Annotated in this window: 182 protein-coding genes, 9 pseudogenes and 1 CRISPR repeat array (1 of these 192 cut by a window edge); of the genes and pseudogenes, 87 read left to right on the top strand and 104 right to left on the bottom strand. The window is 71.5% G+C overall.

Going from position 1 to position 230,686, the window contains the following annotated elements; genetic code table 11:
• Positions 1-522 precede the first annotated feature (522 nt).
• Entirely contained in the window at positions 523-891 is a 369-nt protein-coding gene (locus G443_RS07900; protein WP_026420769.1) for a hypothetical protein, read from the bottom strand.
• 220 nt (positions 892-1,111) lie between these two features.
• Here G443_RS07900 and G443_RS07895 point away from each other — a divergent pair, with 220 nt between their 5' ends.
• Positions 1,112-2,134: an acetylxylan esterase gene (locus tag G443_RS07895; protein WP_051314454.1), complete on the top strand. Its 1,023-nt coding sequence runs from the start codon at positions 1,112-1,114 to the stop codon at positions 2,132-2,134.
• Between the two features lie 46 nt (positions 2,135-2,180).
• Here G443_RS07895 and G443_RS07890 read toward each other — a convergent pair whose 3' ends face one another.
• From G443_RS07890 to G443_RS07875, 4 genes are all read right to left on the bottom strand, one after another.
• Positions 2,181-3,473, bottom strand: a complete 1,293-nt coding sequence (locus G443_RS07890) for an exonuclease domain-containing protein (RefSeq protein ID WP_026420770.1) — start codon at positions 3,471-3,473, stop codon at positions 2,181-2,183.
• Between the two features lie 402 nt (positions 3,474-3,875).
• The gene (locus G443_RS07885) at positions 3,876-4,184 is read right to left on the bottom strand and encodes a winged helix-turn-helix domain-containing protein (protein WP_026420771.1); all 309 of its coding nucleotides are present in this window, start codon (positions 4,182-4,184) and stop codon (positions 3,876-3,878) included.
• Positions 4,181-4,603 carry a hypothetical protein gene (locus tag G443_RS07880; RefSeq protein WP_026420772.1) on the bottom strand — a complete coding sequence of 141 codons (423 nt, stop codon included), beginning with the start codon at positions 4,601-4,603 and terminating at the stop codon, positions 4,181-4,183. The genes G443_RS07885 and G443_RS07880 overlap by 4 nt, the downstream gene beginning before the upstream one ends.
• Positions 4,604-5,432: 829 nt before the next feature.
• Positions 5,433-6,521 carry an SMI1/KNR4 family protein gene (locus G443_RS07875; protein WP_272500019.1) on the bottom strand — a complete coding sequence of 363 codons (1,089 nt, stop codon included), beginning with the start codon at positions 6,519-6,521 and terminating at the stop codon, positions 5,433-5,435.
• Between the two features lie 215 nt (positions 6,522-6,736).
• Here G443_RS07875 and G443_RS24955 point away from each other — a divergent pair, with 215 nt between their 5' ends.
• Positions 6,737-7,081 (top strand): tyrosine-type recombinase/integrase, encoded by a 345-nt coding sequence (locus G443_RS24955; protein ID WP_211237633.1) that lies wholly within the window; start codon positions 6,737-6,739, stop codon positions 7,079-7,081.
• Here the strand turns inward: G443_RS24955 and G443_RS07860 are convergent.
• Both G443_RS07860 and G443_RS07855 read right to left on the bottom strand, forming a co-directional pair.
• Positions 7,074-7,466, bottom strand: coding sequence for a hypothetical protein (locus G443_RS07860; RefSeq protein ID WP_155886286.1), 393 nt, complete (start codon positions 7,464-7,466; stop codon positions 7,074-7,076). The genes G443_RS24955 and G443_RS07860 overlap by 8 nt on opposite strands.
• Positions 7,467-7,888: 422 nt before the next feature.
• On the bottom strand, positions 7,889-8,161 hold the full coding sequence (locus tag G443_RS07855; RefSeq protein WP_026420774.1) for a polymorphic toxin-type HINT domain-containing protein: 273 nt from the start codon (positions 8,159-8,161) through the stop codon (positions 7,889-7,891).
• A 264-nt stretch (positions 8,162-8,425) separates the two neighbouring features.
• Between G443_RS07855 and G443_RS07850 the strand changes: the two genes are divergently transcribed.
• On the top strand, positions 8,426-8,638 hold the full coding sequence (locus G443_RS07850; protein ID WP_211257314.1) for a tyrosine-type recombinase/integrase: 213 nt from the start codon (positions 8,426-8,428) through the stop codon (positions 8,636-8,638).
• Positions 8,639-8,866: 228 nt separating this feature from the next.
• Here the strand turns inward: G443_RS07850 and G443_RS07845 are convergent, their stop codons facing one another.
• The 4 genes and pseudogenes from G443_RS07845 to G443_RS07835 form a co-directional block, all read right to left on the bottom strand.
• Positions 8,867-9,292: an SMI1/KNR4 family protein gene (locus G443_RS07845; protein WP_245588843.1), complete on the bottom strand. Its 426-nt coding sequence runs from the start codon at positions 9,290-9,292 to the stop codon at positions 8,867-8,869.
• 53 nt (positions 9,293-9,345) lie between these two features.
• A pseudogene (locus G443_RS25810) lies at positions 9,346-9,447 on the bottom strand (HNH endonuclease); the annotation flags it as partial.
• 400 nt (positions 9,448-9,847) lie between these two features.
• Positions 9,848-10,171: pseudogene (locus tag G443_RS07840) on the bottom strand (Imm10 family immunity protein); the annotation flags it as partial.
• Between the two features lie 30 nt (positions 10,172-10,201).
• A complete protein-coding gene (locus tag G443_RS07835) occupies positions 10,202-10,477 on the bottom strand; it encodes a hypothetical protein (RefSeq protein WP_155886178.1) in 276 nt (91 codons plus the stop codon).
• A gap of 313 nt (positions 10,478-10,790) precedes the next feature.
• Here G443_RS07835 and G443_RS07830 point away from each other — a divergent pair, with 313 nt between their 5' ends.
• Together G443_RS07830 and G443_RS24950 are read left to right on the top strand one after the other, a co-directional pair.
• Positions 10,791-11,165 carry a hypothetical protein gene (locus G443_RS07830; RefSeq protein WP_253860184.1) on the top strand — a complete coding sequence of 125 codons (375 nt, stop codon included), beginning with the start codon at positions 10,791-10,793 and terminating at the stop codon, positions 11,163-11,165.
• Between the two features lie 380 nt (positions 11,166-11,545).
• A complete protein-coding gene (locus G443_RS24950) occupies positions 11,546-11,800 on the top strand; it encodes a tyrosine-type recombinase/integrase (RefSeq protein WP_030103807.1) in 255 nt (84 codons plus the stop codon).
• A gap of 156 nt (positions 11,801-11,956) precedes the next feature.
• Here G443_RS24950 and G443_RS07825 read toward each other — a convergent pair whose 3' ends face one another.
• The 9 genes and pseudogenes from G443_RS07825 to G443_RS07795 form a co-directional block, all read right to left on the bottom strand.
• Positions 11,957-12,370, bottom strand: a complete 414-nt coding sequence (locus G443_RS07825) for a hypothetical protein (protein ID WP_081715514.1) — start codon at positions 12,368-12,370, stop codon at positions 11,957-11,959.
• 129 nt (positions 12,371-12,499) lie between these two features.
• On the bottom strand, positions 12,500-12,883 hold the full coding sequence (locus G443_RS25805; protein WP_372493011.1) for a hypothetical protein: 384 nt from the start codon (positions 12,881-12,883) through the stop codon (positions 12,500-12,502).
• A 97-nt stretch (positions 12,884-12,980) separates the two neighbouring features.
• Entirely contained in the window at positions 12,981-13,154 is a 174-nt protein-coding gene (locus G443_RS26030) for a toxin C-terminal domain-containing protein (protein ID WP_155886177.1), read from the bottom strand.
• Complete coding sequence (locus G443_RS07820; RefSeq protein WP_026419249.1) at positions 13,123-13,563, bottom strand: hypothetical protein; 441 nt, start codon at positions 13,561-13,563, stop codon at positions 13,123-13,125. The genes G443_RS26030 and G443_RS07820 overlap by 32 nt, the downstream gene beginning before the upstream one ends.
• Before the next feature lie 23 nt (positions 13,564-13,586).
• A complete protein-coding gene (locus tag G443_RS25800) occupies positions 13,587-14,516 on the bottom strand; it encodes a polymorphic toxin-type HINT domain-containing protein (protein WP_372492959.1) in 930 nt (309 codons plus the stop codon).
• Between the two features lie 619 nt (positions 14,517-15,135).
• Positions 15,136-15,555 carry an Imm10 family immunity protein gene (locus tag G443_RS07810; protein WP_211237557.1) on the bottom strand — a complete coding sequence of 140 codons (420 nt, stop codon included), beginning with the start codon at positions 15,553-15,555 and terminating at the stop codon, positions 15,136-15,138.
• A 2-nt stretch (positions 15,556-15,557) separates the two neighbouring features.
• Positions 15,558-16,283, bottom strand: a pseudogene (locus G443_RS25795) (polymorphic toxin-type HINT domain-containing protein); the annotation flags it as partial.
• A gap of 177 nt (positions 16,284-16,460) precedes the next feature.
• Entirely contained in the window at positions 16,461-16,970 is a 510-nt protein-coding gene (locus G443_RS07800) for a hypothetical protein (protein WP_155886184.1), read from the bottom strand.
• Positions 16,971-17,035: 65 nt separating this feature from the next.
• The gene (locus G443_RS07795; RefSeq protein WP_253860181.1) at positions 17,036-17,992 is read right to left on the bottom strand and encodes a polymorphic toxin-type HINT domain-containing protein; all 957 of its coding nucleotides are present in this window, start codon (positions 17,990-17,992) and stop codon (positions 17,036-17,038) included.
• Positions 17,993-18,093: 101 nt separating this feature from the next.
• Between G443_RS07795 and G443_RS07790 the strand changes: the two genes are divergently transcribed.
• A complete protein-coding gene (locus tag G443_RS07790) occupies positions 18,094-18,420 on the top strand; it encodes a tyrosine-type recombinase/integrase (RefSeq protein ID WP_211237555.1) in 327 nt (108 codons plus the stop codon).
• A 449-nt stretch (positions 18,421-18,869) separates the two neighbouring features.
• Here G443_RS07790 and G443_RS07785 read toward each other — a convergent pair whose 3' ends face one another.
• The 3 genes and pseudogenes from G443_RS07785 to G443_RS07780 all read right to left on the bottom strand — a co-directional run bounded on the left by G443_RS07785 (position 18,870) and on the right by G443_RS07780 (position 20,271).
• Positions 18,870-19,319, bottom strand: a complete 450-nt coding sequence (locus G443_RS07785; protein ID WP_372493010.1) for an SMI1/KNR4 family protein — start codon at positions 19,317-19,319, stop codon at positions 18,870-18,872.
• Positions 19,320-19,354: 35 nt separating this feature from the next.
• Positions 19,355-19,429, bottom strand: a pseudogene (locus tag G443_RS25790) (HNH endonuclease); the annotation flags it as partial.
• Positions 19,414-20,271, bottom strand: coding sequence for a polymorphic toxin-type HINT domain-containing protein (locus G443_RS07780; protein ID WP_372493009.1), 858 nt, complete (start codon positions 20,269-20,271; stop codon positions 19,414-19,416). The pseudogene G443_RS25790 and the gene G443_RS07780, both read right to left, overlap by 16 nt.
• A gap of 794 nt (positions 20,272-21,065) precedes the next feature.
• Between G443_RS07780 and G443_RS25785 the strand changes: the two genes are divergently transcribed.
• A complete protein-coding gene (locus tag G443_RS25785; protein ID WP_081715520.1) occupies positions 21,066-21,356 on the top strand; it encodes a tyrosine-type recombinase/integrase in 291 nt (96 codons plus the stop codon).
• Here the strand turns inward: G443_RS25785 and G443_RS07775 are convergent, their stop codons facing one another.
• Together G443_RS07775 and G443_RS07770 are read right to left on the bottom strand one after the other, a co-directional pair.
• Positions 21,357-21,719, bottom strand: coding sequence for a hypothetical protein (locus G443_RS07775; RefSeq protein WP_155886179.1), 363 nt, complete (start codon positions 21,717-21,719; stop codon positions 21,357-21,359).
• 200 nt (positions 21,720-21,919) lie between these two features.
• On the bottom strand, positions 21,920-22,447 hold the full coding sequence (locus G443_RS07770) for a polymorphic toxin-type HINT domain-containing protein (RefSeq protein ID WP_253860179.1): 528 nt from the start codon (positions 22,445-22,447) through the stop codon (positions 21,920-21,922).
• 263 nt (positions 22,448-22,710) lie between these two features.
• Here G443_RS07770 and G443_RS07765 point away from each other — a divergent pair, with 263 nt between their 5' ends.
• On the top strand, positions 22,711-23,043 hold the full coding sequence (locus G443_RS07765) for a tyrosine-type recombinase/integrase (RefSeq protein ID WP_253860178.1): 333 nt from the start codon (positions 22,711-22,713) through the stop codon (positions 23,041-23,043).
• Between the two features lie 116 nt (positions 23,044-23,159).
• Here G443_RS07765 and G443_RS07760 read toward each other — a convergent pair whose 3' ends face one another.
• The 11 genes and pseudogenes from G443_RS07760 to G443_RS07715 form a co-directional block, all read right to left on the bottom strand.
• Entirely contained in the window at positions 23,160-23,663 is a 504-nt protein-coding gene (locus tag G443_RS07760; RefSeq protein WP_155886180.1) for a hypothetical protein, read from the bottom strand.
• Positions 23,664-23,778: 115 nt separating this feature from the next.
• Positions 23,779-24,207 (bottom strand): annotated as a pseudogene (locus G443_RS07755) (polymorphic toxin-type HINT domain-containing protein); the annotation flags it as partial.
• 304 nt (positions 24,208-24,511) lie between these two features.
• Positions 24,512-24,907, bottom strand: coding sequence for a hypothetical protein (locus tag G443_RS07750; protein WP_155886182.1), 396 nt, complete (start codon positions 24,905-24,907; stop codon positions 24,512-24,514).
• Positions 24,901-31,656 carry a polymorphic toxin-type HINT domain-containing protein gene (locus G443_RS07745; protein WP_253860177.1) on the bottom strand — a complete coding sequence of 2,252 codons (6,756 nt, stop codon included), beginning with the start codon at positions 31,654-31,656 and terminating at the stop codon, positions 24,901-24,903. The genes G443_RS07750 and G443_RS07745 overlap by 7 nt, the downstream gene beginning before the upstream one ends.
• A gap of 50 nt (positions 31,657-31,706) precedes the next feature.
• Complete coding sequence (locus tag G443_RS07740; protein WP_026419154.1) at positions 31,707-35,021, bottom strand: LamG-like jellyroll fold domain-containing protein; 3,315 nt, start codon at positions 35,019-35,021, stop codon at positions 31,707-31,709.
• 1,275 nt (positions 35,022-36,296) lie between these two features.
• A complete protein-coding gene (locus G443_RS07735) occupies positions 36,297-36,692 on the bottom strand; it encodes a hypothetical protein (RefSeq protein WP_026419153.1) in 396 nt (131 codons plus the stop codon).
• Positions 36,693-36,945: 253 nt separating this feature from the next.
• Positions 36,946-37,266: a hypothetical protein gene (locus tag G443_RS07730; RefSeq protein ID WP_155886160.1), complete on the bottom strand. Its 321-nt coding sequence runs from the start codon at positions 37,264-37,266 to the stop codon at positions 36,946-36,948.
• 200 nt (positions 37,267-37,466) lie between these two features.
• A complete protein-coding gene (locus G443_RS07725; protein ID WP_162147308.1) occupies positions 37,467-39,833 on the bottom strand; it encodes an SGNH/GDSL hydrolase family protein in 2,367 nt (788 codons plus the stop codon).
• Between the two features lie 334 nt (positions 39,834-40,167).
• Entirely contained in the window at positions 40,168-40,299 is a 132-nt protein-coding gene (locus tag G443_RS25780; RefSeq protein WP_372493008.1) for a P-loop NTPase family protein, read from the bottom strand.
• A 421-nt stretch (positions 40,300-40,720) separates the two neighbouring features.
• Positions 40,721-41,770 (bottom strand): annotated as a pseudogene (locus G443_RS25775) (UvrD-helicase domain-containing protein); the annotation flags it as partial.
• Positions 41,771-42,422: 652 nt separating this feature from the next.
• Positions 42,423-42,707, bottom strand: coding sequence for a hypothetical protein (locus G443_RS07715; RefSeq protein WP_155886158.1), 285 nt, complete (start codon positions 42,705-42,707; stop codon positions 42,423-42,425).
• A 1,346-nt stretch (positions 42,708-44,053) separates the two neighbouring features.
• Between G443_RS07715 and G443_RS07710 the strand changes: the two genes are divergently transcribed.
• A complete protein-coding gene (locus G443_RS07710) occupies positions 44,054-44,848 on the top strand; it encodes a phosphotransferase (protein ID WP_026419150.1) in 795 nt (264 codons plus the stop codon).
• A gap of 810 nt (positions 44,849-45,658) precedes the next feature.
• On the opposite strand, the gene G443_RS07705 is transcribed toward G443_RS07710, so the two are convergent.
• The gene (locus G443_RS07705; protein WP_026419149.1) at positions 45,659-46,375 is read right to left on the bottom strand and encodes a TetR/AcrR family transcriptional regulator; all 717 of its coding nucleotides are present in this window, start codon (positions 46,373-46,375) and stop codon (positions 45,659-45,661) included.
• 81 nt (positions 46,376-46,456) lie between these two features.
• On the opposite strand from G443_RS07705, the gene G443_RS07700 reads away from it, so the two are divergent.
• The 5 genes from G443_RS07700 (at position 46,457) to G443_RS07680 (ending at position 53,235) form a co-directional block, all read left to right on the top strand.
• Positions 46,457-47,455, top strand: a complete 999-nt coding sequence (locus G443_RS07700; RefSeq protein ID WP_245588831.1) for an ABC transporter ATP-binding protein — start codon at positions 46,457-46,459, stop codon at positions 47,453-47,455.
• Positions 47,448-48,245: an ABC transporter permease gene (locus G443_RS07695; RefSeq protein ID WP_026419147.1), complete on the top strand. Its 798-nt coding sequence runs from the start codon at positions 47,448-47,450 to the stop codon at positions 48,243-48,245. Before G443_RS07700 ends, G443_RS07695 begins: the two co-directional genes overlap by 8 nt.
• Positions 48,246-48,719: 474 nt before the next feature.
• On the top strand, positions 48,720-49,133 hold the full coding sequence (locus tag G443_RS07690) for an ArsR/SmtB family transcription factor (RefSeq protein ID WP_026419146.1): 414 nt from the start codon (positions 48,720-48,722) through the stop codon (positions 49,131-49,133).
• 711 nt (positions 49,134-49,844) lie between these two features.
• Positions 49,845-50,816, top strand: coding sequence for an EamA family transporter (locus tag G443_RS07685; protein ID WP_051314036.1), 972 nt, complete (start codon positions 49,845-49,847; stop codon positions 50,814-50,816).
• 439 nt (positions 50,817-51,255) lie between these two features.
• The gene (locus tag G443_RS07680; RefSeq protein WP_155886157.1) at positions 51,256-53,235 is read left to right on the top strand and encodes a hypothetical protein; all 1,980 of its coding nucleotides are present in this window, start codon (positions 51,256-51,258) and stop codon (positions 53,233-53,235) included.
• A gap of 255 nt (positions 53,236-53,490) precedes the next feature.
• On the opposite strand, the gene G443_RS07675 is transcribed toward G443_RS07680, so the two are convergent.
• Positions 53,491-54,450 (bottom strand): helix-turn-helix transcriptional regulator, encoded by a 960-nt coding sequence (locus G443_RS07675; protein ID WP_026419144.1) that lies wholly within the window; start codon positions 54,448-54,450, stop codon positions 53,491-53,493.
• A 62-nt stretch (positions 54,451-54,512) separates the two neighbouring features.
• Here G443_RS07675 and G443_RS07670 point away from each other — a divergent pair, with 62 nt between their 5' ends.
• The gene (locus G443_RS07670; protein WP_026419143.1) at positions 54,513-56,756 is read left to right on the top strand and encodes an ATP-binding cassette domain-containing protein; all 2,244 of its coding nucleotides are present in this window, start codon (positions 54,513-54,515) and stop codon (positions 56,754-56,756) included.
• Positions 56,757-57,217: 461 nt separating this feature from the next.
• Positions 57,218-58,153: a protein-L-isoaspartate O-methyltransferase family protein gene (locus tag G443_RS07665; protein WP_162147307.1), complete on the top strand. Its 936-nt coding sequence runs from the start codon at positions 57,218-57,220 to the stop codon at positions 58,151-58,153.
• 334 nt (positions 58,154-58,487) lie between these two features.
• Here the strand turns inward: G443_RS07665 and G443_RS07660 are convergent, their stop codons facing one another.
• A complete protein-coding gene (locus G443_RS07660; RefSeq protein WP_162147306.1) occupies positions 58,488-59,132 on the bottom strand; it encodes a TetR/AcrR family transcriptional regulator in 645 nt (214 codons plus the stop codon).
• Between the two features lie 112 nt (positions 59,133-59,244).
• Here G443_RS07660 and G443_RS07655 point away from each other — a divergent pair, with 112 nt between their 5' ends.
• A complete protein-coding gene (locus G443_RS07655; RefSeq protein WP_155886155.1) occupies positions 59,245-60,819 on the top strand; it encodes an MFS transporter in 1,575 nt (524 codons plus the stop codon).
• A gap of 432 nt (positions 60,820-61,251) precedes the next feature.
• On the opposite strand, the gene G443_RS07650 is transcribed toward G443_RS07655, so the two are convergent.
• The 3 genes from G443_RS07650 to G443_RS07640 all read right to left on the bottom strand — a co-directional run bounded on the left by G443_RS07650 (position 61,252) and on the right by G443_RS07640 (position 63,585).
• Positions 61,252-61,995 carry a GntR family transcriptional regulator gene (locus G443_RS07650; protein WP_026419141.1) on the bottom strand — a complete coding sequence of 248 codons (744 nt, stop codon included), beginning with the start codon at positions 61,993-61,995 and terminating at the stop codon, positions 61,252-61,254.
• A gap of 531 nt (positions 61,996-62,526) precedes the next feature.
• Positions 62,527-62,718, bottom strand: coding sequence for a DUF397 domain-containing protein (locus G443_RS07645; RefSeq protein ID WP_026419140.1), 192 nt, complete (start codon positions 62,716-62,718; stop codon positions 62,527-62,529).
• Between the two features lie 21 nt (positions 62,719-62,739).
• Entirely contained in the window at positions 62,740-63,585 is an 846-nt protein-coding gene (locus G443_RS07640) for a helix-turn-helix domain-containing protein (protein WP_026419139.1), read from the bottom strand.
• 680 nt (positions 63,586-64,265) lie between these two features.
• Between G443_RS07640 and G443_RS07635 the strand changes: the two genes are divergently transcribed.
• The 5 genes from G443_RS07635 (at position 64,266) to G443_RS07615 (ending at position 66,537) form a co-directional block, all read left to right on the top strand.
• Positions 64,266-64,481: a hypothetical protein gene (locus G443_RS07635; protein ID WP_026419138.1), complete on the top strand. Its 216-nt coding sequence runs from the start codon at positions 64,266-64,268 to the stop codon at positions 64,479-64,481.
• Between the two features lie 192 nt (positions 64,482-64,673).
• Positions 64,674-64,871: a hypothetical protein gene (locus G443_RS07630; RefSeq protein WP_026419137.1), complete on the top strand. Its 198-nt coding sequence runs from the start codon at positions 64,674-64,676 to the stop codon at positions 64,869-64,871.
• Positions 64,872-64,973: 102 nt separating this feature from the next.
• Positions 64,974-65,477 (top strand): hypothetical protein, encoded by a 504-nt coding sequence (locus G443_RS07625; RefSeq protein WP_026419136.1) that lies wholly within the window; start codon positions 64,974-64,976, stop codon positions 65,475-65,477.
• 200 nt (positions 65,478-65,677) lie between these two features.
• A complete protein-coding gene (locus G443_RS07620) occupies positions 65,678-66,046 on the top strand; it encodes a MarR family winged helix-turn-helix transcriptional regulator (RefSeq protein WP_035274164.1) in 369 nt (122 codons plus the stop codon).
• On the top strand, positions 66,043-66,537 hold the full coding sequence (locus G443_RS07615; RefSeq protein ID WP_026419135.1) for a hypothetical protein: 495 nt from the start codon (positions 66,043-66,045) through the stop codon (positions 66,535-66,537). Before G443_RS07620 ends, G443_RS07615 begins: the two co-directional genes overlap by 4 nt.
• A 191-nt stretch (positions 66,538-66,728) precedes the next feature.
• Here G443_RS07615 and G443_RS07610 read toward each other — a convergent pair whose 3' ends face one another.
• The 9 genes from G443_RS07610 to G443_RS07570 form a co-directional block, all read right to left on the bottom strand.
• Complete coding sequence (locus G443_RS07610) at positions 66,729-68,366, bottom strand: ABC-F family ATP-binding cassette domain-containing protein (protein ID WP_026419134.1); 1,638 nt, start codon at positions 68,364-68,366, stop codon at positions 66,729-66,731.
• Positions 68,367-69,024: 658 nt separating this feature from the next.
• Complete coding sequence (locus tag G443_RS07605; protein ID WP_051314033.1) at positions 69,025-70,293, bottom strand: FAD-binding protein; 1,269 nt, start codon at positions 70,291-70,293, stop codon at positions 69,025-69,027.
• Between the two features lie 521 nt (positions 70,294-70,814).
• Complete coding sequence (locus G443_RS07600; protein ID WP_253860176.1) at positions 70,815-71,060, bottom strand: hypothetical protein; 246 nt, start codon at positions 71,058-71,060, stop codon at positions 70,815-70,817.
• Complete coding sequence (locus G443_RS07595) at positions 71,045-73,156, bottom strand: hypothetical protein (protein WP_253860175.1); 2,112 nt, start codon at positions 73,154-73,156, stop codon at positions 71,045-71,047. The genes G443_RS07600 and G443_RS07595 overlap by 16 nt, the downstream gene beginning before the upstream one ends.
• Positions 73,153-75,285, bottom strand: a complete 2,133-nt coding sequence (locus G443_RS24935; protein ID WP_026419133.1) for a hypothetical protein — start codon at positions 75,283-75,285, stop codon at positions 73,153-73,155. Before G443_RS24935 ends, G443_RS07595 begins: the two co-directional genes overlap by 4 nt.
• A 61-nt stretch (positions 75,286-75,346) precedes the next feature.
• The gene (locus G443_RS07585) at positions 75,347-76,072 is read right to left on the bottom strand and encodes a toll/interleukin-1 receptor domain-containing protein (RefSeq protein ID WP_026419132.1); all 726 of its coding nucleotides are present in this window, start codon (positions 76,070-76,072) and stop codon (positions 75,347-75,349) included.
• 60 nt (positions 76,073-76,132) lie between these two features.
• The gene (locus G443_RS07580) at positions 76,133-77,158 is read right to left on the bottom strand and encodes an NsdA family TPR-like regulatory protein (RefSeq protein WP_253860315.1); all 1,026 of its coding nucleotides are present in this window, start codon (positions 77,156-77,158) and stop codon (positions 76,133-76,135) included.
• Positions 77,071-77,574, bottom strand: coding sequence for a helix-turn-helix domain-containing protein (locus G443_RS07575; RefSeq protein ID WP_253860297.1), 504 nt, complete (start codon positions 77,572-77,574; stop codon positions 77,071-77,073). The genes G443_RS07580 and G443_RS07575 overlap by 88 nt, the downstream gene beginning before the upstream one ends.
• Before the next feature lie 1,898 nt (positions 77,575-79,472).
• Positions 79,473-80,975, bottom strand: coding sequence for an MFS transporter (locus G443_RS07570; RefSeq protein ID WP_272500018.1), 1,503 nt, complete (start codon positions 80,973-80,975; stop codon positions 79,473-79,475).
• 1,229 nt (positions 80,976-82,204) lie between these two features.
• Between G443_RS07570 and G443_RS07565 the strand changes: the two genes are divergently transcribed.
• Positions 82,205-84,034 (top strand): AfsR/SARP family transcriptional regulator, encoded by a 1,830-nt coding sequence (locus G443_RS07565; protein ID WP_155886153.1) that lies wholly within the window; start codon positions 82,205-82,207, stop codon positions 84,032-84,034.
• 647 nt (positions 84,035-84,681) lie between these two features.
• On the opposite strand, the gene G443_RS07560 is transcribed toward G443_RS07565, so the two are convergent.
• The gene (locus G443_RS07560) at positions 84,682-86,589 is read right to left on the bottom strand and encodes an AfsR/SARP family transcriptional regulator (RefSeq protein WP_081715485.1); all 1,908 of its coding nucleotides are present in this window, start codon (positions 86,587-86,589) and stop codon (positions 84,682-84,684) included.
• A 405-nt stretch (positions 86,590-86,994) separates the two neighbouring features.
• On the opposite strand from G443_RS07560, the gene G443_RS25395 reads away from it, so the two are divergent.
• From G443_RS25395 to G443_RS07490, 13 genes and pseudogenes are all read left to right on the top strand, one after another.
• Positions 86,995-87,837 carry a TcmI family type II polyketide cyclase gene (locus G443_RS25395; RefSeq protein WP_308208839.1) on the top strand — a complete coding sequence of 281 codons (843 nt, stop codon included), beginning with the start codon at positions 86,995-86,997 and terminating at the stop codon, positions 87,835-87,837.
• Positions 87,834-88,262 (top strand): cupin domain-containing protein, encoded by a 429-nt coding sequence (locus G443_RS07545; RefSeq protein ID WP_026419129.1) that lies wholly within the window; start codon positions 87,834-87,836, stop codon positions 88,260-88,262. The genes G443_RS25395 and G443_RS07545 overlap by 4 nt, the downstream gene beginning before the upstream one ends.
• Entirely contained in the window at positions 88,259-89,554 is a 1,296-nt protein-coding gene (locus G443_RS07540; protein WP_026419128.1) for a beta-ketoacyl-[acyl-carrier-protein] synthase family protein, read from the top strand. Before G443_RS07545 ends, G443_RS07540 begins: the two co-directional genes overlap by 4 nt.
• Positions 89,555-89,604: 50 nt before the next feature.
• A pseudogene (locus tag G443_RS07535) lies at positions 89,605-90,860 on the top strand (ketosynthase chain-length factor).
• Positions 90,861-90,931: 71 nt separating this feature from the next.
• Entirely contained in the window at positions 90,932-91,195 is a 264-nt protein-coding gene (locus G443_RS07530; RefSeq protein WP_026419126.1) for an acyl carrier protein, read from the top strand.
• Complete coding sequence (locus G443_RS07525; RefSeq protein ID WP_026419125.1) at positions 91,195-91,659, top strand: SRPBCC family protein; 465 nt, start codon at positions 91,195-91,197, stop codon at positions 91,657-91,659. Before G443_RS07530 ends, G443_RS07525 begins: the two co-directional genes overlap by 1 nt.
• 379 nt (positions 91,660-92,038) lie before the next feature.
• Positions 92,039-92,374 (top strand): hypothetical protein, encoded by a 336-nt coding sequence (locus G443_RS07520; RefSeq protein ID WP_026419123.1) that lies wholly within the window; start codon positions 92,039-92,041, stop codon positions 92,372-92,374.
• Positions 92,371-92,721 (top strand): antibiotic biosynthesis monooxygenase family protein, encoded by a 351-nt coding sequence (locus G443_RS07515; protein WP_026419122.1) that lies wholly within the window; start codon positions 92,371-92,373, stop codon positions 92,719-92,721. Before G443_RS07520 ends, G443_RS07515 begins: the two co-directional genes overlap by 4 nt.
• The gene (locus G443_RS07510; RefSeq protein WP_162147305.1) at positions 92,718-93,020 is read left to right on the top strand and encodes an antibiotic biosynthesis monooxygenase family protein; all 303 of its coding nucleotides are present in this window, start codon (positions 92,718-92,720) and stop codon (positions 93,018-93,020) included. The genes G443_RS07515 and G443_RS07510 overlap by 4 nt, the downstream gene beginning before the upstream one ends.
• 302 nt (positions 93,021-93,322) lie before the next feature.
• Positions 93,323-95,041, top strand: coding sequence for an acetyl-CoA carboxylase carboxyl transferase subunit alpha (gene accA, locus G443_RS07505; protein WP_051314077.1), 1,719 nt, complete (start codon positions 93,323-93,325; stop codon positions 95,039-95,041).
• Complete coding sequence (gene accB, locus G443_RS07500; RefSeq protein ID WP_035292361.1) at positions 95,038-95,550, top strand: acetyl-CoA carboxylase biotin carboxyl carrier protein; 513 nt, start codon at positions 95,038-95,040, stop codon at positions 95,548-95,550. The genes accA and accB overlap by 4 nt, the downstream gene beginning before the upstream one ends.
• A gap of 3 nt (positions 95,551-95,553) precedes the next feature.
• On the top strand, positions 95,554-97,029 hold the full coding sequence (locus tag G443_RS07495) for an acetyl-CoA carboxylase biotin carboxylase subunit (RefSeq protein ID WP_081715511.1): 1,476 nt from the start codon (positions 95,554-95,556) through the stop codon (positions 97,027-97,029).
• Between the two features lie 542 nt (positions 97,030-97,571).
• Positions 97,572-98,276 (top strand): lytic polysaccharide monooxygenase auxiliary activity family 9 protein, encoded by a 705-nt coding sequence (locus G443_RS07490; protein WP_026419231.1) that lies wholly within the window; start codon positions 97,572-97,574, stop codon positions 98,274-98,276.
• 111 nt (positions 98,277-98,387) lie between these two features.
• Here the strand turns inward: G443_RS07490 and G443_RS07485 are convergent, their stop codons facing one another.
• Both G443_RS07485 and G443_RS07480 read right to left on the bottom strand, forming a co-directional pair.
• Positions 98,388-99,149: a class I SAM-dependent methyltransferase gene (locus tag G443_RS07485; protein ID WP_051314075.1), complete on the bottom strand. Its 762-nt coding sequence runs from the start codon at positions 99,147-99,149 to the stop codon at positions 98,388-98,390.
• A 284-nt stretch (positions 99,150-99,433) separates the two neighbouring features.
• A complete protein-coding gene (locus G443_RS07480) occupies positions 99,434-100,756 on the bottom strand; it encodes an acyl-CoA dehydrogenase family protein (protein WP_211237550.1) in 1,323 nt (440 codons plus the stop codon).
• Positions 100,757-101,396: 640 nt separating this feature from the next.
• Between G443_RS07480 and G443_RS07475 the strand changes: the two genes are divergently transcribed.
• The 3 genes from G443_RS07475 (at position 101,397) to G443_RS07465 (ending at position 106,403) form a co-directional block, all read left to right on the top strand.
• Positions 101,397-103,316 carry a rhamnogalacturonan lyase family protein gene (locus G443_RS07475; RefSeq protein WP_051314076.1) on the top strand — a complete coding sequence of 640 codons (1,920 nt, stop codon included), beginning with the start codon at positions 101,397-101,399 and terminating at the stop codon, positions 103,314-103,316.
• A 123-nt stretch (positions 103,317-103,439) separates the two neighbouring features.
• The gene (locus tag G443_RS07470) at positions 103,440-104,762 is read left to right on the top strand and encodes an enolase C-terminal domain-like protein (protein ID WP_026419234.1); all 1,323 of its coding nucleotides are present in this window, start codon (positions 103,440-103,442) and stop codon (positions 104,760-104,762) included.
• Positions 104,763-105,731: 969 nt separating this feature from the next.
• A complete protein-coding gene (locus G443_RS07465) occupies positions 105,732-106,403 on the top strand; it encodes a lytic polysaccharide monooxygenase auxiliary activity family 9 protein (protein ID WP_081715513.1) in 672 nt (223 codons plus the stop codon).
• A 120-nt stretch (positions 106,404-106,523) separates the two neighbouring features.
• On the opposite strand, the gene G443_RS07460 is transcribed toward G443_RS07465, so the two are convergent.
• The 3 genes from G443_RS07460 to G443_RS07450 form a co-directional block, all read right to left on the bottom strand.
• Positions 106,524-107,519, bottom strand: a complete 996-nt coding sequence (locus G443_RS07460; RefSeq protein WP_026419237.1) for a transketolase family protein — start codon at positions 107,517-107,519, stop codon at positions 106,524-106,526.
• On the bottom strand, positions 107,516-108,397 hold the full coding sequence (locus G443_RS07455) for a thiamine pyrophosphate-binding protein (protein ID WP_026419238.1): 882 nt from the start codon (positions 108,395-108,397) through the stop codon (positions 107,516-107,518). Before G443_RS07455 ends, G443_RS07460 begins: the two co-directional genes overlap by 4 nt.
• A gap of 130 nt (positions 108,398-108,527) precedes the next feature.
• Positions 108,528-109,298: a FadR/GntR family transcriptional regulator gene (locus tag G443_RS07450; RefSeq protein WP_081715512.1), complete on the bottom strand. Its 771-nt coding sequence runs from the start codon at positions 109,296-109,298 to the stop codon at positions 108,528-108,530.
• A gap of 332 nt (positions 109,299-109,630) precedes the next feature.
• On the opposite strand from G443_RS07450, the gene G443_RS07445 reads away from it, so the two are divergent.
• The gene (locus tag G443_RS07445) at positions 109,631-110,653 is read left to right on the top strand and encodes an adenosine deaminase (protein WP_026419239.1); all 1,023 of its coding nucleotides are present in this window, start codon (positions 109,631-109,633) and stop codon (positions 110,651-110,653) included.
• Positions 110,654-110,738: 85 nt separating this feature from the next.
• A complete protein-coding gene (locus G443_RS07440) occupies positions 110,739-111,455 on the top strand; it encodes an MgtC/SapB family protein (protein WP_026419240.1) in 717 nt (238 codons plus the stop codon).
• Positions 111,456-111,525: 70 nt separating this feature from the next.
• Here G443_RS07440 and G443_RS07435 read toward each other — a convergent pair whose 3' ends face one another.
• The 4 genes from G443_RS07435 to G443_RS07420 form a co-directional block, all read right to left on the bottom strand.
• Positions 111,526-115,197: a S8 family peptidase gene (locus G443_RS07435; protein WP_253860174.1), complete on the bottom strand. Its 3,672-nt coding sequence runs from the start codon at positions 115,195-115,197 to the stop codon at positions 111,526-111,528.
• A 547-nt stretch (positions 115,198-115,744) separates the two neighbouring features.
• Positions 115,745-119,431 (bottom strand): S8 family peptidase, encoded by a 3,687-nt coding sequence (locus tag G443_RS07430; protein WP_253860173.1) that lies wholly within the window; start codon positions 119,429-119,431, stop codon positions 115,745-115,747.
• A 140-nt stretch (positions 119,432-119,571) separates the two neighbouring features.
• The gene (locus tag G443_RS07425) at positions 119,572-122,274 is read right to left on the bottom strand and encodes a DUF4132 domain-containing protein (protein WP_026420579.1); all 2,703 of its coding nucleotides are present in this window, start codon (positions 122,272-122,274) and stop codon (positions 119,572-119,574) included.
• A 1-nt stretch (position 122,275) separates the two neighbouring features.
• Positions 122,276-122,662 (bottom strand): hypothetical protein, encoded by a 387-nt coding sequence (locus G443_RS07420; protein ID WP_026420578.1) that lies wholly within the window; start codon positions 122,660-122,662, stop codon positions 122,276-122,278.
• A 339-nt stretch (positions 122,663-123,001) separates the two neighbouring features.
• Here G443_RS07420 and G443_RS07415 point away from each other — a divergent pair, with 339 nt between their 5' ends.
• Complete coding sequence (locus tag G443_RS07415) at positions 123,002-123,652, top strand: superoxide dismutase family protein (RefSeq protein WP_026420577.1); 651 nt, start codon at positions 123,002-123,004, stop codon at positions 123,650-123,652.
• A 60-nt stretch (positions 123,653-123,712) separates the two neighbouring features.
• On the opposite strand, the gene G443_RS07410 is transcribed toward G443_RS07415, so the two are convergent.
• On the bottom strand, positions 123,713-124,513 hold the full coding sequence (locus G443_RS07410) for an NAD(P)H-binding protein (RefSeq protein WP_026420576.1): 801 nt from the start codon (positions 124,511-124,513) through the stop codon (positions 123,713-123,715).
• A gap of 134 nt (positions 124,514-124,647) precedes the next feature.
• Positions 124,648-126,519: an ABC transporter ATP-binding protein gene (locus G443_RS07405; RefSeq protein ID WP_051314358.1), complete on the bottom strand. Its 1,872-nt coding sequence runs from the start codon at positions 126,517-126,519 to the stop codon at positions 124,648-124,650.
• A gap of 83 nt (positions 126,520-126,602) precedes the next feature.
• On the opposite strand from G443_RS07405, the gene G443_RS07400 reads away from it, so the two are divergent.
• Positions 126,603-127,199, top strand: coding sequence for a TetR/AcrR family transcriptional regulator (locus G443_RS07400; RefSeq protein ID WP_026420575.1), 597 nt, complete (start codon positions 126,603-126,605; stop codon positions 127,197-127,199).
• 321 nt (positions 127,200-127,520) lie between these two features.
• On the opposite strand, the gene G443_RS07395 is transcribed toward G443_RS07400, so the two are convergent.
• Positions 127,521-128,597, bottom strand: coding sequence for a methyltransferase domain-containing protein (locus G443_RS07395; RefSeq protein ID WP_051314357.1), 1,077 nt, complete (start codon positions 128,595-128,597; stop codon positions 127,521-127,523).
• A 669-nt stretch (positions 128,598-129,266) separates the two neighbouring features.
• Between G443_RS07395 and G443_RS07390 the strand changes: the two genes are divergently transcribed.
• Positions 129,267-131,144 carry a carbohydrate-binding module family 20 domain-containing protein gene (locus G443_RS07390; RefSeq protein WP_026420574.1) on the top strand — a complete coding sequence of 626 codons (1,878 nt, stop codon included), beginning with the start codon at positions 129,267-129,269 and terminating at the stop codon, positions 131,142-131,144.
• Between the two features lie 406 nt (positions 131,145-131,550).
• Here the strand turns inward: G443_RS07390 and G443_RS07385 are convergent, their stop codons facing one another.
• Both G443_RS07385 and G443_RS07380 read right to left on the bottom strand, forming a co-directional pair.
• Positions 131,551-132,852 (bottom strand): glycosyltransferase, encoded by a 1,302-nt coding sequence (locus G443_RS07385; protein ID WP_026420573.1) that lies wholly within the window; start codon positions 132,850-132,852, stop codon positions 131,551-131,553.
• A 199-nt stretch (positions 132,853-133,051) separates the two neighbouring features.
• On the bottom strand, positions 133,052-133,894 hold the full coding sequence (locus tag G443_RS07380) for an SAM-dependent methyltransferase (RefSeq protein WP_026420572.1): 843 nt from the start codon (positions 133,892-133,894) through the stop codon (positions 133,052-133,054).
• Positions 133,895-134,173: 279 nt separating this feature from the next.
• Here G443_RS07380 and G443_RS07375 point away from each other — a divergent pair, with 279 nt between their 5' ends.
• The 4 genes from G443_RS07375 to G443_RS07360 all read left to right on the top strand — a co-directional run bounded on the left by G443_RS07375 (position 134,174) and on the right by G443_RS07360 (position 136,856).
• Positions 134,174-135,043 carry a Sco1979 family transcriptional regulator gene (locus tag G443_RS07375; protein ID WP_030106791.1) on the top strand — a complete coding sequence of 290 codons (870 nt, stop codon included), beginning with the start codon at positions 134,174-134,176 and terminating at the stop codon, positions 135,041-135,043.
• Between the two features lie 610 nt (positions 135,044-135,653).
• Positions 135,654-135,890: a DUF397 domain-containing protein gene (locus tag G443_RS07370; protein WP_026420570.1), complete on the top strand. Its 237-nt coding sequence runs from the start codon at positions 135,654-135,656 to the stop codon at positions 135,888-135,890.
• An 87-nt stretch (positions 135,891-135,977) separates the two neighbouring features.
• The gene (locus G443_RS07365) at positions 135,978-136,349 is read left to right on the top strand and encodes a hypothetical protein (protein ID WP_245588965.1); all 372 of its coding nucleotides are present in this window, start codon (positions 135,978-135,980) and stop codon (positions 136,347-136,349) included.
• Between the two features lie 102 nt (positions 136,350-136,451).
• A complete protein-coding gene (locus tag G443_RS07360; RefSeq protein ID WP_026420568.1) occupies positions 136,452-136,856 on the top strand; it encodes a hypothetical protein in 405 nt (134 codons plus the stop codon).
• Positions 136,857-137,476: 620 nt separating this feature from the next.
• Here G443_RS07360 and G443_RS07355 read toward each other — a convergent pair.
• Positions 137,477-138,418 carry an alpha/beta hydrolase family protein gene (locus G443_RS07355; protein WP_051314355.1) on the bottom strand — a complete coding sequence of 314 codons (942 nt, stop codon included), beginning with the start codon at positions 138,416-138,418 and terminating at the stop codon, positions 137,477-137,479.
• Positions 138,419-138,575: 157 nt separating this feature from the next.
• Between G443_RS07355 and G443_RS07350 the strand changes: the two genes are divergently transcribed.
• Entirely contained in the window at positions 138,576-139,160 is a 585-nt protein-coding gene (locus tag G443_RS07350; RefSeq protein ID WP_026420567.1) for a TetR/AcrR family transcriptional regulator, read from the top strand.
• A 352-nt stretch (positions 139,161-139,512) separates the two neighbouring features.
• Here G443_RS07350 and G443_RS07345 read toward each other — a convergent pair whose 3' ends face one another.
• The 8 genes from G443_RS07345 to G443_RS07310 form a co-directional block, all read right to left on the bottom strand.
• Positions 139,513-140,445, bottom strand: coding sequence for an anchored repeat-type ABC transporter permease subunit (locus G443_RS07345; RefSeq protein WP_245588964.1), 933 nt, complete (start codon positions 140,443-140,445; stop codon positions 139,513-139,515).
• Positions 140,442-141,194, bottom strand: a complete 753-nt coding sequence (locus tag G443_RS07340) for an anchored repeat-type ABC transporter ATP-binding subunit (RefSeq protein ID WP_026420566.1) — start codon at positions 141,192-141,194, stop codon at positions 140,442-140,444. The genes G443_RS07345 and G443_RS07340 overlap by 4 nt, the downstream gene beginning before the upstream one ends.
• On the bottom strand, positions 141,187-142,068 hold the full coding sequence (locus tag G443_RS07335) for a TIGR03773 family transporter-associated surface protein (RefSeq protein WP_026420565.1): 882 nt from the start codon (positions 142,066-142,068) through the stop codon (positions 141,187-141,189). The genes G443_RS07340 and G443_RS07335 overlap by 8 nt, the downstream gene beginning before the upstream one ends.
• The gene (locus G443_RS07330) at positions 142,068-143,753 is read right to left on the bottom strand and encodes an anchored repeat ABC transporter, substrate-binding protein (RefSeq protein ID WP_245588963.1); all 1,686 of its coding nucleotides are present in this window, start codon (positions 143,751-143,753) and stop codon (positions 142,068-142,070) included. Before G443_RS07330 ends, G443_RS07335 begins: the two co-directional genes overlap by 1 nt.
• On the bottom strand, positions 143,750-146,731 hold the full coding sequence (locus G443_RS07325) for a choice-of-anchor M domain-containing protein (RefSeq protein ID WP_026420563.1): 2,982 nt from the start codon (positions 146,729-146,731) through the stop codon (positions 143,750-143,752). The genes G443_RS07330 and G443_RS07325 overlap by 4 nt, the downstream gene beginning before the upstream one ends.
• A 43-nt stretch (positions 146,732-146,774) precedes the next feature.
• Positions 146,775-147,758, bottom strand: a complete 984-nt coding sequence (locus G443_RS07320) for a choice-of-anchor M domain-containing protein (RefSeq protein ID WP_253860172.1) — start codon at positions 147,756-147,758, stop codon at positions 146,775-146,777.
• A complete protein-coding gene (locus G443_RS07315) occupies positions 147,694-148,530 on the bottom strand; it encodes a hypothetical protein (RefSeq protein WP_253860171.1) in 837 nt (278 codons plus the stop codon). The genes G443_RS07320 and G443_RS07315 overlap by 65 nt, the downstream gene beginning before the upstream one ends.
• Before the next feature lie 398 nt (positions 148,531-148,928).
• Positions 148,929-149,555: a choice-of-anchor M domain-containing protein gene (locus tag G443_RS07310; RefSeq protein WP_081893638.1), complete on the bottom strand. Its 627-nt coding sequence runs from the start codon at positions 149,553-149,555 to the stop codon at positions 148,929-148,931.
• Between the two features lie 572 nt (positions 149,556-150,127).
• Here G443_RS07310 and G443_RS07305 point away from each other — a divergent pair.
• Entirely contained in the window at positions 150,128-150,754 is a 627-nt protein-coding gene (locus G443_RS07305) for an SAM-dependent methyltransferase (RefSeq protein WP_026420561.1), read from the top strand.
• A 614-nt stretch (positions 150,755-151,368) separates the two neighbouring features.
• On the opposite strand, the gene G443_RS07300 is transcribed toward G443_RS07305, so the two are convergent.
• Complete coding sequence (locus G443_RS07300; protein WP_162147341.1) at positions 151,369-152,307, bottom strand: SGNH/GDSL hydrolase family protein; 939 nt, start codon at positions 152,305-152,307, stop codon at positions 151,369-151,371.
• A gap of 658 nt (positions 152,308-152,965) precedes the next feature.
• Between G443_RS07300 and cutA the strand changes: the two genes are divergently transcribed.
• Positions 152,966-153,280 (top strand): divalent-cation tolerance protein CutA, encoded by a 315-nt coding sequence (cutA, locus tag G443_RS07295; protein WP_026420559.1) that lies wholly within the window; start codon positions 152,966-152,968, stop codon positions 153,278-153,280.
• A 176-nt stretch (positions 153,281-153,456) separates the two neighbouring features.
• On the opposite strand, the gene G443_RS07290 is transcribed toward cutA, so the two are convergent.
• Complete coding sequence (locus G443_RS07290; protein WP_026420558.1) at positions 153,457-153,708, bottom strand: hypothetical protein; 252 nt, start codon at positions 153,706-153,708, stop codon at positions 153,457-153,459.
• 525 nt (positions 153,709-154,233) lie between these two features.
• On the opposite strand from G443_RS07290, the gene G443_RS07285 reads away from it, so the two are divergent.
• Both G443_RS07285 and G443_RS07280 read left to right on the top strand, forming a co-directional pair.
• Positions 154,234-155,244 carry an NYN domain-containing protein gene (locus tag G443_RS07285; protein WP_035293050.1) on the top strand — a complete coding sequence of 337 codons (1,011 nt, stop codon included), beginning with the start codon at positions 154,234-154,236 and terminating at the stop codon, positions 155,242-155,244.
• A 314-nt stretch (positions 155,245-155,558) separates the two neighbouring features.
• Positions 155,559-157,073, top strand: a complete 1,515-nt coding sequence (locus G443_RS07280; protein ID WP_026420556.1) for a long-chain-fatty-acid--CoA ligase — start codon at positions 155,559-155,561, stop codon at positions 157,071-157,073.
• 209 nt (positions 157,074-157,282) lie between these two features.
• Here the strand turns inward: G443_RS07280 and G443_RS07275 are convergent, their stop codons facing one another.
• Positions 157,283-157,474, bottom strand: a complete 192-nt coding sequence (locus G443_RS07275; protein WP_026420555.1) for a hypothetical protein — start codon at positions 157,472-157,474, stop codon at positions 157,283-157,285.
• Positions 157,475-157,661: 187 nt separating this feature from the next.
• Positions 157,662-158,642: a hypothetical protein gene (locus G443_RS07270; RefSeq protein ID WP_051314353.1), complete on the bottom strand. Its 981-nt coding sequence runs from the start codon at positions 158,640-158,642 to the stop codon at positions 157,662-157,664.
• 406 nt (positions 158,643-159,048) lie between these two features.
• On the opposite strand from G443_RS07270, the gene G443_RS07265 reads away from it, so the two are divergent.
• Together G443_RS07265 and G443_RS07260 are read left to right on the top strand one after the other, a co-directional pair.
• Positions 159,049-162,297, top strand: a complete 3,249-nt coding sequence (locus tag G443_RS07265; RefSeq protein WP_155886270.1) for a type 2 lanthipeptide synthetase LanM family protein — start codon at positions 159,049-159,051, stop codon at positions 162,295-162,297.
• A gap of 462 nt (positions 162,298-162,759) precedes the next feature.
• On the top strand, positions 162,760-165,666 hold the full coding sequence (locus G443_RS07260) for an ATP-binding protein (RefSeq protein WP_026420553.1): 2,907 nt from the start codon (positions 162,760-162,762) through the stop codon (positions 165,664-165,666).
• 666 nt (positions 165,667-166,332) lie between these two features.
• On the opposite strand, the gene G443_RS07255 is transcribed toward G443_RS07260, so the two are convergent.
• From G443_RS07255 to lanKC, 3 genes are all read right to left on the bottom strand, one after another.
• Positions 166,333-168,366, bottom strand: a complete 2,034-nt coding sequence (locus tag G443_RS07255) for a prolyl oligopeptidase family serine peptidase (RefSeq protein ID WP_026420552.1) — start codon at positions 168,364-168,366, stop codon at positions 166,333-166,335.
• Positions 168,363-169,754 carry an MFS transporter gene (locus G443_RS07250; protein WP_081715732.1) on the bottom strand — a complete coding sequence of 464 codons (1,392 nt, stop codon included), beginning with the start codon at positions 169,752-169,754 and terminating at the stop codon, positions 168,363-168,365. The genes G443_RS07255 and G443_RS07250 overlap by 4 nt, the downstream gene beginning before the upstream one ends.
• Positions 169,755-170,946: 1,192 nt before the next feature.
• A complete protein-coding gene (gene lanKC, locus G443_RS07245; RefSeq protein WP_026420551.1) occupies positions 170,947-173,574 on the bottom strand; it encodes a class III lanthionine synthetase LanKC in 2,628 nt (875 codons plus the stop codon).
• Between lanKC and G443_RS25770 the strand changes: the two are divergent.
• A pseudogene (locus tag G443_RS25770) lies at positions 173,573-174,043 on the top strand (hypothetical protein); the annotation flags it as partial. The gene lanKC and the pseudogene G443_RS25770 sit on opposite strands and share 2 nt — an antisense overlap.
• Before the next feature lie 273 nt (positions 174,044-174,316).
• On the opposite strand, the gene G443_RS07240 reads toward G443_RS25770, so the two are convergent.
• Positions 174,317-174,553, bottom strand: a complete 237-nt coding sequence (locus G443_RS07240) for a hypothetical protein (RefSeq protein WP_253860170.1) — start codon at positions 174,551-174,553, stop codon at positions 174,317-174,319.
• Between the two features lie 341 nt (positions 174,554-174,894).
• Here G443_RS07240 and G443_RS07235 point away from each other — a divergent pair, with 341 nt between their 5' ends.
• Complete coding sequence (locus G443_RS07235; protein WP_253860169.1) at positions 174,895-175,329, top strand: CPBP family intramembrane glutamic endopeptidase; 435 nt, start codon at positions 174,895-174,897, stop codon at positions 175,327-175,329.
• 65 nt (positions 175,330-175,394) lie between these two features.
• Here G443_RS07235 and G443_RS07230 read toward each other — a convergent pair whose 3' ends face one another.
• Both G443_RS07230 and G443_RS25765 read right to left on the bottom strand, forming a co-directional pair.
• The gene (locus G443_RS07230; RefSeq protein WP_253860314.1) at positions 175,395-175,724 is read right to left on the bottom strand and encodes a hypothetical protein; all 330 of its coding nucleotides are present in this window, start codon (positions 175,722-175,724) and stop codon (positions 175,395-175,397) included.
• A pseudogene (locus G443_RS25765) lies at positions 175,708-176,697 on the bottom strand (MFS transporter); the annotation flags it as partial. The gene G443_RS07230 and the pseudogene G443_RS25765, both read right to left, overlap by 17 nt.
• Before the next feature lie 84 nt (positions 176,698-176,781).
• Here G443_RS25765 and G443_RS07215 point away from each other — a divergent pair.
• Entirely contained in the window at positions 176,782-177,168 is a 387-nt protein-coding gene (locus G443_RS07215) for an ArsR/SmtB family transcription factor (RefSeq protein ID WP_016699121.1), read from the top strand.
• Positions 177,169-177,313: 145 nt separating this feature from the next.
• Here the strand turns inward: G443_RS07215 and G443_RS07210 are convergent, their stop codons facing one another.
• Together G443_RS07210 and G443_RS07205 are read right to left on the bottom strand one after the other, a co-directional pair.
• Complete coding sequence (locus tag G443_RS07210) at positions 177,314-178,624, bottom strand: M14 family zinc carboxypeptidase (RefSeq protein WP_026420548.1); 1,311 nt, start codon at positions 178,622-178,624, stop codon at positions 177,314-177,316.
• 1,107 nt (positions 178,625-179,731) lie between these two features.
• Positions 179,732-180,121, bottom strand: a complete 390-nt coding sequence (locus tag G443_RS07205) for a helix-turn-helix domain-containing protein (RefSeq protein ID WP_016700344.1) — start codon at positions 180,119-180,121, stop codon at positions 179,732-179,734.
• 372 nt (positions 180,122-180,493) lie between these two features.
• Here G443_RS07205 and G443_RS07200 point away from each other — a divergent pair, with 372 nt between their 5' ends.
• From G443_RS07200 to G443_RS07190, 3 genes are read left to right on the top strand one after another with little or no spacing between them, the layout of a single operon-like run.
• Positions 180,494-180,832, top strand: coding sequence for a WhiB family transcriptional regulator (locus tag G443_RS07200; protein WP_026420547.1), 339 nt, complete (start codon positions 180,494-180,496; stop codon positions 180,830-180,832).
• Positions 180,829-181,155, top strand: a complete 327-nt coding sequence (locus tag G443_RS07195; protein WP_026420546.1) for a hypothetical protein — start codon at positions 180,829-180,831, stop codon at positions 181,153-181,155. Before G443_RS07200 ends, G443_RS07195 begins: the two co-directional genes overlap by 4 nt.
• Entirely contained in the window at positions 181,152-183,221 is a 2,070-nt protein-coding gene (locus G443_RS07190; RefSeq protein WP_245588962.1) for an FtsK/SpoIIIE domain-containing protein, read from the top strand. Before G443_RS07195 ends, G443_RS07190 begins: the two co-directional genes overlap by 4 nt.
• Positions 183,222-183,388: 167 nt before the next feature.
• Here the strand turns inward: G443_RS07190 and pdxR are convergent, their stop codons facing one another.
• Positions 183,389-184,882, bottom strand: a complete 1,494-nt coding sequence (gene pdxR / locus G443_RS07185; protein WP_026420544.1) for a MocR-like pyridoxine biosynthesis transcription factor PdxR — start codon at positions 184,880-184,882, stop codon at positions 183,389-183,391.
• A 65-nt stretch (positions 184,883-184,947) separates the two neighbouring features.
• On the opposite strand from pdxR, the gene G443_RS07180 reads away from it, so the two are divergent.
• Together G443_RS07180 and G443_RS07175 are read left to right on the top strand one after the other, a co-directional pair.
• Positions 184,948-185,865, top strand: coding sequence for a DMT family transporter (locus G443_RS07180; RefSeq protein WP_081715711.1), 918 nt, complete (start codon positions 184,948-184,950; stop codon positions 185,863-185,865).
• A 254-nt stretch (positions 185,866-186,119) separates the two neighbouring features.
• Positions 186,120-187,982 carry a bifunctional metallophosphatase/5'-nucleotidase gene (locus G443_RS07175; protein ID WP_026420542.1) on the top strand — a complete coding sequence of 621 codons (1,863 nt, stop codon included), beginning with the start codon at positions 186,120-186,122 and terminating at the stop codon, positions 187,980-187,982.
• A gap of 259 nt (positions 187,983-188,241) precedes the next feature.
• Here the strand turns inward: G443_RS07175 and G443_RS07170 are convergent, their stop codons facing one another.
• Positions 188,242-188,649 carry an SgcJ/EcaC family oxidoreductase gene (locus G443_RS07170; protein ID WP_026420541.1) on the bottom strand — a complete coding sequence of 136 codons (408 nt, stop codon included), beginning with the start codon at positions 188,647-188,649 and terminating at the stop codon, positions 188,242-188,244.
• 529 nt (positions 188,650-189,178) lie between these two features.
• Here G443_RS07170 and G443_RS07165 point away from each other — a divergent pair.
• Positions 189,179-190,354 carry an aldo/keto reductase gene (locus G443_RS07165; protein ID WP_245588961.1) on the top strand — a complete coding sequence of 392 codons (1,176 nt, stop codon included), beginning with the start codon at positions 189,179-189,181 and terminating at the stop codon, positions 190,352-190,354.
• 121 nt (positions 190,355-190,475) lie between these two features.
• Here G443_RS07165 and G443_RS07160 read toward each other — a convergent pair whose 3' ends face one another.
• The 4 genes from G443_RS07160 to G443_RS07145 form a co-directional block, all read right to left on the bottom strand.
• Positions 190,476-191,450 (bottom strand): hydroxyacid dehydrogenase, encoded by a 975-nt coding sequence (locus G443_RS07160; protein ID WP_026420539.1) that lies wholly within the window; start codon positions 191,448-191,450, stop codon positions 190,476-190,478.
• Positions 191,447-192,100 carry an RraA family protein gene (locus tag G443_RS07155; protein ID WP_051314350.1) on the bottom strand — a complete coding sequence of 218 codons (654 nt, stop codon included), beginning with the start codon at positions 192,098-192,100 and terminating at the stop codon, positions 191,447-191,449. The genes G443_RS07160 and G443_RS07155 overlap by 4 nt, the downstream gene beginning before the upstream one ends.
• Before the next feature lie 63 nt (positions 192,101-192,163).
• A complete protein-coding gene (locus tag G443_RS07150; RefSeq protein WP_016700244.1) occupies positions 192,164-193,000 on the bottom strand; it encodes an IclR family transcriptional regulator in 837 nt (278 codons plus the stop codon).
• 347 nt (positions 193,001-193,347) lie between these two features.
• Complete coding sequence (locus G443_RS07145) at positions 193,348-193,746, bottom strand: universal stress protein (protein WP_026066259.1); 399 nt, start codon at positions 193,744-193,746, stop codon at positions 193,348-193,350.
• 296 nt (positions 193,747-194,042) lie between these two features.
• Between G443_RS07145 and G443_RS07140 the strand changes: the two genes are divergently transcribed.
• The 8 genes from G443_RS07140 to G443_RS07105 all read left to right on the top strand — a co-directional run bounded on the left by G443_RS07140 (position 194,043) and on the right by G443_RS07105 (position 202,401).
• Positions 194,043-195,029: a Bug family tripartite tricarboxylate transporter substrate binding protein gene (locus tag G443_RS07140; protein ID WP_026420538.1), complete on the top strand. Its 987-nt coding sequence runs from the start codon at positions 194,043-194,045 to the stop codon at positions 195,027-195,029.
• Complete coding sequence (locus tag G443_RS07135; protein ID WP_016700241.1) at positions 195,026-195,667, top strand: tripartite tricarboxylate transporter TctB family protein; 642 nt, start codon at positions 195,026-195,028, stop codon at positions 195,665-195,667. The genes G443_RS07140 and G443_RS07135 overlap by 4 nt, the downstream gene beginning before the upstream one ends.
• On the top strand, positions 195,667-197,172 hold the full coding sequence (locus G443_RS07130; RefSeq protein WP_016700240.1) for a tripartite tricarboxylate transporter permease: 1,506 nt from the start codon (positions 195,667-195,669) through the stop codon (positions 197,170-197,172). The genes G443_RS07135 and G443_RS07130 overlap by 1 nt, the downstream gene beginning before the upstream one ends.
• Positions 197,173-197,511: 339 nt before the next feature.
• The gene (locus tag G443_RS07125; protein ID WP_026420537.1) at positions 197,512-198,735 is read left to right on the top strand and encodes a CaiB/BaiF CoA transferase family protein; all 1,224 of its coding nucleotides are present in this window, start codon (positions 197,512-197,514) and stop codon (positions 198,733-198,735) included.
• Positions 198,732-199,631, top strand: coding sequence for a citryl-CoA lyase (locus tag G443_RS07120; protein WP_211237620.1), 900 nt, complete (start codon positions 198,732-198,734; stop codon positions 199,629-199,631). Before G443_RS07125 ends, G443_RS07120 begins: the two co-directional genes overlap by 4 nt.
• 200 nt (positions 199,632-199,831) lie before the next feature.
• On the top strand, positions 199,832-200,164 hold the full coding sequence (locus tag G443_RS07115) for an amidohydrolase family protein (protein ID WP_253860166.1): 333 nt from the start codon (positions 199,832-199,834) through the stop codon (positions 200,162-200,164).
• Positions 200,161-201,189, top strand: a complete 1,029-nt coding sequence (locus tag G443_RS07110; protein ID WP_372493007.1) for an amidohydrolase family protein — start codon at positions 200,161-200,163, stop codon at positions 201,187-201,189. Before G443_RS07115 ends, G443_RS07110 begins: the two co-directional genes overlap by 4 nt.
• A gap of 108 nt (positions 201,190-201,297) precedes the next feature.
• Entirely contained in the window at positions 201,298-202,401 is a 1,104-nt protein-coding gene (locus G443_RS07105; protein ID WP_026420534.1) for a serine hydrolase domain-containing protein, read from the top strand.
• Positions 202,402-202,653: 252 nt separating this feature from the next.
• On the opposite strand, the gene G443_RS07100 is transcribed toward G443_RS07105, so the two are convergent.
• On the bottom strand, positions 202,654-203,355 hold the full coding sequence (locus tag G443_RS07100; protein ID WP_026420533.1) for an SDR family NAD(P)-dependent oxidoreductase: 702 nt from the start codon (positions 203,353-203,355) through the stop codon (positions 202,654-202,656).
• Positions 203,356-203,506: 151 nt separating this feature from the next.
• Between G443_RS07100 and G443_RS07095 the strand changes: the two genes are divergently transcribed.
• Entirely contained in the window at positions 203,507-204,136 is a 630-nt protein-coding gene (locus tag G443_RS07095; protein ID WP_026420532.1) for a TetR/AcrR family transcriptional regulator, read from the top strand.
• 459 nt (positions 204,137-204,595) lie between these two features.
• Here the strand turns inward: G443_RS07095 and G443_RS07090 are convergent, their stop codons facing one another.
• From G443_RS07090 to G443_RS07080, 3 genes are all read right to left on the bottom strand, one after another.
• On the bottom strand, positions 204,596-204,790 hold the full coding sequence (locus tag G443_RS07090; RefSeq protein WP_026420531.1) for a DUF397 domain-containing protein: 195 nt from the start codon (positions 204,788-204,790) through the stop codon (positions 204,596-204,598).
• 353 nt (positions 204,791-205,143) lie between these two features.
• The gene (locus tag G443_RS07085; RefSeq protein ID WP_026420530.1) at positions 205,144-205,335 is read right to left on the bottom strand and encodes a DUF397 domain-containing protein; all 192 of its coding nucleotides are present in this window, start codon (positions 205,333-205,335) and stop codon (positions 205,144-205,146) included.
• Positions 205,298-206,170, bottom strand: coding sequence for a helix-turn-helix domain-containing protein (locus tag G443_RS07080; RefSeq protein ID WP_051713117.1), 873 nt, complete (start codon positions 206,168-206,170; stop codon positions 205,298-205,300). Before G443_RS07080 ends, G443_RS07085 begins: the two co-directional genes overlap by 38 nt.
• Positions 206,171-207,279: 1,109 nt before the next feature.
• On the opposite strand from G443_RS07080, the gene G443_RS07075 reads away from it, so the two are divergent.
• From G443_RS07075 to G443_RS07030, 10 genes are all read left to right on the top strand, one after another.
• Positions 207,280-207,729: a hypothetical protein gene (locus G443_RS07075; RefSeq protein WP_155886268.1), complete on the top strand. Its 450-nt coding sequence runs from the start codon at positions 207,280-207,282 to the stop codon at positions 207,727-207,729.
• A gap of 20 nt (positions 207,730-207,749) precedes the next feature.
• Entirely contained in the window at positions 207,750-208,091 is a 342-nt protein-coding gene (locus G443_RS07070) for a winged helix DNA-binding protein (protein WP_035293047.1), read from the top strand.
• A gap of 374 nt (positions 208,092-208,465) precedes the next feature.
• Positions 208,466-209,105: direct repeats of the CRISPR family, unit length 28 nt; unit sequence GTCGTCCCCGCGCACGCGGGGCTGTTCC.
• A gap of 238 nt (positions 209,106-209,343) precedes the next feature.
• The gene (locus G443_RS07065) at positions 209,344-209,571 is read left to right on the top strand and encodes a hypothetical protein (RefSeq protein WP_026420527.1); all 228 of its coding nucleotides are present in this window, start codon (positions 209,344-209,346) and stop codon (positions 209,569-209,571) included.
• On the top strand, positions 209,568-209,786 hold the full coding sequence (locus G443_RS07060) for a hypothetical protein (RefSeq protein ID WP_026420526.1): 219 nt from the start codon (positions 209,568-209,570) through the stop codon (positions 209,784-209,786). The genes G443_RS07065 and G443_RS07060 overlap by 4 nt, the downstream gene beginning before the upstream one ends.
• 460 nt (positions 209,787-210,246) lie before the next feature.
• Positions 210,247-211,398 carry an epoxide hydrolase family protein gene (locus G443_RS07055; protein WP_026420525.1) on the top strand — a complete coding sequence of 384 codons (1,152 nt, stop codon included), beginning with the start codon at positions 210,247-210,249 and terminating at the stop codon, positions 211,396-211,398.
• 649 nt (positions 211,399-212,047) lie between these two features.
• Positions 212,048-213,223, top strand: coding sequence for a macrolide family glycosyltransferase (locus G443_RS07050; protein ID WP_026420524.1), 1,176 nt, complete (start codon positions 212,048-212,050; stop codon positions 213,221-213,223).
• Between the two features lie 468 nt (positions 213,224-213,691).
• The gene (locus tag G443_RS07045; protein ID WP_026420523.1) at positions 213,692-214,783 is read left to right on the top strand and encodes an AAA family ATPase; all 1,092 of its coding nucleotides are present in this window, start codon (positions 213,692-213,694) and stop codon (positions 214,781-214,783) included.
• A complete protein-coding gene (locus G443_RS07040; protein WP_169731702.1) occupies positions 214,780-216,120 on the top strand; it encodes a vWA domain-containing protein in 1,341 nt (446 codons plus the stop codon). Before G443_RS07045 ends, G443_RS07040 begins: the two co-directional genes overlap by 4 nt.
• Positions 216,117-216,983, top strand: a complete 867-nt coding sequence (locus G443_RS07035) for a hypothetical protein (protein ID WP_026420522.1) — start codon at positions 216,117-216,119, stop codon at positions 216,981-216,983. The genes G443_RS07040 and G443_RS07035 overlap by 4 nt, the downstream gene beginning before the upstream one ends.
• A gap of 694 nt (positions 216,984-217,677) precedes the next feature.
• Positions 217,678-217,953, top strand: a complete 276-nt coding sequence (locus tag G443_RS07030) for a hypothetical protein (RefSeq protein WP_026420521.1) — start codon at positions 217,678-217,680, stop codon at positions 217,951-217,953.
• A 70-nt stretch (positions 217,954-218,023) separates the two neighbouring features.
• Here the strand turns inward: G443_RS07030 and thrS are convergent, their stop codons facing one another.
• From thrS to G443_RS07015, 3 genes are all read right to left on the bottom strand, one after another.
• Positions 218,024-219,289, bottom strand: a complete 1,266-nt coding sequence (thrS, locus tag G443_RS07025; protein ID WP_081715730.1) for a threonine--tRNA ligase — start codon at positions 219,287-219,289, stop codon at positions 218,024-218,026.
• Positions 219,290-219,433: 144 nt separating this feature from the next.
• Positions 219,434-220,354 (bottom strand): DUF6807 domain-containing protein, encoded by a 921-nt coding sequence (locus G443_RS07020; RefSeq protein WP_051314348.1) that lies wholly within the window; start codon positions 220,352-220,354, stop codon positions 219,434-219,436.
• Between the two features lie 100 nt (positions 220,355-220,454).
• On the bottom strand, positions 220,455-221,735 hold the full coding sequence (locus tag G443_RS07015) for an ABC transporter substrate-binding protein (protein ID WP_026420519.1): 1,281 nt from the start codon (positions 221,733-221,735) through the stop codon (positions 220,455-220,457).
• Positions 221,736-222,116: 381 nt separating this feature from the next.
• Between G443_RS07015 and G443_RS25385 the strand changes: the two genes are divergently transcribed.
• Positions 222,117-223,727, top strand: coding sequence for a glycoside hydrolase family 43 protein (locus G443_RS25385; protein WP_035293121.1), 1,611 nt, complete (start codon positions 222,117-222,119; stop codon positions 223,725-223,727).
• Positions 223,728-224,049: 322 nt separating this feature from the next.
• Here the strand turns inward: G443_RS25385 and G443_RS07005 are convergent, their stop codons facing one another.
• Entirely contained in the window at positions 224,050-225,009 is a 960-nt protein-coding gene (locus G443_RS07005) for a zinc-binding dehydrogenase (RefSeq protein WP_051314346.1), read from the bottom strand.
• Positions 225,010-225,517: 508 nt separating this feature from the next.
• Here G443_RS07005 and G443_RS07000 point away from each other — a divergent pair.
• A complete protein-coding gene (locus tag G443_RS07000; protein ID WP_026420518.1) occupies positions 225,518-225,991 on the top strand; it encodes an SRPBCC family protein in 474 nt (157 codons plus the stop codon).
• Here G443_RS07000 and G443_RS06995 read toward each other — a convergent pair whose 3' ends face one another.
• A complete protein-coding gene (locus G443_RS06995) occupies positions 225,992-226,285 on the bottom strand; it encodes an SDR family oxidoreductase (protein WP_245588960.1) in 294 nt (97 codons plus the stop codon).
• 79 nt (positions 226,286-226,364) lie between these two features.
• Here G443_RS06995 and G443_RS06990 point away from each other — a divergent pair, with 79 nt between their 5' ends.
• Positions 226,365-226,796, top strand: a complete 432-nt coding sequence (locus G443_RS06990; RefSeq protein ID WP_245588959.1) for a hypothetical protein — start codon at positions 226,365-226,367, stop codon at positions 226,794-226,796.
• Between the two features lie 194 nt (positions 226,797-226,990).
• Here G443_RS06990 and G443_RS06985 read toward each other — a convergent pair whose 3' ends face one another.
• Positions 226,991-227,794, bottom strand: a complete 804-nt coding sequence (locus G443_RS06985; protein ID WP_026420517.1) for a hypothetical protein — start codon at positions 227,792-227,794, stop codon at positions 226,991-226,993.
• Positions 227,795-227,997: 203 nt separating this feature from the next.
• Positions 227,998-229,320, bottom strand: a complete 1,323-nt coding sequence (locus G443_RS06980) for an acetamidase/formamidase family protein (RefSeq protein WP_081715708.1) — start codon at positions 229,318-229,320, stop codon at positions 227,998-228,000.
• Positions 229,321-229,813: 493 nt separating this feature from the next.
• Between G443_RS06980 and G443_RS06975 the strand changes: the two genes are divergently transcribed.
• Positions 229,814-230,686, top strand: the 5' portion of a protein-coding gene (locus tag G443_RS06975) for a flavin monoamine oxidase family protein (protein ID WP_026420515.1). The gene runs 723 nt beyond the window's last position; 873 of the gene's 1,596 nt are visible here — the first part of the coding sequence; the start codon lies at positions 229,814-229,816; the stop codon falls past the right edge of the window.

Raw genomic sequence — 230,686 nt, 5'->3', positions numbered from 1 at the left:
CCGGGACGAGCGCGCGACGACGGTGCCTGCTCCCATCCTCACCCGAACCGGCCGGCCACCACGACGCGGGCCCGGTGCCGTGGGTCGTCCCCGGCACCGCGCGGGGCGCGTGCCGTCGATCCCGTTCCCGGGAGCCCGGGGTCCGGCGCCGGGGAAACCCAAGGACCGGAGGGCCGGCCCCGTCCTCTCCCGACCGATGACGGGACCGGATCGGATGCCCGGGGTCAGGCCGGGGTCAGCCCCCGGGGCTCCACCTCGGGGCCGCCACCCGAACGATCCAGCTCACCACCCCCGGCACGAATCCGGTCGCCCTCGTCGACGACCGGTGGCAGCGCGGTGCGGCCCCTCCGGACGCCGACCCGCCGGGGCCGGTCGGCCCGGTGCGGCCGAATCACCAACTCGCACCCGCCCCCCGGAGAAGACGACCCGCCCCGGGATGGACGAGAACCCGCCACCCCTCGTGCCGGCGGTTCGCGGACCGGCACGAGGGGTGCGCGCCCGGCCACACCGTCGACGGCGACCTCAGCGCCGGCCGTTCCGGCTCGGCGGGGGCCCGTACTGGTGGACACCGCCCTCCACGGTGCGCGCCTGCACCACCGAGCCGTGCACCGTGCCGCTGATGGTGTTCCGCACGTCGCCGTCACCATCGCCCGCCGCCGGGTCAGCGGCCCGACCCGGCGGCGCCGGGTGCGACTCCGAGTCCCGGCCCGCCGACCGCGCGGCAGGAACCGCCCAGGTCGCGACCAGCCCGGCGACCACCGACAACCCGACGACCGCACCCCAGGCGACGAGGTTCGTCCGCCAGTCGGTGGCCAGGTTCACCGCCACCCCCACCGCGCTCGTGACCAGAGCCGCCCCGACCCCGACCAACGCGTTCCGCCACCCCGCCATGCGTCCTCCCCGTGCGCGCCCCGTGGACACCCATCGTAGTTCCCCGGGCGCCCCCGGTGATCAGATCGACCGAGTCGGGCGGCGAGTACGGGGCTCGCGTTCGTTCCCCCGGCGCTGCCCGCGCACCGGGCCGGCCACTCCACCCCGAACCACGCTCCCCGGATTTCCGGAAGTGGCCAAGCACTTCCCGTCCCGGTGGCAGACCAGGTCTGATACCGGGATGCCGCAGTTCGACCTGCCCCCCGCCGAGTTGGAGACCCACCGCGTCACCGCCGAGGAACCCCCCGGCCTCGACCAGTGGTGGTCCGACCGGCTCGACGCGGCCCGGACCGCGGCGACACCCCCCGCGCTGCGCCGGTACCGCCCCGACGAGTACGGCGCGCTGACCGCCTACGACCTGGAGTTCTCCGGCGCCGGCGGGGACCGCGTCCGAGGCTGGTACCTGCGTCCCCCCGGCTCCGGGACCACGCCGCTCCCGACCGTGGTCACCTACATCGGGTACGGCGGCGCCCGGGGGCTCCCCTGGGAACACGCGCTGCTCCCGGCCGTCGGGTACGCGGTGGTCGTCATGGACAACCGGGGCCAGGGCGGCAGGTCGATGGTCGGGTCGACCGGGGACCGCCCCACCGGCCCCGGGGGTTCCGAGTACCCGGGGGTGATGACCCGGGGCATCGCCGATCCCGAGCACTACTACGTCACCCGGCTCATCACGGACGCGGTGCGGGCGGTGGAGGTCACCGCCGGACTCCCCGGGGTGGACCCGGAGCGGATCGCGGTGCGCGGCGGGAGCCAGGGCGGCGGGCTGGCCCTGGCGGCGGCCGCGCTGGCCCCGGACCTGGTGCGGGTCTGCCAGGCGGACGTGCCGTTCCTCTGCGACCTGGCCCGCGCCGTGACCATCGGCTCCGAGCACCCCTACCTGGAGATCTCCGAGTTCCTGTCCCGGCACGACGACCTGGTGCCGGCCGCGCTGCGCACCCTGACCTACGTGGACTGCGCGCTGTTGGCCAGGCGGATCACCGCGCCCACGCTGGTCAGCGTCGGCCTGATGGACACCGTCTGCCCGCCGTCCACGGTGTACGCCGCATACCACGAGATCGCCGCCCCCAAGGAGCTGGCGGTCTTCCCGTTCGGATGGCACGTGCCGCCGGCCGGGCACACCGAGCGGCAACTGGCGCACCTGCGGCGCTTCCTCGGCGACCAGGGAACCGAACCGGCTCCGGAGGCCGTCCTGACGACGCCGTGAACGGCCGGGGGCACGCCGGGCCGGGCCGTGCGTGGCACCGCCCCGCTCAGGACGCTCCCATCCCCGCCAGGAGCCGGGCGAAGCCGTCCTCGGTGACGATGGGGATCTGGTAGGCACGGGCCCGGCGGGCCTTCATGGACATCGAGTCCGGGTCGGCGGCGACCACGAGCCGCGTCCGCCGGCTGACGTTCTCCGGCGTCACGGCCAACCCGGCCGCCGCCGCGCGGTGCTGCCACACCTCCCGGGGTTCGCGGGTCGCACCGGTGAACACCACCCGGTCACCCTGGGCCAGGGCGAACCGGCCCGGCCTGGCGACGGCCTCCGCCTGGCCAGGGGCCGATGGGCGCGGTGCGCGGTCCCGGGCGGCCCGGTCCGCCTCGGCCGCCTCGCCGGCGGACAGCCCGAGCAGCGCGGCGAGCCGCACCAGGCTCGTGGTCTCCCGTTCGAGGACGGGGGCGGCCAGCCGGCCGCTGGCCGGGAACGGGGTGGTGGTGCGGGCGAGCACCGAGGCCCGCAGGTACGCCCGGTGCAGGTCGCGGGCGGTCTCCCTGCGCAGGTCCAGGCGCCCGGCCAGGTCGACCAGCGCGTCCTGTTCGGACTGCGAGATGACGTGGTCGAGCAGCGCGGTGTCCAGCAGGGCGAGGTAGGCCTCGGCGCTGGCCGCCTCCGCCGGCGCGTCGCAGTGACCCTCGGGCAGGCGTTCGAGGAAGTGCGGGCGTTCACCGAGGGGGACGCGGCGGCGACGCGTGTGCTCGGGCAGGTCCCACACCGGGAGTAACGGCCAGCGGGCGTTCTCGGCGCGGTCGAACAGGTCGGCCCACGGCTCGGGCCGGCCCGCGGCGCCCAGGTAGTAGCCGAGGAGCCCGGCGGCGGCGCGGGCGTCGTGCAACGCCTCGTGGGCCGCGGTCTGCCGCAGGCCCACCGCCGCGCAGCAGGCGGCCAGCGACCGCCGGGAACGGGGCAGGTACTTCTTGGCGAGCCGCATGGTGCACACACCGGTCTCGGCGTCCAGGGGCACGGTCACCCCGGCCCTGGCGAACTCGGCGCTGAGGAAGCCGGCGTCGAAGGAGAGGTTGTGGGCCACGAGGACCCGGCCGGCGAGCTTCTCGGCGACGAGACCGGCCACCCGGTCAAACGTGGGCGCGCCCCGAACATCGGAGGCGGAGATCCCGTGCACGTGCTGCGGACCGAGGTCCCGGTGCGGGTTGATGAGGGTGCACCACTCGTCGGTGATCGTCCCGTCGCGGTCTACGTGCAGGATCGCGATCTCGACCACCCGGTCGTGCAAGGCGGCCGCCAGTCCGGTCGTTTCGAGGTCGACCACCGCGTATCCGGTCACTGGGCACCATCCTCCCGGCGTTGTCGGGGTGTGCCGCGGTCGTGCCGCGCCCCGGTCCCATCGATGATCTCCTTCTCCTTCGATCTTGCCGGGAGGTCCGACACTTCCGCGTGTGCCATGCCGGTGACGTCGATCGTCACACTCTGCCAGCAGGGCGAGGCCGGCCAGTCCCCACCCCGGAGGGGGCCGGCGCGCCGACCAGCATGGACTGTCCGCTGTGGCTGGTCCTGACCCCGCGTTCGCCCAGCCCGGCGGGGGTCGTCGGACGTCTCGTCCGGCCCCGGGCCCGCGTGGGACACCCGGCCGGCGTCGGTCGCCGAGCACCGGCCCCGGCCCGGGTCGGGTGTTCGGACGCCGGGATGGCCGGGTGGGCCGGGGAGCGCGGGGCGGCCGGGCCCGGCGTCACTCGGAGTCGAGGAGATGGCGCAGCGCCTGCCGGTAGCCGAGGAAGGCCCGCCGTCCCCGGTCGGTGAGCGAGTACCAGGTCCGGGGTCGGCGTCCCTCGTGTCCCTTGGTCACGGTGACGTACCCGGCGCGTTCCAGGGTGGCCATGTGCTTGGACAGCAGGGAGTCGCTGACGTCCACGGTGTCCCGCAGGTAGCCGAACGTCACCCGGTCGCTCCTGGCCAGCAGCGCCATCACCGACAGCCGGACCGGGGTGTGGATCAGCTCGTCGAGGCGCCGCCGGTAGTCGGCGGTGCGCGGGCTCACCGGCGCGCTGCCCGCCAGGCGAGGACCAGGTAGGGGAGCGCGGGGAGCAGGCCGAACAGCACCGCCCAGGGTGTCAGGCCGCTGGGGACGACGAAGCGGTTCATGAGCAGGGCTACCAGGGCCAGTGCGGCGCTCGCGCACAGCGCTGGCCGTTCGAGTTCCACGGCGCGCGGGTCGGCGCTGCGCAGACGGGCGACGGCGAGGCCCAGCAGTCCCAACACGAGCAGGGACGCGGGCACCACGAGGTCTCCCGGAGCGACCGTCGGGGCCACCTTCAGACCGGTGTAGAAGGCCGTCACGGCCGCCGCCATCAGCAGGCAGGACACGACGTACCCGCGACCACCCGCCCTGGTGCGCCGTTCGACGATCCGCAGCCGGGCCACGGCGAGCGCCGCCGACAGCTGGTGGTCTCGGGTCATGCGGCGAGGGTAACAAGCACTTGAACGGAATTCAGGTAGTTGCGCGAGGGGAAACCGGAACGCGCCCAGGTCAGGCCGAGGGCGGCGGCGTCCCTCCCGGGCGCGTCCCGTCGTGGCCGCGTACGCGTACCCGGGTGCTGGCTGGAGAACGTCGCCGTTCACCAGCTCGACGAGAACACCCACGTCCGGTCCAGGGCCCGCGTCAGCCCGTCCCTCATCCGGGGCCTGGGCCGGAGGAAGCTCACCAAGCTCGCCGCCCAGAACGTCCGCACCTGGCCGAACCAGCTCCACACCGTATGCCGGTGGGGTGCGCCAGGAACCGAGGCGGGGGGTGGGGAAGCCCGTCGCCACGCCGTCGGACGGTGCCGCCGCAAGCTGGGTGGGCCCCACCGTCGCTGGCCTACGTCCGTTCCGTCCTCACGCTGGCCCTGGAGCACGCCGCCCGGGACGGGAAGAGTTCGCCAAGTCGCCCGCAGTCTGGGCGACGATGCCCCGACGACCCGACGCTGCGAATTCCCCGCTCTCACATCCACATCGGCGTCACCAGCGGCGTCCACGCCCATGCCCGGCCCCGCCTCCACCACCAGGCCGTCGCCACCCTGAGCGACGCACTCGCTGGGGGCGCCGGCTCTGAGGAGGCGGCGCCCCCAGCGGTGTCGTCCGCTGACGTTGCCCTCACCGTTGACGTTAAACGGCAGAAGGGGCCTCACCGGAGATCACTCCGGTGAGGCCCCTTCTCTGCCTTCTTTTCTCAGAAATTACATTGCCTAGGAACGAGAAGAGCCCAAACTTGAACACGGGAGCATCAGATGGTGCTTCTCGGTGCGATCTACCCGCACGAAGAAGTTGCGCTTGCCGGGATCTTGTAGGAGGCCGCAAGGCTCCTATCGAAGATCACGAGCAGGGCATCGGGCATATACGTGAATCCCGCACCTTCAGCCTCACCTAGTGCAACGACTAGGTTCGACCCGTCAGGGAATCCGAAGTTGTAGGCCCAAGGCATCTCTGGGCATCCCTCGTTAGGGATATGCCAGGCGATTCCGATACTCGCGATCGGAGCACCCAAGATTCTCCCCCAATCGACGTGGTCACTCACGTCGATCGGATTCCCGGGCAGATCGGTGCCCGCTTCCTCGGGGCTGATGAATTCAATTGCCATGCCTTCGTTGACGCCATCCATTGCCCAGCATAGAACCAGCACGGCCCCGCTCTCCATGCCCAGTTCAACGGCCATGTCGACTTCGTGAGCGCGTTCTTCCCTATGCCCTTCGGGCCAACCCTCCCCCCGCAGCGCCACGTAGCGAACCGTTTTCACGGCCTCGCCCGAGACAGCCTCCCGGAGTTCAACGAGCCCAGCACCACTACGGGCCCGAGCATCCCACGGTTTGATTACCAACATGTCTGATACCGCCCGAAGTACTGGAACTGCCCATTTGCATCGAAGGTTGCCCAGCTCCCGCGTCCAGCCGGGTCCGGCGTAGTATACCGCGTCCCACCAGTTCAGGTTTCGGACTCCACAGGAGAATGGACGTGTGATGCCGAAATAAGGCGAAGTGCTCGAATCTCCTGATTTCGGGATTCCTGGTTGGTGGCCGTCGTCCACTGGTGACCCCGTCGATCGAAAACAAGGTCCCCTCCGCCGCCGCGCGAAGGGGACCTTCATCTTTTCGTAGAGGCGGTCGAACCCCCTTGAAGAAGGCGCTACCCAAATCGGCGAGCTATAGGGAATCAGTCGAGCCAAGAACTCCTCGAACGATCCCGCTACTGTCCGAGGGATGCGGTCTTCGTCGACGTATGCAACAGATGGCTCACCGTACGGGCCGGACTGGGAGTAGTCAAGCATTACAACGTCATGTCCGCCAGAAGGCATGTCGCAAATAACTACACCGACATCTGGATAGCCCCATTCAGCGATCAAGTCTGCGCTCCCCAGGCCGGAAGAAGAATCAATCCCCCATGTCCCTTCAACTCCGAGAAGTGCACGTACCTCGAAATGGTCGGCAGCCGTTCATTGCTAACTCCCTATGGAGAATCCGTCAGTGCGAGCTGTACGCTTATGCTGCCAATCCCATGTGGAGCATGGAGGGCGGCAGAACTGGACTAAGGTGACAGGGTCGCGTCCTCACCACGCCGATCGGACGACCTCTCGCCCCGGCCAGCCTCCCCCGCCGCTTCCGCAGCTTCCTCAACCGGGCCGGACTCCGACGCGTCCGCTTCCACGACCTCCGCCACTCAACCACCGCCCTGCTCCTGGAACAAGGCATCGACCTCGTCGTGATCAAGGAGCTGTTGGGTCACGCCCACATCGGCGTCACCGCCACCGTCTACGCCCACGTCCGACTCCGACTCCAGCGCCAGGCCATCGACACCCTGAGCGACGCACTGGCTGAGGGCGACGACTCCGAAGAGTTCACCACCCTCAGCCGTGACCGTCTGCTGACGTTGCCGTCAGCGATGCCGCCAAACAAAGTTATGTAGGATTTTGGCCATCTGGTGCCACAGGAATATGCGCCACAGTCACTACGCCAAAGAATGAACTTTCCACCATAATGCGGTCACCTGGCGAATAGATCCAGAATTCCGGTGCGGATTCTGCAATAATCGGCAGGTGGAGGATGGAAGATTCAAGACCCATTTCTATACTTGGAATTGACAGGTTTGCCCAGAAAAAAATTAGGCTGCCAGCCATCGGGGCGAACTGTTGGACTACTGAGCTTAGTTGGACGGAATCCGATCCCATTGATCTGAGTACCAAATCATCAGCCACCGCGCCCCACGTGATCGCACCGTCGGAGCTGCGCGGGTAGCGACGGAGACTTTCGCGCTCGTACTGGAGATGCTGATCCAGGTTCAGTAGCTGCACGCCCGGCTGGCCAGCCCAAGTTAGCAGTCGGTCACCTTGCTGATCTGCGCGAACCACTCGAACCATAGATCTGGGTAGGAGGTCTGGTCTGGTTCCGTATACATCGTCGAGCGTCATGAATTACCACCAAGTATTCTCGCGAAATCGTCTTCTGTCCCATCCCATGGCACTGCCCACTTGCGCGCCGAGTCTCCCTTTCCGACTTCCACGTTGATATCTGGGCCCTTCGCTGGGGTCGAAATCCATCCTGAATCGCTTGTATTCACCGTTAGCCCGAGTAGTGAATCCCGCTACCTTGCCGTAGGTCGTCGGTGCAGATTCGAGCCGTCCACGGTACGGCTCCCGCGTAGCCGGATCAACCTCACCCAACAGATCAAGCGCTTGGTTGCGGGCTTGTTCGAAACTGTCAAACCTGGGCAGGGCTACTTCCTTGCACGCCCCTCCGGAATTGTGGACGAGGACCGGCGTGGTGCCGGCCAGTACACATAGTACGTGTGGGTGGCGTTGATGGTGAGGTTGTGGGCGCGGTGGTGGTGGGGGTAGGTGTGTGCGTGGGTGATGGCGGTGTGATCGCCGGTGGGGGTGAGGAGGGTGTCTGCTCGGGTGAGGTCGGTGGCGTGGGTCCAGTGGTCGTGGTTGTCGATCCAGAAGGGGTGTTCGTGTGAAGGTTGCGGTGCCCTGGCGGTGGTGGACACCTTTTGGTGGGTGTTGGGGGTGGTCGAGCTTTACTGTGGTGTTGATGTCGAGCGAAGTCCTTGCTCCCGTTGGGAAAGACCTCGGGCTGTCACCATGCGCCGTTCGCTTCAGCGCACTCGAACCGGCGGCCTTGCCCACCTGCCAACCCCAACCTCGGGCCTTCGTGCGTCGTCGTATCGTTTTCTCGACCGGATGCTGCCATTCCCATGAAGAGCATGGAGGACGGCAGAACTGGACTGGAGTGACAGGGCCTCGTCTTCACCATGCCGATCGAACGACCTCTCGACCCGGCCAACCCCACCCGCCGCTTCCGCAGCTTCCTCAACCGGGCCGGACTCCGACACGTCCGCTTCCACGACCTCCGCCACTCAACCACCACCCTGCTCCTGGAACAAGGCATCGACCTCTTCGTCATCAAGGAACTCCCCGGCCACGCCCACATCGGCGTCACCGCCAGCGTCTACGCCCACACGTGAGGCTCCGGCTCCAGAGTCAAGACATCGACGCCCTCGGCAACACCCTCGGCTCAGCCGACGACGGCCTCGAAGACCTACCCGCCGCAGCCGTCGTCCGCTGACGTTGCCGTCAGCGTTGGCGTCAAAACACCAAAGACCCCCTCCGCAAAAGTATGGCGGAGGGGGTCTTTGCCTATCGACCGGGAAGGAGCTACTTGCCAGCCCCTTCCCGGCTAATGTACATCGAATCTAGCCTACCGAATCACAACGAACTAGCCGCGCGAGGAACTCGTCAAACGAACGCGCTACCCGCCGAGGGATGCGATCTTCATCGATGTACGCGATGGAAGGGTTCCCCTCCGAGTCGCACTCGGAATAGTCGAGCATTACCGTGTCATGGCCACCGGAAGGCGTGTCGCAAATCACTACGCCAATTTCCGGATAATCCCACTCGGAGATCAGGTATGAGCTTCCATGACCGGACGTGGAGTCGATTCCCCAAAATCCACCGATTCCTCGAATCCCGCTGATCTCGAAATGATCGTCAGCCCATGAAGTCGGAAACGACGTGGGATAGCAACGATGCCGCGGAGTACCTCCGTTCCTGAGGAGTAGCACCTCGACGTAGCTACGAGGCAGGCGCACCCGGAGGTCCTCCTCAGCTCGAAGGACCATGTCTCTGTCGAGCTGAGGCCCGGTATAGTAGTCGCCATCCTCGAATAGATCCGTCATCTGAAACCTCCGGTGTGCCCGGTGTCGGCATGAATTTGTCGATCGATGAGCTGCATAGGCGCACAATCTTGGTGATGATGCCACGTGTAGCCTGCCGGGGTCGAAGGTGGCCCGGCTGCCTCATTGGCTAGCCTGAAGTCCTTCGCCGGCTACCAGTGAGTTGAAGTCGAACGTCCCGGCACCTGAGGGTGACGCCATGCAGCGAAGTCAGGGAATCCGTTGGCATCGAACGGAACACCGGTGTAGCCAAACGGCACGAGGCCCTCCCGGCAAACTCGCGAGGGCCCAAGTACGACTTCGCCTCCAGCGCCAAACCATCGCCACCTGGACGAGGTCCTCGGCGACCAGAATGGCAACCCCGACCGCCCGCCCTCCGTACCCGTTGACGTTGCCGTCAAACGCCATATGGGCCCGCCCGGAATGACTTCCGGGGGGCCCATATGCATCGATCCGGACGGCCAGCGTTAGCGTATAGCGGGAAATTGACTCACCAGACGGCTACTCGGAAACGCTCGGTCCGATCAGTTCTGGTCGCTTCTCGGGGTCTCCCCAGTCCAAGATCTCACGTAGCTTCATGGACAGGTTCGTGATGTCAACACGCGAATCACGCAGGTCCACTTCCACGACAGTCGAGATTTCAAGGATATCCGCGTCTTCAGCTGTGAACTCCAGGTCCAGCATCGCGCCGTTAAGTCGCACGCGCCGCAGACAGCCATAAACCGTGACCCCCTGCCCTTTCGAGACGTTGTAGGAGTCCATACCAGACTGCACGTCCTGCTCGTCTGGCTCATAGGTGGATCGCTGGATCGAAAATGATCTCTGAACGCCAGAGTCGAGCTTTCGTGTTCCCTATTAGTTCAAGTCCGGTAGGTCTCCGTTGGGGTCTGATTCCCGATGGGAGAGGAACAAATCGAGTTCGTTGAAGAGTGTGGTAACGGCTTCGACGCTTTCCTCGTGCATGGCTCTGTGCCAAAAATTGTTGTCCTTGTTGGGGTAGGCGATTTGCACCACCAAAACTTGCCACGTTAGGCTGGCGCCCAATCCTGATTTGTGGTGTAGCCAGTCTCGAAATCCCTTCAGGAAATTCCATTCTGTTGCGGCATCCATGCCGGTCACAAATGCAGTCACCTCGCCGAAGGTGGTCAATCCATACAAGCCAGGACGCCTATGGGCGTCAGCTAGTCTCTCGCGAAGGACCATGTAGACACCTTTTACCTAGGAGCTGGGCTGAATACAAGGTCGTCGCCGTACTCGAAGTAGCTTAGATACTGATCGATTGGTTCGCCCCGTCTGCCGGTCGTCGCATCGAATACTCGACCATTCTTGACGACGACGTCGTGGTGGCTCCAGTGGCTGTCGATGCCGCGAAATTTTCCAAGCCCCGGGGTGCTCCGTACCTATCGGTGATTCTCATAATCTCTCCTCCGATGGTCGACTGAATATGATCAGCAACTTCCTCGCATCCGCCCTTTCCGCAAACCTGCGCAGCGGGCTTCGGTTTCCAGGAATCACCCAAATCCGGGCCGCAGGGATCGGAATTGTGAACCAGGACCGGTGTGGTGCCGGCCAGCACATAGTACGTGTGGGTGGCGTTGATGGTGAGGTTGTGGACGTGGTGGTGGTGGGGGTAGGTGTGGGCGTGGGCGTGGGCGTGGGCGTGGTGATGGTGGTGTGGTCGCCGGTGGGGGTGAGGAGGGTGTCTCCTCGGGGGAGGTCGGTGGCGTGGGTCCAGCGGCCGTGGTCGTCGACCCAGAAGGGGTGTTCGTCGGTGGCGGTGACGGTGCCGGGGAGCTGGTCGGGGCTGGGGTGTGGCTGACGTCGACGAGGGTCTTGGGTCCCTCGTTGGTGGTGGTGGCCACGATCCGTTGGGGTCCGATTTCCCCGGTGTCCGGGTCGGAGGCGAGGACTTCGTCTCCGAGTTGGTTGTCCTCGATGGGTGTGTGGGTGCCGTCGGCGAGGAGGACGAGGGTGCCGGGGACGGAGCTGTTGGCCCGGCAGCCGGCGTTGCGGAGCAGCGCGGTGGCCTCGTCGCGTTCGCGTCGCCAGGTCCGCACCCGGAAGATGGCACGATCCATGTCGCGTCGTCCGTGAAGTGTTGATACGGGTGCAGTGTTCGAATCTCGTGGATCCGGGGGGATGACTCATTTCCCGGAGAGCAGGATTGGACTAGAGTGACCGAGCCTCGGCCTCGCCACGCTGACCGGCGGACCTTCCGATCTGGTCGACCTCACCCGCACTGCTTCCTCAATCCGGTCCGGAGTTTGGCGCGTCCGTTTCCATGACCTACGGCATTCGGCCGCGACCCTGCTTCTGGGACAGGGCGTTGGCCTCGTTCCCAAGGAGCTGGTGGGCCACACCAACATCGGCGTCACCGCCACCGTCTACACTGATGTCCGACTCCGCCTCCAGCATGACGCCATCAACACCCTCGGGACCGCACGCGGCAGCTAGGAGACCACTGAGGGGTGCGCTCCAACGGTGTTAAACCGCCCCTGTGCGGCCCCCGTTCGTTGCCGTTGCCGTAAACTATCGCCGTCTGATGACGCAAGAAGCCCCGTCAGAACGCACCTGACGGGGCTTCTCCTTGCTTGCGCGAACCTTCAACAACTATTCGACTAGCTCCGGCTCAACGCGATATTCGCGCCTCAAGTCCTCCACCAGGCGCCTACCTGCAAATTTCACCACTCCGCGCGCCCACCAGACTTCCTCGGGCATTCTTGGGAACGCATCAGGAAATAGAAGTGCACGGAATCTTGAGTCCACGGCTTCCACTTCTGCGCTTAGTAGTGCAAGCTCGGGAAATTTTTGCAGTTCCGCAGAATTCAATGCATTTGCCAGGCAATCCCTCGATGTCAGATCATTGAAGTAGTCTTCGGCATCACCCCGATAGCCCTGTTCGCACTCCTCGACGAACGTCCTCCATTGCGAAAAAAGTGCCTCCGGTTCGACGTCACGCCACCGACCGGACTTTCTGACAAAGCTAGAGAACGCGTCGTGAAAGTTTTCGGTATCGTGAGTCATCGGTTCGGCGAGGGTCGTGAAGTGATTGGTCCGCAGTTAGAACACCGTCGTCGAACCTCGCTGCCCAATTTGTGGTTTGAGGTGCATGGTACCAAGTGTGTCACCCGTGAGCTTGTTCGCTTAATCGTCCTAATAATCTCTGCGAAACTCTCGCACGGCGGAGATGCTAGTAGTCCACTGGGAAATTCTGGTCCCGTCATCGCTTACTTCCTGATGGGGTTGGATGTGATTCCATGGGTGCTCCGGGTTGAAAGGCTCACTGAGCTGGTCTAGAAAAATAAGTGAATTTTGGACGTAGACCACGTCTCCATATCGATACATCGGCCAACAGGAGACAAAGTTGCTGTTTTCCGGATCGGTGATCGAGGCGATAAGACAGGAAGTGGACGTAGAGGATTTGTCGATGTTTCTGAGGGCGTTCGTCCAGCTTAGACGGTAGTCCTTGGGTGACCAAAAGCTTAAGTTGATCGAGAATCTTTCGCAAAAGTCTTTGCCTACCCTGATTTGCCCCATAGTTCCCCAATTATCTGAGTTATCATCCTGTTCCAGTATCTCGATTGAAAATAAATCAATCTTCGATTCGATTGAGCTCCGAGTCATAGGTTCCTTTTCATTTTCCATCGGAGTTGATCACCTTCCAGCCGTTTGTTGTGTTGTGTCCGTCGACATCGGGTGTAATGTATTTTTTCCGTTGGAGAAAACAAATTGGCCATGTGAGTCGAAGGGGATCCTCGGCGGGGCCACTGGCTTGGTCAAACTGACAGGTCCTGCTGCGCCTCGACATACGTGTTAGCCGGGACAAACTCGGACATCGTCCGGAAGAAAATCATCCCAGCCTCTTTGACGGCCTCCAGAAAGTCGAGAAGTGAAGTGCTCGCTGTCCTCGTTTCTTGTCCAGTTACTACGGTCACCAAGACGCGGGAACCTGCGGCCCGCAGGGACAGCTTGATCGGCTGATCCGGAAAATACGTCTCCGCGTAACCCGATGACTGTACGCTTGTCACCATGGCGGCGATATAGCACCAAAGCTGGTCAACGTAGTCCCACTCTTCAGTGCCGATGATTTCCAATCCATCAACGGACAGCCGAATGGCGCCTTCGATGTAGTCAAGGTCGGGTGGCGGGATGTCACATGCGTCGACTCGAACAAATCCGCCGTCCGCGCCCCTTAGGAACGTCTCGATCTCAACCATGTCTCAGGTCCTTCGGTGATATTTTATTCCGGATAGAACTGGCCCACTCGGCCTTTATTTAGGCCGACTACGTAATCGACCCCGTTGGCGTTTCCGCGAATCTGATACATTCCTTGGCTGCCTCGCTGAATTAGTGTATCGCGGTTCTGTCTCATTACCTGGCCGATGGCGTCTCGGATGTCATCAACGCTCATGTTTGAATCGAAGAAGGTTTGAGTGTTCTTTATTGATCCATCCCAGTGATCCGAGTGGTGACGAGTAAGGATTTGCTCCATTCCTTTCTTGTCTAACAAGACAGACTGATTTCCGAACTGGAACCGCTGGCTGCTCCAGTCCCTGAGAACGGGAAGGCATCCTCCGCTGTTGTGAACCAGGACAGGTGTCTGTCCCGCCAGTACATAGTACGTGTGGGTGGCGTTGATGGTGAGGTTGTGGACGCGGTGGTGGTGGGGGTAGGTGTGGGCGTGGGTGATGGTGGTGTGGTCGCCGGTGGGGGTGAGGAGGGTGTCTCCTCGGGTGAGGTCGGTGGCGTGGGTCCAGTGGCCGTGGTCGTCGACCAGAAGGGGTGTTCGTCGGTGGCGGTGACGGTGCCCGGGAGCTGGTCGGGGCTGGGGGTGTGGCTGACGTCGACGAGGGTCTTGGGTCCCTCGTTGGTGATGGTGGCCACGACCCGTTGGGGTCCGATTTCCCCGGTGTCCGGGTCGGAGGCGAGGACTTCGTCCCCGAGTTGGATGTCCTCGATGGGTGTGCGGGTGCCGTCGGCGAGGAGGACGAGGGTGCCGGGGACGAAGCTGTTGACCCGGCAGCCGGCGTTGCGGAGCAGCGCGGTGGCCTCCTCGCGTTCGCGCCGCCAGGTCCGCACTCGGAAGATGACACGATCCATGTCGCGTCGTCCGCGAAGTGTTGATACGGGTGCAGTGCTCGAATCTCGTGGCTCCGGGGGGATGACTCATTTCCCGGAGAGCAGGATTGGACTAGAGTGACCGAGCCTCGTCCTCGCCACGTTGACCGGCGGACCTTCCGATCTGGTCGACCTCACCCGCGCTGCTTCCTCAACCCGGTCCGGAGTTTGGCGCGTCCGTTTCCATGACCTACGGCATTCGGCCGCGACCCTGCTACTGAAGCAGGGCCTCGACCTCGTCTTCAAGGAGCTTGTGAGCGATGCCAACATCGTCGGTCCCTGCCGTCGGTACGTCCACCTACGACTCTGACTCCAACTCCAAGCCGTCGATACCCTGAAGGACGTCCTCGGCTCATAGACGACGCCCAGGACGACCCACCCGTTGCGGCAGGCACCGCTGACAATGCCGTCCGCGGTGTAGCCAAACGGCACGAGGCCCTCCCGGCAAACTCGCGAGGACCCACGTACGACTTCGCCTCCAGCGCCAAACCATCGCCACTGGACGAGGCCCTCGGCGACCAGAATGGCGATCCCGACCGCCCGCCCTCCGTACCCGTTGACGTTGCCGTCAAACGCCATATGGGCCCCCCGGAATGACTTCCGGGGGGCCCATATGCATTGATCCGGACGGCCAGCGTTAGCGTATAGCGGAAAATTGACTCACCAGACGGCTACTCGGAAACGTTCAGTCCGATCAGTTCTGGTCGCTTCTCGGGGGCTCCCCAGTCCAATATTTCACGTAGCTTCATGGACAGGTTCGTGACGTCAACTCCCGAATCACGCAGGTCCACTTCCACGACAGTTGAGGTTTCAAGGATATTCGCGTCTTCAGTTGTGAACTCCAGGTCCAGCATCGCGCCGTTAAGCCGCACGCGCCGCAGGCAGCCGTAAACCGTAAATCCCTGCTCGTTCGAGACGTTGTAGGAGTCCATTCCAGACTGCACGTCCTGCTCGTCTGGCTCATAGGTGGATCGCTGGATCGAGAATGATCGTTGAACGCCAGCGTCGTCCATCCCGCTGACGCCTACCTCAAGTGCCTCCTCATCCTTGTAGTCCTCAAAGAACCCGACCTCTGTGGCGGTCAGCCTCATCCCTAGCCCCTCGCCTTCCATGTTCCGGAGCTCTTGGCCCCGTCCCATGTATACGTAACTGACACTCCCAATTCCCTGACCATTCGGTTCATCGCCCCCTTGCACCTTGAGCAGGGCGGAAGCTGGCCTCGCATCGCCACTGCGTCACCAGGGCTCAACGGGTACTTACCAGCGAACGGATCGCCCGGAAGTGAGACCTTCGGCCCTGTGGAAGCACCTGCCATACGTGAGAACCGGTGCTCTGTGTGCGTGAAAGCCGAATTATTGGGATAGCCGAGAGCAGCCTCCTCCGGAGTCATGTCACCGCTCTCCAGCTTTACATCGACACGCGTGCTCCCGTCAGGAGCTGTCGCCGTGATATCGCACATGTGACCGCTGCCGCCGGTGTTATGAACCAGGACCGGCGTGGTGCCGGCCAGCACATAGTACGTGTGGGCGGCGTGGATGGTGAGGTTGTGGACGCGGTGGTGGTGGGGGTAGGTGTGGGAGTGGGTGATGGTGGTGTGGTCGCCGGTGGGGGTGAGGAGGGTGTCTCCTCGGGTGAGGTCGGTGGCGTGGGTCCAGCGGCCGTGGTCGTCGACCCAGAAGGGGTGTTCGTCGGTGGCGGTGACGGTGCCCGGGAGTTGGTCGGGGCTGGGGGTGTGGCTGACGTCGACGAGGGTCTTGGGTCCCTCGTTGGTGATGGTGGCCACGACCCGTTGGGGCCCGGTTTCCCCGGTGTCCGGATCGGAGGCGAGAACTTCTCACCGAACGGATGTCCGTCGGTCTGCTGCTATGAAAGATACCGACTGGACACGAAAGATAGAAGCGATGTCGTGCTTAGTCTAGTAGCGGACCCCAGCAGGTATAGAAGTTGGGGTCCGCTGTACTAGTCACGCGGCAGAACTGATTGAATATGTTTTTTATTAACCCAGGTAGGAAGCTCCTAGTAGGTTGCACTTAGATGACCAAGAAGGAAGAGCGCTGGATAGCTCCTTTATATCTACTTCAGTGTAATCTGGAATCGTTTCAGAAATTTCCTCGACGTCTAGTAGGTAAAAGTCTGCGCGCTCGCCCACTAGTGTTAGGTGACCGTCGGGTATAAAGCCTAGGTGCAGGCCGAAGCTGTTGTTTGAGGAATGTGGAAGGCTTGAGATTATTGTGACTGCCATGAATGGATCGAGGATTTGATCCATGGTCCATGTCAATGTTTCCGTGCGTCGAACTACAAGGAGGGCAAAATTGCCCGTATCGATCTCGAGGGCTGTACGCATTTCAAGGAGTAGGGCGGCGGTGCTCGTTACGTGGCAGACTTTGGAATCCAGTAATTGTGCCTCCTGCAGCGCATCGACTTTCCGAAGTGGGTCAAGCTCGGACAGTGCAATAGAGTCATTTGGGTTAGGTCTGGCGTGAATAAGGGATGTGATTGTTGTCATGATATTGGTATGTGCCTATACGGGTCAGATTTGCCTAGTGTTCGACCGGTCGTCGGATGAACGGCTTAACCTGAGCTGTTGTAATAAACCACATACCCATTTGGGTACTGGTGCGGTCCATCTGTCCTGGGGTTCATTACTCGAACCTGTGTCACTCGGTTGCTAAGTCCCTCCGTGCTCGCTGGAACATCGTAGATCCATCCCCTGCCTGAGTTAGCAGGTCTGCCAGGTGCCCCTTTTGGTAGAGGTAGTGTCTCGCCGGCAGGACCCGACACAGCATCGATGGGGCAGACGTCATTATGGACAAGAACCGGCGTCTCGCCCGCCAGTACATAGTACGTGTGGATGGCGTTGATGGTGAGGTTGTGGACGCGGTGGTGGTGGGGGTAGGTGTGGGCGTGGGTGATGGTGGTGTGGTCGCCGGTGGGGGTGAGGAGGGTGTCTCCTCGGGTGAGGTCGGTGGCGTGGGTCCAGCGGCCGTGGTCGTCGACCCAGAAGGGGTGTTCGTCGGTGGCGGTGACGGTGCCCGGGAGCTGGTCGGGGCTGGGGGTGTGGCTGACGTCGACGAGGGTCTTGGGTCCCTCGTTGGTGATGGTGGCCACGACCCGTTGGGGCCCGATTTCCCCGGTGTCCGGGTCGGAGGCGAGGACTTCGTCCCCGAGTTGGATGTCCTCGATGGGTGTGTGGGTGCCGTCGGCGAGGAGGACGAGGGTGCCGGGGACGAAGCTGTTGACCCGGCAGCCGGCGCTGCGCAGGACCGCGGTGGCCTCGTCGCGTTCGCGTCGCCAGGTCCGGACGCGGTCGACGGCGCGGTTGATGCCGCGGAGGAGGTCGGGGATCTTGCCGAGCTTCGTCCAGGGCACCGCGCTGATCAGGACCCAGCCGCAGGCCACGATGTCGGCTGTGGTGAAGCAGTTCTTGATGTCGTCCAAGCCGAGGACCTCGGACAGGACCTTTCCTCCTGCGTCGAGGACGACGTCGATGACGGAGCGGGTGCCGGCCAAAGTGGACTGCGTCGCCAAGATCTGTTGTGCGGTATGTCCGTTGTAGGTGCGTGATACGAGCGGTATGGACCGCTGTGGAGTGGTCCGCTGTGGAGTGAAAGGCACTCGTTTTCACTACGCTGATTGGCCGGCCTCGCGATCTGGCCAACCTCACCCGCGCTGCTTCATCATCCGGCCAGGGTTCCGACGCATCCGCTTTCCACGACCTCAGGCACTTCACCGCCACCCTGCTCCTGGAACACGGCGTCGAGCTCGTCGTTATCAAGGAACTCCTCGGCCACGCCCACATCGGCGTCACTGCCACCGTCTGCGACCACGTCCGACTCCGCCCCTCCAGCCGTGACGCCATCGGCCCCTTAGCACCACGCTCTGCAGCCAGGAGGACACCGAAACGGCGGCGATCCGGGGGCGATGAACCACCGTCCTGCGTAGGTCGCGTCCGCTGACGTTGCCGCCAACTACTGCCGTCGCCACCACGCAGGAGCGTCGCCGGGATCGGCGGGGCTCCTGCCTATGCCATCACGCGCTCGGCTGTGATCGAAACCGAACTGATTCAGTTCCGGCCGCTGCTCCCAGAGACCCAATCAGTTTGTGTTGCTCCTACCAGAGTCTAAGTTGTTCAAAATTTTGTCTTGCATCCAGAATTCTCTTGCCTGCAGGTGGGATTTTATTAGACAGATCCACTCCCTGGTTGCGCAGTCCTTCCATGCGAAGATGTTCGGCGATGTATAGGTCAGCATTTGTTGTGCAAACCTGTGTGCAAGTTGCGTCTACATTTATCTTATGTGTCCGCTGATGATCTTGTCGATCGAAAAAGGTCCCCTCCGTCGTCATGTGGAGGGGACCTTCATCTTCTCGCAAAGACGTTCAAACTTGTCCGCGAAGAAGACGCGACCTAAATCGGTGAACTGCAGAGAATCAATCGGGACAAGAACTCGTCGAATGATCCCGCTACTGTCCGAGGGATACGGTCTTCGTCGACGTATGCAACAGATGGCTCACCGTCCGGGCCGGACTGGGAGTAGTCAAGCATTACAACGTCATGTCCACCTGAAGGCATGTCACAAATGATTACACCAATTTCTGGGTAGCCCCATTCGGCGATCAAGTCTGCGCTCCCCAGTCCAGAAGAAGAATCAATCCCCCATGTCCCTCCGACTCCGAGAAGTGCGCGTACCTCGAAATGGTCGACAGCCCACGATGTCGCGAACTCTGTAGGGAAACATCGCCGCTTCAGCACTCCACCATTTTTTATTGACAGGGCTGCCACGTAGCCTTCGGGGAGTCGCAGACCTAAGGAATATTCTGCGCGAAGAACCATGTCATGACTCAGCGGGGGGCCCATATAGTAGTCTCCGTCCTCAAACAACTCGTTCATTACTACCTTCCTATGGAGAATCCGCCTGTGTGAGCTGTCCTTTTATGAGCTTCTGTCTGGATCAACTGCATAAGCCCCGGCTCTTGGTGGTGGTGCCACGTATATCCGTCTCGCTGAGACCCGCTGCGCGATTAGATCTTGCGAAATCTGTTCCACGGCTTCCGGAAAGTTCGATTCGTACGTCGGGCACATCCGGATGGCGCCACGCTGAGAAATCGGGGAAGCCATTTTCATCGAATGGGACATTCGTTTTAGGATGAACGTCTCCTGCTAGTTTGCCATTACGTACCTTCGGTATGCCGCCGTCAGCGCATTCACAGCTCGCCGGGTGCCCAGTGACTCCTCCGCCGCAATTGTGGACAAGAACCGGCGTCTCGCCTGCCAGTACATAGTACGTGTGGACGGCGTTGATGGTGAGGTTGTGGACGCGGTGGTGGTGGGGGTAGGTGTGGGCGTGGGTGATGGTGGTGTGGTCGCCGGTGGGGGTGAGGAGGGTGTCTCCTCGGGTGAGGTCGGTGGCGTGGGTCCAGCGGCCGTGGTCGTCGACCCAGAAGGGGTGTTCGTCGGTGGCGGTGACGGTGCCCGGGAGCTGGTCGGGGCTGGGGGTGTGGCTGACGTCGACGAGGGTCTTGGGGCCTTCGCTGGTGATGGTGGCCACGACCCGTTGGGGCCCGATTTCCCCGGTGTCCGGGTCGGAGGCGAGGACTTCGTCCCCGAGTTGTATGTCCTCGATGGGTGTGTGGGTGCCGTCGGCGAGGAGGACGAGGGTGCCGGGGACGAAGCTGTTGACCCGGCAGCCCGCGCTGCGCAGGACCGCGGTGGCCTCGTCGCGTTCGCGTCGCCAGGTCCGGACGCGGTCGACGGCGCGGTTGATGCCGCGGAGGAGGTCGGGGATCTTGCCGAGCTTCGTCCAGGGCACCGCGCTGATCAGGACCCAGCCGCAGGCCACGATGTCGGTTTTGGTGAAGCAGTTCTTGATGTCGTCCAGGCCGAGGACCTCGGACAGGACCTTTCCTCCTGCGTCGAGGACGACGTCGATGACGGAGCGGGTATCGGCTAAAGTGGCCTGCGCCGCCGAGATCTGTTGAGCGGTATGCCCGTTGTAGGTGCGTGAGACGCGCGGTGTGGACCGCTGTGGAGTGGTTTGCTGTGGTGTGGACTGCGGGGAACGCAGCCGGGAATGCGCACTCTTGCCGAGCGATATCACGCTGCGTACGACGCTGGACGGCCTTGCTGAGCGCTGTTGTGCGTAACCGTTCGACGATGGCTTTGGCCTGGCGTTTCAACCACCGGTAGAGCAGCCCATCAGGGGTCGCTGAAGGTGACGGGGGAGGTGTCCGTTCCCCGGCTGTCAGCTGTTGGAGCGACCTGATCGGGTGCGACGCTCGGCTCGATGAAGTGCGAGTCCATCGAGCCGAGCACGCATGCATCCGGCACTGCACCCGGCTGCCGGCGGGATGACGTTGACTTCATTATCGGGGCCGCCGTTACGATCCGTCGCTCGCTCCAGCGCACTCGGATCGGTAACTTCGCCTATCTATCAGGCCAAGCACCGAGCCTTCGTACGTCATATCGTGCTCCCAACCGGATGCTGCCATTCCTACGAGGAGCACGGAGGGTGGCAGTACTGGACTGGAGAGATAGAAGCCTCGTCCTCGCCACGCTCACCGGCGGACCTTCCGATCTGGCCAACCTCACCCGCGTTGCTTCCTCATCCGGCCTGGACTCCGGCGCATCCGCTTCCACGACCTACGGCACTCGACCGCGACCCTGCTCCTAAAACAGGGCGTCGACCTCGTCGTCATCAAGGAGCTGTTGGGCCACGCTCACGTCGGCGGTCATCGGCCGGCGTCTATGCCTCCGACTCCGACGCCAAGCCATCGATACCCTGAACGACGTCCCCGACGATTCGCCCGCCGCAGCCGTCGTCCGCTGACGTTGCCGTCAAGCACTTGTGAAGCGGCATCTAACGTGCTCCGGGCCATAAGTGCCTCCACCAAATGATTAGCAGTTTGAGCTGTCTCTGGTAATTCCGTAGACCACTCGGTCCTGCGGGTCGTACATAGTCAGCCCATGGGTGGACGCCAAGTCGAGCAGTACCGGAAAAACTTCACGGGAACGCGACCAAGATATAGTGGCGATCACGCACTTGCTGGTGAAATAGAGAGGGGAAGCCCACGGAGATTCCTTCATGTTTTCTTCGTCAAGGTCTGGAAATTTGGAGATTATGGATCGGTAGAAGTTTTCGATGGTCACACTCTCTTCGACTATACCTGTAGCGCCATCCGTCAGCTGATCGTAGATCTGGGCTGCCTCCTCTGTTGTCGGGATTTCTTTCTGGTACCAAAAAATAAGATCGAAACTCATTTTCGCCACCTCTCTCGAAATTGCCATCCGGGGTCGACGTGCGGTACTCGATTGAAGATACTATACCGCCGTTCGGTCCTGTGGGGTCGTTCCGACCGGCCAGGGTGACCCCACAGGAACTATCGATCTATCCACACATCGTGAACTCCGACAAGTGTTCGGCCATCGCTAGTGGTGACCGTATTGCCTGCGCTATTGAGTTAGTCATCAAATTGCCGTTGATGGGGATTCTTCTTGGCGGTTCCGCCCTTAACTTCTAGCCCATACCACTGGCCGTTGATCTCAACCGTGCCGTCATATTTGCGAGCTCGCATTCCTGGTGCAGAAACTGCAGTTCCGTTGCGCATAACGGCTGCGCCGTCCATTTCCAGCTGATCCCAGGCGTTTGCTTCATCCGCAGCACCGTCACGCCCAGGCTCGCCATTACGCTTTGAGAACTTGCCGTCCGCCGAGCGCGGGGCTCCAGTGACTCCTCCGCCGCAATTGTGAACCAGGACCGGCGTCTCGTCCGCCAGTACATAGTACGTGTGGATGGTGTTGATGGTGAGGTTGTGGACGCGGTGGTGGTGGGGGTAGGTGTGGGCGTGGGTGATGGTGGTGTGGTCGCCGGTGGGGGTGAGGAGGGTGTCTCCTCGGGGGAGGTCGGTGGCGTGGGTCCAGTGGCCGTGGTCGTCGACCCAGAAGGGGTGTTCGTGTGAAGGTTGCGGTGCCCTGGCGGTGGTGGACACCTTTTGGTGGGTGTTGGGGGTGGTCGAGCTTTACTGTGGTGTTGATGTCGAGCGAAGTCCTTGCTCCCGTTGGGAAAGACCTCGGGCTGTCACCATGCGCCGTTCGCTTCAGCCCACTCGAACCGGCGGCCTCGCCCACCTGCCAACCCCAACCTCGGGCCTTCGTGCGTCGTCGTATCGTGTTCTCGACCGGATACTGCCATTCCATGAAGAGCATGGAGGACGGCAGAACTGGACTGGAGTGACAGGGCCTCGTCTTCACCATGCCGATCGAACGACCTCTCGACCCGGCCAACCCCACCCGCCGCTTCCGCAGCTTCCTCAACCGGGCCGGACTCCGACACATCCGCTTCCACGACCTCCGCCACTCAACCACCACCCTGCTCCTGGAACAAGGCATCGACCTCGTCGTGATCAAGGAGCTGTTGGGTCACGCCCACATCGGCGTCACCGCCACCCTCTACGCCCACGTCCGACTCCGCCTCCAGCCCGACGCCATCGACACCCTCAGCACCGCGCTCGCCAGTCCTGCTGGCCACGATCCGACCCGCGGCGACGGCAACGACCCGCCGCTGTGCGGAGTCCTCGTCCGCTGACGTTGTCGTCAACTCCTGCCGTCACCTCATGCAGAAGCCCCGCCAGGACACACCTGACGGGGCTTCAACTTTGCTATCGCCATCCAGCGCGAGGGTTGCGGGATCGGGCTGTGAGGCTACACCTCGCCCTTCAACCAACGCTCGAATGGCGCGACCTCCGACAGTTTGGAATTGAGTGCCTTCAACCCCCCGGCGAAGTCCTCGGCTAATTTCGAGAGCATCGCGACTAGCTCATCCAGTGCAGTATTCTCCCGCTCCGGGTTTGGAACCCAATTTGTCCGCGAATCACAGCGAATCATCACGAGATCCCCGCTTGGGCGGAAGGTCAAAGTTCTCTCGATACCTTGCGAGTAGAGATCCACCTCAACTTCGCGTCGTTCGCGCACGCCTGCCAGAAGCGACGGCAGTTGCTCCATGAAGGCAGACAAGTCATACACCACATCGAGCGGCCACGTATCACTTCCGAACCCGCCGATGTGAAATCTGCCGCCTCCAGCATCAGAGAGGGCGCTGCACGCCTCCAGGACGAGGGTTTCGTAATCGGCACCCGGTTCCAGGCTCGTTGAAGGAGACAGAGTGCCAGACGGCACGGCCGGATTGAACGACACAGAGAAGCTCATCTCTCCAGCTCCTAGTTCGGGCCAATGATTGGAAATCCCGTTTGTACAGCCCATTTGGACTCGGGACGATGGTAGCTGCTCGCGCTTTCGCAATGCTCCCGTCCGGCATAATCACCTACCCCGTGCCTTCCGGAATCCGCACCGATCTGGGCCCGGCACCTTCGACATGGAGTCCCTTCAAGAACTCTGCCGCAGCATCGTTATCCAGCCACTGGCCTTGCTGATTCCCGGTGGTACGAGCGCGATCTGTCAGCTTCTTCGTGTTCTTCACTCCAGCGCCATGAGTCTTGAAGGTATGACCCCACGTGTTCACGCTGTTGGCTGCCCAATTGGGGCAGTTGTCGTTGTGAACCAGGACCGGTGTGGTGCCTGCCAGCACATAGTACGTGTGGGTGGCGTTGGTGGTGAGGTTGTGGACGCGGTGGTGGTGGGGGTAGGTGTGGGCGTGGGTGATGGTGGTGTGGTCGCCGGTGGGGGTGAGGAGGGTGTTTCCTCGGGTGAGGTCGGTGGCGTGGGTCCAGTGGCTGCGGTTGTCGATCCAAAAAGGTGTTCGTCGGTGACGGTGCCCGGCAGTGGTTGACGCCTTTTAGGGGTAGGAGCGAGTGAGACGTTACTCGTGCACTGCCGGTGGTCGAAAATCATGTACTTGCTGCAGAGATTTCGTTCTCACCCTCGGGGCTGCCAATACCCGCCGTTCGATCCAGCGTACCTCAATCGGTGCTCTCCCATATGCTGGCCAATTCCAGGCCTTCCTACGCCGTGTCGTGCTCGGGCGGGACGTGTTCGAACGTGATGGTTCCGGGGGAGATGGCGCCCCCCGGAAACCATGCGTCCATAATCGCGGTGTTCTAAGTCTTTCGGGTTATTATTATCTGAACGTAAGACGCGTTCTGTGCGTCATCGACTCGCACGGAGCAGTGTGTGACTTTGTTCTCTTCGTAGAACGCGACCTTAACGTGTTCGTTCGGATCGTGCACTACTAGCATGCCGTGTGGGCAAGGAAGTTCAGTCTCGAAAAGAGTTAGAGGGAGTATGGTGGGTGGCGTGGATCTCCACACTTCGCAGGAGACGGGATTGACGACGCTGGGCATAACGCTGAAGATTATGGAGCTTTCGTCCTGGTGCCAATTTGCTTCGTTTGGATCCCAATCTGATATATCTCCGTCGCTCGCCACGTCTTGTAGGATCAGGCAACCGTGTTCAATGTATGCCATGAATGAAGCTATCGGCGCTTCTTTTACCATGATTTGTTGCTCCTTGCCTGTCTTAGCTGTGATACGACCCCGCCTTGTATTCGGGCGCACTGCTGGCAGTGGGGGTAAGCCGTTTGTGGGCTGCCGGGTGAAACTAGGCTACTCGGTGGCTGGTGGTCGGGTATCCACCGTCCATTAGGGGTGTTCGGAGATCTGGAAGAACAGGTATGACAACCATGGGCCTGTCCGGATTCGTCGGTCAGTTCCCGGACCCCACTCGCATCTATGTTCCCGTCAACTAAGGCAACTCCCTCCCGTGCGTTTGGTCCAGCCCCTAATGTCAGGTCGCATTTCTCCTTGGGAGTGGCGTTATGAACCAGGACCGGCGTGGTGCCTGCCAGCACATAGTACGTGTGGATGGTGTTGATGGTGAGGTTGTGGACGCGGTGGTGGTGGGGGTAGGTGTGGGCGTGGGTGATGGTGGTGTGGTCGCCGGTGGGGGTGAGGAGGGTGTTTCCTCGGGTGAGGTCGGTGGCGTGGGTCCAGCGGCCGTGGTCGTCGACCCAGAAGGGGTGTTCGTCGGTGGCGGTGACGGTGCCCGGGAGCTGGTCGGGGCTGGGGGTGTGGCTGACGTCGACGAGGGTCTTGGGTCCCTCGCTGGTGATCGTGGCCACGACCCGTTGGGGCCCGATTTCCCCGGTGTCCGGATCGGAGGCGAGGACTTCGTCCCCGAGTTGGATGTCCTCAATGGGTTTGCGGGTGCCGTCGGCGAGGAGGACGAGGGTGCCGGGGACGAAGCTGTTGACCCGGCAGCCCGCGCTGCGCAGGACCGCGGTGGCCTCGTCGCGTTCGCGTCGCCAGGTCCGGACCCGGTCGACGGCGCGGTTGATGCCGCGGAGGAGGTCGGGGATCTTGCCGAGCTTCGTCCAGGGCACCGCGCTGATCAGGACCCAGCCGCAGGCCACGATGTCGGCTTTGGTGAAGCAGTTCTTGATGTCGTCCAGGCCGAGGACCTCGGACAGGACCTTTCCTCCTGCGTCGAGGACGACGTCGATGACGGAGCGAGTATCGGCTAAAGTGGCCTGCGCCGCCGAGATCTGTTGAGCGGTATGCCCGTTGTAGGTTCTCGAGACTCGAGTCGTTTGCTTGCGCTGTGAACCAGTGTTCTGGTTCTGCTTGTGGGAGCCCGCTGAACTGCGCATCTGAGATGCGATCCGACTTGCGATGATCGCCGTCCAGCCGGCCCCTACGCCAGGCACCAGCCACCAGCCGACATACAGCAGTCCGTCAGGGTCGCTGAAGGTGACGGGGGAGTTGTTGGCGTAGGCGTACCCGTGCAGCTGTTGCGGGTCGTCGTGGTCGATGATCGGGTCGACCGAGATGAAGCGTCCGATGTGGGGGTCGTACTCCCGCGCACCGAGACTGGTCAGGCCGGTGGATTCGTCGATCGTGCCCCCGACGAAACCCTTCTCCCCTGGCCAGTGGTCCCCGTCGAGGTCACCCCGCTGGTCCCCGAACGGCGACATCCGCCGCCGAGTGACCTCCATGGTGCTGGCCGACACGGCGGTCAGCGATGTGCCCTGGTGGTCGCCGAGGAGGAAGGAGAGGTCCTCCCCGCTGCGCACCGCCACGACCTGGCCGTCGTGGTCGTAGTAGCGGGTGGTGGTGACTCCGCCGTCCTCCAGCCGCAGTTCCTGCTGCGGGAGGTAGAGCGTGGCCGTACCGTCCGGTTCCTTGCGGAGCAGACGGGCACCGTCCGCGGTGTAGATGTAGGAGGTGTCCTCCCCGTCGGGTCCGGTGACGGTGTCCAGGCGACCTTCCTCGGTCCACTCCAGGGCCTGGGTGGTGCCGGAGACGGTGCGGCTGGTGGTGTTTCCGGTGGAGTCGTAGGCGAACTCGTCGATGGACTCCCCACCGGGACCTTCGGAGTGCACCGAGAGGAGGGTGTGCGGCTGGGACTCGCCCGCTTCGGGGTAGGTGAAGGTCCGAACCGTGTCACCGTCGGCGGAGTGTTGGGTTTCCTTCGTGCGGTTCCCGACGACGTCGTACTCGTAGGACGTCCAGTACGGCTGCGGGCCGCCGAGAGCCGCTGTCGACCGCTCGTCGTCGCAGTCGCCGCCGGGTGTCCAGGCGTCGGTCATCCGCCGGAGGTGGTCGTAGGCGAAGCACTGGGTCTCGACCGGCGTCTGGTCGGGCGCGGTCTCGGCTGGGCGGTCCACGATCGAGGTGATGTTGCCGGCCGGGTCGTAGCTGTAGTGCAGATCGGAGATCAGGGAGGGTTCCATCTGCCGGTGCGAGACGATGCGGTCGAGCCGGCGCGTCCCCTCTTCGTAGTAGTGGGTCAGCCATGACCTGGTGCCCGCCGAGCCGAGTTGCAGGCGGAGTGCCTCTCCGAAGGCCGAGTAGTTGGTGTCGCTGACGTACTCGACGCTCGTGGTGCCGGCGAGCACACCCCTGGTCTTCTCCGGGAGGCCGAGACTGTTGTAGTCGCGGTGAATGGTCTCCCGAGTGAGATCGCTGGTAGCTGGTAGCTGTTGGCTGAAGATCTGGCCGGTCGTGGTGTAGAGGGTGGAGTAGTTGTAGTTGCCTGCCAGCTCGCCTTCGGACGTGGGGATGGACACCCGGGTGCCCTGAGGCCGTCCGGCCCTGTTGTACCGCGTGACGGAGATGCTGTAGGCGTTGCCGTCCACGTACCGAGTGGAGGCGGTGGGGAAGCCCTTCAACAGGGTGTCGTAGGTCCAGGCCGCCAGCCGCGTTCCATCGGTGGTGTCCGCGTACAGTCCCGTGCGGCGGCCGAGCGCGTCGTAGGTGTAGGCGAGGCTTTCACCTCGGGAGTCGGTCGTCCGGACGAGTTGACCCAGCGTGTCGTACTCGTTGGTGGTCACGCCCCGGTCCGGGTCCTCGGTCCGGATGGTCCGTCCACGCTGGTCGTACTCGTACGTCCAGGTGTTGCCGGCCGGGTCGACGACCGATGCCAGTTCGCCCCGTGGGGTGTACGAGTAGGTGGTGGTGTCGTGGTCGCCGGTCGGCTCGGCGCCGTGGTACTGGTGCCGCTCGATCAGGTTGCCCCGGGCGTCGTTCGTCACCCGGGTCGCCGTTCCCCCCTCCGGTGGGGTGATGCTCGTCCAGTCCCCGCCGTAGCCGTAGCTGGTGCGCCACTGCTCGACGCCGAGCTTGCGGAAGATCTCCTCGGTGGGACGCCCGAGCCCGTCGTGGACCGTGCGTGTCTGGGCTGGGACGACGTTGTCGTCGACCAGCAGGAGGTCGGTGGCTGGTGGGTCCTCGTTGTAGTAGGTCTCGTTGGTGGTGGCCGCCAGCCCACGGGAGTCGTAGCGGATGTCGGTGATGACGCGGCCGCCAACCGGGCTGGGTAGCTGGGTCTGGCGGGGGCGCAGCAGCCCGTCGTACAGCTCGTAGCTGGTGCGGTAGTCATCGTCGGGCTGGAGTGCCTTCGTCGTCACCACCACCGGGCCGCTGGTGCGGACCAGATAGCTGAACTCGCTGTTCGGCAAGTCGTCGGACTTCAGGTTTCCCGGGAGCCACACCTTGGTGAGCCGGCCCAACGGGTCGTACTCCAGGTCGGTGCGCAGGCCGTTCGGGTCGACCTCGGCGAGCGGTTCGCCCCAGGCGGGGTGCAGTTCGCTTGTGGTGGTGTGGCCGAGCGCGTCGGTGATCGCCACCTCGGTGACGGGGCCGCCGGTGGCCGGGGTGTAGGCCGTGGTGCTGGTGTTGCCCGCCGCGTCGGTCGACTTGACCGCCCGTCCGTAGGTGTCGACCTCGGTGCGCTGGACTGTCGTGTGGACGCGGGTTGAGCCGTCCCAGTCGGACACCTCCTCCACCCGCGACACGTTGCCGCGTGTGGGGGGCGTGCCGTGGTCGGTCGCTCCGTCGTAGTAGCTGCGGACCTCGGAGTTCAGGTCCTCCGGGAAGCTGGGGGTGACGTCGCAGGACACCCCGAGGGTCTCGATGCGGCTGGCGTAGCTCAGCATCCAGCGCGCCTCGTTGGGGGCGTAGGTGGTGCGGATGCAGCGTTCGTCACCGGTGGTGCTGGTGTCGCCGAGGTCGTTGACCTGGGTGAGCAGACCGCGGTCGTTGAAGGTCCGGCGGACCTCGGTGGTCTGCCATCCGTCGTCGGTGCGGGTGTAGCCGCGGACGCGTTGGATGTCGGTCAGGTAGCCCCGGGTGGTGCCGCTGGTTCCGGTGGGCCCGTGCAACCACGGTTGGTTGATGGTCTTGGCCTGGACCGTGCCGCCGGGCTTGTCGTAGGTCAGTTCCTCGAGCAGGAATCCGGCCAGGCGTTCGTGGTCGCGGGTGGTTCCGCCTTCGGAGTCGGTGACGACGACGTCCCGGGTGCCTCCGGTCGGTGTTCTGCGGTCCCCGTCCATGCCCCGCAGGAACACCTGTTCGGTTTGGCTCTGGGTTCCGCTGTCGTCGCCTTCGGTGACCCGTACGCGTTCGTAGCCGCGCCACTGCGACCAGCTCCGGCGGTCCTCAGGGGTGAACCGGTCGTCGTTGTAGCCCCAGGCGGCGGGACCCACGTACTCGTAGTTGGTCTTCACCGGTTCGGAGCCGCCGGTGCGGTCGTCCTCGACCACGTCGGTGACGACGTACTTGTGGAACCAGTCCTGCACGACCTGTTGCCCGGGTGGCGCCCAGAACACGGGGTAGCAGCGCCACGCGTTCGTGTGTGGGGTGGGGAGGCGGTCCGTCCGTCGGCAGTCCTGCGTGGAGTAGTCGACCTGGAGGACGCCTCCGGTCTCGTTCTTCACGGTCTGGATGCGCCGCTTGTACATCGGCGCGTAGCCCTCCAGGGCGTCGACCCGGTTGACCAGCTGCACCCCGTCGAAGTCGATGACGGGGATGTCGGCGGTGCCGCCCACGCGGCCCTCGTGCTTGATGGTGTCCAGCCACAGCGCGGGGCTGGTGCCGTCACCGGAGGCGGGGAAACCGTGGGTCAGGGTCCAGCGGTCCACGTCGGTGTGTGTCGATCCGGACAGGATCTGGGTGGTGACCGACGTCAGGCGTTTCCGCGTCCAGAAGGTCGGCGTGATCAGTTCGGTGCAGGTCTGACCGGCCGCGCAGTTGTTGTCGTAGGGGGTGTCCGGCCAGCGGTGGGCGTTGGCGGTGGTCAGCTGGCTGGGGTTGCAGGCGAAGGTGTCGGTGGGTAGGCACCGCTCCGACACGCCGAACAGGACCCGGGCGGGGGCCGGCGCGTACTCGTCGTTCAACCGGTGGCCGTACTCGATGCGCTCCAACCACCCGGACCTCGCGTACACGGTGCCCTGGGACGGATCGGCCGCGCGACCGTAGTGGTTGAGTTCCTTCTGGTAGTAGTACGTGATGACGTTGCCGTTGGGGTCGACGACGTGGTCGAGGTTCCACCGCCAGGTCTGGTAGCACCACGAGGTGGCGAAGGTGGAACCGTGGCAGGGTTCGCCGGCCTGGTTGCCGTAGACGGGCACGTTCCACGCGGAGTTGGTCTCCGGCTTCCCGGACGTCCATCCGGGGTGGCGGTTGCGGCCGAACACGTACTGGGTGCCGTCGGTGCTGGTCACCCGCCACCACTCGCCGTTGTTGTCGCCGTTGGATGCGCCGGTCAGGCGGGCGATCCGTGACCCGTCGTCGTCGACCATCCGCCAGGTCCCGCTGGAGTCCAGGAACAGTTCGGAGGAGCTGCCGTTGAGCACCAGCGTGGCGTTGTCGCCGTCCCAGCACTGGTCGCCGGTGCGGGGCTGGCCAGGGGCGAGGTCCTCCAGGCACGGCACGTACCGGCGTTCGATGTAGCCGGACCAGAGGTCCCAGCCCTCGCCGACCCAGGAGGTCTGGTTGTTGGTGGAGGCGACCCGTCCGTCGACCGAGCCGGAGGAGTAGCCCAGCGCCAGTGCGGGGGGCGCCCCGCCGGGGCTGGGGGGCATCCGGAACGGGTACGACCAGGTGAAGTTGCCCGCCGACCCGCCGGCGGTCCAGGACGCGGACGGGGAGAGCTCGGTGGCCGAGTAGTCGCCGCTGTCACCCGCCACGTCGGCGGTCACCGCGTAGAGACCCGGCGCGGCCACCGCCGGGGCCGTCAGGGTGCCCGCCTCGGTGTCGTTGTCGGCCTCGACCGGGTCGCCGGTTCCGCAGTCCTGGCCGGTCGCTGGTTCCACCGCGCAGTCGGGCAGGCGCACCAGCCGCAGGCGGCGGGACCAGTCGCCGCCGTAGCCGTCCCGGAAGGCCGAGTAGTCGACCTCCAGACTGATCGCGGCGTTCCCGCCGTCATCTTCCTGGGCGCGGGCCTGCCGCGTCCCCGCTTCGTCGGTGTCCACTTGCAGCAGCAGGCCGTGGACCCCGGCGCTGGTCGTGGTGTCCTGGTCGAGGATCTCCACGGACACCGAGGCCGGGGCCGGCAGCTCCGCCGCCAGGGCACGGGAGTCGCCCTCGGCGTCCTCCTCGATTGCCGGGGGCCCGACCCGGACCGGTAGGCCGGGCACCGGCACGAAGTTGGCGGTGGCGGAGCGGGGTGACACTGCCTGGTCGAGTTCGACCTCCACACGTGCCGGTTCTGGCCAGTCCGCCCGCGGAGCCGCGTTCTCGCCTTCGGCATTGGGCGGCAGTGGCTCGGGCTGGTGTGTTGATCCGGGTACCGATGGTTCCGTCTGGAGTTCGGGGAGATCCACCTCGATCGGCTGAGCGACGGCCGGGGTGACGACCAGGGTCCCGCTGATCAGCGAGGTGATCAGGGTGAGCGTGATGGCCTGGCGAAGGGGCCGGCGTCTGTGCTCGGGTAAGAGTGGGTCCGGGGGCGTCGGACTGTCGGGCATGCGTTGTTACCTCCCCGTGGGATATGGGTTGTCAGCTCTGGCGGCCGCTGTCAGGGGTGGGCGAGGTCCCCGATCTGGGGTTCGGTCAGGACGCCGGAGTAGACGCGGACGTCGCTCAGCGAGCCGTGCCAGTAGTCGGTGTCGGCCTCGGTGTAGGTGGCGCGTCCGATCTGGATGCCGCCCTCGGCGTTCCACGAGGACACCCGGTCGTCGTGGCCGGCGAGTTGGCCGTCGACGTAGAGGCGGATCTCTCCGTCTGCGGAGTCGTAGACGCCGACGAGATGCGTCCATTCGCCGGCACGAGCTGCTCTGGCGCTCTCCGCCATGTCCATGCCGCCGAGTTCGCGGGTCCAGGGCAGCATGAACGCCCACTTCCCGCTCGACGGCCGGTACTGGAGGAGGGAGCCGCTGACGTACCAGCTGCCCATGCTCACCGCGGTCTGCGCGGACGCCCCCAGTTCCTCCGTGCGGACCCAGGCGGTGATGGAGAAGCTCTGCGAGGTGGCGACGACGGGGAGCCCGTCGACGTGGCCGGTGTGGCCGTCGAGGTCCAGCACCGGGCGTCCCAGGTAGGCGTCGTCCCGCCAGGTCGCACCACCCCGGACTGTGCCGGGGCGGTTCCACACCGAGCTGTCCTGGGCGGTGTCGCCGGTGCCCTCGTCCAGGCCCCATCGCCCCTTCAGGTGGGACTCGTTGAAGATGCGGGCCACCTCGTCACCGGTGAGGGCGCGGTCGAAGACCTGGACTTCGTCGATCGCCCCTGACCAGAAGTCGGACACCTGCCCGTTCCACTGGGCGGCGCCGATGCGCACGGGACCTTCGGCGTTCCACGGGGAGCTCACCGAAGCGGTGTTCTGCTCGACACCGTTGACGTAGAGGGTGATGCGTTGCTCGGCGGCGTCGTAGACGCCGGAGAGGTGGGTCCAGTAGCCGTCGGTCTCGGCTGGCTCGCGGGACAGCGCTCGCGCCGTGCCGGAGCTGGACCCGTCGGCTCTGGGCAGGGCGAAGGCCCAGCGGTCGTCGTCCCGGGAGTACTGGAGGTAGTAGCCGGAGGCCTGGGTCGCGTCCTGGCTGACGGCGGTGCGGAAGCGTCCCTTGTCGGCCAGGTGCACCCAGGCGGACACCGCGAAGCTGTCGTCGGTGCGGATGCCGGCGGTGTCCGTGGTGAGGTGGCCCGTCGATCCGTCGAAGTGGGGCGCGGTGTAGTCGTGGCCGCCGTCCCACCGGACGCCGCCCACCACGGAGGCGGTGTGCCCGTTGCCGCTGGAGTCCGGGGTGGTGGCACCGTCGAACTCGTTGAACTTCCAGCGGCTCACCGGCGGGCTGCCACCGGAGACCAGGTACGTGTACCGGGTGATGGGGGAGAGGTTGCCGGCCTGGTCCTGGGAGCGGACCCACAGCGTGAGCGGACCCTCGCTGGTCGGGGTGACCAGGATGGTGGCCGGCCCGCCGATGCCGTCGGCCTCCACCGGGGTCGTCGGGTTGTCGTGTTCGGTGGAGTACAGGTAGCGCACGACGTCGTCCACGCCGTTGGCGTCGAAGGTGAACTCTCCGGTGCGGCCGATGCCGCCGCTCCACTGGTCCGGTGGGTACACGGTCGAGGACACCGCCGGCGACTGGTGTGGCGCGGTGGTGTCGATGGCCATGCCGCAGTACTGGGAGAACGGCGAGTAAACGCGGCCGTCGTGGGCCCGCACCCGCCAGAAGTAGGCCTCGCCGTCCCGCAGCGCCCCCGAGGGCACCGTGATCTCCGCGAATGACCCCGAGGGGATTCGGGACACGCTGCGGGTACCGGTTGCCGCCTGTCCGACCGGCCCCCACTCGAAGTGCGCGGTCAGCAGCCCGCCGTCGGGGTCGGACACCCGAGCCCGCAGGCGGGGCGTCGTCGTGGGTATCCACGGCCGGTTGGCGCCGACGGCGCAGGCCACCACACCTCCCTGCATCGATGGCTGCGATGGCTGGTTGGGGTAGGAGTTGTAGTCCACGACCAGCACGGGGTTGGGGCGGAACCGCTTCCACGCGTAGGTGTCGGACTCGTTGGAGGCCTGGAGCCCGAGGGTGACGGTTGACCGGTTCTCGGCGGCGGACTGCCGGACGGCCGCGGTGGCGTCGAACTCCACGTCGCCGGCCGGGCAGTTCGGCCCCCAGCCCTTGGTGTCGGTGGACGTGTGCAGGTGGCGGATCCGCGCGGGCCGGTTGTTCCAGGTCGTCGCGGCGCTGATGTCACCGGTCTGCCACAGCTCGGTCGCTCTCGGCGCGCACGACCAGGAGTGGCGGGACCAGATGCGCAAGGTGGCGGAGAGGATCTGCTTGCCCCGCACGGGTTCGGTGCGCATCCGGAAGTAGGAGCGGTAGGTGGTGCCGGTGCGGGACTCGTACCCGACCTTCGCGCCCTCGTCCCGGTCGTAGTTCCAGTAGGACTGCGCCGGGTTGGCCCGGTTCACGTGCGTCCAGGCCAGGGTGGAGCCGGCGAAGCCCGGGTCGAGGTAGACCGGGTACACGGTCTCGGGGTCGTCCAGGATGTCCCGGCGTGGCAGCACCGCCAGTTCGCCAGGGCCGGCCTCGACGGGCATCGCGACCTCACGTCCGGACCTGACGGGTGCGTCCCCGTCCCCTGCGTCGAGGGTGCCGGCCGTGTCCTCGAGCGGGGCGGAGTCCCACATGAACGGAGTGCCGGCGGCGAAGATCTCCTCCCCGTCGTCGACGACGGTGGTCACCCCGGACTCGGGATCGGTGCGCACCTCGGCGTCGCCGACGTCGAGGGTGTACGACAGGCGGTCCAGGGCGGGGTTCCGCGCGGCCTCCGGCGTGGTGACCACCAGGACCTGGGAGAAGCCCTCGATGTCCGCCCGCAGTTCCAGGTCCACACCGGGCAGCACGTCCCGGTAGGTGGCGGTGTCGTCGGACAGCTCCGGCTCGGGTAGTTCGTCCGGCCAGTCCAGCGCCAACCGGTGGTCGTCGTAGGCGAGGGTGGCCATCGGTTCCCCGTGGCCGTTGCCGAAGGCGATGTCAGTGGGCGTGCGCAGGGTGCGCACCCTGCCGTCCTGGTCGCGGTGGAGCGTGGTGTCCACCGGCTGCCAGCCCTGGTCACCCAGCACCCGCACCGGCCGGGTGTACTGCTCGAGCGTCAGGGTGCCGTCGGGGGCGGCGAAGACCTGCGCCGTCTCCGTCCGGTACGCCTCGATCTCCGCCCGTTCTCCCGTGCGGGCGGCTTCGGCCACCGCCGCCCGTTCCACGTGTGGCGCCGCCGCCTCTCCGTTGTTGGTCTCCGCGGCCGCGTGGCCCGTGGCGACCGTGGCTCCCAGCGCTGTGGCCGCGCACAGGGCGAGTGCCGTCACGGCCCGCCCCCGTCTCTGCTCCCCCACCTGGTGACACCTCTGTGATTCCGGGTCCGGTCAAAACGACGTGAACCTAGAGCGGTGCGGCACCGTTCGGGTACGGAGTGTGAGCTTCATGATCAAAGAGGGGTTGTTTTTGGGAATCGCGTAACGAATGTCGCGGGGTGGAAGATGAATAGGCCCTTTTTGGCTGATCGGAGAATGGGTTATTTTCCGACCGTTCAGCTGTCGGGATGGCAAATCATTGCCGAGGTGTGGGCTTCGTGCTTTCCTGGCCGGTTCGCCATTTCCCGGGAGCTGTGCCGGCGACTGGAAGACGCGCCCGGTGGGGACGCGGTTGCGTCGAACGGCATGGGGATGCGGCGGCAGGCATGCAGGGGTAACGCCCTTCGGCGACCGAGGCCGGCTGCTGAGAAGGAAACGGGGTGCCGACACGCGCCAGCCTCCTTCGCCGTCTTCCCTGGGCAGGGTCGACGCGCGGCTCGGGCTCGACTCCTGCGTGGGCGTGTTGCCCCGATCCGACGGCTTTGACCTGCTGGTACGGAGATCGTCCTGCCGTTCCGCCCGATGGGCGTGGGCGCCCATCCGGGCTGTGGCGCCGCTGCTCGGTGCGCACCCCGCGCTGCTGCGCCACCAGACGTGCCGCACCTCGGTCGAGGACGGGGTTGCCCGGTGTGGCCGTCACCGTGCCGTTCCCAGCCCGGGTTCCGACGCTGCTCGAACCGACCGGACAGGTGCGATATCGGGCTCTCCGATTCCTTCGGTTCAACGACGTGGCGGATGTGCCTCCGTTTTTTCTCAAGGCAGTCGGAAATGTCTATCTCATCCCCGAGTGTCCGAAGTGGTTGCTCGTTCGGCGCGCTCCGGGAAAGTCCTGTCGCCGATACAGGGGGAGAGCAGGGGTGGCGTGGAGTGGAACAGGAGGATTCGGAAAATGCTGGCGGAGCCGAGGCTCCGGCGCCTGCGTGCTGAGGCAGAGGTGGGCGGGGGCTGAGCCCCGGGCCGTCGATGGCTTTCGGACGCTCTCCCGGTGCGCAGCGAGCAGGAGCTGGCGATAGGTCACTCGGGCGGGAGCGTTGGGCTGTTCTGGCGGTACCCCGCGAGCTACCCGGCTGGGGTCAGGAGCCTGCGGGCCGGCCGAGCCTCATCGCGTCGCAGACGACGAGCCCGCCGTCAGCCGGGAGAGCCGGGCGGGGCGCCGTCGCGGCCCTGATGCCTCGGGCCGGCGTTCCGCCCCCCGCCAGGAGTCACACGCCCGACCACTCCGGACAACCGAGACACCCGGCGGACGAACGACCTCGCTCACCGTTCCCCGTCGGCCCGGGTGATGATGGCGGTCAGGCTCTCCTCGTCCGCGACGAGCGGCGCGGCCAGGGTCTCCACCCAGTCCCGCCGTGCCTTCCCGTCCAGTTCGGCCCAGCGGGGGTGGTTGCTCGCCCGCCGGGCGAGGAGTTCCCACTGGTGCGGGTGCTCGGCGAGCCGGTACCAGCCCGCCTCCGTCCGGGCGGCAGCCGACGACCCCGTTGACTCCAGCGCGGCCACGAGCGCGTCCCGCAGGCGGTGCACCGCCGAGGCGAACACCGGGCTGCCAGCCAGCGGACCCGCCGAGGCCTCGGGGATGTCGAACTTGAGCACCATCGCCGCGCGGAGCAGCACCCGGAGCTGGGCGAGGTCGTCGAACTCGGCCAGTTCTGACACGTGACCTCTCCTCCGTCCTCGAACGTCCGGGCAGGTCCCACACCGGGCCCCTACCCGACCTGCCCTTCCCGGCAAGCCCCGCCTGGCCTGCCCGCCATGCCCGGTCGCACATCGCCGGGCCACGCGCCGGAGCTGGGCAGGGGCCAGCCACCGACGAGGGCACTGTCGGTCTCCGCGCGGTCGCCCATGTGGAGATGTCGCCACGCCCCCGTGTGGTCTGGGGCGCGGAGCCCACCGCGCCCCACCCCGGCTCTCAGCCGGCGGTGTCGAAGCCGTCGAGGTGGAAGGCGCCGTCGCCGTCGGCGGAGATCACTCCGGCTCGGCCAGCGGCCTGGTGGCGGGCCAGGAACCGCACGAACCGCTCGGCGATGTCCTCGACGTCGTCCTCGCCGACCTCGCACAGCGCGTACAGGTCCGTGCTGACCTTGCCCATCCCCCGGAACGTGCCCTCGACCCCCACTGGAACCCCGTTGGCGACGACGAGCTTCCCGCCCGCGACGCGCACGTGGGTGAACGCATCGGCCCGCACGAGACCGTGGTCGGTGCGCACCCAGAGTGCTGCGGTGGCTGTCACGACGCGGACGGTACCGGGCACGGGCGTCACACCCTTGCGAAACGGGGAAACCGGGGCGCGGGCGACCAGCCCGCCGAAGCCGGCGGGGTGCGCTCCTCCCGGCCGCCCCCCGGCGGCCGCCTGTCGCCGAGGTCGTGCTCGACGACGACGCCGTCGCACCGCCGACCCGGAACACCACCTCCGGCCGCCCGGCCGGCCGGTCAGCCGGCGGACAGCGGGCCGGCGGTCACACTGGTCCGTCCCGCCTGGTCCAACCGGTAGTGCCGGGCCAACCAGTCCGCGCCGCCCTGGAGTTCGGTGTCGGTGAACGCCCGGTCGACGACGACGAGGTCGGCGATGTCGATGTCCGCGTACACCCCGGTGGTGGCCGCGTTCGTCGCCAAGGTCAGCCCCGGCAGACTCGCCGCGGGCCCGGTTCCGGTGACGATCCGGGTCACCTCGTGACCATAGGTCAGGTGCCGGGACCGTTCACCGTCGAACACGGCGGCGAACACGTTCCACCGGCCCACTCCCGTCCACACGGTGGCCGCGTCGGGCGCCGACAAGCCGCCCGCCCCGCACATCATGTGGCACAACGAATTCCCTGCCGTGAACCATGCCAGGTAGGAGCCGGAGTGCCCGGACACCCAGGTGCCGTGCACGTCGCGGGGCCGGGCCACCAGGAACACCGTCACCGGGGGCGTGTGGGCGCGGGACCAGGCCGGCGACCGCATCCAACGCGGGCCGTCGACGCGGTCGAACCGCAGGAACCACCGGCCGGCCTCCACCCGGAGTTCCGGGCGGGCGTCCTCCCGTTCCTGGCGCGGCCCCGGTTCCGTGCCCTGGTGGGGGGTGAACTCGGCGATCCGGTCGCCCGGTCCGCCGTCGAGCTCGGACGCGCGCAACGCCACCACCACTCCCCGGTTCGCCGCCGGGTCACGGCCCACCGGGTGGTCGGGGGTGGGTGGCGCGGAGCGGGGCACCAGCGGAAGCCGGAGCTGGTCGGCGATCAACCGCGCCGTGAGGCCGTGGCCGGCGTCGGAGAGGTGGATGCGGTCGACGTGCACGAGGTCCATGTCGGCGTCGTCCACGTCCTGGGTGACGGGGAAGTGGGCGGACACGTCGATGACGGCGACGTCGTCGAGTTCCTTCGCCAGCTGGTGCGCCGCCCGCGCGTAGTCCTCCCAGCGGTGGGCCGGGGTGGTGACGTCGAAACGGCGGAAGGTGTGCAACAGCAGGATCGACGGGCGGCGGGAACACACCGTGCGGTAAAGGTTCAGCTGCTGGCGCATCCGCTCCGCGTACACCTCCGGGGCCACCCCGGCCGCGTAGTCGTTCGCGCCGAGCTGGATGACGATGAGGTCCGGGTCCAACCGGGCCACCCGGTCGCAGTGCGAACCCATGATCCGGGAGGGCAGGTAGTTGCCGGACTGGGTACCGCCCTTGCCGGCGATGAACACCTGGATACCGGTGCCCGCGCTGTCGGTGTGCGCGTAGACGCCGCTGATCGTCACCGCCTCCCGGGCGGTGATCCGCACCGTCCGCGCGCCGGGCGGCAACGGCGGACTGGTCCACTCGCCGTCGGCCCGATCGGCCTGCCCCGACCGGTCGGGGATGACGCTGACCGGGGCACCGCCGTCGACGGAGACCTCGAAGGACCCGTTGTTCGACCCCTGGCCGTGGAACACGGTGAGCAGGGTGGTGCCCGAGGGGAGGTCCCGTTCGATCCACTCACCACCGAGCAGCCGACGGGACCGGGAACCCAGGTCGGCGTCGACGATCAGCGGCACCCCGGAGGACAGCCACCCACCGTCGGCTGCCGGGTAGTGCCGCCCGGGTTCGCCGAGGATCTGCCCGAGCCGGGAGACGAAGGACCGTTCGATGTGGCTGGCCCCCACCCCCTGGGTGCTGCTGGAGCCGACCGCGACCACCCGCACCTTCCGCAGCCCGGTCTGCGACCAGGCGCGTCCCCACTGCCACAGACCCGGGACGGTGGCCCGGGCCGGCCGGACCTCGCCCGTGCCCGGCGGGGAGGACGCGCCACCGAGCTGGCCGGCGAACCCGGTCAGCAGGGACGCCCCGGCGGTTCCCAGGCCGATGGTCCCCCGGTGCGCGGGCGCCACCGGGCGGAGGGGAGCCTCGGGCCGTGGCGGCGCCTCGCCCCCGCCGGCCCCGGCCGCGGCCATCGCCGCCACCGGCGAGCCCGCCTCGGACAGCGGAGCTCCCGATGTGGCCGCCCTGACCACGGCACGGTCCTCAACGGACAGCGACACCGGCACCGCACGCGGCAGGTCCACCACCGGACCCTCCACACGCACCACCTTGGTGCGCACGCGCATGCCCAGCACGTGTTCCTCGACGTGCAGGAGGGTCTCCACGGCGTCGTCGAGGTCGACGGGACACGTCACGCGGTGCGGGATCCTCCCGTTCACCAGTTCCACCGAGAACGTGTCGTCGGGTACCAGGGCCGTTTTCCCGTTCTCCACGACCCGGCGCAGCGGTGTGATCAACAACCGTCCCTGCGCGGGAGACCAACCATTCGAGGCCAGCCAGCGGCCGACCAGCGTCACCACACCGGATTCAGGCATGTGACCGTCCTTCCTCATAGAAACGGACACCGTGTCGCCTGTACGAACGAGGCTACCCTTTCCATACTCCCGCATTCGGCGGGTCGCGGGCCACGCCTTTCCCGGGAAATTCCGACGCCCGGCGGAACCCCCGGGTAAAGGCCGCGAGCGTTGTCGTACCGGTGGTCGGGACGAGCGGACGCCATTCCTGGTCGCAGGCAGCGGAACCGGAAAACCATTCACTCACTCGGCCCAGTGAACCGTTCGCGTCGACACGGTGGACACGTCGTGACCGCGCTGGCTGCCCCAACCACGGGGACGCGGTCGGCCAACCGGGGCGGCCGGGGTGGACGGGTCATCGCACGGTCGCCAACCACGCGTGGTCCCGGGCCCGGGTGATCGCGACGAGCAACCGCCGGTCCATCAGGGAGGCGTCCTGGTCGTCCTCGGTGCCGCGCAGGACGACCAGGACGGCCCCGAACTCCATGCCCTTGGCCCGGTGCACCGTGCCCACCTTCACCCCGGACTGGGTGCCGTCGTAGTCCTTCAGCGGCATCGCCAGCACACCAGCCTGCCTCAACCACCGGATGGCCTGGCTGACGTCGTCGTTGCTGCCCAGCAGGACCGCCGTCTCCTCGTGCGCCTCGCTGACCACCTTCGCCTCGGTGACCAGTGCCTGCTCCAACTCCTCGGCCGGCCCCGACCATGCGGTGCACGGTCCCGCCGGCGAGGGTGGCGGTGACGTCCCGCAGGGTCGCCCCAGGAGCCCCGTCCTCCTCGTCGAGCTGGTTCGGCGCGGGAACGTCCTGCGCGGCGGCCAGCACGGCCCGGGTGTTGCGGTAGTTCACCCGCAGCGTCTCGCCGCGCCCCTGCACGTGGATGCCGGCGTCGATCAGCCGCCACCCACCCGGGTACACCTGCTGTTGCCCGTCGCCGACGAGGAGCAGACCGTCCGGGCGGTCCCCGACGAGGGTGTGGAGGAGCCGCAGACCCACCTGGGGCAGGTCCTGGACCTCGTCGACGACGACGGCGGCGAAGGGCTCGGCCAGCGGGCGCTCCCGGACCTCCTCGGTGGCCAGGACGAGCACGTCGTTGTGGTCGGTGAGACCGCGCTCGGCGAGGTTGCGCTGGTACGCCTGGTGCAGCTGCCACACCTGCTCGCGGCGGCCGGCGTCGAGCCCCCCGCCCGCGATGCCCCGCCCCCGCCGGTTCGCCCGCTGGTACTCGGCGAGATCGTTGATGCCCCGGCCCTTGATGACGTGGTCGATCTCCTCCCGCCAGTACTGGGGGTTGGCGTTCACCCTCGGCAGGTCGGTCTGGCGGTTCACCTTCGACCAGGCGAGGAAGAAGCACGTGCTCACCTTGTCGTGATCGTTGCGCACGTGGCGTCCCCGTTCCTCGAGGAACTGGCGCGCCCACAGGTGCAGGTTCTCCACCCGAACCCGGTCGGCGACCTCCGGGGCCAACCGGCGGAAGCTGGTGGCGTGGGTGCGCAGCAGGGTGGTGACGAGCGTGGTCAGCAACAGGGGGCCGGTCGTCTGGCGGGCGATCCGGCGTAGCCGGTGCAGGGCGACAACGGTCTTGCCTGTGCCGGCGGGGCCGCTGATGCGGGCCGGACCGTTGTACTGGCGGTGCACCAGCCGCAGCTGCGTCTCGTCGAGGTAGGTCAACCACTCGGCGAAGGGCCCGTTCACCGCCCGCCGCAGCGAGGACTCCCGCAGGTCCGCCGACCCGAACAGGCTCTCCTCCTCCGGGGGAGGCGCGGTCTCGGGGAGGTCGACGAGGACGTGGTCGGGCAGGGCCGCCGCGATCCGGCCGGCGAGGTCGACCGCCGAAGCACCGCTGAGGACCTGGTAGTCGCGGTCGGCCACCAGCGCGGGCAGGTCGGCGGCGGTGCGCACCAGGTAGCGACCGTTGGTCCGCAGGCCCGTGAGGTGGTCGGGGCGGATGACGATCATTCGGACGGAGGCGATCCGACGTCCGAAATCCAGCGGTATCGCCCCGAGCACCCGTTCCACGCCGCGGTGCAGCCGGCGGATCTGGTCGTCGTCCGGGCGGCGGTCGACCGATAGGAGCGCGGCCACCCCGAACGGGCCCACGACGTAGGCGTCCAGATCCCGGTCGGTGCGAATGGGCAGCGCCCCACCGGAGGGGGAGGGCACGAGGAGTCGAACGCCCGAGGAATAGCGGTGCAGGAGCTCACCGAGCGCCTGCTGCCCCCATCGCGGTAACTGGCTCAGCGTCGCGTGGTGTTCCGCCAGGACTTTCCACAGCCGTTGGTGCCGCCGTTCCCGAGCGCTGATCACACGAGCCCCCCAACAAATCGTGCGCGGCTATTCACTCCTCACTCCCTCGACGTTATTGCCGGCGCACCCGCCCCGAGAAGTCCGTAACCCAGTCGGCGGTGGGGAATTACCCGGTTGGCCCAATCTTCGTGAGGATCGGGAGCGAGCACCAGGCCTTTGTTGTCCCCGGGTGACCAACGGCGGCGGTCACGATGCGCTTCCGCCGTACTCCGCCCCCAATCGGGTGCCGCCCGCTGAGACGGGACGCTGCTCTGACACCGGCGGGCTGGCGGCGCCGGTCAGGTGGTGAGCGGAGAAAGGGGCGTCAGGGCCCGTCGCACCTGCTGCCGTCCGGCGCGGTGTGCACCGGGTACTTGCCGTTCTTGTTGAGCGTGATGCGTCCCCGTCCGCACTTCGGGCAGCGGTGGCCGCTCCGAGGGCGCCGGCACCTGGCGAGGTCGCGGTCGTGGACGAATTGTGTCGTCCCCGAGCCGTCGCATTCCCGCTCGCGGGCCCAGGAGATGAACCCGGCGGAGTAGTCGTAGTGGCGGGGAAGGGTCCGTCCCTTCGTCAACGACAGTCGTAGGCAGCAGTCTCGGCAGTGCACCAAGGGAGTCTCCCTCGTCCGTGGTCACGCTCTTGGGTTGTGACACTCAGTGCGTGTTCGGATACCTGAAGTACTGAATCGTTCGATGGAGGCGAAGTCAGGGTGGGGGTGAGCGCCGTGCGAAGGGCGACTGGGTTCGTCGGCGTTGCCCGGACATGCGGTCGCTCGCTCGTCGAGACTGGCCATCCCGCGCCTACCGCATGCTTCGCTCGCCGAGTAGCGCCGGCCTCCGAGGACTAGCGCGGCAAACCAACACCACCGGGCCGAGGCTCTGAGACCACCTGCTCGTCGAACAGCTCATCGAGCCTTGGACGAGCAGCGCGCTGCCCGCCTGACGCTCAGCGCCTGCCTCGTGGGAATACGAATGATGAGTTGCCAGCTGGGGCGGTCATCACGCATCCCACGCCTGGTGACCACACCTGATTGGCCACGTCACGAGGTGTCTACGGTGCGAGAAGCCGCAACACGTTGCTCGATCCCAAGCTGTCACTCAGCTGGAACCTCGTAGGAGCGATGAGGACCCGACAGGCCACACCTCTGCCGGCGTGCACGGTGTGGTTGGAACTCCTCGTAGGAGCGATGAGGACCTGGTCAGCCCGTAGGTCCCGGATCCGGGACCTTCAGGTTGGAACTCCTCGTAGGAGCGATGAGGACGGGCCGGGGGTCATCGGGTCACCGTCCGCTGCACGTCCGGTTGGAACTCCTCGTAGGAGCGATGAGGACCCGGTGCGGCGGTCGAACTGGGTGAGCTGTCCCAGAGTTGGAACTCCTCGTAGGAGCGATGAGGACCCGAGAGTAAAGTCGCAGGTCAGCATACACCTGGACGGCTTCAACGACGCCCGATTCGCAGCGAACCCGAGGTTTGACATCGAACCCGGGGGGTTCGCTGAAATTCGGCTGCACGTGGTGGTGGCTCCCGTCTCCAACTACCCGGCGTCTCCGTGGCAGGGACGCAGCTCGGTGAGCAGGGGGCGAAGCGTTCCGCCCGCCGAGCCCAACCGCGTTCCGGCCGTCCAGCAAGGCTATCGGGCACTTGCCTCCTGCCAGACGCCGAACCGAGCCGGCTCCTGCCACCTCCGGTGCGCAGAACCTGCTCCTCCGAATGGCCCGCCCACGCGGCGCGTTGGCGGCTTCGATGGTGGCCGGGCGGTGGGGACGTCGAGAGTGCGCGGATACCTCGTCCGTCGGGGGCGCGGGCACCTGGCTCGTGGGCGCGCGTCCCCCGAGAACAGACCGGACATCCGGGCTTTGGACGCGCCGGGTGGTGTCCCCACCGCGTACCGTGGTGGCGGCGGGTTTTCTCCCCGCCCGCCGTTGGCCTCACGGATTTTCCTTGCTGTACTGGCCGGATGGAAACAGACAGCGCGCCGCCCCGGAACCGGGTCGAGCTGACCTCGGGATGGGACAGCGCCGCCGTTCTGGTCGACGGGCGCTGGCTCGAACGCCGGCCGAGGCGACCGGAGGTCGCCGCCGCCCTGCTCCGTGAGTCCCGGCTCCTGCCGTGGCTGGCCGGCCGGCTGCCGATCCGCGTGCCGACACCCACGGTCGTCCAGGCCGATCCGATCGTGGTCCGCCACGAGCTGGTGCCTGGGCGGCCGATCAGCGAGTTCACCGCGGAGCAGGGCGCCGCCCTCGGTGGTTTCCTGGCCGCCCTCCACGTGGTGGACCCCGTCGAGGCGGTGGCGCACGGGCTGTTCACCCGCCGGGCCACCCGACAACAGCGTTCCGGTTTGCTGCTCCGCCTCACCTCCGAGGTAGTGCCGCTGTTGCCGACGGTGCACCGCCCGCGCGCCGAGCGGTTGTTGTCGGTCGTGGCCTCGTTACCCGCGGACCACGTGGTGCACGGTGACCTCGGCCCGGAGCACGTCCTCACGACCAACGGCGTGATCACGGGTGTCATCGACTTCGGGGACGTGCACCTGGGAGACCCGGCGATCGATCTCGCCTGGGCGTTGTACGGCACGCCGGAGCACTTCGCGCGGGCGCTGGTGGCGGCGTACCACCCGTCGCAGGACATGGTGGAGCGTGCCCTGGTGTGGCACCAACTGGGTCCGTGGCACGAGGTGCTGCACGGGTTGGACACCGGGGACGGCGCGTTGGTGGACTCCGGCATCGCGGGTGTGCTCTGCCGGCTCGGCAGCTGACGCCTCCCAGCCCGTGGCGAGGCACACGTTCCCGTGGGAGGCGGCGGCTGTTCGTCACCAGGCCGATGTGTTGGCGCGGCAGGTGCGTGACGAGGCGGTGAGCGGGCTGCTGGTCGAAGGGTCGAGGACGGTCGGGCGTTCCGCACCGCCTGGCGGCCCTCGCGCTCGTACGCACGGGGGAGCGGGGGAGCGGGGAACAGGGCGGGCGAAGCCAGGGCACGAGACGTCGCAAGTCGGCTCCGGCGCCGACGAGGCGGAGGTGCGGGGCCGGCGGCGCGGCACCCCCGCTGCGAGCTGAGGCCTGGCCGAGATCCCCGCGCGGAGAACGCACCGACCTGCTCCCCACCGGCAGCGAGGTGGAACGCCAGGTCGACGAGGCTGGGAACCAGCCGGAAGCCCGTCCGCGCGACCCGGTCGCTCACCGAGCGGGCACACCTCGCGAACGTTTTCGCGTCACGGGTGCCGGCTACCCGCACAGTGGACCGGGAGGATGCGCGCGGCACGCTGGCGCGCCGACGTGGGTACGTCTCCCTCGCGGATCTCGCCGGGAACGGTACCCCTCCCTTGCCGGAAGCGCTGCGCGACTCGTCCGTGAGCCGCGCGGGAGCAGGAGCCACGTGGCCCGCAGCGCGACGCGCCCTCACCGACCGTGCGGCTCGCCTCGGTCGCCCGACCGGGCAACTCCGCACCGGGCCGGGCGGGGGCGCGGACGCGGCATCGGGTCGTGGTTCCTGAACCACGGCGAACGACGTGGTCCTCGGTGCCTAGCCAGGCGTTCGGGCGGACCAGCTTGTCGCTTCCGTGCGGGTGTCAGGTCCCGAGGATGTCCCCGATCAGCCTTTGCACTCGGGGGATGTCAGCGAGGGGCTCGCCCTGCCCGTCCCGTTCCGGAGCTGGCTCGGCGGCGGCTTCGAGCGGGTTCACGAGCCGATGCAGGCCGACGCGCGTCAGCGCCCCGTCCATCTCCGTGATGCCGCTGAGCGCGAGGACGGACACGCCTTGGTCGAGCGCGGCCATGAGCCGTGCCACGTCATCGGATGGAAGGCGTTCGGTGTCCGGTCGGGCTTCGGTCGCGATGCGCCCGTAGGCGTCGATCATCCGCCGCATGCGTTCGCGGAGCGCCTTGACGAGTTCGTCGTCCCTGGCGGCGGTGGCGATGAACTCCAGTGTCGCCAGCCCGAATCCTCGCACCAGCCCTGCGACGTCCATGTCAGCGGCACCTGGTTCCGACGCGTCGGTGGTCGCCGCGCCGACCTTCCGGAGTGGATTCCATCCCCCGCCGTTCAGCGTCTCCAGGTTGTAGTCCATCGCGGCGAGGAACAGGTCCGACTTGCCGTTGAAGTTCGAGTACACCGCGCCCTTGGAGAACCCGGCCTCACCGGCGATGCCCTCCAGGCTCGCGGTGTGGTAGCCGTCGCGCGCGAACGCGTTGAGCGCCGCGATGACGAGCGCTTCACGGGTCTCTCGTCGTCGTTCCGCCTGCGTCCGCCGAGTGCGGGGCGGAGGGGCTGAGCGGGCATCGACCATGTCGTCATCCTACCGGTTGACCTACCAACCGTATCTGGATACCGTCGGTATGAAGATACCGTCGGTATCAAAATCTGAAGGGTGAGTGCCGTGGGTGGTGCTGTGTTGGAGGTGGACAACCTCACCCGACGGTTCGGTGCCGTCGTCGCGAACGACGGGATCGGACTGCGGGTGCGGCCCGGGGAGGTGGTCGGGCTGCTGGGTCACAACGGCGCGGGCAAGACGACACTGGTCTCGCAGGTGGTCGGACTGCTGCGACCCGAGGACGGCTCGATCAGGGTCGCGGGCACCGACGCCGTCGCCGAACCGGCGACAGCCCGCCGGGCGGTGGCGCTCCAACCCCAGGCCCAGGCGCCGTTGGACGGGCTCACCCCGAAGATGGCGATCGAGATCGCCGGCCGGCTCAGGGGCATGTCCCGCGCCGACGCGCGAGCCGGCGCACGCGCCCTGGCCGACGAGCTGGACATCGGCGAGTGGTTCGACCGTCCAGCGACCCCTGACGGCGGCGGGCTGTCAGGCGGTGTCCGCCGCCTCACCGCGTTCGCCATGGCAGCCGTCGCGCCGGTGCCGCTGATCGTCCTCGACGAGCCGACCAACGACGTCGACGCGGCACGGCGTCGCCGCCTGTGGAAGGTGGTGCGCCGCCTCGGCGACGAAGGGGCGGGCGTGCTGCTCGTCACCCACAACGTCACCGAGGCGGAGCGGGTGGTCGACGCCCTGGTCATCCTCGACCACGGCAAGGTCGTCGCCGCCGGTTCACCGAGCCGACTCCGGGGATCGAGCGACGCCGACCTCCAGCTCGAACTCTCGCTCCACCCGGACGGTGAGGACCCCTCCGAGTCCCTCGCCCAGGCACCGATCCCGATCAACCGGCGGGTCCGAGTCGGACGCCGGGTGCTCCTGACCCTCGCCGCCGTCGACGCCGAGGCGGCCGTCGCGTGGGCCACGGCACTGCGGAGAACCGAACGGATCGACGGCTACTCCCTGGCCCCGGCCACCCTCGAAGACGCCTACCTCGCCGCCACGTCGAGCGCCAACACGAACACGACGACACGTACGGAAGATGCCGCTGATGTCTGAGCAGAGCACCCTCTCGCCACCAGCACCCAGGTCCGCCGGGGTACCGCCGCGCATTGGGATCTGGTTGAGCTACGGAAACCTGTTGCGCTGGATGATGGCCCAGACCGGCGCCATGCTCCCGTTCGTCATCGTCGTCCAGGCGCTGCTCGCGGCCGGGATCATCATCGGGTTCGGCTTCGTCATCCCCGACATCGACACCTCGTCGGCCCAGTTCCTCTCCACCGGCACGCCCACCGTGCTCCTGATGTTCATCGGGCTCGTCATGGTGCCCCACAGCGTGGCCCAGGCACGCACCACCGGCACGTTCACCTACCTCCGGTCGCTGCCGGTGCCTCGGCCGCTGCTCCTCATGGCCGACCTGGCGATCTGGCTCCTCGTCGCCCTGCCCAGCGTCGCCGTCGCTGTGGTCGTGGCGCACCTGCGTTACGGATTCGGCTACTCCTTCGACTGGCCTGTCCTCCTGACCGCGTCCATCCTCGCCGCGGTCACCGCCACCGCGGTCGGCTATGCGATCGCCGTGTCCCTGCCGCCGCTCATCACGCAGCTCGTCACCCAGGTACTGGTGTTCTTCGTGATGCTCTTCTCGCCGGTCACCTTCCCGGCGAGTCAGCTCCCGACCTGGTTCCAGGCAGTCCACGACGTGCTTCCGTTCAGGGCGGCCGCTGACCTGCTCCGTGCGGGACTGCTCGCCGACACCTACACCGCGAGCTGGCGCGACCTCGTCGTCCTCCTCGCCTGGTGCGCCCTCGGAGTCGCCGTCGGTATCCGCGCGCTGACCCGCCGGAACTGACGATCCTCATCCTCCACGGGGCCTGTTCGCCCTTGAGGCCGTGGACTAGGGCGCTGCTGGTTCGCCTCCCGTGGGACGTTCTCGATGTCCGCCCTCCGACGGGAACTCGGCCGGCGGCGGACACGAGGGCAGCGCCGTCCGTCGCCGACGAATGGGTGGGCTTCCTCGGGTGGCCCTCGGCGAGGTTCGCCGGCGGCGTCCCTTCCGTGGGCGGGGGTGTCGTCCTCGTCCCTGGTCGTCGCCCTGTCCGCCACAGCCTGAGCCTCGCCCAATTCACCCCGAGGTGCCGCGCAGTACCGCCCTCGCGGCAGAACCGAGGCACCCCCTGAGGCGGTAAGGCGCGGCCGCAGTTCCGGACTGGAGGACGCGCGGCGGCATGCGTCCGCGCGTCCTCCAGAACCACCACCGTCCCGCCTCGGGGTGGAGCGGAAACCAGCGAACGGCCCGTACATATCAACGCGTATCGTTCTGTTCGTGGCTGAGGACCGTGACTCCTGCGAGCTGTTGTGCCTGGACCTGCCGCACGCCGAGGCGATCCGCGCGGATCTGCCGGGTCTCGACGAGGTCGAACCCGCGGCCGCCGTGGCCCGTGCTCTGGGCGATCCCACCAGGCTTCGCATCGCGGCCGCCTTCCCAGAGGGCGGCGAACTCTGCGTCTGCGACGCCTCCTGGATCGTCGGCCACGCCAGGAACCTGGTGTCCCACCACCTGCGGCAGTTGAAGTCCGTCGGCCTCGTGTCGTCCCGCCGGGACGGGAAGCTCGTGATGTACCGGCTCACGGAACGCGGGCACACCCTGGTCGGAATCATCCTGGGAGCCGAGCCCCCAGCGCCGGCCGAGACCACGGCCTCCGCGAGAACGGGCGTGTCGCCGCACGTCAGCGGGTGACGGAGGCCGACCAGGTCAGTTGAGCCGCCCGACCACGAGCCGCGTGGTGACGAGCCGCGTGGCCGCTCGGTCGCCGAGTGAGGCTCCCGCGCCCAGCCCGACCTCCTACCTGCTGGCGACTGAGGGCGACACCTACCGAGGCCGTGCCTCCTGGACGGGGTGTTTCATTCCGGCGGAGGGGGACCGCCCGGGACGTGGTGGTGACCTGATCGGCTGGCCAGGTCCTCCTTTGGGAGTTGACGCGGCGACCAGCGGTCGGTGCGCGCCGATGACCGGCATACTGAGTGCCGGAGGCGTGCGGTGCCGATCAACGCTTCGAGAGAAGTGAATGAAAAAGGGGCAAGTGCTCCGCGATACCGCAGGTCAGGAAGTGTCCTCCCCGCGCACGCGGGGCTGTTCCCTGGCCATTCGTGCCCCGTTGGGTGATGACCCAGTCCTCCCCGCGCACGCGGGGCTGTTCCCAACTCGAAGTTGGGCCGGCCGCTGTAGCGCCCGTCCTCCCCGCGCACGCGGGGCTGTTCCGGACACCCAGAAGTCCATCGACCAGTTCGCCGGGTCCTCCCCGCCCGCAGGGCCCAAGCCCTCTACAGGGCAGTCCCTTGCCAGCGCAAGTGGGGCGGAGAGGGGCACCAGTGGGCGTCCAGCGGGCCTCCCAAACAGTGCCTGACCTCGTGATTGTCCGCCGGGGTCGCACTGCGATGAGCTGGTCCCATGCCCCTACGACACTGTCTGCTCGCCCTGTCCGTCGCGGTGGTGTGGGGGCTGAACTTCGTCGCCATCAGCGCCTCGTTGGAGCACTTCCCGCCGATGTTCCTGGTGGCGTTGCGGTTCGCGGTGGTCGCCATCCCGACCGTCCTGTTCGTCCCCGCCCCTGGCGTCCCCCTGCGGTGGTTGCTCGGTTACGGCTGCGGGTTCGGCATCGTGCAGTTCCTCTTCCTCTTCTGGGGCATGGCCGTGGGCATGCCGACAGGTCTGGCGTCGCTGGTTCTCCAGTCCTCCGCGCCCTTCACCGTGCTGCTCGGAGCGACGGTGCTGCGAGAACGGATCAGCGCCCGCCAGCTGGCCGGCATCCTCGTCGGCGTGGGAGGGCTGGCGGTGGTGGGTTGGTACCGGGCCGAGACCGCCAGCGTCGTCCCCTTCCTGCTCACGGTGGCGGGCGCTTTCGGTTGGGCGGTGGGCAACATCTGTGGCCGGTTGGCGAAGCCGAGCAGCCCGGTTCGGCTGATGCTGTGGATGTGCGTGGTGCCGCCGCTGCCCATGTTCGCCCTGGCGTTCGTGGTCGAGGGCCCGACCCGAATCGGAGTCTCCCTCAGCACCCTCGGCGCGCCCGGTGCGTGGGCGGCGTTGCTCGGGCTGGCCTACACGGTGCTCATCGCGGGAGTTCTCGGCTCCGGTGCCTGGACCTGGTTGTTGGCCCGGCACCCGGCCGGTGTGGTCGCGCCGTTCTCGATGCTGGCGCCGGTGGTCGGGATGACGGCGGCCTGGCTTGTCCTGCGGGAGACCGTCGCCGCGTGGGAACTGCTCGGCGGGCTCCTGATCGTCGGCGGGGTACTGCTCGGGTGCGTGGGCCGGCAGGGAACCGGCACGCGCTTGCCGCGGGTCGCGCCGCCGGGGGCGCCGGAGCCGTCAGAAGCTCGAGTCGCGGGGAACGGTCGACCGGTGAATCCGCGCCCGCCCGGATGAGTCCGACCGTGGCTCGGGACCCGGGCCCGCTCAGTCGCTCGCGGGCAGAACGATAGTGACCAGTGGCTTGGTGGGTGGTGTCACGAGTTCTGGCGAATGGTCGAGCAGGGCTCCGCTCGACTGGAGCAGGGCGCGTTGTCGTACCGAAACGGGCTCCATTCGGGCGAGGGCCGGAATTCCACGCCCGAATGGCTCAATCGCGGGTCATCGAGTCAGCCGCCACGCAGGGCGGAACCGAAAACCGGTGTTCGGTTCGGGACACTGATCAGGCTTCCCGGCGGTTCCTCCAACGCGGGAATCTTCGCGGTGCGAGCGAGCTACGCCGTTGGTGTGATGGGAAGCCACGGTTGGCGGCACCGGTCGACCCAAGTGCTCTTACCTGCGGTAACCGGGCACTGTGCTGTGGTGAGGGGTACGAGTGCCCCGGGGGGAGGGTGTGGTGAGCGGAAGACTTCGCATCCAGTGGCTGCGAATCCGGGTTGGTCAGAAAACCTGGCAGCAGCGGTACGAACTTGACGGGTCGCTCGTGGCCGTGGTCGGCCCGATCGACCGGGGCAAGACGTCGATGATTGAGTGCGTGGACTTCCTGTTCGGGCGGACGGTCCAGTTCCGGGGGGCGGTGGACCAGCGGTTGCGCGCGGTGCAGGCACAAATCCAGATCGGGGACGGTACCTACCGCGTCACCCGGGATCGGGATCACCCGGGGACGGTGTTGGTGGAGGAAGCCGACGGTACCCCCGTGGGCCATTTCCCGTTGCGGTCGCAGGACGAGAAGCCGTCGTGGTCGACGTGGCTGTTGATGCGGCTCGGCCTGGACGAGATGTTCGCCTCGGTCCGGCTGCCCGGGGACAGGCGGCTCAGCTTCGCCGAGGACCTGTTGCCCTATCTGCACATTCGGCAGGAGGACATCGACCGGTTCGTCGTGCGGCCGCCATCGCGGACAACCCCACGGCTCGCGGTGTTCAAGCTGCTCCTGCACCTCACCACCCCGGAAACGGAACGGCTGGCCGGCGCGATCACCGACACGAGGAACCGCATCACGCTCCAGCGGCGCAAGGCGCGGGACCTCGCGCGGTTCCTCAGGTCCTCGGACGCCACCAGCGAGAAGGCCCTTGACGCTGAGCTCGTGACGCTGCGGGAACGTGAACGCGAGGCGCGGGACGTGGTGGCACGGTTGCGGGCGGCGGCGAACGCGTCCGCCACGCACATGGCGCACCTCCACCGCCAGGTCGACGAGGCCCGGGCCCGCCTGAGCGAGGCCGAGGACACCGTGGAGCGAGATCATCGGCGCCATCAGGAGGCGCGTTCCAAGGTCAAGGCCCTGCGGGACTCGTTGTCACATGTGGACGCGGTCGAGGACGCCGAGCCGTGCGAGCGCGAGCAGCTGACCTACGCGTTCGACGCCTGCCCCGCCTGCCGCCAGGGTCTGGGCGAGCGGGTGGTCCCTCCCGGGCACTGCGGCGTCTGCGTCCTGCCGCTGCCGGGTGCCGCCGTGGGGGAGGAGAGGGCGCGCCTGCGGAAGATGGAGGAGGCGGCGGCGACGGCGTTGGCCACGGCGGACCAGGAGCTGCGCGGCAGCGGCGAGGTGGTGCGGAGGGCCAGGGCGGACCTCGACACCGCCCGCCAGCGGGTCGACCAGCACCTCGCCGCGTCGACGTCGCCGCACGTGGACGCCATCGCGGCGGCCACCGGCGAACTGGCAGCGCTCAGCGCCCAGATCAGCGCGTTGACGAGGCTGCGGGCGCCGCACGACCAGCTGAGACGGCTGGAGCGTGACACCGAGCGAGACGCGCGGAAACTGAAGGAGATGAGGGAGCGCCACCTTCAACTGTCGGCCCAGCTGGTGCGCCCCGGGGACGCGTTGGAACGGCTCAACTCCCTGTTCCGCCAGATCGTGCACGCGTTCGACCTGCCGTGGGCCACCGGTCGTGCCCGCCTGGACCCGGAAACGTGGACACCGTTGGTGGACGACCAGGACTTCGGGCAGCGGGGCGGTGGATCACGCACCGCGGTGTCCGTGGCCTACAGCCTGGCGCTGCTGTTGTACGCGTTGGAGCAACCCGCCGACTTCCACCTCCCGCACCTGCTGATCCTGGACTCCCCGCAGAAGAACCTCGGCCGCAACTCACATGACCAGGCGCTCGCGGCTCGCATGTACAGGTGGATGGCCGACTACCTCCAGGACCGCGCGGCGGCGCTCAGCGGCACCACGAGCGGACAGCGGTACCGCGACTTCCAGTTGGTCATCGTCGACAACGCCATCCCCGCTGAGGTGCGGGACAGCTTCCGGCCCACCGTCACCTTCGACGAGGACACCGGCTTCGTCCGCGAGCTGGAACACCCGCACGGGCCCCCACTGCCCGCCGAACAGTTGAGGTTCGGCGACGACGTGGAAACCGAGCTCGGCTCGACCGCCTGAGCGGCACGGGGTCCTCCGGGATCATCGACGCGGGGTTGGACGGTCCGGGGCGTGGAAGGGAGTGGGCCAGCCAGGCCGCAGGACAGTGTCGACGGGAGTGCGACCACCTCACCGGGCCATACCCGTCCGCTGGAACGGTGCTCCCGCCCCGCTCGGTGCCACTGCTGTCCTGCGCGCGGCGTGCCGTGCCCTGGGAGGGGACGAGAGCGGGGACGAGCCGGTCGCCCGGTCGGCGCGTACGAGGATTCCCGGCCGTCATCCCTGTCCGCCGCCGGCGAGCCGGGCGCCGAAGCGCTGGCACTGCTCGCGCATCGAGGCGGGTTCCTCGATGGTGAAGTCCGCGTCGACGAGCGCGATGTTCAGGACCAGCCACTGCCACGACTCGGGCATGAGCACGATGCGGGTGCGGTCGGCGTCGAGCGGCGTGAGCTCGGTGTACTGGTGGCGCAGGGCGTCCGCGACCTTCGCGATCGGGGCTTCGATCGTGACCACCACCCGCTGCCGGGCGCGGGTCACGGCCTGCCGCACGTGTTCCACGCCTCCCCCGGCGGGCAGGGGGCGAGGGCGGAAGCTCCGGCCCGCGTCCCTGGCGTCGGAGATTCGGTCGACCCGGAAGACACGCCAGTCCTCGGGGCCCAGGTCCCAGGCCAGCAGGTACCAGCGGTGGAGCAGGTGCACCTGCCGGTGGGGTTCGACGCGACGGCTGCTGGTGGTCCCGCGCGCGGTCGTGTAGTCGAAGGCGACGACGTGGGAGCGTTGGATGGCGGTGCCGAGGGTGCTCAGCGTCTCCGTGCTGGTGCTCGGCGCGGCGGTCTGGTCGGTTTCCAGGCTGGCCCGCAGGGCGGCGACGCGGGGGCGGAGCCGGGCTGGCAGGTACTGGTCGACCTTGCCGTAGGCGCTGGTGGCGGCCGCGTCGAGGCTGCCCTGTTCGGCGCTGCCGGTGGCGGCGAGGGCGGCGAGCGCGAGGAGGGTGGCGGCGGCCTCGTCGTCGTCCAACAGGAGCGGGGGCATCGAGTTCCCGGTGGCCAGCCGGTAGTAGCCGCCGGGGCCGGGCTGGGTTTCGACGGGGTAGCCGTACCCGCGGAGGCGGTCGATGTCGCGGCGGAGGGTGCGGGGGCTGACGTCGAGGTGTCGGGCGAGTTCCCCGCCGGTGAAGGCCCTGCCCGTCTGGAGGGCGGCCAGCAGGGCGAGGGAACGCTGGGTCACGTCGGCCATGCGCCCATTCTCGAGCGAATCGCGGTCAGAATCCGGCCACATCTGCTCGTACGGTCTCCCGCATGTCGCAACAGCGCAACATTCGGGTCCGGGGTGCTCGGACGAACAACCTGAAGTCCCTCGACGTCGACGTGCCCCGGGGGCAGCTCGTCGTGTTCGTCGGGCTGTCCGGCTCCGGGAAGTCGTCCCTGGTGTTCGACACCATCGCGGCCGAGGCGGGCCACCAGCTCAACGAGACGTTCCCCCCGTTCGTGCGGAACCGGATGACGAAGTGGACCCGCCCGGAGGTCACCGAGATCAGCGGCCTGTCCCCGGCGGTGGTCATCGGACAGCGGAGGGTCGGCGGGAACTCCCGATCCACCGTCGGCACCTACACCGACGCCTGGTCCTACCTGCGGCTGATCTTCTCCCGTCTCAGCACCCCGCACGTCGGGGAGTCCAACCGCTTCTCCTTCAACGACCCGACGGGGATGTGCCCCACCTGTTCCGGGCTGGGGGAGGTGGTGGTGACCGCCGTGGACCGTGTGGTCGACATGGACAGGTCGCTCGAGGACGGCGCGGTCCGGCTTCCCGGGTTCGTGCAGGGGAACTACTGGTACAGCCTGTACGCCGACATCGGCTCGTTCGACGCCACCACACCGCTCCGCGACTGGAGCGAGGACCAACGGCAGGCCCTCCTCTACGGCGGGGAACACGCCGAACGGCTCGACCCGCGCCCTCCGAAGGGATTCGAAGGGGTCGTCGAACGGTTCGAGCGCATCTACCTGAACACCTCGGAGGACCTGTCGGAGCGCAAACGGGAGACCTTGGCCCAGTTCACCCGTTCCGACCTGTGCCCCGACTGCCACGGCGACCGGCTCAACGAGGAGAGCCGCTCCGCGACCGTCCTCGGCCGCACCATCGGCGCGATGGCCCGGATGGAGGTCAGCGACCTCGCCGACCTCGTCACCGGAGTGACCGAGCCGAGCGTGCGGCCAGCGGTGGCGGCACTGAAGGACCGGTTGGACGCCCTGGTCACCATCGGCCTCGGCTACCTGCACCTCGGCCGGCCCACGCCGACGCTCTCCGGCGGGGAGTCGCAGCGCATCAAGACGGTGAAGCACCTCGGCAGCAGCCTGATGGAGATGCTGTACGTCTTCGACGAGCCCACCGTGGGCCTCCACCCGCACGACGTGTCGGCCATGATCACCCTGCTCCGCCAGCTGTGCGACAAGGGCAACAGCGTCCTCGTCGTCGAGCACGACCCGGCGGTGATGGCCGCCGCCGACCAGGTCGTCGAGATCGGACCCAGAGCCGGCGAACACGGTGGGGCCCTGGTCTTCCAGGGGCCGTTCTCCGAACTGGGCGCGGCTGGAACCGCCACCTCGGTCGAACTCTCCCGCACGCGTCGACCGAGGGAGGAGCCGCGCACCCCGACCGGGCAGGTCGTCGTCGCCGACGCCTGCCGCAACAACCTGCGGAAGGTGACCGTCGAGATCCCCACCGGGGTGATGACCGTGCTCACCGGGGTCGCCGGGTCCGGCAAGTCCAGCCTCGCCCGGGAACTCGTCAACCAGCACGACGCGATCGTCATCGACCAGCGTCCCGTCAGCGCCAGCCGCCGGTCCACCCCCATCACCTACACGGGGGTGGCAGCGCCCATCCGGAAGCTGTTCGCCCGGCGCAACGGCGTCGCCGCGAGCCTGTTCAGCGCCAACTCGGAAGGCGGCTGCCCGGACTGCGGCGGGACCGGTGTCATCTACACCGACCTGGCCTTCATGGACGGCCAGGAAACCGTGTGCGAGACCTGCCAGGGGCGCAGGTTCACCCCCGACGTGCTGCGGTACACCGTGGACGGGCTGTCCATCGCCGACGTGGAGGACCTGACGATCGAGGAGGCGATCCGGCGGCTGCCGGACAGGGCGATCACGAAGGCCCTGAGCCACCTTGACAAGGTGGGCCTGGGGTACCTGCGGCTCGGTCAGCCGCTGTCGACGTTGTCGGGAGGGGAGTGCCAACGGGTGAAGGTGGCCAAGGAACTGCGGGAGGCCAGCACGCCCACCCTCTACGTGCTCGACGAGCCGACGACCGGACTGCACCTCGCCGACATCGACACGTTGCTCGGTCTCCTCGACGACCTGGTGGAGCACGGGCACGGCGTCGTGGTGATCGAGCACAACCTCGACGTGATCCGGCACGCCGACTGGCTGATCGACCTGGGGCCGGGCCCGGGCCGGCACGGGGGCCGGGTGCTCTACGAGGGGCCGGTGACCGGGGTCGGCGACACCCCGACGGGACGAGCCCTGCGGGAGGCCTTCCCGTCCTGAGGGCGGGGGAGCGTGCGAGCGTTCGCCGTGGACGGCCGGTGCCGCGCGGGGACAGGGCGCTGCGTGTCGTGTCCTTCCCCCCGGGGTGCGGGTCCTCGGCCTGGGCGGCGGGTTGATCCGAGTTGATGTCGGAGCCGAGGACCGGCGGGGAAGTCGCGATGCCTGGTGCGGGGTGTGGGAGCGGTGCCCTCACCCCGCACGCCGCTGGTGCGGGGAAGCAAGCGGTGCTGAGCGGAACGGGAGAGGACCCGGTGGACGGCCCCCCGGGTTCCAGTGGTCTGACGGCTGGTGGTTCCCGCGGCAAGGCCCCGATGACATCGGGATATCACCGATGGTGCACAGTTGATCACTACTGGCTTTTTGGGGGTGTCGTGGTCACCATCGCACCAACCGTCGCTTCGGTCGCCGGAACGATTCCGGAAACGCACTACTCCCACCACGGAGGACGCGGCCACACGCCGATGCGGTCGAACCCACTGGTGATCCACCGGGAACTCACGCTTCTGGACGTGCACCCCGCTCAGCGCGTGTGCGAGATCGGCACCGGCTCCGGGTACTCCGGGGCGCTGTTGTCGTCCCTGGTTGGTGAGGACGGCCGAGTGGTCAGCGTGGACATCGACCCATACCTCGTGCAGTGGGCGCGGTGTGCCCATCACGAGCGGGGAGTGCGGAACGTCAGGTGCGTGGTGGGGGACGGGCGTCAAGGATTCGCGGCCGAAGCGCCCTACGACCGCCTCGTCGCGTGGTGCACGCCGCCCCACCTGCCGAAGGCGTGGGTCGACCAGTCGCAGGTTGGCGGTGTCATCGTCACCCCGCTTCCAGTGGCGCGAGTCCCCCAGGTCACGGTCGTCGCTGAGATTCTGGTCGACGAGGAACGGACACCGCGAGTTCAGCGTGTCCTGCACGGCGGCTACATGGAGACGGTGTCCAGCCCCTGCGACCCGGACACGCCCACCCGTCTCGTCGACTGGGAGTACCGCCTCCCCTCCGCCGCCTGGATATCAGTCGGGTGGCGGAAGGAGGACAACGAGCTGCGGGATGGAGCGCGCGGGGCACTGGACAGGCTGCTGGCCAGGTCCTCGATCCGCGAGACAGTCGGGGAGGAGGACATCGACTGGGGGAGCTGGAGGACCTGGGCGGCTGCCACAGACGATCACTACCTGACGGCTGTCGGCTGGCCCTCGGGCGGGATCGCGGTGGGCCACAGCACCCCGGAGTCCATCGCCGTCCTCCGTCACGACGGAACGATCTTGGCTGATCGTCGAGCATCGCCATCCCTGCGGATCGTGCGGGACTGGTTCCGGGCCTGGGATCGGGCTGGCCGGCCGGCGGTCGAGGAGTACGAGGGCACGCTGCACCCTCAGCAGGAAGGATGGAGGTTGCGGCTCTCCCGGTAGGGGGCTGCTGGGCGGCCGGATCGAGTCTCGAGCAACAGGGGCGTGGTGGCGCGGGCGGTCGAGCACCTGCCTCCACGTGCTCGGCATGTCACCCCCGTTCCCGGTCAGCCGGGCTGCCCCAGGGGAGGGCTGCCGCCGCGGCCGCCCGTGCCCTGCGGGGTGTCGCCGCCGCGCCGCGGGGCCGTTTCCCGAACGAGCTCCACGCCGGCGTCCGGCGAGGGCTTCGTCCCCGCGTGCGCGGGGGCTGTCCGCGCTGCTGGGAGATGAGCCCGCTTTCGGTGGTTCGACGTGGTGAGCCCGCGGGGCGGAGCTGGGACGGCGGAGTAGGGCGCGATCACTGTTCGGCGGTCGGCCGGATCCCCGCGCTGTCCAGCGCCTCGGCGAACAGGTGTGCGGCGTCGACGGGTGTTCCCCTGTTGTACAGGTCGTTCCAGATCGTCAGGGTGACGCGTACGGCCGCCGCCGTGGTCTCCACTGCCATGCGGATCCGCAGTTCCTCGCGCGCGTTCCGATCGCCCGCCGGCATGAAGTGCTCCAGGAGTTCCTGTGCTCGCTGGGCGTCCAGTCGGAGGCTGGCGGTCCGCAGGGTGGGGCTGGTCAGCATGAGCGCCCTGACCCGCAACATCTGCCGGGCGGCCTCGCCGTCGCCCCGGCCGTAGTTCGCCAGTACCTGGGAGTAGACCGAGCAGAGCGTCGCCAACGGGGACCGGTTCTCGCCCTGGCCCAGGTGGCTGTGCAGGGCCCCGTCGAAGTCGTGGTGGATGAGCAGCGCGGCGTCCTCCTTCATGGCGAAGTGCCGGAAGAACGTTCGGGGGGAGACGCCCGCCCGGTGCGCGATGTCGTCCACCGTCGTCCCCTCCACCCCCTGCGCCTCGAAGAGGTCAAGCGCGGCCTGGCTGATCTCCCCTCGGGTGCGCTGTCGTTGCCGCTCACGAAGGGTGGGGCGGTTCGCTTCTGGCTCTGGTGCTGGGGCTGCCATGTCCTGCCTTCCGAAGGGGGCGAACCTTCCGCTCGTGCTCGTGCCATGATGGCAGGCGAAAACAACATGGCAGTCACTGCCATGTTGGCAGCAAACGACGATAAGGGTGCTCATGGTGAAACACTCCTCGACGGAGGAGATCGGGACGGCTCCACCGAGGCCGCCCCGACCAGGAGTCGTGCTGACCGTGGTCAGCCTGGGAGCCGCCATCGTGGCTCTGGACGGCACGGTGATCTCCGTGGCCAATCCCGACATCGCGGCCGACCTGCGCCCCAGCCTGGCCGGCCTCCAATGGGTCACCAACGGCTACCTGTTGGCCATCGCCTCCACCTTGGTGATCTTCGGCCGGGCCGCGGACCGGTTCTCCCGCAGGACCTTCTGGCTCACCGGTACCGCCCTGTTCACGGTGGCCTCGCTGATGATCGCCCTCTCGGGCAGCATCAACGCCCTGATCTTCTGGCGGGTCGTCCAGGGGATCGCCGGTGCGCTCGTCATGCCGGCCGGCGTGGGGCTGCTGCGCGCGACGTTCTCGGGGCCGGCGCTGAGCAGGGCGCTGGCCACCTGGAGTGGTTGCACGGCCATCGCCGCCGCCGCTGGACCCGTGGTCGCTGGCCTGCTGGTGCAGGCGCAGGGATGGCAGTCGGTGTTCCTCATCAACGTGCCCATCGGGGCCGTCGCGGTGACCCTGGGCGCGCTCCACCTCCGTGACCAGCGCGGCACCACGGAAACCGGGCGTCTGGACGCCGTGGGCGCCGTCCTGCTCGCGTTGACGATGGTCAGCCTGGCCTGGGGAGTGCTCCAGGCCGAGCACGGGCACCTGGACGCCACGGTCCTCGGTTACCTCGGTCTCGCGGTGGTGTTGGGCGCGCTGTTCGTGTGGCGTCAGCGCCGGGCGGCCCGGCCCCTGCTGGATCTGACGATCTTCGCCAACAGAACCGTGCCAGCCGCGACGCTGCTCGTGGTGTTCGCGTTCTTCACGCTGTACGGCACGCTGTTCTTCCTGACCCTCTACATGCAGCGGGTCCAGGGGGTCAGCGCGCTCGAGGCCGGTGTTCGGGTCCTGCCGCTGACCGCCGCTCTCGCCTTGGCATCCGCGCTCGTGGGACATCTGAACGCCCGCGTCGGGCCACGGCCCGCCCTGCTCGGCGGGATGACGATCGTCGCGGCCTCCGCCTTCGGTCTTTCCCAGTTGGAGGTCGGGAGTACCTACCACGCCATGTGGCCCTCGCTCCTCGGGATGGGGCTCGGCATCGGCATGGTGTCCGTGGCCAGCACAGATGCCCTGGTCAGCAACGTCCACCCCAGGTTGAGCAGCGTCGCTGGAGGTCTTCAGCAGACCGCGTCCCAACTGGGTGGGGTCATGGGAACCGCCGTGCTCACCACGTTGCTCTCCGTCGCGGTCAGCACCGGTCTGGCCGGCAACCTCGCGGAGCGAGGCGTGGGGCCGGACGAATCCCAGTTCGTCCTGGACCGAGCCGACCGGGTGACCCAGGGAGAAGTACCCCTTCCACCCGGCGTCGGGCCCGGTACGGCTGACGCGATCGTGGAAGCCGGACACGCGTCCTTCGTGGCGGGAATGACGGGCGCGATGTCCGTGGCGGTGGTCGTGGCCCTCGTCGGTGTGGTGGCAGCGCTCTTCGTGCGGAAGGGAGAGCACTCCTCCGCCGACGCCGTCGTCATGCACTGATCTCCCGACCGCTCGGCGGAGCTGCTGCGCGGGTGGTCCGCCCGACAGCTCAGCGCGCGGCGGAGGGAAGGGGTGCCTCGTCGAAGCTGATCAGGTCACACTCGCTTCTCGTTGCCGGCGGGTGATTGACTCGCGCGGAGCGTGACGGGCCCCTCCGCGGCCCGTAGCCGGGGAAAGGCAGCGAGCCGTGCTGTCGCCAACGGTCCGATCGCGCCGGTCAACCGCCCGATGTGAGGGCACCGTTCACCTCGCGCCGAGTCATGTCCTGGTGCCATCTCCGTGCTCGGGTGTGGGGATCCCATCCACGCTGGAAAGTCAGTGTGGCACCGCACGCGACGACGGAGACGGTGGTACCGGGTCGGCAGTTGACCGACGTCGTACGGCTACCAGATGTCCGAGACCGCCATGCGTCGAGTGCGATCGAGTGCGGTCTCAACGGGCGTCGATCTGGTACACGAGTTGGAAGCGGTCGCTGGCCATGGAGATGAAGTTGACTTCTACCGGTCGGTCCGCCGCGAATGCCACTCGGGTCACCTGGATGACCGGGTGGCCGTGTGGAATCCGCAGGGACTCCGCTTCGGCGGGTCGAGGTGATCTCGCCGAGACGAACTCGGTGAAGTGGCTCAGGGCGAAGCCCGCCTCTTCCAGGCGAGCGTAGGTTCCTCCTGGTCCGGTGTCCACGTGTTCAACCTGAGTGCCCTGGACGAGGTCGGCAGGAAGGTAGGAGGCCGCGAGCTGCACCACGTCGCCATCGGCTCGCATCACGCGGTCCCGGACCAGGACCTGAGTGCCGGAAGGGACGTCGAGGTACGAGGCGACCTCTTCCCCGGCTTCCTCCTTCCAGACCCGCACCGTCACCGTGGGGGTGAAGTCGGCTGCCGCCGCATCGGTGAGGAAAGCCCCTCTACCAGCGGTCCTCTCGTCGGCGGAGAGCCGGTTGCGGGCGAGTCGAGTGATCGGGCGGCGCTTGGACACGAACCATCCTCGGCCTGCGATGCTGGACACCAGGCCTTCGGCGCGGAGCTGGTCGACAGCGTTCTGGATCGTCTGTCGGGCAACGCCGTACTCCCCCATCAGGGTCGAGCCCGAAGGCAACCGCTCTCCTTCGGCGTACTCACCTGAAGTGATGCGCAGCCTCAGGTCTTCGGCGATCTGGATCCACGGACGTGTCTGCATCTCTCCATTGCAACCCACCCAGGCTATCTGGACAACAAGGAATGGTCGAGGTGCACTCAGGTCATTCAGGTTACCGGTAAAACCTGGACGTCCTGGGTGGCGGAGGAGCTCCGGTCCCCCGAAGGACGGAATCTGGAGCAACGTCCCAAGCTGCCAGGAGCCTTTGGGAGAGGGAGGACGACATCGTGGCCATTGGCTTTGGTGCTGGGGTACCGGCGGCCGGTCATACCCCCGAAGAGCGCTCGTTGCCGAGCTTGTCCGACACGGGGAGGATCGGGGCGATGCGCGAGGAGTCTCCTCCGCTTCGCCCACGCTTCCGCCACAGTGGGTAGCTCGCAAGCTGGTGCCCTGGTAGCTGGGGGAGGGAAGGGGCCGAAACAGGGCTACTGCGACCTTGCCCTGTTCGACCCGCTACCGCCGTCGTGCGTCGTGGTGGCAGCTCTCGTGGTATTCACGTTCGCGCCAGGTCCGGGGAGGAGTTCGGCGCCGGGGTGGCCTGGAGCAGGTCACCCCGGCGCGGCGCCAGGACGGTCAGTAGCGTTCGCTCTTGATCGCGGTGATGAAGCGGGTGAAGGAGCGGTGGTCCACGATGAGGACGCCGCCATCACGGTTCTTGCTGTCTCGGATGCCGACGAGGTCGGGAGCGGAGCCGACTTCGACGCACGCACCTCCACCTCCGTTGGAATAGGTGCTCGTGTACCAGTTGGTGAGCTTGGTCCTCATGTCAGTCGCATTCCTTGGGCGTCAGCTCGACAGTCTCTTGATCAACTTTGTGGACTCTGAATCACTCAAAGCCCTAGATTGAAGCGCGACGAACGAATCTTTGTGGCGCTGTACCGAGGTCTGTTCCTCGACGTAGTCCCCACGGTTCAGTGTTTCGAAGTAGACGACGTCGTCGAGGTGGTTCTCCTCGAATCCAAGCAGGTCGAATTCGGTTCCCAACGCGGGATGGGCGCCTGCTCCGGTTGGGAGCACCTGGATGCGAACATGTGGCAGCTCGGCCAGCTCCAGCAGTCGCCGAAGCTGTCCCCGCATGACCTCCGGCCCTCCGACCGCACCGTGCAGCAGGGGTTCCCACAGCACGGCGTGGACGTGGAGGGGATTCGTCGACGTCAGCCTCTGCTGACGTGTCTCCCGGATGAAGGATCGCTGGCGGGAGACCTCCGCCGTCGGTCTGGGTAGCCAACTCTCGCTCAGTGCGGCGAAGTAGTCGCCGGTCTGGAACAGTCCGGGTACGAGTTGTGCCTTGAAGATCCGAACCGAGGACGCTTCGTCCTCCAGCTCGATGAGATCCTGGGCCGCGTCCCACAGGACGTCGCTGTACTGCGACCACCAGCCGCCTTCCTGTGCGGTGGTGACGGCGGCGAACAGGCGGTCGCGGTCGCGTTCGGGGACGCCGTAGGTCAGGGCCAGGGCAAGGGTCTCCACGCTGGTGGGTGCCTGGACCGCGTGCTCGATGCGGGAGATCTTCGATGGCGACCACTTGAGCTGCTTCGCCGCCTCCGTGGCTTTGAGCCCCGCCGACTCACGCCACTTGCGCAGCTCCCGGCAGACCCGTCGCATTCGGACTCCTGCGTGGTACTCGGACACCCGATCTCCTCCCCGTACGCCCGACCGAGCGTACGACAGGCTGTCACTTCCTCCGACCCCTTACTCCTTTTGGGTCATCTCGTGCAAATTGCTCGTCAGTACTCTTGCGTCACGGTGCGTGTGCGGACAAGGTGGTATTCGCCACAGTGTCTTGTGGACGAACAGGAGGAGGGGCCGGGCCAACTTTCCACGGCCGCCCGACCCCTCCTGACGAGAGGAACCGAAGCATGCACCACGATCCCGTCTCTACGGCAATGCTACTGGGCGTGATCAGCCCGACCCACGACGCGTGGGTGGAACGCGGAAATCCTTCCGCTCTCCCCCAAAGTCCTGGGGATTCGCCCGAGGACCTGTCCGCCCACGACGATGACAGGTGTCGTTCGGTAGCCAGGGTTCCAACGATCCCGTGGCCCTCGCCCTCGATCACGTCGGCAGCGCACGGATGCGGCACCCCTGCGGCCACTGCCGTAGCTTCCATTCGGGTCACGTCGTGAGCGGGCGTCCTGGCTCCGGGCGGCACCACCGCCACACCGCCCCGGGACTTCCAACCGGCCCGAATCCGCACGGTACCCGTGCCCTCCCGCTCCCATCGGGTGACCAGCTCCGTCCAGGCTGGACGACGGTGCTGTGGGGTGTTTTGCCCGCACCCTGCCAGCAGCGGCCAACGAAAGGGGTGCGGCGTGGTGCTTGAGATGGCGCTCGGCGCCCTGATCGCGCTGGTCGGACTGTGGGTGGTCGAACGGCTCGATCGCTGGTTCGGGCCGGCGATTCGCATGGCGCTGCGGGTGCGGCGTGCCCGCCGCACCACTCGGCAGGCATTGGCCTCGGTTGGCATGACCCGCCCGACCAGCACCCGCCGCCCCTTCCACGCTACCGGGAGCCGGTCGGCCCGCTAGCCCTCGCTGGTCGTCTCCGCCGACCAGACCTTGCCGTTCCGCCCGGATCTCGTCGGGGGCCGGCGGGTAGTTCCGCTCTGCCCACAGGGGCCGAGCGCGACCCTGCGGCTCCTGGCCGGCGTCCCGGCCAGCCCCGCTTCTCCCTCACCCCGCGCGTCCGGCGCGGGCTCTCCTGCTCCCCGAGGATTCTCCGTGATCGTGCACGCCCTCATCCACACCGTCGTCTCGTTCCTGATCGCCCTCTTAGCCCTGGTCCTCGTCGTCGGCGCGGTCGCCCTGCACCTGGCTGCCTTCGGGAACACCCCGCGGCCCTGGTACCCGGCGGCGGACACCGTGGTCCACGCGCTGACCGGCCCCCTGAAAGCCCTGCTGTGCGGACTGGTCCCGTGACCGGGACCGTGGCCGACCCGGGGGAGGCGGTCACCGTCGTGCTTCCCCCGCTCACCGGTCGCGCCCGGCGGGTCCGCCCCTACGTGATGGAGGCGTGGAGTGATGGACGCGGCAACACGGAAGGCCCTGGACGCGGTACCGGAGTTGGCGGCGGTCTACGCGTTGACCCGGCGCGGGTGGCGGTGGGTGTCGTTGACGCGGGGCCCGGGTGCCCTGGTCGGTTCCTTCGCCTGGCCTGGCGGTGGCTTCGTGGACTGGTGCGTGATTCGGGGTCACGGTGAGGTCGAGGGTGTTCGGGTGCGGGACGGCGACTGGGTGGTGTGGCGGCTGTCGGGTTCGGTGGGTGGTCGCCGCCGAGCTGGGAGCCTTGCCACCACCGAGTTCCTCGTCCGCGCCCCGGCTGCTGACCGGTCGTCGCTGGCGGCCCCCGGGGCCACTCCGCCCCCGCTGACCCCGGCGGTGCCGGCTGTCGGCTTGGCCGGACCAGCCACGCGCCCGGCCGCCGTGAGGAGGACGGCTCCGCCCCCGGAGTCCGTCCCGTGTGGTCTCCGGTCGCGGCGACCCCATCGGCACGGTCTTCCCGCCGCTGGCGGTGGCCACCACTGACGACTGTCCACGGTGATCGCTGGCAGCGCGCCGTGTCGGCCAGGGACCTCCCCTCACCCTGCCCCGACCCGCGACCAGGAAGCCCGACACGATCAGGAAGGAGGTGGTGCCCAGGACGACGCCACCACCGTGTGTACGCCGCCCCGCCCACCCCGGCGGGGCGGCCCTCGCCCAGCCCGGCCCCCAGCGGAAGGAAACGCATGTCCCTCACCCCGCCGGACTCCTGGATCGCGATCCGCCGGACCGTCCGCGACTGCGACGCGACCCCACTCCCCGGAGCGCTGCGCCTCACCGACCTGTTGGTGCTCCTCGAACTCGACCGCCAGCCCCAGCAGGCCGGCTCGGTGGCGGAAACCCTCGGCATCAGCCCCAGCGGCCTCACCCGGATCGCCCACCGGCTGGAGGACAGGCGACTCCTCCACCGCGTCCGCTGCTTCCACGACCGCCGTGGCGTCCTGCTGATGGCCACCCCCGACGGCGTCGCCCGGACGCGCATGGCCTACCCGCACGCCCAGACCGTCATCCGCGCCGGCACCACCCGGCTCCGGGAACTCGCGAGCCGGCCGTGAACGGCCGCGACGAGCTCAGCGGCGAGTGGATCACCCGCTGTTCGGCCGACCCGCCGGTGGAGGACGGCCGGCTCTACGGGCACGTCGACCTCGACGTCGGGCGAGGCCCCGTCATCGCACCCGGTGTCACCTACCTGGCGGGGACCTTCGACTACCGACGGTTGGTGCTCTGCCGGGCCGAGGTCCGGCACTGCGCGGAGTTCCCCGAGCTGAGCACCGCCGTGTTGGACGTGATGCGGGACCTCGCCCGGCGCTGGGGGATCCCGGACTTCGTGGGGCCGCCGGCGACGATGAAGCGGCGTCGGCGGCGCGTCCCGCCGTGGGGTCGGGTGCGGTTCTGGGCGTGGGAGGCGCGGGACCCGGTCAACGTGAGCTTCGCCGGGCGGGCGAGTTTCAAGCACGGCGAGTGGGCCAGGCTGGACGACCCGGAACCCGAGTCCCGGCCCGCTGGCCCCGGTGGTCCTCCCGGGCACATGATCGCGGGCCGCTGACCGCGTCCGCGCCGCCGCCCCGCGAGCCCGGTGCGGGGTCGCGAGTGGGGGAGCGGCGCGCGTTCCGAGCCCGGGACGTCGCGGTGCGCGGCCGGCGCGCGCCACCCCAGCCGGGCGGGGCGGCGCAGCACGCCGCCGGACGTCGGCGCCGCTGACCGCCGGCCGCACGACGGGACGTCCGGGTGGGGTCCTCAGACCTCGGTGACCCGCCCGTCGGCCACCACGAGGTGGCGGGTGGTGTGCACGGCCTCCACCATCCGCCGGTCGTGGGTGACCAGCAGCAACGTGCCCTCGTAGGAGGCCAGCGCCGACTCCAGCTGTTCGATCGCCGGCAGGTCCAGGTGGTTCGTCGGCTCGTCCAACACCAACAGGTTCACCCCGCGTGCCTGCAACAACGCCAGTGCGGCCCGGGTCCGTTCGCCAGGCGACAGCTCCGAGGCGGGGCGGAGCACGTGGTCGGCGGTCAACCCGAACTTCGCCAGCAGGGTCCGGACCTCGGCGGTAGCCCAGTCCGGCACCTCCGCGCCGAAGGCGGCCAGCAGGGTGTCGTCGCCGAGGAACAGGGCCCGGGCCTGGTCGACCTCGCCCACCAGGACACCCGCTCCCAGGCTGGTCTGCCCGGACTCCACCGGCACCCGCCCCAGCAGCATCCCCAACAACGTGGACTTCCCCGCGCCGTTGCGGCCGGTGATCGCGACCCGGTCGGTGCGGTCGATCTGGACGTCCACCGGACCCAGCGTGAAGGATCCCCGGCGGGCCACCGCCGCCCGGGCGACGGCCACCACGCCGCCGCTGCGGGGCGCGTCGGCGATGGACATCCGCAGCTCCCACTCCTTGCGGGGCTCCTCGACCACCTCCAACCGTTCGATGAGCCGATCGGTCTGGCGGGCCTTCGCGGCCTGCTTCTCGGTGGCCTCCGCCCGGAACTTGCGGCCGATCTTGTCGTTGTCGGTGGCCTTCCGGCGGGCGTTCTTCACGCCCTTCTCCATCCAGGCCCGCTGGGTGCGGGCCCTGGACTCCAGGCCGGCCCGGGTCGCCGCGTACTCCTCGTAGGCCTCCCGGGCATGCCGGCGGGTGACCTCCCGCTCCTCCAGGTAGGAGTCGTAGCCACCGCCGTAGAGCCGGATGCGCTGTTGGGCGAGGTCCAGTTCCAGCACCTGGGTGACGGTGCGGGCGAGGAACTCGCGGTCGTGGCTGACCAGCACCGTGCCCGCCCGCAGTTCCCTGACGAAGCGCTCCAGGCGTTCCAGACCGGCGAGGTCCAGGTCGTTGGTCGGCTCGTCCAACAGGAACACGTCGTACCGGCTGAGCAGCAGCGAGGCCATGCCCGCCTTCGCGGCCTGCCCACCGGACAGCGACGGCATCAGCTGGTCCAGCCCCACCCCGATCCCCACGTCCTCGGCGACCTCCTCGGCACGTTCGTCGAGGTCGGCGCCGCCCAGGGACAACCACCGGTCCAGGGCCTCGGCGTAGGCGGTGTCGGATCCGGGCCGGCCGGCGCTCAACGCCTCGGTCGTCTCGTCCAGGTCGCGTTGGGCGTCGGCGACCCCGGTGCGGCGGGCGAGGAAGTCCCGAACGGTCTCCTTCGGGCGGCGGTCCGGTTCCTGGGGGAGGTGGCCGACGGTGGCGGTGGGAGGGTTGAGCCGCACCGTGCCCTCGTCCGCCGGGCGCAGTCCCGCCAGCATCCGGAGCAGGGTCGACTTGCCGGCCCCGTTCGCGCCGACCAGGCCGATGACGTCCCCGGGGGCGACGACGAGGTCCAGTCCGGAGAAGAGAACGCGGTCTCCGTGTGCCGCGGCCAGCCCGCTGGCGACGAGTGTTGCCGTCATGAGGGCTCCGATGCTAGCGGCGGGCGGGGCGGGGCGACGACCGGATTCCCGGAGCCCTGACCGGGCGATGGCTGGTCACGGCGGGTGTGGCACGAGGGGGAGCCACCGGTCGGGCCGCCTCTCGGACTCCTTGTGCCCGACCGGGGACACACCAGGCGGGGGAGGGAGTCGTCGTCGGCGCTGGTGGCCACCGTGGGTCGCCACCGTCGACCCGCCCGAGCCGCGTGAGGACGCCCTGATGAGTTGGCGTGCCGAACTCCTCGACCAGCCTCCTGGGACCACAACGTCGGGCCCACGCTGGACGGTGCTTCCGGCATGAACAGGGCGAAGTCGGCGCGTCGTGTGAGGTCGCTGGCGAGGACGGGGTCCCCCACGTGGCGGCGCCACACCGGCGGGCCCTGGCTCTCGCCCCCTGGAGGTCGCTCGCCCTGACCACTGTCCACCGCCGGTCGCTGGCGAAGACGCACCGGTCTGCCCCGTGGGGTCGTGATGCCGCTAGGGAACACACGTCCGGCTGTCGCGGTCACCCAGCACGGGGGCCCGCCCCGCGACCAGCCGCCCGAGGAGCGACCGGCCCGGACGGGTCGCGGGCCACCACGGGCCTCCCAGGCTGACGGCCCCAGCGGCCGGCCGGGCTTCCCCGCCCGGGCCTGCCGGGTCAGTGGGCGCCGATGCGGTAGCGCGTGCCGCCGACCCCGGCCGTGATGCGGTGCACCCGCTCGTTGTCGGCCTCCATGTCGGACACCGCCGCCGGGTCCCCTTGGGGCGCGGAACGCAACAGCGCGCACAGCCACACGACCGCGCCCTGGGGCAGCGCGGGCCGCCCGGCGCGCAGCATGATGCTCCGCAGCGGGTACACCAACACCAGACCCGCCTCCCCCAGCAGTCGAGGCGTCAGGCCGTCAAGGATGTCCGCGACCGCGTCCTCCGCGTGCGCGTCGGGCAGGAACACGGCGGCCCACGGGTGCGGCGCGTCCCAGTCCCCGGTCTCCCGCAACCGGGCCTCGTCCGCCGCTCCCCGATGCACGAACTCCCGGTGCGAGTGGCGGGATCGTTCCGCCACCTCGACGCGGGACGCCAGGCCCGCCGGCAACGGTCTTCCACCCGACACCCAGGACGGCCCGGCCGCCTCGTCGACGAACTCCGCCAGGTCCAGCCGGTGCCGCCAGCCTCCGTCCACCACCTGCACCAGCCCCTGCATGTGGTCCGGCTTCTCGTCGCCCAGCAGTTCCCGTTGCGCCTCCACGAGGGCCCGGGGACCGCCGACCGTCAGCCGGACCCGCCGCACCACCGCCGGAGCGGGGACCAGCCGCAGCGTCGCCCGCAGGATCAGCCCGGCCGTTCCCGATCCGCCCAGCACCGAGGTGAACAGGTCCGACCGAAGCCGGGGCCCGCACCGCACCACCCGGCCTCCCGGGGTGAGCACCAACATCCGCACCACGGAGTCCGCCTGCGCGCCGTGCCGGTAGGAGGTGCCGCCCACCCCGCCCAACGACAACGTGCCGCCCACCGAGAGGTGCGGATGGTCGGTGATCACCGGTGGGGCCAACCCGTGCTCGGCGGCCACGTCGAGGACCTGGCTCCAGGTCATGCCCGCGCCGACGGTGACGAAGTCGGGACCGACGTCGTGCACCGCGTCCAACCCGGACAGGTCCACCACCACGCCCTCCGACTGGGCGCGGCCCCCGCAGGAGTGGCCCTGCCCGCGTGGCACCCACGGCAGGTCGTGCTCAACCGCCCAGTTCACGGCCTCCTGGGCCTCGGCCTCCGTCCGGGGACGCGCCACGAAGGCCGGGACGACCCCGACCTGTCCTCCCCAGTCCCGGGCCACCGCGCGGCGCGCCACCGCGTCCGTCGACACGCAGGGCGGTGCCGCCATCGTCGCCGTCCCCCTCGCGCTGTCGTCCTGCCTGGCCCCGTTGCCCATTCCGGCTCCTCTCCCCGAACACCGATGCTGCCACGGTGGGTGAGGGACCGGGTGTGTTCCGGCGTCGTTCCGGTCAGGCCACCGGGGTATTCCCGCGTGGATGGCCCGATCCCGGCCCGCACCCCCGCCGAGCCGGTCCAGAAGGGACTCGGGACCCGGTTCGTGCCGTTCGCACCGTTCGATCATGGATCGCGCGCAACCGTGCCGGTGTTATCGAAACCCGCGGGGTCGGGGTTGGGCGAGGACGCCGGGAACCGGCGGCGGACCGGGTGAGCTGGGAGCGAACGCCCAGGGTGTGAGGAACGCGTCCCGAGCACCGGCTCGGTCCGCATCCACCGCCCTCGGCCCGGGGCCGCGTGGGGCGCGACCCGTCGGTGGGCGTCCAGGAACCCGGTCCTCGGGCTGAGGGGGCAACCGAGCCGGCGGCCCGGTGCTCGGCGTCGTCCCGACGGGACGGGGCTCGGGGGCCGTGACGCGGGCCGGCCGGCCCACGGAGGACGTGGGCCGGCCGGGGAGGGAGATCAGGAGGAGTTCGGTCGCCGCTGGTCGAACCCGTCCTCGTCGGGCCGGGGGCCCAACGGGTCGTGCCCGTTGGTCGGCGGGTCCTCCGCCTCCCATCCCGTCCAGGGCCGGACACCGAACCCGTTCTCGCGGTGCTGGGTATCGGACCAACTGGTCGTGAGCGACGGCGGGGCGTACCCGGTGGTCGGGCTCCAGAACCCGGCGTGCCCGAGCCTGCCGTCCGGGTCGCTCAGCGAGGTCGGCACGGCGGGAGGCGGTGTGGACGAGGTGGTACCCGGGCCGGTCGGAGGCGGCGTGGCCTTCGGCTCGGCCGGTGGGGCTGGGGAGGGGCGGTCATCGGACGTGGTCGTCGCCGCGGGTGGCGCGGCGGCGGTCGGAGGAGGTGGGGCCACGGTCGCGGTGTCCTCCTCGCCCGTGCCGTCCGCCTCGGACAGCCCGCCGGTTCCGGTGGTCGTGACGGGCGACGTCGGGGTCTCCGCCGGACTCCCTGGCGGGGGCTGGTCACCTCGGCCGGGGACGCGGGCGCGTCGCCGAGGTCCGAGGTGGCCCGGGGACCCGTCACCGTCGGGTTGTCGGGTGGTGCGGGGTCGACGGCCGCCCGCTCCTCCGCGAGGACGGCATTGGTGCGGGTCGCGGAGGCTCCGGGCACGGCCTCGGCCTGACTTCCGCCGGTGGCGCCGTTCGGCGTGGTGCCCTCCTGGTCGGGGTTCGTCGCGGGCGGCCGTTCGGAGTCGGAGCGGGAGGTGGAGGGAGTGCCGGAGGCGGGCGGGGTGGGTGTCGTCACCGGTGTGCCCGGGGGTGCGGCGGCCGGGGTGACGAGCGCGGCGTCCGAGCGTTCCCCCGCGCGGTGCGGGGCGTCGCTCCCCCGCTGTTCCGCCGACTGGGCGGGCGCGGGACGGTCCGACGCCCCCGCGCCGTCCGGGTCGCCGCCGTTCCGCCACCACGGCCACTGCCCCGAGGGATCGCCCGGTCCGCCAGTCGCCCCGCGCTCCGGCTCACCCCGCCCCCGCTGGTCGTCCGCCCGGCTGGCGTCCTCGCCAGCGGTGCCGCTCACACCTGCCTCCCCGTCACCGCCCGCTCCCGCGACCTCGGGCGAGGCCACGTCCTCCGGCGGGAGCCCGGGGACGTCGTAGTGCTCCCGGATCCGCGAGGACAGCTCCTCGCCCCCGTGCACGGCGACCAGATCGGCGAGGCGGTCGAAGAAGACCATCCGCCCCGGCTGGTCCGACGGCGGGAACAGGTCCCGCGCCAGGCCGTCGACGTGCCCCAGTGCGTCCGAACCGTCGTCCACGGCCCCGGGGTCCCCGCCGTCCGGCCAGGGAGACGTCGTCGCCGACACCGTGAAGTGGGCGCCCGAGGAGTAGCCGTTGGGGTGGAAGGCGCCGTCGTGGAACAGTCCCTGCTGGCCACCCACCTCCGGATGCGCGGTGACCGTGATGTGCTCGGTCGGGATGTGCTGGTGGTCGGTCGCCCCGCATCCGCCCGCGCCCTCCCCGACGGAGTCGGCGATCAACCGCCGCACCCCCGCCGGTATCTCGGTGCCGTGGGCCGCCGCGGAGAGGGTGGCGAGGCTTCCCAGCATGTTCACGGTCTCCTCGACCTTCTTGGAGTCCCGGGTGTTCTGGGCCAGCCACCAGACGGTGGCGCTGCCGGTGCTGCTGAGGACGTCGTCCCCGAGGTAGGCGCGTTCCGCCCGCTCCTGGTCGCGTTCCCTATCCCGCACCTCCGCGTCCTTGCGCAGCTCCCCGAGCCGGTCCAGCCTCCGCTGGTCCTCGTCCGAGAGGGTCAGCTCCACGTCCTTCGCCCACACCTCGACGCGACCGGAGCCGTCCGGCAGGAGCCTGCCCAGCTCGGCGGCGACCAGGTGCGCGGTCACCTCCCATTCGGTGGCGGGTTGGACGCGGGTGACCGCCAGCGCCCGGGTGATCACGGTGTTCCCCGCCAGCCGCCGCAGCCCCTCCGGCGCGCCGGAGCCGGTGGCCCGCCAGCAGACGGTGCAGGAGAAGTTCAGCCGGTAGTCGGGGTCGTCGCTGGGCAACCGCACCGATTCCCGGTACTCCTCGTACTCCGGCTCCTCGGCGGCCGGTTCCGGCAGGGGCGGGAAGGCCGTCTCCGGGCCCTGCGGCGGGAACGGGGGCGCCCCCACCGAGCCATACCACTCCCGCCGCTGCCGCCGGGTACGGAACTGGTGGTTGGCGTAGACGCCGACGGCCGCGGGCAGGCCGAGGGCCAACGGCACCCAGACCAGGGCCGGCCAGCTCAGGCCGAGTCCGAGCACCAGCGGCACCATCGCGGCGATCAGGCCGATGGCCCCGATCCGGGACAGTTCTTCGCTGTTCATGCCAGTGTCTCCTCAGCGCGCCGGTCGGCCCCCAGCGGGCACAGACCCTGCGCGCGGTTGATGTGGTGGTGGAGAGCGCGGGCCACGTGGGTCCGCTGGGCGGTGTCCTGGGCGTTGACCGCCCGGCCCAGCGCCCATCGCCGGGCCGTGAGGTAGAGCGGGTTCAGCGCCTTGGCGTTGATGGCGGCGTCCACCAGGACCGTGAGGAGCGGTTCGCGCCGCGTGTCCTCCGCCACCGCCGCGAGCCAGTCCGATACCGAGGGCTCCCACCCGGACTCCGGCTCGTGGGAGAGGACCAGCGCCCAGCAGTGCACCAGGTGCCGTCGAACTTGGGTCTCCGCGAGCAGTGGACGGGCGCGCCCACGTGGGTCGGTGAGCCGGTCTGGTGCGGTGACCTGGAGGAACAGCCGGAGGTCGCCGTGCAGGTGGGGCCCGGAGGTGTCCATCCTGGTGGCCAGCCGGTCGAGGAGGCGGCGCAGGAAGCGGTGGTCCTTGGCGAGGGCGTCCAGCGCGTCGCTGGCCGAGGCGACGACGTTGTCCTCCTGGTGCCGGGTGAGGTGGTGCAGGCGGACCAGGGCCTGGTCGGGGTGGTCGGGAACGATGGCTTCGACGCACAGCCGGATCAGCACCTGGGCGAGGTCCACCGGCAGCGTCCTGTTTTGGGACCAGCGGAGGATCTGCTCGCGGAAACGCCATCCGGCGCGTTGGTCGGCCAGCCCGTGGTCCAGTGCTCGCCCCACCTGCGGCAGCAGGAAAGGCGAGCTCCGCGACTCGCCCCGATCGGACCAGTCCCGCACGAGGGAGAACAGATCTCCCTGTTGCTCTGTCCTGATGCACTGCTCGGCGAAGCGGGTGACCACGAGATCGCGGTCCCGCCCGGTGAGGCCCTGGAGCCGCATGGTGGAGTCGACCCAGGCACGGAACTCGCGGCGCAGCTCCGGGAAGTACCGCCAGAAGTGGGTGAGGACGGCGGATCCGTAGGCGAGGGTGGAGAATCCGGTGACCCGACCGTCCTTGGTCACCGCTCCCACCGCCGCCAGCCGCTCGGCGAGGTCGGGGCGTTCGAGGACGTGCGTTTCCTCCGGCGGGTAGTGGAGTTTCGCGAGGAGGCCGGTCGCCGCGTGCTGCACGGGTTCCAACCTGGCTCCCTCCAGCAGCGCGGCGGCGAGGAGGAGCGCCCGGAAGTGGGCGGAGGGGTTGCTCCGTACCTGCTGGGCGACGTCGTCCCCGTGCCCGTCCAGGGCTTCCAACGCCTGCCCGAGGAGCCTGCCTAACGGCAGGTCCGCCGAGGCTCGGTGCTGGGCGTCCCGGACGAGTTGGGCCAGCTTCGCCAGCTGGCGCATGGGGTCGGACTCGAAGTGGGAGTCCAGTCGAGGATCGTTGAGCTCCGCCTCGGAGAACGGGATCTCGTCGGCCCGCAGGTGGTTGGCGAGCACGGCCCGACCATCGGGGCGCCCCAGCGTGACCAACAGCGGCCGCGACTCACCCGACACCTGGGAGAGCTGGTCCTCGTTGAGGACCACGACCAGCCGGGCTCCCCGCTCCCGCAGCGTGGTGCGGAACGAGTCCAAGTGGATCAGCAGCTCGGCCGGGTCCTGCGGCGGGCGGCTCGCGAGGTCCCACAGCAACCGTTCTCCCGGCTGGATCGCCTTCTCGTCGAGCACGTCCCCTTCCGACTCGGAGGAGCTCGCCGGGAGCTCCCGGTAACGGGCGCGTTCGTCGTCGTCGTGGTGCAGCAGCATCTGCGCGGCGCTGCGCCGGCCCACCCCAGCTGGGCCGGTCAGCAGGACCATGCTCCTGACCGCCAGCTGGTCCGCCGCCCAGGCGTGGTTTGGCGGTGGAACGAAGCGGTCCGCCAGCTGGCGCAGGTGGTCCCGGCTGATGTGCCGGGGGTCGCGGCTGATGCGGACTCGCCCGTCCGAGCTGGTCACGAACAGCGTGCCGTTGTTGATCAGTTCCGCGTGGTGGTGCACCTCGTCGCCGTAGATCTGGTGCGTGCCGCCGTGGTTGTGGCCGATCAGGGTGGCGCCGTCCCCGGCGACCTCCTGGCCGCCGTCGAACGCGGGCGCGGCCGGCGGCGGCCCGGGGGGTGCCGGTGCGGAGGTCCCGTCGGCCGCCGGCCCGACCATCGTGGCGGGTCCCGGTGGGGGTGGGGGCGTCCCCTCTCCGCCCCCACCCCCGTTCCCCCGATCACCGGCGCCCCTCCCCGCGCCGGCCGCCCCAGTGCTGGACGATGCCGTGGTGGTTGTCCCCGGCGACGTAGGTGGTGCCGTCGCCGTGGAACTGGGGAGCGGTGAACTGCGGGCCGCTCCCGGTGTGCACGGGGGCCTGGTAGGTCTCCTGGTAGTGCGTGGCCTGCACCGCCCGGCCGTCGACCCGCCCGATGTTGTTGGTGGTCGCCTGCGTGGCGGCGGGGCGAGCCTCGCCGTCCGCCGCCGTCGCGGCGGGGGCGAGGCCGGGGAGCACCGAGGCCAGCGAGTCGGCGAGCCGGGCGAGGTCCTCCTCCGCGGTGTGCGGGCCCAGCGTGCGGTACTGGCAGCGGACCAGCGGGGCCAGCTCGGCGGGCAGCTCCTCGCGGTCGAGCCGGGTACGGCCGCCGACGAGCACCGGCACCACCCGCACGTCGTGGCGGAACGCCTCCACGATCTCCCGTCGCGTCCAGTCGGTGTCCCGGTCCACCGCCCGGCCCCCCTCGCTGGAGCCGGCCGTCAGCCACCGGCCGCCGATGACGGCCAACAACGCCTCACTGCCTCGGACTGCGGACAGCAGTGCCTCCTCGAAGTCGGCCCCCGGGGGGATGGACTTGCTGTCCCGGAAGACGACCCCCGACCCGAACCGACGGGACAACTCCCGTTCGATCAGGGTCGCGGCCATCTCCTCGTCGCCGGTGCGGTAGTTGACGAAGACGCGTGTCACGGACACTTCTCCTTCGAGGTTTTCCGGAGGGACAGGCCGCGCGGGATCGCGCGGCGGGGTTCACACCGCCTCGGAGCGCAGGGCGGCGGTGAGACGCGGGTACAGGTCGTGGACCGCCCGGTGGGTGTGCCAGCGGGCGAGGGTGCGGGTGAGCCTGCGGAGGTCGACGGCGACGGTGGCGGAGCTGACGACGGTGACCGCCGGGAGCAGCCGTTCGGCCAGCGCGCAGGCCTGGTCCACCTCGCCGGCGGCCGCGTGCGCGAGGGCGAGCCGCAGCCCCCAGCGGGCGCGGCTGCGCAGCGCCGTCGCGGGCAGCGCCTCGACCTGCTTCTCCAACACCTCCACCGCCTGCGCGGGCCGGCCGAGCTCGAACAGGCACCACCCGGCGGTCATCTCCGCGACGTCGGCCACCGTGGTGGTGCCCAGCACCGGGCCCTCGTTGTCCTCCTGGCGGGCGAACAGCTCCCGGGAGCGGTCCAGGGCGCGGTGGCACCCGGTGTGGTCACCGGCCAGCGCGTGGCCCTGCGCCTCCCGGCTCGCCGCGAGGGCCAGCACCCGGCCGGGGGCGTGGCCGTCCCGCTGGGCCCGTCTGGACAGGTCGATGGTCTGGGCGGCGTCCTCCCGGTAGAGGGTGACCAGGGCGCGCTGCACGAGGGAGTAGGTGACCAGGTGCGGGTCGTGGCCCTCGGTGGCGAGGTCCACGGCCAGCCGCGTCCACCACAGGGCCGACTGGTCGTTCCCGGACTCCTGTGCCATCCAACCGGTGAGTTCGGCGTAGCGGGCGCACAGCGCGAGCAGTTCGACTCGGGTCCGCTCCGGGGCGGATCCGGCGAGGTTGCGCAGTGCGTCGGTCTGCGTGACGAGCGAGGGCAACACCACGCTGGGGCTGGCGGTCTGCGCGAGGGTGCGCAGGTTCTCGAACAGCGCGCGGAAGAGGTCCACGGCGGGCTGTTCGGCCGCCGTGGCCGCCACCCCCTGCCCGGTGAGGGTGAAACCCATCAACGAGCCCGCCCGAGGGCGAGCGCGTCTCTCCTGTTCATGGGTCGGAACCAGCTGGAGCCGCCCTGGGTGAGGTTCATCAGCCATACCTCGCGATCCTCGGAGTCCACCTCGGTAGTCGCGGGTTCGGGTTTCCGGGGGGTGGCGAGGGAGGCGAGTCTCCCGTCAGCGTGGAGAACCGCGTCGCAGCGGCGGGCCACGTCCGGGCGTGCCGGTTTGGACCCGTTCTCCAGTTTGCTCAGGTATCCCTTGCTGTAATGCGCGAGATTCGCGAACTCGCCCAGGGACAGCCCCGCTTTCCTCCGTAACCGTCGAAGCTCCGCACCGAACAGTGTGGATTCCTCCGCCACTCGCGCCTCCCCGTTTCCCGTTGCCTCCCGGCGAGGTACGCGGAAACCGCTGGTTGCCGGGTCCGTCCCCGATGACCCTTGAGTCAGGACACGGGGAGCACCGACAACACTACGGAACGTGTCGGGCGCCCGTGCGAGGGAGGAGGCAGTCATGGCGTGGGAGCGACTGAGGTCGGCGGTGGGGGGCACGGCCTCGCACCTGGTGTGCACGGTGGTGTTCACCCTGGTGCAGGGATGGGCGTTGGTGTCGCTGGTGGCGGGTGCGGGGTCGGGCGGCTGCCGCTCGCCCTGGTGGCGGCCGCCGCGGTGGTCGCCGTCGCGGACGGGTGGCGTGATCTGCTCGTCTTCATACGCGACACCTGTTCACCTCGGTTCTCGCCGCATTCTGTCGAGGAAAGCGGCGAGTTAGCCGGAAGATGACGGGGTTTCCCGTTTCCCAGTTGGCGTGGCGCCGGGCAACCCCCGGTAACCGGTAATGCCGAACGGTTGTCGCGCCGGTGGTCGGGGAACGCGAAAGCCCCCAACCGGGGGAATTGGTTGGGGGAGTGGGTGGACCTCGTTCCGGTGTCGCGCACCCGGTTTCGGTTGTGCGGCACACCGGTTCCGGGACTCGCGCGGGTATCCGTCGGGGGTCGGCGCGTGGACCGGCACCGGTGGGACGGAGCCGGAACGTGGGGGAAGGCACGGCCGCGCGTCGTCCTCGTCAGGCGGCGGCCGTGCCCGCCATGTCGGGAGTGCTGTTCGCCGAGCTGTGCCACGACCCGGGGGCCCGGCAAAGGGTTGCCGCGCACCTCCGGCCGGCGAGCATCGGCCCGGTGGTGGGGGATCAGGATCGGACCGGCCGCGAGCGCACGTCCCGGCCGGTGCGTTCCGAGGCGGCGAACGGAGCCGCCGAGCACCCCGCCGGTGACCATCCCGCCGGGTTTCGTGCTCGGCCTGGCGGAGGTCCTGGCCTAGCGGAGGGCCGGCGGTGTTCGAGGTGGTCCTCGCCGTGTCCCGGGTGGGGTGCGGGGGCGCGGACGGGGATGAGGCCGCCCCGAGGACCGTTCGCCCGGTCACGGTCGAGTGGACGCGGTGGCCGGCCGCCCTGAGGCCGAGGCGCCGGCGGCTCCAGCGGCGGTGCCCTCCCGAGTGGACCACCGTCCGGGGAGAACGGGTTCCGCCTCGGACCGGCGCCGCCGTGCTGGCTCGACGCCGAACGGCCGCGCGCGGGCGGACGAACCCTCGACCGGGTGTGGTCGTCGTTCAACCCGAACGACATCCCACCGCCTCCCGGGTGCGCCGCCCCGGGCGGTCCCGGGGCGAGGGGGTCCGCGCGGTGCCTGGCCCCACGCCGGGCACGGCCCGAATCCGCCGAGCGTTCCGCCACCGGCGACATCCCGTCCCGGTGCGGCGGGCGGGAACGCCGGTGCGGGACGGCGCGAGGCCCGCGTGTCGCCGACGAGCGGATCCTCCGCGCCGAGGCCCGGGCGGACCGCGAACGCGAGTCGCTCGGCCGCCGGCCCCTGGGCGCCTGTTCGGACGGTCGCGCCGATCGGCGGCCGTGCCGCCGGATCTCGCGGCTACCGGCGTCGGCTCGTCGAGAGGCCGCCTCCTGGGCGCGTGGCACGAGCCCGTCCCGCCCGGACCTGAGGTGTTCCACGTGGGTCGGCGGGGCCGAGCCCGGGCTACCGGTGGTGCTGGGCCGGCCGTGGCGGGCGCGTGGTGGGGCGGCCACGGTGGGACCGCCCTCCTCTCACGGGTGAGTGGTGGTGGAGGACGAGAAGGCGGACGTCGTCTCCCCGGGGGCAGCTCCGCGGCGGCGACTGGTGGCCGGTCGGGCTGGTCCCGCCGACCGGTGCTCGTCCCCCGCGTGGCGTGCCCGGCTCGGCGGTGTCGTTCCGGGACGACGGCCCCCGGGCTGGTGTGGGGCCGACCGGTTCTCCGACCCGGTGGCGGCCGGGTCGGAGAACGCCGGTCCCTGAGGGCGCCCGTGGTGCGCGTCCCACCCGGACCACCTCACGGCGGTGGGGGCCGGGAACGCGACTCCGGCGGGCGCGGGTGGGGTGGGGTCATCGCGGAGTCCTCTCCCGAACCCGGTTCGGGGAGTCCCACTCCTCGTCGCCGGGAACCCCTGGTCCCACCAGGATCATCGACCAGTGGTCGGGGTCGCCCTCGAGGCGCACCGGCACCAGGGCCCGGCGGCGGTCACCCCGCACGTCCCACCGGCGGGGGCGGAGCCGCATCGGCACCGCCTCGCCCCGTTCCTGCGCCTCGAAGTGCACGGCCCTGGCGCGACGCCACCAGACGACGGTGCGCACCGAGCCCAGCAGCAGCATCGCGAACGCCCCGGCCAGTCCGACCTGGTAGGCGTGTTGGACCGACATCGACCGGCTGAGGTCCAGCAACACGCCGATGAGCAGGGTGGACGAGGCGGTCGCCAGGTGCCCGCCCACGTTGGCCAGGCCGATGGCGGTGCCCATCTGCCGCATGGGGTTGTAGTCGCGGATCAGGGCGAAGGCGACGGCGGTGATCGGGCCGCCGCTGGCGAACACCAGGAACGCCACGCAGGCCAACATCGCCGGCGGTGTCCCGTCGGGCCACAGGGTCAGCAGCAGCATTCCCGTGATGCTCAGGGCGAGGTAGGCCAGCACCCACCACATGCCCGACTCCGGGCGGAGCCGCATGCTGGCACCGATGATCGGTCCGCCAACCACTCCGGTGAAGACGAACAGCCCGATGACCATGCTCGCCGTCGCCGGGCTCAGGCCCAGTGACTCGACCAGGTAGGAGTAGCCCCACAGCAGGCCGAGCATCCCGGGCAGCATCCCGGTGGAGAAGTGCACCCAGAACGCCAGCCGGGTGCCCGGGATGCGCCACACCTGGGGGAACTGCCGGAACACCGAGGTGGCGTCGACCCGTTCACCCTGGGGCTCGGTGCTGTCCTCGTCGAGCCGGCCCGGCCGCATCACCAGGCCGACGACCACGGAGTACCCGAGCGTGCCCAGGCCGAGGAGCAGGAAGGTGGTGGTCCAGCCCGCGTAGCCCAGGGCGAGGGCCAGCGGTACGGTGGCGATGACGCCACCCAGGGCGCCCAACGCGTTGGACATCGCCACCACGAGCGCGTAGTTGCGCGCGGTGAAGTGGACGGCGATGGTGCGCAGCAGCGCGACCCAGGTCAGGGAGTCGCCGACTCCCACCGTGACCCGGGAGAACAGCGCCAGCGGGTACGAGGTCCCGAGGGCGAACAGCACCTGGCCCACGCCCATCAGCAGCACCGAGGCGACGAGCACCCGCTTGGGCCCGAACCGGTCGACGAGGAGGCCGGCGGGGATCTGCATGATCGCGTAGACGATCAGGTGCAGCACGGTGAAGGTGGCCAGCGCGCTGGAGCTGATCGCGAATCTCTCGCTCGCCATCGGGCCCGCCACTCCGAGCGAGCCGCGGTGTAGGACGGCGGCGAGGTAGACGACGACGGCAACCGCCCAAATCAGCCACGCCTGCCGTGAAGCACGGTCGGCCGACACAGTGACCTCCAGTGAAAACGAATTCGGGAGCGGGAGACAGCGCCCCATTACCGGGGAAGCGCACCCGCCCCCGCTGGTCGGAGCGTGAAATTCCGATTACTGAGAGCGACACTATCGCCTCTTTTCCCTGTTTCTTGGCGGCGGCGAGATCGACACTCGTTCGTGCTACCGCGCGGCCCTCGCGTTTCCCGCCTCGGAGTGAAGATCGACTTGCGAAAATCCGGAGAGTGCTCGTGGGTCGCCCCCGGCTGCGGCACGGTCGGCGCGGAACGGGGTGAATCGCCTGCGCAGGACTGGGCGGGCGACAAGACCGCAAGGGGAGTGACCAGCCGCGACACCGCCGCCGGCTCCCCGGAGGGACGGACGGTCCCTGTGCGGTGACACTCCGCTCCTTCCGCAGGTCATCGCCGGTACCACTGCTTCCTCGATCGGGTAAGAAAGCAATTGTGGACGAGTTCGATGCCGCCGAAGGGGTGATGTCGATTCGGGTGCCGGGTCGTGTCGGAAAACGTGAGAAGTCCCCGGAGTGGCGCGGCTTCGCGGGGGATGTGATTTGTGTCGATCTTAATCGGTACACCGTTTGTTGGTGGTTAGGAAACAGTTCACATCGGGTATGTGGGTGCGTTTGCCGCCCGGTCGGGCGGCATTCACCGTGCGGTGGTCGCGCGGGGGCGTCCCGGCGACCGCTCGGTGTCGCCTCGCGGGTGCCCGGTGGCACTTCGGCGCGCGATCGGGTGCCCGGTGCGGAGAGCGGGTGTTGGGACCGGTGGGCACCGGGGGGCGACGCGTGGTGCGTGCCCGCGTCGGCGCTGGTCATTCGTTGGGGTGGTGGTGGTGTTCAGATCGGCCAGGACGTGAATGTTGTTCGCCTAATTCTCGGTTCCCGGTGCCCGCCCGTTCGCATTTCGTCGCGAATCCGGGTGACAGCGTCGCGCGATCGAGGTCACCGTCTTCCGTCGATCCGATTCCTGCCGTTACGATCGGCTCCGGGCGCAGCGGCACCTGGACATCGCTCGGACTCGTGGCCAGCGAAACGCACCCAGGACGACGGTGTCCCGTGCCGCGGAGATCGCCGGTGGCGGCCGCCGATCCCGGCCCATCCTCCCGCGAGCGGAACCGAAGCCTGAACACCGGCGCGACGTTGTTCCCACCGGCGTTGTCGTTTCGCCGCCCGCAGGTCGAACCCGTGTGACATGTCGGTTGGTTCGTCGTGATCAACGCCTGGTGAACGAGGGGTCGGGGTTCCAGTGCCGCTGCGATGCAACTTCCTGGGTCCGATGGAGATAACGCTGGACGGGCACGAGTGCACGCCCAGTCCGTCCAAGCTGCGTACCGTGATCGCGCTGCTCGCCCTGCGGCCCAACCAGCTCGTGCAGGCCAGACAACTCGTCGACGAGCTGTGGGGCCAGAACCCGCCGGCCACCGCGCCCGCCACCCTCCAGACCTACATCTACAAGCTCCGCAAGATGTTCGTCGCCGTGTCCCCGACCGCCACCGGGCTGTTCTTCACCCGGCGCGGCGGGTACGGCCTGGAGATCGAACCACGGGACGTCGACTCCTTCCGCTTCCTCGACCTGGTCCGGGTCGGGCTGGGGGCGATGGACAGCGGCGACGCCGTGCGGGCCAGCGATCTGCTCAACCAGGCCCTCCGCCTGTGGCGGGGGGCCGCGCTCGACGACCTGGACACCGGTCCGGTGCTCGCGGCACAGGTCACCAGGTTGGAGGAGAGCCGCCTGCGGGCGTTGGAGACGCGGATCGAGGCCGATCTCCGGCTGGGCCGACACCGCTACCTCATCGGCGAACTCAAGCAGCTCGTGATCACCCACCCGCTGCACGAGAGCTTCCACGGGCACCTGATGATCGCGCTGCACCAGTGCGGCCGGCAGCACGAGGCGCTGTCGACCTACCAGCGGCTGCGGCGGTTGATGATCGACGAACTCGGACTCGAGCCGTCCGCCGACCTGCGGAGGCTCCAGCAGGACATCCTCGCCGGCGACGGGCCGGCCCAGCTGCTGCCCGGCTTCGTGCGGTCCGCTCGGACCGTGCTCGGCAGCCCCGCCCAGCTACCGCCGGCCGTGCCGGACTTCGTGGGGCGGGACACCCAGCTCCGCGACTGCGAGGCGTGGGTCCGCGCCCAGGTGGAGGACGGCACGGCCCGGCCGGTGGTCGTGGTGCGGGGACTGCCCGGAATCGGCCGACGGGCCTTCACCACCCAGCTCGCCCACCGGGTGCGGGAACTGTTCCCCGACGGCCAGTTCCACCTCGACATGGCCGGCGCCGGCCCGGGCCGCGCCCACGACGCCCTCGCCCGGTTCCTGCGGGCGGCCGGCTTCGCCGAACCCGAGGTTCCCTCGGGCACCGAGGAACGGGCCGACGTCTTCCGGACCTGGACGGCCAGCCGCCGGGTCCTCGTCTCCCTCACCGCGCCCGCCTCGGCGGAGGACGTCCTGCCGCTGTTGCCCACCGGCCCGCACTGCGCCGGGCTGATCGCCGCCCCCGGCGGCCTCGGCGAGGTCAGCGGTGCGCGCGCGGTGGACCTGGAACCCCTGACCACCCGGGAGTGCCTGGAACTGCTGACCTCGGTGGTCGGTCGACGGCGCGTCCTGGCCGAACGGGAACAGGCCGAGCACCTCGCGGGGCTGTGCGGTGGGCTGCCGTTGGCGATCCGCTGCATCGGCGCGCGACTCGCCGCCGTCAGCCCGTGGCCGATCCGCAACGTGCTCCGGCAGCTGGAGGCGAGCCCGGCGAGCCTGCTCGACCTGCTCGCCTTCAACGGCCTGGACGTGCGCGCGCGGTTCGAGGCCGGCTGCCGGGGGCTGCCCCGGAGGGCCTTCGACGCGCTCTGCCTGCTGGCCACCCTCGACGAACCGGAGTTCGCCGCGCACCAGGTCGCGCCCTGGCTGGGCTGTTCGACGGTCGCCGCGGACCAGGTGTTGATGCAGTTGGCGCAGTGGCGGTTGTTGGAACCCCGGATGCGGGAGACCGGCCGCGCCGAGTCGGAGCTGCGCTTCACCTTCCACCCGCTGCTGCGGCTGTTCGCCAGCGAGCGGATGCGAGCGTCGGTGGACGGGCCGGACGCGGTGCGGCGGACCGGTACCGACGGCTGACGGATGTCCCGCCCCGGCCGGGCCCCCGCGGCCGGGCGGGGTGCGGATGGGAGCGCCGGCCACGGGTTCGGCGCGCGACCGCCGCCCGGTGTTCCGGGCCGCCGGCCGGGGCCCGGGTCCACTCCGGTCAGCCGGCGGGCGCCTGGGTGCCCGGGGCGACCGGTCGGGCACCTGCTCCTGGGAGGCAGGCCCCTCCGTTCCCGCTGCCCGGGGCGGAGGCCCGCCGTGCCCCGGCCACCACCCCGGACGCGGCCCGTGCCGGCCGCGTGCCCTCCTCCGCCCGACATGGATCAGGCTTCGCGGGTGCCGAGGCACCAGCCGGGGCCTTCCCCCTGGTCGAACCGGCGCCCAGGGGCGGCGACCAGGCCTGGTGGTCCCGAAGGACCGCACCGGGGCACGGGCCACCACCGCGGCGGTTTCCCCGGGCGGCGGGGGACGACCAGCACGCCGCGCGACCGTCGCACGGCCCGGCGACCCCCGGAACCGCCCGAGTTCGTCCGGGCACACCTCGACCCGGGGCCGGGGCAGCGCGACCACCGCACCGCCGGTCCGAACCCCGCACCGGGGCGCGGCCCAGCCCCGTGCCGCCACCCGCCGGCTCCGGTACCTCCGCCCGAGGACGCCGCCCGCCCGGCCGGCCGGGCGGGTCAGCTGGCCGGGGTGATCCGCCGGCCGCCCACCAGGTGCCAGCCGCGCTGGTCCGCCGAGCGGCCCGACCCGGCCAGCGTCACCGCCGCCGCCCGCACCAGCGGTGAGAAGCGGTACCGGACCACGTCCGCCCCGCTGGAGGGTGCCTCCGCCGTCACCAGCTGGTGTTCGGTGATCTCCTCCAACAACGACTCCGCCCCGTCCACGCCGACGTCGAGCACCTCGGCCGCCTGCGCGCTGGTGAAGCCGCCGTCGAAGGCCAGGGTCAACAGCCGCAGCGCGTGCCGGGCCTGCGCCGGCAGCGGCTCCAACCCCCGCGCGACGCTCTCCCCGATGCCCAGCTGGGCCGTGGGCAGCCCCAACCGGGTCTCCGTGCGCACCGAGCGGAGCAGGTGCCGCACCGTCCAGTGCGGACGCACCGCCAGCCGGGTCCTGGCGGTGACGATCGCCTTCGGGACTCCCTCGCACAGGGCGAGGAGCTCGCCCACCGCCTCGGTCTCGCTGGCCACCCGGTGGTCCTCCAACCCGGCGAGCAACAGGCCGCGCGCGTCCGCCTCGGCCAACGGGCCGAGCCGGACCGCCCGCCGCACCGCCGCGTCGGGCAACATCCGGCGCGCGCCGGCGAGGACGGCGCAGCCGGCGCCGGAGGGCATGAGGGCGTGCAACTGCGCGGAGTCGGCGAGCCCGTCGACCACGACCAGCAGCCGCAGGTCGGCGGTGCGGCCGCGGAACAGCCGGATCCGGTCCTCCAGGCACTCCGGAACCCGCTCCGCCGGCACTCCGAGCGCCCGGAGGAAACACGCGAGGGCGGCACCCGGGGTGAGACCACCCTCCACACCCGAACCCAGGTCGGCGTGCAGCTGACCGTCGGGGAACCCGTCGGCGACCCGGTGCCCCACGTCGGAGCAGAACGCCGAGACCCCGCAGCCCGGCCCACCCGTGACCAGGACGACCGTCGGCCCGACCGCTCCGCGCTGTTCGGGCACGGCGAGGGCGGCCACGGCCGAGGCGACCTCGGAGTCCCGGCCCACGAGGGCGGCCGGCCGCGCGGGCAGGTGCCGTGGCGCCTCCGAGGGACCGACCTGGCGGCGGGTCAACGTCAGCGAGGGAACGTCGAGCACCGGGGACGCGGCCAGGACCTGCGCGTGCAGCCGGCGGATCGCCGGGGAAGGGTCCAGGCCCAGTTCGGCGCTGAGCGCCTCCCGGGCCCGCTGGTACACGTGGAGCGCGTCCGACCGTCTACCGGCCCGGTACAGGGCGAGCATGAGTTTCGTCTGGAAGCCCTCGTGGGTCGGGTACTGGGCCACCAGGCCGGTCAGTTCACCCAACACCTCGTGGTGCCGGCCGGACTGGAGGTCGATCTCGATCCGCCGCTCCGTGGCGTTGCGGTACAGCTCCTCCAACCCGACGGCCTCCGCCTGCAACAGGGGCCCCTGGCTGAGGTCGGCGAACACCGGGCCCCGCCACAACGCCAGCGCGGACCGGAACAGCCGTCCGGCGGTGTCCAGCCGGCCCCCGGCGTGTTCGGCGTTGCCCTGCCGGACCAGCCGTTCGAAGGCGCCGGCGTCCACCTCACCGGGGGAGCAGCGCAGCAGGTAGCCGTTGGCCGTGGTCTCCAGGTCGAAGGATCCCGCCCCCAGCACCCTGGCGCCGCGGCGGTCCAGCCGTTCGTGGGGGCGGATCAGTTTCCGCAGCTGGTACACGTAGGTCTGGAGGGTCGTGCTCACGCTGCGCGGCGGGTGCTGTTCCCACAGCTCCTCGATGATCTGGTCGTTGCGGACCAGCCGGTTCTCCCGAACCGCCAGCAGCGCCAGCAACTGCCGGAGCTTCGCCGCGCTCGGGGTCACCGCCGTCCCACCGTGGTGGAACTCGAATGGACCGAGGACCCGGACTCTCACTGCTGACATGCCCGTCCCAACTGGTGGTAGGTGCGCGAGGGCGGTGGAGGAACCGGGGTGGACCGCCGTGGTCACGCCGCCGGCTCTGCCGAAGCGGGTGGTCCCCGGGGTCGTCCCCCGTCGGCGCGCCCGCTGGCCACCATTCCGCCGGTTGGGTTCCGATGCTGGTCCATCCGACTCGTCCTGGTCTGGGACGGCGCTGGAGCCCTGGTCGAGGGTGGTGGCCCCCGGTGGCCGAGTCCGGACCGAGTCCGGTTCGAGTGCCGGCGGCCACGGTGGGGCCGGAGCGCCTGACCGGGGTGCCCGAACGGGAGACCGCGCGGGCCCCGAGCAGGGCTGACAGGTCGATCCACGGGGCGGCGTCCCTGCGCCGCGCCCCGCAGGGGGAGGGCCCGCGCGCCACGTGCCGCGCGGGTGCCGCCCCCACCAGCACCACGCAGACGGAGGAAGCCCGATGCCCCACGCCGCGGCCCTGTTCCGGCTCCAACCTGGCGACGAGTCCGAGATCGCGCGACCCGTCGACGGCTCCGACGGCCGGGAACCTCGGACGCCGCTGACCGGCCCGAGGGTGGGGCGGCCGCCGAGTTCCGGGGCGCGGCCCCGTGGGGCCGGGACGACGTCGTCGTGCGGGTCATCGAGGACCAGGGGGACCAGCCGATGCTCGTCGACCACCTCGCCCGCCGCCCCAGGGCCCACCACGTCGAGGAGGGCGGCGCTCCGTTCCTCGTCGGGCGTCGGGACACCGCCAGCCCCGAGGAGCCCGCCCGCGCCTCACGGACGTCGGCGGGCGCCGCCCCGCCCAGCACCCCACCACGTCGTGACGTGGCCGAGCGCGCCCCCGCCCGTCGCGGCCGGGTTCCACGCCGGCGCGTTCCCGCCGTCCCCGTCCCAACCAGCACAGCCCACCCAGGAGGACCAGCCATGTGGAGCTCGTTGATCGTCGCCCGGCTCAGAACCGACGACACCAGCCAGATCGCCGACGCGTTCGCCGCGTCGGACGCCACCGAACTCCCGCACATGGTGGGGGTCGCGCGGCGAACGCTGTTCACCTTCCACGACCTCTACTTCCACCTCATCCTCGCCGAGCAGGACATCTGGCCCGCGCTGTACCGGGCACGGCAGACACCGCTGTACCAGCGGGTCAACACCGACCTGTCCTCCCTGGTCTCGGCCTACGACCCCAACTGGAAAGAACCGAAGGACGCCGTCGCCCAACCCTTCTACACCTGGACCGCTCAGGAAGGACGGATTCAGTGAGGACAACCGGGCCGCTCAAGGTCAACGTCGCGGACGCCGTCGTCAACCGGCGTCGGGGTGGGGAGATCCGCGTCACGCTGAGCCCCCGGACGGTGGGTGCCACCTCCGGGTTCGGCGGTGAGCTGCGCCTGGCTCCGCACGAGTACGTCACCGAGCACTACCACCCCTACTCGGAGGAGTTCATCCACCTCGTGTCCGGGGAGCTCGCCGTCTCCCTCGACGACGAGGTGACCACGCTCGGACCGGGCGACTCGCTGCTCGTCCCGATCGGGGTCCGCCACCGGGTCACGAACACCGGGACGGCACCGGCCCACGTGGTGTTCCACCTCGGGCCGCTGGCACCGCGACCGGAACTGGGTCACGTGGACACCGAACCGCTGGCCAACCCCGACCAGCCGCACATGGACGTGGGCGACAGGTCATGAGCAGGCGCGCCGTGATCACCGGTGTTGGTGTGGTCGCCCCGGGCGGCGGTGACCGGGAGTCCTTCTGGTCGCTGCTGGTCGCCGGTCGCAGTGCCACGCGGCGGATCAGCCTGTTCGACCCGAGCGGCTTCCGGTCCCAGGTGGGGGCCGAGGTGGACTTCGACGGCCGGGCCAGCGGTCTGACCTCGCAGGAGGTGCGGCGACTCGACCGGGCCGCCCAGTTCGCCCTGGTCGCCACCCGGGAGGCGCTCGCCGACAGCGGGGTGTTCGACGGTCCACCGCCCGGTTCGGTGGACCCGGCCCGCGTCGGCGTGAGCATCGGCAGCGCGGTGGGGAACACGACCAGGTTGGAGGAGGAGTACATGGTCCTCTCCGACGACGGCAGGCGTTGGCTGGTCGACCACACCTACGGGGTGCCGCACCTGTACGAGTACATGGTGCCCAGCACCTTCGCCGCCGAGGTCGCCAGGGAGGTCACCGCGGAGGGGCCCTGCACGCTCGTGTCCACGGGCTGCACCTCCGGACTTGACGCCGTGGGTCACGGCGCGCAGCTCATCGCGGAGGGCAGCGCCGACGTGGTGTTGGCGGGGGCGACGGACGCGCCGCTGTCGCCGATCACGGCGGCCTGCTTCGACGCCATCAAGGCCACCACCGCCCGCAACGACGACCCCGAGCACGCCTCCCGGCCCTTCGACCGCGACCGGGCCGGGTTCGTGCTGGGGGAGGGCGCGGCGGTGCTCGTGCTGGAGGAGGCCGGGGCGGCCCGCGCGCGGGGCGCCCACGTCTACGCCGACCTGGTGGGTTTCGCCAGCCGCAGCAACGCCTACCACATGACCGGTCTGCGCAAGGACGGCCGGGAGATGGCCGAGGCGATCCGCGTCGCCCTCGACCAGGCCCGGTTGGACCCCACCGACGTCGACTACGTCAACGCCCACGGTTCGGGGACCAAGCAGAACGACCGGCACGAGACGGCGGCGTTCAAACGCAGCCTCGGCGAGCACGCCTACCGGGTCCCGGTCAGCTCGATCAAGTCGATGGTGGGGCACTCGCTGGGCGCGATCGGCGCCATCGAGGTCGCCGCCTGCGCGTTGGCCCTCGACCGCCAAGTGGTCCCGCCCACCGCGAACCTGCGGGGTCGGGACCCGGAGTGCGACCTGGACTACGTGCCCCTCGTCGCGAGGGAGCACCGGATGGACGCGGTCCTCAGCGTCGGGAGCGGGTTCGGCGGCTTCCAGAGCGCGATGCTCCTCGCCAGGCCGGGCCGGGTCCCGGTCGACGCCGGACCTGGCTGACCCGGGGCAGGAGAAAGTCGTCCCCCGCCGTCAGAAGCAGAGGAAACAGGATGGGCCGCCCGACACGCACCACCTCCACCGCCAGGAACGCCGGGGTCGTCACCGGGCTCGGCGTGGTCGCCCCGACCGGAACCTCCACCGCCGACCACTGGGACGCGGTGTTGGCCGGTCGGAGCGGCATCCGGCCGATCACCCGGTTCGACGCCTCGGTGTACCCGGTCCGCCACGCCGGCACGGTCCCGGAGTTCGAGAGCCGGACGCGGGTTCCCGACCGGCTCGTCCCGCAGACCGACCGGTGGACCCACTTCGGTCTCGCCGCCGCCGAGGAGGCGCTCGCCGACGCCGACGTCGACCCGGCGGGGCTCCCCGAGTACGAGATGGCCGTCGTCACCGCCAGCTCCTCGGGCGGCGTCGAGTTCGGCCAGCGGGAGATGGAGAGCCTGTACCAGCACGGCCCGAACTGGGTGAGCGTCTACCAGTCGATCGCCTGGTTCTACGCGGCCACCACCGGGCAGATCTCCATCCGGCACGGGATGCGCGGGACCTGCGGGGTGCTCTGCGGGGAGCAGGCCGGCGGGCTGGACGCGATCGGGCAGGGCCGCCGGTTGCTGCGGCAGGGCACCCGGCTGGTGGTCACCGGGGGACCGACGCGTCACTGGGCCCCTACGGCCTGGTGTCGCAGCTGCGCAGCGGATGCGTCTCCACGGTGGACGACCCGGAGACCGCCTACCTGCCCTTCGACCGGACCCCCACGGTCACCTGCCGGGGGAGGGGGAGCGTTGTTGGTGGTCGAGACCGAGGAGTCAGCCGCGACGCGGGGCGCCGGGCGCGGCTACGGGACGGTGCTCGGCTACGCGGCCGGGTTCGACCAGTCGATGACCGCCGGCCGGCCCCCGGTGCTGGCCCGGGTGATCCGGCAGGCGCTCGACGACGCCAGGCTCGACCCCTCCGACGTGGACGTCGTCTTCGCCGACGCCGCCGGGGAACACCGCCGGGACCAGGTCGAGGCGACCGCCCTCGCCGAGGTCCTGGGCCCCGGGGCGGTGCCGGTGACCGCGCCCAAGACCCTTACCGGTCGGCTGCTGGGCGGGGGGCCGCGCTGGACGTGGCCACCGCGCTGCTCAGCCTGCGCGACCAGGTCATCCCGCCGACACACGGTCCGATCCGGCTGTCCCCGGACCACGAGATCGACCTGGTCCAGGACGAACCCAGGGAGGTGCCGCTGCGGCACGCCCTCGTGGTCGCCCGGGGCTACGCCGGGTTCACCGGCGCGCTCGTCCTGGGCCGGGGCGACCGCACCCACTGACGTCGGGGCCGCGCCACCCGCGGCCCCGGTCCACGCACGACAACGGCACGCGAACCGAGGAAGGAGACACCATGAGCAGGTTCGACCTCGACGAACTCCGCCAGATCATGCGGTCCAGCGCGGGGGTGGACGAGGGAGTCGACCTCGCCGGCGACATCGGCGACCTGGAGTTCGGCGACCTGGGCTACGACTCGCTCGCCGTCCTGGAACTGGTCAGCCAGGTCCAGCGCGCCCACGGGATCGTCATCCCCGACGAGGCGGTGGAGGAGATGCCGACCCCGAACCGGGCAGTGGAGTACATCAACCGGCTGGCGATGGAAGGGAACCGTTCCTGATGTCCGTCCACACCGACAACGAGATCGTCATCAACGCGCCGTTCGACCTGGTCTGGTCGATGACCAACGACGTCGCGTCCTGGCCCGAGCTGTTCAGCGAGTACGCCACCGCCGAGATCCTGGAGACCCGGGGTCGGACGGTGCGGTTCCGGCTGAGCATGTACCCCGACGAGCAGGGCCGGGTCTGGTCGTGGGTGTCCGAACGGACACCGGAGGTGGAGACCCGCACCGTGCGCGCCCACCGGGTCGAGACCGGGGCGTTCCGCTACATGTGGATCTACTGGCAGTACGACGAGGTCGAGGACGGCGTCCGGATGCGCTGGGTGCAGGACTTCGAGATGAAGCCCACCGCGCTGCTCGGGGACGCCGCGATGGAGGAACGGGTCAACGGCAACTCCCGCACCCAGATGGCGTTGATCAAGGAGAAGGTCGAGGCGGCCGCCCGGGCCGCCGTGCCGGGCTGACCGGTCCAGCACGGCCCGCCGTGACCGCGTCGGGCGCGGAGGACCGCGATCCCGCCGGGGCCCGTCCTGGTTCGACCGACGGGTTCCGGGTGGAGCCGGCGCGCCGCACCGCCCGGCCCGCCCGCCACGTCCCGGCGCACCCCGACACCACCGCTCCCCAGGAGCACCGCACCCCCGACGGCCCGAGGGGCCGCACCCGCACCCGTCAGCGGAGGGAGACGCCATGACCCCGGATCTCGACGGCCACGTCGCACCCACCCTCGGAGGGCTGAGAGCCACCGTCGTTGGGAGCGGATGGGCGCTGAGCGCCGCCAGACACCGTCGTCGTGACCGATCACCACGTCCGGGGCGCGCTCGCCGGACCGGGGAGGATCGGCCGGTGGGAGCGGCCGACCGTCCTCACCGCGTCGGACCGGACCGCATCGGTGCCCACCCGGCCATCCTCGCCGAGGTCGCACGGCCGGCCGGTGGAGCCGCGTTGGTCACCGGCGTTCCGCGTGGGACGGGGGGCGCGACGCCGCCCCCACCCCGTCGCCCGGCGGTCCGACACGAGGTGGAGGGGCCGGCGTCCCCGCACCGCCGGCGGCCCCGCACCGCCGACGCACCCGGTCCGGCCCGTCCCGACGGCCAGGACGACGGGCCTCGACCAGCCGGAGCCCGCTCCCCGGACGACACCGGGGCCAGGTCCAGCGTGGACGGGGGCTTCCTCGGATGAGTGAGTCCGTGTTCCGGGTGCTGCTGCGCATCGAGGTGCGCCCCGGCATGACCGAGGGCTTCGAACGGGCGTGGGCCGAGGTCGGTGCCGCCGCCACCACCCATCCCGCCAACCTCGGCCAGTGGTTCGGCCGGGACGCCGAGAACCCCGGGGTGTACTGGGTGCAGAGCGACTGGGTCGACGCCGAGGGGTTCCACGAGTTCGAGCACAGCCAGCGGCACGTCGTGCACCGCCGCGCCCTGCGCCCGTTCCGCGCCGGTGGGTCGATGACGACGATGACGGTCCTGACGCACCTCCCGCCCGGCCAGCGGGCGGGGAGCCACGCCGAATGGGAGGCGGCCGGATGACCGGTCCGATCCAGGTCCTGTTGTTCAGGACCCACCCCGACCCCGACGAGCTGGAACGCGCGTACCGGGAGGTCAGCGCGGGGCTGCGCGCCGTGCCCGGGCTGCTTTCCGACGAGCTGCTCCGCTCGGTGTCCGAACCGGACGAGTACCTGTTGTCCAGCCGCTGGGAGAGCCTGGACGCCTTGCGGTCCTGGCAGGGCGGCGAGCAGCACGACCGGGTGCCGCTGCCGCTGCGCGTGCCGAGCGGCCGACCGCTGGCCGGGGGGTACGGCCTGTACCAGCCGGCCGCCCCGGGCTGAGACGGCGAAGGCCACGGGGGCGGGCCCCCGCACCCGTGGCCGCGTCGACACTCGTCCCCAGCCCAGCCCAGCCCAGCCCAGCCCAGCCCAGCCCAGCCCAGCCCAGCCCAGCCCAGCCCAGCCCAGCCCAGCCCAGCCCAGCCCAGCCCAGCCCAGCCCGACCCAGCCCAGCACCCGACCCCGGACGTCCCGACGTGGGCCGCCGTCACCCGGCGGACACGTCCGGGCGCCCCACCGATCACCACCCAGTGTTCGCCGCCGCCCGACCGGCCGGCGGCCCGAGCGGAGGGATCTCCAGGATCGTGCGGCTCACCACCGACCCCCCCACCGCCTCCCCCGGCACGGCCGGGACCGACGGTGCCTGGCTCGCCTGCCCAGGATGTCGAAGCCTGGTCTACCGCCGGCGCTACCTCCGGCTGCTCGACGTCTGCCCCGACTGCGGTCGCCACGGCAGACTCCCGGCCGCCGCCAGAGCCGAACGACTGCTGGACGCCGGATCCCCGGCCGAACTCGCCGTCCCCGAGGTCCCCCTCGACCCGCTCGGCTTCGTCGACCAGCTGCCCTACCCGGACAGGCTCCGCGAGGCCGCCGACCGCACCGGGTCGCGGGACGCCGTCCGCTGCTACCGGGGGACACTCCACGGCCAGCCCGTCGTGCTCGCCGCGATGGACTTCCGGTTCCTCGGGGGCAGCCTCGGCACGGCGGCGGGCGAGGCCGTGACCACGGCCGCGGAGACGGCGCTGAGCGAGGGCGTGCCGCTGCTGCTCGCCACCGCCTCGGGCGGCGCCCGGATGCAGGAGGGCGCGCTCGCCCTGATGCAGATGGCCAGGACCAGCGGCGCGATGGCCGACCTGGACGCGGCGGGCCTGCTGACCGCCACCCTCGTCACCGATCCCACCTACGGCGGGGTTGCCGCCTCCTTCGCCATGCTCTCCGACATCGTCGTCGCCGAACCCGGCGCCCGCATGGGGTTCGCCGGCCCGAGGGTCATCGCCCAGACCGTGCGGGAGAGCCTGCCCCCGGGGTTCCAGACCGCCGAGTTCCTGCTCCGCCACGGCCTGATCGACGAGGTCCGCCCCCGCGCCGAACTGCGTGGCTTCCTGGGAACGGCCGTCGCCGTCGCCAGTGGGCGCGCCCCCGCCGACTGGGGCGCCGCCACCTCCGACCCGGTGGTGCGGGACCCCGACGCCCTGACACCCAGGCCGGCGGCCACCCGGGTCGACCTGGCGCGCCACCGCGACCGCCCCACCACCCTCGACCACCTCGGGCGGTGGCTCGACGGCTTCGTGGAGCTGCACGGCGACCGGCTGGGAGCCGACTGCCCCGCCGTCGTCGGCGGGATCGGCATCCTCGACGGACTGCCGCTGCTGGTGTTGGGACACCAGAAGGGGCACGGCACCCGGGAACTCGTCGACCGCAACTTCGGCATGGCCACCCCCGGTGGCTATCGGAAGGCGCTGCGCCTGATGCGGCTCGCGGCCAAACTCCGGCTGCCGGTGCTCACCGTCGTGGACACCCCGGGAGCCCACCCCGGGGTGGACGCCGAGGAACAGGGCCAGTCCTACGTCATCGCCGAGTGCCTGCGCACCCTCGGCGAGCTCCCCGTTCCCGTCGTCAGCGTCATCACCGGGGAGGGTGGCAGCGGCGGCGCCCTGGCCCTCGCCGTCGCCGACGAGGTCCTGCTCTGCGAGAACGGCATCTACTCGGTGATCAGCCCCGAGGGGTGCGCGGCGATCCTGTGGAAGAGCCCGAACGCCGTCGAGGTCGCCGCCCGCGCCCTGCGCCTGGGCGCCGCCGACCTCCTGCGGCTCGGTGTCGTCGACGGTGTCGTCCCCGAACCGGACGGCGGCGCGCACCGGGACCCGCGCCGGGCCAGCGCGATCCTGCGGGACGCCGTGATCAGCGCCCTGAGCCGACACCGGGCGACGGACCCCCACGACCTGGTCCGCGCCCGCAAGCGGCGGTTCCGCCAGCTGGGGGCCGTCGACACCGGAACCGACCGGAGGGAGCCAGCACGATGACCGCACTGCACACCAGCGAACCGATCAGCGGCAACGGGGGGATGGGAACCACGGTGACCGGCTGCGGCGGGCCAGCCGCGTTGGACGCCGCCGTGCGCGCCGTCGCCGAGACGCTCCGGTCCTCGACCGGAACACCGAGACGGATACGGGTCCGCTGCGGGGAGGCGAGCATCGAGGTGGACTGGCGGCCGGGGGACGGCGACGGCCCGCCGAGCGCCTCCGGCGCCACCGCGCCCTCGGGCGCCACGCCGGCGGCGGCCAGCGGGCACGTCCTGACCGCGCCGCTCGTCGGCACCTTCTACCGGGCGCCGGAACCCGGCGCGAGGCCCTTCGTGGAGGTCGGCGACCAGGTCGTCGTCGGCCAGCAGGTGGGCATCGTGGAGGCGATGAAGCTGATGAACCCCCTGGAGGCCGACCAGGCCGGCCGGGTCACCGAGATCCTCGTCGGTGACGCCGAACCGGTCGAGTACGGACAACCGCTCCTGCGCGTCGAACCGGACGAGGAGTAGGGGATGGGCACCTCCCGAACACCGAGCACCGAGGCACCCGGAGTGTCCGGTCACACCACACCGGGCGGGGTCGCCGAGAACGGGCGGCCGCGACCCACCGGCGCCCGCCCGCCGTTCGACACCGTCCTGGTCGCCAACCGGGGCGAGATCGCGCTGCGCGTCATCCGCAGCTGCCGGGAACTGGGCATCCGCACCGTCGTGGCCCACTCGGCGGCGGACGACGACTCGGCCGCCGTGCGGGCCGCCGACGCGTCGGTGCGGATCGGACCCGGGCCCTCCCGGCGCAGCTACCTGTACGCGCCGGCGGTCATCGAGGCGGCGCTGAGCACCGGCGCGCAGGCCGTGCACCCCGGGTACGGGTTCCTGTCCGAGGACCCGGACTTCGCCGAGATCTGCGCCGACAACGGCCTCGTCTTCGTCGGCCCCCGCCCCGAGGTGATGGCGGAACTGGGGGACAAGGCCCTGGCCAGAAGACGGATGGCCGCCGCCGGCCTGCCCGTCCTCCCTGGCACCACCGAGGCGGTGCGCGGCACCGACGAGATCGTGGAGATCGCCAGCAGGATCGGCTTCCCCCTGATCATCAAGGCCTCCGCCGGTGGCGGGGGGCGCGGCATGGCGGTGGTCCGCGCCGCCGACGACCTGGTGCCCACGTACCGGGCGACCCGGGCCGCCGCGCGAAGCACCTTCGGCGACGACAGCGTCTACGTGGAGCGCTACTGGGACCGGGCGCGGCACGTCGAGGTGCAGGTGCTCGCCGACACCCACGGCACCGTGCTGCACCTGGGGGAGCGGGACTGTTCGGTGCAGCGGCGGCACCAGAAGCTGGTGGAGGAGAGCCCGGCTCCCGGGCTGTCGGCCGACCTGCGCTCCCGGTTGTGCGAGTACGCGGTGCGGGGAGCACGGGCGGTCGGCTACACGGGCGCGGGCACCTTCGAGTTCCTCGTGCAGGGCGAGGAGATCGCGTTCATCGAGATGAACTGCCGCATCCAGGTGGAGCACCCGGTCACCGAGATGGTGACCGGGGTGGACATCGTCCGGGAACAGCTCATGGTCGCCGCCGGCCACCCGGTGAGCCTGTCCCAGCGGGAGATCGTGCCGCGCGGGGTGGCGGTGGAGTGCCGGGTCAACGCCGAGGACCCCGACCTCGACTTCGCGCCCCGCCCGGGGCTGGTCAGCGAGTTCGTCCCACCCGGCGGTCCTTTCGTGCGGGTCGACACGGCCGCCTACCCGGGGTGGCGGGTGCCCACCGAGTACGACTCGCTGCTGGCGAAGGTCGTCGTCTGGGGGCCGGATCGGGCCCAGGCGTTGTCCAGGATGGACCGCGCCCTGGACGAGTTCCGGGTGGCCGGACCCGGCCTGCGCACCACGGTCGGGGTGCTGCGGCGCGTCCTCGCCGAGCCCACGTTCCGGGCGGGGACGCACACCACGGCGCTGCTCGCGGGTGGTGTCGACCGACTGCCGGTGGTGGAGCCGGGGTGAACCCCGCCCGCCCCCGAGCCACGGGACGGGGGCGGGCGTCACCGGCTGTGGCGTGGTCCTCCCGTCGCCGGGGGACCGGGAGGTCGGCCGTGCTGGTGGTCCGCTCGCGGCCACGCGGGTGGACCACCCCGCCGGCGGCTCAGCGCGGCCGGCCCCGCGACACCCCGCAGCCGAGGGCGGGGGCTGGTGGTAGCCCGGTACCGGACGGCCGAGGCCACCGGGCGGGTACCCGGATCGGGCGCCGGACCCCCTGCGCCGAGGGGGCGGCCGAGGAGAGCGGCCGGGCGGTGTCCCCGGTGCGCGCGCCCGTCGTGAGGCGCGGCGGTGTTCGACCGCTGTCGTCGAACTCATCGGTGCGATCTCGCCGCTTCCTTCGAATTGTTTCCGCTCCCGATCGGACGATCACGAAACGATTACGCGTATTGGAGTGGTGGTCTCGGCTGTGTTCGCTACCGTTCGGTGGTCCGTCGGGCCGATGTTCTCGGCGGCGGTACTGGCGTAGCGTGGGTGCGCGAATACCCATTGGTGACAAGGAGGTCCCAATGTCCGTACTCGCAGGTAGGCGACTCTCTCCCCTGGCTCGCGCCGTCGCCGCCGTGGCCGCGGCCGTCATGTTCATGATGGTGTTCTCCGCCGGAACGGCGTCCGCGCACGGTTCCACCATTGACCCGCCGTCCCGGAACTACGGGTGCTGGGAACGGTGGGGGCACGATTTCCAGAATCCGGAGATGGCCACCGAGGACCCGATGTGCTGGCAGGCCTGGCAGCACGACACCAACGCGATGTGGCAGTGGAACGGTGTCTACCGGGAGGGCGTGGGCGGTGACCACGAGGGAGCCATTCCCGACGGTCAGCTGTGCAGCGCCGGCCGCACCGGAGGCGACCGCTACGCCGCCCTCGACGTGCCCGGCGAGTGGCACGCGACCCCGGTGGCCAACGAGTTCACCGTGACCGTGCACGACCAGGCGCTGCACGGCGCCGACTACTACCGGGTGTACGTGACCAAGCAGGGATTCGACCCGACCACCGACGAACTCGGCTGGGGTGATCTGGAACTGGCCGGTCAGACCGGGGTGGTCCCGCCCGGTGAGGGCACGCCCAGCGACGACCCGGCCCTGGGTGGGGTGTCGGTGTCCATCGACGTGGAGGCCCCCGGCCGCACCGGTCGGCACATCGTCTACATGATCTGGCAGGCCAGCCACTTCGACCAGACGTTCTACGGGTGCAGCGACGTGGTCTTCGGCTGACGACCCGGCCCCGGGGGGCGCGCCCCGGGGCGGCGGTCGTGGTCCGGGGGAACCGCGCCCGAGCGCGGCCCGCCCGCCGGCGGCCTCCCGTCCTCGACGGGCCGGGCCCGGTCAGTCCAGCCGTTCGCCCACGACCACCCAGGAGTCGGGGCGGACGCTGTGCAGCTGCGAGAGCCGGAACCCGGCCAGCCCGAGCTGACTGGCGACCCAGGTCGGCGCGAGGCGCAGCAGGACCCGACTCCCGCCGTGCAGGTTCCAGCTGCCCTCGTCGTCCCGCCGGTGCACCAGGTCGTGGACCTGGACGGTGTCCTCGCCGGTGTACTCCAGGAACCAGGTGGTGATCTCACCGGAGCTGGTGGCGCCCTGGACGAAGCGGTCGCGGCCCCGGAGTTCCTGGGTGAGGTCGGCGAACCCGACGACGAACATCCCGCCCGGCGCCAGCGAGGCCAGCACCGCCTCGAACAGCGCCCGCACCCCGTCCTTGCCGGGCAGCCGCAGCAGGGCCTCCCCGCAGCACACGACGGTGTCGAACGGGCCGCCGTCGGGTGGCTCGAACGGCTGGCGCAGCAGGTCGGCCGTGGTGCGCACCACCGTGGGGCAGGTGTCGAGCAACCGCAGGTCGTCCTCGCGGTAGGGGGGCTCGTCGCCGACGGCGAGCAGAACCGAGTCGAAGCCCCGGGTGGCCAGCGCGAGCGCGTAGTGCCCCGGCCACCCCCCAAGGTCCAGGGCGGTCCCGCCGTGCTCGGGAACCCGGCATTGCTCGAGCAGCTGGCGGGGTTGCCTGACCACGGACAGGAGGTCGTCGGTGGGGCTGCCCCCGGGCGCCGGAAACTCGACCAACAGCGTCTCGTGCAGGTCAGCGACATTGAACACGACGTATCCTCCGGCATCCCCAGAAGGGATTCAGTCATCCGACCGGACACTGCGGGTGAGTGATCGGTGACCGAGAGTCGGGTAATGGCTCCCAGCCTAGCGATCCGGACCCGTCCGTGGGGAGGGAACCAGGTCCCGGATCAGAGCCAACCGGGGGAGCGCCCCCGTCCGATCGGAGCGCCGGCCGCGTCCCGGGTGCGGTCGGGGACGTCGGTCAGCGTTCCCGAGGAACGCCACCGGCGGCCCGGGCGAGCGGCGCCAGCGAACCGGAGGACGTCGCCCCCTCACCACCGGGGAACGGCGGTGTCCCGTTCCGGGTCCCCACCCAAGGCCGCGATCCCGAGCCAGTCCGCGCACACGTCCGACGTCGCCGGGTGCAGAGCGCCGTACCGGGCGTCCCGGTAGATCCGCTCCAGCGGGTTGCCCCGCGTCGTGGCCGCCGTTCCCGCCGCCTCCAACACCGAGGAGGCCACCGTGGCCGCCGTGTCCCCGGCGAGGAGCTTGGCCCGCCACACCCAGCGGTTGGTGGCCGGCGATCCCGGATCCCGGTCGACCCGGTTGGCCGCCTCCCGCACCGCCAACCGGGCGGCCGCGACGGCGGCGTCGGCCCGGCCCATCCGTCCCCGCACAGCCGGCAGGTGGTCGAGGCCGCGCTCGCTGAGCTGGGAGCGGGCCTCCCGCAGCGCGGACTCGGCCACTCCGACGTAGACGGCCGCGTAGGAAGCGATCATCCAGTGCGGCATCGCCTGGACGAACGTCGGCGCGAGACCCTCCACGCCGCCGAGCAGGGCGTCCCGCCCCACGGTGACGTCAAGTCGGAGGTCGTCGCTGGCCGTCGCCCGCATCCCGAGGGTGTCCCAGGACCGGACGACCTCCACGCCGGAACCAGCGGGAACCACGAAGTAGGAGACGGTGGGGGTCGAGTAGTCGCGGTCCACCGCCGAGCGGGCACCCACCAGGTAGAGGTCGGCGTGGCCGGCGGCCGACACGAAGGACTTCTCCCCGATGATCCGGTAGCCCTGTTCCACCTCGTGGTAGGTGGTGGACATCCTGGACAACCGGGAACCGACCCGCCGCTCGCTCAGGGCGACGGCGAAGAGCTTGCCGGTCAGGGCCGCCGCCAGGATCCGGTCGTGGGCCTGGGCCACCTCCGCCCGCCGGTTGGGGTCGTCCACGAGCGTGGCCGGCAGGCTCGTCAGCGCCCCCACCACGGAGGAGTGCATGTTGAACACGAGGGCGGTCGCCCCGGACCCGCAGGCCAGCTCGATGGCGATCTCCACGTAGTCCCCGAAGCTGGCGCCGGTGCCGCCCAACCTGCGCGGTGCCATCAGGCCGAACAGGCCGGCGGACCGCAGCTGCTGGAAGTCGGTGATCGGGAAGGCCCCGGCCTCGTCGTGCTGGGCGGCGCGCGCCGCGAACAGGGGGGACAGCGCGCGGGCCCGGGACAGGGCCTCGGCACTGGTGGCCGGCGCGTCGTCCGGCGGGATCACCCCGCCCCAGTGGTCGGGCCGGTCCTCTCCGACCAGCCCAACCGGCAGGTCCGGCTGCGTCGACTCCTGGCGCCGGTCCCGGGGCCGGCTGCCGGAGGGCGCGCCGTGCTCGATCACGGCGCCCCGAACCTCTCCGCGCCCGCCAGCTCCCGGGGCGCGCCGCGGGGCGGGCGCGGGAGCCGGCGGGGGAGGGGGGCGGTTCGGGGGTCGCGCGATGTCGAACGCACCAGGAGGTCCTTCCGTCGATCGTGCCGGCAGCGACTGGCGGGTCACGTCCGGCGCCGCGCGGGACGTTCGGCGGTGGCCCGTCGAGGAGACCGTCGACGGTGTCCCGAACCCCGGCACCGTCCTCAGTGTGCGATGGGTGGGCGGGCGTCGCAGGGAGCATCGCGTCCCCGGTTCGGGGGCATTCACGTTCACGTTCCCCGTGGTCGTCACGGGCAGCGACCACGAGGAGTGAACGGAAAGGCCAGGTCAGCACGGTCGGGCCGGTCGGCGAGTCGGGGCCCGAGGCGGGCCGGGCCGAGTCGACCGGCTGTCGACGGCCGTCCTCGCGGGGGCCGGGTTCGTCGGCGACCACCGCGCCCGAGGTGGACTCAGCCGGACACCTCAGTCATCAGACATCTGTCAGGTATCGGCCAAGAACATCGCGGTATGTCTCGCGCGATGGCCGGTTGGGAGCAAGATACATCCTACCTATCCGGGCTGTTCCGTCCGATCAGCGTGGATCACGGCATCCCAACTCGGAGGTTGTCCCATGACGTTCCGGAAGCGCCCCAGACGCGTGGCCGTCGGTGCGCTCGCCATCACCGCCGCCGTCGCCCTGCCGACGGCGCTCGCATCGGGGGCGGCCGTGGCCGAACCCGACGCGCCGTCGACCACCGGCTTCGGTATCCCCCGTGGGTACGGCGGCGCCGAACAGCAGCTGGGGCGCGGCGTGATCGCCGTGCACGACGGCGACGCCGTCCACGTCGGCTGGCGCCTGCTGGAGACCGACCGCGCCGACGTCGCCTTCCACCTGTTCCGGGAGACCGACGGCCGGCGCACCAAGCTCAACCGGGAGCCCATCACCGGCGCCACCCACTGGGTGGACGAGGAGGCCGACCCCGGCAAGGAGAACACCTACCACGTCCACGCCGTCCGCAACGGCGGCCGGGACAACCAGCGCGGCTCCTACACGCTGCCCGCCGGCTCCGAGGACCGGCCGTTCTTCTCCTTCGACCTCGCCGACGACATCGACCAGACCGCCCGCCACGTCGCCGTCGGCGACCTCGACGGCGACGGCGAGATGGATTACGTGATCAAGCGTGGCGACCAGAACATCGACCCGTCCAAGGGCGAGGAGCCACGCGACACCTACAAACTGGAGGGCTACTCCAGCGAGGGCGAGTTCCTCTGGCGCCGCGATCTGGGCGTCAACCTGCGCACCGGGATCTGGTACACGCCCTACCTCGTGCACGACCTCAACGGCGACGGCAAGGCCGAGGTCATCTACAAGTCCAGTGAGGTGGACGAGGACCTCAACGGCGACGGCATCATCGACTACCGGGCCAGCCAGAACTGGCGGGTCTACGACGGACCGGAGTACGTCGAGATCCTCGACGGCGCCACCGGCGAGACCATCGAACGCCAGGACTGGATCGACCGGGGCGAACCGGGGGTCTGGGGTGACGACCGGGGCAACCGCTCCGAACGCAACCTGATGACGGTGGCCTACCTCGACGGCCCCGACGCCAACCCGAGCCTGATCACCCTGCGCGGCACCTACGCGAAGATGGTGGCCGAGGCCTGGGACTTCGACGGGGAGACGGCCACCCTGCGGTGGCAGTGGAACCGGCCGACCGACGAGAACGGCCGCTACCCGAAGGGCGCCGGGTTCCACAACCTGCGCACCGGCGACATCGACGGTGACGGCCGCGACGAGATCATCAACGGCAGCATCGCCATCGACGACGACGGGTCGACCCTGTGGATCACCGAGGAGGGTCACGGCGACCGGGTCCACATGACCGACATCGACCCGGAGCGCGAGGGCCTGGAGATCTTCTACGTCCAGGAGGTCAACAGCCACTACAGCAACCCGATCCACCTGCGGGGCGCCGAGGAGGGCGACCTGCTGTGGGGGCCCACCGGCGAGAAGTGGGACGACGTGGGCCGGGGCATGGCCGCCGACATCGACCCCCGCCACCCGGGCCTGGAGGTGTGGGGAGGCCGCCCCAACCCGCAGGGCATCGTCGAGGTGGTGGCACCCGTCGACGGCCTCTACAACGCCAGGGGTGAGCGGATCGGCACCCGACCCGCCAGCGTGAACTACGGCATCTGGTGGGACGGCGACCTGCTCCGCGAGCTGCTCGACGGCATCTACATCGACAAGTGGGACTACGAGAACGAGGAACTGGTCAACCTCGTGACGGCGGAGGCCGACCCGTTCGGTGGCACCGACCGCTACGCCGTGCTGGGCTACGGGGACGTCTTCGGCGACTGGCGCGAGGAGGTCTTCTACGTGCACGACCGCAGCGAGATCCGGATCTACACGACGACGATCCCGACCGAGTACCGGTTCCCGACCCTGCTGCACGACCGGGACTACCGGGCGAGCCTCGCCGCCGAGTCCATGGGCTACATGCAGTCCACCCAGCCGGGCTTCTACTTCGGCGAGGGCATGGACGGCACCTGATACGTCCGGTCCCGGGTGGCCTCCTCTGTCCCGGAGGGAGGCCGCCCGGACCGGGCACCCGGCCGCGACGCGCGGCCGACACCCGCCGCCGCCCGGCGCGGGACGACCCCGAGAAGGTAACTGATGACCGCCTCCATCGTCGCCATCGACACCCAGGACATCCGCTTCCCCACCTCCCGTGAGCTGGACGGTTCGGACGCGATGAACCCCGATCCGGACTACTCGGCCGCCTACGTGGTGGTGCGGACCGACGCCGCCGACGGTCTGGAGGGGCACGGCTTCGCCTTCACCATCGGGCGGGGCAACGACGTGCAGGTGGCGGCGATCCGCACCCTCGCGCCGGCCCTCGTCGGCCGGCCGCTGGACGACACCCTCGCCGACCTGGGCGGCCTGTGGCGTTCCCTCGTCCACGACAGCCAACTCCGGTGGCTCGGGCCGGAGAAGGGGGTCGTGCACATGGCGATCTCCGCCGTGGTCAACGCCCTGTGGGACCTGCGGGCCAAGCGGGAGGGCAAACCGCTGTGGCGGCTGCTGGCGGACCTGGAACCGGAGGAGGTCGTCGACCTCGTCGACTTCCGCTACCTCAGTGACGCCCTGACCAGGGCGGAGGCCCTGGACATCCTGCGTTCGGCCCGGGAGGGGCGCGCGGGGCGGGAACGCCGCCTGCTCGCCGAGGGCTACCCCGCCTACACCACCTCGCCCGGCTGGCTCGGGTACGACGACGCGAAGCTCACCAGGCTCGTCCGGGAGGCGCTGGCCGCCGGCTTCACCCAGATCAAGCTCAAGGTCGGCGCGGACCTCGACGACGACCTGCGCCGGCTGCGGGTCGCCCGGGAGATCGCCGGCCCCGACGTGCGCATCGCCGTGGACGCCAACCAGCGGTGGGACGTGGCCGAGGCGATCGACTGGACGCGGGCGCTGGCGCCGTACGACCCGTGGTGGATCGAGGAGCCCACCAGCCCCGACGACGTGCTCGGACACGCCGCCATCCGGCGGGGCGTCGCCCCGGTGCGGGTGGCCAGCGGCGAGCACATCCACAACCGGGTCATGTTCAAACAGTTCCTCCAGGCCGACGCGATCGACGTCGTGCAGATCGACGCGGCGCGGGTGGCCGGGGTGAACGAGAACGTCGCGATCCTGTTGCTGGCCGCGAAGTTCGGCCGACCGGTGTGCCCGCACGCCGGCGGGGTGGGCCTGTGCGAACTCGTCCAGCACCTCGCCATGTTCGACTACCTCGCCGTCAGCGGGACCTGGGATGACCGGGTCATCGAGTACGTCGACCACCTGCACGAGCACTTCGTGGACCCGGTGCGGGTGCGCGGCGGCCGTTACCTCGCCCCCGAACGCCCGGGTTTCTCCGCGCAGATCCGCACCGCCTCCCGCGCCGCGCACCGCTACCCCGACGGTGTCGCCTGGGTCGCCGACCGCGTTCCCACCTCGGGGTAGGTGGCACTCGCGCCCGACGTCCGGCCGTGGCCGGTCGCCGCGCCTCCGGTGGCCGCTCGACCAGCGGGCCCGCGCCGGTATCACCCGGGGCCGGCCGCTCGGGACGGGGGAGGTCCGCGTCGGCAGCTCACCGGCGGTGTCCACTCGGAGGAGCCGCCGGCCCAGCGAACGACGTCGCTGGTGCGACCCGAGCGGGCGGTGAACCTCCGGCGTCATCACGCGCGCCGACGCGGGCGGCCCTGACCCCCGGCGCCGGGGCGGCCCCGCCCCCGTGCGGCATGTCCCGGGAGTCCTGGGGGCGAACGCGCCGACGCGATCCCGCCACGTGATGGGAGCGCTCCAAGGAGGCATGGGGTGATCGGTGTCCACGCGGAGCGCCCGGTGGCCGCCACCAATGTCGACGGCGGCGGTCGCGGTCTCCTGGCCAGCGGGAACGGTGTCGGTGACCGACGTGCGGCGTGCGCGGGCCCCGTGGCCGCCGGTGCGGGGAACCGGTTGCGTCGCAGGGTCCGAGGCCGGATCGGTGGCCGCTGACCCCCCTCGGCCGCCTCGCCGTCCGGTTGGGTCACGCGTTTCGTCGAACCGAAACCGGACGGCGTTCTTTGCCCTGCTCAGCGCCCCGGCTCGGGCCGAGGCCGTCCGGTCGCGCTGGGATCTTCGGAGCTGGGTCGGTGCGGCAACAGGAGTATTTGCCGTGTTGGTCGCTGACCAGGTGTTGACACACCGTGCGTGCCGGCCCCACTCTGGGAGCGCTCCCAGTTATCCCGTGGGTCGTTCCTCCGGCGGCAGCCAGAGCGGAGACCGCGCCGGCCAGCACCTCGGTCGACGCGGACGGCCCCGGGCGGCCGGTCGACCACCGGCGGCGGCGTCGGGCCAGACGCGGCCCCGGTGGTCGACCGTGGTCGACCGGCGCGGACGGCGGGGAGCGGACGACTGACCAACGCTGACCAGTCGATCAAGGAGACCAAGGTGAAGGTGAAAGGAAAACTGAGGTTCTTCGGCCTGCTGGCCGGCCTCGCCGGTATGTTCGCTCTCGCGATCCCGCCCCAGGTGGCCTTGGCGCACGGCGGCCTGACCTACCCGCAGACCAGGACCTACGCCTGCTACGTGGACGGTCTCGCCGGCGGCATCGGCGGTGACCTCGACCCGACCAACCCGGCCTGCGCCGACGCCATCGAGATGGGTGGCAAGAACGCGCTGTGGAACTGGTTCGGCAACCTCCTCCCCGACGCGGGCGGCCGCCACCAGGAGATCATCCCCGACGGGCGCCTGTGCGGCCCCGGCGACACCTACGCCGCCTACAACCAGGCCAGGACCGACTGGCCCACCACGACCATGCCCGCCGGTGAGACGGTGACCATCCGCTACAACGCCTGGGCCCCGCACCCCGGCACCTGGTACCAGTACGTCACCAAGGACGGTTGGGACCCGACCCAGCCGCTGAAGTGGTCCGACCTGGAGCCCGAGCCCTTCGACGTCGTCACCGACCCGCCGATCAACGGCAGCGGCCCGCACGGCGCCGAGTACACCTGGTCCGCCGACCTGCCCGACAAGAGCGGCCGGCACATCATCTACTCGATCTGGCAGCGCTCGGACAGCCCGGAGGCCTTCTACAACTGCTCCGACGTGATCTTCGAGTGACCGGGTTCGCCAGCTGAGCGAACCAGGCAGGGAACACGGGGTGGGGAGCCGACCAGGCTCCCCACCCCGTCCTCCAGGAGGGGCGACCACACCCGGAGACCGGGGCGGTCGCGGCCCGGATCAGACCTCCAACGCGTCCAGCACCCGGCGCACCAGCCGGTCGGTGGACAAGCCGTACCGGTCGTGCAGGGTGGGCAGCGCCCCGGCGGCCAGGAACTCGTCGGGCAGGGCGACCGGCACCAGGTCGCGACCGACGCCGTTGAACGCCAGGCAGGACGCCACGGCCTCGCCGAGCCCGCCGACCACGCTGTGGTTCTCCACCGTCACGACCAGCCGGTCGGACCGGCCCACCCGCAGCACGGCCTCGGTGTCCAACGGCTTGATCGTGGGCACGTGCAGCACCCCCACGTCGACCCGGTGCTCGGCCAGCCGCTCGGCCGCCGACAACGCCCGCATCGTCATCAGACCGCTGGACACCAGCGTCACGTCGCGACCCGTGCGCAGCTCGGCGGCCCGACCCACCTCGAAGGTGTAGTCGTACTCGTCGAGCACCGTGGGGACCTTGCCGCGCAGCAACCGCAGGTAGGTGGGGCCCGCCACCTCGGCCAGCGCCGGGACCGCCTGCTCGATGTCCACCGAGTCGCAGGGGTCGACGATCGTCAGCCCGGGCATGCCCCGCAGGATCGCGATGTCCTCCGTCGCCTGGTGGCTGGGCCCGTAACCCGTCGTCAGGCCCGGCAGCCCCCCGACGATGTTGACGTTCAGCCCCGGCTCGGCGGCGTCCAGGCACAGGAAGTCGTAGGCGCGCCGCGTCGCGAACACCGAGTAGGTGGAGGCGAAGGGCACCAGACCCACCTCGGCCATCCCGGCGGCCGCGCCGAGCAGCAGCTGCTCGGACATGCCCATCTGGAAGAACCGGTCGGGGTGATCCTGGGCGAAGACGTGCATGTCGGTGTACTTGCCCAGGTCGGCGGTCAAGCCGACGATCTCGGGGCGTTCCTCCGCCAGCCGGGACAGGGCGTGCCCGAACGGCGCGGGGGTGGTGCGCTGCCCCTCGTCGACGAACGAGGCGATCATCGCCGAGGTGGTCAGCCGTTTCCTCGTCGGCGTGCTCATCGCTGCGCTCCCTGGTCGAGTTGGTCCCTGGCGATCTGCCACTCGTGCTCGTCGATGCGCATGAAGTGCGCCTTCTCCCGGGTCTCCAGCAGCGGGACCCCGGACCCGATCCGGGTGTCGCAGATGACGACCCGGGGGGTGTCGGCGTCGGCCTCGGCGAGGCTGTCGAAGGCGCGCAGCAGCGCGGGCACGTCGTTGCCGTCCACCCGCACGGTGTGCCAGCCGAAGGCCTCCCACTTGCGCTCCACCGGCTCGATGGCCAGCACACCGGCCGTCGGCCCGTCCGCCTGCAGGGCGTTCATGTCGACCACGGCGGTCAGGTTCCCCAGCCGGTGGTGGGCGGCGCCCATCGCGGCCTCCCAGGTGGAGCCCTCGTCGAGCTCGCCGTCGGAGAGGAGGTTCACGACGCGGGAAGCGACCCCCCGGTGCCGCAGGCCCAGCGCCATCCCGACCCCGACGCCCAGGCCGTGGCCCAGCGACCCGCCGGAGATCTCCATGCCGGGCGTGTAGGAGGCCATGCCCGACATCGGCAGGCGGCTCTCGTCGGAGCCGTAGGTCTCCAGTTCCTCGACGGGGATCACCCCCGCCTCGGCCAGCGCCGCGTACAGGGCGATCGCGTAGTGCCCGATGGAGAGCAGGAACCGGTCCCGCTCGTCCCAGTGCGGGTCCGCCGGCCGCAGGCGCAGCTGGTCCTGGTACGCCACGGCGAGCACGTCGGCGACGCCGAGGGCCTGGCCGACGTAGCCCTGCCCCTGGACCTCGCCCATGTTCAGCACGTGGTGGCGCATCCGGTGGGCCGCGTCCGCCACCCGGCGAACCCGGTCCTCGAACGACGGGCCGGCGGGCGCGGCGCGGTCGACGTCCTGCGTCGCGGTCATCATCGGCTCCCTTCTCGTAGTGGTGGTGCTGGTGGGCACGGCCGGGAAGCCCCGAGTGCCCTGCCGCGACCGCCCCGGTGTCCACCGGGGGCCGCCGCCGGTGTTCGGAGGTGCGGTCGTCCTCCTCCGCTCACCCACCCGCGGCCGGCTGGTCGACCGGCCCGGCGGGGTGCCCGGTGGAGGAGTGGTTGGTGGGGGCGGGCGTGGACCGGGCGGTGAGGTCGCGCCACAGGGTGAAGTGGCGGGCCATCGCCTCCCGCGCCGCCCTCGGATCGCCGGCCTCGATCGCGTCGACGACCTCGTAGTGGACGTGGTCGGTCTCCCAGCCGTCCCGGCCGGCACGGCGTTCGGCAGCCAGCGCGGCGGCCCGCCGTGCGGTCAGCTCGTCCCGCAGCACGTAGCCGATGCCGTCGTGGAGGAAGTCGAACATCGGGTTGTCGACGATCCGGAACAGGCGGTGGTGGAAGGTGAAGTCGGCGTCGGTGGCCGCCTCGACCCGCCCGGCCAGGGAGGACTCGACCATCGCGTCGACGTCGGCGCGCAGCGCCCGCACGTCCTCGGGGGAGGCGAGGGTCGCGGCCTCGGCGGCGACGGAGAGTTCGAGGAGTTCCCTCGCCCGTTCGAACTGCGGTCCGCTGATGTGCCCCAGCCGCATGGCGAGGCTGAAGTAGAGCCGCATGAAGTTGGCGTTGGGCACCTCCAGGTAGGTGCCCCGTCCCTGGGTGCGGTGGAGGAAGCCCAACATCTCCAGGCTGGAGAGCTGTTCGCGTAGCGTCGCCCGGCTCATGGCCAGTCGGGCGCCCAGCTCCCGTTCCGGGGGCAGCCGGAGCCGACCGGTGTGCTCCTCGGGGGTCGCGGCCTGGCGCAACGCGTCCACGAGGGTGATGAGGTGCGGCTCCACCCCGGCCTCCCCGCATTGGTCTGACCAAATCTTCGTCGGGACGCTAGACAGCGCGCCCCACCCGTGTCAAGGCCTTGGTCTGACCAATCTCCGGTGCGCGTGGGCCGCGCCACACCGCGACCCACCGGGGCTCGACAGCCCTCCGTGCCCGGTCCGACACCGCCGGTCGCCACCCGGTGCCCACCGCTCACCCCACCGCGTGATCAGGGGTTTTCCTGCGTACGATCCGGATCTGTCCGCACGCCGGGCGCCCGTCCCGAGCGGGCCGACCGGCCGCGACCACCCCGGCCGCCGAAGACGGCCGGGCACCACCACCACGGAGGGAGCCCGCCGTGCCCGTCTCGGCCGAGTTCGTCGCCGGCCTGCCCAAGGCCGAACTGCACGTCCACATCGAGGGGACCCTCGAACCCGAGCTCAAGTTCGAGCTGGCCGAGCGCAACGGGCTCGAACTGCCCTTCGCCGACGTCGACGAACTCCGGGCCAGTTACCAGTTCCACGACCTCCCGTCCTTCCTCGGCGTCTACTACGACGGGATGCGGGTGCTGCTGACCGAACGGGACTTCCGCGACCTGGTCTACGCCTACCTGCGGCGGGCGGCCGACCAGAACGTCCGCCACACCGAGATCTTCTTCGACCCCCAGGCCCACACCTCGCGGGGCGTGCCCTTCCCGACCGTGGTGCGGGGGCTGCGGCAGGGCGTGGTCGACGCCCAGCGGGACCTCGGCGTGCACGCCGAGCTGATCCTCTGCTTCCTGCGTGACTTCTCCGCCGAGTACGCGATGGCGACCCTGATGGAGTCGCTGCCCTACAAGGACTGGATCGTCGGCGTCGGCCTCGACTCCGACGAGAAGGGCAACCCGCCGGAGAAGTTCGCCGCCGTCTTCGCCAGGGCCAGGGCCGAGGGCTACCTGCTCACCATGCACTGCGACATCGACCAGGAGAACACCACCGAGCACCTCCGCCAGGTGCTGGAGGTCATCGGGGTCGACCGCATCGACCACGGCCTGAACGTCCTGGAGGACGACGCGTTGGTCGAGGAGGTGCTGCGCCGGGGCATCGGCCTGACCGCCTGCCCGATCTCCAACGGCGTCGTCACGGCCAGCATGAAGGCCCCCGAGATCCGCGCCCTGCTCGACCGGGGGGTTCCCGTGTCGGTCAACTCCGACGACCCCGCCTACTTCGGCGGCTACGTCAGCGAGAACCTGGTCGCCCTCGCCGGGGAGCTCGACCTTGACGAAGCGGACCTGGTGGCGTTGCAGCGCAACGCCTTCACCATCTCCTGGCTGGCCGCCGGCCGGCGGGACGCCTTCCTCGACGAGCTCGACGCCTACGCCAGGGAGCACGGCGCCGCCTGACCCGCCGCGCCCGGCGTCACCCGACCGGGGACGTCGGGCGCGTTCGCGGTCGCCGGGGCACCGGCCCCGGGTTAGCGTCGCCGGGGTGGAGGGCCCCGTCTCGTCCGGACTCGGTGAAATCCCCCTGCTGGGGGAGCTCGCGGTCGCGCTCCTGCTCTCCAGCCTCATCGGACTCGAACGCGAGATCCGGGCCAAGAGCGCCGGCCTGCGCACCCACAGCCTCGTCGGCCTCGGTACCGCCCTGTTCATGGTCGTCTCGCAGCACGGCTTCACCTCGGTCCTCGGTGACGACGTCATGCTCGACCCGTCCCGGGTGGCCGCCCAGATCCTGACCGGCATCGGGTTCATCGGCGGCGGGCTCATCTTCGTCCGCCGCGACGCCGTCCAGGGCCTGACCACCGCCGCGTCGGTGTGGGTGACGGCCGCCGTCGGCATGGCCAGCGGTGGCGGCCTGTTCGTCCTCGCCGTCGCCACCACCGCCGCCCACTTCCTCGTCGTGGCCGGCTACCCCTGGCTGACGCGGCACCTGCGGGGTTCGTGGCGCCAGCCCAGCACGGTCCGCATCGGCTACCTGGAGGGGCGGGGAGTGCTGCGCGGCGTCCTCTCCGCCTGCACCAGCCGGGGGTGGACGGTGCTGGACCTGCACGTGGAGTACGAGGACCGCGCGGAGGACCACCGGACGGTCGTGGTGGTCGTCGAGCTGCGGGGGCGGGGGTCGCTCGAGGAGCTGGTGCGGGAACTGACCGGCCTGCCCGGTGTCCTGCACGTCGCCGGGGGCGCCGACGCCGCTCCCCGGTTGTGAACCCGGTGCTCCGCTCCAGGGGTGGAACGGGCCGGGAGGGGGGCGCCCTCCCGGCCCGCGCCGTGGTGGTTCAGTGCAGCCGGTAGGCGCCTTCGATCGTCTCGGTGACGGAGTTGCCGTCCTCGTCGTTGGCGGTGGCGCGCAGCCAGACCAGGTCGCCTGGCTCCCCGGCACCGGGCAGGACCAGCGTCCAGCCCTCGCCGTCCCGGTCGACTTCGGCGGGTACCCAGGTCTCGCCTTCGTCGAAGGAGGCCTCGACGGCGAGTTCGTTGATCGGGGATTCCTGGGCCCCGGTCTGGTGGACGACCGTGGCCGTTCCGGCGAGGGGCTCACCCGCGGGGGTGTCGTTGGTCAACCCGAGGGGGAGGTCGTAGCGGATGTCGAGCAGGGGCAGCACCTCGTCGGCCCCCGTGGAGTGGAACCGCCACTGGCCGTGGACCCTGCCGGGAGCGGCCCAGACCTGGTGGTCCCGTTCGGCGTCCACGGCCAGGTCGTACCAGCCAGGTCCGGGTGGGACCTCCAGGTCGGCCAGTCCGGGGGTGTCGGCCTCGGCCACGACCTCGCCGTCCCGGCTCAGCACCATCCGGCCGCTGTCGGTGTCGAACCGCAGGTCGGGCAGGGCCTCGTGGCGGGGGTCGTTGTCGCCGAACATGGACAGCTGAAACCGCAGCAGGTCGTCCTCCCGCATGGCCGGGGACCGCCACTCGTCCAGGCCGACCCTGGTCTGGTCCGGCAGCGTCGGGCCGATCGGGCCCCGGTACCAGGCCTCGGTCCGCTCGTCACCCGCCTCCAGCGCCGTCGGCGGCGTCACCAGCTTGCCCACGCCCCAGTCCCCGGGTAGCGAGACTTCCCCCACCCAGTCGAAGCCAGGCGAGAAGTACTCGGTCCGTTCCTGCGGGAACATGGTCAGTGCCCACAGGTCGGCGATGACGACACCTTCCGAGGAAGCCGACTGACGGGTCTCGTGCAGCACGTCCTCGGGGCCGGGGTTGTGGTAGGTGTTCTCGATCCGGGCCAGCTCGTCAGCCTCCACCACCCGGTGACCGCTCGGTGGGAGACCGCCGTCGTGCGACTCCAGGAGGTAGTACGCGGAGGGGCTGTGGTCCCGTCCCTCCACGACGGCCTCCACCCGCCCTTCCTCGGCGATCAACTCAGCCAGTCGTGTCGCGGAGCGGTACTCGACGTTGACGTAGGGCAACGGAATCTCGGTCTCGATCCAGACGCTGCCCAACAACACCTCGGCTCCCCGGTCAGCCACGGCCCGCACCAGGTCCGCGAGCTTGTCGGGGGCGAGGTCCGTCCCGGGGCTGAGGAACGGGATGCGTCCGGTGAGGTCAGGAACGTCCTCGGCCGGGGTGGACGTGAGGTCCACGAGAGTGCCGGTGACCGTTCCCCGGGGGCCACGGAGGTCCTCCCAGACCCCCACACGCAGATCGTGCCCGGGTAATTCCACCCGGACCAGGGGGGCCGTCCATGCGCCGCCGTGCAGGAAGCCGAGGCCGTCGATCTCCGCTCCCGCGTCGACGACGAACAACTCGGTCATTATCCCGGTGAAGGTGTGAGTGGCGCTCTCGAGGACGTACCCGTGCGTGGTGCCGTACCGCTCGGCATCGTCCTCAGCGGGCACGAGCGCGACCGCTTCGCGGGTCTCCAGGGGAACGTCGAGCAGCGTGTCCTCGGTCAGCTCGACCTCCTCGGCGGCGTAGGTCTGGTACGACCGTCCGTCCTCCATGTACTCGTTGAGCGAGATCACGACCCGGTAGGTGCCCGGAACGAGCGTGACGTCCACCCCCTCCTCGAAGGTCCTCGCCTCGTGCAGTTCACCGGTCTCGGTGTTCTCGGCCACCACGGACAGGAGCGGGGAACTGGTCAGGGGTTCGTCGGAGACCGACACCGCCAGTTGGTGCCGTTCCTGGTCGACCACCGCCGACACCGGGGTCACGAGTCGGGCCCCGTTCGTGGTGGCGGTGAGTCGGCCGGTGATGGTGCTGACCCGTTCGGCCGTGGGCCGGAGGACCAGCGTGGCCGTCGCGGTCTGGCCGGGTGGGACGGTCACCGTGTTGGTGGTCAGTTCCAGCAGGCCGTCGGGGGCGGGGGTGCCGTCGTCCTGGCTGACGGTGAGGTCCAGGTCCAGGGTGAGTTCGGTGTCGGTGGGGTTGGTGTAGGTGATGGTGCGTTCCACCGGTTCCCCGTCGTGGGGCCAGTCGAGGAGTCCGAAGCCGAGGGTGGCGGGTTCGGCGCGGGGCCCCTGCTCCAGGGCGCGGGCGATGTCGAGGCGGCCGGCTCCCTGCCCGTGGACGTCGATCCCGGGGAGAGGTTCGGCGCTGCCGGTGAGCAGTGCCTTGATCTGTTGGCCGTCGAGGTCGGGGTTGGCCTGGAGTGCCAGGGCGGCGGCGCCGGCGACGTGCGGGGCGGCCATGGAGGTGCCGGACGCGCTGAGGTAGTGCTCGTCGATGGCCCATTCCTCCTCGACGCCCTCCGCGCGGGCGGCCACGATGTCCGATCCTGGTGCGGCGATCTCGGGTTTCAGCCCGAAGTTCCAGGGCACGGGGCCTTGGCTGGAGAAGTCGCTGAGTTCGTCCTGTTTGGTGGTGCTGCCCACGGTCAGGGCGCTGTCGGCGACACCGGGGGAGTCGATCGAGGCCGGCCGGCCGTTGTTGCCGGCGGCCACCACGAACAGCGCTCCGGTGGTGGCGGAGAGTTCCTCGACCGCCTCGACCAGCGGGTCGCGTTCAGGGGTGGCCCAGCCGGCGAGGCTGAGGTTGAGGATGTCCGCGCCCTGCTCGACGGCCCATTCCGCTCCGGCGATGATGTCGGTGGTCCAGCCCTGGCCCTGGTCGTCGAGGACCTTGGCGACCACCAGGTCCGCGTCCGGGGCGACGCCGGCGTAGCGGCCGTCGGAGGCTGCTCCGGTGCCGGCGATCGTGGCGGCCACATGCGTGCCGTGGCCCCTGCGGTCCTGGACGTCCTCGGCGTCGGAGAAGTTCTCGGCGGCGACGACCCGGCCGTCGAGGTCGGGGTGTCCGGTGTCGTAGCCGGTGTCGAGGACGGCGACGGTGACGCCGTCTCCGGTGTGGCCGGCGTCCCAGGCCTCGCTGGCGCCGACGAGGTCCCGGCTCTGGTCGAGGGTGGCGCGCACCCGCCCGTCCAACAGGACCCGGGTGTCGTCCTGGGCGCTGAGCACGCTGGGACCGTCACCGCCTTCGAGGTCCTGCCAGAAGGTGGGCAGGTCCTCGTGGGCGATCTCCAGGCCGCGTAACCCCAGGTCGGGGAAGGACTGCGTGTGCTCGGCGACCTCGGGTGCGGCGAACGCGCGTGGTCCGTCGGCGGGTTCGTCGACGATGATCCGGAGGCTGTCCTGGTGGTCGTCGGTCAGGCCCTGTTCGACGAGTCCGGTGAGGTCGAAGAACCGTTCGTCCAGTCGCCCGGAGATCACGGCGCGGCGGGCGTCGTCGGGGATGACGACGAGTCGTCCCTGGTGGGTTTCCTGGTGGTAGCCGGTGCCGCGCCGGTGGGGTGGGGAGGTGAACCCGGCGAGTGCCAGCCCGTCGGGGCCCTGGCGGAGCAGGACGGTGTCCCCGGTGATCAGGGTGATGCTGATCGGGGCGCCGTTGGTGTGTGACGTCACGGGTGTGGTCGGGGGTGGTGGGTCGGTCTCGTGGGTGCCGGCCGCTGCCGTGGGGGTGGTGAGCAGCAGTGCGGCGAGGAGACCGGCGCCGAGCCGAACACGGGGTGTTCGCACCTGGTGTCCTTCCGTTCGGTGGGCCGGCCGGTGTTCACCGGCCGGCCGGGCTCATCACAAGCCCTTCACACCGAACACGCTGTGATCGGATGGAGACGTTGAGTCGGGTGGGTCACGGGTCGATCACGGCGAGCGCCGGAGTCCCACTGCGGTTGGCTCGTCCTGGTGTCGGGCCGTGCTCGCGGCCGTGGGCATCGACCAGGGCCCGGTCAGCCGGAGTCCTCAGCGAGGTCCCGCGGATGTGGACCGCTTCGTCGGTGTGGCGAGTGTGGGCTCGATCCGACCTGGTCGGACGATGGCCTGGGAGTGCGAGTACCAGGAGCACGGCGCTCCCACGGTTTCGGGGCTCCGCGACCGCGCGGATCCGGCGGTGCCTGCTGGCCCGGGCGGTCCCCCGTCGGGCGATCGCCGAGCGCTGCTCCCTGAACGGCCGGTTCCCTCGGGAACGCGGAGGGCTTCCCTGCTCCGGTTCGCGGTGCACGGCCTCCCTGCCCAGGGGTGGAACGGGCCGGGAGGGGGGCGCCCTCCCGGCCCGCGTCGTGGTGGTTCAGCGGAGCCGGTAGGCGCCTTCGATCGTCTCGGTGACGGAGTTGCCGTCCTCGTCGGTGGCGGTGGCGCGCAGCCAGACCAGGTCGCCTGGCTCCCCGGCACCGGGCAGGACCAGCGTCCAGCCCTCGCCGTCCCGGTCGACTTCGGCGGGTACCCAGGTCTCACCTTCGTCGAAGGAGGCCTCGACGGCGAGTTCGTTGATCGGGGATTCCTGGGCCCCGGTCTGGTGGACGACCGTGGCCGTTCCGGCGAGGGGCTCACCCGCGGGGGTGTCGTTGGTCAACCCGAGGGGGAGGTCGTAGCGGATGTCGAGCAGGGGCAGCACCTCGTAGGCCCCGGTGGAGTGGAACCGCCACTGGCCGTGGACCCTGCCGGGAGCGGCCCAGATCTCGCTGGTCCGTTCGGCGTCCACGGCCAGGTCGTACCAGCCGGGTCCGGGTGGGACCTCCAGGTCGGCCAGTCCGGGGGTGTCGGCCTCGGCCACGACCTCGCCGTCCCGGCTCAGCACCATCCGGCCGCTGTCGGTGTCGAACCGCAGGTCGACCACGTTGGCGTGACGGGGGTCGTTGTCGCCGAACATGGACAACTGGAATCGCAGCAGGTCGTCCTCCCGCACGGCGGGGGGCCGCCACCCCCGCTTCTGCCAGTCGACCAGGGCCTGGTCGGGCAGCGCCGGGCCGATCGGACCCCGGTACCAGGACTCGGTCCGCTCGTCACCCGCCTCCAGCCGGGTCTGTGGGGACACCAGCGTGCCGATGTTCTGCCCACCCTCACCACGGAACGAGATCTCCGTCGACCACTCCAGGCCGGGGGACAGGTACTCGGTGCGGACCTGCGGGATCACCGTCGATACCCACTGGTGGGTCACGTACGTGCCGTCCCGCGAGACCATCTGGGTCAGGCTCGTGATCCCGGTCTCGGCCATGGGATTGTGGTAAGTGCTCTCGACCCTGGCCAGCGCGGAGTCGCGTACCACGCGACGCCCCGGGGGCGGGAAACCACCCTCGTGGGGCTCCAGCAGGAAGTAGGCGTAGGGGCTGAACTCGCGGCCCTCGATGACCGCGTCCACGGTTCCCTCGCGTGCGAGGAGATCCGCGAGTCGACGCCCGGAAAGGAAGTCGACCTCGACGTACGGCAGCGCGATCTCCTCCTGGATCCAGATGCCCGAGAGCAGAACCTCAGCACCTCGGTCGATCAACGCTTGGGCGAACGGCACGACCTCGTCCGGCTCCAGCTCCGCCTCCGGCCCCAGGAAGGGAATGCTGCCAGTCAGATCAGGGATCTCCGTGACCGGGGCGGAGGTGACGTCGACCAGAGGCCCCGAGACCGTCCCCTGCGGGCCGTCCAGCCTCTCCCAAACCTCGATGTCCAGATCGTGGCCGGGTATGTCGACGTGAGCCAATGGGGCGGCCCATGTCCCCCCGTCCACGAACCGGAACCCGTCGACCTCGGTGTCGGCATCGATGACGAAGGTCCGAACCGGCGGAGAACCCGATATGACCCAGGCGTAGTTCTCGAGTTCATACCCGGCAGTGGCCAATTGGCGACGAGCGCCCTCCTCCTCGGGCACCAGTTCGACCGGTCTCCGGGTGTCCCACGAGATCGTGAGGTGGGTGTCCTCGGTCAGCTCGATCTCGTCGACGGCGTAGGTCGCTTCCAGCTCGCCGCCCGGGAGGTGGTCGTGGACGGCGGTGACGACGCGGTACCGTCCCGGCACGGGCCGGAGGCTGGTTCGAACATCGAAAGTATGGGCCTCGTCGACGTCACCGGTCTCGGTGTTCTGCACGACCAGTGACATGGTCAGGTTAGCGGTCGTGAGTTCGTCGGGGACCGACACCGACAGTTGGTGCCGTTCCTGGTCGACCATCGCTGAGACCGGGGTCACGAGTCGGGCCCCGTCGGTGGTGGCGGTGAGCCGACCGGTGATGGTGCTGACCCGTTCGGCCGTGGGCCGGAGGACCAGCGTGGTCGTCGCCGTTCCACCAGAGGGCACCGTCACCTCGTCCGTGGTCAGTTCCAGCAGGCCGTCGGGGGCGGGGGTGCCGTCGTCCTGGCTGACGGTGAGGTCCAGGGCCAGGGTGAGTTCGGTGTCGGTGGGGTTGGTGTAGGTGATGGTGCGTTCCACCGGTTCCCCGTCGTGGGGCCACTCGTGGAATCCGAAGCCGAGGGTGGCGGGTTCGGCGCGGGGCCCCTGCTCCAGGGCGCGGGCGATGTCGAGGCGGCCGGCTCCCTGTCCGTGGACGTCGATCCCGGGGAGAGGTTCGGCGCTGGCGGTGAGCAGTGCCTTGATCTGTTGGCCGTCGAGGTCGGGGTTGGCCTGGAGTGCCAGGGCGGCGGCGCCGGCGACGTGCGGGGTGGCCATCGACGTGCCGGACAGGGACGCGTGGTGTTCGTCAACCGCGTAGTGCTCCAGGGTGCCCGTTGCCCGAGCGGCCACGATGTCGGATCCTGGTGCGGCGATCTCGGGTTTCAGCCCGAAGTTCCAGGGCACGGGGCCTTGGCTGGAGAAGTCGCTGAGTTCGTCCTGTTTGGTGGTGCTGCCCACGGTCAGGGCGCTGTCGGCGACACCGGGGGAGTCGATCGAGGCCGGCCGGCCGTTGTTGCCGGCGGCCACCACGAACAGCGCTCCGGTGGTGGCGGAGAGTTCCTCGACCGCCTCCACGAGGGGGTCGCCCTCGGGGAACGCCTCGGCACCGAGGCTGAGGTTGAGGATGTCCGCGCCCTGCTCGACGGCCCATTCCGCTCCGGCGATGACGTCGGTGGTCCAGCCCTGGCCCTGGTCGTCGAGGACCTTGGCGACCACCAGGTCCGCGCCCGGGGCGACGCCGGCGTAGCGGCCGTCGGAGGCTGCTCCGGTGCCGGCGATCGTGGCCGCCACATGCGTGCCGTGCCCGCTGCGGTCCTGGACGTCCTCGGCGTCGGAGAAGTTCTCGGCGGCGACGACCCGGCCGTCGAGGTCGGGGTGCCCGGTGTCGTAGCCGGTGTCGAGGACGGCGACGGTGACGCCGTCCCCGGTGTGGCCGGCGTCCCAGGCCTCGCCGGCGCCGACGAGGTCCCGGCTCTGGTCGAGGGTGGCGCGCACCCGCCCGTCCAACAGGACCCGGGTGTCGTCCTGGGCGCTGAGCACGCTGGGACCCTCACCGCCTTCGAGGTCCTGCCAGAAGGTGGGCAGGTCCTCGTGGGCGATCTCCAGGCCGCGTAACCCCAGGTCCGGGAAGGACTGCGTGTGCTCGGCGACCTCGGGTGCGGCGAACGCGCGTGGTCCGTCGGCGGGTTCGTCGACGATGATCCGGAGGCTGTCCTGGTGGTCGTCGGTCAGGCCCTGTTCGACGAGTCCGGTGAGGTCGAAGAACCGTTCGTCCAGTCGCCCGGAGATCACGGCGCGGCGGGCGTCGTCGGGGATGACGACGAGTCGTCCCTGGTGGGTTTCCTGGTGGTAGCCGGTGCCGCGCCGGTGGGGTGGGGAGGTGAACCCGGCGAGTGCCAGCCCGTCGGGGCCCTGGCGGAGCAGGACGGTGTCCCCGGTGATCAGGGTGATGCTGATCGGGGCGCCGTTGGTGTGTGACGTCACGGGTGTGGTCGGGGGTGGTGGGTCGGTCTCGTGGGTGCCGGCCGCTGCCGTGGGGGTGGTGAGCAGCAGTGCGGCGAGGAGACCGGCGCCGAGCCGAACACGGGGTGTTCGCACCTGGTGTCCTTCCGTTCGGTGGGCCGGCCGGTGTTCACCGGCCGGCCGGGCTCATCACAAGCCCTTCACACCGAACACACCGCGACCACGGCAGCGGGTTGAGCGCGCCGAGTAACGCTTCGATCACGGCGAGCGTCGAGTCATCGCCGGAGCTGGCTGGTGATGGTGCTGTCGGTGATCGACGTGTCCGCTGCCAGCAGGAAGGCCTTCGACAGGATCACCGCCAGCGTGCGGTCCCCGTCGAAGGGCAGGAACACCGATCCGCCGCTCTCGTCCCGCCGGGTGGGCACGATGCACAGGTACTCGTCGTTGGGCTCCATGAGGATGTTCCCGGAGCCGAGGTGGATCCGGTAGCTCCGCAGGTCACCGCGCACCCGCAGGAACCGGCCGTCCAGGGAGCACCGGTCGGCGATCGCCAGGCGGGGGACCACCCGGGACAGCAGGTCCCGCCGGGTCAGCGCGGTCGCGGAGAGCTCCCCGAAACCGTAGGAGTGCCAGTACTCCTGGTACCGGCCAGCCGGACCGCCGTCCGCCCAGGTCGGATCGGCGCCCACGCTCGCCACCCCGACGAAGAGGTCCACGTCCCGCAGCACCTCGCTGAGCACCAGCGGCGGCACCTCCGCCAACGGCACCGGCGGCGTCGGCTCCTGGTCGGGGCCCACCCACTGCGAGTACGGCCCACCGCAGGCGTGTTGGCTGTTCCTGGGCGCGTCCAGCGGGTAGAAGCGCACCTGGTCGGTGGCGAGGTGGAGGAACGTGCCGCTCTCGGTGGTGTCGGTGCCGTAGTCCTCGCCGACGCCCTCCACCCAGAACTCCGCGCGCAACCCCCACTCGGGCAGCTCCCGGCAGGGTGCCTCGCAGGAGTCGTCGACCATGAGCCGCAACTGGTTCCGCCAGCCCCGCACGGTGGCCAGCGAGTGGAACTGGTGCTGGCGGAGGATGTGGGCGGCGAACCGGTTCGAGTAGACGCCGGTGGCGCGTTCGGCGTCGGTGAGCGGGTACACCTCCCGGTGCGCCTGCTTGAACGGCTGGGTCACCCGACGGTCCTCCAACCACCGCCGCCAGGCCAGCACCCGCTCGACCCCGTCCTCGACCGGGTGCCACAACCGCACCTCGGCGGCCGGGTCCGCCGTCACCTCCGCACCGTCCACGTCCACCAGCCGGCCGTCGAACCAGCAGGCCGGGGTGCCGCCCACCCACCACACCAGCCGGCGGGCCAGGACCCCGACGAGGGGGTGGTCGAGGTACCGGTCCCGCCACCCCTCGTACCGCCAGGTCCGCCGGCTCAGCATGAGCCGGTCGAGCCGGTCCCGCTGGGCGGTGAGCATCTTCGTGACGTCCTTGACCGCGCCCCGGAGCCGGGCGACGTCCTCGGGGTGGTCGGCGCGGACCTGGGCGGGGACGGACCTGACCGGCCGGCCCGTGGCGCTGGTCCAGCTGAGGGTGGCCGAGTTGGTCCCGATCAGCAGCCGGGCGGTGGCGCCGCCGTCGAACCGCTCCTCCAGGGTGCCGACCTCGGTCATGCCGAAGGTGGGTACGCCGAGCTCCTCGATCTCGTCCCTGCTGATCCCCAGGGCCTCGGCGCGGCGGGCCAGGCCCTTGTCGATCTCCTTCAACGTCCCCTTGTAGGTCACCCGCGAGCTGAGCCTGGCGAGTTGCCCGAGGGCGGCGGCGCCGTCGAGTTCGGACAGGGCGTAGGTGGCGGAGTTGGCGAGCCGGGGTGAGCGGGGACCGACACCCGGGGCCTTGCGCAGGGCGGTCTCCACCATCCCGCCGAGGACACGTTCCAGGCCCTCGGCGGGCGGGCACAGGGTCGCCAACCAGCACAGCCCGCGCAGCGCGGTGACGTTGTGCGGGTCGAGCAGGGCACTCACGTCGTGGGAGTACCAGATGGAGGGTCGCAACGGCAGGGTGCGCGCCCGGCCCACCCGCGAACCCCAGGCCACGAACAGGGCGGGGAACCGTTCGGCGCCCGGCTTGGACAGCAGGTCGCGGGCGGTGCGCTTCCAGGCCGCCGACGGTTTGGCGGTGGTCGCCGTCAGCGCGTGCGCCACGAGGGCGCGCAGCGCGTCCCGCTCGGGTTCGGGCAGCGCGTCGATGTCGGAGGTCGCCGCCTCACTCCACGCCTCGCCGACGTTGAGCAGCGGCCACCGGCCCTCCTCCGGGAGAACGGTGACGTCCCGCGTGCCGTGGGCGTCGAGCCGGTGACGGCGGAGCAGCGCCACGAGCTCCGGACGGCTAGCCGCCCCCGCCCGCCGCAACACCGGGAGCGCGGCGAAGGGCAGTGCCAGGGAGAAGCAGCCGCCGAGCCAGTCCATCAGCAGGTCCTCGTCGAGCCAGGAGCCGCCGACGCCCTCGATCAGCAGGTTGTCCCGCAGCAGGTGGAGGTACAGGGCGTCGTCGGTGGTGGACGGCATGTCCTTGAGGCGGTGCAGCACCTCGGCGAAGAGGTGGGCGGCCAACGCGGTGTCGTGGTCGACGACGATCCTGGTCACGCCTCGGGAGACGGCGCCCGCGTCGAGCGCACGGGCGCTGGGGAACCGCTCCAGCAGGGTGAGGGCCGCGTTGGCCGCCTCGTCCCGCTGCTCGGGACGTCCGGCGACGGCCTGCCGGACGTGCCGCAGGACGGTGATCAGCAGGCGGACGGTCCGGAGCCGGTCCCGTTCGCGGGTGCCGGGAGCGTCCTCCGCCATGAGTTCGCCGAGCTGGCCGTGGAGTGCGTCCATCTCCTCGGGAGAGAGCGCCGCCACCCGGGGGACCAGCGGATCGTCCACCCACCGGTAGTGGGTCGAGGGGGCCCGGACCAGGTCGACCAGCCCCGGTGGCGGTGCGGTCGTCGACATGTCAGCCTCCCACCAGTGCGACGAGGCGGAGGAAGGTCACCTCGGTGTGGACGGTGAGGTCGACCTCCTCGTCAAGCTCGACCAGCTGGCGGTCCCCGACCAGGATGACCAAACCGTTGCGGGTGAACGCCTTCTCCGCCAGGTCCGCCTGCTCCTCCCAGTCCACCCTGCCATGACCGACGGGGGAGCCGTTGAGCGCGCGTTCCCGGGCGGTGGGACGCACCAGGCCGCGGAACTCGCCGCCGGAGGCGTGGTACTCGCCGACCTCCTGGTAGACGCGCCGCCGGATGAGTTCCCGGACGGTGATGCGTTCTTCGAGGAACTCCAACGTCCAGGTGGACGGCGCGGCACCTCCGGTGCTCTCGTCCACGATCGTGACCTCTGCCATGGCACGGACGGTAACCACGGTGGCCGACAACCGCGTTCCGCTGGTCGAGGACGGCGGCTCAGCGGCGCGCATCGTCCACTGTCATCGGATCGGGTGAGAAACCTGGTTTCGGCGAGCGCCCCGGCCGCCCCGGTTGCTAAGACTGCGGTGATCACCCACGCACTCCCCGTGAGATCCACTGGTGACGTGACACCAGGCGGCGCCGGGGGGTCGCCGACCCCGACGGTCGCGGCTCCCCGGCGCATTCACCGCGCGTCGCGGCTGCCGAGCGGCGTGACCGCGGCACACCGAGACCGGTCGGCGTGGGCCGGCCGGGCCTGCCCGGAAGGGGAATCACCGATGTCGTCAGCGAAACATCCCCCGGTCCTGCTCGGACTCCTCACCGCGGGAGTCCTCGCCACCTCGGGATGCGGCGGTTCGGAGGAGGCGAGAAACGAACTGCGGCTACCGGACTCCCCCACGGCGGCTGGTTCCTCCCCGGCCGAGGGCGACGGGGTCGCCGCCTCGGCGGTGCTGGTGGACGCCTCCGGCAACGATGTGGGAACCGTGCGCCTCCGCGAGGTCACCGGCGGGGTGGAGGTCGTCGCCACCGTGTCCGATCTGGATCCCGGTTTCCACGGATTCCACGTGCACCAGACGGGCCGGTGCGAGCCGGACAGCCAGAGCCCCAGCGACCCGGAGAAGGTCGGCGACTTCCTCACCGCCGGCGGTCACCTCGGCAGCGGGGACGACCAGCACCACCCCGGCCACGGAGGCGACCTCACCAGCCTCTTCGCCACCGAGGACGGTGTCGCCGAACTCACCACCGTCACCGACCGGTTCACCATCGCCGACCTGGTGGACGAGGACGGCGCGGCCTTCATCGTCCACGCCGGACCGGACAACTTCGGCAACATCCCCGAGCGCTACGCGCCGGACGGCCCGGACTCCGACACCCTGTCCACCGGTGACGCCGGTGACCGGGTCGCCTGCGGGGTCGTCACGAACTGAGCGACGGGCCGGGTGGCACCGCCCACCCCCTCGGCGGACGCGCCACCCGGCCCGCCCCGGTCAGCGGAACATCTCGACGTTGTCGCGCACCCACGTCGAGAACGGTGTTCCCGGTCGACCCAGGACCTCCTCCACCGTGCTGGTGGCCTCGGCGGGCGTGTCGACCAGCTCCAGCAGACCGTCGACGAACCACTCGGCGTACTCGCCCAGGTCGTGCAACTCGGCGATGGCCTCCTCCCGGGTGAGTTCCACCAGCCGCAGCTCCCGTCCGAGCGCCTCCCCGATGAGCCGCGCCTGCCGTTCCCGGGTGATGGTCTCCGGCCCGGTCAGCGAGTAGGCCCGGCCGGCGTGCCCGTCGTGGAGCAGGGCGGTCGCCGCGACCGCGGCCACGTCCTCCAGGGCGATGGGGGCGCTGGCCGACCCGAAGGCGGCGTCCCGCACCGTCCCGGTCTCGCGGATGGTGTCGGCCCAGACGCTGATGTTCGCCATGAAGTCGCCGGGCATGAGGTGGGTCCACTCCGCTCCGGAGGCCTCCACCGCCTCGGCGACGGCATACCACCAGGAGCCCTCCTCCCCGGAGAGGTCCACGATCCGCTCGACCCCGGCCTCCCGCGCGAGCCCCACCACCTCCCCGGCCGTGTGGGGTGTCGGGGCGAGGTAGAGCGCGTGAACGCCCTCCAACGCGGGACCGATCGAGGCGGGGCGTCCCACGTAGCCGCGGAACGCCTCCACCGAGGCGGGCAGCGCCGCCCTGACCGGGTCGACGGTGAGCGCGCGGACGTCGGTGGCCCCGGCGGCCAGCAGCGCGTCCACCACCAGCCGTCCGATGTTGCCGGTCGCTCCGGTCACGAGAATGGTCATCCTTGGTCCTCCGAGGGGTGCCGAACCGCGCCGGTGGGCGCGGGAACGTGTGCGGGGTGCGGTGGACGGCTCGGGCCGGCAGGGCATCGGCCGGGAACCGGCTGGTGCCGGGAGCGAGCCGGCTGGGGTGGGGCTCACCCGGAGGTCGCCACCCGCCGGGCCCCGTCGATCTCCGCCGCGAGTTCGGGCGAGGCCGGGGCGGGGGTGGCGATGCGCAGGGCCCGCACGAGGTCCCGGTACAACTCGTCGGAGGCCAGCAGTTCCTCGTGGGTGCCCCTGGCTCGCACCGCGCCGTTCTCCATCACGACGATGAGGTCGGCGTCGATCACGGTCGACAGCCGGTGGGCGATCGTCACGACGGCCGCCTCCTCGGCCCGCTCCCGCACGCAGTCGTGCACCGCGGCCTCGGTCAGACCGTCGATCTGGGCGGTGGCCTCGTCGAGCAGCAGGACGTCCGGGGTGCGCACCAGCGCCCGGGCCAGCGCGATCCGCTGGCGTTCCCCACCGGAGACGATGGTCGAGGCCAACGGGGTGTCGAGCCCGTCGGGCATGTCCGCGACCCGCTCCGCCATCCGGACCTTCCGCAGCGCCGTCCACACCTCGTCCTCCGAGGCATCCGGGTAGGTGAACGTCAGGTTGTCCCGGACGGTGCCGGGCACCACCGGCGTCTCCTGCTCGACGTAGGCGAACCGGGCGCGCACCTCCTCGTGGCTGAACTCGCGGTAGGGCCGGCCGTCGAGCCGCAGCTCACCCGACTCGGGTTCCAGGAACCGCAGCAGCAGGGAGAACAGCGTCGTCTTGCCCGCGCCGCTCGGACCGACGATCGCGGTGTGGCCGCGCCGGGGGATGGTGAGGTCCACACCGGACACGGCGGGTTCCGCACCGGGCGCGTAGCGGGCGGCGACCGAGGCGAGCCGCACCACCGGGGTTTCCGCACCGCCCGGAGAATGGGATGTCGAGGTGTCGCCGGTGGTGGTGTCCGAGGTGGGGTGGTCCACCGTCGCCCGCTCGGTGCCCTCCGGTTCGAGGCGTTGGGTCTCCCGGATCCGCCCGGCGGCGGCGAGCCCGGCCTGGATGGCGGTGACGTTCTGGCTCAGCGTCATGATCGGGTCCATCAGGCCGAACGCGTAGAGCAGGAACGCGATCAGGCTGGACACCGCGAGGGCGCCGTCGGCGATCCGCCACGCCCCCACGCCCAGCACCAGGATGATCGCCAGCTGGACGCCGGACCAGGCCACCGTCCAGGCGACGGCCTCCCGGCGAACCGCCCGCACGCTGAACCGCGCCGCCTCGGTGGCCTCCCGCACGATCTGGTCGCCCTGGCGCCGCTCGGCCCGACTGGCCTTCACGGTGCGGATCGCGCGCAGACCCTCGGTGAGGGCGCCGCCGAGCCGCCCCACCCGTTCCTGGGCCTGTTCGTGGGCCTTGGCGATCGGAGGCATCAGGACCGCGAAGGCCACCGCGACCACGGAGACCGCCGCGACCGTCAACCCCAGCAGCACCAGGTCCAGCACCGCCATCAGCACGAGGCTGCCGACGAGGGTGACCACGCCGTTGATCAGCCCGACCACCGAGTCGGCCGCGGCCTCCCGGAGCAGCAGGGTGTCCGAGGTGACGCGGGTGGAGAGTTCACCTGCGGGCCGAACCCCGAGGCTGGTGATCCGGGCGCCGAAGAACCGCCGAACCATCGACTCCCGCGCGGAGAGCACGACCCGCTCGCCGATGGTGCCCAGCAGGATCCACTGCCACAGCGAGACGACGGCTCCGACGACCAGCAGCACCAGCAGGGCGATCACCGGGGTGGTCAACGACAGGCCCTCACCCAGGGCGTCGAGGATCCACTTGGTGACCATCGGGGTGGCCAGTCCCATCCCGGAGGCCAGGAGCGCGAGGGCGAGCCCGCCGAGCAGGCCACGCCAGTGCGGTCGGGCGAACGACCACAGCAACCGCAGGCGCGGTGCCCCGGTGGTCGAGGAGGGGTGACCCGAATCGGGCAGCACAGACATGTCCGGTAGTGGAACACGACTGTTCCGTTTCAGGCAAATGAGTTCCGTTATGCTCCGATTCGGGGGCGAGTACGGTACGTCGCATGACGGAGGCGGGAGATCAGGTGGTCGAGACCGGAGTGCGCACGCGCACGCGTCAGGCGATCCTCGACGCCGCCGTCGTCGTCCTCAGCCGTGACTCCTCGGCCTCGCTCTCCGAGGTCGCCAGGGAGGCAGGGGTGGGGCGCACCACCCTCCACCGCTACTTCGCCGAACGCTCCGACCTCGTCCACGCCATCGGCACCCTCACCCTGGAGCGGATCGCGGTCGCCACCGACCGCGCCAAGCTCGAGGTCGGGCCGGCCCGTGAGGCGATCGTGCGGCTCTGCCGGGAGTACTTCGAACTGCTGGGGGACGTCCTGTCGCTGGTCTTCACCGACCCGCAGTTCAGCTCCGGCCTCGACTGGCACGAGGAGAGCGACTCCGACCTCGAGTTGTTGGCCCTGGTCCAGCGGGGCCACCGGGACGGGTCGATCGACCGGGAGCTGACCCCGGAGTGGGTGCAGCAGGCGCTGTGGGCACTGCTCTACGCGGCCTGGGCCTTCGTGCGGGAGTGCGGGGTCTCCCGGCACGAGGCGCTCGGGCAGTGCCTGCGTTCGCTGGACCGCATGCTCCACCCCGTCGGCGAGCGGGCCGGCTGAGTCGCGCACCACCACGAGGGTGGGCGCCGGGGTCGCGGTGGCCGACGTGGTACTTCGAGTCCGCCCGACGTGCCCGTGCTCCGTCGAGATCCATTCGCCGCACAACCTGCCCGCACCCCCGACCCGGGGTTACGGGAGGGGGCGGTGACCACCCGGTGACCACACGTTCGCACCGTAGCGAGGCTCAGCGTCGTCATCACCCACCAGCCGAGCCGGTCGACCGGGTACGGGGTGGACGTGGACTTCCACCTGGTCCTCGCCACGTGGGGGGCATACCGAAGGGGGAGTGCTCACAGTGGCGGCGCTCCTCACCCAGCCCCACTAGGGCGCTAGGACGCGGTGCCCCCGCGCATCCGCGCGGATCCCGTACTCCGTGATGTCCGGGCGGCCGCGTTCGTCCCACTCTCCCAAGATGGCGGTCACCGCGTCCCACAGCCCATCACGCTGGACCACCTCGACGGAGCCGTCGTCCAGTTCTGTGGCCCGAGCCCATGCTCCCGTCGTTCGTTCGTCGAGCAGGTGGACGACGCGCCCGTCATCGTCGAGGTGGGAACCCCTCCACAAGCCAGGGCGGTGCAGCGAGAGCACCGCGCGGCCGGTGCGGTCGTCCAGGGCTTCTGGCAGTGTGTCCCGTCGGGCCGGAGACCCGCTGTGGCGGGGGATGTCGTGGGGATCCGGAGCCGGGTCGTCCACACCGCTTCGACGGGGCAGGAAGGCCGCGAAGTCGAGCACACCGCCCTCGGCCGTTCCGTCCTCCAGGACGAGCAGGGACACGAGACCGAAGCCGAGGTTGACCAGGATCCGTCCCCCTGGCCGGACCTGTCGCAGCCACGTGGCGGGCACCGATGTGAGCCCGCAGGTGGTGATCAGCCGGTCGAACGGGCCGTGCCGCGGCGCGCCTTCGGCTCCGTCTCCGGTGAGGACGGTCGGCTGGTACCCCAGGTCGTCGAGCCGGGCGGCGGCCGTCAGGGTGAGCCCCGGTTCGATGTCCACGGTGACTACCCGGTGGGAGCCCAGGCGGTGGCAGAGGATCGCCGCGTTGTAGCCCGTTCCCGTTCCGATCTCCAGCACCCGTTCCGAGCCGCGCAGCTCCAGTGCTTCCAGCATCGTCGCCATCAGTGACGGCGCCGTGCTCGAGGAGATGGGGGTGCCGTCGGAGCCCACCTCGGTGATCAGCGTCGTGTCGCCGTGGACGAGGCCGAGCCGGGCGGGGTCGGTGCGCGAGATCCACGACAATCCGTCCGGCGTGCGCACGGCGAAGTCGCCGACGAAGTGGTCCCGGGGCACGTCCACGAACGCGGCCAGGAGCGCGGGGTCGGAAAGTGCCCCGACCGCGCGCAGGATCTCGGCGAGCTGGCGCCTGAGCAGGTGGCGATGGTCCGCTGTCGTGTTGGTCATGGGGCACCTTCACTGTGTTCGTCGGCTGGGGCCCGGCGACCCGGCACGTGCGGGTTCCGCCTGCCACGCCCACTGCCCGTTCGGACCGTCGTCCAGAATCCCCCACGTCCGTTCTGGGGTCCATGACCCGGTCCGGTGACAGAACAGGCCAGCCCGGAGATCCCGTGGGGAGCGTGCGGCCGCACGCTCCACCCCGTCGGCGAGCGGACCGGCTGAGTCGCGCACCACCACGAGAGTGGGCGCCGGGGTCGCGGCGGACGATGTGGCGCCTCGAACCCACCGGAACCGAACCCGCGCTCAGGGAGGCGCCCTCCCCGAACCCGCCTGGCGCCGGACCGGCCCGCTCGGAGCGACTCCGCGCGGCAACCCCACGCCGAAATCCGGTGCCAAACCACCTGAAAAAAATTGCAACACTGGAACCGATCGACCGCTGTGCTCGCCGAGTGGGTCGAGCGCGCGTCGGCGATACCCGTCGCAGGTCAACGGATTGACACCGCCATTCGTCCGTACCGGGCAGTGTCATCCGTGGTCCTGTCGCCGCCTTCCCAACTCGTCCAGCACCTGTTAGCTTCACCACACAACTGAAAATTATTGCAGTACCTCGGTTGCCGTCCGCCGAGGAACCGCCCGGTCCGGCGGGGCAACCCGCCGCCCCCCAAGGAGGAACCGGTGAGAGTTCGCAACGTCGCGACGATCGCCACGGCCGTGCTGGTCAGCATGGCCGCCTCGTCCATCCCGGTCCTGGCCTCCGACACCCAGGCCAGCGCCGACCCGACCTCCACCCCGACCACCCCCGTCGAGACCACCGCCCAGGCCAACGGCGACACCCTCGTCCACCTCTTCCAGTGGCGGTGGGACTCGGTCGCCAGGGAGTGCGAGGACGTCCTCGGCCCGGCGGGCTTCGGCGGGGTGCAGGTCTCCCCGCCCCAGGAACACGTCGTCCTCGCCGACGACCACCACCCCTGGTGGCAGGACTACCAGCCCGTCAGCTACCAGCTCGACAACACCCGACGCGGCACCCGCGCCGACTTCGTCGACATGGTCGAGACCTGCCGGGACAACGGCGTCAGGATCTATGTGGACGCCGTCATCAACCACATGGCCGGCAGCGGCTCCATCGGCAGCGGCCCGGGCAGCAACGGCAACACCTTCGACAAGTACCGCTACCCGGCGGCCGGCTACGACGACCAGCACTTCGGCGACTGCCGCCGCGACATCGGCAACTGGGACAACCCCGACGAGGTGTGGCACTGCGAGCTGCTCGCCCTGTCCGACCTGCGCACCGCCGACCCCGTCGTTCGGGGCCGCATCGCCGACTACCTCAACGACCTCGTCGGGATCGGCGTCGCCGGATTCCGCGTCGACGCCGCCAAGCACATGCCGCAGGCCGACCTCCAGGCCATCTACGGAATGCTCGACGACGTCCCACACTTCGGCGGCAGGCCCCACATCTACCAGGAGGTCATCGAGGGCGGCGGCCCACCGGAGCTGAAGCCCCCCGCCTACGCGCACCTCGGCCAGGTCACCGAGTTCCGCTACCAGCGGCAGGTCGGCCCGGCCGTGCGGGACGGCAACCTCGGCTGGCTGCACGATCTCGGCGGCCAGATGGCCCTGCCCAGCGGGGACGCCGTCGTCTTCGTCGACAACCACGACACCCAGCGGTCCGACCCCGGCCTGGTCTTCCAGAACAACCCCGGCCCCTACCGGGTCGCCTCCGCGTTCATGCTCGCCCACCCTTTCGGCACCCCGAAGCTGATGTCCAGCTACCGGTTCACCAACAACGAGCAGGGGGCGCCCAGCGCCGGGCAGCAGCCGGGCAACCCGGCTGGGGCGATCACCGCCCCCACCGAGTGCGGGGCCAACGGGTGGCTGTGCGAGCACCGCGAGCCCGCGATCGCCGGCATGGTCGGGTTCCGCAACCAGGTGGGGGATGCGCCCCTCACCCACCGGTGGACCTCGGGCGATGGCCGGGCGATCGCCTTCGGCCGGGGTCAGGAGGGCTTCGCCGTGTTCAACCGGGGCGGGGCGCTCAACCAGGCGTTCCGCAGCGGGCTGCCCGCCGGCACCTACTGCGACGTGGCCACCGGCAGCCGGTCCACTGGTGAGGGCACCTGCACGGGGGCCGCGGTGACCGTGGCCGGTGACGGGAGTTTCCAGGCCAGCGTTCCGACCGACGGTGTCCTGGCCCTGCACGTGGGCGAGACCGGTGCGCCCTGCGAGGCGGACTGCGAGGGGCCGCCTGGTGAGCAGCCCGGGCAGTGCGCCTTCGGGGTGCGGGCCGAGACCTGGTTCGGCCAGGAGGTGCACCTGGTCGGCAGCATCCCCGAACTCGGGAGCTGGAACCCGAGTGCCGGTGTGCACCTGTCGTCGTCGGACTACCCGGTGTGGCGGACCACGGTGACCCTGCCGGCCGATAGCGCGTTCGAATACAAGTACGTGAAGATCGCCCCCGGCGGCGAGGTCGAGTGGGAGCCGGGTGCCAACCGCCGGGGTTCCACCGGCGGGGCGTGCTCGTTCAGCGGTACCTTCGGCGACACCACCGGGTGAGTGGGGCGGTCATGGTGCCGCTCGTCCCGACCTCCGTGACCGCGCACCGAGGCCAGCCGCACCGGCCACCTGGCCCGGTTCGCTCCCGAGTCCTTCGACCCGGCGGGCGGCCCGGCCGGGTGGCCGCGCCAGGTGAGGGCCGCCAGGTGGGGGCCGACAGCGGGAATCCGGGACCCCGACTTCGTCGGGCTGCGCCGAGCCCGCCTGGTCGGCCTCGTCGCCGACCTAGCCGACGGACTGGACACCGTGGTCGGGGAACGCGGCTACCGCTTCTCCCGCAGCTGCCCGGCGCGAAGACCAACTCGACGAGTGCCGGTGGCCGGCTCATCCCGCCCACGCCGCGGGCATACCGGGGTGAGGGTCGGTGCGGGCGGGTCCGGTTGGTGCCGGGCCGGCGGCCCCTGGGTCACCGGGAGGTGTCGGTGATCACCTGGGCCAACTCGGCGGCGACCGAGGCAGGCGCGTCGCATCCCGCGATCTCGGCGGCGAACTCCCGCGCCCGGGCCCGGTACCGGGGCTCCCGCAACACCCGTTCCACGGCGTCGGCGACCGCCTCGGCGGGCGGCGTTCCGGTGCGCAGGTCGATCCCGGCACCCGACCACGCGACCCTGGCGGCGTTCTCCGGGTTGTCGGCGCTGTCCCCGGCCACGACCAGCGGCACGCCGGCCCCCAGCGCCTGGTGCGTCCCCCCGGCGCCCCCGTTGGTGACCAGCACGTCCACTCTGGGCAGCAGCCGGTCGTAGGCGAGGAACCGTTCCACCCGCACGTTGGGCGGGAGCGCGGCGGCGCCCGGCACCGCCGACTCGGGGCGTCCCCCGGTGGCCACCACGACCAGGACGTCCTTCCCTGCCAGGCCGCGCACCGTCGGCCCGACCAGGCGGTCGAGATCGACGTTGTCGATGGTCCCCTGGGTGACGTGCACGACGGGGCGAGCGTCGTCGAGCTCAGACCACCAGGGCGGGGGCGTCCAGTCGGTGGGGCCGCTCGGCGGGAGGGGCCCCACGAACCGGAAGGACGCGGGCAGGTCGCTCCTCGGGTACTCGAAACCCGCGCTCGTCAACTGCGTGAACCGGTCGGCGAGGACGGGCCAGTCGAGCACGAACTCCGGTAGGCGGGGCAGTCCCAGTTCCCGCAGCCCCCGGTTCACCCGGTCCTGGGCCGCACGGAACACGACCTCGCGGGCGGCCCAGGTGAGCACCGCGTTGCGGGGCGCGTTGAGCGGTGACCGCAGCGGCGGCAGCGCCATGCCGAACGGCGCGGTGTCCCGACTGGACTGCGCCAGGGGGAAGACCCCGGCACCCACGACGGGGGGCCTGCGCGCCGGTGGACCCGCCAACAGCGGGAGGACCCCCAGGAACGACTGTTCCACCAGCAGCGCCTCCGCCGGGTCCCGGTCCAGCTCCGCCCGCAACGCCCGGTACTGGCCGGGCATCGAGGCGGCGAAGACCTCCGCGTAGTCGAAGGCGAGCTTCCGGATCCCGGTCAGCGGGACGCGCCCCGGGAACACCTCGTCGAACCGCCGGTAGTCGTAGTCGCACGCCTCGGGCAGCGGCACGTGTTCGATGCCCACCGCCGCCACCGCGTCGGCGAAGCGGGCTCCGGTCAGCATCCGCACCCGGTGCCCGGCTCGCACCAGACCCGCGCCCAGTCCGCGCAGCGGGTTCACGTGACCGTGGATCGGACTGGAACAGAGCAGGTAGTCACCCAACGTCGTCCTCCTCCCTCGAACGGCGGGACCTCCGACACCGCTCCCCGCGTCGGCCAGGGGAGGAGTTCCACCGCGCCGAGGCCCGGACCACGTCGGGGCTCGCAGCGGGACGTCCCGATCTGACCGGCGGAACCGTACCCCCGGCGCGGGCCCGGGAATCAGCCGGTGTGGACGGACCGCGGTCCCGGCGATCCGGCGGTCAGCGCTTCACGCCGACCCCCACCACGACGACCCGGTCGGACTCCGGAGGCGGGTTGAGCCGGGGCCCGTCGGGCCACCACGCCGACGGGCGGGTCAGCCCGGGCCGGACGAGTTCGAGCCCGTCGAAGTAGGACTCGATCTCCGCCTCCGCCCGGAAGTGCACCGAGGTCATCGAGCTGGCCTCGTACACCGCCGCCACCTCACGGGCCAGCGCGCTGACCGGCCCTCCGTCCCCCGGGTCCAGGAGGTGGCTCATCGCCACGCACGACCCGGCCGGTAACGCCTCGACGTAGCGGCGCACCACCTCGTGCGGCCGGCGGTCGGCCCCCAGGTACACCAGGGACAGGCACTGCAGCAGCGCGACCGGCCGTTCCCAGTCCAGGTACCTGGTCAGCGTCGGGTGGGCCAGGAGGATGTCCGGCTCGCCCAGGTCGCCGGCCACGAAGTGGGTGCGGTCGTTCTCCTCCAACAACGCCGGGCCCTGGGCGATCACGATCGGGTCGACGTCGACGTAGACGACCCGGGCCTCCGGGTTCGCCCGCTGCGCGATCTCGTGCACGTTCTCCTCGGTGGGCAGGCCACAACCGAGGTCGAGGAACTGGTCGATCCCCCGGCGGCCGGCCAGGTACCGCACCGCCCTGCTCAGCCATCGCCGGTGCTCGCGAGCGACCTGCCTCGCCTCGGGGAAGACCCCGAGCACGTCCCGGGTCACCTCGCGGTCGGCCTCGTAGTTGTCCTTGCCGCCCAGGAGTGAGTCGTAGACCCTGGCCATGCTCGCCCGAACACCGTTCATCGGCGGCGTCACGAACTGGCGGACTGCTGATTCATCAGAACGTGGCATAGGCAGACCTACTGTTCCTGGCGTGGCAAGGATCTCAAGGATAGACGCGGTGATCCGTGACGGAGGCCACCGGTTCCTGGTCCTGCGTGATCGTGCGGAGAACGCCGTCCTCGGCCGTCGGTGCGGCCCAGCAGGATGACGAATGCTCCGCCCGGGACGCATCACCACCCGGTGTAGCTTGATATGAACGGGTGAATCTCGGGCAGCCCTGCTCGACCGGACGCGGGTGATCCGGTAAGGACGGGGAGTTGGACTGGCAGTGGGCTGGTGGGAGGTGGCGTGGCCACGGGTGAGTCCGCGCACAGCGGATCGACCGCGCGGCGAATGGTCCTCGGTGGGCAGTTGCGCAGGCTGCGGGAAGCCAGGGACCTCTCCCGGGAGGACGCCGGACACGCGATTCGCGGCTCCGAGTCCAAGATCAGCCGGATGGAGCTCGGTCGCGTCAGCTTCAAGGAACGCGATGTCGCCGACCTGCTGACCCTCTACGGCGTGCACGAGGAGGCGGAACGCGGCAGTTTCCTCGACCTCGTGCGGCAGTCGAACCAGCCGGGGTGGTGGAACCGCTACAGCGACCTGATGCCGCGCTGGTTCCAGGACTACGTCGGGCTGGAGGAGTCCGCCTCCCGCGTGCAGACCTACGAGGTGCTGTTCGTGCCCGGTCTGTTGCAGACCGAGCGCTACGCCAGGGCCGTCGTCCGACGCGGTATCCCCGACGCCTCGGAGGACGAGGTGTCGCGCCGGGTGACCCTGCGCATGCAGCGCAAGAAGGTGTTCACCTATCCCCGGCCGCCCCGGTTGTGGGCCGTGATCGACGAGTCGGTGTTGCACCGTCCGCTCGGTGGCCCGGAGGTGCTGCGGGAGCAGGTCGAGGAACTCCTCGAACTCGTCAAACTGCCGAACGTCTCGCTCCAGGTCGTCCCCTTCGGTCCGCGCGGGTCCTCGGCCGAGAGCGCGTTCACGATGTTGCGGTTCGCCGAGCCGGAGTTGCCGGACATCGTCTACCTGGAACACCTGTGCGGCGCGCTCTACCTGGACAAGCCGGCGGAGATCGACCTCTACAGCCAGGTCTTCCACCGGTTGACCCTGGACGCCGCCACGCCCGCGCAGACGAAGAAGATCCTCAACGAGGTGCGGAACCGCCTGGTCTGAGCGTTGCCCGCCCGGGTCGTCGTCCGTGGCCGTCGTCGTGGTCAGGGCTGGTGGCGAACGGGGGGTGGGCGCGGCGTCGTGGCCGAGGCGGTCCCGGTGCCACCGTCCCGATCCCGCCCGTCCCCTCCTCCCACCGGGGGCGCGGCGGATCGTCCTCCCGCGCGGTGTCGGCCGGGTGCCGGCACGCCGCCGCCCCTCCCGTTCCGCCGGGCGGGGCGTGGTCCTGGTCGGGTGAGCCGGGCGGGGCGTGGTCCTGGCGGCGGGGCGCCGGGCGGGGCGCGGCGGGTTCGCGGCCCAGGGTGGTCAGTACGGCGCCGGGCCGTGGGAATCCGATGCTCGGCCCGACCGGGGTGGCGAGGATGCCTCCCGGAGAGGTGCGGGGCGGGTGCGGAGGACATCGCTTTCCCGTTCGCGGTATCGCCGGAAGCCGCTGGTGGTAGGGGCGAGGTGGCCGGTGGCAATCGCCCGGACGCGGCCCGTTACAGTGATCTACGTCACCGTCCCGCTGCACGTGCATACGCCTGTGCACGCACGCGTGCTAGCTTTAGGTGCACGGTCAAATGCACGTGCATCCGGCCTCCGGTGGCAGTCGGAGAGGTGGGAGAGTCCGATGGACGAGATCCGCAACGGGATACCGGCCAGACTTCTGGACGGGGTGTCCTGGCGAAAGAGTCGGCAGAGCGGCGCGGTCGGGAACTGCGTCGAGGTCGCCAAACTCACCAGCGGCGATATCGCGCTACGCAATTCCCGCTATCCGGACGGTCCGGCGCTGATCTACACCAGGGCCGAGATCGCCGCGTTCCTCTCCGGCGCCAAGGATGGCGAGTTCGACTACGTCCTGTCCTGACCGCCTGGAACATCGCGTCACCGCGCGACCGCTCGATCCGCACAACGCTGTGCGTGCCGTGAAACGCCGACAGTTATGGGTTTGTTCATGACCGATATCGCTGACAGGCTACGAGCCATGATGGCGCGGGGCTTCCGATTCCTGCACCCGCGCGACGAGAACGGTGACGTGGTCGCGGTGACCGGGATCAGTTTGCACGACGGTGTCATCGACCTCCTCCAGTTATACGGGGAGGACGACGCGCAGGCGGTCAGGATGCCGGCGGACGAAGCCGATATCTTCTTTCCCCGTACCGTGTTGTGGCGGACGAGCGGACCGGCGGCCGACGTGATCGAGGAACTGCTGCACCTCCCGGAACCGGCGGCGGCACACCGCGTCCGGCGTCGGGAACTGAGCCGTGGCGGATGCTGGGTGCCGGCGCGACCCGGCAGGCAGCGTTGGCTCGCCGCGTCGTCCTGACCGGGACGACCAGACGGTGGAGGTTCGACATCGCGGGTCGAGCGGCCACCACCCCCGCCACATCCGGTCGGCCCCACCCGTCCAACCATCCCGGGGGATGCGATGTCCGTGACTCAGCCCACCCTGCTGGAACCACCCGTCTCCTGGGTCCGCGTGTTGCCCGGCTACCACATCAGCCAGCGACGCGGAGTGTCCAGCATCGCGGAGATCTCCCGCTCGGGCCGGCTGCTGCTCAGACTCGCCCGCCTCCCGGAGGCCACCGCCGGCCTGGACCCGCACCAGGTCGTCGAACTCGCTGACGCGGTCCGGGACCGCCAGCCGGGTCGGTGGTCGGTGTGGAACCCCGTCGTGGGCGTCGCGGCCCTCGTCCTCCACGTCGAGGACCACGACTACGTGACCCTCTCCCTCGACGGCGCCGGAGTGCCGGACTGGCAGATCCGCTTCGGGCGGGACCGCGTCGACCACCTGGCCGACGTGCTGACCGACGCCGCCGACCAGCTGTACTGACCCGAACCGTCCACCGAGGACGGTCCGCTCCACCCCCGACGGCCTGACACTGCCCGGCCCGCCACCGGGCCGGGGTCCGCTCCCGGGTCGCGTCCCGCCGCCCTCCCCGCGTCCCGCGTCTCGCGTCGACCGCGGCCCGCCGACGGCGGGCGGCACGCACCCCCGGGATCCGAGCGGCGGCCTTCGTGCCCTCGGGTCCGAGCACGTCCGCTCGGGCTCCACCCCGGCGAACCAGCGGCGTGAGCCCCGCCTCCCAGCACCGCTGGCGCGGCTGCCCACCCGTGTCACGGCTGGTCACCCGTACCTCGTCCCGCCGGGACACCGCACCGGACGGTCCTCGTGGCCGTTCGACTCGCCCGCACCCGGTGCGCGAGCTCCACCGGTGTGGTCCCGGCCCGCTGCTCGACTGCCAGCGGCGGCGCATGGCGGGCAGGTCGCTCCCGGTGCCCGGCGGCGCCGTCGTCCCGAGCCTCGTGCCCGGTGCGGCCCTGGGGAAGCCGGTCGCACGCCCCCGGCGGTGGGCGAGCATCGCTGCCGGTCGCTCGCCGTCGCGAGGATCGTGGGTCCGGGCCCGTCCTCCTCGGACGGCTCGCGGAACACGGGTCGCCCCGGGCCCCGCGTCACTTGTCGACGATGTGCCCGATCGGGTCGGTGGTCTCCGCGAGTTCGGCCCGCACCCGCCGCCACGCGATGTCGTCGATCCCGAGGGCGTGCCGGAGGTAGGCCCAGCAGGCCCGCCGGACCAAGGCGACACGCTCGGGGCTCTCGTCGGTGGTGTCCTCGGCGTCGTAGGCGTGGATCCCGCCGAGCATGTGCTCGCCCCCGAACAGGGTGAGCAGAGCCTGGGCCCCGGGGCTGCGGTGGTGGACGTCGGTGAACCAGTCGGGGCCACGGGTCGAGAGCGCGGACTGGTCCTGGTCGCCCGCGACCACGAGGGTCGGCGTGGTCAGTTCGTCGAAGTCGGGGCTCATGAAGGAGAAGTGCTCCCTGGCGAAGGGCGTCAGGTCGTCCCCGCCGATGCCCGTGGTCGCGAGGAGCACCCCGGCCTTGACGCGGGAATCGGTGTGGCTGGGGCCGGGCCGTCCGTCCGGGCCGAGGACGCGCGCGCCGAGGAGCATGCTGACGGTCTGCCCGCCCCAGGAGTGCCCGGCGACCGCCGTGCGGTCGCGGTCGACGCGGTCGGCGAGGCCGGGGACCGCGGTGAGGAGGTGGTCGAGCTCGTCGAGCACCCGTCCGACGTCCTGGACCCGGATCCGCCAGATGTTCGGGTACCGGGGGTCGTCGGGGGTGAGACCGAGGGTGCGCGAGTCGAGGAACGTGGGCTGGATGACGACGAAGCCGTGAGCGGCCCAGAAGTCGACCAGCGGGTCGTAGGAGGACATCGACTTGCCGAAGCCGTGGGCGAGGACGATGACGGGCAGGCCGGTGCCGGAGACCGGCGCTGACACGCGTACCCGCAGGTCGTCGCCGCGTTCTGGGGCGGGCAGGACGACCGGTTCGACGCTGGTGATCGGGGTGGGCGCGGGGACGGTGTTCGGGGCGACCGTGTCGGGTGCGGGCATGGGGGGTTGCTTCCTCTCTCGACTGCTCGTGAGCGCCGTGGGCGCGGGTACCCGGTGGGCGGACCACCGACTAGACTCCTAACCGGAGCGATGTTCCGAATATACGGAGCAGTGTTCCGGTTGCCAAGTGGGTCGTGGAGAGGAACGACGCGTGGGTGTGGGCGAGGAGCCGTCGTCGACGACCGGGAACCCGGCCAAGCGGGCGGACGCCCGGCGGAACGAGAAGGCGCTGCTCGACGCGGCGGCGTCGGTGTTCGTCACGCACGGAGTGGACGCGCCGGTGCGCCGGATCGCCGCCGAGGCGGGCGTGGGCATGGGGACTATCTACCGGCACTTCCCCACGCGTGCCGATCTCGTCGTGGCCGTGTACCGGCACCAGGTCGACGCGTGCGCCGAGGCTGGCCCCGCCCTGCTCGCGGCGGAGCCGTCACCGTTCGCCGCGATGTGCCAGTGGGTCACTCTCTTCACGGACTTCCTGGTGACCAAGCACGGCCTCGCCGCCGCGATCCGCGACGACCCCGACGGGTTCGCGGCCCTGCACGCACTGTTCCTCGACCGGCTCGTACCGGTGCTCGCCGACATCCTCGCCGCCGCGCGGGACGCCGGCGAGGTCACCGCTGACGTCACCGCCTACCAACTGCTCCGCGCGATCGGTGACATCTGCGCGGGCGCGGAGCGGGTCGATCCCGAGTACGACGCGCGGCTGACCGTGCGCCTGTTGCTGGAGGGATGCCGCCGGTAGGACCAGGGCAGCCGTCAGACCGCGCTGGCATCGGTGGCGGCACCGGGAACGCCGACGCCCCGGCGGTCGCCCACCGGCCCCGACCCACCCCGGGCACCCGCGCGTCGGTCCGCCGGCGGCGGGTGTCCGCCCCCGCCGTTCCCGGGCCACCGGCTCCTCCGCCAGCCCCAGCGCCGTGGCGCCTCCCGTCCCCGACCAGCGGTTCGTCCCGCCTCGCCCCCGCAGGCCTGGGCACCGCCGGCCCGACGCCACCCGGCGAGCCGCCCCGCGCCGGCGGCGCGGTCGGCGAGGCGGCGCCGAGCGCGCGGTCGGCCGCCTCCCCGGCGGACGAACCGGGGGGCCGGCGTGCCTCCTACCCGGCCGAGGAGGCCCCCGTTCCCTCCTCCGAGACGGCTGCCGCGCGGTCGTCCTCGTCCCCGTCCACCTGGGACGGGCGGGATCTGGCCCGCCACCGGGAGACCAGGCCGTGCCGGGGAGCGAGGAACCAGCACACCAGGAACGTCACCGTCGCGGTCAACACGATCATCCCGCCCGCCGCCAGGTCCAGCGCGTAGGAGAGGTACAGCCCCACCACCGACGACAGCGCCCCGATGGCCGGGGCCAGCAGGGTCATCACCCCCAACCGGTCGGTGAGCAGCCGCGCGCACGCCGCCGGGGTGATCAGCAGCGCCAACACCAGGACGTTCCCGACCGCCTGGAGCGAGATGACGATGGCCACGGTGACCATCGCGTAGAGCGCCATGTCCAACCAGAACACCGGCAACCCCACCGAGCGGGCGGTCTCCCGGTCGAGGCTGACGGTCACGATCTCCTTCGACAACGCGAGCGCCGAGACGACGACGGCCCCGCCGACCAGCGCCACCCCGAGCACGTCGGAGTCACCGATCCCCAGGATCGACCCGAACAGGAACGACTCGAGCGAACCGCTGTACCCCGGCGCGGTGCTGAGGATGACGATGCCGAGCCCGAAGGCACCAGCGAAGAAGACGCCGATGACGGTGTCCTCCCGCAGCCGCCGGTTCTGCGAGAAGACGGCGACCAGCAACGCCGTCACCAGGCCGGCGACCGCGCCCCCCACGACCAGGTTCGCCTGAAGCACGAAGGCCACCGCCACCCCCGGGAACACCGCGTGCGACACGGCGTCACCGATGAAGGCCATGCCCCGCAGCACCACGTGGGTGCCGATGACCCCGCAGACCACGCCGGACATGATCGCGACCAGGAACGCCCGCCGCATGAACACCTGGTCCCACGGTTCGACGAGGAAGTCGAGCACACCACTCACGTGTCCACCCCCAGGGAACGCAACAGCGAGGCCGAGCCGGCCACGCCGAAGGCGGCCAGCCACACCGACGGGTCCCGCAGCCCGGCGGGCGGCCCGTCGGCGATCACCGTGCGGTTGAGCAGGCACAACCGGGTCGACAGGCTCGCGGCCGCCGGCAGGTCGTGGGTCGTCATGAGCAGCGCCCTGCCCTCCCGACGCAGCGCCTCGAACAGTTCGGTGAGCAGCTCCTGGGTCGGCACGTCCAACCCCGTGAAGGGTTCGTCGAGCAGCAGCAGCTCCGGGCGCAGGGCCAGCGCCCTGGCCACCAGCACCCGCTGCCGCTGCCCGCCGGACAGCTCCCCGACCGGTCGGCGCCGGAGCCCGCCGAGCGAGACCCGGTCCAGGGCCTCGTCCACCGCGTCCCGGTCCACCGCGCCGGGGCGCCGCAACCAGCCCACCCGGTGGACCCGGCCGGTCAGCACGGCCTTCTCCACCGAGATCGGGAAGTCCCAGGCGAACTCGTGCCGTTGCGGCACGTACCCGACCGTGCCCCTGGCCCGGTCCGGGGTGCGGTCACCCAGGTGGATCGTCCCGGCACGCGGGGGGAGCAGCCCGAGGACCGCGCGCAGCAGGGTGGTCTTCCCCGCGCCGTTCGGGCCGATCAGCCCGACCAGTTCTCCCGCCGACACGGCCAGGTCCACGTCCCGCAGGGCGGTGCGGCCACCGAGGTCGACGGAGAGCCCGTCGACCCGCACCAGGGGTTCAGCCACGTCGGGTGCCCTCCCGTCCCTTCGAGCGGCGGTGCCACCACAGCCCGGCCACCACGAGCACCAGGGCCGCGCCACCGACCACGATGGCCAGCACCACGGGACCGCCGGTCGAGCCGTCCTCACCCGCGTCTGGGCCGTCGGCGTCGGGCGCCGGATCGGAGGGTTCGGCGTCGTCGCGGGTCAGCTCGGTGTCGAAGGCCGCCTCGGGATCACCCCCGCCGGCGAAGAACCGGAGGGTGCCCCGGTCGCTGACCTCCTCCCCGTCCGCCAGCCGCGCGCTCATCTCGATGTCGAGCAGGTACGCGCCGGGTTCGAGGAACGCCCAGTTGCCGTGCACGTGCGTGTTGACCTCGACGCCGGAGGCCTGGGGGAACCCCTCCCGGCTGTCGAAGACGGGGTCGGGCTCACCGAAGCTCCCGTTGAGGAACAGGGCGAACTCCCCGGGCCCCTCCACTCCGTGCAACGACCAGGTGACCTCCCGGGCCACGCGGGTGGCCACCTCGGCGTCCTGCGTGTTCCACCCCGGCCACAACACCCCCTCCACCTGGGCCTGGGGCAGCAGCCAGACCTCGTCACCGGGCGCGCCGAGGAAGGAGAACGCCTCATCCTCGGGAACCTCCGCGGTGGCCAGGTCGGTGACGTGCAGCACCACGTCGTCCAGGTCCCGCCAGGCCGGCGGGTCCACGGTGTCGTCGCGCACCCGCAGCACCCAGGCCCCGTCCTCGAACCGGGGTCCGATGTCCACGTGGCCGTCGGCGATGACCACCCGCTCGCCCCCGGTGTCGGCGGCCTGGGAGGCGAGGCCCACCGGTGCCACCGCGACAGCGAGCACCCCGACCACGCCCGCCACCCCGATCCCCTCCCGGCCCCGCATCACGCGCCTCCCAGGCAACGACGCAGCTCGTCGGCGTTGTGCCGCATCATCTCGACGTAGCTGCCGACGTCCTCGCCGAAGGCGTCCCCGTAGAGGGTGCAGACCTCGACACCCTGGTCCTCGGCCACCTGGGTCAGGACCGAGGCGCGCCGCACCAGGTTCGGTTCCATGAACACGGCGGGCACCCCGAGGTTGCGGATGGTGTCGGTGAGGGTGTTGACCTGCCGGACGCTGGGTTCCTGCGCCGGGTTGGGCACCACGAACCCGGCGACGGTCAGGTCGTAGGCGTCGGCGAGGTAGCCGAAGGCGTCGTGGGTGGTGATCAACTGTCGGTTCTCCTCCGGGATCTCGGCCAGCGTGCGGCGCACGTGGTCGTGCACCTCGCCGAGCTCGTCGAGGTAGGCCTCGGCGCGTTCGTGGTACGTCCCGGCGCCGTCCGGGTCGGCCTCGGCCAGGGTGTCGCGGATGTGTTGCACGTAGGCCCTGGCGTTCTCCACGTTCTGCCACAGGTGGGGGTCGATCTCGCCGTGGACGTGCTTGCCGAGCACGGCCTGCGGCAGTTGGAAGACCAGCGCCCCGGGTTCTCCCAGGAAGGAGAACCGCTCGTCGCCGGGCACCTCCTCCCGTGCCCGGTTGGGGACGTCGATCACGGCGTCCTCGGCGGGGACGACGAGCTGCTCGGCGCCGGCGGCGCCCGAGTCGGTGTAGGCGTAGAGCTCGCCGGTGTCGAGGTCGACGGTCAGGTCGGTGTGGCCGTCGTCGAGGATGACGGCGTCCCCCTCCACCTCCACCGTGTGCGGGTCGACCCCGACGGCGAAGGTGAAGGTGTCCCGCCCCAGCTCCACCGGGGCGCCCTCCCCGGTGTCCAGGGCCGCCTCCAGGCCAAGCCGGTACACCCCGGGCTCGGTGAAGGCCCAGTTCACGTGGGTGTGCGCGGCCGGTGGCAGGACGGCGAGGTCGGTGTCGTCGAAACCGTTCGCCGAGTCGTAGTAGACCTCCGGGACACCCAGGGTCTGGGTCAGGTAGACCGCCAGGTCCCCGGGGCCCTCGAGCGCGGTGGCCCGCAGCTCGACCCGGGAGGAGCGGGTGGCGCCGTGTTCCTCACCGTCGCCGCGCACGCGGAGCCCGAGCCAGAGCACGTCGAGCCCGATGTTCTCGACCAGGGGGATGACGCGGGCGCCGTAACTCTCGGAGATCTCGGCGAGCGAGACGTTCAGGGAGTCCTCGGGCAGGTTGTTGTCGATGGTGCGGATCAGCGCCTGCTCCTCGAGGAGGAGGTGGTTGGTGAACGCCACGTCGGCCCTGGTGACGCGTCCCGCGTCCGTCGGGGTGGGCTCGTAGGAGTGGGGGTCGCCACCGGGAGGCACCAGTGAGCTGCTGCTCACCCGGTCACCGCCCACGTTGGCCACCAGGTCGGCGATGATCTCGGTCGTGCTGATGACGACGAGCTCACCGTCGTCGGCGCCACTCGCTCCGGCACAGGCCGAAGTCGCCGTCAGCAGTGCCGCGGTCGCGACCGCGCACACCGCCCGTCGGGGAACGAGCATCGCGGTGTCCTCGTCTTCCGCCGGCGGTGCCGGCACTCGCTGGGTGGGTGGTCGTCCTACGTGGTCGGTGCGTTGGCGGGGCATCTCGTGCCCGGCCCGCCGGGCCTCGGCGCTCCCGGCGTCGCGTTCCCGGTTCATCCGGTCGGGGTGCGGGAGCGGGTCCGGCCGAACCACCACACGAGGCCGCCGAGCACCAGCAGGAGCCCGCCGAGCACCGCCAGCGGCAGGGCCGATCCGGTGCCGGTCCAGGCGAGGCCGCCGCCCCCTCCCTGGGGACCGCCGCCTCCGGGGCCGTCGTTCCCGGGTCCGCCGCCGGGACCACCGCCACCCGGGTGGGACGGGGCGGTCGTGGTCGGCGGCGGGGTGCCACCCGGATCACCCGGGCCGGGGGGTGGGGAAGTGCTGGGTGGTGGGGTGGGACTCGGCCCCGGATCGTCGCCCTCCCCGCACCGGGGCACCGAGGTCACGTCCACCTCGCCCACCGCGACGGCCAGGGTCCCGCCGTCCGAGGTGGACCCGCCCGCCGGGGTCGTCGCCGACATCGTGAAGGACAGGCAGTAGACGCCCTCCGCCGTGAACGCCCAGTTGGCGTGCGCGTGCTGGCCGAGGGGCACGTCGAAGCCCGTGGGGAGCGCGTCCCGGCTGTCGAGGACCGGGTCGTTCGGCCCGAACGTCCCGTCCTGGTAGAGGACGAAGGCCCCCGGCCCCTCCGCCGCGGTGAGCCGCCAGTGGACCGCCCCGGCGAGCTGGTCGGGAAGGATCTCCTCGGTGTTCCACCCCGGCCACAGCACCCCCTCCAGCTGGGTCTGCGGCAGGATCCACACCGGGTCGCCGGGCCCACCCAGGAAGTCGTAGGCGGGGGCGTCGGGAACGGTCGTCCCCGAATCGGGGTTGGCGTGGAAGAGCACGTCCTCCAACTCGCGCCACTCCACCACGCCGGGGGTGGTGCCGTCCTTGACGGCCATCCTCAGCTCGTCCTCCCGCACCCGCGCGGCGACGTCCACGTGGCCCTCGTCGAGGACGACGAGCTCGTCGGAGGGTGGCGGCGTCGGGGTGTCCGGCGGTGGGCCGTCGTCGTCCCGGCCGCAGGGTGTCACCGCCGAGGGGTCCGCGTCCCCGGCGACCACCGTGACCAGCTGTCGGTCGGACACGGCGCGCCCGTCGGCCCGGGTGGCGCTGACCTCCACGTCCACGCAGTAGGTGCCGGCGCCCACGAAGGCCCACTCGCGGACCTGCGTGCCGTGCGCGCGGGTCCGGACCGACGCGTGCTCACCGCCGACCGTGTCGAGGATGCGCGTGCCACCCCGTCCCACCGCGTAGAACGCCACATCCCCCGGGCTGCCGGCGTCGTGCACCCGCCAGGTGAGGGTCCCCCCGTCGACCTGGTCGGGCAAGACGTCGGCGGTGTCGAGACCGAGCACCGGCCAGCCCGCGCCCTGGGTGGACCGGAACCGCCAGTACCGTTCGCCGGGCTCCCCCAGGAAACCGGTGAACCCCGACGCGGGCACCGTGGCCGACTCGGTGGTGTGGAGGACGACGTCCGAGGGGGAGTGGTACCTCGGGTCGGTGGCATCGCGGTTCGACCGGACGTCGAGACGGAGTTCGCCATCGACGAAACGCGCGCTCAGCTCGGAGGAGGTGTCGCCACCGAGCACCACCGGGTCCCCGGCGGGCTCGGTCGGCGACTCCCGGGGCTCCCGTTCCGGAGCCGGGCCCGACCGCCCGCACGGGACGACCTCCTCCGCCGCGACGTCCCCCACGGCGAGCGTCAGGCGCTGCCGGTCGGACACCGTCCTCCCGTCGAGCAGGGTGCCGCTGGCCGAGAACGTCAGGCAGTAGACGCCCTCCTCGGTGAACGCCCAGTTGGCGTGGGTGTGCGCCGGGACGCTCATCATCCGCACGTTGGGGCTGCCGCCCCGGCTGACGAACACCGGAGGCGCGCCGTCCCTGGCCGCCGACGACAGGTACATCGCCAGGTTCCCCGGCCCGGTGACGTGGTCGAGCCGCCAGTCGAGGCTGCCGAGCACCACCTCCTCGTGCCAGCGGATGTCCGAACCCCACCCCGCCCACAGCACGTCGGGCCGGCTCGTCTGCGGCAGCAGCCACATCGGATCACCGGCCGGGCGGCCCAGCCAGTCGGCGACGGAGCCCTCGGGGATCGTCGTCCGCGAGGCGGTGCCGGCGTGGAGCACGACGTCGTCGAACTCCCGCATGACCTCCTCGTCGTCGTGCAGCCGCGTGCCGTCGCGCAGCTGGAGGCGCAGCTCGTCGTCGACCAACCGGGGGTAGATGGCGTCGACGTGCCCCCGGTCCAGCACGAGGACCGGATCCTCCGGCGCCGGCTGGTCCGCGCCGCAGGTCCGCACCTCGCCGGGTGAGACGTCCCCGACGACGACGGTGAGCACGTCGAGGCCGGTGACCTCGGCGCCCGACCCGGGCGTCGCCGTCGTCCGCACCCCCAGGCAGTAGGTGCCCTCGGCCGAGAAACTCCAGGTCAGCCGCTCGTCCCGATCCGGCGGGTACTCGTGGACGTCGGGCAGGCCGTCCCTGCTGTTCCACCGGACCGCCGAGGGTGGGCGGTCGCCGGTGGCGGTCACGAAGACCGCCACCTCGCCGGGCCCGCTCAGCGTCTCCAGCCCGAGGCCGACGCGTCCGGTGACCTCGGCGCGGTCGACGCCCCGGGTGCTCAGCGCGACCCGGGGCAACCCCTCGGCGCCGGCCGCCGGCAGCGACCAGACGGGGTCGCCGGGATCGGCGGGGAACGAGTGGTGCGGGGGTTGGGCGGTCCCGGCGGCGGCCGGGACGTGCAGGGCGGCTTCCGCCGGCCCGTACCGGACCGGCCCCTCGGGGTCGCTGGTATCGGTGAACCCCGCCGAGAGCGACGATCCGTCCAGCCTCGCCTGGAGTTCCACCGACCCCGTCGCCAGCAGCACCGGCGCGTCGGTCGCCTCCTGAGCTTCCAGCGAGCCCGCCGCGCTGCCCGACCGGGTGAGGGCCAGGGCCTCCTGTCCGAGGGGGCTCGCCGTCGCGAGGACGGCTCCCGGCAGCGTCGCCGTCGCCGCCGCGGCGATCAGCGCCGTCCAGGTCCTTCGGGTTCGTGGTGTCGTCGCACGCATTCTCACGTCGTTCCGATCACGTCGTAGGGGGCGCGGACGCCGGTCAGGGCCGGGCGGAGCCGCGCGCCGGGCGACCGAGGAGGAAGAGGACGGCACCGAGGGCGACGAGCGTTCCGCCGACGGCGGCCAGGGGGAGGAGCGTTCCCGGGCCGGTCTTCGCCAGCTTGTCGACGCCACCGCCCGGCGGGACCCGGGTCTGGTCGTCCTGGCCGCCACCGCCACCCGGCGGATCGGCCCGGTTCCCCGGGTCGTCGTTCCGGTCACCACCGCCGCCACCGCCGTCGCCGCCGCCACCGCCGCCATCGCCGTCGCCGCCGTCGCCGGGGTCGACCTGGCCCGGGTCGACGTCCCCCACCGCCACGTGCAGCACCCGCCGGTCGCTGACCGCCGTTCCACCGGCGGACCCGCTCATCTCCAGCGTCAGCTCGTAGAAGCCCTCGTCGGAGAAGGCCCAGTTCCCGTGGGCGTGGGTGCCGAGGGGGATGTCGAAACCGTCGGGTGTCCCGTCGGAGCTGTCGAAGAGCACCTCCGGCGCCCCGAAGGACCCGTTGACGAACAGCGCGAACTCACCGGGACCGTCCACGTCGAGCAGCGAGAACCGGACGGGGCCGTCCACGTCGTCGGTCGACAGCTCCTCCGTGTTCCAGCCGGGCCAGAGGATGTCGGCCTGCTGCGCCTGGGGCAGTACCCAGGAGTCGTCACCCGGTTCCCCGAGGAAGTCGAACTGGGGACTGTCCGGCACCTCGATCCTGGCGGCCGGCGCGACGTGGAAGACCACGGTGGACAGTTCGCGCCAGTCCGTGCGCCCGGCGACCGTGCCGTCCTTGACCAGGATGCGGAGGTCGTCGTCGATCAGCCGGGCCCCGACGTCGACGTGACCGGCGTCGAGGACGACCGGCCCTCGCTCACTGCTGATGGGCGGCGGCTGTTGGCGCTGGGCCGGCAGCAGGCGGGGCGACGGGTCACGGGAGGTGGCCGGTGGGGGCGGTTCGGTCGGGGAGGGCGGCGGTGCGGGGAAGTCGTCCACGGGGGAGGCGAGGCGGACGGGGGCGGTGGTGTCGGGTCCGGCGGGGTGGAGGACGGCGGGGGAGGAGCGCTCCCCGCCGGGACGAGGTCGAACGAGTAGGTGGCGTCGGCGAGCAGCGCATCGCCCGAGGGGGAGCGCGCCTCGACCTCGAGGTCCACCTCGTACCGGCCGGGGTCGGTGAACGCCCAGACCAGCTCGCCCCGAGCCCCCGTGGGCAACGCGCCTTCCGCGACGTCGTCCCCGGCGGACGCGGTGGAGAACAACGGCGTCGGGTCGACCCGCCCCTCCGGGTCGCTGCCCCCGGGGTGAAGGCCGCGAGCGCCCCCGGACCCCGGACAGCCAGCAGGCGCACGGTGACCTCGTCGGTGAACCCGCCCCCCAGACCGGTGGTGTCCCACCCGAGGCTCGTCGCACCGGGACGCGGACCGCCGGTGCCGGCCCCGTTCGGCAGGAGCCAGACCTGCTCACCCGGGTCCCCGAGGAAGGAGTGGGCCGCGTCGTCGGGCACGACACCCGCGAGGGCGTCCGCGTCGGCGACGAACCGGACGTTCTCCGGCGCGGTGACGATCTCGTCGCCCGACTCCTCGGCGCGGACGAGGAGCTCGATGCCCTCGGGAGCCTGCCGTGGCGCCAGCAGGTCCACGTCGCTCGTGGTCGGATCGAGGTGGAGGGCGGGCTCCTCGTCCTGGTTCGCGTGCGAGGCCAGCGGTGGCGCGGCGAGGAGGCCGGCCACGACCAGGCTGGTGAGCGTGGTGTGTCGTGCGGTTCTCACGGTGGTGTCCTTCGGACGGCTTCCAGACGGGACGGACGACGGGGACGCGCTCGGCGACGCCGGGGCACCGGTCGTCGGCGCGAGGGGGACGGCGGCAGGTTTCGTGGGTCCGGGCGGCGGGGTCCCGGGGGTGCCGTCTCGACCGGTCAGGTGGCCGCCGTCGTCGCGGGGGTGGCTCCTGTCGTGGTCGTTTCGGCGTCCCCGCCCGGGTGGTGGCTGGCCGGGCGGGGACGCCGGAGCAGGACCGGTCGCTGGTGGGTGCCCGCCAGCGGTCAGGTCCGGGTCCACTCGGGACGTGGGGTCATGGCGACGGTCCGGCGGGCATGTCCTGGTGGTGACGTCTTCCCACCAGGACGCGGCCCCGCCTCCCCGGCCCGTCGCCCGGCACGGCGGATGGGTCAGCCGACGACGAACTCCAGGGTCGCCTCATCCGTGATGGTGGCCCCGTCGACCAGCGCCGAGACCTCGAACGTCAGGAAGTACTGGCCGGCGTCGGTGAAAACCCAGGCCGGGTGGTAATGGGCGTCGGGGCCCAGCGTCAGCACGTCCTCGGAGTCGAGGCCGTCGAAGGAGTTGAACACGACGCTCAGGTCGTCGGCGTCCCACAGCCCGATGTCGCCGGGACCGGACACGCCGGTCAGCGCGACGTGCACCTGGTCGTCGTCGGTGTCCCCTGGGGCGAGGTCATGCGCGCTGAAGCCGGCGAAGAGCACCCCGTCGGTGGCCTCGGCCGGTAACACCCAGGCGGCCGAGCCGACGGGAGCGCCGACGAAGGCGCTCTCGGCGGTGATGGTGCCCGCGGCGTTGTCGTTGACCTCGAACACGACCTCCGACGGCTCGAAGGACTGCCCGAGGTCCTCGGCGTGGACGTGCACGTGGAAGTGGTCACCGTGGAGGTGGACGTCGATCACGTCCACGTGTCCCTCCGACAGGGTGGTCTGCGCGTAGGCGGGGGTGGCACCCGCCAGGAGCGCCGCCGCCGCCACGGCGACGGCTCCCACACCCACGCGATTACGAACGTGCATCACGGTTCCTCTCACAGGTGATCAGGACAACCAGACTGTATTGAAAATGAAAACGATTGTCATTAGTCCGGATGGGGTGCTCCCGATCGCCCGGTTCGACCAGTCGGGCCCCCTCGTACCCGGGCGGCGGCACCACGGTGTGAGGTGCCGCGCGACCACGTCCCCGTCCGGGCTCGGGGGAGGAGTCGGGCCGGCCGGTCGACTGGACGCCACGTCGGGGCGGGGCGTCCGGACCGACCAACACGACTGGTGGGCGCGGACGCACCGGCTCCCCGCGCTCGGCCACCCTCCCCTCGGGGTGCGCCCGCGCGACGTGGCCCAGCTCGACGCCACCGAGGTCGCCGGCTCCGGCCGCCATCCCGTGGGCCGCGCGTCCGGGTCCCGTCTCCCCGCCCCCGACGCGACCGTCAGCCCCGGGCGAACCCGCCGGCCGCCGGGCACCCGCTCCCGGCGGGTGAGAACCGCGCGATTTGCCGTTTCCGCAACATCCCTTGCTCCGGGTCCCGGTCGCTCCGCAGGCTGTGCGCGGGCACACCCGGCCCACGAGCACGTCTGAGAGGACCAGTGTGGCGATGACCACCTACGACGCGAACTTCTGGGAGAAGCAGTACCAGTCGGCGGACCCGTCCTGGGGCACGACACCGAACGCGCCGGTGGTCGCGACGATCCCCCGGCTACACCTCCAACCCGGGCGCGCCCTCGAACTCGGCGCCGGACACGGCGGCGACGCACTCTGGCTCGCCGCCCAGGGATGGGCGGTGACGGCACTCGACGTCGCCCAGACCGCGGTCGACCGGATCGCCCGCCGCGCCGCCGAGGAGGGACTCGCCGCCAGGGTGACGGCCGTCCGCCGCGACGTGACGGTTGACCCCCTGCCCACCGGCCCGTTCGACCTGGTCTGGGGGAGCTTCTTCTACGCACCAGACCGGGAGGCCGTGCTGCGGCGGGCGGCGGAATCCGTGAACCCCGGCGGCGCGCTGCTCATCGTCGACCACGGCTCGGTCGCACCGTGGTCGTGGAGCTCGGCGTCGGACCACGAGCTCCCGACCCCGGCCGAGCTCGCCGAGTCACTCGGGCTCGGACCGGACTGGACCCCGGAGGTGTTGGAGGCCCCGAAGCGGATCGCGACCGGACCGAACGGCCAGCGGGCCGAGGTGACCGACACGATCGTCGGCCTCCGCAGGGCGCAACAGCCCTGACCGGAACGGCGCCCGCGTCCACGAGGACCGGGATCCCACGGAAGGCGTCGCACCCGCGCGGCCGCCACCGGCATCCACGGTGGACGCCCGGGACGTGGGGGTGCGCGGGGACGCACCGGGGCCTGGGGGACGGCGTGGGACGTGCCGGGACGACCAGCCCGTGCTGAGGGACGCCACTGGACCAGCCACGTCGGCACCTCGTGAAGAGCGCTGCCGGACCCAAGCCGCCGCCGAGGTCGTGGTGAGCGCCGACCGGTGAGTTCTCGGTGGAGCCGAACCGCCTCATCCGCCCGCGCGGCACCGAACCCGGGCTGGCAAGGAGGTGGCCGCCGGCCTCGCTCGCCCCTCCTTGCGAACGAGGCCGGATCACCACGCACCCGGCGCGGGAGCGGTGACCTGGCCGGTCAGGGGCGTTCCCGCCCTCCCACGCCCGACTCGCGCCAGGCGCTCGAAGGCACCCCCGGCACCCGCCGCCGGCTCGCCCCCGCTCACCCGAGGGTGTGGTTGCCGGGGGGTCGGCCAGCGCTGCCCCCGGCAGCCCCGACGCACCCGATCGCGTGGGGTCAGTCGGCGGGCGGTCCCCACCTCCACCGCCCGACCGGAGACGACACCCCTCAGGCGGCACGGAGGTGGTCGGCGACGAGCCGGCCGAGCCGGGCGTGACCACGCGGGGTGAGGTGCACCCGGTCCGGCGCGATCAGCGGACGTCGCGAATCGTCCTCCGCCACCGAGGCGGGGAACTCGTGTTGCAGGTCGAGATGATCGCAGCCGGTCTCGGCGGCCACGTCGGCCATCGCCTCGCAGTAGGCGAGCCACCCGGGGCCGGGCATGTCGAGCCGGCAGTGCGGGGCGAGCAGCAACACGCTCGCGTCCGTGACGGCGCGGTGCTGGCTGATGATGGTCCGCAGGTTGGCCGCGAAGGTGTCCGCGGAATGCCCGTACCGCCAGTCGTTCGACCCCATCGCCACGATCAGCAGGCCGGGGTCCAGGGTGCGCACCCTGGTCAGGTGGCGCTCCACGTCAGCGCCCGAGATCCACCGGTCCGTGGCCGACCCCGACAGGCCACCCGAGTACACGCGGACCCCGGCACCAGCCCACTGGTCGTGGCGGAACGCACCCGCGACCACCACGGCGTGTCCCGAGAGCGCCTGGATGCGCACCCGGTGATCCCCGAGCTGGAGTCGCGGGGACACCCACCGGCCGGTCGCCGTGCGAGGAGGGGCCGAGGGGTCCGGTTGGGACACCGTGTGCGAGTGGCCGTCGATGACCACCCGGAACCGGCCGCCGCCCTCCCCGGTCATGAACAGGACCGAGACCGCCTCACAGCGCGGCATGACCCGCTCGATCCACGCCTCGGAGCCCAACCGCATCGCCCGCTGACCCAGGTCCGTCGGCGTGGTGGTCGCCGGCCCGCCCGTCGCCCACCCGTGCGCCCAGGACGCCGACGGGTAGTAGATACCGTTCTGCCACGGCAGGTGCGCGGCGAGCATCCCGGGAAAGCCGGCGACCGCCACCGGCTGGTGGGTGGGCGTGACGCCCGTGTGTCCTTCCATCGTCGACGAGCCCACGGTGACCACGTTGACCGCGCGCGCCGGGGCTTCGTCCCGATCCAGGGACCAGCGACGTAACGAGGGGCCGTTCACCCTTGTCCTTCCTGTTGGTTCTGGTTCTCCCACGGCGGGACGCGTCGTCGCCCCACCGCGTCGCGACAAAGCTGGTGACAGCGGAGAAAGCGGACACGCCGGCCGCGACCGCTGCATCATCCGAGGCCGCGCAGCCGAACGCAACAGCCGCCGAGCAGGCTCGCGCACGCCACCGACCGAGACGACCGAACCGAGAACCAGCCGCAGCCACCCGCTTGCGCGGGGCTTTCCCGCCCTCGTTCGGCGGCGCTGCACCCCGGCCCGGCTCACCCCCGCTTGTGCGGGGCTTTCTGGTGATCCGCACCACCGGTACTGGACCGTACTGGGTTTGTTGGAGGCCGTGCACCCCAGAAAGGGATGAGGAGGATCGGTTTCTCGAGGAAGCGACCGCCCCACTTTCCATAGGGGCTTTCTCACGCTGATGGACGGTTACGCGATGGTGGCCACGGTGGTCACCCGCCGGTCCAGAGCGTCGAGAACCATCAGCTGGGCGGGGCCGACGCCGTAGGCCGGCGACGGCAGTATCCGCGGCTGCGGCCCTCGTTGACCTTGCTGGGACCATGAGGACATGGCTTACGCCCTTGTCGTTACGACGACCGACTCCGTTGAGGCAGCTGAGAGCCTGGCGCGCAGTGCGGTAGACGAGCGGTTGGCAGCGTGTGCGCAGATCGTGGGACCGGTCACCAGCGTGTACCGCTGGGAAGGGGAGGTCCAGACCGACCGGGAGTGGCAGGTGGTCTGCAAGACCACGGGCGCTGCCAGCGAACGGTTGGTCGAGCACCTGCGTTCTGCTCACAGCTACGACGTGCCTGAGGTCATCGTCGTCCCGATCACCTCAGGCAACCCTGCCTACTTGGCATGGATGGACGAGGAGACAACCTAGACTCCGGCCAACTCCGCTGCCAGCCTGGGAGGAAGGTCCGCGCGCAGTTCCTGGATCTGCGCGCCGCCAGACTTGCTTCGGTTCGGTGCCGATCTGATCACGCGTTGCGATCACGATGCTGCCCAGGCGGGTGGCTCTCGGCCGGGGCGCATCAGCCAGGGCTGGTGGGACTCTGCCTACCAGACGTGGTCGGAACCTTCGATCCGAGTGCGGTGGAATCCCGCGTGTCCGGAGGGGCGGGCGCAGCGGAAGCGGTGGGCGCCCTGATGTCCACAGGGGTCCGGATCGATCGCATCCGCCAGCGCCAGGATCGCGTAGCCGATGCCCACGTGGGCCCGCTCCAGGCGCTCCTCGTTGGGGAGTCCCGTGTTGACGGCGTCACCGAGGGAGAGCCGTGCCTGTCCACGGTGCGTGTCCACGAAGTCCATCCGATCTCCTGTTCGCTCGTGCCGGCTCGGCCAGGGGGAACCATCGTGCCCGTACTCGTCTGGCCGGCTGTCCACCGGCCTGCCGCGTCGTCCGCCTACGGTGACGGACCGGCCGACGACCGGGTACCGGGGCACGAGGGCTGACCACCGTGCGGCGAAGCTCCACGGTGACGGCAGCCCTGCTGTGGCCCAGCATGTCCCAACCATCAGCGGTGCGGGGCCGGTTCCCGCGAATAGGTGATCCGTTGGCCACCGAGGAGGCGGGTGCTCCCCTCGGCGCGCCCGGCTCGGGCACCGTCGGGGGATGCGGTCGCCGTGCTCTTCGGACCGCTCCGTCCCGTGGTGGCGGGCACGATAGCCCGGTGCGTCGCGTCGTAGGCGTCCGTTCCAGGCCGGCGCATGGCACCTCGGGGCGACGGCGGCAACTACGCCCGCGACCGTCCAGGTTCCGTCTGCTGTGGAGCCTGCTTTTGCGCATCTTCGGGGATGCTGGGGGGAACATCCGGTGCGAACGGGAGGTCCGTAGTGCGGTCACAGTGCGCGGTGTACGTCGACGCCGGTTACCTGCTGGCGGCGTCGGCGACACGCATCACCGGTACGTCCCTGCTGGGGAGCATCGAGGCTGATCACGAACGGCTGGTGGAGGCGCTCATCGCGCACGCCACCAAGCACTCCGGGCTCCCGCTGCTGCGGGTGCACTGGTACGACGCCGCCCGTCACAAGGTGCCCGACCCACGGCAGGAGAAGATCGGGCTGCTGCCCCACGTCAAGCTCCGCCTGGGCCGCATCGGGTTCGACGGGGAGCAGAAGGGGGTGGACCTGCGGATCGGCCTCGACCTGGTGGCCCACGCCCGCAAGGCCGCCGTCGACGCCATCTACCTCGTCTCCGGCGACGACGACCTGACCGAGGCCGTCGAGGAGGCGCAGGCGCACGGGGTTCGGGTCACGGTGTTGGCCGTGCCGAACAGGGACGACAAGCCCCACGGTGTCAGTCGCCACCTCCAGAGCGCGGCGGACGGGTTGGACCTGATCAGCTCGGCGGTGATCGACAGCACGATCCTCCCCCGGTCCGCCCGGCCGAAGCCGGTCCCGCAGGCTCCGGCGAGTCGGCCCCCGGTGCCGTCGCCCGCCGTGTTCGCCGCCCGGCCGCCCGCCGCCGTGCCCGCCGCCCGGCCGGTCTCCCCGGCGGCGCGTGCGCAGAACGGTGGTCGCAGCGACGTGCGCCTCGTCTGTTCCAGCAGCACGGACGCCGACACCACGGTGGCACCGGGGTTGTGGGCTGACGAGGAGATGGCGGAGCGGATCGACCAGGTCGTGAACAAGGTGCTGCGGGCCTGGTGGGACGGTGACGACGCCGGGCGGGGGTCGGAGCTGGCAGCGAGCCGGCCGTCCATCCCGAAGGAGGTCGACCGGGCGTTGCTGTTGGACATGTCCGACGCGTTGGGGATCGACGACCTCGCCGACAGCGTGCGGTTCCGGCTCCGGGCCCGGTTCTGGGAGCAGGTGGACGCGGGCGGACCGGGTGGTCCTGGCTGAACCCGCTGAGCACCACGGAGGGTGGGTGCGGTGGTGGTCCGCCTGACCGAGGGCGTCGTGGGTGAGGGCCACGCTTCCCGCCTGGCCCGGCGACCCAGCCCCGCCGAACGCGGCCCAGCCCCGCCGAACGCGACCCAGCCCCGCCGGGCGGACCCAGCCCGCCCGACCGCGCCCGGGAACCTCCGCCCCCGCGCCGGCGGCGCGGCCCCGGCTGGTCCGAACCCTCGGGCACGGCGCCCGTTCAGGTTGCCAACCCTCACTCGGAAGTGTCAGCGTGCTGGGAGGAGACGGTCCGAGGCGAAGGAGCCGAGCCGATGACGAACCTGGCGACGATGCTGGCGGAGACGGCGACCCGACACCCGGACCGGCCGGCCGTGCGGCTCGACGGGGAGGTCCTGACCTACCGGGATCTCCTGCACCGCGCCTCGGACGTGGCCTTGTCCCTGGCGGCTCGGGACGTGCGGCCGGGCGACCGGGTGGGGCTCGTCCTCCCGAACGTTCCGGCGTTCCCCGTGGTGTTCTTCGGCGTGCTGCTCGCCGGGGGCGTCGCGGTGCCGATGGCGCCGCTGCTCCGGTCCCGGGAGATCCGCTACCGGCTGTCCGACGCGGAGGCCTCGCTGGTGGTGTCGGACGGGCCCGCGATGGACCAGGTGACGCCCGCCGCCGGTGAGGTCGGGGTGCCGGCGCTCACCGTGGCCGAACTCGCCGACACTCCCGGCCTGCTGGCTCCCACGCCAGAAGGGGAGGTGGCGGAGCTCGTGGAGCGGGCCGGCGCCATCGACGCCACGGCCACCGCGCTGATCCTCTACACCTCGGGCACCACTGGGGAACCCAAGGGCGCCGAACTGACCCACGACAACCTGCGGGGCAACGCGGAGCTGACGGCCGCCACCGTCCTGGAGTGCACCGAGGAGGACGTGATCATGGGGTGCCTTCCCCTGTTTCACTCCTTCGGGCTCACCTGTGGCCTGCTCGCGGCCGTGCGGACGGGCGCGAGCCTGACGCTGATCCCCCGGTTCGACCCGGGGCGGGCGTTGGAGGTCGTCGAACGGGACCGGGTCACGGTGTTCCAGGGCGTGCCCACCATGTACGGGGCGATGCTCAACCACCCGGACCGGAGTGGGGTGGACGTGTCCAGTCTGCGCACCTGCATCTCGGGCGGCGCGGCGATGCCGTTGGAGCTGCTCTCCGCCTTCGAGGACGCGTTCGGCTGCCAGATCCTGGAGGGCTACGGCCTGAGCGAGACCTCCCCGGTCGCCTCGTTCAACCACCCCGATCGGCCCCGCAAGGCCGGGTCCATCGGAACTCCGGTGCGGGGGGTGCGGATGCGGGTGGTGGACGACCTCGGGGTGGAGCTGCCCGACGGGGAGGTCGGGGAGATCGTTATCCAGGGGCCCAACGTGATGCGGGGTTACTGGCGGCGCCCGGAGGCCACCGAGGCGGCGATGCCCGACGGGTGGCTGCGCACCGGTGACCTCGCGCGCCGGGACGAGGACGGCTTCTTCCACATCGTCGACCGCAAGAAGGACCTGATCCTGCGCGGCGGGTACAACGTGTACCCGCGCGAGGTGGAGGAGGCCTGCTACGAGCACCCGGACGTGCTGGAGGTCGCGGTCGTCGGTGTGCCGCACCCGGAGCTGGGTGAGGAGGTCGGCGCGGCCGTCGCCCGGAAGCCGGGGGCGACGGTGACCGAGGACGAGCTGCGTGAGTTCCTGCGGGAACGCGTCGCCACCTACAAGTACCCCCGTCATCTGTGGTTCGTGCCGGAGCTGCCGAAGGGGTTGACGGGCAAGATCCTCCGGCGTGCGGTGCGTCCGCCGGAGAACTGACGGCGACGCGCCACCTCGTCCCCGCCTCCCCCGAGCCCCGAAGCCGAAGCCCCGAGCCCCGAAGCCGAAGCCCGAAGCCCGAAGCCCGGAGCCCGGAGCCCGGACTCCGGATCCGGAACGGCGGGAGGTCGGGGCGCGGCCCGGGAGTGGGCGCCGTGCGTGCCGGGGCCGTCGGCGCCCACCCGACACCGAGACCGTCACGAAGTGCCTCAGTCCCAGCCGAAGACGCCGAGGGGCAACGGGCCGTGGTCATGCGCCGGCTGGGTCCGGTCCGGAGCCGGCGGCGCGGCGCCGTCGGCGGGCGGGAGCAGCCGCCCACCGTGCGGGCGGGTGCCGCCTTCGGGCCCACCCGCGCGGGCGGCCCTGGGCCGGGTTGTCCTGGTCGCGGGCATGCTGGTCATCCCTTCGTCGTGCGTTCTCGTGGTGGTCGTGGTCGGTGTTCGCACCGGACCGGCTGGGGGTCGGCGGCACCGGCTCGGGGTGAGCGCCGGGACGGCGGCGCGGTGACCGGTGCCCCGCCCCGTCGAGCGGCACCGGCGCGGCGGGCCGGGCCGATCCCCGGGCGGCGCGGCGTGCGGCGGGCCACGGTCACAGCCAGCCCCGGCGGGCGGCGGCCACCCCGGCCTCGAAACGGCTCGCCGCCTGGAGTCGGTGCATCAGGCGGGCGATGCGGCGCCGCAGGTGCCGGACGGACACGCCCACCGCGCGGGCGGCGGTCTCGTCGGTGCGGCCCTCGGCCAGCAGCGCCAGGAGCTGGCGGTCCTCCTCGGTCAGGTCGGCTGGCGGGTCGTCGCTGGTCGTGAGGTCGGCGGCCTCCGCCCAGATGCGGTGGAACAGGTGCAGGAACCCGCGCACCAGGCCGGCCTGCCGCACCACCAACGCGCCCCGCCGGGTGTCGCTCGGATCGGAGGGGACGACCACGACCTCCTCGTCCATGATGATCATCCGCTCGACGGGCAGGTCGGACAGCCGGATCCGCGCCCCGGAGGCGGCGGCCTCCCGCAGGTGGTCGCGGACGCGGTGGTCGGTGACGACGCTGGCCTCGTGGATGACCCGCATCTCCACGCCCCGTCGCTGGCTGCGCACGTCCAGCGGGCGGGCGGCGGCCACCGACTCCGGGCTGGGGCGCGCCGAGGGGTGCACGGAGTAGACGCTGGTCCTGGTGAAGAAGGACAGCTCGGCGAGGCGTTCCCGTACCTGGTCGACGTCGGTGAGTCGTTCCACGCCCTGGCCGGTGAGTGGCCCGGCGGTGGTGCCGGCGTGTTGTTCGGCCAGTGCCGGCACCTCGCTCCTGGTGTCGCCGACCCGGCGGTGTCGGCGCAGGAGTTCGTCCTCGGTGCGTTCGATGAGGTCGCCGAGGGCGACCGAGGGGCGCGGCAGTTCCACCCCGGAGGGGCGGTCGGCGCGGAAGCGGGCGACGCCGAGTTCGACGAGGCCGGCCAGGGCTGCGCGGACGGTCCCCGGCGTGCCGGTGCGGGCGAGCCCGGCCAGGTCGCTGTCCGGATCGGCCAGCAGCGCGCGGTAGACGCGTTCCTGTTCGGCGGTGAAACCGAGATCCCGCAGGGCCATCAGTCGCTCCGCTCCGGGGCGGTGTCGGGGTGGTGCGCGGTGACGGTCACGACCTCTCCCTCCTGTCGTGGGCCGTGCTCAGTGTGGAGGCCGCCCGTGCTCACCCACATGGGTGGCGGCTACCCGGATTTCCGAGCCCGGGGCGGTCGGGTGGGGGAGCGGGTGGCTCTCCGCTGGGTGGCGGTGCGGCAGGCGTGGTCCGGTGTGGTCTCCGGTCGGTGGGGTCACTCCCGAACGCCCGGTTCGTCGCATGGGGGTGTGGCCGTGTCCCCCGCCCGCCGCTCCGGGTGCCATGCGCGAACCCGCTGTCCCGGCACGCCTGCCGGCGGGACAACGGGGGGTGTGCCGGGAATATGGGGGGCTCTCACCCATGCCGGTGGTGGTGGGTGCGTGGCACGGTGATCCCGTGACCGCCTCACCGACACTCAGCCCGGCCGAGGAGCCGCTCGATTCGCGGTGGTGGGCCGGTGCGCTCTCCGCCGCCGAGCGTGCCGCGACCCGGCCGCCGGAGGGCGGCGGCCCCGAACCGGTCGCCCAGGTCCCCGGGGAGCGGCCCGAGTGGGCGGAGGTCGTGGAACGCGTGCTGGCGGCGTCGTCCGACGAGGCCCCTCCGGTCGGCGGGGCCTCACCGGGTGCCGGCGGGTCGGAGGCGTCCCGGACTCCCGACAGGGCGGTCCGGGCTCGGGGGGAGGTCGCGGCGTCGCGGGGGGACGGCGCCGCGACCACGCCGGGCGACGTGCTGTGCCTGGCGCCCGCCCTGGAGCCGTTCCTGGCGGTGGCCGCCGACCACCTGAACGCCGCACTGCCCGCGCCGTCCCACCCCGCGCTGGTCGATGCCGACACCGTTCGCGCCGGGCTGCTGGCGGCCACCCGCGCCCGGCTGGTCCGCACCTCGGCCCGCGCCCTCGTCCTGGACCTGCACCACGACCGCGTCCGGGGCGCCTTGCCGGGAGCGACCTCCGAGTCCCGGTTCGCCGGGTTCCTCGCCGCCACGGCGACCAGGGCCGGCCTGACCGGGTTCGTCCGGCGGTACCCGGTGCTGGCCCGGCTGCTGGCCCAGACCATCACCCAGGACGCCCAGTCGGCGGCCGAACTGGTGGGCCGCTACCTGCGGGACCGGGCGGCGATCGTCGCCACCCTGTTGGGGGGCACCGATCCCGGTCCGCTGGTGCGGGTCACGCCGGGGATGGGTGACCGGCATCGGGGCGGGCGGACCGTGGCCGTGCTCCACTTCGCCGACGGCCGGCGGATCGTCCACAAGCCGCGCCCCGTCGACCTGTCCCTCCGCTTCACCCGCCTGGTCGACTGGGTGGACGCCCGGGTCCCGGACCTGGGATTGCGGGCGGTGCGGCAGCTGGCCGGCCGGGGCTACGGGTGGGCCGAGTTCGTCGAGCACCTGCCGTGCGCCGAGCTGACCGGGGTGGACCGCTTCTACCGCCGGCAGGGCGCCCTGCTGGCCCTGCTGTACCTGGTGGACGGCACCGACGTCCACTACGAGAACCTGGTGGCGCACGGCGAGCACCCGGTGGTCGTGGACGTGGAGACCCTGTTCCACCCGGCGTTCCCACCCGGCACCACCACCGGGGGTGATCCGGCGTTGACGGCGCTGCTCGCCTCGGTGCACCGCACCGCGCTGCTCCCGAGGATGCTGCTGGGGCCGGAGGGCGCGGTGGACCTGTCGGGGCTGGGGGGCGACCCGGGCGCGCGGCACCCCGACGACGGGGTGCGGTGGGTCGACACCGGGCGGGACACGATGCGGTTGGAGCGCGTCCCGGGCACCGTGGAGGCCGCCAGCAACCGGCCGGGCCTGCCCGGGGCGCCGGACGTCGAACCGGCCGCCCACGTCGACGGCCTGGTCGGCGGGTTCCGCGCGACCTACGAGGCCGTTCTCACGCACCGGGCCGAGCTGCTGGCCGACGGCGGGCCGCTGCGGGACTGCGCCGGGACCGAGCAGCGGGTGGTGTTCCGCGACACCAGCGTCTACGCGACGTTGCTGGCCGAATCGACCCACCCGGACGCGGTGCGCTCCGGAGCCGACCGGGACCGGGCCTTCGCTGTGCTGTCCCAGAGCCCGGAACTGCGGGACCTGGTGCCCTGCGAGGTGGCGGAGCTGTGGCGGGGCGATGTTCCGCTGTTCACCACCACCCCCGACAGCCGGGACGTCCACACCGGCTCCGGCCGGGTGGTGCCCGACCGGCTGCCGGTCGCCGGCCTGGACGCCGTCCTCGGCAAGGTGCGCGCGCTCGACGAGGTGGACCGGCGCGACCAGGAGTGGTTGATCCGGGCCGCGTTGGACACCCGGACCCCGGCGGTGTCCCACCACGCGCGGGCCGTCCCCGCCGGCGCCACCGCCCTGGTGGTCCCCGACGTGGACCGCCTGCTCACCGCGGCATGCGCGATCGGCGACTCACTGGTCGCCACCGCCGAGCACGACGAGCGGCGGGCCAACTGGCTCGGGCTGCAACCGGTGGACGACCGCTACTGGGCGGTGTTGCCGATGGGCGCCGGCCTGGGTGACGGGTACTGCGGGGTCGCGGTGTTCCTCGCCCAGCTCGGCGCGCTCACCGGGATACCCCGGTACACCGGGCTGGCCCGTCGCGCGGTGCGCCCGCTGCCGGCGCTGCTGGCGGCGTTCCACGCCGAACCGGCCCTGGCGACGACCGTGGGCGTGGGGGCGTTCCAGGGCCTCGCCGGCATCAGCTACGCCCTGGCGCGGCTGTCCACCCTGCTCGACGACCCGGAGCCCCGCGCCTGGCTGGACCGGTCGCTGCCGCTGCTCGGCCGCACCGCCTCGGCCCGGCCCGAGGGGGAGGCCCCCGAGCACGGGGTGGGTCTGGCGACCGGCTGGGCCGGGGCGGTGGCGGTGCTGGCCTCGGTGCACGAGGAGACGGGATCCCCGGAGGCCGCCGAGGTGCTCGCGCCGCTGGCGGACCGGCTGCACCGCCACGTCGCCGGGGACGGGGGCCTGGGCGGTGGACCGTCGGGGGGCGGCGGCGATCCGTCGTTCCCGCACGGCACGGCCGGTGTCGGGTGGGCCCTGCTGCGGGCCGGCGCCGTGCTGCCCGCGCGGCCGTCGCTGACGACCTCCGGTGCCGCGCTGCTGGACGCGGCCACCCGGGAGCTGCTGGCACGCGGGGGTTCCGCGTGGTGCCACGGCATCGCCGGTCCGGCCCTGGCGTGGGCGGGCGCGGGCAGCGGCCCGCCCGGGGCATCGGGTGGGACCGACCCGCTGCCGGACGCGGCGCTGGAGGCGCTGACCGTGCGGGAGGCCCGCGCCGACCTGACCCCCTGCCACGGAGAACTGGGCGTGGTGGAGGCGTTGACCGCCCTCACCCGCCGTCGCCCCGACCTGCTGGGCGCCGCCGAACGCGGACAGGCCCGGGTGTTGGGCGCCCTGGAACGGACCGGTCCTCGGTGCGGCACCCCGTCCGGCCTGACCACCCCGGGGTTGCTGACCGGGTTGGCCGGCATCGGGTACGGGCTGCTGCGGCTCGCCCTGCCCGACGTGGTGCCCTCCGTGCTCGCCCTGCACCCGGGACCCCGGCCGCCGACCACCGCCAGGTGGGGTACCGGCACCACCGGTGTCCCGCCGGGGCCCGCCCCGGAGGTGGTGGAGCGGCGGGCGCGCGGGCGGCCCCAGCGGGACGGTCCCTGACCGGCGCCCCGACCCCGACGTCCGGTTCCCGGGAGGGAGCACCCCGGAGTCGGACACCGCACCACCCGCGACCCACACCCACCACCCCCGATTCCCGGGAACCTCCCGTCCGACGAGGCACCCGCCGACACCACGAGGAGAACGCCATGACCGCCGACCACCGCCCCACCACCGCCCCCGCCGGCACCGACCACGACGCGCCGCCCGTGGCGCCGACCCACGCCAACGTGGACGACCACCCGATCGGCGAGGCCCGCACGCCTGCCCGCCTGTCGGTCGGGGCGCGGGTCAGCGTCCTCGCCGGTCTCACCCTCAGCGCGATCGTCACCTCCGGGTTGCCGCCGCTGACCACCGTCAGCGCCCGGGAACGCAGCTCTGAGCCCTACCGCGTCGCCGGGTCGACGACGTTGCGAATCCGTGAACGAGCGGTCGCTGCGTGTACCGGGTCGTTAGAGTCCCGGTATGCGGATCCGTGCGCCACTCCTCATCGGACGGGACACGGAGCTGGCGGAGCTCGGTGCCGCCCTGGCCAACGCCAGGAAGGGCCGCGGCTCCGCGCTCTTCGTCGTCGGCGAACCCGGGATCGGCAAGTCCCGGATCGCCGCCGAGGCGGTCGGTACCGCCTACGAGGCCGGCATGGTCGTGCTGCGCGGCCGGGCGGGATCGTTCGGGCCCTCGGTTCCGTTCCGTCCGTTGGCCGAGGCGTTGCTCTCCCTCGTGCGGGGCGGGGCGTCCGCCATCGAAGCCGATCTCGGCCCCTACCGGCCCGTCCTGGGGCGGCTGGTGCCCGACTGGGATCACGGCGACACCCAACGGGACGCCTCGTTCGTGGTGTTGGCCGAGGCGCTGCTGCGGCTCATGGGTGTCGTGGGACGTGAGCGGGGTTGCCTGCTGGTCCTCGACGACCTGCACGACGCCGACCTGGAGACCCTCGCGGTCGTGGAGTACCTGTGCGACAACCTCGACCTCCAGCCCGGCGTGCTCCTGGCCACCGTCCGCTCCGAACCCGGGGCGGCGCTGGACCTGGCGGACTCGGCCACCCGCCGGGACACCGGCCGGGCGTTGCACCTGGAACGGCTCGGCGCGGCGCAGGTACGGGTGTTCGCGGCGTCCTGCCTGGACAGCGACCCGGAGCGGGTGCCAATCGAGGTCACCGACCGGCTGTGGGAGGACAGCGCCGGCAATCCGCTGGTCGTCGAGGAACTGCTGCGGGGCATGGTCAGCGCGGGCCGGCTGGTGCCGGGCGCCGGGGGCTGGCAGCTGGTGCGGGCCCTGCGCACCGAGGTGCCGGACACCCTGGTGCGCAGCATCACCCAACGCGCCGACCGGCTCGGCCCCAAGGGGGAGGCGCTGCTCTCCGCCGCCGCCGTCCTCGGCCGCCGGTTCCCGCTGTCCATCGTGCAACGCGTCACCGGGATGGATGACCACACGCTGCTGGGCCACCTCCAGTCGGCGGTGGCCGCGCAACTCGTCGCCTCCGACGACCGGGGCCCCGACTGGTACGCCTTCCAACACCCGTTGACGGCGGAGGCGTTGCTGGCCCGGCTGACCCCGACCGACCGGGCCGCCCTCAGCGCCAGGGCGGCCGACGTGGTCACCGCCCTGCACCCGGACCTGCCGGGCGAGTGGTGCCAGCTCACCGCGGTGCTGCGCCGTGCCGCCGGGGAGACCTCGGTGGCGGCGGGGCACTACCTGGAGGCCGGCCGGCGTGCCCTGGCCGACGGGGCCGCGCAGTCCGCGATCACCCTGCTGGAGCAGGCCGAACGGCTGCTGTCCGACCACGGGGACCCCACCAGCCGGGCGGAGGTGGTGGAGGCCCTGCTCTACGCGCTGGCCGAGGCGGGGAACCTGGAACGGGCCTTCGAGCTCGCCGGGACCCTCGACGACCACGGCACCGCCGCCGACCGGACCCGCCGCGCCGCCCTGCACGTCCGCCTCGCCTGGGTCACCCAGATCGCCGGCCGCTGGGAGGACGGGATCGCCCAGGTGCGGGAGGCCCGCCGGCTCCTGGGTGAGCACGCGGCCCCCGAGCACACCGCCCCCGTTGACGCGGTGGCCGCGTCGCTGGCGTTGAACGCGCCCGGACGGCACCGGACCCGGGAGGCCGAGGAGCTGGCCCGGCGGGCGGTGGCGGCCACCGACCGGGTTCCGCTGCCGGTCATCGCCTGCCAGGCGTGGCGCACCATCGGCACCGTCGCCAGGGAACGGGACCTGGACGAGGCGTGGCGGCACTTCGACCGCGCCCGCCGGGTGGCCGAGGAGCACCGGCTGCCGATCTGGCGGATCTACGCGTTGATGGGCCTGGCCGGGAACGCCTGGCTCGCCGAGGGGGACACCAGCGTCCTGGCCCACGCCCGGGTGGAGGCGCTGCGGGTGGGCGCGTTGCCGCTGGCGGTGAACGTGGACGCGATCCTCGCCCTGGACACCGTCCTGCGGGGCGACCACGAGGTCGCGGCGCACCGGTTGGACGCGGTGCTCGCCGACGCCACCCGGCTGCACCTGACGGCGGTCGTCCGTTACGTGCTCATGGCCAGGGCGGTCCTGTCCGCGCACCGGGCCGACCGGCCGGGCATGGACCGCGAACTGGCGGAGTTCGCCCGGCACGGCGGCCCCGGTTCGCAGGAGCAGCCGCTGGCCCTGGGACTGGCCAGGGCGGTGTGCGCGCTGCTGGAGGAGGACCACGCGGCGGCCGGCGCCGAGTTCGCCGCCGTCCTCGCGGCGCAGGCGGAGAACCCCACCACCTTCTTCCTCGCCGGGCGGCACGGCCTGCACCTGCTGCTGCGGGTGGTGGCCGGGGACGCCGGCTGGGCCGAGCACGCCGAGGTGACCGCCGCCCCGGCGGGCGGGATGCGGTGGAACCGGCAGTTCGTGCTGTTGGCGACGGCGGTGCTGCACGGGCGGGACGGGGACGCGGGCCGGGCCGAGGACGCCGCCCGCCGCGCCCTGGACGCGGCGGAGCCCTACCCCCTCGGCCGGGCGCTGGGGTTGCGGCTGGTCGCCGAGGCCGCCCACGGGGGTGGGTGGGGTGAGCCGGCGGGCTGGTTGCGGCAGGCCGAGGAGTACTTCCACCAGCGGGGCGTGGCCGCCCCGGCGAGCGCCTGCCGGGCGCTGCTGCGGCAGGTGGGAGCGCCGGTGCGGCAACGCAGGGCCGGCACCGACCGGGTCCCGGTGGGGCTGCGGGAACTCGGTGTCACCTCCCGCGAGTTCGAGGTGCTGGAACTGCTCGTGCACCGACTGGGCAACAAGGCCATCGCGACCCGCCTGCACATCTCGCCGCGCACCGTGGAGAAGCACGTGGCCAGCCTGATCACCAAGACGGGCCGGGCCGACCGGGCGGGACTGGTGGAGCTGGCCGCCGAGCACCGCTGAGGCGTCCGGCGGGCCACCGCGCCGCGGGCGGCGGGTCAACGGGTGGGAGCGGGCCGGGCCGGGGACCGGCGGGCGGTGCCCGGCCCAACGCGGCGACGGTCGGGGCGGGGAGCAGCCCCACGCCGCCCGGCCCCCTCGGTGGCGGTCCCGGCCGGCCCGGTGCCCGGTCGGGCCCCGCCGGCCGGGGATGACCCGTCGGCCGGGGATGCTCCGGCGGTCGCGGCGTTCGACGTCGCCCCGGCCCGCCCTTCACCGCCGGGGGATTCCGGAGCCGTGGGGTGGTGGTGCCCGGCCGGGCCAGGCGGCCTCCGGCGCGGCGTGGGCCGCGGTCGTCCCGGGGTCATGGTCGGACGACCGCCCCGGTCGGGGCGACCGCCGCGCGGTGGGGCCGCGAGGGGACCTCGGCGGCCGCCGCCGGCGACGCACGTCGGCCCGCCCGCCGCCCGGGGACTCGGGACCGCCGATCCGCCGGCCCAGCGGGCCCGGACGGGCCCGGTGTCGGGCCGACACGGCCGCTCGGGGAATCCCCGGCCCGAGCCCCCGCCGCGCCGCCGGTGCTCCCACCCGGTCCCGCCCACGGTCCTCGCCCCCGTCTCGCCCGTCCTCGCCGGCCCGGGAGTGCCCGGTCCGGTTGGCGCGCGCCGTCGCGGACGCGTGCCGGCCCGGTCAGCCGTCGTCGTCGAACCTCAGCCCGGTGTGCCAGGCCAGGAACGCCAGCATCGCCGTGGCCAGGGCCTCCGACTCGCGCCCCCCGCCGACGTGCCCGGTGCCGGGGGTGACCCGCAGCAGCACGGGCCCGCCGCTCGTGCGGTGTTGCAGCGCGGCCACCATCTTCCGCGAGTGCGCCGGGTCCACCCGGGTGTCGTTCTCCCCGGTGGTGAACAGCATCGCCGGCAACCTGCCGCGCTGGGGACGCACGTTGTGGTACGGCGAGTAGCTGAGCAGGGTCGCCAACGCGGCGAGGTCCCTGACGTCCCCGTACTCCGCGCGCCACGCGCGGCCCAGCCCCCACCGTTCGTAGCGGACCATGTCCAGGGGGGCGCCGGCGCTGGACACCGCCGCGTAGGCCTTGGGCCGTTGCACGGTGGCCGCGGTGACCACCAGTCCGCCGTTGCTGCCGCCCAGCAGCGCCAGCTGCGGCCGCCGCGTCCACCGGCGGCGCACCAGGTGGTCGCCGGCCGCGTGCAGGTCGCGCACCGCGTTGGGTTTGTGCGGTCCGGCGCCGTCCAGGTGCCACTGGCGGCCGCGTTCCCCGCCGCCACGCACCCCGGCGATGGCCATCACCCCGCCGGCCAGCACCCAGGTGAGCGCGTCGGGTTGGAACCCGGGGCGGAAGGTGATCCCGAAGCCCCCGTAGCAGGTGAGCACGGTCGGCCGTGGCCGACGGCCGCCGCGCTGGCGCAGCGCCAGGATCGTCATCGGCACCTCGGTGCCGTCGTCGGAGGGGTAGCTGGTGCGCAGCACCTCCACCTCGTCGCGGCGGGTCACCGCCTCGGTCGGCGTCATGTCCCCGGTGCGGACGTCGACCCGCCACACCGACAACGGTGTCACCCAGTCGGTGTAGCTGACGGCGAGGACGAACGGGTGGTCGGTGGGGTTGACCGCCGACACGGTGCCCGGTCCGGGCAACCGCACGTCGGTCAACAGCCGGCCGTCGGTGGCATCGTGCACGGTCAGCGAGCTGTAGCCGTCGAGGGTGCGCGACGCCACCAGGCGTTCGGCGCCCTCGACACCGGCCAGGCTCACCGAGGTCAGCACGGACGGTGGCTGCTCGGGCAGCACGGTGCGCCAGGACCGCCAGGCGCCGTCCGCGTCGGGGTCGGCCGCGACGAGCCGGCCGAAACGCGCGCCCTCGGTGGTCACCGCGAACAGCCGTCCTCCGTGGTCGACCAGGACCCCGCCCACCGAGGTGCCGGTGAGCTCCAGCCCCCGGACCTCGCCGTCGGCGTGCCGGTCGGCGACCAGCAGGGTGGTGTCCCGGCTGGTGCCGTGCCGGCGGCACACCACCAGCCACCGGTCGTGCCACAGGGCCAGGTGGTAGCGGGTGACGGGCTCGTCGTCGCCGGTCACCAGCTGGTCGGTGATCCACGGGTGCCCGACCCGGTGCAGGTAGACCCCGCTGCCCGGGCGGTCCAGGTGTCGGCGGGCGTAGTAGTAGGACCGTTCGTCGGCCAGCCAGCACACCGAGGAGTAGCGGGTCAACGGCGAGGTCTCCACCACCCGCCGCGCCGCCACGTCGACCACGTTCAGCGGGGTGATGTCCTCGGCGCCGTCCACCGTGGTCTGCACGGCCAGGTAGCGGCCGGCGGGGGAGGGCTGCCAACGCCGCACCGTCACCCCGTCCCCGCCCAACTGGGCGGTGTCCACCACCGCCCGCCACGGCGCGTCCGGTTCGTCGGCGACCTGGAGGGTCCACCGCCGCAACGCGGAGGACCGCCCCACCCGGAACCGGCGGGCCCCGGCCGGTTTCACCGGGGACGCCGTCGGCCCGGTGACCAGGCCGCGCAGCAGCCGCCGGATACCGGACTGGCCGGGCAGGCCGTTGAGGTGGACCTCGGCGAGCGCCTGTTGGGCGGCGACCCAGTCGCGGGCCGCGGGGCACAGCGGGTCCTCCAACCACCGGTAGGGATCGTCGACCCGCAGGCCGTGCACCAGCTCGATCCGCTCGGTCCGGGGGCACTCGGGGTAGACCGGGCTCATCGTGTCCTCCCTCCCGTGAGGGTCCGTGGCGGTGGCTGCGCCGCGTCCGAGCGGGGCGCCTCGACGTCGGGCCCGACGCCGGGCGGGGCGGTGGTGTCCTCCCGGGAGGGTCCCGGGGTCGCCCGCGCGTGGTCGGCGTCCGCCGCGACCGGGTCGGTGGCGGAGCGGGCGGGGCGCCGGCCGGCCACCGCCAACAGCACCGCGACGGCCACCAGGTTCACCCCGACGCACGTCCAGATCCCGCCCCGGGTGCCCAGCGCCTCCCCCAACACCCCTCCCAGCAGCGCGCCAGCCGTGTTCGCCAGCGTCCCCACCGAGCCGAGCAGGGTGGTGATCCTGGCGAAGTAGGAGTCCCCCACGTCGTCGGCGATCACCGTCACCAGCGCGATGTTCGCGAGCCCCCCGAAGAACAGGGGGAGCGCGATGCTCAACGCCGACACCGTCACGACCCACCCCAGCGGGCCACCGGCCAGCGGCAGCACCGCGCCGGCGACCGCCGCGGCGGACAGTCCCACCAGCAGGAGCCGGCGCGGGGTGTGCCCCCGGGCGAGCAGCCGGGGGGCGAGCAGTGCGCCACCGGCGCCCAGGAGGGTGGCGAGCACGGTGGGCAGCGTGTACAGGGCGACCGGCAGCGCGACCGTGTCCAGCAGGAACACCGCCCGTTGGGTGGCGATGCCGCTGGCGGCGACCCCGCTGAGCACGAGGAACCCCGCGTAGCCGAGCAGCAGCCGGTTGCCCCGCAGCGCCCGCAGCCCGTCCGCCAGTTCCTCCGTCAACTTCTTCCTGGCCTGGCCGGACGGTGGTCGGTGGTCGGGGGAACGCAACCGGACCAGGCAGTAGGCGCTGAACAGGTAGGCGAGGGCGTCCCCGACGAACAGCACCGCCGCCCCGAGCCCGGCGGCCACCGGGCCGGCGAGGGAACCCGCCACGGAGCTGGCCAGCATCTCGGAGGACTGGAGGCGGCCCCGGGCCCGACCGACGTCCGACACCCCGAGCGAGTGCAGATGGGAGAAGTAGAGCCCGTTCACCGTCAGGTGGACCACGCCGAGCACCACGTTGAGCGCCACCAGCCAGCCGAGGTTCAGCGTCCCGGTCAGACCGGCGACCGCGCAGGCCCCCACCATCGCCGCCGCGCCCAGGTCGGCGACGATCAACGCCCTCCTGGGGCGCCGGACCCGGTCGAGCAGGACACCGCAGACCGGTCCGAACAGCAGCGCCGGCAGCATGCCGGCGGCCACCACCAGGGAGACGTCCCGAGGGCCGGCGCCGAGGCCGGTCACCGCGATCACCGAGATCGCGGTCGTGGTCAGGGTGCCGCCGAACACCGAGGCGAGTTGACCCACCAGGAACAACCGGAAGTCGCGGTCGGCGACGGTGCGGGCCGTCATCGCCGGCACCCCCGCGCGGTGCGGGGACAGCGCGGGCCGCTGCGCCGGGTGGAGCGGCATCCGGTCGTGGGGGGCGCGTCGCCGAACCGGGAGGCCGTGGGGCACGGGGAGGGCCGCCACCGGCGGTGACGCGGCGGGCTGGGGCGGACCGCTCGCCCGGCTGCCACATCGCGGGGGCCGGCCCCGGCGGGGACCCGGTGGTGGTCGCGGCCGCGAATGTCGGCGGCACGCCGCTGCGGGAGGTGGTCGCGGCGTGGCCGCGACGGGACGCCCGGACGGGACGTGGTCATGGCGGCTCCTGGGGTCGGGTCCGGCCGGGGATCAGCCGAAGAAGGCGTCGTCGCAGTAGGACACCGACAGCACGCTGATCGGGGCGTCGTCGTCGATGTCGTCGCCGAACTCCATGCCGGCCAGGGCGAGCGCTTCGCTCATGGCGGGAACTCCTCGCGGGAAGGGGAAGGACGGGAAGGGGAACGGGAGGGGTGGGCCGGGGGCGGGTGTTCGTGGCCGCCTCTCGGCGCTGGGCCCGGCACCCCGGGTCGGATCCGCCGCCAGGCACGGCGGCCCGGGCCGCCGTGCCCGACCGGCCAGCGGATCTCGCCTCCCGCGTCGCGGGCGGCTGGTTCGTGGGGGACCGGCGGACGTGGTCGTCCCCGGCGGGGCCGGGGCGCCGCCACCACGGGGCCATGCGGTGGCGGCGCTGCCCGGAACCGGTTCCGGTCAGGAGATCTCCTTGATGTCGCAGATGGCGAGGCTGGTGGTGCTGATGGGGGCGTCGTCCTCGACGTCGTTCTCGGCGTCGGGCTGGACCTGGAGACGGAGGGCGTCGTTCATGGTGGTTCTCCTTCGTGTGTGGTGTGTGTGGTGCGGCGTGGTGCTGGGGTTCGCGGGATCAGTGGTGGTGCGCTGCGCGTTCCCCGGTCTGGAGCCGGTTGCGGGTCCGGACGTGGTACCGGGTCGGACGCGGTTCCGGTTCGGGGTCAGGAGATCTGTTCCCCGATGTCGCAGATGGCGAGGCTGGTGGTGCTGATGGGGGCGTCGTCCTCGACGTCGTTCTCGGCGTCGGGCTGGACCTGGAGGCGCAGGGCGTCGTTCATGGTGGTTCTCCTTCTTCTTCCACCCCTCCCACCGGTCGTGGGAGGGAAGTCGGTGGTGGCGGGGCGGCGCGGAGTCCGACGGCCGACAGGGCCGGTCAGACCGGGGCCGGCGCCGTCCCGGTTCGGGTCGTGGCGGGCTGGCCGGTCCGTTCGGCCACCGGCAGGTCGAGGGTGAACAGGCGGTCGGGCGCCGGGTCGACCAGCTGGTGCAGGGCGAGCAGGACACCGGCCGCGCCGCTCCACAGCTCGGCGCTCAACCGGTTGCCGTGCAGGCCGGGCCACCGCACGCCCGTGGCGTGGGGGACGGCGTGGTGGAACAGGGCCCGCCCGGAGGCAACGGCGTCCTCGGTGGACGCCGGGGCCCCCAGCAGTCGTGCCGTCTCACCGAGCACGAAGCCCATCCCCGCCTGGCCGGTGAACAGCCCGCCGCCGATGGTGAACCGCACGCGCAGGCCCCGCACGCACCGGTCGAGCACGTCCGCCAGGTGCGGGTCCGGCCGCCAGGCGAGGTACCGGGCGAGCACGTGGACGTAGCCGGCGCTGCCCGCGTACAGGTAGGGCATGGTGCGCCGGTCCCTGGCCGAGACCCGGAACCCGAGCGCCCCGGTCTCCCACGGCTGGGCGTGGACGAGTTCGGCGCGGAGCAGGTCGAGCCCGCGTTCCAGGGGCGCGTCGTCCCCGGTCAGCCGACCCAGGTAGTACAGGGCCAACGCCACGCCGGGCCGGCCCTGGGCCAGTCCGGAGCGGTCGTCGCCGCCCAGCAGGGGCGTCAGGCCCTCGCCGGTGGGCAGCGTCTCCAGCAGGGCTCGGGCGCGGTCCAGGGCCGACTCCTCGCCCGTGCGGCAGTACAGGGACAGTTCGGCCAGTGCCAGGCCGGCGGATCCGCCGCCCAGGGTGGCCGAGCGGGTCACCAGCGGGTGCCGGCCGGCGTGGCGGAGGAGGCGTTCGGCGGCATCCCACTCGCCCTCCTGGGCGAGCACCCAGGCGATGCCGGCGCTGCCGAACAACAGGCCAGGGGGGATGTCGCGCCACCCGGCCAGCGACTCGTCGCGAAGTCGGGTGACCAGCGCCGGCGCCGGCGGGTGTCCGGCCATCCGCAGGGCGTGCAGGACGCCGGCGCTGCCGTAGGCCACGCACCGGGTGTTGCTCCGGTGCCCGTCGGGGATGGTCGGGAAGACCCGGCGCGGGTGGTCGGGTTCGGCGAGGGCGAGCAGTGCGCTGGCGGTGTGGTCCCGTAGCCAGCTCAGCCACTCGTGGGGCTCGGCGGCCACCGCCTCGGGGGAGGGCAGCGCCGGCCCCGGAGCGGGCACGCCCCGGAACCGGTCCGCCCGCGCCCAGAGGGTCGCCGGCAGCGGGGCGCGTTCCTCCAGCGCGGCCGTCACGTGGTCCACGGCCGAGGGGCTGCGTTCGGCGACCTGGATGGTCGGGACCAGCATCATCCGCGCGATCGCGGCCAACCCGTAGTCGTCGTAGCGCACCGGGTCGAGCGTGGCCCGGCCGTCGGGGCTCAGGGCTTCCGGCGGGACGAATCCGGGGGTGGCCAGGGGCTGGATGGTGGCGTCCCGGCGCTGCGTCGACTCGAAGTCGACCAGCCGGACGCGGTCCTCGTCGTCGACCAGCACGTTGCGCGGGCTGACGTCGACGAACACGTAGCCGAGTTCGTGGAGGCGGTCGAGCTGGTCGCGCAACTGGTCCAGGATCAACCCGCACCTGCGGTAGTAGTCGGTGAAGGCCTCGGCGGGCTGGTCGACGCGGATGGCGGGGTTGTTCGCCATCAGCCACCTGCTCAGGGGCCGGCCGGGGACCAGTTCGGTCGCCAGGTAGGCGTGCTCCCAGTGGTCGAACCGGTCCACGGGTTCCGGTGCCAGTCCGGGTGCCCTGGCGTGCAGGGCCCGCAGCACCAGGTACTCGGCGGTGAGCCGGGCGTGGGCGTCGACGTCGCGGCCGGAGTGGGCGACGTGGGACCGGGCCTCCTTGAGGAAGACCTGCCGGCCGGTGGCGTCGGTGGCCCGGTAGGCGCCGCCGGCGTTGCTGTGCTGGAGCACGGCGTCGAAGGTGTAGCCGTGGAAGGCGACCGGACCGTCGGACAGGTCGGGTTCGGCCTCGACGAAGGGGTCCGCGACGCCGGCGGGGAGGTGGAACTCGGGGCGGCGGTCGTCGGGGATCTCGTCCCCGTCGGCGGCGGCCATCACCGGGGTGCGGGTGCCGTCGGCCTCCAGCCGGTAACGGGAGCGGAAGGCGCCGTAGCGGTAGGAGACGCACCGGGAGGAGCCGAACCTGCGGTCGGTGAGCACGTAGGGGCCGGGCACCCCGGCGAGGTCGTGTTCCAGGCGACGCAGGACCTCGTGGGCCTGGCGGGGGTCGGCCGGGTAGAGGGCGCAGAACTTGCCGCTCTGCGGCCGGGAGGCGTGCTTGCCGTGCAGGAGCAGGAAGTAGGTGCGGCCGGCCAGGTGTTTGAAGGGGATACCCAGGTCCACGCAGGCGGCAGCGACGACGTCCAGGACGGCCGGGGCGTTGCCCGGGGTGCTGGAGACGTGCACCTTCCAACCGTGGTCGGGCGGGGGCGGCGCCTGCGGCGGACTCCAGTGGGTCCACACGTCCTGGTCGGCACGGTCCCAGCCGGGGGGCATCCGGGTGGGCGTGTAGCGGGTGCCGGGCGGGGCCTCGGCAAGCGGCTCGTAGAAATCGTCGTTCGCGAACGTGAATGACAGATCCGCTGGCATGTCGCCCTCCTCCCTTCGCGTCGTGGTGGTCCGTCACCTCGCCGGTTCGCGTTCCGGCCCGTCGCGGCGGTCCCGTCCTCTTCCGGTGGGGCCGTCTCCGCTCTCGGTGACAGGGACAAGCTTCGCGCGCCGAACGACACGGGAACAGGGCGTCGACGGTCAGCAACCGGACCTGGGCGCTGTCAGGAAGGTGACCCGGCCCGGCGTGCTCCCCGGCCCGGGGGACGTCGGGCCGCCGGCCGAGGGCGAGGCGGGGACCGGTGGCCGTGGGCGGGCGACGTGCCTTGACCCACGCCCTGAACAGGTGAACAATAAACTGGTGGCGCATTCAAAAAACGGGACGAGCGAACAGGGCAGGTCGTTCATCGAACGGGCCCGCCGCGAACAGATCGTGCGCGCCGCCGTCGACACCATCAGCGAGGTCGGGTACGGCCGCGCCTCCTACGCGCGCATCGCCCGCCGGGCCTCGATCAGCCCCTCGCTGATCTCCTACCACTTCGCCGACCGCGCGGACCTCATGCGCGAGGCGGCCAGCAGCGTCGTGGACGACCTGCGGCGCGGCCTCCGCGACGCCACGCCCAACCCTGCCTCCTACCCCGAGGCCCTGGTCGCACTGATCACCCACAACGTCCACTACGCCGCCGGCCACCTCCGCGACCTCACCGCGCTCGCCGAGCTGCGGGCCGCCGGCATGGCACCCGCCGACGCCGGGCCCGACCAGGGCCGCGCCGACCTCGAGCGGCTACTGGCCGACGGCCAGGCCGCCGGCGAGTACGGGGCCTTCACCCCGACGCTGATGGCCGCCACCCTGCTCGCCGCGCTCGAAGCCGTCCCCGCCGTCCTCGCCCGCGAACCCGACATCGACCCGGCCCACTACGCCACCGAACTCGCCGAGACCTTCCGTCGCGCGACCGCGCCCGCCCCGGCGGCCACCGAACCGAGGACCCCCGTTGACCACCGTGACCGCCGCCCTGCTCACCTGGGCACTGCACCTGCTCGTCGTGGCCCTGCTCTGCGGCCCCGGCGTCTGGCTCACCCTCCGGCGGGCGGCCGTCGTCCCCGCCGGTGCCCCGCCCCGGTGGCCGACCGCCCCGAGGACCACCGGGACCCCGCGAGCCCGGCACGGCTCCTGCTGGCGGTCGCCGGCGCGCACGGCGCGGTGCTCGTCCTCACGACACTGCCCCGCGTCGGCCCCTTCGAGTCCCTCGACCGCAACTGGCAGGGCCAACTGCTGGCCCTGGCCTTCGCCGCCGGTCTCCTCCTGGCCTGGCCCCGCCTCACCCCGGAGGGGGTGGGCCTGACCCGGCCCAAACCCGGGTCGTGGACCCTGGTCGCGGGGGCGCGCTCGGCGCCCTGGTGGTGCAGTACGCCGTCGGCGGGATGGGTCCGTCCGCGGAACCCACCGCCGAGGCCTTCGTCAACAGCGCCGTCATGCCCGGCCTGTGGGAGGAGTTCCTCTTCCGGGGGATCCTGTTCTCCCTGGTGCTCCAGGCGTTGCCCGCCCGCCGCCGGATCGCCGGCATCAGCGCCACCTGGGCCATGCTCATCACCAGCCTGCTGTTCGCCCTCGGGCACGGCCTCGTCGTGGACCCGGTCGACGGCCTCACCGTCCAACTCGGATACGTGCTCAGCACCCTGGTCGCCGGGATCTTCTTCGTCTGGGTGCGGGAGCGGACCGGCAGCCTCCTGCCGGCGATCGTGCTGCACAACCTCATCAACCTCGCCGGCCTGCTCGTCGTGGGCCTTCAGGGCTAGGGCGCCGGGGGCGTGCCGTGCACGCGGAGCTGGGACCGCACGGCGTCCTCCAGCGCCCGGGTCCCTCACCGCCCGGTGGGGGAGCCGGCCGCGTCCTCGCCCGACCGCCCGGGGGCGCCGAGACGCGTGCCACCGTTCCGCCGCATCGGCGCCGGCGGAACGGCCGACGGTCGTTCCGCCGGCCACACCACCACGGCGGTCACCGCTCCGGCGACCGCGAGCGCGGCGAGCAGCACCCACCCCGTGGTGAACCCGGCGGCGGTGACCACCCAGCCCGCCACCGGGTAGCTCAGCAGCCAACAGGCGTGCGACAGCGAGAACTGCGCCGCGAACAGCGCCGGCCGGTCCCCGGGCCCCGACGACCGCCGCAACACCCGCCCCACCGGCGTCAACACCAGCCCAGCCCCGCGCCGAGCACCGCCCACACCCCAGGGCCACCGGCCACCGCCAGGCACCGGAGTCCACCAGCGACAAACCGACAGCCCCGACCACACCCGCGCACAGCGTCCCCGCGCCCGCCAGCATCACCCCGCGCTCCGCGACCCGCTCCAACACCCGGGGCAGCGCCAACGCCACCAGGATCGTCCCCACCCCGTTGGCGGCCAGGAGAACCGCCACCTCCGTCTCCGACCGGCCCAACTCGTCCCGCGCGTAGTTGACCGTGTTCACCATGACCACCGCGCCCGCCCCGGCCACCGCCAGATCCAGGCCCAACACCCCCCGCAGTCGGGGCGTCGCCAGGAAGATCCGCGTCCCCGCCCCCAGCCGCTCGACGAACCGCACCCGACCACTCGGCCGCGCCCGGGGAACCCGCGCCGAGACCACCAGGGCCGCCGAGGCCAGGAACCCGGCGGCGGTGCCCGCGAACAACCACGGGAAGTCCACGACGGTCAACACGAGCGCGGCCACCACCGGGCTCAGCAGCGTCTCCAGGCTCGACGCCAGCTGCGAGGCCGACAAGGCCCGCGTGTAGTCGCCCTCGTCGGGCAGGATGTCCGGCAACGCCGACTGGAACGTCGGCGTGAACGCCGCCGACGCCGACTGCAACACCGCGATCAGCACGTACACGTGCCAGACCTCGGTGACGAACGGCAACGCCACCACCACCGCCGCCCGCACCAGGTCCAGCCCCACCAGCATCGCGCGCCGAGGAACCCGGTCGGCGTAGGCGCCGGCGAGCGAGGACACCGTCACATAGGCGACCATCTTGATCGCCAGCGCCGTGCCCAGGACGGCGCCGGCGCGCGGGCCCGCGAGGTCGTAGGCCAACAGGGCCAGCGCCACCGTGGCCAGCCCCGTCCCGAGCAGCGCGGTCACCTGCGCGCCGAACAGGTGGCGGTAGTCCCGGTTCGCGAACAACGACGACATCCCCATCACGGCCTCCCGACATCCATCACCAACACTAGAACATATGAACAGTTCTTCAAGTATGTGGTGCTCTAGGATCTCGTCATGGGCCACCGCCGACCCGACCACCCCCCGCCCGCCCGGCTCACCCCCGAGGACGCGGCGACGGTGGCCACCACCCTCCAGGCGCTGGCCACCCCGAGCCGGCTGCTCATCCTCACCCGGCTGCGGGAGAGCCCCTGCCCGGTGGCCGAACTCGCCGAGGCCGTCGGCATGGAGACCTCGGCGGTCTCCCACCAACTCCGGCTACTGCGCAACCTCGGGCTCGTCACCGGCACCCGCCACGGCCGCAGCATCGTCTACAGCCTCTACGACAGCCACGTCGCCATGCTCCTCGACGAGGCCGTCTACCACATCGAACACCTCCGGCTCGGCCTGCGGCAGGACCCCGTCACCGGCGAACACCACCAGAACCCCGATCCCACCTCCTGACCCGCCGCACCCAGCGAGCCAGGGCACCCCCGACACCGACCCGAGGGGCCGGCGGCGCCGCCCGTACGCCACGACGACCGGGAGCCCCCGACCCAGCGGTCAGGGGCTCCCCTCGCGAGCGGTCAACCCACCCGTCGCGTCCCGATCACCGCTCCAACACGTCGAGCAGCGGGTCCGCCAGCGTGCGCGACTGGTCCGTGGTCACCACCGGACCCCGGGGCGGGATCGCGTCGTAGTCGGCCGGGTCCAGATCCCGCACCTGGCCGCTGGCCACGCCCCGCAGGATGCCCTCCACCCCGACGTACACCGCCTGCGTGAGCATCACGCGGTGCCGCTCACCGAGGTCCTGGCTCTGCCCCCGCACCTCGAACAACACCGATCCGCTGCCGTTGAGGGCGAACGAACCCAGACCCGTACCAGGCAGGTCCACGTCCTGGGGGTAGAGGGAGACGTGGGCGAACTCCGGCCGGTGCGCCGAGGCGTCCCGCAACGCGTCGTAGGCGGCCACGTTCAGCTGCTTGGCGTAGTCGAGGTCGTACCGGTCGGCGTACTCGGCGTACCGGGCGCCCTCCTCGGTGTTCGGGTCAGCGACGAACTTGCCCGACAGGCTCAACGTCACGTAGTCGTCGGTGCCCGGCATGACGTAGCAGGGGCCCTGGTGGTGGATGTCCACGTAGGTGTCGACCGTGCCGAACTCCTCCGTGAGGTCCACGTAGAGGTCCCGCACCGCCTGCGTCTCCGGGCTCAGGAACCAGCCGGGCCGCGCCGAGTTCCCGGGGAGGTCGGCGGCGTCGGGCACGTAGGACAGGTCCGGGTTGTAGTCCCGGTTGATGTCGAACCCGGGACGCGGCCCGTAGTCGTGGCCCTGCCGGACGTTGGTGATGTAGTTCCACGCCGGCTCGGCCCCGGCCAGCTGCGGGTGCAGGTCCACGACCTCGTCCCAGGTCATGTCGTTGCCCCGCCGGTTCAGCTCCGCCGCGTCCGGGTTCATCTTCGGCACGGCGACCACCGTGAGCTCCGAGCGGACCTCCTGGGCGAAGCGGGAGTTGGACCGGCCCAGGTGGTCCAACAGCCACAGGATCGCGTCGGTGCCCGTCTTCTCGTTCCCGTGGATCTCGCTGGTCAGCAGCACCACCGTGTCACCGTCACCGACCCGCGCGGCCTGGATGAGACGACCACGGTTGGAGGTGCCGATCTGGTCGACCTGGACGCGTCCCCGGCTCTCCGCCTCGATCCGGTCGAGTTCGACCAGCAGCTCCTCGTAGTCGGTGAACGCGTCGACCGGGTTGTCCTGGGGACGCGTGCTGCACCGCTCGGCCGGCTCCTGCCGAGGCGCGTCCCGGGCGGTGTCCGCCGTGGACGGCGGTGGCGCCGCCGTCGCGGTGGGCAGTACCCCGAAGGTGCCCAGCATGAGGGTTCCCGTGATGGCGGCCAAGGTTCGGCGCACGGTCGGCATCCGTCCTCCTCGCTCTCGGTGCGGCCGCTGGTGGTGCTCCCGCCCCGCGCGGAGCGGGAGCACGTCGGCCGTCGGCGTAGGGCAAGTAAAGGTCGCGTTGGGTACCCGCACAAGAGCGGAGGGCGACCGCCGACGGTCCCGGGCCCGAATCGGCCTTGTGAGCGTCAGTCGGGGAAGGGTGGCGTCGCCCGGCCACCCGGGTTCGCGGGGGCGTGTCGAAGCACTGCCCCGCCGCCGGGTGACTGCCGGAGTGGGGTGTTCTCCCACGGAGGATCTCCGATTCGCGGCTCGAAGCTGTCACCGCGGCACCTTCGGGCTGCCAGACCGGGCCGTGGGGTGTGCCGAAACGAATGCGGAGGATGTCACGGGTCCCGCTCCCCTCGCATCCTCGCGGGCCGGGTTTCGTCGAGGCCAAGGATCAGGGTAGGACGTCCCCTCCGAGTACTCGGGAGCGGCGAGAGTCACGACCAGCGAACGCCCAAGATCATCCAGTCGCATCGGATCCGGGCGATGTCTCCATGCGCCAACTCTCCACGTGAGCAGCGAGGACGACGGCAGGAACAGTGTCAGAGCAGGGCTCCGTATGCCCGCCCTGAGGGAAGTCGCGCTCAGCGCAGCAGGCTGGTGGTCATGCGTGGTGCCAAGCATTCGCCGGGGCGGGAGTCATTTGTGATTCCGCTACTCACTCACGTGCTCACATCCGTCCTCACGTTGTTCAGTGCTGGTGACGCGAACTCGCGTCGTGAGACCCACTTCCGGAGCACGTAGGAGGCCTGGACGTGGGTCGGCTGGTGGTCGGTCCTCGTCCGCGCACAGGCGGAGCTTCCTCCTCGGGGGACCGGCCGCCGGCATCCACTTACTGGTGCGGAGGTGGCGGATGTCGGGCTACGAAGCCGTGTGGGCTGTGCTTCGTGGAGCGGTTCTCGCCGAACTGCTGATCGCGGGGTGCATGAATTCTCCGCCGAGTTCTCGGGAGTCATCGGGAACAGGTCATGTGCGGTGTTTCCGCAGTGTTTCCGCAGTTCCGGTTCATGGGATGCCCGCGCTGGTGGGCCTTGAATTCTGGGTATGCGCGACGCCACGCACCACACCGGACTGGTCCTCGCCTCACTGCCGGGCACGCACGTGGTGAGCGACGTCGGCCAGGTCCGCGCTGATGGCGTCCAGCCGTTCGGTGATGTCGACGAGTCGTTCCTCCACGGCGGCCAGCCGGGCCGCGAGCCGGTCCTCCTCAGCGGGCATCGGTACCGCCTCGCCTGGCTCGGGGGGAGTGCTGCCCTCCAACACGGCCTGGAGGTGCTGCGGGTGCAGTCCCAGGGTGGTGGAGAGGGCTTCGAGCGTGCGCGCGCTCCGCCGGCGCTCCACGGTGTGGTGCTGGATCTCCCGCACGATCGCCTGCGAGACCTGCGACCGTTCCGCGAGTTCCCGCTGTCGCCACCCGAGTTGGTTCACCCGCTCGTTGATGACTCTGGCGACCGCTGCCCAGTCGTCCGACACGCATACCTCCGCGCTCCGCCTCGGCGCAGACAGTAGCCGCTGAGCGCATTAGTCGCGGGACCTGATCGCGGTTCATGGCCCCGCGTCGCTCACCCCGTCCATTGGTGCGCTGATTTCAGCAACATGCTGCTGAAATCGACAATTCTGTTGTGAAGGGACCACCGCCATGCCCCCATCCCGCCCTGACTTCGCACGTCCCGAATTCCATTCCCCGCGCCAGGCCGCCCGGATTCTCGGAGTCCCGGAAAGAACCGTCCGCCGGGCGGTGCGACCTGGCGTGATCCGCGTCCTGCTGCGCCGCACCCACCCGGCCGTCACCACCGCCGAGCTCCGCGGCCCGCTGTCCACTCGCCGGACGGGTGGTGATGCCCGATGAGCACCGAGCCCACACCGGACCTCGCGGCGACCTCCCGCCGGCTGACCCGGTTGCGCCGGGTCCCCACCAACCTGCTCGCCGAGCTCGTCCGCCGCGACGGCGCCTGTGCCCAGGGCAGCCCCGCGGAGCCACCGCACGGTCTCACCGAACGGGACCACGCGGCCCACCTGTGCGCGGGCTGCCCCGTCGCTGACCCGTGCCTGGAACTCGAACTCCGCTCCGCCAGCCCCGACGTGGTCGGGGTGTGGGGCGGGCTCACCGAGGACGACATCCGCCACCTGCACCGGGCGTGGTCGACGCAGGACCCCGACGACAGCCAGGGAGAACGACGATGACCCCCAACGGCGCCCCTTCCTCCGTCGTCCTCGGCGGCGCGCTCGTCCTCCTCGTCCTCGTCCTGGTGTGGCGGGCGGGAGCTCGCCGGGGACGGCGCACCGCCGCGAACCGGACCGAGACCCGGGTCGTGTCGGTCACGAGCCGAGTGCTGACCAACGCCACCCTCATCACCACCGCGCAGTGGCTCCTGCTCACCCACGTCGCCAACCCCTGGGGCCAGCTCGCCACGCTGCTACTCCCCGCCCTGATCACCGCCCACACCCTGACCAGGGCTCTCCTGGTGATCCCGAGTGGAGAAAGGCGGGGACGGAACGGATCATGAGCCAGCGGATGACGCCCGAGGGACTCGGAGCACGACTGACCAAGTGGCGGTCGCGATCAGCGGTGGTCCCACTCCCGCTGAGGCCAACCACGCGGGCACGGCGACTCCTGCGCGACGGGACCGCCGAGATCCTCCGGTCCCCGGCCCGTTTCCTCGGCGCGGTACTGCGCGGCCTGGTCACCGCCTACCGGTCGTGGCGCCGGTGGGTGCGGGTGCGGGACTACGCCGACGCGGCACGGGACGCCGGGAAGTTTGCCGACAAGTTCACCGAGATCCGCGCCCTGAGTTTCTTCCGGTGGAAGGTGACCCTCGGCGTCATCGCCGGGGCTGGGTTGGCGCTCGCCGTCCTCCACGCGGTCCACGGGCCGTCCGGGCCGTGGTGCGTGGGCGCCGTCGGGGCCGTCGCACTGGCGGCGTTGGGTCGGCGTGGCGGGGGACTGCCCGGTAGGAGGACGGTTCTGGCCGGCCCCCGGATCCTGCGGTGGAGCTTGGACCCGCAGGTGCTGGTGGACGCGTTCCGCGACGCCAAACTGCTCGGCAATGACGAGACCCTTCGCCTGGTCGAACGAGCGACCCGAGCCGGTGAGGGCTGGACCATCACCGTGGACCTACCCGCGACCCGCAAAGCCGCCGACGTGGTGAAGAACCGGGAGGCACTGGCCTCGGCGCTCGCGGTCGACGAGGTCCAGCTGATCGTGAACCGCGTCCGAGGGCGCGGAGGGCATGCCGGGCGCGTGGCGCTGTGGGTGGCCGACCGGGACCCCTACTCCACACCACCGACCCGCACGCCCCTGGTCGACGCGGAACAGTGGGACGTGTGGCGACCGGTGCCCTTCGGCCGGGACCCCCAGGGCAGCCGCGTGGATCTACCGTTGGTGTGGACGTCCCTGCTGATCGGAGCGATCCCGCGCCAGGGCAAGACCTTCGCCGCCCGGCTCGCCGTCGCCGGCGCGGTCCTCGATCCGCACGCCCGCCTCTACGTCGCCGACTTCAAGGCGGGGAAGGACTGGGACGCGGCCGGCCAGGTCGCGCACCGGTTCCTCGCCGGTGACGACACCGACGACGTCTTCGCGTTGCTCGGCTGGCTCATCGAACTGATCAGCGAGGTCCAGGGCCGCTACCGGCGGATGCGGACACTCGACGACACGACCTGCCCGGAATCCAAGCTCACCCCGGCGATCTCCCGCGATGACGCACTGAACATGCCGGTCACGGTGCTGGTGGTCGACGAGGTACAGGTGCCTCTGGAGAACCGGACGTCGATCACGGTGGAGGGCAGGAAGCTGACCACCGGGGAATACGTGGGAGAACTGCTCACCTGGCTGGCCAAGAAAGGACCCGCAGCTGGGATCGTGCTCATCCTGGCCACGCAGCGGCCCGACTCCAGGACCATCCCCTCGGGACTGCGCGCCGTCCTCGGCTCCCGGTTCGCACTGCGAGTCATGGACTGGCGGGACTCCAACATGGTTCTGGGCGAGCAGATGAACACCCGGGGCTACGACAGCAGTCGACTGCTCGCAGCGCACAAGGGCGTGGGCATCCTCCGACCGGACGGTGAGATCAGCCAGGGCGGCGAGGTGCTGGCCCTGACGGTGCGGACCTACTACCTGCCCAACGAGGACTGGCGAACGATCTGCGCGCGGGGAAGGCAACTTCGCGGTCACGCGGGCCGACTCACGGGGTACGCGGCCGGCCACGACCCCGATCCCCCGCTGTCCGCCGCGTGCGCCGAGGCGGCGGTCCCGGAAGCCAGGAAACCCGCCCGGGTGGGCGAGTGGACTCCGGAAGGACTGCCCGAGCCGCTCGCCTCAGTGGTAGCCCACCTGGGCGACGAGCTCGGTGAGGGAGGGCGGGAGTTCGTCCCGACCGCCGAACTCGTGGCAGCCCTGGGTGATGTCGACCCGAAGCGGTTCGCGCGAACCCTGGCCGAACTCGGCTGCCGCCCGGTCCGCGACCGGGTTGCGGACCCGAAGGGCGGCGTACGGCAGGTGCGGGGTTATCTGGCGGCGGAGCTCCGCACCGCCGTGCGGCAGTCCCGAACGGACGGGTCCGCGCGCCGGAGGTAGGGAGCAGGGCAGGACACCCTGATGGCCGAGCAGCCCCCGCGACACCACCGTGACCGGTGCGAGTGACCCGAGGCCGTCGCACCCAGCTGGAACTTGACAGCGCGAACTCGGGCGGGACCGCCGCTCCCGTTGTTCCGGGCGCGGGCGGCCTGCGGTGTCCTCGCTGCTCAGGGCGGGGGAGGGCGGCGCACGGCGATCCTCGGGCCCGCCGGGCGCCGCCGGCTCCGGTCGATCACCCGGGCCAGCACCCCGACCGCGGCGTCCAAACGTTCCGGGTGGTGACCCGCGTAGTTGACCACCAGCCCCGGCCGCCCCGGCGCGACCCGGTGCCGGCTCAACGGCCGCACCAGGACGCCGTGCGCCCGGGCGCGGCCGGCGATCTCCGCGTCGTCCTGGCCGGTCGGGAGCAGGACCAGCACGTGCAGCCCCGCCGCGACCCCGAGCACCGGGCAGTCCGGCAACCACCGGCGCAGCGCCGCGACCACCGCGTCACGGCGCGCCCGGTGCCGGGCCCGCATCGCCCGCAGGTGCCGTTCGAGGACCCCCTCGGCGAGCAGCCGCGCCAGGGTCAGCTGGGGGAGGACCGGCGAACCCAGGTCGCTGGCCCAGCGGAGCCTGACCAGCGGTTCGCGCAGGTGGTCGGGGGGCACGAGCCACCCCAGCCGCAGACCCGGCGCCAGGGTCTTGGACACGCTCGCCGTGTAGGCGACGGTCTGGGGGGACAGCGGCTGGACCGCGCGGACCGGGGCCCGGTCGTAGCGGTACTCGGCGTCGTAGTCGTCCTCGATCACCAGCCCGTCCCGCGAGGCCGCCCACGCCAGCAGGGAACGCCGGCGTGCCGGGGAGAGCACCACCCCCGTCGGGTACTGGTGGGCGGGGGTCACCAGCACCGCGCCCGCCCCCGACCGGGCCAGGGCGGCGGTGTCCAGCCCGTGCTCGTCGACCGCGACGGGTGGCAGCCTGGGCAGCCACTGCCCCAACACCGTCCGGTTGCCCTCCGCGCCCGGGTCCTCCAGCGCGACCGCGTCCACACCGCGATCCCGCAGGACCTGGGCCAGCAGGCTGAGCGCCCCGGACACACCCGAGGTGACCACGATGCGGTCCGGGGCGGCGACCACGCCCCGCGACCGGCCCAGCCACGCGGCCAGCTGTTCCCGCAGTTCCGGCACCCCCTGCGGGGGGCCGTAGCCGAGCTGCCGGGCCGAGGCGGTGGCGAGCACCGACCGTTCGGCGCGCAGCCAGGCGGCGCGGGGGAACGAGGCGAGGTCGGGGAGTCCGGCGGCCAGGTCGATGACGGAGGGCCCGCCGGGGCCGCCGCCCGTTTCGACGGGGGACCCGGTGGGCGTGGTGATGGCACGGGACGAACCGGCACGGCCAGCGGCGGCCGGCGGTGGACCACCGGGCCGGGCGGCCACCGTGCTGCCCGCCCCGGCGCGGGCCTCGATCAGACCCTCGTCGGCCAGCCGGCGGTATGCCTCGGACACGGTGCCCCGGGAGAATCCCAGCTCGACGGCGAGCACCCTGGTCGCCGGTAACCGGGCCCCCAACGGCAGCGTGCCGTCGGCGATCGCGGCCCGCAGCCTGGCGGCGAGCCAGGTGGTGCGTTCGCCCCGGCGGACCCGGCTTCCGTCGAGCTGGAGGAAGTCCGAGCCACCCGTCATTGGACCAATCTACCGAGCCGTTCGTGGCACTGTGGAACGGTCCGACTGACGCCCAGGCTGGGCGCATGACGAATGAGGACGTTCCGCGGGGCCCGTCGTGGCGTGGTGTGCTGCCGGGGTTGGGCGGCATGGTGTTGCTGGGCAGCACCGTCGCTGTCATCGGCGCGACGCACCACCTGCCGTCGTTCGCGGTGCAGTCCGCCCGGTACGCCGTCGCGGCCCTCGGGATCGTGGCGGTCGCCCGTTGCCTGCGGGTCCGGCTCGTACCGCCCCGGGGCCGCGAACTGGTGTGGGTGGTGGCGGGAGCCCTGTCCGGGCTGGTCCTGTTCAACCTGGCGGTGGTGCTGGGCACCCGGCACACCGAACCGGGTGTGTTCGGTGCCGCCGTCGCCTGCGTGCCGATCGTGCTCGCCGTGGCCGGTCCGATGGCCAGGGGTGGGCGACCCCCGGCGCGGTTGGTGGCCGGCGCGGTCGTGGTCAGCGTGGGCGCCGTCGCGGTCGCCGGGTGGAGTCGCGCCGACATCCCCGGGGTCCTGCTCGCCGCGTCCCTCCCCGTGTGCGAGGCCGCGTTCACGCTGTTCGGGGCCCGTGTCGTGGGACGCCTGGGCGCTTGGAGCTACTCGGCGGCGACCTGCGGTGTCGCCGCCGCCTCCTTCCTGGTGCTCTCGGTCGTCGTCGAACGCCCGGACCCGGCCGGGTTCGCCGACCCCGCCGTGCTCCTCGCGGTGGGGTACCTCGGCCTGCTCGGCACGGCCGTGGCGTTCGTGCTCTGGTTCACCTGCGTCCGACGGGTCGGGGCCGGCGTCGCCGGGCTCACGGCGGGGATCGCCGCGCCGAGCACCGCGCTGTGCGGGTTCGCGTTCGGGGCGCCGCTGCCCTCGGCGGGGGCGTGGCTGGGCATGGGCCTCATCGCGGCGGGCCTCGCGGTGGGCCTGGCGCCCGCTCGACGTGCCGCCGCGCGACATCCGGTCGACGCCCCGTGAGGCGCGGGGACCTGGGCGGGGTGCGGTGGTCTCCGTGCCGCGTGACCCGCACGGACCCCCGGGGCCGGGCCGTCCCGTGTCGGGCCGGGCACGCCCGGTGCCCGTCACCGGGTGGACCACGAGACTTCGCCGACGATGCGGTGTGACCACGACACCTCTTACGTAGGGTGCTGGTCGACGCCGCCCGCCCCCGACGAGACGGACGAGCCGGGCCGGTGGGGCGGCGGACGACCGATGCTTCTACGGAGGACCTGGTGCACAGCAGACCAACGACCGGCTCCGGCCGGCTGCCGGGGCGGGGACGAACCGCCACCAGACTCGGTGTCGCCCTCGCCGGCGCGGCCGTCGCGCTGCCCGCCCTGGCCGGGCCGGCCGGCGCCGACGTGCGCGGGCGGGGCGTTCCCGAGTTCACGCTCACCGTGATGGGCACCTCCGACCTGCACGGCAACGTGCTCAACTGGGACTACTTCGCCGACGCCGAGTACGCGGACTCCTCGGGCGACCACGTGGGCCTGGCGAAGGTGTCCACGCTGGTCAACCAGGTCCGGGAGGACCGGGGCGCGCACCGCACGATGTTGGTCGACGCGGGGGACACCATCCAGGGCACCCCGCTGGCCTACTACCACGCCGTCGTCGACCCGATCACCGAGTCGGGGGAGACGCATCCGATGGCGGCGGCGATGAACGCCCTGGACTACGACGCCAGCGCCCTCGGCAACCACGAGTTCAACTACGGCCTGGACGTGTTGGACGTCTTCGAGGAGCAGGCCGACTTCCCGCTGCTCGGCGCGAACGTGCTGGACGCGGGGACGGGAGAACCGGCCTACCGGCCTTACACGATCGAGACGGTCCGCCCCGACCGGGGACGGGCGATCCGCGTGGGCTTCCTCGGGCTGACCACCCCGGGCTCGGCGATCTGGGACCGGGCCCACGTCGAGGGGCACCTCGAGTTCGACGGGATCGTGGAACGGGCCCGCACCTACGTGCCCGAGATGCGGGCGGCCGGCGCGGACATCGTCATCGCGTTGTCCCACTCGGGGATCGACCCCTCGTCCTCCTACGGTGACGCCCTGCCGTTCCCCGAGAACGCCAGCGGCATGCTGGCCGAGCAGGTGCCCGGGATCGACGCGATCCTGGCCGGGCACTCCCACCAGGAGGTGCCCGAACGGTTCGTCACCAACGAGGAGACCGGCCAGGAGGTGCTGATCACTCAGCCCAAGCAGTGGGGGCAGCGCCTGTCCGTGATGGACATCGACCTGCGGATGGAGCGGGGCCGGTGGACGGTGACCGGCCTGGGTTCCCACGTACTCGACTCGGCGACGGTGCCGGAGGACCCGGCGATCGTCGACCTCGTCGCCGAGCAGCACGAGGCGGCCCGCGCCTACGTGAACAGCACGGTGGGTCACAACGCCCGCGCCATGTCCGCGGCGACCTCCCGGTACGAGGACAGCGCGGCCGTCGACCTGATCAACCAGGTGCAGGCCGAGACGGTGGCGGGGGCGTTGGCCGGCACCGAGCACGCCGACCTGCCGGTGCTGGCCGCCGCCGCCCCGTTCAACCGGGACGCGGTGATCCCCGAGGGCGAGGTCACCGTCCGCGACGTCGCCTCCCTGTACGGGTTCGACAACACCCTGCTGGGGATCGTGCTCACCGGTTCGCAGCTGCGTGACTTCCTGGAGAAGTCGGCCGAGTACTACCAGTCGGTGGACGGCCCCGGCCCGCACGCCGCCGACGACGTGACCAACGCCCCCACCGCCACCGCGCCCTACGGCACCCCCGACTACCTGTACGACATCGTCGGTGGACTGGACGCCGCCCTCACCTACGACCTCGACCTGGGGCAGCCGGTGGGGCAGCGGGTGGTCGACCTCGCCTATGACGGGGTCGCGGTGGCCGACGACCAGGAGTTCGTGCTGGCGCTGAACAACTACCGCCAGTCCGGCGGCGGGAACTTCCCGCACGTCACCGAGGCCCCCGTGGTCTATGACGAGCTGGCGGAGATCCGCCAGCTGCTGATCGACTGGGTGGCCGAGCGGGAGGTCGTCGACTCCGACGAGTTCCACTCGGTGGACTGGCGGCTGGTCTTCGGTGGGCAAGAGCTGCTGATCGAGGACTGAGTTCCACTCCCACCCGAGGTCCGTCGCCGGTCCTCGGTGGTCGGAGGGCGTCGGGTCCGTCGCGGGACGGAGCCGGCGCCCTCCGCCGTGTTCCGGGGGTGCGCGCCTCCCCACGCGGCCCGGAGGACCCGACACTCGGCCGACGGGCCGCGACCAGCCCCATTCCCGCCCGTCCCCGCCGCTCCTGCCCCGGTGATCACGAGCCCGACCTCGACCCGGCGCCCGGTGGGCGGTCCGCGCGGCGGCGTGGACTCCGCTGTCAGGTCACGGGGGTGTTCTGCCCGATCCTGATCCGCCATCCACGGTCGTCGAGCTGGGCGACGAGCATGAGGACCGACTCCATGGGGTGCTTGCCCGCCCGCTCGTCGGTGGTGCCGGAGTGCCGCGTCCGCTGGCGGGCGTGGATGACCGCCACGCCAGTGTCGAGGCGGGTGATGCGCTCGACCGTGTAGCTCACGTTGGTGTGTTCGAGGACGCCACCCGGGGCGAGGACGGCGGCCTGGGCGCGGTAGAGCTCCTCCTTGCCGTCGACGAGGGTGCCGCCGAAGGTCACGAAGACGGGGTCGTCGGCGAACAGGTCGTTCATGAACCTGGCGTCGTTCGTGTTGCAGGCGTGCTCGTAGTCCCTGACCAGGGCGGTCAGGATGCGGTCGCTGCCGGTGGCCACGTTGTTCTCCTCCCGTTGTGGACGGAGCGACCCTGCGTCGTGAACCTTGGTTGAGGTCAAGGCTCGCCGCCCGGCGCGCTGTCCGAGCGAGGCTCGTGCCGACCGCGCCCGGCCTCGCCAGCGGCGCGCCCGGCGGAACCGTCGCGGGCGGTGCTCGGGGGCGGGCGAACTCGCGCCGTCCGTCCTCGACGGGCAGTCGGCCGGGGCCTCGGCTCGTCGCCGCCCCCAACGGCCCCGCTGGTCCGGGCTGGTCGTGCCGGGGTGGACGTCCCGGCGTGCCGGCGTGCCGGTGTGCCGCGCGGTCAGCGGCTTGGCGGAGTGCCCGAGCGGTCGGGTGAGCAGCACGGGGCCGTCGAGGTGCGACCGAGCAGGATCGGACCGCGGCCCCCAGGAGCTCTCCTCGCCGGTCGGTGTCGTCCCGACCTCGTGGGGCGCGGCGGAGGTGAGCCAGCCCGAGGACCGGCCCGCCGCGACCCCGCCGTCGGCACACCCCGGTGGACGTCCGTCCCCGGCTCGCCGATTTTTCCTGTTGCCCTCCACTCCCACCTCCCCCAGGGTGGAGATCAACTCGGGGCCCGGGGCGCACGCCCACCGGGGACCGGGCAACCACCCCCAGACGACGGACGCGAGCAGTGAGAGGGGCTGCGGCATGGAGTACCGGCAACTTGGTCGGTCCGGCCTTCGGGTGTCGACGCTGACGATGGGCACCATGACCTTCGGAGGACGCGGCGGGTTCAGCTCGCTCGGCGACACCGACGTGGCGGGGGCCCGGCGGCAGGTCGACCTCTGCCTCGACGCCGGCATCAACCTCTTCGACACCGCCGACATCTACTCCGACGGGTTGTCCGAGGAGATCGTCGGCGAGGTGGTGGAGGGCCGCCGGGACCGGCTGCTGCTGTCCACCAAGGTCCGCCTGGTCACCGGCGACGGCCCCAACGACGGCGGCCTGTCCCGCTACCACATCCTGCGGCAGGTCGAGGCCAGCCTGCGGCGGCTGCGCACCGACCACATCGACATCTACCACGTGCACGAGTGGGACGGGGAGACCCCGCTGGAGGAGACGTTGGAGGCCCTCGACACCCTCGTCCGGTCCGGGAAGGTCCGCTACCTGGCTGCCTCGAACTACTCGGGCTGGCAGCTGATGAAGGCGCTGGCCACCGCCGACCAGCACGGCTACCAGCGGTTCGTCGCACAGCAGATCTACTACTCGCTGGAGTCCCGCGACGCCGAGTACGAGCTGGTGCCGCTGTCGCTGGACCAGGGCCTGGGCATCCTCGTGTGGAGCCCCCTCGCCGGCGGCCTGCTCTCCGGCAAGTACCGGCGGAACCAGCCGGCGCCGGAGGGCTCCCGGCACCTCACCGAGTGGAGCGAACCGCCGGTGCGGGACGTCGACAAGCTCTACGACACGGTCGAGACCCTGGTGGAGATCGCCGACGGGCACGGCGTGTCCGCCGCCCAAATCGCGTTGGCCTGGCTGCTGGGCCGGCCCGGGGTCACCTCGGTGATCGTCGGTGCCCGCCGCGACGAGCAGCTGGTGGACAACCTCGCGGCCGCCGACCTCACCATCACCGCCGAGGAACGGGCGACGTTGGACGAGGTCAGCGCTCCCTGGCTGATCTACCCGCACTGGCACCAGGGCCAGTCCGCCTCGGACCGGCTCGGGCCCGCGACGGCCAGCCTGCACGCGCCCCGCACCGGGACCTGACCGGGAGGAACGCCGTCGGAGGGCGGGCGCCGGGTCGTGTCGCGCGCGACCCGGCGCCCGCCGGCCCACCCCGGCCGGTCCCGCCACCGCCACCCCGGGCGGGAGCGGCGGCGGTCGGGGACTACGCGGAGAACACCTCGGGGTTGACGGCGTGGGCGGGTTGACGGCCCTCGAACACGTCCACCACGGCCCGCGCGGCGTCCATCGCCACCTGCCGCATCGACTCCCTGGTCTGGCCGCCGACGTGCGGGGTGAGCACGACGTTGTCCAGTTCGGTCAACGGGTGCCCGGCCGGCAGCGGTTCGGTGTCCACGACGTCGAGGCCCGCGCCGGCCAGCCGCCCCGACCGCAGCGCGTCGACGAGGGCGGCCTCGTCGACGATGCCGCCCCTGGCGGTGTTGACCAGCACCGCGTCCGCCCGCAGCAGGCCCAGCTCCCGGGCACCGAGCAGCCCGGCGGTCCGGTCGGTCCTGGGCAGGTGCAGGCTCACCGCCGAGGAGGTGGACAGCAGCTCGTCCAAGCCCACCGGTGACCCGCCCCGGGCCCGGACCTCCTCGTCGCGGAGGAAGGGGTCGTGGGCGACGATCTCCATCCGGAACCCGGCCCGGGCGATGCGGGCCACCTCGGCGCCGATGCGGCCGAACCCGACCAGACCCAACCGCTTGCCGGTGAGCTGGGTCCCGATGAGGGAGCGCCGCAGGTCGTGGTCCCCCCGGCGGACGCCCCGGTCGGCCAGGGCCACCAGCCGGCTCGCCGCGAGCAGCAGCGCCACCGCGTGCTCGGCGACGGCCAGGGTGTTCGCGGCCGGCGTGACGCACACCGGGATGCCCCGGGCGGTGGCGGCCGCGACGTCCACGGTGTCCACCCCCACGCCGTGCCGCGAGATCACCCGCAGGCGGGGTGCCCGGTCGATGCTGGGCGCGCGGAGCTCGGCGGTGCGGAGCAGGACGGCTTCGACGGTGTCGGCGACCTGCTCGAAGGGCACGGCGTCCGCCCCGTAGCCGGGGACGACCCGGCCGTGCCCGGCGAGGAGTTCCAGCGCGTCGGGGTGCACCGGCCGGGGGACGTAGACCACCGGGGTCGACGGGCCGGTCACCTCGGGTCCCCGGCGGGCACCTGGCGGTTGGCGGCGCGTTTGACGGCCTCCCGTTCCTGGAGGGCCCTCGCGCCGTCGAGTACCCCGGCGGCCTCGCTGAGCGGGACGACGACGACCCCGTCGGAGTCACCGACGATGATGTCGCCCGGCGTGACCGCGACCCCGCCGACGGCGATGGTGGTGTCCAGGACGCCGGGGCCGTCCTTGTAGGGGCCGGCTGGGGTGAGGGCCCTGGCGAAGACGGGCAGGCCCAGGGCCGCGAGGTCGGCGGCGTCGCGGGCGGCCCCGTCGAGGACGAAACCGGCGATGCCCCGGGCCTTGGCCTTCACCCCGATCAGTTCGCCGATCAGCGCGCGGGACTCGTCGGCGAAACCGTTGACGACGAGGACGTCACCGGGTTCGGCGCGTTCGATGGCCTGGTGCACGAAGAGGTTGTCGCCGGCCCGCGTCCACACCGTCCTGGCCCGGCCCGCCAGCCTCGCGCCCGGCCAGATGGCCTGGATCCGCGAGTCGAGGACGTTGAAGCGCCCCATCGCGTCGCCGAGGTTGGCCGCCGGTACCTCGGCGAGCGCGGCGAGGAGGTCGGCGTCCACCTCCGGGATGGTGGGGGTGGGTGCCTCGGCGGGGGCGGTGACGGGCAGCAGGCTCATGGAGTGCCTTTCGACGAGCGGGTGGTTCGGCGGGGGGCGCCGTCAGGGACGGGCGGGGGCGGGTCAGCCGTCCTCCGGGGGTGGGAAGGTCGCGGCGAGTCGGAGCCCGGAGATCCAGTGGGCGGCGGCGGTCACCGCCGTGACGAGTCGGGAGACCCGTTCCGGGGTGAACCGGGTGGTGGGGCCGCCGAGCGCGAGGGCGGCGATGAGGTGGCCCTCGCCGCCGAGGATGGGCGCGGCGATGCCGGAGACGCCGTTCTCCCGTTCGCCGTGGGTGACGGCGTAGCCGTTGGCCCGGGTCTGTTCGACCTGTTCCCGCAGTTGCGCGATGTAGCCGGGTCCGTAGGGCGAGTTGACGGCGGCGGCCTCGACGACCTCGTCCGGCGCCCCGGTGAGCAGCACCTTGCTGGAGGCTCCCGCCCACAGCGGGAGGCGGTCGCCGATGCGGACCACCTGCCGCAGGGTCTGCGGGCCCTCCTGCTGGGCCACGCACATCCGGTGCGGTCCCTGCCGGACGTAGAAGCTGGTGGTCTCGCCGCACTCGTCGGCGAGCCGGCGCATGGCCTGCATGACCGGTTCGGGGAGTTCCCAGGCGGCCCGGGCCAGTCGTGCCCAGCGGAGGAGGCCGGCGCCGACGGTGATCTGGCCGTCCGGGCGCAGCCACAGCATCCCGGTCTGCTCCAGGGTGTCGACCATGCGGACCAGCGTGGTCTTGGGCAGGCCGGTGGCCCGGGCGAGGTCGCTCACCGTCCAGCTCAGCGTGTCCTCGTCGAACCTGGCCAGCACCTCGACCGCGCGGGCGACGCTGCGGATGCGGCCGCCGCCGCCCTCCTCGTCCGAGGTGCTTCGGGTCGTGCCGGAGGACTCGGTGACGCCGGGTGGGGCGCCGGTCTCGGTCATGGCGGCTCTCCTCGTGGGCCGGGCGGGGAAGGACGCCACCCAGGTTCTCATGCGACCTCAGAGCGGAACAAGTAGTCCGCTGTGCGGTTCAACCGGATGGCTGGATCGAGCCAGTGGTCCACTCAGCCGCTCGCTGGAGGTCCTCGACCCGCCGGCCGGCGTGCCGGGCCGGTCGCCGCTGGTGGCGAGGTCGCGGACGGCCGGGGCGCGGGTGGCCGCCCCGCGTCCGCCCATGGAATGCCAGACACCGGCGCGCCGCCGCGCGCCGCGGCCCGGTGGCCCTCCCCGACGAGCCCGGCCCGGGTGGTCCCGTCACGTGACGGGACCACCCGGGAGGCGACGGGGGTTCAGTCCCGCTCGTCGCTCTTGACCGCCAGCACGGGCATGGGCGCGTCCAGCAGCACCCGCTGCGCGGTGCTGCCCAGCAGGAACTTGCCCACCAGGCTGCGCTTGCGGATGCCGATCACCACGAGCGCGGCGTCCCGCTCGACGGCGAGGTCGATGAGGGCGCCGGCGACGTCCCTGTCCCTGCCCTCGGTGCGCACCTCGTACTCCAGCCCGGTCTCGTCCAACCGCGCGCGCAGCGCGACGACCTCGGCGTCGGTCGCGCCGTGGTCCTCCCCGCTCTCCTCGTGCTCGGTGTGCAGCACCACCAGTGACTGCCCGCGCAGGGTCGCCTCCTCGACGGCGCGGCTGATGGCCGCGCGGCCCTCGGGGTTGTCCCGGTATCCCACGACAATCGGCATTCAGTCCACCTCTTCAACTAGGAGCTGATCCGCAGAGCGGTTCGGTTTGACCGTTTCCCTCTGCTTCGCCCGTGATGCGCGAAAGCATCCCATGTCCACAGCCGCAGGTCAGCGGCCCAGGTAGGACGCGTTGCTCCTGCGAAGATGCCGGGACTGTAGCCCAACTCATAGGGCAGCCCTTATGGTGGCACGACCGAATCGCCAGGCGGACCTACTCGGGCCTGTGTCGTCCCCCGTTTCGCCGGGGTCGGCGACGGCCGGTGCGACTCGGTTCAGGCATCAGGAAGGAGTTCGACATGCGGCCCAAGCGACCGCTTGTCACCGGCATCTACGGTGTTGTCGTTGCCGCGCTCGTCGTGCTGGCCGGGATAGACGCCGGGAACAGCGCGGCCGGTGCCAGCGCCAGAAACAAGCTGACCCTGATGGCCCCCGCCGCCCCCGGCGGCGGCTGGGACCTCGCCGCCCGCGAGTCCCAGCAGGCCCTGCGGTCCTCGGGAGTCGTCAACAACGCCCAGGTCGTCAACGTCCCCGGAGCCGGCGGCACCATCGGCCTGAGCCAGACCGTGGGCCGCGCCGGCGACGAGACCACGCTGATGGTCACCGGCACCGTCATGCTCGGCGCCGTCGAGGTCAACGGCTCCGAGCACGGCCTGGACGACGTCACCCCCATCGCCCGGCTCGCCGACGACTACGTCGTGGTCGTCGTCCCCGCCGACTCGCCCTACCAGACCCTGGACGACTTCCTGGCGGACTGGCGGAGCAACCCGCACGGCACCGCGATCGGCGGCGGTTCCCTCGGCGGCACCGACCACCTGCTCGCCGGCCTGCTCGCCCAGGAGGGCGGCGTCGACCCGGGCTCGCTCAACTACATCTCCTACGCCGGTGGCGGCGAGGTGATGACCGCGCTGCTGTCCCACACCGTCGCCGTGGGGGTCAGCGGCTACAACGACTTCTCCGACCAGATCGAGGCCGGTCGCCTGCGCGCGCTCGGGGTATCGGCCGCCGAGCCGGTCGAAGGCATCGAGATCCCCACCTTCATCGAGCAGGGCGTGGACGTCGAGCTGCCCAACTGGCGCGGCGTGATGGCCCCGCCCGGACTGACCGACGAGGCCAGGGCCGAAATGGAGGCCATCATCACCGAGATGGTCGAGACCGAGGAGTGGGCCGACGCCCTGGACCGCAACCGCTGGGCGGACACCTTCATGGTCGGCGAGGAGTTCGAGGAGTTCCTCGACCAGGACATCGCACGTATTCGACAGGTCATTGAGGAGCTGGGACTGTGAGCAGCACCGTGGAGTCCTCCTCGGGTGCCGGGACGGAACACAGATCGTTCTGGACCGGGCGGAGTGGGCTCGTCGTCGCCGCCTTCCTGCTGGGGCTGGCGATCTTCCTCACCTACGGCACCCTCACCATGGAGGTGCCGCCCAACGTCAGCTCACCGGGACCGCAGTTCTTCCCGACCATCGTCACGGTGCTGACCTACCTGCTCGCGGTCCTGCTGGCCGTGCAGGTCATCCGCCACCCCTCCGTCCCCCAGGAGGAAACCGCCGCCGAGGAGACCGACGGCGCCGCCGAGGAGGAGGGCGCCGGGGAAGGGGCCGAGGCATCCGGCGAGGAGACCCCGGCCTCCGCTGGTGGCGCCGGTGAGCGACCGGCCGTCGAGCGGTACCGCACCCACACCGACTGGCGGACGGTCGGCATCGTGGTCGCCTCCTTCGTGGCCTTCACCGTCCTGCTGGTGCCGGTGGGCTGGCTGATCTCGGGAGCACTGCTGTTCTGGGGCGTCACATACGCCCTGCACGGCAAGCGCCCGCTGTTCGACGCCAGCGTGGCGCTGGTGGTCTCCTCCGTGATCCAGCTGGCCTTCTCCGCCGGCCTCGGGCTCAACCTGCCCGCCGGAATCCTGGGTGGGGTGTTCTGATGGAAGCCTTGAATAACCTCTTCGAGGGTTTCGCCGGCGCGGTCAGCCCGATCAACCTGCTGTGGGTCGTGGTGGGCGCGGTGCTCGGCACCGCCGTCGGTGTCCTGCCCGGTCTCGGCTCGGCGATGGCGGTGGCCCTGCTGCTGCCCGTCACCTTCAGCCTCGACCCCATCGGCGCGTTCATCATGTTCGCCGGTGTCTACTACGGCGGTCTGTTCGGTGACTCCACCACCGGCATCCTGCTCAACACCCCGGGCAACAGCTCGGCGATCGCCACCACCTTCGAGGGCCACCGGATGGCCAAGGCCGGGCGGGCACCGCAGGCCCTGGCCACCTCGGCGATCGGCGCGTTCACCGGCGGCATGATCGCCACCACCCTGGTGGTGTTCTTCGCCCCCCACCTGGCCGAGCTGGCCAGCCTGTTCGGTCCGGCCGAGTACTTCGCGCTGGCGGTGTTCGCCTTCGTCGCCACCGCGACGGTGGTGGCCGAATCGGTGATCAAGGGCCTGGCGGCCCTGGTCATCGGTCTGGCCCTGGCGATGGTCGGCATCGACGGCCCCTCGGGCGCGTCCCGGTTCACCCTCGGCATGCCCCAGCTGTTCGACGGCGTGGCCATCGTGGTCATCACCGTCGGCCTGCTGGCGCTCGGCGAGGTGCTCTTCGTGGCCTCCCGCATCCACCGGGACAAGGGGCGCACCACCACCCCGTTCACCGGGCGGCCCTGGCTGAGCAGGTCCGACGTCCGCAAGGCGTGGCCGGCGTGGCTGCGCGGCGCCGGCTTCGGCGTCCCGTTCGGGGTCATCCCCGTCGGCGGGTCGGAGATCCCGACCTTCATGGCCTACGGCACCGAACGCCGGTTGGACCGCCGCCGGAAGAACCCGATGTTCGGCAAGGGCGCCATCCAGGGCGTCGCCGCACCGGAGGCGGCCGGCAACGCGACCGCGGGCAGCGCGATGGGCGCCCTGCTCGCCCTGGGCCTGCCGACCTCGGCCACGGCGGCGATCATGCTGGCCGCGTTCCAGCAGTACGGCATGCAGCCCGGCCCGCTGCTGTTCGAGCGCAACGCCGAACTGGTCTGGACACTGCTGGCCAGCCTCTTCATCGGCATGGTGGTGCTGCTGATCCTCAACCTGCCCTTCGCGCCGTTGTGGGCGAAGCTGCTGATGATCCCCAAGCACTACCTCTACGCCGGGATCTCGGTGTTCTGCGGCCTCGGGGTCTACGCCACCAGCTCCTCGACAGCCGACCTGGTGTTGTTGCTGCTCATCGGCCTGCTCGGGTTCATGATGCGCCGGTACGGGCTACCGCTGGCGCCGGTGCTCATCGCGGTGATCCTCGGGCCGCTGGCCGAGACCGAGCTGCGCCGGGCACTGGCCGTCAGCGAGGGGGACGTGGGCATCCTCTTCGACAGCGGCATCGCGGTGACGCTGTACGTGATCCTGGCGCTGGCCGTGCTGTTCATGGTGGTCAACAAGATCCGCCGGAGGGTGCGGCAGGACATCTGACCTGGTGCCGGCCTCCGGTCGGCCACGTGGTGCCGTCGTCGCGGTGTCCCCGGGAACCCCGGGGGCACCGCGACGTTCGCGTTCCGGGGTCGGGCCGCCCCCGGGACGTCCCTTCGGCAGGTGCCCGGTGCGACGTCCCGCGCCGGCGTCCCGACCTCCTCGTGCCGGCCCCGCCCATCCCGGGCCCGGGAGCGGCGCGCCCTCCCGCCGCCACCCGCGCCGACCGCTGACCAGCTCCGGCCGTGGTCTGCTGGAGGTGTACCGCTGAGTGGTACGGTGAGACCGCTCTACGGTTCACCTGGTGCGTCGGGGACGGCGCGACGACGAGGGAGGTCAGGAATGCCCACGGCGGCGACCGACGGCGAGGGTCTGCTCAGCGGCGTCCGGGTGCTGGATCTCAGCAACGTCCTGGCCGGCCCCTACGCCAGCTACCAGCTCGGCCTGTTCGGCGCCGACGTCATCAAGGTCGAGGTGCCCGGCAGCGGCGACCTCGCCCGACAGCTGGGCGCCGACCCCGACCTGAACCGGGACCTGCTCGGCGCGTCCTTCCTCGCCCAGAACGGCGGCAAACGCTCGGTCACCGTCAACCTCAAGTCCGAGGCCGGCCGGGAGGTCTTCACCCGCCTGGTGGCCCAGGCCGACGTCCTCGTGGAGAACTTCCGCCCCGGAGTCCTCGCCCGCCTCGGCTTCCCCTGGGAACGCCTCCAGGAGATCAACCCGCGCCTCGTCTACTGCGCCATCTCCGGCTTCGGGCAGAGCGGCCCCCTGCGCGACCGGCCCGCCTACGACCAGATCATCCAGGGCCTGTCCGGGATGATGGCGGTCACCGGAACCGAGGACACCGCCCCGCTGCGCGCCGGCTACCCCGTGGGCGACACCCTCGGCGGTCTGGCCGCCGCCATGGCCGTCGCCGCCGCCCTCGTCCGGGTGGCCCGCACCGGGGTCGGCTCCTGCCTCGACGTCTCCATGCTGGAGAGCGCGATCACCGCCCTGGGCTGGGCCGCCTCCAACCACCTCATCGCCGGCCGCGACCCCGTGCCCATGGGCAACGAGAACGCCACCGCCGCCCCCTCCGGCACCTTCCGCACCGGCCACGGCGCCCTCAACATCGCCGCCAACAAGCAGGAGCAGTTCGAGGCCGTGTGCCGGGTCGTCGGCCGCCCCGACCTGGCCACCGACCCCCGCTTCGCCCGCCGCGAGGACCGCAAGACCCACCGGCTGGCGCTGCGCGACGCACTCGAGGCCGCGCTCGCCTCCCACCCCGCCGAGCACTGGGAGAACGCCCTCGCCGAGGCCGGCGTCCCCGCGGCCCGCGTCCTCGACGTCCGCCAGGCCCTCGAACTCGACCAGATCGCCGAACGCGGCTTCCTCCACGACCTGCCCCACCCGGCCGACCCGGACCGGACGGTGCGCGTGCTCGGTAACGGCGTCCGCGTCGACGGCCACGCCAGCACCCCCAGCGCCCCACCCCCGGTGCTCGGTGAACACACCACCCCGCTGCTGCGGGAACTCGGCTACACCGACGAGGAGATCCGCGCACTGCGCGAGGAAGGGGCGGTATGACCCAGCACGACGAGAACACCCGGCCAGCCGACACGGCGAGCGCCACCGGGGACACCGGGGAGGCGGCGACGATCCCGACCGAGAAGGTCACCGGCTGGTGGGCCACCGACATCGCCCGCATCCACCCCGGCGAGATCGCCCTGCGCGGCTACCCCGTCGAACAGCTCATCGGCCGTGCGGGCTTCGCCGACACCATCTGGCTGATGCTGCGCGGCGACCTGCCCACCCCCGGCCAGGGCCGGCTGTTGGAGGCCGCCCTGGTCTCCGCCGTCGACCACGGCCCCCAGGCCCCCTCCATCGCCGCGGCGCGGATGGCCGCCACCTGCGGGGTCGGCCTCAACAACGCCGTCGCCACCGGCGTCAACCTCCTCGGCGACGTCCACGGCGGCGCCGGCCAGCAGTGCATGGACCTCCTCGCCCGACTCCACACCGAGGTCGCCGCCGGTGAGACCCCCGACGCCGTCGCCGCCAGGGCCGTCACCGAACACCGCGAGGGCGGCCGCCACGTCCCCGGCTTCGGCCACCGCTTCCACCCCAGGGACCCGCGCCGTGACCCGCTGCTCGGCCTGCTCACCGAGGCGGCGGACGCCGGCGTCGTCCCCGGCGACCACCTGGCCATCGGCCTGGCCCTCGAGGACGCCCTCGCCACCGGCCGCCGCCGACCCGTGCCGATGAACATCGACGGCGCCACCGCCCTGATCTACTCGGAACTCGGCTTCGCCCCCGAACTCGGCCGTGGCCTGTTCGTGCTGTCCCGCTCGGTCGGCATCCTCGCCCACGCCTGGGAGGAACGGCGGTCGGGCACCCGGATCAAGGGGCCGATCCCGCGCCCGCTGCTCGCCGACTACACCGGACCCGACCTGCGGGACGTCCCCACCACCCCACCCCAGCACTGAGCGGCCCCTCGCCCCCCTCCGGCCTGGCCGGGCGGCAGCACCCCACCCGGCCACGCCCGGACCGGATACCCACACCCGGACCCCGGTGACCATTCCGGAACACCACGAAACCCGGTTGCCCCCCGGCCGGACCGGCCGCGATACTTCCGCCGGCCCGGCCGTCGGGAGACCCGGGCGGGACACACCGGAGGGGCAGGCGGATGGTCGACCGCATCTACCACGGGGCACTGGTCGTGACCGGACCCCGCGACGCCCACCCCTTCGTCGGGGACGTGGGCATCGACGGCGACACCATCGCCTTCGTCCGACCCACCACCGGAGCCGTCGTCGGGGGCGGCTCCGCCCCCGACACGTGGCCCCCGGCCTCCCACCCCGCCGCCGAGCACGTCGACGCCACCGGCCACGTCCTGCTCCCCGGGCTCGTCAACGGCCACCTCCACCCCACCCCGGCGCTGCTGCGCACCGCCCTGGCCGCCACCACCATCGACCACCAGGACGGCCACCCCTCGCCGACGGCCTCTACGCCGCGCTGACCGCCGACCGGGAAACCCTGCGGCTCAGCGCGAAATTGGCCATCACCGAGGCGATCAGTTCCGGCACCACCGCCCTCTGCCTCCACGAGTACCTCGACCCCGTCGTCGCCGCCGAGGTCGCCGCCGACCTCGGGATCCCCGCCACCGTCGCCCTGCACCCCGAACCCGGCGGCACCGCCTGGCGCGACACCCTCCGCCAGGTCCAGGACACCGGGTGCTCGGCGATGCTCGCCGGCGTCAACGAGAACGACCCCGACCACACCCCCGAATACCTGCGGGAACTCGTCACCCACGCCGCCGACCTCGGCATCCGGGTCCACACCCACGTCAGCGAGACCACGCTCCGCCACGAGACGACCCGGGCCCGCACCGGCCGCTCCCCGATCCGCTACTACCAGGCACTCGGACTCCTCGACCACCTCTACGCGGTGCACTGCACCGCCGTCGAACCCGCCGACATCGACCTGCTCGCCGACCACCGCGTCCCCGTCGTGCTGACCCCCTCCTCCGAGGCCCTGCTCGGCGACGGCACCCCACCCCTGCCCGCCCTCCTCGCCGCCGGCGCGCGCCTCGCCCTCGGCACCGACGGCTCCGCCTGGGCCGGCTCCGAGGACCTCCTCGCCGAACTCCGCGCCACCGCGCTGCTCACCCGCGCCCGATGGGGACCGGAGGCCGTCGACGGCGCCCAGCTGATCGAACTCGCCACCCTCGGCGGCGCCGACGTCCTCGACACCCCCGACACGCGGGGCGCCATCGAACCGGGCCGCCGCGCCGACCTCGTCCTGCTCGACGCCCGCCGCCCCGGGCTGCGCCCGCTGGCCACCAACGGCCCCCTGTCCACCGCCCGTGACGTCCTCGCCTTCGCCGCCACCGGCGCCGACGTCGTCGAGACCACCATCGGCGGTCGCGTCCGCTACCGGAGGGACGGCCCTGGGCTGCTCACCGGAGACGAACTCGCCGAACTCGACGAGCGCGCCCGCCGGGTGTGGTGGGACAGCGGAGCCGCCACCGCCACCTCCTGGTAGCGAGGACGGTCGGACCACCGGGAACCCGACGCCGCCGGTCACACCGCGAGCCCGAGCACCCCACCCCGCCGGGTGAGCGCACACCACCACCCCCCACCAGGAGAACCGATGACCGTGCCCCACGGCGGCCACACCACCCCCGCCTTCGCCGCCGTCCGCGACGCCTTCCTCGACCTGCTCCACACCGGACGCGAGACCGGCGCCGCCGTCGCCGTCCTGCACCGGGGACGGCCCGTCGTCGAGATCTGGGGAGGCTGGCGGGACCAGCACCGCACCCACCCCTGGACCGCCGACACCCTCGTCCACACCTACTCCGTCGGCAAACCCCTCGCCGCCCTCGCCACCCTGACCGCCGTCACCGACGGCGCCCTCGACCTGGACGACCCCGTCACCGACGTGTGGCCCGAGTACGGCCAGGCCGGCAAGGAACGGACGACACTCCGCCACCTGCTCGCCCACCAGGGCGGCCTGCCCGCCTTCCCCGAGACCGCCGCCCACCTCCCCCTGCTCGCCGACGACCAACTCCGCGCCGCCCTCGCCCGGGCGGAACCCGAGTTCGCCCCCGGAACCGCCCACGCCGAACACGCCCTGACCTACGGTCACCTCCTCGACGGCGTCCTCCGGGGAACCGGAGCCGCCTCCCTCGGCCAGGTGTTCCGCGACCGCATCGCCCGGCCGCTGGGTCTCGACGCCCACTTCGGCGTGCCCGCCCAGGACCTGCCCCGGGTCGCCGACCTCGAGTACGGCGACGCCCGGTGGCCCACGGCGACGGCCGGGGAGTCCGGCTCCCTGGAACACCGGGCGATGACCCGGCCGACCGGGGCACTCGACGTCGAGGTGCTGAACGGCCCCGCCTGGCGCCGCGCCGAGTTCCCGGCGATCGGCCTGCACACCACGGCGTCCGCGATCGGGAAGTTCTACGCCGGACTTGTCGACCCCGGCGGCCCGGTAGCCGGGTTGCTGGGGGAGCGGGTGCACCGGGAACTCCTCAGCCCGCAGGCCCGGGGAACGGACCTGTTCCTGGGCCACGAGGTGACCTGGTCCCTCGGTTTCCAACTGTCCGGCGACGAGGTGGCGATGGGCGGAGCCGGCGGTTCGGCGGCCTGGGTGTCGCAGGGGGAGGAGTACGCCTGCGCCTACGTCACCCGCCGACTCGCCGGTTTCGACCGGGTGGACACCATCGAACACGCCGTGCGGGAGTGCCTGAGCTGAGGCCCCCGTCCGATACCGTCCCTCGCTGACTGGGCGCGGGTCCCGCGACCAGTCCCCGCGCGCCTCCCGAAGGTGCGCGAGACAGGGTGGCGTGGCCCGAGTCCGCCGGACGCGGTGAACCAGGCGCCCCCAGCGCCGGGCGGGCCGGGCGAGGCCCGTAGGCCCTCGGGCTTGCTCATGACGCGTCGTTCCCGGGCGGGCCCGCTCGTCCTGACCCGACCGCTGTTCTTGGCCGCCGCTGCGCCCCAGCTCTCAGGCTGGGTGGATCCGCTCGACCTGGTGCCGGGTGGTGTACATGTCCCAGTACTGCTCGGCGAGGTCGTCGGGATCGACGACCGGGAACCCGGTGGAGGCCCCGGAGTCGGCGACGAGTGCGCTCATCTCGCTGCGGGCGATCGTCGCCCCGACGGCCAGGGTACCGACGTAGATTCCCGCCTCGGCCAACTCGCCGTGCAGCGAGTAGAGGTAGTTGCGGATGGCGGCGCCCACCGGGGCCAGGCCGCTGAGCCCGGGCACGGGGTGGACCGCCGTGACCCCGGAGGTCAGCAGGAAGGCACCGTCCCCACGCTCGGTCCACTCCGGCAGTACCGCGCGGACCACCTCGACGGGGGTCAGCAGGAACATCGGCAGGCCCTGCTCCAACAGGGCGGCATCGGTCTGGGCGGCCGGCCCGAAACCCTGGTCGGCGCTGAACGGCCCGTACTCGATCACGTCGATGCGGCCGAAGCGATCGCGGATGCTCGCGATCAGCGCCGGCACCTCGGCGGGCCGGGACAGGTCGGCGGTGAACCCGGCCGCCTCGATGCCCTCCGCCGCCAGCTGCTCGACGAGGGCGTCCAGGCGCGGGCGGCGACGAGCCACCAGGGCGACCCGGAACCCCTCCCGGCCGAAGCGGCGGGCGACGGAGGAGCCGAGACCGGTACCGGCCCCGAAGACGGCGATCACCTTGGACATGGGGGAGTGCTCCCTTGCTCACGACATCTTGACCCTGGGGTCAACTTGAGTCCCGACGGTAGCATGTAAATTGACAGCAGGGTCAAGTTCGGCACGGTGGGCCGCCGGACGCGGCGGGACCGTCGAGGGCAGGACCAGGAGGAACCACCAGATGCGGGCCGACGCCCAACGGAACGCGGAGAAGCTGCGGGCGGCCGCCGCCGAGCTCTTCCAGGAGCGCGGCCTCCAGGTGCCGCTGAAGGAGATCGCCCGCAGGGCGGGAGTGAGCCACGGCACGCTCTACAACCTGTTCGGCACCCGCGAGGCACTCATCGACGCGGTGGTGGCCGAGGGGGCGGCCCGCCGCCTCGACGAGGTCGCCCAGCAGGCGCTGTCCCACGACGACGCCTGGCAGGGGTTCGCGCACTACGTCGAAAGGCTCTGCGAACTCCAGGCCACCGACCCCGCCGTCGCCGACGTGGTCGGCGGCCGCTACCCGGACGCGGAACGGCTGATGGCGGCGTGCGGCCGCAGCATGGAGGCCGCGCGACGGATCGTCAGACGGGCCCACGAGGCCGGCGCCCTGCGCCCCGACTTCACCAACGCCGACCTGGTGTTCGCCTTCGCCGCCAACGCGCTACTGGCCCGTGCCACCGCCGACGCCGCTCCGGACGCCTGGCGTCGGCAGGTCGCCTACCTCCTGGACGGCCTGCGCGCCGAGGCCGCCCGCACCCCGCTTCCCGCGAGCCAACCGACCGAAGGGCAGGTCCGCGAGGCGCTGCGGGGCCTGGGCGAGGTGTAGGGCGGGCGAGCAGCGTCCTCCGACATGCTTACCCGGTGCCGGGTAGCCCGACAGCGCACCCCGATCGCTCGATCCACGCTCGCCGCCCTGCCAAGTAGTCGCGCCCAGCCCCAGGAGGCGTGAGGACGAGCCCCCTTTGCAGGGAGGAAGGACCTACCTGGAGGCGCCTCGCGTGCTGTGGGGGCGGGACCAGCCCCGCTCGCGCGGGGAGGACGGCGTCCGGTGGTTAGTCATCCGCCCTGGTGGAACAGCCCCGCGTGCGCGGGGACGACGCCGCACCGGGTCGGGGACGGGCGGCTGACACGGGAACAGCCCGGCGTGCGCGGGGACGACACTTCCTGACCAGCGCGTTTGCACTCCTACCCGCACGTTCTCTGTCACTTTGCCTGCACCACCCCCAACTCTCGCCCCGACCTGCCCTCCCCATGCCGCGTGTGGGTCCGGTTGGCCCGCAACGCATCAGAAGCGCTTGTCCTTGACAGCAGTGAGGAAAGCGCCGAAGGTCGGATGGTCGACTACCAAGGTTCCTCCACCCCTGTTCTTGGTGTCCCTGATCGCGACGTGATCCGCGTTGCTGCCAACTTCCACGCACTCGACCTGGGGGCCGCTGCGGCTTGCCTTGCGCCAGCGTCCAAACTCGCCATCAACCTGCATGGATCTATCTCTCCTGGTGGTGACGTAGGTATGACTTGATCATGTCCGCTGTGTCCGCCGGATCGAGCGAGGAGGCCAGCGTCTTCGGCCGCGATGAACGTCTCAGTGGTCAGCGGATCGTCCACGAACGTCGAGGCCAACAGGTGGCTCAGAGGGAACAGCCCCGCGTGCGCGGGGAGGACAGGCGTCCGCAACCGGAAGGCGTGCGGAGACCGGAACAGCCCCGCGTGCGCGGGGAGGACCCCTTCCTAACCAGCGCATTCATAGCACTACCCGCAGGTTTGCATTCGCCCTTCCACGCGTCCCAGGTCTCTACCTACCCGCCCGGGTGCCTAGCTCCCAAGGCATAGGCATCAGAGGCGCTCGGTCTTGACCGCCTTGACGAACGCGCCGAAGGCAGCCCGGTCGACCACCAAGGTTCCCCCGTCCCTGTTCTTGGTGTCCCGGATCGAGACCACGTCAGGCTCACAGGCGACCTCGACGCAGTCAGACTGAGAGCCACTGTGACTAGACGTTCGCCACCTCGGTTGCTGCTGCGCCTGCATTGGTACTCCAGTCGTCATGCACTGCGGCGATCAGCTCCACAGACTGTCGAGCGGTGAGCGCCCTTTGCTGGAGGTTAGCCGCTGACCTCATGTACGTCTGCACCTCGTCCGCGTCATCCTCGTCAAGGAACAGCCCGCTTCGTTTGTGCTCCAGGTGAACCACTGGTGCTGTCTTCTCGCCTTCCAGGATGACGAACGGGCCTTCCAGGGCGTCGTGCCATCCAAGCGACATGGGCAGGACCTGGATGGTGATGTTGGGTCGTCCGGCCATTTCCACCAGGTGCTCCAGCTGGTCACGGATGACACGTGCTCCGCCGACCGGGCGGCGGAGAACTGACTCGTCGACGAGTGCTACATATGTGACCTCGTCGAGTGCGCGTTGCCGTCCCATACGGAAGGTCGTTCGAGCTTCAATCTCTGATGGGTTGACGTCTGAGCCGGCGAAGACGGCTCTAGCGTAGTTCGCTGTCTGGAGAAGTCCCGGCACCAGGTTTGGCGCGACTGCCGTGATCCGAACGGATGTGCGTTCCAGCTCCGCCATGCCCGTCACTTGCGGCGCGAGTCCTGGAATGCCGACGCCAAGCCAACGCGGCTCGACGGCAGCTTCCCGGGCCATCCGGACCAGGCGTTCGCGCTTTGCCCCAGTAACGCTGAGGACGGCGAGAATCGCCGCGACGTCCTCGACTGGAGGCAGGCGCTTGCCCGTCTCGGTGAGCGACATGGTCGCGGTACTGCATCCGATCAGCCGCGCGACCTCCGCCATGGTCACGCGTGCCTGCTTACGGCACTCACGGAGCTCCGCTCCGAGTGCGCGGGCCTGTGCCTTGCTCGCCATACCTCGACCTTAGAACTCCGCAGTGCACCTAGTTCTTCCACCCAGTTGGGGTCTTGTGCGAGTCCAACCAGGAGAGTTTATTCAAGCACATGGAATTTAGTAAAGCTCGTTGCGGGAAGCTCTGCTGTACCGGAAGGCGCAGCTGAGGTGAGCACGGCCCCTGCAGCTGAGCCGCTACCGCGCGGAGGAGGAGGTGCGTCGGCCGGTCGCGTAGGAGCGAATCAACGAGGCCGAACACGTTTTGGCTGCGCTCAATGAGGGGCAGTGCGTCAGCTACCCACGGCTCAAACCGCAGGCCGTGCTTCTCCTGCCCTCGGCCTTTCCCTCATCGCACGTAGCTCTGGTTCATGCCGTGCTGTCCGAAGGGCATGAGGCGGTTGGTCATACCGATTCAGAGGGCTCCGTTGAGCTCCCAGCTTTTCGCAAACAAGTTGAACCAGATGAGAAGGGCGAAAACACGCATGCTCACCCGCATCCCCCCGTCCAGTGCCACTCACCCACAACGGTGAGGACCTAGTGACTGTCGACCTGTCCCCTGGCCCAGAGCGGTTCCGCTGGTACCACCGCGTTCGTGGCTGGGACATCGAACGGGACGCCCCGTCCACCTGTCAGCTCGAACTCGCATCCGGCCGCGCACTCCTGATCATCCGGCTGGGCTCCACCCATGCGGGCACCGTCGGGCTCACGCCTGATCAAGTGCGGGAGCTGGTCCGATGTCTGAACGGGAGCCCAGCTCCGGTAGTTCTGGCGGTGGCGCACCCTGCCGCGTCGAAGTGCTCCCTCCTGGTCCGTCCCCGTCCAGTCGGTACCGATTGGCAGCTGCGTTCCACCCATCCTGGAGTCGCGAGCTGGATCACCCACTTCGACCAGCTCGCAACGTTCCAGCTAGCCGAACTCCTCGACGCGGGCCGAGGCTTACTCCGGCCGCTGGGCCACCCGCCGCGCTGACGCGCGCCCTTCCTCGCCCAGTCCCGCAGCCGCCACCCGGCGTCGCTCATCGCCTCCTGCTCGCCGCGCACAGCCTCGCTGCGCACAGCCTCGGCGTACCTGGCGATCACCCGGGAATTCCACCGTTCGTTGCTGCCTCAGCCCGTATTGGGAGAATCATCATGAGTGTTCATCGTGCCTGTTCCTACCCCGTGAACCACGCCGAGTGGCGGGTGCTCGTCACCGCTCACATCGTCCGCAACGCACACAGTCAAACCGCTTCCTGCATCGTCTCGGTTGATCCCGCGAACCTGGTAGCCCTCACCTTGGTGCAGAGCACGGTTGGACTCGCGTCCTCCCATGCCCGGCTGCTCGCGTCACTGCTCACCACCCCACGTTCGGGCACCGTCACCACGCTGTGCGCGAACGAGGACCTCGTCTCCCAGCTCACCGTCACCCCCGGTGCCACCCTGACCCACCCCGCTCGGCGGCCGACCGGACTGATCGCCCTGGACACCCTGGACACCGCCCATCCGGTGGCCCTGCTGCTGGAACCCGAGGCCGCGACGACGATGGCCCGGGCTCTGCGCACTGCCGCGTCTCGGCTCGAAGGCCGGGTGGGTGCCCGATGAGCCGTTGTTCCGCGTTCCCAGTGACCGTCGGGCTGCGGAAAGTACGCGGCACGCCCCGGCATTCCCTGCTGTTCCGGGTTCGCAATCGGTTCGGGCTGACATGGGCGGAGCTCGCGGTGCTGGAACTGGTGGAGTGTCGGCCTTTCAGGATTGTCGAGTTGGCGGAGGCCACTGGGGTGGGGCTGGCCGACCTCAGTGAGAAGACTGCCGACCTGGTCGCCGTGGGGTATGTGGTCTGGTCGGGCGAGCCGGGGAATCGGGTGCTGCGAATGACGCCTGCCGGTCGGATGGTGGCGCTGGATCTGCTACCGGCCGTCGAAGCCTTCCTTGCTGAGCTGGCTGGTGCGTCGTCGGCTCCCTAGCCTCAGGTCGCTGTGCGACCTGAGCTGGTAGCTCCGCTTCGCCGCCCGTCAGATCGCGGTCACGGGCAATTCAGGGCAGAAAATGTCCTGAATTCGCCCCCTGCGAGTTGTTGCCTGAGGTTCGCGCCCGAGGGACGCGCGCCTCGCGGTGGCTGGGGCATGGGTCGGTCAGGACCTGGGGTCGTGGGCGCAGGGGTAGGTTCGCTAGCAGGACAAGCCGGCTCTGCCGACTGCTTCCTGGCTGGACGATCCCGGTGCCCGTGCGACTCGGCGGGAGGCTCATACTGAGGAGGAGACGGAGCGGCGTGGAGCGGAGGCTGGAAGAAGTGAATGAAAACCGGCCCTGTTGCTCGTAACGCCGCAGGTCAGGAAGTGTCGTCCCCGCGCACGCGGGGCTGTTCCGGACGCGGGCCGGAACGAACCGATTGAGCTGGGGTCGTCCCCGCGCACGCGGGGCTGTTCCCTGGCTGGTCGGCGGCAGGCCGGGCCAGGGCAAAGTCGTCCCCGCGCACGCGGGGCTGTTCCTACCTGTTCTTCGTCCGTCCGCCGGTAGCGGCGGTCGTCCCCGCGCACGCGGGGCTGTTCCCAGCCAGGTCATAGGCCCGGAGCGCCGCCTCCGCGTCGTCCCCGCGCACGCGGGGCTGTTCCCGGCCGGCCAGCCCGGCACAGTGCGGCTAGGACGTCGTCCCCGCGCACGCGGGGCTGTTCCGCGCTGGCCCGGATCGGCCACCTTGAGCGCCGGGTCGTCCCCGCGCACGCGGGGCTGTTCCGGGAGGGCGCCGGACTCACCCAAGCCGCACTCGGTCGTCCCCGCGCACGCGGGGCTGTTCCATCCAGGCGATCGGGCGAGCGGTCGGCGTGAACGTCGTCCCCGCGCACGCGGGGCTGTTCCCACGGGCACCGCCTCGTCGATGGGAACGGCCGTGTCGTCCCCGCGCACGCGGGGCTGTTCCTCGTTACGACGTCAGAAGTGATTAAGGCCGGCAGTCGTCCCCGCGCACGCGGGGCTGTTCCCGCAGCCGGCCCGGCGGAGGCCAGGCCGATGATGTCGTCCCCGCGCATCCGGGTTGTGCGCACTGGGACGCACCAGTCGCCGCGAGACCGCGTTCGCTACCATCGGTAGTCGATTGGCTACCCGGAGGCGCCCGGGGAGCTGCGGTAGGGAGCCCGCCCGGGTCTGCCGATGGCTGGGTACGCCTTTGGTCCTCAGGAGCAGCTGAGGCCGAGCTGTCCTGGGAAGGAAGGATGCCACGTGAAGTTGCGGGCGTTCGATCAGCTGTTGGCGGGCCTGATCACGACCGACCACCCCGAGGTCACCAACGTGCACTGCTACGGAGAGGACCGTCCGCAGCACCGAACGCGGTTCAGGGTCGACTTCGCGAGCGGCGCGGCCGCCTATCTCTACGTTGACGACGTGTCCGGGCCGGGAATCCCGCGTATGGCTGCTGACTCGCCCGAGGTCCCCCGGGAGGCGCTGTGAGACTCGATCGTTTTCGTGAGTTGCTCCGCGAACAGTTCGCGGCTCACCCCGGCATAGCCAGCATCGAGGAGTACCAGGTTCCCTCGACTACCGGCTTCGCCGTGCGCTTCTCCGACGGAGTGACCATCCGTCTCCGGGCTTTCGCCACAGCTCCACCAGGCGGGGACGACACGAGCAAACCCGAGAAGATCGTCGTCAAGAGCGATGTCGGTTAGTGGAGTAGCCCGAGCGCCTGCGGGTGTCCCCGTGCGCCCGCCGTGCCGAACAGGCCGTGACGCGGGAGATGGCCCCTTCGCCAGCTGAACGTGATCGCCGGGGCGTTGGACTCCCGGGTACCCGCACGGCTTGTGTCCCAGGCCGGGTGACATCGCCGCCCACATCTGGCGACGGAGTCGACACGTCGGCTCTTGATCTCCACCTCGCTTGAGGTTCTAGGGTTTCGCCGTCCAGGGTGCCACCCTCCGAGGGAGGTCCTGTTCCAGCCCGTCCGGGCGGATGGGTGGAGCGGGAAGCGTCCCCGGGCGGGCGCACGGACGTGCTCAAGCACCACGCGACCCAGCCAACGGGTCTCCGCCCGCTCTCCCCGCGACCGTCACTCCGGCCGTGAGCCGACCGGCTGGGCTGGGGCACGGCCCGATCCCTGGGTGGCGAACGAACCTCACCGGAGTGGAGAACATGATCACGCCGTTCCGCATCGACGTCCCCCATGCCGACCTCGACGACCTGACCGACCGGCTCGCCCGCACCCGCTGGCCCAACGAGATCGCTGACGCCGGCTGGGACTACGGCTTCCCGCTGACCCGGCTCCGGGATCTGGTCGAGTACTGGCGGACGGGCTACGACTGGCGGGCGCACGAGGCCGCCCTCAACGAGCTACCGCACTTCACCACCGAGATCGACGGCCAGCGCATCCACTTCGTCCACGTCCGATCCTCGAAGCCGGACGCCCTCGCGCTGATCCTCACCCACGGCTGGCCTGGCTCGTTCCTGGAGTTCCTCGACGTCATCGGACCGCTGTCCCGTGACTTCCACCTGGTGATCCCCTCCATCCCGGGCTACGGATTCTCCGGTCCCACCCGCGAGCGCGGCTGGGACATCCCCAGGATCGCGCGGGCCTGGGCCGAACTGATGCGTCGGCTCGGGTATGAGCGCTACGGCGCGCAGGGCGGCGACTTCGGCTCGGGCATTTCCACGGCGCTCGGTGCCGTCGCACCCGACCGGGTCGTCGGCGTGCACGTCAACTACCTGCCCACGCCACCCGTCCCGGACGCGGACGTCGAGCTGTCCCCGGCGGACGAGGTCCGGCTGGACCGGATTCGTCAGTTGATGGCGAACCGCCCGCCGTACCAGGCGCTCCAGGCCCTCACCCCGCAGACCATCGGCTACGCGCTGACCGACTCACCCGTCGGGCAGTTGGCGTGGATCGCCGAGCGCTTCGCCCACTGGACGGACCCGGACTCGCGGATCAGCGACGACCGGATGCTCACCAACGTCTCCCTGTACTGGTTGACCGCCACCGCCGCGTCCGCCGCGCGACTGCACCGTGAGGCCCCTCGGCGCGCCGAGCGGTGTCCGGTGCCGGTGGGAGTGGCGGTGTTCGCGCACGACATCACGCTCCCGGTGCGCCCCCTCGCCGAGCGGCTGTACGACATCAGGCACTGGTCGGAGTTCGAGCGGGGCGGCCACTTCGCCGCGGTGGAGGTGCCCGAACTGCTCGCCGCCGACGTGCGGACCTTCTTCCTCTCCCGGCTGGCGGAGGAGCCGTCGGGTGCCGCCTCCGCCGCTCCGACCGGCCAGCCACGGGCCGGTTCCCCGGCCCAGGCCTGACGCCCGGGTTCGTATGGCGAGAGCCCTCCGCCATCGGTGCGTGGGGGTGTGACGGTGTGACGGGTGGCGGGGCGCGGGTGTGTCTGGGCTTCGCGAGGGGGCCCTGAGGGCATGGGGAGAGACACCGCCCGGGAAGGCGTCCCACCCGTCACAGCGCCATCTTCATGTCCCCTGACCAGGGAATTCGGTGTGACGGCGGTGTCCAGGAGCCGTCACGGTGGGTCAGGTGGGCCCGTCCCGGTGTGACGGGTGGTGTGACGGGTGTTGTGACGGGTCCCCGGGCTCCGGTGAGGCCGTCGACGAGCAACTCCGAGGTGGGGAATGGACCCGCGTGCCGCGCGGTGGCGACCAGTCTCCCGGGCCGCGCCACTCCCGGCGGGCGCTGCCCGTCGGAGACGTGGTCCCGCCTGACGGTGTCGGGTGAGTGCTCGGGGATCGCCTCCGGCCGGTCTCCCCGTTATTCGGGTGCGTCGGCGGGAGACGTCGGGGTAGGGTCGCGGGCATGGCATTCCTCCCGATCTACGAGTGACGTCGCCAGGGGCAACGCCCCTGCTCTCCGTGCGCCCGCCCGCAGGCTGCCGCCGTGGGCCTGGTTCGCGCACGGATTCGTCATGCCATTCCTCGTAGACCGGAAATGAGTCGATTCCTCATGTCACGTCGCCGTGCCCACATCGCGATGGTCAGCGTTCCCGCTGTCAGCCACGTCCTGCCGAGCCTGGAGATCATCCGGGAGCTCGTCGCGCGGGGCCACCGGGTCACCTACGCCAACGACCCGGCGGTCTCCCACCTCATCACCCCGACCGGTGCGGAACTCGTTCCCTACCGTTCGGTGCTGCCCGTGGCCGACAACGACTGGCCTGAGGACCCCATCGCCGCGATGGGGCTGTTCCTCGACGAGGGCATCCAGGCCCTGCCGGCGTTGCGCGCCTTCTACGACGCCGACCCGGCGGACGTCTACCTGTACGACATCGGCGCCTACGCGGCGCGGGTCATCGCCGAGACGCAGGGGCGTCCGCTGGTGCAGCTGTCCCCGGCGTTCGTGTCCTGGGACGGTTACGACGAGGAGGTCGCCGCTCCGCTGTGGGGGTTGCCCGGTGCCGACGCCTACCGGGAGCGGTTCGGTCGGTGGCTCGCCGACACCGGGGCCACCACGACCGACATGGACGCGTTCGCGGGTCGGCCGTCGACGTCGCTGGCCCTGATCCCGCGTGCGATGCAACCCAACTCGGACCGGGTCGACACCACGACGGTGACCTTCGTCGGTTCGTGTGCCGGCCCTCGGGCGGACCGGGACACCTGGGTCCGCCCGGAGGGGGCGGAGAAGGTCCTGCTGGTCTCGCTGGGTTCGGCCTACACGCGCCAGCCGGAGTTCTACCGGCAGTGCCTGGCCGCCTACGGGAACCTGCCCGGGTGGCATGTCGTGCTCCAGATCGGGAAGTACGTGGACCCGGCCGAGCTCGGTGCGATCCCGGGGAACGTCGAGGTGCGTTCCTGGGTGCCGCAGTTGTCGATCCTCGAACAGGCTGACGCCTTCATCACGCACGCCGGGATGGGCAGCAGCGCCGAGGGCCTGTCGGCGGGGGTTCCGATGATCGCTGTCCCGCAGGCCGTGGACCAGTTCATGAACGCGGACCGGCTGGTGGAGTTGGGGGTGGCGCGTCGCGTCGACACCGCCGACGCCACCGCGGAGGTCCTGCGGGACACGCTGTCAGAACTCGTCGCTGATCCGGAGGTGGCGCGTCGTTCGGCGCGGTTGCGGGAGGACGCTCTCCTGGAGGGTGGCACCAGCCGGGCCGCCGATCTGATCGAGGCCACCCTCGGCTGATCCCGGGTGAGTTCCCGGCCGGCGGAGTGCCCGGGGTCGCCTCGGGTGCTCCGCCGATGCCTCTGGTGCCGTCCCCTCCGCGCCGTGTGGAGGGGACGGCGTCGCGTCGCGGTCCCTCGTTCCTGCCCGGTCCGGTTCCTGCCCGGTTGAAGCCGGGGCGCAATCATGAGTCAACCTCGGTTGACATCGCCCGTGGAAGTCAACTATGGTTGACGGCAGGGGAGGGATGCCGCTCCGGACGCGAGGAGTTCGGAGATCCCGGCGCTGTGGGTCAGCGGCCTCGTGACAGCCCGCGCGGCGTGCCGAGGTCGCTGACCCACGGGAGCGCCGAACCAGGACAGGCGCCGGCCTGCTCCCGGCATGCCCGAGGACGACCGGGCGCCCGCGGGGACCAGGACCTCATCCCCAGCCCGTCGAGCGCGCGACCGCGCGGACTTCGCGCTGCCCGGAAACAGAGGAGAACCACCGATGACCAGCAACCAGACCGTGCGGGAGGCGCTGGCGGTGGCCGTCGCCGCCAACCTGCCCGTGCTGTTGTGGGGTGACCCCGGCACCGGCAAGACCTCCACGGTCCTCGCCCTCGGCGAGCGGCTCGGCCTGCCCGTGGAGGCCGTCGTCGGTTCGATCCGCGAACCCAGCGACTTCGCCGGCCTGCCCGTGGTCCGCGCCGACGGCACCTGGTTCGCGCCGCCCCGGTGGGCCGAACGACTCGCCACCACGGGGACCGGGCTGCTGTTCCTGGACGAACTCACCACCGCCCCGCCCGCCGTGCAGGCCGCCATGCTGCGCGTGGTCCTGGAACGCACAGTCGGGGACCTCACGCTCCCCACCACCGTCCGGATCGTCGCCGCCGCGAACCCGCCCGGCCTGGCCGCCGACGGCTGGGAGCTCACCGCCCCGCTCGCGAACCGCCTCGTGCACCTGACCTGGGAGGTCAGCGCGGCCGACATCGCCGAGGGCTTCACCCGGGGTTTCGCGGCGGACGACGGGTCCCCACCACCCACGGCCCCCACCCCCGCCCAGGTGGCCGCCGCGAAGGCCAGGATCGGGGAGTTCCTGCGGGTCCGGCCGGAACTGCTGCTCGACGTCCCGGACTCCCCGGAGCGGGCCGGGCGCGGCTGGCCCAGCCCCCGGAGCTGGGCGATGGCCGCCACCGCCCTGGCCGCCGGCGAGGCGAACGCCAGCGACGAGCCGGTGATCGCCGCGCTCCTCGTGGGGGCGGTCGGCGAGGGAGCCGGCTACGAGGCCCTGACCTGGCTGCGCACCCTCGACCTGCCCGCCCCCGAAACCCTGCTGGCCAACCCCGACGCGCCGCTGCCCGAGCGGGCCGACCGCCGGCACGCCCTGCTGTCCGCGCTCGTCGCCCACGTCCTCGCCGACGGGACTGTCGACTCGTGGGAACGGGCCTGGGCGGTCATCGGCCGGGTCGCCCGGTCCACCCCGGACGTCGCCGCCACCTCCGCCCGAACACTGGCCGCGCACCGCCCCACGGGCGCCACCCCACCGACCACGGTGCTCGAACTCGCCCCGATCCTGCGGGCGGCGGGACTCCTCCCGTGACGACCGCGACCGGGCGGACCCCCCACCCCGACCGGGAGCCCGAGGTCCTGCGCCGCTTCGCCGAGGCGCGGCTGTGGGCAGCCGCCCAGGCCCCCTACCTGGCCAGCGCCGTGTTCGCCCTGCGGCCCGTGGTCCTCGAAGCCCGCTCGGACGAGCACACCGGCGAGCCGGTGCCGGACCCGGAGTTCCGCGCATTGCCCACCGACACCCGGTGGCGGGTCCACCTCGATCCGGGAACCCTGCTGACCACCCCCGTCGAGGAGACCGGGTGGTGGTTGCTCCACCACATCGGACACCTCGTCCGCCGCCACGCGGCGCGCGGCCCGAACCAGGGGGCGGGACGGCGGACCGGAGGAACCGGCGGGGCCGACGAGGAGGCCGCGCACCGGTGGAACCAGGCGGCGGACGCCGAGGTCAACGACGACCTGGAATCGGCCGGCCTCACCACCCCGGAGGGCGTGGTCTCGCCCCGAGCGCTCGGGCTGCCCGAGGGGCGGCTGGCCGAGGAGTACGTGTCCCTGATCGAGGTCCTCGACACCGCTCACCGCCGTGGCGGACGGCGTCTCGTGGACCTCGTCGACTGCGGACCCGCCGTGCGGGGCCTGGACGGCCGGTACGAGGAGACCGGCGCGGGGGAGGGGATCGACGACACCGAACGCCACGTCCTCGAACTCGCCCTCGCCCGCGACATCGAACGGCGGGCGGCGGCCCGGACCGCGGTGCCCGGCGGCTGGCGGCGGTGGGCCGAGGACCGGCGACGTCCGGTCGTGGACTGGCGCACCCGACTCGGGGCCGTTCTCCGCCGGGGTGTCCGGCGGACCGCCGGCCGCGTGGACTTCTCCTACCGCCGACCGTCCCGCCGCCCCGGCCCCGGCGGGGTCCTCCTGCCGACGATGGTCGCCCCCGCACCCGGGATCGCGTTGGTCATCGACACCTCGGGCAGCGTCGCCGCCCCGGTGCTCGCCGGGTTCCTCTCCGAGATCACGGGTGTCCTCGCCCGCGCGGCCGGACCCGAGAGGCGGCTGCGCGCGATCTGCTGCGACGACCGGGCCCACCCGGTCCAGGAAGTCCGCGAGGCGGCGGACATCGAGCTGACCGGCGGCGGGGGAACCGACCTGCGCGCCGGGATCGCCGCCGCGCTCGCCCTGCGACCCCGCCCCGACCTGGTCCTCGTCCTCACCGACGGGCACACGCCATGGCCCGAGCGCCGGCCGCCGGTGCCGGTCGTCGTCGGTCTCGTGGCCGCCCACCCGCCGCCCGCCGACGCCCCGACCCCGCCCGCCTGGGCGCACCCGATCCCCCTCCCCGCCACCGCACCCCGAGGAGCCGAGGCATGAGCATCGCCGCCGCCGACGAACCCGACGACCACGGCGAACGCCGCGACGGAACCCGCGAGGGCGCGCACGAGCCCGCCCCCTCGGACGAGGCGCGCCGCCAGGCCGCCCCCGGGCACGACGGCGACCCGGTCCCGGAGGACCTGCACGAGTGGACCGGGCGGGGCGTGACCGTCGCCGAGGCCCGGCAGTGGATCGATCACGGCTTCCTGCTGGACTCGGCCGAGCGGTGGCGGACCAGCGGCGTCTACACCGCCGAGCAGGCCCTCGCCTGGCGCACGGCGGGGCTCACCCCCTACACGGTGCGCCCGCTGCTGCGCGCCGGCATGACACCCCGCGACGCCGTGCGCTGGCACGAACTCGGCTACGGCCACGCCGAGGCCGCCGAACGGCACCTGGCCGGGGAGAACCCGCGGCCCCGGCGGTGGTGGTGGCGGTTGATGGCCCCCGGGCCGGCGGGTTCGTCAGAACTCGACGACGGCCAGCACGCCACCCTGCGGATGCTGCTGGGCGCGGGAGTGCCCGCCTTCACCGCCCGCGCCTACCTGGACACCGGGTGGTCCGGTGAGGAGGCGGTGCCGTGGGCCGGCAGCGGAACCAGTCCGACCCACGCCGCCCTTTATCGGGTCATGGGGTTCACCCCCGCTGAGGCCGCCGACCTCGGCGAGCGGGGCGAGGACCCGGCCGCCCTCCTCGCCCGGTGGTGGGATGCCGGGGTGCCGCGCGCGGAGGTGCCCTCCTGGGTCGTCGCCGGGTTCACCGTCGAGGAGGCCCGGCGGGCGAGGGCGGCGGGCACCACCGCCGAGCAGGCCGCGGTGCTGCGCGCCCTCGGGGGCGGTCAGCCGCCGGACCAGGACGCGCCCTGACCCTGGAGGTCGGCGTGAGTTCCGCCGACCGCGCACCGGAGGGCGGACGCGGCCAGGAGAGGGCACGAGCTTCGGGGCGGCCGCGCCGGGCGGGGCGGTCGACGGGTCAGGAACACCGGGTGCCGGCGTGGGGGGAGCCGGACGCCGTGCGTCCGCACCCACTGGGCGGACGTCCGCCCGGCGAGGGCGGAGGCCCTCGACGGGACGAGTGCCGCGATCACGACCGAGGAGGAACCGGTCCTCCACCCTGAGGCACACCCGGTCCGCCGCGGATCCGGACCGGGGCGGTCCGAGCTTCCCCCGCGCGCCCCCGTTCACGGGAAGCACGCGTCGCCGGCCGGCGCGGATCCCCGGTCCACTTCGGATCCACCCCGTTCCTTCCACCGGAGTTCGTCCGGACGCTGGCGAAGACGTCATCAGGAGGGGGCCGCATGCCGCTGGACCGTCGAGGCGCCTCGTCCCCGTCACCGGGGCGAGCGCGGGCCTCGGCGCCCGGTCCGCCCGCCAGCTCACCCAGCGCGGCGCCGGGCACGGCCGCGTCCTGTCCGGACGGCGGGCGCCCCGGCGGGCCGGACGGCCCTCGGTCCTTCCGTGCGCGCCCCACGAGTTCGACGCCTCCGCCCCCGGCCCGGGGGAGCGGCGGGCCGGCCGCCGCCGAGGCCCGTGCTGTGGGGTCCTCTGGCAGCATGCGGGAATGGATGACGACTACCGGCTGGACGTCCCCGCCAGCTTCGACGACTCCGACGACGAGGACGGCCAGGTCCACCCCATCGCCCGTCGACTGTTCTCCGGGGCGACCGCCGCCGAGGTGTTCGAGAAGGCGCGGAGGTGGGTGAGCGAGCACGACGTGTTCCTCATCGACGTCTCCTGGAACTGGTCGCACGACGAGCCGGAGCCGTTCTGGTTGTCCGTCTACTTCCGCTTCGAGTTCGACGAGGACGAGGACGAGGGCACCCCGGCCGGGGCGTGACCACCAGGGCTTCCCGGGACGCCGGCGCCTCGGGAAGCCCCAGCCGCCCGGCCGTCCAGCCGGGGAGGGGTCACGCGGCGACCGGGTCCGGCCACAGCACCCCGGACCGCGCGTCGACCACGGCCGCGACGCGGTCCACCGCCTCACCCGAGGCGAGCGGGTCCAGCCGACGCCCGTCCCGCAGCCGCAGCGCCACCCGGTCCTCCGCCGCCTCCCGAGGACCGATCACCGCCTGGTAGGGCACCAGCCTGGTCCGGCGGACCCGAGCGCCGAGGCTGCCCCGGTCCGGCCCCACCAGCTCGGCCCGCAGGCCCCGCCCCGCGGACCGCTCCACGAGGTCCGCCGCCGCCCCGACCTCCTGGTCGGACACCGGCAGCACCGCGACCTGCACCGGGGCCAGCCACGCCGGGAACGCCCCGCCGTGCTGCTCCACCAGGCACGCCACCGCCCGTTCCACGCTGCCGATGATGCTGCGGTGCACCATGACCGGGCGGTGCCGCCGCCCGTCGGCGCCCACGTAGCGCAGGTCGAACCGGCTCGGCTGGTGGAAGTCGACCTGCACGGTGGAGAGGGTGGCCTCCCGCTCGGCCCCGTCGACGACCTGCACGTCGATCTTCGGACCGTAGAACGCCGCCTCGCCCTCCTCCGCGTCGTGGGGGACACCCAACTCCTCCAACACCCCGGCAAGCAGGGTCGAGGCGCGCCGCCAGTCCTCGGGGTCGCCCACCACGGCCGCGCCCTCCGGCGGCAGGGACAGCCGGTAGCGGGCCGCCCGCAACCCGAGGTCCCGGTAGGCGCGGCCGATCAGCTCCAACGCCCCGCGCACCTCGGCCGCCACCTGGTCCGGGGCGCAGAAGACGTGGGCATCGTTGAGCTGGATTCCGCGAACCCGGGTGAGGCCGCCCAACACCCCGGAGAGCTCCGACCGGAACATGCCGCCCACTTCGGCGATCCGCACCGGCAGCTCCCGGTGGCTGTGGGACCTCGACCGGTAGATGACGGCGTGGTGCGGGCACAGGCTGGGGCGCAGCACCACCTGCTCCCCGCCGAGGTCCATCGGCGGGAACATGCTGTCGGCGTAGTGCGCCCAGTGCCCGGACATCTCGTAGAGCTCCCGCTTGCCCAGCACCGGCGAGTACACGTGCTGGTAGCCGGCCTCGCGTTCGACCGCGCGGACGTACTCCTCCAGGGTGTGGCGGATCGCCGCCCCGGCGGGACGCCAGTACGGCAGGCCGGCGCCGATGAGGGGGTCGGTGTCGAACAGCTCCAGCTCGCGGCCGAGCCGGCGGTGGTCGTGCATCAGGTCTCCTCGCTTACGGGAGGCGAGTGACCGCAGCACGAAGCCCCGGGGCACTCGCCCCGGGGCTTCGAACAAGGGATCAGCTCAGCACGCCGGGACGGTCTCCGGCGTCGTCGTCATCACGGCGTGCTGCACGGCGACCACGGTAGCAGAACACCCGGCCCGGCCGGGCGCACCGGATCAGGGGAGCTCGGCCACCGACCGCGCCGCGTCCGCGCAGGCACCGCGTTCCAGGTGGCCGTCGAGCACCAGCACCCGGAACCGGCGGCGCAGGCTGTCGCCGGCGGGCAGGCGGAGCGGGTGCTCGGGGGCGAGGGAGGAACCGACGCCCGGGTAGTCGGCGACCCGCACGAACCACGGGTCCTCGGCCGTCCGCTCGTCGGCCGGGACGAACAGGAGGGTGTAGTCCCCGGTGGGGCCGTCCCCCCGGACCAGGTCCTCCGCGTTCGGGTGGTGCCCGAGGAACGCCAGCCACCCGGAGCGGGTGGTGTGCACGGCCTCCTCGCCCTCGGCGGTGGCGGTGAACACCCGGGGGGTGGCCGAGGACAGCGGGGCGCGCCAGAAGAACCCCCCGTAGCCGCCGCCGACCTTGCCGTTGGTGGCCGGGCTGCCCAGGTCGAGGTCCCGACCTGTCACGTTGCGCAGGGTGAACGCGTAGTCCAGCACCCAGCCGCCCGTCGTCGGCGGCCCCACCAGGGACCGGGTGGCGCGGGTCTCGCTGATCACCGTCTCCCCCGCCACCGAGATCCACGACTGCTCCGAGGCGAGCGCGTCCGCGTCGCGGTGGGTCCACCGCTCGTGCCGCACCGAGCCGTGGTCGGGGCGCCACGTCGGGCCCTGTCCCCGCACGAAGGTGCGGCCGCCCCAGAAGTTGCAGTCCTCGACGTCCTGGACGGCGACGAACACGCCCAGGTGCCAGGGGTGGTCCACCGGCCGCGCCTCGGTGACCTCGACGCCGGCGAGGGTGCGCACCGGGTGCAGGTGTGGCCGGGGCGCCAGCGTCGGTTCCCACCAGCCCACGTCGGTCACGTGGTCGGCCACGGGTGTCCCCGCCACCCGGAGGGTGGCCTCGGGCGTGGGGTCCGGCTCGGCTGCGGTCATCTCGGCACTCCAGGGTCAGGACGTGGATCCGGGTCGGTGACGCCGGTTCGGGGGCCGGCGCCACCGACCCGTGGTCTGTGGCGGTGTCGCGGTGGCAGGGTCAGGCACCGACCTCCTGCTCGGCGATGCGCATGAAGTCGGCGGCCGCCTCCTCGATGGTCTTGTTCCCGAAGGACACCGCGTCGTTGTGCCGCTGCCACTCCCGCTTGAGGGTGCCGTTGCCCTCCGGGGGCGCGGGCGGAGTGCCCTCCAGGTGTTCCTCCAGGCCGGTCTCGTAGTCGTAGACCTGCCGGTCGAGTCCTTCGAGGTCGTCGGCCAGCGCCTCCCGGACCTCCTGGTTGGGGGGCAGTCCCCGGGTGGTGCCGAGGATCCGTCCCGCGTCCACGTCGTTGATGACGAAGTCGATGAGCATCGCGGCCTCCCTCGGGTGGTCGGAGGCCCGAGCGGCGGAGATCAGCATCGACGGTTTGGCGTACTGGCCGAACCGGTCGGTGTCGCTGGGCAGGGGGGCCATCGCCAGCGGGCGGCCCATCGCCGTGTCGTAACCGGCGAGGACGCTGTCCCAGGCCAGGTCGGTCGCTGAGCGGCCCTTGGCGAAGGGAGTGTTCTCCACGGCGCCGTCGATCATGCCGTTCAGGGAGGCCGGGGTGGTGGCCTGGCCCGCGCGGAAGTCGTCGAGCAGGGTCAGGTACTCGCGGACGTCGGACTCGTCGAAGGCCAGCGAGCCGTCCTCGGCGTAGAGGTCCCGGTCCCGCTGCCGCAACCAGGCCTGGAAGGTCTCCCAGGACCAGCCGAAGTCGGTCGACCCGTAGACCTCGCCGTCGGTGGACTCGGTGATGGCGCGCGCGGAGTCGAAGAAGTCGTCCCAGGTCCAGCCGTACTCGGGCGTGGGGACGCCGGCCTCCTCCCACAGTCGCGGGTCGTAGATCAGCGCGTGGGTGTTCTGGCCCATCGGCAGCCCGTACACGCCGTCGTCGATGCTCCCGGCATCCCGCATGGCCTCGGCGACGCCGTCCAGGTCGACGTCATCGCCGTGGTCGGCCAGGTCGAGCACGACGCCTCGGTCGGCGAACTCGCGGAGGTTGGAGTAGTCGAGCTGGAAGACGTCGGGCGGGTTGCCGCCGGCCACCTCGGTGGAGAGCTTCTCGAAGTAGTTGCCGCCGGAGGTGAACGAGGTGTTCACCGTGATACCGGGGTTGCGCTCCTCGAAGAGGTCGACCACCTCCTGGGTGGCCCGGGCCCGCGAGTCATCACCCCACCAGGTGAACAGCAGGGTCACCGACCCGTCGTCGGCGGCCGAGCCGCCGCAGCCGGCCGCCGTCAGCGCGACGGCGGAGCCGAGCGCGACCCAGGCCACGCGTCTGGGGCGATGAGCGGGCATGGCGTCCTCCACGTCGAGGAAAGGAAAGCGCTTACCGCACCGTATGGTGCCGTTGTCCCGGTGTCAACGGTCACTGTGTGGCCCGGGTCGCCCGTTCGTCCTCGCGTTGGCACCCGGCCGGAGTCAGCTGGGTGCGCCCAGGGGGCGGAGGTGGGTGGGCCGCCGGAGCTGTGTGGAGCGGCGGCGGGGTCGTTCCCGGCGGGACGGCCGCTACCAGCCACCGGCGCCACGGGAGGGGATGGCCGTGGCACACTCCCCGGCAACCGTTTTCCCGATCGAGGCGGCACGGCCACCCACGCCGGAGGCGGCCCGACCAGCCACCGGGGGCGGTGACCCAGGAGATCCGGGACGGAGAAGGGGCGGTGGCCAGCGGTGGTGGACGTGGCGGAGGGAGACGCCTGGATCGCCGACCTCGGCGACGGGCGTTACCGGAACCCCGTGCTGTGCGCCGACTTCTCCGACCCCGACGCCATCCGCGTCGGCGACGACTACTACCTCGTCTCCTCCACCTTCAACCAGGTGCCCGGCCTGCCCGTGCTGCACTCCCGCGACCTGGTCAACTGGACGATCCTCGGCCACGTCCTGCCCGAACTCCCACCCGTCGAGAGGTACCGGGAACCCCGGCCCGGCCAGGGCGTGTGGGCACCGTCGCTGCGACACCACGCAGGCCGGTTCTGGGTCTGCTGGGGTGACCCGGACGTGGGGATCTTCCTGGCCAGCGCCGCCGACCCCGCCGGGCCGTGGACCAGGCCGCACCTGCTCGTCGCCGGCAGCGGCCTCATCGACGCCTGCCCGTTCTGGGACGAGGACGGCACCGCCTACGTGGTGCACGGCTGGGCCCGCAGCCGCTCCGGCATCCGCAACCGGCTGACCCTGCGCGCGATGGCCCCGGACGGCTCCCGGCTCCTCGACGAACCGGACCCGACCACCGGCGCCCTGCCGGCGACCACCGCCACCCCACCCGGCGGCCTGCTGCTCATCGACGGCGACCAGGTGCCCGGCTGCCACACCCTGGAAGGCCCCAAGCTCTACCGGCGCGGCGACCACTACTACGTGTTCGCGCCGGCCGGCGGGGTCGCCGAGGGCTGGCAGTCGGTGTTCCGCTCCCGCCACCTCACCGGCCCCTACGAACACCGCGTCGTGCTGTCCCAGGGCGGCAGCGAGGTCAACGGCCCGCACCAGGGCGCCTGGGTGGACACACCCGGCGGCCAGCACTGGTTCCTCCACTTCCAGGACAGGGGCGCCTACGGGCGGATCACGCACCTCCAGCCACTCCGGTGGACCGCCGACGACTGGCCCGTCATCGGCGCCGCCGACCCCGGCGCCGAGCGAGGCGAACCCGTGCCCGCCCACCCCCGACCCCACCTGCCGACCCAGCCACGGCGGGCACCCCAGACCACCGACGAGTTCACCGGCCCCTGCCTGGGTCCACAGTGGGCGTGGCCGGCCAACCCCCGCCAGGACTGGTACTCGCTGACCGCCCGCCCCGGCTGGCTGCGGTTGCCCAGCCAGCCCACGGAGAACCCGGACCACCTCGGCACCGCCGCGGCGGTCCTCTCCCAGCGCTTCCCCGCCCTGGCCTTCACCGCGAGCACCGAGGTGGAGTTCCGGCCCCGGGCCGTCGGCGAACGCACCGGGCTGGCCGTGCTCGGCGAGCGGTACGCCTGGATCGGACTCGACCACACCGAGGACGGCACCCATCTCGTGCTCCGCCTGCACCTGGGCGGCGACGACCACGAACGCGACCTGCTGCGGAGCCCGCTGCCGGCGGGGACCACCCGGGTCGGACTGGCCGTGACCGTGCGGCCGGAGGCCCGGTGCCAGTTCCACGCGAACCCCGGTGACGAGGGCTGGCGGGAGGTGGGGGAGGAGTTCACCGCCCGCCCCGGCCGCTGGGTCGGCGCCCGCCTCGGCGTGTTCGCCCTCGCCCCGGCCGAGTCCACCACGACCGGGCACGTGGACCTGCCCTACTTCCGGGTCGGACCGGGCTGACCGCCACCCCGGCGCGCCGTCCTCGCTGGCGTCCTCCCCGCCCGGTCCGGAGGGGCTCGACCCCCGGCCGGGATCCCCGCTCGCGTCCCGGCTCCCCGGGCCACGGAGGCCCGCCCGAGGCGGCGGGCGGCTGACAGGGCCTCCCCGCCGCACCGGGACGACCAGCGTCGTCGTCCCCGCCCGCCCGCCGTCGCGGGGGAGCCCACCGCCGGACCGGCGGCGTCCCACCGTCAGGGCCGCCGGACCCCGCTGCCACCCACGCCGCCTGGCACCCGGTAGCGGCGGGCCGCGCTCCCGCCGTTCGGGCGCGGCCGGAGACCGTTCAGTCCCCGATGGTCACCGCGACCTTGCCGCAACCGTGCGGCCGTGGTGCCGCGCCCAACTCCGAAGGCAGGTCGGACAGGCTGATCACCCGGTCGATCACCGGTTGCAGCGTCCCAGCGTCCACGCAGTCGCCCAGCCGGCCCAGGAGTTCCCGGTCGGAACGGGCGACGACGTTCACCGCCGTGACGTCCCGCTCGGCGAGCGCGGACACGTCCGCCCCGCCCCGGGTGCTGGCGACCCGGCCACCCGACCGCACCAGCTCGGCGAGCGTCGCGAACCGGTCGGCGTCGCTGACCAGGTCCACCAGCCCGTCCACCCCCTCGGGGTACCGTTCCCGGACCTCGGACGGCCAGTCCGCCGAGTAGTCGAGCACCTCGACCGCCCCGAGCAGGTGCAACAGGGTGCGGTCCTGGGGCTGGCCGGTGCTCACCACCGCCGCCCCCCGGGCGTTGGCCAGTTGGACAGCGAAGGTCCCCACCCCGCCCGAACCCCCCACCACCAGCACGGGACCCCGTGTCGGGGCCACCAGTCGACTCCGGCGCGGCGGGACGACCACGTCGACGGCGAGCAGCGCGGCCGTGCCCGCCAGGGGCAGCACCCCGGACTGGACGAAGTCCAGCGTCACCGGTCGACGCGCCAGGCGGTGGGCCGGGGCCACCAGATACTCCGCGAACGCCCCCGGCCCGTCGGGGGCTCCCGGCGGGAGGAAACCCACCACGCCGTCACCCGGCGCCAGGTCCGCCACCGCCGACCCCGCCTCCACGACCAGGCCGGCGAAGTCCAGACCCAACGGCCGAGGGCGCCCGTCACGCGCCGCCGCCACCACGTCGAGGTCAGCGCGGTTCAGCGAACTGGTGAGGACGCGGACCAGCACCTCGTCCGGGGCACCGATCGAGGGGGCGTCCACCTCCGCGACACGCGGTGGCGCGCCCTGCCCGGTGAGCACGGCCGCTCGCATGTGCTCCCGCCTCCCTTGCCTGGTGGCCTCGGCCGCGACGCGGTTCCGGTCGGCCCGGGGGAGTCCCGTGACCGAACACGCTAGCACTGGAACGGTGTTTGCGCAGGTCACGGCGGCGTCCTGTTGGTAGTCGGCCAGGAGTGGGGCCGCACCCGGTGCCGCGCTCGCGCGGGGTTCACCCCGGTGACCGGCCCCGGGGCGGCCCATCCGTGGGCGGGCGACCGGCGGCCACCGGCACACCGGACGGCCTGGTCGGCCACTGGAACACCGGATGGCCTGGTCGGCCACCATCGTCCACTCCCGAGCCGCGCCGTGACGCGCCACCACCGAGCACCGGTCAGGCCCACCTCCGCCGAGCCGACCGGCGCGCCCGGGGCGATCGCCCGACCGGAGACCACCTGATGGTGTCGGTGCCGAACACGTGGCGCGTCGGTGTCGACACGCAGAATGACCGCCGGGCGACCCGCCCCGACCACGACGCGCGACCACCGAGGAAAGGACAGCGCCGATGGCCCCCGCCGAGATCACCATCGCCCCGGACCGCCAGGACATCACCACCACCGTCACCTTCGACGCCCCACCGGCGGCGGTGTTCCGCGCGATCACCGACCCGGAACTCATCCCGCGCTGGTGGGGTGCTGGCAACTTCGAGACCACCGTGGAACGGATGGAGCTGCGGCCGGGTGGGCTGTGGCGCTACGTCAGCCGCGACCCGGCCGGCACCCCCTACGTCTTCCACGGCGTGTGCCACGACGTGGACGCGCCGAACCGGATGGTGCAGACCCTCGAGATGGAGGGCCTGCCCGGGGGTGTGCAACTCGGCGTCTTCACCTTCGAGGACCTCGGTGGCCGCACCCTGCACCGCCAGGTGTCGGTGTTCCAGTCCGTGGAGGAACGCGACGCGTGGGTCCAGCCCGGTATGAGCGAGATCATGCGGGAGGGGATGCGCCGGGTCGGGGAGATCGCCGAGGGGCTGTCCTGATCAGCCCCGGCGGAACCCGCCCTCCGAGTTGATCACCTGGTCGGTGACCCACCGGCCGTCGTCGCCGACCAACCAGCTGATCAACCGGGCCGGGTCGTCAGGGCCACCCCACGCCCCGCCGGGAAACCGCCGCCGCACCTCCTCGTGCGCGGCGGGCGGGGCGTAGCCGGTGTCCACCGGACCGGGGTTGACCGCGTTCACCGTGATCCCCCGGTCCGCGAAGTGGTCGGCGAGACTGGGGGTGATCGCCGCCAACGCGCCCTTGCTGGCGGCGTAGGCGATCTCGTCCCGCATCACCCCCACGTTCTGCCCCGAGGTCAGGAAGACGATCCGCCCGCCGGGGCGCCCGTCGTGCTGGCGGCCGAACCGCGAAGTGGGCGTCGAAGTCGGCGGCCTCCAGCACGTCCAGCGGACCGTCCGAACCGCTCAACGCCTGGTCGCGCACCAGCGCGTCCACGTGCCCGAGGCGCTCCACCGCCGTCCGCGTCAACTCCGCCGGACCGGCCGGCCGGGCGAGGTCGACGTCCCCGTGCGCGACCACACCACCGGGGCGGGCGCACTCGGCCACCCCGGCGACGACGGCGCCCACCCCACCCGGGTCCGCGCCCCACGGCTGCCGTTGGTCGTGCGGGAGGTGGTGCGGGAACAGGTCCGCGCCCAGCGCGGCCAACCGGCGGGCTACCGCGTAGCCGATGCCCGCCCGCCTGCTCACCCCGGTGACCAGTGCGGACCGTCCGAGCAGCGGGAGCGGCGAAGGTCGGAGCTCGGCCGGGGTGGGGAGACTGCTCACGGGAAGTCCTCCTGAGGAGCCGGGGCCACGCCGGATGACGTGGACGGGCCGGGGCCGACAGTAGGGCGTCGTTCCCACGGCCGACGAACCCCTTTCGACCCCACCACCCGGCGCGGGAGGCACCCGGCCCGACGACGCGCCCGGACACCCGCCCCGGTCGGGACGTGCGCGTGATCCGCGGCCCCGACGGCTCCAGGGACAGGGCACCGTCAGAACTCGACCTCGGGGCGAGGGAGCTCCACCACCACGTCCCGGTCCGCGATCCCGTGCTCCTCCCCGGGCCCGGCGCCGATCCCGCCCGGCAGGTACCAGACGTCGACGTCGTCGCCGGGGCGCGGCATCCGCGTCGGTGCCACCTCCACGGTCACCGAGGTCACCACCCGCCGGTCGTCGTCCCGGAACCCGATCCGCAGCCGACACGGCGTCCTGTTCCCGCTGACCACCGTTCGGGCTGTCGCCTCCGCCACGTCCAGGACGCGGCCCGTGACGAAGGCACCCCGTTCCCGCACCGACCGCCGCCGGTCGGCCTCCTCCCGCTCGCCGCGCAGCGTGCGCGCGGCCACCAGGGCCATCAGTACTCCACCGGCCAGGAACCACCAGAACGTCCCGGCCAGGGACCCGAGCGGCCGCACCCCCTGGGAGTCGAGGGCCAGGTAGGTCCAACCGAAACCGAGCGCGTACCCCAGGCCCACCTGGCCGAAGAACGACCACAGCGGGGAGACGCCCTCCGAGGTCGCCACCGCGCCCGCCACGGTGAAACCCGCCGCGAGGGTCAGCAGGAGCCCGAGCACGGCACCGATCCCGATGATCGCGACCATGACGGCGGTGCTGGGACCGTCGGGTAGGTGCGCCGCCCAGATCGACGGACCGATGCCGTGCCGCACGGTCACGACGTTGACCACCAGCGCCAGCGCCGCGAACACCATCGCGCCGACGGGACCCACCCGCCCGGTCTCCCCGGACCCGTCCCGCTCCTCGTCCCGAGGCCGTCCAGTGACGTCCTGACCGGTCATCTCCACCTCCGTGATGCCGGTGATCCGAGCCCTGGAGCGTAACCCCCCACCGTGACACCGGGGTGTCGATCGGGCGGACATCCGCACGTCCGCGACGCCGGACCGGAGACGGCCCAGCCCCGTCCCCACCGCGGCCCCGGTGCGACCCGGAGGCGCGGCGTGCCCGGCGCCCGCCCACGGGAGCGGCGGTTGGGGCGCCGGGGTCAGGCGAAGTCGGCCTTGCGGATCAACCCGTGGATGCCCGTGGTGCGGTCCACCACCTGCGAGACCGCGAAGTCCGCCGCCGCGCTCAGGTAGGCGTGGGCGACCGGTCCCTCCATCCCCAACTCCTCGGTCAGGAACGCCATCGCGTGGCGGACCGCGGTGCGCATCGCCGCGTCCAACCCACCCTCGGTGCCCTCACCATCGCTGAGCCCGATCGGGATCCAGTGCTCCGGCGTCTCGGCGAAGGGATAGGTGAACGCCGTGCGCGGCGCGTCCCCACCGGGCGGGACGGCCGTCAACCGGACCGTCGCCCGCAGGGACCCCTCCATCGCCGTCAGCGCGACCTCCCCGTCGCCCTGCGCCATGTGCGGGTCGCCGGTGTAGAACAGGCCACCGTCCACCCGGACCGGCAGGTACAGGGTGCTGCCCACCCCCAACCGGCGGATGTCGATGTTGCCCCCGGCGTCGGTCGGTGGCACCGAGTCGACCACCTCGGAGGTGTCCCGGGCCACGCCCATCACCCCGAGGAACGGCGCCAGTGGGAAGCGGTTCCGCACCGGGCCGGGCAGCGTGCCCACCAGCCGCCGCCCGTCCCACTCCGCACGGGCGAAGACGCTGATCTCCCCGCCCGGGTTCACGTACTCCGACAACGCCGGATCCCCCACCCAGGCCTCCGGGTACTCGCCGGGCAACGCACCCCGCCCGTGGCGGTTGGACACGACCCCGTACGGGACCCGTAACCGCAGATCCACCACGTCCACCCGGAGCACACTGCCCGGCACGGCGCCGCGCACCGCGACCGGCCCGGTGATGATGTGCGGGCCAGGCCCGTCGTGCGGTGTCTCCCTGGCGATCCGGATCGCGTCCCACAGCACGTCCCGGGCGCGGACGCCGAAACCGCCGAAGTAGCCCCTCGGGTCCCGGCCCTGGTCCTCCAGCAGTCCTTCGTGGGACACCGTGTCCAGGGTGACCAGCGATCCCGAGTCGACGGTGGCCACCGGCCGGGTGGTCCGGTTCGGCAGCCGGCCCCACGTCACCGACCCGGCGTCGGCCGGCACGTAGGTCCCCCGGTGCCGCCCGCCGGGCTGCACCACCGCCAGGTCCTCCGGGCCGCCCGGGCTGCCCGAGGTTCCCGGGGCGGCCAGCGCGCCCCCGGTGCCGCCGACCAGTGTTCCCCCGGCGGCCAGTCCGGCGGTGGCCAGGACGAAACCCCGCCGGCCCAGCCCGGACCGCAGGGTGCGTGCCGCCTCCGCGCCCCTCCCGTGACCCTGTGCACCTCGGCCCCCGATCGGGGTGTCGCCGTCGTTCGCGCGCCGCGTCATGGCTGACTGGCTCCCTTCGTCGACGGGGAGCCAGCGGGCTCCCCCGGAAGGGCATGGCACCAACCGCGCATGTCGTCCGTGTTGCCCTGATCGCACCACCCCGTGTCGACTGCCCGCCCGGGGATGTCCACCACGTTGCCGAGGTGCCGGGCGCACGCCCATCCCCGGCCGCACACCCGCGTCGCCGAGCTCGGCGACGCCGCCACCAGGGGGAACGCCACCGGAGATCCGTCGGAGCGGGAGTTGACGGGAACGTCGTCCCCCCGACCCCGTCGTGGCCGGTTCGTGACCCCGCACCACCCCGAGCCGACCGAACGGCCCCCAGCGCTGCCGCCGGCGGGGCAGCACCCGTTCCGCTCCGCCTCGGGCGCGAGGACCGCGACCCGAGGGGTGACGGAGAAAACCCACGACCTGGCAACCCGAGGATCACCCGGCCGACACGTCCCACTCGGACGCTGCTGCCCAACCGGCGAGAAAGGGGAGGGATGGCGCGATGCGATCCGAGGTGACCAGGCGGGACCTGCTGCGGACCATCGGTGCGACCGGCGGGGCGGGAGTCCTGTTCGAGACGATGACGGCCCTGGGCCTGGCCCCGGACCACGCGGACCGGCACGGCCCCGACTTCCACCCCCCACGACGAGCCGAGGTGGCCGGCGACGACATGCCCACCGTGCTGGTGATCGGTGCGGGAGTGGCCGGGCTGACCGCCGCCTACGAACTCGGCAAGGCCGGCTACGACTGCCGGGTCCTGGAGGCCAGGCACCGCTCCGGAGGCCGGAACCTGACGGTGCGGGGCGGCGACGAGGAACGCGACCTCGACGGCCGGACCCACCGCGCCGAGTTCGCCGACGGCCAGTACATGAACGCCGGCCCCGGCCGGATCGCGCAGTCCATGGTGACCCTCGACTACTGCCGTGAGCTCGGCGTGCCCGTCGAACCGTTCGCCAACCAGAACGCCAACGCCTACGTGCACCGGGAGAACGGGGCCGGCCGGGGAACGGCCGTCCGCTTCCGCACCGCGAAGGCCGACGTCTACGGCTACGTGGCCGAACTGCTGGCCAAGGCCACCGACCAGGGCGCGCTGGACGACGTGCTCACCGCCGAGGACCGGGAACGGGTGCTGTCCTTCCTGGAGGGCTTCGGCGCGATCGGCGGCCGCGCCGACGGCTGGGCCTACCGGGGTGGCAGCCGGCGGGGCTACGCGGAGGAACCCGGCGCCGGGGAACGCCCGGGAGTGGTGCTGGGTCCGCCGCCCACGCTGTCGGAGGTGTTCGCCAGCCAGGTCGGCAGGGCCTTCTCCTTCGAGTTCGGTGTCGACCAGGCGATGATGATGTTCCAACCGGTGGGTGGCATGGACGCCATCGTC

It is taken from the genome of Actinoalloteichus caeruleus DSM 43889, assembly GCF_000429185.2.
Taxonomy (GTDB): domain Bacteria; phylum Actinomycetota; class Actinomycetes; order Mycobacteriales; family Pseudonocardiaceae; genus Actinoalloteichus_B; species Actinoalloteichus_B caeruleus.
This window is presented reverse-complemented; position numbering and strand designations above follow the sequence as displayed.

Excerpts from the sequence above, each read along its gene's own strand:
- G443_RS07900 (WP_026420769.1), bottom strand. The coding sequence starts at position 891 with ATGGCGGGGTGGCGGAACGCGTTGGTCGGGGTCGGGGCGGCTCTGGTC.
- G443_RS07895 (WP_051314454.1), top strand. The coding sequence starts at position 1,112 with ATGCCGCAGTTCGACCTGCCCCCCGCCGAGTTGGAGACCCACCGCGTC.
- G443_RS07880 (WP_026420772.1), bottom strand. The coding sequence starts at position 4,603 with ATGACCCGAGACCACCAGCTGTCGGCGGCGCTCGCCGTGGCCCGGCTG.
- G443_RS07850 (WP_211257314.1), top strand. The coding sequence starts at position 8,426 with ATGCCGATCGAACGACCTCTCGACCCGGCCAACCCCACCCGCCGCTTC.
- G443_RS07845 (WP_245588843.1), bottom strand. The coding sequence starts at position 9,292 with ATGGTCCTTCGAGCTGAGGAGGACCTCCGGGTGCGCCTGCCTCGTAGC.
- G443_RS07830 (WP_253860184.1), top strand. The coding sequence starts at position 10,791 with ATGATCAGCAACTTCCTCGCATCCGCCCTTTCCGCAAACCTGCGCAGC.
- G443_RS07825 (WP_081715514.1), bottom strand. The coding sequence starts at position 12,370 with ATGACTCACGATACCGAAAACTTTCACGACGCGTTCTCTAGCTTTGTC.
- G443_RS25805 (WP_372493011.1), bottom strand. The coding sequence starts at position 12,883 with ATGGGGCAAATCAGGGTAGGCAAAGACTTTTGCGAAAGATTCTCGATC.
- G443_RS26030 (WP_155886177.1), bottom strand. The coding sequence starts at position 13,154 with ATGTCGAGGCGCAGCAGGACCTGTCAGTTTGACCAAGCCAGTGGCCCC.
- G443_RS07820 (WP_026419249.1), bottom strand. The coding sequence starts at position 13,563 with ATGGTTGAGATCGAGACGTTCCTAAGGGGCGCGGACGGCGGATTTGTT.
- G443_RS25800 (WP_372492959.1), bottom strand. The coding sequence starts at position 14,516 with ATGAGTCATCCCCCCGGAGCCACGAGATTCGAGCACTGCACCCGTATC.
- G443_RS07810 (WP_211237557.1), bottom strand. The coding sequence starts at position 15,555 with ATGAGGCTGACCGCCACAGAGGTCGGGTTCTTTGAGGACTACAAGGAT.
- G443_RS07800 (WP_155886184.1), bottom strand. The coding sequence starts at position 16,970 with ATGACAACAATCACATCCCTTATTCACGCCAGACCTAACCCAAATGAC.
- G443_RS07785 (WP_372493010.1), bottom strand. The coding sequence starts at position 19,319 with ATGGGCCCCCCGCTGAGTCATGACATGGTTCTTCGCGCAGAATATTCC.
- G443_RS07775 (WP_155886179.1), bottom strand. The coding sequence starts at position 21,719 with ATGAGTTTCGATCTTATTTTTTGGTACCAGAAAGAAATCCCGACAACA.
- G443_RS07765 (WP_253860178.1), top strand. The coding sequence starts at position 22,711 with ATGCCGATCGAACGACCTCTCGACCCGGCCAACCCCACCCGCCGCTTC.
- G443_RS07760 (WP_155886180.1), bottom strand. The coding sequence starts at position 23,663 with ATGAGCTTCTCTGTGTCGTTCAATCCGGCCGTGCCGTCTGGCACTCTG.
- G443_RS07750 (WP_155886182.1), bottom strand. The coding sequence starts at position 24,907 with ATGGTAAAAGAAGCGCCGATAGCTTCATTCATGGCATACATTGAACAC.
- G443_RS07745 (WP_253860177.1), bottom strand. The coding sequence starts at position 31,656 with ATGCCCGACAGTCCGACGCCCCCGGACCCACTCTTACCCGAGCACAGA.
- G443_RS07725 (WP_162147308.1), bottom strand. The coding sequence starts at position 39,833 with ATGCCTGAATCCGGTGTGGTGACGCTGGTCGGCCGCTGGCTGGCCTCG.
- G443_RS25780 (WP_372493008.1), bottom strand. The coding sequence starts at position 40,299 with ATGGAGTTCGGGGCCGTCCTGGTCGTCCTGCGCGGCACCGAGGACGAC.
- G443_RS07710 (WP_026419150.1), top strand. The coding sequence starts at position 44,054 with ATGGAAACAGACAGCGCGCCGCCCCGGAACCGGGTCGAGCTGACCTCG.
- G443_RS07705 (WP_026419149.1), bottom strand. The coding sequence starts at position 46,375 with ATGGTCGATGCCCGCTCAGCCCCTCCGCCCCGCACTCGGCGGACGCAG.
- G443_RS07695 (WP_026419147.1), top strand. The coding sequence starts at position 47,448 with ATGTCTGAGCAGAGCACCCTCTCGCCACCAGCACCCAGGTCCGCCGGG.
- G443_RS07685 (WP_051314036.1), top strand. The coding sequence starts at position 49,845 with ATGCCCCTACGACACTGTCTGCTCGCCCTGTCCGTCGCGGTGGTGTGG.
- G443_RS07675 (WP_026419144.1), bottom strand. The coding sequence starts at position 54,450 with ATGGCCGACGTGACCCAGCGTTCCCTCGCCCTGCTGGCCGCCCTCCAG.
- G443_RS07670 (WP_026419143.1), top strand. The coding sequence starts at position 54,513 with ATGTCGCAACAGCGCAACATTCGGGTCCGGGGTGCTCGGACGAACAAC.
- G443_RS07665 (WP_162147307.1), top strand. The coding sequence starts at position 57,218 with ATGCGGTCGAACCCACTGGTGATCCACCGGGAACTCACGCTTCTGGAC.
- G443_RS07660 (WP_162147306.1), bottom strand. The coding sequence starts at position 59,132 with ATGGCAGCCCCAGCACCAGAGCCAGAAGCGAACCGCCCCACCCTTCGT.
- G443_RS07655 (WP_155886155.1), top strand. The coding sequence starts at position 59,245 with ATGGTGAAACACTCCTCGACGGAGGAGATCGGGACGGCTCCACCGAGG.
- G443_RS07650 (WP_026419141.1), bottom strand. The coding sequence starts at position 61,995 with ATGCAGACACGTCCGTGGATCCAGATCGCCGAAGACCTGAGGCTGCGC.
- G443_RS07645 (WP_026419140.1), bottom strand. The coding sequence starts at position 62,718 with ATGAGGACCAAGCTCACCAACTGGTACACGAGCACCTATTCCAACGGA.
- G443_RS07625 (WP_026419136.1), top strand. The coding sequence starts at position 64,974 with ATGGACGCGGCAACACGGAAGGCCCTGGACGCGGTACCGGAGTTGGCG.
- G443_RS07620 (WP_035274164.1), top strand. The coding sequence starts at position 65,678 with ATGTCCCTCACCCCGCCGGACTCCTGGATCGCGATCCGCCGGACCGTC.
- G443_RS07610 (WP_026419134.1), bottom strand. The coding sequence starts at position 68,366 with ATGACGGCAACACTCGTCGCCAGCGGGCTGGCCGCGGCACACGGAGAC.
- G443_RS07605 (WP_051314033.1), bottom strand. The coding sequence starts at position 70,293 with ATGGGCAACGGGGCCAGGCAGGACGACAGCGCGAGGGGGACGGCGACG.
- G443_RS07595 (WP_253860175.1), bottom strand. The coding sequence starts at position 73,156 with ATGAACAGCGAAGAACTGTCCCGGATCGGGGCCATCGGCCTGATCGCC.
- G443_RS24935 (WP_026419133.1), bottom strand. The coding sequence starts at position 75,285 with ATGGTCGGGCCGGCGGCCGACGGGACCTCCGCACCGGCACCCCCCGGG.
- G443_RS07580 (WP_253860315.1), bottom strand. The coding sequence starts at position 77,158 with ATGGCTGATGAACCTCACCCAGGGCGGCTCCAGCTGGTTCCGACCCAT.
- G443_RS07575 (WP_253860297.1), bottom strand. The coding sequence starts at position 77,574 with ATGACTGCCTCCTCCCTCGCACGGGCGCCCGACACGTTCCGTAGTGTT.
- G443_RS07570 (WP_272500018.1), bottom strand. The coding sequence starts at position 80,975 with ATGGGGCGCTGTCTCCCGCTCCCGAATTCGTTTTCACTGGAGGTCACT.
- G443_RS07565 (WP_155886153.1), top strand. The coding sequence starts at position 82,205 with ATGGAGATAACGCTGGACGGGCACGAGTGCACGCCCAGTCCGTCCAAG.
- G443_RS07560 (WP_081715485.1), bottom strand. The coding sequence starts at position 86,589 with ATGTCAGCAGTGAGAGTCCGGGTCCTCGGTCCATTCGAGTTCCACCAC.
- G443_RS07540 (WP_026419128.1), top strand. The coding sequence starts at position 88,259 with ATGAGCAGGCGCGCCGTGATCACCGGTGTTGGTGTGGTCGCCCCGGGC.
- G443_RS07530 (WP_026419126.1), top strand. The coding sequence starts at position 90,932 with ATGAGCAGGTTCGACCTCGACGAACTCCGCCAGATCATGCGGTCCAGC.
- G443_RS07525 (WP_026419125.1), top strand. The coding sequence starts at position 91,195 with ATGTCCGTCCACACCGACAACGAGATCGTCATCAACGCGCCGTTCGAC.
- G443_RS07515 (WP_026419122.1), top strand. The coding sequence starts at position 92,371 with ATGAGTGAGTCCGTGTTCCGGGTGCTGCTGCGCATCGAGGTGCGCCCC.
- G443_RS07510 (WP_162147305.1), top strand. The coding sequence starts at position 92,718 with ATGACCGGTCCGATCCAGGTCCTGTTGTTCAGGACCCACCCCGACCCC.
- accB (WP_035292361.1), top strand. The coding sequence starts at position 95,038 with ATGACCGCACTGCACACCAGCGAACCGATCAGCGGCAACGGGGGGATG.
- G443_RS07495 (WP_081715511.1), top strand. The coding sequence starts at position 95,554 with ATGGGCACCTCCCGAACACCGAGCACCGAGGCACCCGGAGTGTCCGGT.
- G443_RS07490 (WP_026419231.1), top strand. The coding sequence starts at position 97,572 with ATGTCCGTACTCGCAGGTAGGCGACTCTCTCCCCTGGCTCGCGCCGTC.
- G443_RS07475 (WP_051314076.1), top strand. The coding sequence starts at position 101,397 with ATGACGTTCCGGAAGCGCCCCAGACGCGTGGCCGTCGGTGCGCTCGCC.
- G443_RS07470 (WP_026419234.1), top strand. The coding sequence starts at position 103,440 with ATGACCGCCTCCATCGTCGCCATCGACACCCAGGACATCCGCTTCCCC.
- G443_RS07460 (WP_026419237.1), bottom strand. The coding sequence starts at position 107,519 with ATGAGCACGCCGACGAGGAAACGGCTGACCACCTCGGCGATGATCGCC.
- G443_RS07455 (WP_026419238.1), bottom strand. The coding sequence starts at position 108,397 with ATGACCGCGACGCAGGACGTCGACCGCGCCGCGCCCGCCGGCCCGTCG.
- G443_RS07425 (WP_026420579.1), bottom strand. The coding sequence starts at position 122,274 with ATGTCGACGACCGCACCGCCACCGGGGCTGGTCGACCTGGTCCGGGCC.
- G443_RS07420 (WP_026420578.1), bottom strand. The coding sequence starts at position 122,662 with ATGGCAGAGGTCACGATCGTGGACGAGAGCACCGGAGGTGCCGCGCCG.
- G443_RS07415 (WP_026420577.1), top strand. The coding sequence starts at position 123,002 with ATGTCGTCAGCGAAACATCCCCCGGTCCTGCTCGGACTCCTCACCGCG.
- G443_RS07410 (WP_026420576.1), bottom strand. The coding sequence starts at position 124,513 with ATGACCATTCTCGTGACCGGAGCGACCGGCAACATCGGACGGCTGGTG.
- G443_RS07405 (WP_051314358.1), bottom strand. The coding sequence starts at position 126,519 with ATGTCTGTGCTGCCCGATTCGGGTCACCCCTCCTCGACCACCGGGGCA.
- G443_RS07400 (WP_026420575.1), top strand. The coding sequence starts at position 126,603 with ATGACGGAGGCGGGAGATCAGGTGGTCGAGACCGGAGTGCGCACGCGC.
- G443_RS07395 (WP_051314357.1), bottom strand. The coding sequence starts at position 128,597 with ATGACCAACACGACAGCGGACCATCGCCACCTGCTCAGGCGCCAGCTC.
- G443_RS07380 (WP_026420572.1), bottom strand. The coding sequence starts at position 133,894 with ATGCCACGTTCTGATGAATCAGCAGTCCGCCAGTTCGTGACGCCGCCG.
- G443_RS07370 (WP_026420570.1), top strand. The coding sequence starts at position 135,654 with ATGGACGAGATCCGCAACGGGATACCGGCCAGACTTCTGGACGGGGTG.
- G443_RS07365 (WP_245588965.1), top strand. The coding sequence starts at position 135,978 with ATGACCGATATCGCTGACAGGCTACGAGCCATGATGGCGCGGGGCTTC.
- G443_RS07360 (WP_026420568.1), top strand. The coding sequence starts at position 136,452 with ATGTCCGTGACTCAGCCCACCCTGCTGGAACCACCCGTCTCCTGGGTC.
- G443_RS07355 (WP_051314355.1), bottom strand. The coding sequence starts at position 138,418 with ATGCCCGCACCCGACACGGTCGCCCCGAACACCGTCCCCGCGCCCACC.
- G443_RS07335 (WP_026420565.1), bottom strand. The coding sequence starts at position 142,068 with ATGCGGGGCCGGGAGGGGATCGGGGTGGCGGGCGTGGTCGGGGTGCTC.
- G443_RS07330 (WP_245588963.1), bottom strand. The coding sequence starts at position 143,753 with ATGAACCGGGAACGCGACGCCGGGAGCGCCGAGGCCCGGCGGGCCGGG.
- G443_RS07325 (WP_026420563.1), bottom strand. The coding sequence starts at position 146,731 with ATGCGTGCGACGACACCACGAACCCGAAGGACCTGGACGGCGCTGATC.
- G443_RS07310 (WP_081893638.1), bottom strand. The coding sequence starts at position 149,555 with ATGCACGTTCGTAATCGCGTGGGTGTGGGAGCCGTCGCCGTGGCGGCG.
- G443_RS07305 (WP_026420561.1), top strand. The coding sequence starts at position 150,128 with ATGACCACCTACGACGCGAACTTCTGGGAGAAGCAGTACCAGTCGGCG.
- G443_RS07300 (WP_162147341.1), bottom strand. The coding sequence starts at position 152,307 with ATGGAAGGACACACGGGCGTCACGCCCACCCACCAGCCGGTGGCGGTC.
- cutA (WP_026420559.1), top strand. The coding sequence starts at position 152,966 with ATGGCTTACGCCCTTGTCGTTACGACGACCGACTCCGTTGAGGCAGCT.
- G443_RS07290 (WP_026420558.1), bottom strand. The coding sequence starts at position 153,708 with ATGGACTTCGTGGACACGCACCGTGGACAGGCACGGCTCTCCCTCGGT.
- G443_RS07280 (WP_026420556.1), top strand. The coding sequence starts at position 155,559 with ATGACGAACCTGGCGACGATGCTGGCGGAGACGGCGACCCGACACCCG.
- G443_RS07275 (WP_026420555.1), bottom strand. The coding sequence starts at position 157,474 with ATGACCAGCATGCCCGCGACCAGGACAACCCGGCCCAGGGCCGCCCGC.
- G443_RS07270 (WP_051314353.1), bottom strand. The coding sequence starts at position 158,642 with ATGGCCCTGCGGGATCTCGGTTTCACCGCCGAACAGGAACGCGTCTAC.
- G443_RS07260 (WP_026420553.1), top strand. The coding sequence starts at position 162,760 with ATGCGGATCCGTGCGCCACTCCTCATCGGACGGGACACGGAGCTGGCG.
- G443_RS07255 (WP_026420552.1), bottom strand. The coding sequence starts at position 168,366 with ATGAGCCCGGTCTACCCCGAGTGCCCCCGGACCGAGCGGATCGAGCTG.
- G443_RS07250 (WP_081715732.1), bottom strand. The coding sequence starts at position 169,754 with ATGACGGCCCGCACCGTCGCCGACCGCGACTTCCGGTTGTTCCTGGTG.
- lanKC (WP_026420551.1), bottom strand. The coding sequence starts at position 173,574 with ATGCCAGCGGATCTGTCATTCACGTTCGCGAACGACGATTTCTACGAG.
- G443_RS07215 (WP_016699121.1), top strand. The coding sequence starts at position 176,782 with ATGGGCCACCGCCGACCCGACCACCCCCCGCCCGCCCGGCTCACCCCC.
- G443_RS07210 (WP_026420548.1), bottom strand. The coding sequence starts at position 178,624 with ATGCCGACCGTGCGCCGAACCTTGGCCGCCATCACGGGAACCCTCATG.
- G443_RS07200 (WP_026420547.1), top strand. The coding sequence starts at position 180,494 with ATGAGCACCGAGCCCACACCGGACCTCGCGGCGACCTCCCGCCGGCTG.
- G443_RS07195 (WP_026420546.1), top strand. The coding sequence starts at position 180,829 with ATGACCCCCAACGGCGCCCCTTCCTCCGTCGTCCTCGGCGGCGCGCTC.
- G443_RS07190 (WP_245588962.1), top strand. The coding sequence starts at position 181,152 with ATGAGCCAGCGGATGACGCCCGAGGGACTCGGAGCACGACTGACCAAG.
- pdxR (WP_026420544.1), bottom strand. The coding sequence starts at position 184,882 with ATGACGGGTGGCTCGGACTTCCTCCAGCTCGACGGAAGCCGGGTCCGC.
- G443_RS07180 (WP_081715711.1), top strand. The coding sequence starts at position 184,948 with ATGACGAATGAGGACGTTCCGCGGGGCCCGTCGTGGCGTGGTGTGCTG.
- G443_RS07155 (WP_051314350.1), bottom strand. The coding sequence starts at position 192,100 with ATGAGCCTGCTGCCCGTCACCGCCCCCGCCGAGGCACCCACCCCCACC.
- G443_RS07150 (WP_016700244.1), bottom strand. The coding sequence starts at position 193,000 with ATGACCGAGACCGGCGCCCCACCCGGCGTCACCGAGTCCTCCGGCACG.
- G443_RS07145 (WP_026066259.1), bottom strand. The coding sequence starts at position 193,746 with ATGCCGATTGTCGTGGGATACCGGGACAACCCCGAGGGCCGCGCGGCC.
- G443_RS07140 (WP_026420538.1), top strand. The coding sequence starts at position 194,043 with ATGCGGCCCAAGCGACCGCTTGTCACCGGCATCTACGGTGTTGTCGTT.
- G443_RS07130 (WP_016700240.1), top strand. The coding sequence starts at position 195,667 with ATGGAAGCCTTGAATAACCTCTTCGAGGGTTTCGCCGGCGCGGTCAGC.
- G443_RS07125 (WP_026420537.1), top strand. The coding sequence starts at position 197,512 with ATGCCCACGGCGGCGACCGACGGCGAGGGTCTGCTCAGCGGCGTCCGG.
- G443_RS07120 (WP_211237620.1), top strand. The coding sequence starts at position 198,732 with ATGACCCAGCACGACGAGAACACCCGGCCAGCCGACACGGCGAGCGCC.
- G443_RS07115 (WP_253860166.1), top strand. The coding sequence starts at position 199,832 with ATGGTCGACCGCATCTACCACGGGGCACTGGTCGTGACCGGACCCCGC.
- G443_RS07105 (WP_026420534.1), top strand. The coding sequence starts at position 201,298 with ATGACCGTGCCCCACGGCGGCCACACCACCCCCGCCTTCGCCGCCGTC.
- G443_RS07100 (WP_026420533.1), bottom strand. The coding sequence starts at position 203,355 with ATGTCCAAGGTGATCGCCGTCTTCGGGGCCGGTACCGGTCTCGGCTCC.
- G443_RS07095 (WP_026420532.1), top strand. The coding sequence starts at position 203,507 with ATGCGGGCCGACGCCCAACGGAACGCGGAGAAGCTGCGGGCGGCCGCC.
- G443_RS07090 (WP_026420531.1), bottom strand. The coding sequence starts at position 204,790 with ATGCAGGTTGATGGCGAGTTTGGACGCTGGCGCAAGGCAAGCCGCAGC.
- G443_RS07085 (WP_026420530.1), bottom strand. The coding sequence starts at position 205,335 with ATGCAGGCGCAGCAGCAACCGAGGTGGCGAACGTCTAGTCACAGTGGC.
- G443_RS07080 (WP_051713117.1), bottom strand. The coding sequence starts at position 206,170 with ATGGCGAGCAAGGCACAGGCCCGCGCACTCGGAGCGGAGCTCCGTGAG.
- G443_RS07075 (WP_155886268.1), top strand. The coding sequence starts at position 207,280 with ATGAGTGTTCATCGTGCCTGTTCCTACCCCGTGAACCACGCCGAGTGG.
- G443_RS07055 (WP_026420525.1), top strand. The coding sequence starts at position 210,247 with ATGATCACGCCGTTCCGCATCGACGTCCCCCATGCCGACCTCGACGAC.
- G443_RS07050 (WP_026420524.1), top strand. The coding sequence starts at position 212,048 with ATGTCACGTCGCCGTGCCCACATCGCGATGGTCAGCGTTCCCGCTGTC.
- G443_RS07045 (WP_026420523.1), top strand. The coding sequence starts at position 213,692 with ATGACCAGCAACCAGACCGTGCGGGAGGCGCTGGCGGTGGCCGTCGCC.
- G443_RS07035 (WP_026420522.1), top strand. The coding sequence starts at position 216,117 with ATGAGCATCGCCGCCGCCGACGAACCCGACGACCACGGCGAACGCCGC.
- G443_RS07030 (WP_026420521.1), top strand. The coding sequence starts at position 217,678 with ATGGATGACGACTACCGGCTGGACGTCCCCGCCAGCTTCGACGACTCC.
- G443_RS07020 (WP_051314348.1), bottom strand. The coding sequence starts at position 220,354 with ATGACCGCAGCCGAGCCGGACCCCACGCCCGAGGCCACCCTCCGGGTG.
- G443_RS07015 (WP_026420519.1), bottom strand. The coding sequence starts at position 221,735 with ATGCCCGCTCATCGCCCCAGACGCGTGGCCTGGGTCGCGCTCGGCTCC.
- G443_RS07005 (WP_051314346.1), bottom strand. The coding sequence starts at position 225,009 with ATGCGAGCGGCCGTGCTCACCGGGCAGGGCGCGCCACCGCGTGTCGCG.
- G443_RS07000 (WP_026420518.1), top strand. The coding sequence starts at position 225,518 with ATGGCCCCCGCCGAGATCACCATCGCCCCGGACCGCCAGGACATCACC.
- G443_RS06995 (WP_245588960.1), bottom strand. The coding sequence starts at position 226,285 with ATGCGGGACGAGATCGCCTACGCCGCCAGCAAGGGCGCGTTGGCGGCG.
- G443_RS06985 (WP_026420517.1), bottom strand. The coding sequence starts at position 227,794 with ATGACCGGTCAGGACGTCACTGGACGGCCTCGGGACGAGGAGCGGGAC.
- G443_RS06980 (WP_081715708.1), bottom strand. The coding sequence starts at position 229,320 with ATGACGCGGCGCGCGAACGACGGCGACACCCCGATCGGGGGCCGAGGT.